The organism is Paenibacillus sp. FSL L8-0638, from assembly GCF_038593075.1.
GTDB classification, from domain to species: Bacteria; Bacillota; Bacilli; order Paenibacillales; family Paenibacillaceae; genus Paenibacillus; species Paenibacillus polymyxa_D.
On sequence record NZ_CP151960.1, the window covers coordinates 5,492,643 to 5,723,328 of the forward strand.

General features: G+C 46.2%; 198 protein-coding genes, 4 pseudogenes and 4 riboswitches (1 of these 206 running past the window's edge). Of the genes and pseudogenes, 69 read left to right on the forward strand and 133 right to left on the reverse strand.

From position 1 onward, the window contains the following. Positions 1 to 83: 83 nt before the first annotated feature. Positions 84 to 401, forward strand: a complete 318-nt coding sequence (locus MKY35_RS24505) for a hypothetical protein (RefSeq protein WP_274483051.1) — start codon at positions 84 to 86, stop codon at positions 399 to 401. A 169-nt stretch (positions 402 to 570) separates the two neighbouring features. Here MKY35_RS24505 and MKY35_RS24510 read toward each other — a convergent pair whose 3' ends face one another. Genes MKY35_RS24510 through MKY35_RS24520 form a run of 3 tightly spaced genes read right to left on the reverse strand, consistent with a single transcriptional unit; the run spans position 571 to position 4,564 of the window. Continuing rightward, entirely contained in the window at positions 571 to 1,683 is a 1,113-nt protein-coding gene (locus MKY35_RS24510) for a GerAB/ArcD/ProY family transporter (RefSeq protein WP_342445050.1), read from the reverse strand. Positions 1,684 to 1,710: 27 nt separating this feature from the next. After that, positions 1,711 to 2,886, reverse strand: coding sequence for a Ger(x)C family spore germination protein (locus MKY35_RS24515; RefSeq protein WP_342445051.1), 1,176 nt, complete (start codon positions 2,884 to 2,886; stop codon positions 1,711 to 1,713). A gap of 43 nt (positions 2,887 to 2,929) precedes the next feature. Continuing rightward, the gene (locus tag MKY35_RS24520; RefSeq protein WP_342445052.1) at positions 2,930 to 4,564 is read right to left on the reverse strand and encodes a spore germination protein; all 1,635 of its coding nucleotides are present in this window, start codon (positions 4,562 to 4,564) and stop codon (positions 2,930 to 2,932) included. Between the two features lie 224 nt (positions 4,565 to 4,788). Here MKY35_RS24520 and MKY35_RS24525 point away from each other — a divergent pair, with 224 nt between their 5' ends. Beyond that, on the forward strand, positions 4,789 to 5,880 hold the full coding sequence (locus tag MKY35_RS24525; RefSeq protein WP_342445053.1) for a diguanylate cyclase: 1,092 nt from the start codon (positions 4,789 to 4,791) through the stop codon (positions 5,878 to 5,880). Between the two features lie 67 nt (positions 5,881 to 5,947). On the opposite strand, the gene MKY35_RS24530 is transcribed toward MKY35_RS24525, so the two are convergent. Next, on the reverse strand, positions 5,948 to 6,421 hold the full coding sequence (locus tag MKY35_RS24530) for an Rrf2 family transcriptional regulator (protein ID WP_342445054.1): 474 nt from the start codon (positions 6,419 to 6,421) through the stop codon (positions 5,948 to 5,950). Positions 6,422 to 6,487: 66 nt separating this feature from the next. Then, positions 6,488 to 9,442: a glycoside hydrolase family 3 C-terminal domain-containing protein gene (locus MKY35_RS24535; RefSeq protein ID WP_342445055.1), complete on the reverse strand. Its 2,955-nt coding sequence runs from the start codon at positions 9,440 to 9,442 to the stop codon at positions 6,488 to 6,490. A gap of 236 nt (positions 9,443 to 9,678) precedes the next feature. Between MKY35_RS24535 and MKY35_RS24540 the strand changes: the two genes are divergently transcribed. The 4 genes from MKY35_RS24540 (at position 9,679) to metE (ending at position 15,742) form a co-directional block, all read left to right on the forward strand. After that, on the forward strand, positions 9,679 to 10,149 hold the full coding sequence (locus tag MKY35_RS24540) for an AbrB/MazE/SpoVT family DNA-binding domain-containing protein (RefSeq protein WP_029518613.1): 471 nt from the start codon (positions 9,679 to 9,681) through the stop codon (positions 10,147 to 10,149). Between the two features lie 294 nt (positions 10,150 to 10,443). Further along, complete coding sequence (locus MKY35_RS24545) at positions 10,444 to 12,393, forward strand: anaerobic ribonucleoside triphosphate reductase (protein WP_342445056.1); 1,950 nt, start codon at positions 10,444 to 10,446, stop codon at positions 12,391 to 12,393. Further along, positions 12,390 to 12,887 (forward strand): anaerobic ribonucleoside-triphosphate reductase activating protein, encoded by a 498-nt coding sequence (nrdG, locus tag MKY35_RS24550; protein ID WP_342445057.1) that lies wholly within the window; start codon positions 12,390 to 12,392, stop codon positions 12,885 to 12,887. Before MKY35_RS24545 ends, nrdG begins: the two co-directional genes overlap by 4 nt. Before the next feature lie 179 nt (positions 12,888 to 13,066). Beyond that, a riboswitch (cobalamin riboswitch) is annotated at positions 13,067 to 13,263 on the forward strand. A 160-nt stretch (positions 13,264 to 13,423) separates the two neighbouring features. Next, positions 13,424 to 15,742: a 5-methyltetrahydropteroyltriglutamate--homocysteine S-methyltransferase gene (gene metE / locus MKY35_RS24555; RefSeq protein WP_342445058.1), complete on the forward strand. Its 2,319-nt coding sequence runs from the start codon at positions 13,424 to 13,426 to the stop codon at positions 15,740 to 15,742. 87 nt (positions 15,743 to 15,829) lie between these two features. Here metE and MKY35_RS24560 read toward each other — a convergent pair whose 3' ends face one another. After that, complete coding sequence (locus MKY35_RS24560) at positions 15,830 to 16,363, reverse strand: hypothetical protein (protein ID WP_039271702.1); 534 nt, start codon at positions 16,361 to 16,363, stop codon at positions 15,830 to 15,832. A 382-nt stretch (positions 16,364 to 16,745) separates the two neighbouring features. Between MKY35_RS24560 and MKY35_RS24565 the strand changes: the two genes are divergently transcribed. The 5 genes from MKY35_RS24565 to MKY35_RS24585 all read left to right on the forward strand — a co-directional run bounded on the left by MKY35_RS24565 (position 16,746) and on the right by MKY35_RS24585 (position 19,927). Beyond that, positions 16,746 to 17,075: a PadR family transcriptional regulator gene (locus MKY35_RS24565; RefSeq protein ID WP_039271704.1), complete on the forward strand. Its 330-nt coding sequence runs from the start codon at positions 16,746 to 16,748 to the stop codon at positions 17,073 to 17,075. After that, entirely contained in the window at positions 17,068 to 17,619 is a 552-nt protein-coding gene (locus tag MKY35_RS24570; protein WP_342445059.1) for a DUF1700 domain-containing protein, read from the forward strand. The genes MKY35_RS24565 and MKY35_RS24570 overlap by 8 nt, the downstream gene beginning before the upstream one ends. 4 nt (positions 17,620 to 17,623) lie before the next feature. Next, entirely contained in the window at positions 17,624 to 18,463 is an 840-nt protein-coding gene (locus MKY35_RS24575; RefSeq protein WP_342445060.1) for a DUF4097 family beta strand repeat-containing protein, read from the forward strand. 119 nt (positions 18,464 to 18,582) lie between these two features. Continuing rightward, positions 18,583 to 19,302: a 3-ketoacyl-ACP reductase gene (locus tag MKY35_RS24580; protein WP_039271709.1), complete on the forward strand. Its 720-nt coding sequence runs from the start codon at positions 18,583 to 18,585 to the stop codon at positions 19,300 to 19,302. Positions 19,303 to 19,489: 187 nt separating this feature from the next. Further along, a complete protein-coding gene (locus MKY35_RS24585) occupies positions 19,490 to 19,927 on the forward strand; it encodes an AbrB/MazE/SpoVT family DNA-binding domain-containing protein (RefSeq protein ID WP_029518622.1) in 438 nt (145 codons plus the stop codon). Positions 19,928 to 19,996: 69 nt separating this feature from the next. Here the strand turns inward: MKY35_RS24585 and MKY35_RS24590 are convergent, their stop codons facing one another. Continuing rightward, positions 19,997 to 20,455 carry a hypothetical protein gene (locus MKY35_RS24590; protein ID WP_029518623.1) on the reverse strand — a complete coding sequence of 153 codons (459 nt, stop codon included), beginning with the start codon at positions 20,453 to 20,455 and terminating at the stop codon, positions 19,997 to 19,999. 120 nt (positions 20,456 to 20,575) lie between these two features. On the opposite strand from MKY35_RS24590, the gene MKY35_RS24595 reads away from it, so the two are divergent. After that, positions 20,576 to 20,737 carry a hypothetical protein gene (locus MKY35_RS24595; RefSeq protein WP_176715742.1) on the forward strand — a complete coding sequence of 54 codons (162 nt, stop codon included), beginning with the start codon at positions 20,576 to 20,578 and terminating at the stop codon, positions 20,735 to 20,737. A gap of 25 nt (positions 20,738 to 20,762) precedes the next feature. Here MKY35_RS24595 and MKY35_RS24600 read toward each other — a convergent pair whose 3' ends face one another. The 12 genes from MKY35_RS24600 to MKY35_RS24655 all read right to left on the reverse strand — a co-directional run bounded on the left by MKY35_RS24600 (position 20,763) and on the right by MKY35_RS24655 (position 32,464). Next, positions 20,763 to 21,926: a nitric oxide synthase oxygenase gene (locus MKY35_RS24600; protein WP_342445061.1), complete on the reverse strand. Its 1,164-nt coding sequence runs from the start codon at positions 21,924 to 21,926 to the stop codon at positions 20,763 to 20,765. Between the two features lie 150 nt (positions 21,927 to 22,076). Then, positions 22,077 to 22,553, reverse strand: coding sequence for a Dps family protein (locus MKY35_RS24605; RefSeq protein WP_342445062.1), 477 nt, complete (start codon positions 22,551 to 22,553; stop codon positions 22,077 to 22,079). A 368-nt stretch (positions 22,554 to 22,921) separates the two neighbouring features. After that, positions 22,922 to 24,649 carry an adenine deaminase C-terminal domain-containing protein gene (locus tag MKY35_RS24610; RefSeq protein WP_342445063.1) on the reverse strand — a complete coding sequence of 576 codons (1,728 nt, stop codon included), beginning with the start codon at positions 24,647 to 24,649 and terminating at the stop codon, positions 22,922 to 22,924. A gap of 28 nt (positions 24,650 to 24,677) precedes the next feature. Next, positions 24,678 to 25,736: an ABC transporter ATP-binding protein gene (locus MKY35_RS24615; RefSeq protein ID WP_342445064.1), complete on the reverse strand. Its 1,059-nt coding sequence runs from the start codon at positions 25,734 to 25,736 to the stop codon at positions 24,678 to 24,680. A 16-nt stretch (positions 25,737 to 25,752) separates the two neighbouring features. After that, positions 25,753 to 26,541: an ABC transporter permease gene (locus MKY35_RS24620; protein WP_013312456.1), complete on the reverse strand. Its 789-nt coding sequence runs from the start codon at positions 26,539 to 26,541 to the stop codon at positions 25,753 to 25,755. A 6-nt stretch (positions 26,542 to 26,547) separates the two neighbouring features. After that, on the reverse strand, positions 26,548 to 27,369 hold the full coding sequence (locus MKY35_RS24625) for an ABC transporter permease (RefSeq protein WP_013312457.1): 822 nt from the start codon (positions 27,367 to 27,369) through the stop codon (positions 26,548 to 26,550). A gap of 27 nt (positions 27,370 to 27,396) precedes the next feature. Further along, the gene (locus MKY35_RS24630) at positions 27,397 to 28,326 is read right to left on the reverse strand and encodes a nucleoside hydrolase (protein ID WP_342445065.1); all 930 of its coding nucleotides are present in this window, start codon (positions 28,324 to 28,326) and stop codon (positions 27,397 to 27,399) included. After that, entirely contained in the window at positions 28,326 to 29,399 is a 1,074-nt protein-coding gene (locus tag MKY35_RS24635) for an ABC transporter substrate-binding protein (protein ID WP_029518630.1), read from the reverse strand. Before MKY35_RS24635 ends, MKY35_RS24630 begins: the two co-directional genes overlap by 1 nt. Before the next feature lie 174 nt (positions 29,400 to 29,573). Continuing rightward, on the reverse strand, positions 29,574 to 29,918 hold the full coding sequence (locus tag MKY35_RS24640) for a hypothetical protein (RefSeq protein WP_029518631.1): 345 nt from the start codon (positions 29,916 to 29,918) through the stop codon (positions 29,574 to 29,576). Positions 29,919 to 30,320: 402 nt separating this feature from the next. Continuing rightward, entirely contained in the window at positions 30,321 to 30,632 is a 312-nt protein-coding gene (locus tag MKY35_RS24645) for a hypothetical protein (protein WP_250269812.1), read from the reverse strand. Between the two features lie 32 nt (positions 30,633 to 30,664). Continuing rightward, positions 30,665 to 30,961 (reverse strand): WXG100 family type VII secretion target, encoded by a 297-nt coding sequence (locus tag MKY35_RS24650; RefSeq protein WP_340886712.1) that lies wholly within the window; start codon positions 30,959 to 30,961, stop codon positions 30,665 to 30,667. A 39-nt stretch (positions 30,962 to 31,000) separates the two neighbouring features. Continuing rightward, entirely contained in the window at positions 31,001 to 32,464 is a 1,464-nt protein-coding gene (locus MKY35_RS24655; RefSeq protein ID WP_342445066.1) for a hypothetical protein, read from the reverse strand. Between the two features lie 80 nt (positions 32,465 to 32,544). Here MKY35_RS24655 and MKY35_RS24660 point away from each other — a divergent pair, with 80 nt between their 5' ends. From MKY35_RS24660 to MKY35_RS24675, 4 genes are all read left to right on the forward strand, one after another. Then, positions 32,545 to 32,898, forward strand: coding sequence for a hypothetical protein (locus tag MKY35_RS24660; protein WP_342445067.1), 354 nt, complete (start codon positions 32,545 to 32,547; stop codon positions 32,896 to 32,898). A 533-nt stretch (positions 32,899 to 33,431) separates the two neighbouring features. After that, complete coding sequence (locus MKY35_RS24665) at positions 33,432 to 33,788, forward strand: hypothetical protein (protein ID WP_342445068.1); 357 nt, start codon at positions 33,432 to 33,434, stop codon at positions 33,786 to 33,788. Positions 33,789 to 33,982: 194 nt separating this feature from the next. After that, a complete protein-coding gene (locus MKY35_RS24670; protein WP_342445069.1) occupies positions 33,983 to 34,327 on the forward strand; it encodes a hypothetical protein in 345 nt (114 codons plus the stop codon). A gap of 47 nt (positions 34,328 to 34,374) precedes the next feature. Beyond that, positions 34,375 to 34,719, forward strand: a complete 345-nt coding sequence (locus MKY35_RS24675; protein WP_342445070.1) for a hypothetical protein — start codon at positions 34,375 to 34,377, stop codon at positions 34,717 to 34,719. A 70-nt stretch (positions 34,720 to 34,789) separates the two neighbouring features. Here the strand turns inward: MKY35_RS24675 and MKY35_RS24680 are convergent, their stop codons facing one another. The 13 genes and pseudogenes from MKY35_RS24680 to MKY35_RS24740 form a co-directional block, all read right to left on the reverse strand. Further along, entirely contained in the window at positions 34,790 to 34,930 is a 141-nt protein-coding gene (locus MKY35_RS24680; protein WP_342445071.1) for a hypothetical protein, read from the reverse strand. 27 nt (positions 34,931 to 34,957) lie between these two features. Continuing rightward, complete coding sequence (locus MKY35_RS24685; protein WP_342445072.1) at positions 34,958 to 36,352, reverse strand: hypothetical protein; 1,395 nt, start codon at positions 36,350 to 36,352, stop codon at positions 34,958 to 34,960. Positions 36,353 to 36,373: 21 nt separating this feature from the next. Then, positions 36,374 to 38,392: a DUF4163 domain-containing protein gene (locus tag MKY35_RS24690; protein WP_342445073.1), complete on the reverse strand. Its 2,019-nt coding sequence runs from the start codon at positions 38,390 to 38,392 to the stop codon at positions 36,374 to 36,376. An 8-nt stretch (positions 38,393 to 38,400) separates the two neighbouring features. Continuing rightward, positions 38,401 to 39,558: a hypothetical protein gene (locus MKY35_RS24695; protein WP_342445074.1), complete on the reverse strand. Its 1,158-nt coding sequence runs from the start codon at positions 39,556 to 39,558 to the stop codon at positions 38,401 to 38,403. Beyond that, positions 39,555 to 40,709, reverse strand: coding sequence for a hypothetical protein (locus tag MKY35_RS24700; RefSeq protein WP_342445075.1), 1,155 nt, complete (start codon positions 40,707 to 40,709; stop codon positions 39,555 to 39,557). The genes MKY35_RS24695 and MKY35_RS24700 overlap by 4 nt, the downstream gene beginning before the upstream one ends. 59 nt (positions 40,710 to 40,768) lie before the next feature. After that, complete coding sequence (locus MKY35_RS24705; RefSeq protein WP_342445076.1) at positions 40,769 to 41,959, reverse strand: hypothetical protein; 1,191 nt, start codon at positions 41,957 to 41,959, stop codon at positions 40,769 to 40,771. A gap of 24 nt (positions 41,960 to 41,983) precedes the next feature. After that, a complete protein-coding gene (locus MKY35_RS24710; RefSeq protein ID WP_342445077.1) occupies positions 41,984 to 43,234 on the reverse strand; it encodes a discoidin domain-containing protein in 1,251 nt (416 codons plus the stop codon). Between the two features lie 191 nt (positions 43,235 to 43,425). Continuing rightward, on the reverse strand, positions 43,426 to 44,889 hold the full coding sequence (locus tag MKY35_RS24715) for a discoidin domain-containing protein (RefSeq protein WP_342445078.1): 1,464 nt from the start codon (positions 44,887 to 44,889) through the stop codon (positions 43,426 to 43,428). A gap of 158 nt (positions 44,890 to 45,047) precedes the next feature. After that, a complete protein-coding gene (locus MKY35_RS24720; RefSeq protein ID WP_342445079.1) occupies positions 45,048 to 46,454 on the reverse strand; it encodes a discoidin domain-containing protein in 1,407 nt (468 codons plus the stop codon). 38 nt (positions 46,455 to 46,492) lie between these two features. Next, a pseudogene (locus tag MKY35_RS24725) lies at positions 46,493 to 49,338 on the reverse strand (phage baseplate assembly protein V). Positions 49,339 to 49,389: 51 nt separating this feature from the next. Beyond that, complete coding sequence (locus MKY35_RS24730; RefSeq protein ID WP_342445080.1) at positions 49,390 to 49,767, reverse strand: DUF4280 domain-containing protein; 378 nt, start codon at positions 49,765 to 49,767, stop codon at positions 49,390 to 49,392. Continuing rightward, positions 49,764 to 50,306 carry a hypothetical protein gene (locus tag MKY35_RS24735; protein ID WP_342445081.1) on the reverse strand — a complete coding sequence of 181 codons (543 nt, stop codon included), beginning with the start codon at positions 50,304 to 50,306 and terminating at the stop codon, positions 49,764 to 49,766. The genes MKY35_RS24730 and MKY35_RS24735 overlap by 4 nt, the downstream gene beginning before the upstream one ends. Then, positions 50,278 to 50,883, reverse strand: a complete 606-nt coding sequence (locus MKY35_RS24740; RefSeq protein WP_342445082.1) for a hypothetical protein — start codon at positions 50,881 to 50,883, stop codon at positions 50,278 to 50,280. Before MKY35_RS24740 ends, MKY35_RS24735 begins: the two co-directional genes overlap by 29 nt. Positions 50,884 to 51,255: 372 nt before the next feature. On the opposite strand from MKY35_RS24740, the gene MKY35_RS24745 reads away from it, so the two are divergent. Further along, complete coding sequence (locus tag MKY35_RS24745; RefSeq protein WP_342445083.1) at positions 51,256 to 52,440, forward strand: HAMP domain-containing sensor histidine kinase; 1,185 nt, start codon at positions 51,256 to 51,258, stop codon at positions 52,438 to 52,440. A 140-nt stretch (positions 52,441 to 52,580) separates the two neighbouring features. Here the strand turns inward: MKY35_RS24745 and MKY35_RS24750 are convergent, their stop codons facing one another. Then, positions 52,581 to 53,537: a nucleoside hydrolase gene (locus MKY35_RS24750; RefSeq protein WP_013312477.1), complete on the reverse strand. Its 957-nt coding sequence runs from the start codon at positions 53,535 to 53,537 to the stop codon at positions 52,581 to 52,583. Between the two features lie 211 nt (positions 53,538 to 53,748). On the opposite strand from MKY35_RS24750, the gene MKY35_RS24755 reads away from it, so the two are divergent. Then, the gene (locus MKY35_RS24755; protein WP_342445084.1) at positions 53,749 to 54,342 is read left to right on the forward strand and encodes a hypothetical protein; all 594 of its coding nucleotides are present in this window, start codon (positions 53,749 to 53,751) and stop codon (positions 54,340 to 54,342) included. Between the two features lie 81 nt (positions 54,343 to 54,423). Here MKY35_RS24755 and MKY35_RS24760 read toward each other — a convergent pair whose 3' ends face one another. The 3 genes from MKY35_RS24760 to MKY35_RS24770 are packed head-to-tail and all read right to left on the reverse strand — an operon-like array spanning position 54,424 to position 57,943. Continuing rightward, complete coding sequence (locus MKY35_RS24760; protein ID WP_165145922.1) at positions 54,424 to 55,032, reverse strand: pentapeptide repeat-containing protein; 609 nt, start codon at positions 55,030 to 55,032, stop codon at positions 54,424 to 54,426. A 39-nt stretch (positions 55,033 to 55,071) separates the two neighbouring features. Beyond that, positions 55,072 to 55,581, reverse strand: a complete 510-nt coding sequence (locus MKY35_RS24765; RefSeq protein ID WP_104497668.1) for a MarR family transcriptional regulator — start codon at positions 55,579 to 55,581, stop codon at positions 55,072 to 55,074. Beyond that, positions 55,571 to 57,943, reverse strand: coding sequence for a helicase C-terminal domain-containing protein (locus tag MKY35_RS24770; RefSeq protein WP_342446704.1), 2,373 nt, complete (start codon positions 57,941 to 57,943; stop codon positions 55,571 to 55,573). The genes MKY35_RS24765 and MKY35_RS24770 overlap by 11 nt, the downstream gene beginning before the upstream one ends. Before the next feature lie 168 nt (positions 57,944 to 58,111). Here MKY35_RS24770 and MKY35_RS24775 point away from each other — a divergent pair, with 168 nt between their 5' ends. Then, on the forward strand, positions 58,112 to 59,188 hold the full coding sequence (locus MKY35_RS24775; RefSeq protein WP_342445085.1) for a diguanylate cyclase: 1,077 nt from the start codon (positions 58,112 to 58,114) through the stop codon (positions 59,186 to 59,188). Positions 59,189 to 59,323: 135 nt separating this feature from the next. Further along, on the forward strand, positions 59,324 to 59,497 hold the full coding sequence (locus MKY35_RS24780; RefSeq protein WP_013312483.1) for an aspartyl-phosphate phosphatase Spo0E family protein: 174 nt from the start codon (positions 59,324 to 59,326) through the stop codon (positions 59,495 to 59,497). An 83-nt stretch (positions 59,498 to 59,580) separates the two neighbouring features. Here MKY35_RS24780 and MKY35_RS24785 read toward each other — a convergent pair whose 3' ends face one another. Further along, positions 59,581 to 60,468: a LysR family transcriptional regulator gene (locus MKY35_RS24785; protein ID WP_328801165.1), complete on the reverse strand. Its 888-nt coding sequence runs from the start codon at positions 60,466 to 60,468 to the stop codon at positions 59,581 to 59,583. A gap of 131 nt (positions 60,469 to 60,599) precedes the next feature. Between MKY35_RS24785 and MKY35_RS24790 the strand changes: the two genes are divergently transcribed. Beyond that, positions 60,600 to 60,971 (forward strand): CidA/LrgA family holin-like protein, encoded by a 372-nt coding sequence (locus MKY35_RS24790; protein WP_029518652.1) that lies wholly within the window; start codon positions 60,600 to 60,602, stop codon positions 60,969 to 60,971. Further along, the gene (locus MKY35_RS24795; protein WP_029518653.1) at positions 60,968 to 61,645 is read left to right on the forward strand and encodes a CidB/LrgB family autolysis modulator; all 678 of its coding nucleotides are present in this window, start codon (positions 60,968 to 60,970) and stop codon (positions 61,643 to 61,645) included. Before MKY35_RS24790 ends, MKY35_RS24795 begins: the two co-directional genes overlap by 4 nt. Before the next feature lie 149 nt (positions 61,646 to 61,794). Here MKY35_RS24795 and MKY35_RS24800 read toward each other — a convergent pair whose 3' ends face one another. The 4 genes from MKY35_RS24800 to MKY35_RS24815 all read right to left on the reverse strand — a co-directional run bounded on the left by MKY35_RS24800 (position 61,795) and on the right by MKY35_RS24815 (position 66,942). Further along, positions 61,795 to 63,483 (reverse strand): FAD-dependent oxidoreductase, encoded by a 1,689-nt coding sequence (locus MKY35_RS24800; RefSeq protein ID WP_342446705.1) that lies wholly within the window; start codon positions 63,481 to 63,483, stop codon positions 61,795 to 61,797. A 193-nt stretch (positions 63,484 to 63,676) separates the two neighbouring features. Further along, entirely contained in the window at positions 63,677 to 65,167 is a 1,491-nt protein-coding gene (gene glpK, locus MKY35_RS24805) for a glycerol kinase GlpK (protein ID WP_342445086.1), read from the reverse strand. A gap of 56 nt (positions 65,168 to 65,223) precedes the next feature. After that, entirely contained in the window at positions 65,224 to 65,781 is a 558-nt protein-coding gene (locus tag MKY35_RS24810; RefSeq protein ID WP_342445087.1) for a glycerol-3-phosphate responsive antiterminator, read from the reverse strand. 207 nt (positions 65,782 to 65,988) lie between these two features. Continuing rightward, positions 65,989 to 66,942, reverse strand: a complete 954-nt coding sequence (locus tag MKY35_RS24815; RefSeq protein WP_342445088.1) for an alpha/beta hydrolase — start codon at positions 66,940 to 66,942, stop codon at positions 65,989 to 65,991. Between the two features lie 259 nt (positions 66,943 to 67,201). Between MKY35_RS24815 and MKY35_RS24820 the strand changes: the two genes are divergently transcribed. Further along, on the forward strand, positions 67,202 to 67,837 hold the full coding sequence (locus MKY35_RS24820) for an NAD(P)-dependent oxidoreductase (RefSeq protein ID WP_322251578.1): 636 nt from the start codon (positions 67,202 to 67,204) through the stop codon (positions 67,835 to 67,837). Between the two features lie 119 nt (positions 67,838 to 67,956). On the opposite strand, the pseudogene MKY35_RS24825 reads toward MKY35_RS24820, so the two are convergent. The 8 genes and pseudogenes from MKY35_RS24825 to kduI form a co-directional block, all read right to left on the reverse strand. Next, positions 67,957 to 68,825: pseudogene (locus MKY35_RS24825) on the reverse strand (cation:proton antiporter); the annotation flags it as partial. A 136-nt stretch (positions 68,826 to 68,961) separates the two neighbouring features. After that, positions 68,962 to 69,538: pseudogene (locus MKY35_RS24830) on the reverse strand (GNAT family protein). A 65-nt stretch (positions 69,539 to 69,603) separates the two neighbouring features. Continuing rightward, positions 69,604 to 70,965 carry an MFS transporter gene (locus MKY35_RS24835; protein ID WP_342445089.1) on the reverse strand — a complete coding sequence of 454 codons (1,362 nt, stop codon included), beginning with the start codon at positions 70,963 to 70,965 and terminating at the stop codon, positions 69,604 to 69,606. A gap of 92 nt (positions 70,966 to 71,057) precedes the next feature. Continuing rightward, positions 71,058 to 72,209 carry a winged helix-turn-helix domain-containing protein gene (locus MKY35_RS24840; protein WP_342445090.1) on the reverse strand — a complete coding sequence of 384 codons (1,152 nt, stop codon included), beginning with the start codon at positions 72,207 to 72,209 and terminating at the stop codon, positions 71,058 to 71,060. Next, positions 72,190 to 73,428: an MFS transporter gene (locus MKY35_RS24845; protein WP_039271770.1), complete on the reverse strand. Its 1,239-nt coding sequence runs from the start codon at positions 73,426 to 73,428 to the stop codon at positions 72,190 to 72,192. Before MKY35_RS24845 ends, MKY35_RS24840 begins: the two co-directional genes overlap by 20 nt. A 244-nt stretch (positions 73,429 to 73,672) precedes the next feature. After that, a complete protein-coding gene (gene kduD / locus MKY35_RS24850) occupies positions 73,673 to 74,449 on the reverse strand; it encodes a 2-dehydro-3-deoxy-D-gluconate 5-dehydrogenase KduD (RefSeq protein ID WP_342445091.1) in 777 nt (258 codons plus the stop codon). A 49-nt stretch (positions 74,450 to 74,498) separates the two neighbouring features. Continuing rightward, entirely contained in the window at positions 74,499 to 75,143 is a 645-nt protein-coding gene (locus MKY35_RS24855) for a bifunctional 2-keto-4-hydroxyglutarate aldolase/2-keto-3-deoxy-6-phosphogluconate aldolase (RefSeq protein WP_029518665.1), read from the reverse strand. 78 nt (positions 75,144 to 75,221) lie between these two features. Then, on the reverse strand, positions 75,222 to 76,052 hold the full coding sequence (gene kduI, locus MKY35_RS24860) for a 5-dehydro-4-deoxy-D-glucuronate isomerase (RefSeq protein WP_209947685.1): 831 nt from the start codon (positions 76,050 to 76,052) through the stop codon (positions 75,222 to 75,224). A 340-nt stretch (positions 76,053 to 76,392) separates the two neighbouring features. On the opposite strand from kduI, the gene MKY35_RS24865 reads away from it, so the two are divergent. Next, a complete protein-coding gene (locus MKY35_RS24865) occupies positions 76,393 to 77,349 on the forward strand; it encodes a sugar kinase (RefSeq protein WP_342445092.1) in 957 nt (318 codons plus the stop codon). 181 nt (positions 77,350 to 77,530) lie between these two features. Here the strand turns inward: MKY35_RS24865 and MKY35_RS24870 are convergent, their stop codons facing one another. Next, positions 77,531 to 78,544, reverse strand: a complete 1,014-nt coding sequence (locus MKY35_RS24870; protein WP_029518668.1) for a LacI family DNA-binding transcriptional regulator — start codon at positions 78,542 to 78,544, stop codon at positions 77,531 to 77,533. Positions 78,545 to 78,801: 257 nt separating this feature from the next. Then, positions 78,802 to 80,211 carry an MATE family efflux transporter gene (locus MKY35_RS24875; protein WP_307351082.1) on the reverse strand — a complete coding sequence of 470 codons (1,410 nt, stop codon included), beginning with the start codon at positions 80,209 to 80,211 and terminating at the stop codon, positions 78,802 to 78,804. Between the two features lie 358 nt (positions 80,212 to 80,569). On the opposite strand from MKY35_RS24875, the gene MKY35_RS24880 reads away from it, so the two are divergent. The 3 genes from MKY35_RS24880 to MKY35_RS24890 all read left to right on the forward strand — a co-directional run bounded on the left by MKY35_RS24880 (position 80,570) and on the right by MKY35_RS24890 (position 84,040). Next, complete coding sequence (locus tag MKY35_RS24880; protein ID WP_165145886.1) at positions 80,570 to 81,577, forward strand: acryloyl-CoA reductase; 1,008 nt, start codon at positions 80,570 to 80,572, stop codon at positions 81,575 to 81,577. 257 nt (positions 81,578 to 81,834) lie between these two features. Continuing rightward, entirely contained in the window at positions 81,835 to 82,395 is a 561-nt protein-coding gene (locus tag MKY35_RS24885; RefSeq protein ID WP_342445093.1) for an RNA polymerase sigma factor, read from the forward strand. Then, positions 82,355 to 84,040 carry a DUF4179 domain-containing protein gene (locus tag MKY35_RS24890; RefSeq protein ID WP_342445094.1) on the forward strand — a complete coding sequence of 562 codons (1,686 nt, stop codon included), beginning with the start codon at positions 82,355 to 82,357 and terminating at the stop codon, positions 84,038 to 84,040. The genes MKY35_RS24885 and MKY35_RS24890 overlap by 41 nt, the downstream gene beginning before the upstream one ends. A gap of 108 nt (positions 84,041 to 84,148) precedes the next feature. On the opposite strand, the gene MKY35_RS24895 is transcribed toward MKY35_RS24890, so the two are convergent. The 14 genes from MKY35_RS24895 to MKY35_RS24960 form a co-directional block, all read right to left on the reverse strand. After that, on the reverse strand, positions 84,149 to 84,973 hold the full coding sequence (locus MKY35_RS24895; protein WP_342445095.1) for a carbohydrate ABC transporter permease: 825 nt from the start codon (positions 84,971 to 84,973) through the stop codon (positions 84,149 to 84,151). Further along, positions 84,973 to 85,839 carry a sugar ABC transporter permease gene (locus tag MKY35_RS24900; protein WP_342445096.1) on the reverse strand — a complete coding sequence of 289 codons (867 nt, stop codon included), beginning with the start codon at positions 85,837 to 85,839 and terminating at the stop codon, positions 84,973 to 84,975. The genes MKY35_RS24895 and MKY35_RS24900 overlap by 1 nt, the downstream gene beginning before the upstream one ends. 16 nt (positions 85,840 to 85,855) lie before the next feature. Next, complete coding sequence (locus tag MKY35_RS24905) at positions 85,856 to 87,088, reverse strand: extracellular solute-binding protein (protein WP_342446706.1); 1,233 nt, start codon at positions 87,086 to 87,088, stop codon at positions 85,856 to 85,858. 214 nt (positions 87,089 to 87,302) lie between these two features. Beyond that, positions 87,303 to 88,070, reverse strand: coding sequence for an ABC transporter permease (locus MKY35_RS24910; RefSeq protein WP_340957282.1), 768 nt, complete (start codon positions 88,068 to 88,070; stop codon positions 87,303 to 87,305). Positions 88,071 to 88,082: 12 nt separating this feature from the next. Beyond that, positions 88,083 to 88,883, reverse strand: coding sequence for an ABC transporter permease (locus MKY35_RS24915; protein WP_342445097.1), 801 nt, complete (start codon positions 88,881 to 88,883; stop codon positions 88,083 to 88,085). Then, on the reverse strand, positions 88,880 to 89,608 hold the full coding sequence (locus MKY35_RS24920; protein ID WP_342445098.1) for an ATP-binding cassette domain-containing protein: 729 nt from the start codon (positions 89,606 to 89,608) through the stop codon (positions 88,880 to 88,882). Before MKY35_RS24920 ends, MKY35_RS24915 begins: the two co-directional genes overlap by 4 nt. Positions 89,609 to 89,953: 345 nt before the next feature. Then, positions 89,954 to 92,038, reverse strand: coding sequence for an ABC-F type ribosomal protection protein (gene abc-f, locus MKY35_RS24925; protein ID WP_342445099.1), 2,085 nt, complete (start codon positions 92,036 to 92,038; stop codon positions 89,954 to 89,956). A gap of 103 nt (positions 92,039 to 92,141) precedes the next feature. Further along, the gene (locus MKY35_RS24930; RefSeq protein ID WP_165145821.1) at positions 92,142 to 92,285 is read right to left on the reverse strand and encodes an RAxF-45 family protein; all 144 of its coding nucleotides are present in this window, start codon (positions 92,283 to 92,285) and stop codon (positions 92,142 to 92,144) included. Positions 92,286 to 92,365: 80 nt separating this feature from the next. Beyond that, positions 92,366 to 93,544, reverse strand: coding sequence for an MFS transporter (locus tag MKY35_RS24935; protein WP_209947677.1), 1,179 nt, complete (start codon positions 93,542 to 93,544; stop codon positions 92,366 to 92,368). A gap of 69 nt (positions 93,545 to 93,613) precedes the next feature. Beyond that, a riboswitch (purine riboswitch) is annotated at positions 93,614 to 93,713 on the reverse strand. Between the two features lie 57 nt (positions 93,714 to 93,770). Next, on the reverse strand, positions 93,771 to 94,730 hold the full coding sequence (locus tag MKY35_RS24940; RefSeq protein ID WP_342445100.1) for an alpha/beta fold hydrolase: 960 nt from the start codon (positions 94,728 to 94,730) through the stop codon (positions 93,771 to 93,773). A gap of 19 nt (positions 94,731 to 94,749) precedes the next feature. After that, positions 94,750 to 95,799 (reverse strand): glycoside hydrolase family 130 protein, encoded by a 1,050-nt coding sequence (locus tag MKY35_RS24945; RefSeq protein ID WP_342445101.1) that lies wholly within the window; start codon positions 95,797 to 95,799, stop codon positions 94,750 to 94,752. Positions 95,800 to 95,858: 59 nt separating this feature from the next. After that, positions 95,859 to 96,692, reverse strand: coding sequence for a carbohydrate ABC transporter permease (locus MKY35_RS24950; RefSeq protein WP_023990883.1), 834 nt, complete (start codon positions 96,690 to 96,692; stop codon positions 95,859 to 95,861). 2 nt (positions 96,693 to 96,694) lie between these two features. Then, complete coding sequence (locus MKY35_RS24955; protein WP_029518688.1) at positions 96,695 to 97,579, reverse strand: sugar ABC transporter permease; 885 nt, start codon at positions 97,577 to 97,579, stop codon at positions 96,695 to 96,697. Positions 97,580 to 97,646: 67 nt separating this feature from the next. Beyond that, a complete protein-coding gene (locus MKY35_RS24960; protein ID WP_341040262.1) occupies positions 97,647 to 98,966 on the reverse strand; it encodes an extracellular solute-binding protein in 1,320 nt (439 codons plus the stop codon). 232 nt (positions 98,967 to 99,198) lie between these two features. On the opposite strand from MKY35_RS24960, the gene MKY35_RS24965 reads away from it, so the two are divergent. From MKY35_RS24965 to MKY35_RS24975, 3 genes are all read left to right on the forward strand, one after another. Further along, entirely contained in the window at positions 99,199 to 100,374 is a 1,176-nt protein-coding gene (locus tag MKY35_RS24965) for an AGE family epimerase/isomerase (RefSeq protein ID WP_342445102.1), read from the forward strand. Next, on the forward strand, positions 100,371 to 101,570 hold the full coding sequence (locus tag MKY35_RS24970; protein WP_318627716.1) for a glycosidase: 1,200 nt from the start codon (positions 100,371 to 100,373) through the stop codon (positions 101,568 to 101,570). The genes MKY35_RS24965 and MKY35_RS24970 overlap by 4 nt, the downstream gene beginning before the upstream one ends. 180 nt (positions 101,571 to 101,750) lie before the next feature. Further along, positions 101,751 to 102,764: a substrate-binding domain-containing protein gene (locus MKY35_RS24975; protein WP_029518692.1), complete on the forward strand. Its 1,014-nt coding sequence runs from the start codon at positions 101,751 to 101,753 to the stop codon at positions 102,762 to 102,764. A 122-nt stretch (positions 102,765 to 102,886) separates the two neighbouring features. Here the strand turns inward: MKY35_RS24975 and MKY35_RS24980 are convergent, their stop codons facing one another. Together MKY35_RS24980 and MKY35_RS24985 are read right to left on the reverse strand one after the other, a co-directional pair. Further along, entirely contained in the window at positions 102,887 to 103,099 is a 213-nt protein-coding gene (locus tag MKY35_RS24980) for a cold-shock protein (RefSeq protein WP_025721956.1), read from the reverse strand. Positions 103,100 to 103,219: 120 nt separating this feature from the next. Beyond that, a complete protein-coding gene (locus tag MKY35_RS24985) occupies positions 103,220 to 103,735 on the reverse strand; it encodes a DUF2179 domain-containing protein (protein ID WP_023990890.1) in 516 nt (171 codons plus the stop codon). A 156-nt stretch (positions 103,736 to 103,891) separates the two neighbouring features. On the opposite strand from MKY35_RS24985, the gene MKY35_RS24990 reads away from it, so the two are divergent. Next, positions 103,892 to 104,068 carry a CsbD family protein gene (locus MKY35_RS24990; RefSeq protein ID WP_068939077.1) on the forward strand — a complete coding sequence of 59 codons (177 nt, stop codon included), beginning with the start codon at positions 103,892 to 103,894 and terminating at the stop codon, positions 104,066 to 104,068. 255 nt (positions 104,069 to 104,323) lie between these two features. After that, a complete protein-coding gene (locus MKY35_RS24995; protein WP_025721955.1) occupies positions 104,324 to 105,367 on the forward strand; it encodes a stalk domain-containing protein in 1,044 nt (347 codons plus the stop codon). Positions 105,368 to 105,494: 127 nt separating this feature from the next. Here the strand turns inward: MKY35_RS24995 and MKY35_RS25000 are convergent, their stop codons facing one another. From MKY35_RS25000 to MKY35_RS25025, 6 genes are all read right to left on the reverse strand, one after another. Next, the gene (locus MKY35_RS25000) at positions 105,495 to 106,280 is read right to left on the reverse strand and encodes a copper amine oxidase N-terminal domain-containing protein (RefSeq protein WP_025721954.1); all 786 of its coding nucleotides are present in this window, start codon (positions 106,278 to 106,280) and stop codon (positions 105,495 to 105,497) included. A gap of 52 nt (positions 106,281 to 106,332) precedes the next feature. Continuing rightward, positions 106,333 to 107,451 carry a hypothetical protein gene (locus tag MKY35_RS25005; protein ID WP_342445103.1) on the reverse strand — a complete coding sequence of 373 codons (1,119 nt, stop codon included), beginning with the start codon at positions 107,449 to 107,451 and terminating at the stop codon, positions 106,333 to 106,335. 449 nt (positions 107,452 to 107,900) lie between these two features. Continuing rightward, on the reverse strand, positions 107,901 to 108,704 hold the full coding sequence (locus tag MKY35_RS25010) for a copper amine oxidase N-terminal domain-containing protein (protein WP_342445104.1): 804 nt from the start codon (positions 108,702 to 108,704) through the stop codon (positions 107,901 to 107,903). Between the two features lie 191 nt (positions 108,705 to 108,895). Beyond that, the gene (locus tag MKY35_RS25015) at positions 108,896 to 110,077 is read right to left on the reverse strand and encodes an NAD(P)/FAD-dependent oxidoreductase (protein ID WP_013312527.1); all 1,182 of its coding nucleotides are present in this window, start codon (positions 110,075 to 110,077) and stop codon (positions 108,896 to 108,898) included. A gap of 27 nt (positions 110,078 to 110,104) precedes the next feature. Then, a complete protein-coding gene (locus tag MKY35_RS25020; protein WP_029518696.1) occupies positions 110,105 to 110,536 on the reverse strand; it encodes a DUF1641 domain-containing protein in 432 nt (143 codons plus the stop codon). A 544-nt stretch (positions 110,537 to 111,080) separates the two neighbouring features. Further along, a complete protein-coding gene (locus MKY35_RS25025) occupies positions 111,081 to 111,908 on the reverse strand; it encodes an HNH endonuclease signature motif containing protein (protein WP_342445105.1) in 828 nt (275 codons plus the stop codon). A 262-nt stretch (positions 111,909 to 112,170) separates the two neighbouring features. On the opposite strand from MKY35_RS25025, the gene MKY35_RS25030 reads away from it, so the two are divergent. Beyond that, complete coding sequence (locus MKY35_RS25030; RefSeq protein ID WP_342445106.1) at positions 112,171 to 113,664, forward strand: alpha-amylase; 1,494 nt, start codon at positions 112,171 to 112,173, stop codon at positions 113,662 to 113,664. 64 nt (positions 113,665 to 113,728) lie between these two features. On the opposite strand, the gene gpmA is transcribed toward MKY35_RS25030, so the two are convergent. The 3 genes from gpmA to MKY35_RS25045 form a co-directional block, all read right to left on the reverse strand. Beyond that, a complete protein-coding gene (gene gpmA, locus MKY35_RS25035) occupies positions 113,729 to 114,478 on the reverse strand; it encodes a 2,3-diphosphoglycerate-dependent phosphoglycerate mutase (protein WP_342445107.1) in 750 nt (249 codons plus the stop codon). A 155-nt stretch (positions 114,479 to 114,633) separates the two neighbouring features. Continuing rightward, positions 114,634 to 115,374, reverse strand: coding sequence for a Bax inhibitor-1/YccA family protein (locus MKY35_RS25040; protein ID WP_342445108.1), 741 nt, complete (start codon positions 115,372 to 115,374; stop codon positions 114,634 to 114,636). A 149-nt stretch (positions 115,375 to 115,523) separates the two neighbouring features. After that, the gene (locus tag MKY35_RS25045) at positions 115,524 to 115,811 is read right to left on the reverse strand and encodes a hypothetical protein (protein ID WP_013373655.1); all 288 of its coding nucleotides are present in this window, start codon (positions 115,809 to 115,811) and stop codon (positions 115,524 to 115,526) included. A gap of 231 nt (positions 115,812 to 116,042) precedes the next feature. Between MKY35_RS25045 and pepT the strand changes: the two genes are divergently transcribed. Further along, positions 116,043 to 117,278, forward strand: a complete 1,236-nt coding sequence (gene pepT, locus MKY35_RS25050) for a peptidase T (RefSeq protein WP_342445109.1) — start codon at positions 116,043 to 116,045, stop codon at positions 117,276 to 117,278. A 198-nt stretch (positions 117,279 to 117,476) separates the two neighbouring features. Continuing rightward, positions 117,477 to 118,313, forward strand: a complete 837-nt coding sequence (locus MKY35_RS25055) for a methyl-accepting chemotaxis protein (protein WP_342445110.1) — start codon at positions 117,477 to 117,479, stop codon at positions 118,311 to 118,313. 194 nt (positions 118,314 to 118,507) lie between these two features. Here the strand turns inward: MKY35_RS25055 and MKY35_RS25060 are convergent, their stop codons facing one another. Beyond that, on the reverse strand, positions 118,508 to 119,383 hold the full coding sequence (locus MKY35_RS25060; protein WP_342445111.1) for a DNA-binding protein: 876 nt from the start codon (positions 119,381 to 119,383) through the stop codon (positions 118,508 to 118,510). A gap of 558 nt (positions 119,384 to 119,941) precedes the next feature. Here MKY35_RS25060 and hxlA point away from each other — a divergent pair. Next, the gene (hxlA, locus tag MKY35_RS25065) at positions 119,942 to 120,577 is read left to right on the forward strand and encodes a 3-hexulose-6-phosphate synthase (protein WP_342445112.1); all 636 of its coding nucleotides are present in this window, start codon (positions 119,942 to 119,944) and stop codon (positions 120,575 to 120,577) included. 4 nt (positions 120,578 to 120,581) lie between these two features. Further along, on the forward strand, positions 120,582 to 121,139 hold the full coding sequence (hxlB, locus tag MKY35_RS25070) for a 6-phospho-3-hexuloisomerase (protein ID WP_342445113.1): 558 nt from the start codon (positions 120,582 to 120,584) through the stop codon (positions 121,137 to 121,139). 180 nt (positions 121,140 to 121,319) lie between these two features. On the opposite strand, the gene MKY35_RS25075 is transcribed toward hxlB, so the two are convergent. From MKY35_RS25075 to MKY35_RS25110, 8 genes are all read right to left on the reverse strand, one after another. Further along, positions 121,320 to 123,452 carry an endo-1,4-beta-xylanase gene (locus MKY35_RS25075; RefSeq protein ID WP_342445114.1) on the reverse strand — a complete coding sequence of 711 codons (2,133 nt, stop codon included), beginning with the start codon at positions 123,450 to 123,452 and terminating at the stop codon, positions 121,320 to 121,322. 62 nt (positions 123,453 to 123,514) lie between these two features. Beyond that, a complete protein-coding gene (locus MKY35_RS25080; RefSeq protein ID WP_342445115.1) occupies positions 123,515 to 124,438 on the reverse strand; it encodes a carbohydrate ABC transporter permease in 924 nt (307 codons plus the stop codon). Between the two features lie 451 nt (positions 124,439 to 124,889). After that, positions 124,890 to 125,870: a sugar ABC transporter permease gene (locus MKY35_RS25085; RefSeq protein WP_029518711.1), complete on the reverse strand. Its 981-nt coding sequence runs from the start codon at positions 125,868 to 125,870 to the stop codon at positions 124,890 to 124,892. Positions 125,871 to 125,884: 14 nt separating this feature from the next. After that, complete coding sequence (locus MKY35_RS25090) at positions 125,885 to 127,552, reverse strand: ABC transporter substrate-binding protein (protein WP_342445116.1); 1,668 nt, start codon at positions 127,550 to 127,552, stop codon at positions 125,885 to 125,887. Between the two features lie 209 nt (positions 127,553 to 127,761). Then, the gene (locus MKY35_RS25095) at positions 127,762 to 129,525 is read right to left on the reverse strand and encodes a sensor histidine kinase (protein WP_342445117.1); all 1,764 of its coding nucleotides are present in this window, start codon (positions 129,523 to 129,525) and stop codon (positions 127,762 to 127,764) included. Then, positions 129,522 to 131,153 carry a response regulator gene (locus MKY35_RS25100; protein WP_342445118.1) on the reverse strand — a complete coding sequence of 544 codons (1,632 nt, stop codon included), beginning with the start codon at positions 131,151 to 131,153 and terminating at the stop codon, positions 129,522 to 129,524. Before MKY35_RS25100 ends, MKY35_RS25095 begins: the two co-directional genes overlap by 4 nt. Before the next feature lie 272 nt (positions 131,154 to 131,425). After that, complete coding sequence (locus tag MKY35_RS25105) at positions 131,426 to 132,199, reverse strand: class I SAM-dependent methyltransferase (protein WP_342445119.1); 774 nt, start codon at positions 132,197 to 132,199, stop codon at positions 131,426 to 131,428. Positions 132,200 to 132,313: 114 nt separating this feature from the next. Then, on the reverse strand, positions 132,314 to 132,655 hold the full coding sequence (locus tag MKY35_RS25110; RefSeq protein WP_025721355.1) for a cupin domain-containing protein: 342 nt from the start codon (positions 132,653 to 132,655) through the stop codon (positions 132,314 to 132,316). A gap of 345 nt (positions 132,656 to 133,000) precedes the next feature. Here MKY35_RS25110 and MKY35_RS25115 point away from each other — a divergent pair, with 345 nt between their 5' ends. From MKY35_RS25115 to MKY35_RS25130, 4 genes are all read left to right on the forward strand, one after another. Next, on the forward strand, positions 133,001 to 134,236 hold the full coding sequence (locus tag MKY35_RS25115) for an FprA family A-type flavoprotein (RefSeq protein ID WP_342445120.1): 1,236 nt from the start codon (positions 133,001 to 133,003) through the stop codon (positions 134,234 to 134,236). A gap of 36 nt (positions 134,237 to 134,272) precedes the next feature. Next, a complete protein-coding gene (locus tag MKY35_RS25120) occupies positions 134,273 to 135,466 on the forward strand; it encodes an FAD-dependent oxidoreductase (protein WP_342445121.1) in 1,194 nt (397 codons plus the stop codon). A 2-nt stretch (positions 135,467 to 135,468) separates the two neighbouring features. After that, positions 135,469 to 135,639: a rubredoxin gene (gene rd / locus MKY35_RS25125; protein WP_007432984.1), complete on the forward strand. Its 171-nt coding sequence runs from the start codon at positions 135,469 to 135,471 to the stop codon at positions 135,637 to 135,639. A gap of 61 nt (positions 135,640 to 135,700) precedes the next feature. Continuing rightward, a complete protein-coding gene (locus MKY35_RS25130; RefSeq protein ID WP_051717982.1) occupies positions 135,701 to 136,405 on the forward strand; it encodes a Crp/Fnr family transcriptional regulator in 705 nt (234 codons plus the stop codon). 131 nt (positions 136,406 to 136,536) lie between these two features. Here MKY35_RS25130 and MKY35_RS25135 read toward each other — a convergent pair whose 3' ends face one another. The 4 genes from MKY35_RS25135 to MKY35_RS25150 all read right to left on the reverse strand — a co-directional run bounded on the left by MKY35_RS25135 (position 136,537) and on the right by MKY35_RS25150 (position 140,880). Continuing rightward, positions 136,537 to 138,354: a glycosyltransferase 87 family protein gene (locus tag MKY35_RS25135; protein WP_342445122.1), complete on the reverse strand. Its 1,818-nt coding sequence runs from the start codon at positions 138,352 to 138,354 to the stop codon at positions 136,537 to 136,539. A gap of 99 nt (positions 138,355 to 138,453) precedes the next feature. Next, positions 138,454 to 139,164 (reverse strand): MBL fold metallo-hydrolase, encoded by a 711-nt coding sequence (locus tag MKY35_RS25140; protein WP_342445123.1) that lies wholly within the window; start codon positions 139,162 to 139,164, stop codon positions 138,454 to 138,456. Positions 139,165 to 139,538: 374 nt separating this feature from the next. Next, positions 139,539 to 140,180, reverse strand: a complete 642-nt coding sequence (locus tag MKY35_RS25145; RefSeq protein WP_342445124.1) for an SDR family oxidoreductase — start codon at positions 140,178 to 140,180, stop codon at positions 139,539 to 139,541. Between the two features lie 100 nt (positions 140,181 to 140,280). Beyond that, positions 140,281 to 140,880: a WHG domain-containing protein gene (locus MKY35_RS25150; RefSeq protein ID WP_342446707.1), complete on the reverse strand. Its 600-nt coding sequence runs from the start codon at positions 140,878 to 140,880 to the stop codon at positions 140,281 to 140,283. Positions 140,881 to 141,123: 243 nt separating this feature from the next. Here MKY35_RS25150 and MKY35_RS25155 point away from each other — a divergent pair, with 243 nt between their 5' ends. The 7 genes from MKY35_RS25155 (at position 141,124) to MKY35_RS25185 (ending at position 147,986) form a co-directional block, all read left to right on the forward strand. After that, positions 141,124 to 141,864 (forward strand): phosphate ABC transporter ATP-binding protein, encoded by a 741-nt coding sequence (locus MKY35_RS25155; protein WP_342445125.1) that lies wholly within the window; start codon positions 141,124 to 141,126, stop codon positions 141,862 to 141,864. Beyond that, complete coding sequence (gene fetB / locus MKY35_RS25160) at positions 141,861 to 142,622, forward strand: iron export ABC transporter permease subunit FetB (protein ID WP_029518725.1); 762 nt, start codon at positions 141,861 to 141,863, stop codon at positions 142,620 to 142,622. The genes MKY35_RS25155 and fetB overlap by 4 nt, the downstream gene beginning before the upstream one ends. Before the next feature lie 123 nt (positions 142,623 to 142,745). Next, positions 142,746 to 143,093, forward strand: coding sequence for a general stress protein (locus MKY35_RS25165; protein ID WP_029518726.1), 348 nt, complete (start codon positions 142,746 to 142,748; stop codon positions 143,091 to 143,093). Between the two features lie 237 nt (positions 143,094 to 143,330). Continuing rightward, entirely contained in the window at positions 143,331 to 143,627 is a 297-nt protein-coding gene (locus MKY35_RS25170; RefSeq protein ID WP_342445126.1) for a hypothetical protein, read from the forward strand. Between the two features lie 89 nt (positions 143,628 to 143,716). Continuing rightward, on the forward strand, positions 143,717 to 144,619 hold the full coding sequence (locus MKY35_RS25175) for an AraC family transcriptional regulator (protein ID WP_342445127.1): 903 nt from the start codon (positions 143,717 to 143,719) through the stop codon (positions 144,617 to 144,619). A gap of 496 nt (positions 144,620 to 145,115) precedes the next feature. After that, positions 145,116 to 146,003, forward strand: a complete 888-nt coding sequence (locus MKY35_RS25180) for a copper amine oxidase N-terminal domain-containing protein (RefSeq protein WP_342445128.1) — start codon at positions 145,116 to 145,118, stop codon at positions 146,001 to 146,003. Positions 146,004 to 146,804: 801 nt separating this feature from the next. Beyond that, positions 146,805 to 147,986 (forward strand): serine hydrolase domain-containing protein, encoded by a 1,182-nt coding sequence (locus tag MKY35_RS25185; RefSeq protein WP_342445129.1) that lies wholly within the window; start codon positions 146,805 to 146,807, stop codon positions 147,984 to 147,986. Here the strand turns inward: MKY35_RS25185 and MKY35_RS25190 are convergent. Continuing rightward, complete coding sequence (locus MKY35_RS25190; protein WP_023990936.1) at positions 147,972 to 148,415, reverse strand: Lrp/AsnC family transcriptional regulator; 444 nt, start codon at positions 148,413 to 148,415, stop codon at positions 147,972 to 147,974. The genes MKY35_RS25185 and MKY35_RS25190 overlap by 15 nt on opposite strands. A gap of 156 nt (positions 148,416 to 148,571) precedes the next feature. On the opposite strand from MKY35_RS25190, the gene MKY35_RS25195 reads away from it, so the two are divergent. Next, the gene (locus MKY35_RS25195) at positions 148,572 to 149,750 is read left to right on the forward strand and encodes an MFS transporter (protein ID WP_342445130.1); all 1,179 of its coding nucleotides are present in this window, start codon (positions 148,572 to 148,574) and stop codon (positions 149,748 to 149,750) included. A 136-nt stretch (positions 149,751 to 149,886) separates the two neighbouring features. Here MKY35_RS25195 and MKY35_RS25200 read toward each other — a convergent pair. Next, a pseudogene (locus MKY35_RS25200) lies at positions 149,887 to 150,000 on the reverse strand (dehydrogenase); the annotation flags it as partial. Positions 150,001 to 150,148: 148 nt separating this feature from the next. Further along, complete coding sequence (locus tag MKY35_RS25205; protein ID WP_209947625.1) at positions 150,149 to 151,093, reverse strand: AraC family transcriptional regulator; 945 nt, start codon at positions 151,091 to 151,093, stop codon at positions 150,149 to 150,151. A gap of 166 nt (positions 151,094 to 151,259) precedes the next feature. On the opposite strand from MKY35_RS25205, the gene MKY35_RS25210 reads away from it, so the two are divergent. The 3 genes from MKY35_RS25210 to MKY35_RS25220 all read left to right on the forward strand — a co-directional run bounded on the left by MKY35_RS25210 (position 151,260) and on the right by MKY35_RS25220 (position 159,562). Further along, positions 151,260 to 153,458 carry a glycoside hydrolase family 52 protein gene (locus MKY35_RS25210; protein WP_342445131.1) on the forward strand — a complete coding sequence of 733 codons (2,199 nt, stop codon included), beginning with the start codon at positions 151,260 to 151,262 and terminating at the stop codon, positions 153,456 to 153,458. A 35-nt stretch (positions 153,459 to 153,493) separates the two neighbouring features. Next, a complete protein-coding gene (locus MKY35_RS25215; protein ID WP_342445132.1) occupies positions 153,494 to 155,665 on the forward strand; it encodes an alpha-glucuronidase family glycosyl hydrolase in 2,172 nt (723 codons plus the stop codon). Positions 155,666 to 155,971: 306 nt separating this feature from the next. Next, positions 155,972 to 159,562, forward strand: a complete 3,591-nt coding sequence (locus MKY35_RS25220) for a family 14 glycosylhydrolase (protein WP_342445133.1) — start codon at positions 155,972 to 155,974, stop codon at positions 159,560 to 159,562. A gap of 193 nt (positions 159,563 to 159,755) precedes the next feature. Here the strand turns inward: MKY35_RS25220 and MKY35_RS25225 are convergent, their stop codons facing one another. The 7 genes from MKY35_RS25225 to MKY35_RS25255 form a co-directional block, all read right to left on the reverse strand. Continuing rightward, positions 159,756 to 160,490 (reverse strand): ABC transporter permease, encoded by a 735-nt coding sequence (locus MKY35_RS25225; RefSeq protein WP_342445134.1) that lies wholly within the window; start codon positions 160,488 to 160,490, stop codon positions 159,756 to 159,758. 28 nt (positions 160,491 to 160,518) lie between these two features. Next, positions 160,519 to 161,229: an ABC transporter permease gene (locus MKY35_RS25230; RefSeq protein WP_342445135.1), complete on the reverse strand. Its 711-nt coding sequence runs from the start codon at positions 161,227 to 161,229 to the stop codon at positions 160,519 to 160,521. After that, a complete protein-coding gene (locus MKY35_RS25235; protein WP_342445136.1) occupies positions 161,222 to 162,148 on the reverse strand; it encodes an ABC transporter ATP-binding protein in 927 nt (308 codons plus the stop codon). The genes MKY35_RS25230 and MKY35_RS25235 overlap by 8 nt, the downstream gene beginning before the upstream one ends. 190 nt (positions 162,149 to 162,338) lie before the next feature. After that, complete coding sequence (locus MKY35_RS25240; RefSeq protein ID WP_185156344.1) at positions 162,339 to 163,367, reverse strand: NADH:flavin oxidoreductase/NADH oxidase; 1,029 nt, start codon at positions 163,365 to 163,367, stop codon at positions 162,339 to 162,341. A gap of 318 nt (positions 163,368 to 163,685) precedes the next feature. Next, positions 163,686 to 164,990, reverse strand: a complete 1,305-nt coding sequence (locus MKY35_RS25245; RefSeq protein ID WP_039271867.1) for an extracellular solute-binding protein — start codon at positions 164,988 to 164,990, stop codon at positions 163,686 to 163,688. Between the two features lie 106 nt (positions 164,991 to 165,096). Beyond that, complete coding sequence (locus tag MKY35_RS25250; RefSeq protein ID WP_342445137.1) at positions 165,097 to 166,743, reverse strand: response regulator; 1,647 nt, start codon at positions 166,741 to 166,743, stop codon at positions 165,097 to 165,099. Beyond that, positions 166,736 to 168,601, reverse strand: coding sequence for a histidine kinase (locus tag MKY35_RS25255; protein ID WP_342446708.1), 1,866 nt, complete (start codon positions 168,599 to 168,601; stop codon positions 166,736 to 166,738). The genes MKY35_RS25250 and MKY35_RS25255 overlap by 8 nt, the downstream gene beginning before the upstream one ends. Before the next feature lie 121 nt (positions 168,602 to 168,722). On the opposite strand from MKY35_RS25255, the gene MKY35_RS25260 reads away from it, so the two are divergent. Further along, positions 168,723 to 169,619, forward strand: coding sequence for a sugar ABC transporter permease (locus MKY35_RS25260; protein ID WP_342445138.1), 897 nt, complete (start codon positions 168,723 to 168,725; stop codon positions 169,617 to 169,619). Then, positions 169,619 to 170,449 (forward strand): carbohydrate ABC transporter permease, encoded by an 831-nt coding sequence (locus MKY35_RS25265; protein WP_039271872.1) that lies wholly within the window; start codon positions 169,619 to 169,621, stop codon positions 170,447 to 170,449. The genes MKY35_RS25260 and MKY35_RS25265 overlap by 1 nt, the downstream gene beginning before the upstream one ends. Before the next feature lie 94 nt (positions 170,450 to 170,543). Here MKY35_RS25265 and lepB read toward each other — a convergent pair whose 3' ends face one another. Beyond that, complete coding sequence (gene lepB / locus MKY35_RS25270; protein ID WP_342445139.1) at positions 170,544 to 171,164, reverse strand: signal peptidase I; 621 nt, start codon at positions 171,162 to 171,164, stop codon at positions 170,544 to 170,546. A 331-nt stretch (positions 171,165 to 171,495) separates the two neighbouring features. Here lepB and MKY35_RS25275 point away from each other — a divergent pair, with 331 nt between their 5' ends. The 3 genes from MKY35_RS25275 (at position 171,496) to MKY35_RS25285 (ending at position 175,670) form a co-directional block, all read left to right on the forward strand. Beyond that, positions 171,496 to 172,848: a right-handed parallel beta-helix repeat-containing protein gene (locus MKY35_RS25275; RefSeq protein ID WP_342445140.1), complete on the forward strand. Its 1,353-nt coding sequence runs from the start codon at positions 171,496 to 171,498 to the stop codon at positions 172,846 to 172,848. Positions 172,849 to 172,960: 112 nt separating this feature from the next. Further along, positions 172,961 to 174,493, forward strand: coding sequence for an MFS transporter (locus tag MKY35_RS25280; protein WP_029518760.1), 1,533 nt, complete (start codon positions 172,961 to 172,963; stop codon positions 174,491 to 174,493). A 49-nt stretch (positions 174,494 to 174,542) separates the two neighbouring features. Continuing rightward, positions 174,543 to 175,670 carry a glycoside hydrolase family 88 protein gene (locus MKY35_RS25285; RefSeq protein ID WP_342445141.1) on the forward strand — a complete coding sequence of 376 codons (1,128 nt, stop codon included), beginning with the start codon at positions 174,543 to 174,545 and terminating at the stop codon, positions 175,668 to 175,670. A gap of 80 nt (positions 175,671 to 175,750) precedes the next feature. Here the strand turns inward: MKY35_RS25285 and MKY35_RS25290 are convergent, their stop codons facing one another. The 4 genes from MKY35_RS25290 to MKY35_RS25305 all read right to left on the reverse strand — a co-directional run bounded on the left by MKY35_RS25290 (position 175,751) and on the right by MKY35_RS25305 (position 183,194). Next, complete coding sequence (locus tag MKY35_RS25290) at positions 175,751 to 176,698, reverse strand: polysaccharide deacetylase family protein (RefSeq protein ID WP_342445142.1); 948 nt, start codon at positions 176,696 to 176,698, stop codon at positions 175,751 to 175,753. Between the two features lie 196 nt (positions 176,699 to 176,894). Continuing rightward, positions 176,895 to 178,961 (reverse strand): acyltransferase family protein, encoded by a 2,067-nt coding sequence (locus MKY35_RS25295; RefSeq protein WP_342445143.1) that lies wholly within the window; start codon positions 178,959 to 178,961, stop codon positions 176,895 to 176,897. Positions 178,962 to 179,129: 168 nt separating this feature from the next. After that, on the reverse strand, positions 179,130 to 180,479 hold the full coding sequence (locus tag MKY35_RS25300) for a sodium-dependent transporter (RefSeq protein ID WP_013312591.1): 1,350 nt from the start codon (positions 180,477 to 180,479) through the stop codon (positions 179,130 to 179,132). A gap of 162 nt (positions 180,480 to 180,641) precedes the next feature. Next, positions 180,642 to 183,194: a DUF2339 domain-containing protein gene (locus tag MKY35_RS25305; protein WP_342445144.1), complete on the reverse strand. Its 2,553-nt coding sequence runs from the start codon at positions 183,192 to 183,194 to the stop codon at positions 180,642 to 180,644. Between the two features lie 523 nt (positions 183,195 to 183,717). On the opposite strand from MKY35_RS25305, the gene serS reads away from it, so the two are divergent. Beyond that, entirely contained in the window at positions 183,718 to 185,007 is a 1,290-nt protein-coding gene (gene serS / locus MKY35_RS25310; RefSeq protein ID WP_039271885.1) for a serine--tRNA ligase, read from the forward strand. Positions 185,008 to 185,118: 111 nt separating this feature from the next. Here serS and hmpA read toward each other — a convergent pair whose 3' ends face one another. Continuing rightward, the gene (hmpA, locus tag MKY35_RS25315) at positions 185,119 to 186,348 is read right to left on the reverse strand and encodes an NO-inducible flavohemoprotein (protein WP_069012254.1); all 1,230 of its coding nucleotides are present in this window, start codon (positions 186,346 to 186,348) and stop codon (positions 185,119 to 185,121) included. A 344-nt stretch (positions 186,349 to 186,692) separates the two neighbouring features. Between hmpA and MKY35_RS25320 the strand changes: the two genes are divergently transcribed. After that, complete coding sequence (locus tag MKY35_RS25320) at positions 186,693 to 188,234, forward strand: family 43 glycosylhydrolase (protein ID WP_342445145.1); 1,542 nt, start codon at positions 186,693 to 186,695, stop codon at positions 188,232 to 188,234. Between the two features lie 95 nt (positions 188,235 to 188,329). On the opposite strand, the gene MKY35_RS25325 is transcribed toward MKY35_RS25320, so the two are convergent. The 5 genes from MKY35_RS25325 to MKY35_RS25345 all read right to left on the reverse strand — a co-directional run bounded on the left by MKY35_RS25325 (position 188,330) and on the right by MKY35_RS25345 (position 192,781). Then, positions 188,330 to 189,040 (reverse strand): GntR family transcriptional regulator, encoded by a 711-nt coding sequence (locus MKY35_RS25325; RefSeq protein WP_342445146.1) that lies wholly within the window; start codon positions 189,038 to 189,040, stop codon positions 188,330 to 188,332. 202 nt (positions 189,041 to 189,242) lie between these two features. Further along, positions 189,243 to 190,652: a glycoside hydrolase family 1 protein gene (locus MKY35_RS25330; RefSeq protein ID WP_342446709.1), complete on the reverse strand. Its 1,410-nt coding sequence runs from the start codon at positions 190,650 to 190,652 to the stop codon at positions 189,243 to 189,245. Between the two features lie 73 nt (positions 190,653 to 190,725). After that, positions 190,726 to 192,054, reverse strand: a complete 1,329-nt coding sequence (celB, locus tag MKY35_RS25335) for a PTS cellobiose transporter subunit IIC (RefSeq protein WP_342445147.1) — start codon at positions 192,052 to 192,054, stop codon at positions 190,726 to 190,728. Between the two features lie 84 nt (positions 192,055 to 192,138). Continuing rightward, on the reverse strand, positions 192,139 to 192,471 hold the full coding sequence (locus MKY35_RS25340; RefSeq protein ID WP_013312602.1) for a PTS lactose/cellobiose transporter subunit IIA: 333 nt from the start codon (positions 192,469 to 192,471) through the stop codon (positions 192,139 to 192,141). Then, on the reverse strand, positions 192,464 to 192,781 hold the full coding sequence (locus MKY35_RS25345; protein WP_029518773.1) for a PTS sugar transporter subunit IIB: 318 nt from the start codon (positions 192,779 to 192,781) through the stop codon (positions 192,464 to 192,466). The genes MKY35_RS25340 and MKY35_RS25345 overlap by 8 nt, the downstream gene beginning before the upstream one ends. A gap of 330 nt (positions 192,782 to 193,111) precedes the next feature. Here MKY35_RS25345 and MKY35_RS25350 point away from each other — a divergent pair, with 330 nt between their 5' ends. Continuing rightward, on the forward strand, positions 193,112 to 194,227 hold the full coding sequence (locus tag MKY35_RS25350) for a WG repeat-containing protein (RefSeq protein ID WP_342445148.1): 1,116 nt from the start codon (positions 193,112 to 193,114) through the stop codon (positions 194,225 to 194,227). Between the two features lie 73 nt (positions 194,228 to 194,300). Here the strand turns inward: MKY35_RS25350 and MKY35_RS25355 are convergent, their stop codons facing one another. The 4 genes from MKY35_RS25355 to MKY35_RS25370 form a co-directional block, all read right to left on the reverse strand. Further along, on the reverse strand, positions 194,301 to 194,738 hold the full coding sequence (locus MKY35_RS25355) for a hypothetical protein (protein ID WP_165145680.1): 438 nt from the start codon (positions 194,736 to 194,738) through the stop codon (positions 194,301 to 194,303). Positions 194,739 to 194,933: 195 nt separating this feature from the next. Further along, on the reverse strand, positions 194,934 to 195,092 hold the full coding sequence (locus tag MKY35_RS25360; protein ID WP_342427505.1) for a hypothetical protein: 159 nt from the start codon (positions 195,090 to 195,092) through the stop codon (positions 194,934 to 194,936). 9 nt (positions 195,093 to 195,101) lie between these two features. After that, on the reverse strand, positions 195,102 to 195,668 hold the full coding sequence (locus tag MKY35_RS25365; RefSeq protein ID WP_342445149.1) for a hypothetical protein: 567 nt from the start codon (positions 195,666 to 195,668) through the stop codon (positions 195,102 to 195,104). A 13-nt stretch (positions 195,669 to 195,681) separates the two neighbouring features. Further along, on the reverse strand, positions 195,682 to 197,193 hold the full coding sequence (locus MKY35_RS25370; protein ID WP_342445150.1) for a DUF4173 domain-containing protein: 1,512 nt from the start codon (positions 197,191 to 197,193) through the stop codon (positions 195,682 to 195,684). A 147-nt stretch (positions 197,194 to 197,340) separates the two neighbouring features. Between MKY35_RS25370 and MKY35_RS25375 the strand changes: the two genes are divergently transcribed. Then, on the forward strand, positions 197,341 to 199,077 hold the full coding sequence (locus MKY35_RS25375) for an ABC transporter substrate-binding protein (RefSeq protein WP_342445151.1): 1,737 nt from the start codon (positions 197,341 to 197,343) through the stop codon (positions 199,075 to 199,077). Positions 199,078 to 199,286: 209 nt separating this feature from the next. On the opposite strand, the gene MKY35_RS25380 is transcribed toward MKY35_RS25375, so the two are convergent. Next, the gene (locus tag MKY35_RS25380; protein ID WP_069012261.1) at positions 199,287 to 200,687 is read right to left on the reverse strand and encodes a transcriptional regulator; all 1,401 of its coding nucleotides are present in this window, start codon (positions 200,685 to 200,687) and stop codon (positions 199,287 to 199,289) included. 213 nt (positions 200,688 to 200,900) lie between these two features. On the opposite strand from MKY35_RS25380, the gene MKY35_RS25385 reads away from it, so the two are divergent. Then, entirely contained in the window at positions 200,901 to 201,146 is a 246-nt protein-coding gene (locus MKY35_RS25385; protein WP_069012262.1) for a hypothetical protein, read from the forward strand. Positions 201,147 to 201,188: 42 nt separating this feature from the next. On the opposite strand, the gene MKY35_RS25390 is transcribed toward MKY35_RS25385, so the two are convergent. Further along, positions 201,189 to 202,148, reverse strand: coding sequence for a WYL domain-containing protein (locus MKY35_RS25390; RefSeq protein ID WP_342445152.1), 960 nt, complete (start codon positions 202,146 to 202,148; stop codon positions 201,189 to 201,191). A gap of 112 nt (positions 202,149 to 202,260) precedes the next feature. Here MKY35_RS25390 and MKY35_RS25395 point away from each other — a divergent pair, with 112 nt between their 5' ends. Continuing rightward, positions 202,261 to 203,208 carry a Gfo/Idh/MocA family oxidoreductase gene (locus MKY35_RS25395; RefSeq protein ID WP_342445153.1) on the forward strand — a complete coding sequence of 316 codons (948 nt, stop codon included), beginning with the start codon at positions 202,261 to 202,263 and terminating at the stop codon, positions 203,206 to 203,208. Positions 203,209 to 203,250: 42 nt separating this feature from the next. On the opposite strand, the gene MKY35_RS25400 is transcribed toward MKY35_RS25395, so the two are convergent. The 16 genes from MKY35_RS25400 to MKY35_RS25475 form a co-directional block, all read right to left on the reverse strand. Continuing rightward, positions 203,251 to 204,267, reverse strand: coding sequence for an asparaginase (locus MKY35_RS25400; RefSeq protein WP_165145671.1), 1,017 nt, complete (start codon positions 204,265 to 204,267; stop codon positions 203,251 to 203,253). Positions 204,268 to 204,497: 230 nt separating this feature from the next. Continuing rightward, entirely contained in the window at positions 204,498 to 205,265 is a 768-nt protein-coding gene (locus MKY35_RS25405) for an amino acid ABC transporter ATP-binding protein (RefSeq protein ID WP_029518797.1), read from the reverse strand. A gap of 4 nt (positions 205,266 to 205,269) precedes the next feature. Next, on the reverse strand, positions 205,270 to 205,986 hold the full coding sequence (locus tag MKY35_RS25410) for an amino acid ABC transporter permease (RefSeq protein WP_013312615.1): 717 nt from the start codon (positions 205,984 to 205,986) through the stop codon (positions 205,270 to 205,272). Between the two features lie 30 nt (positions 205,987 to 206,016). After that, positions 206,017 to 206,826, reverse strand: coding sequence for a transporter substrate-binding domain-containing protein (locus MKY35_RS25415; protein WP_165145665.1), 810 nt, complete (start codon positions 206,824 to 206,826; stop codon positions 206,017 to 206,019). Between the two features lie 143 nt (positions 206,827 to 206,969). Next, positions 206,970 to 207,779 carry a nickel import ATP-binding protein NikE gene (gene nikE / locus MKY35_RS25420; RefSeq protein ID WP_342445154.1) on the reverse strand — a complete coding sequence of 270 codons (810 nt, stop codon included), beginning with the start codon at positions 207,777 to 207,779 and terminating at the stop codon, positions 206,970 to 206,972. Between the two features lie 38 nt (positions 207,780 to 207,817). Beyond that, positions 207,818 to 208,642 carry an ABC transporter ATP-binding protein gene (locus MKY35_RS25425; RefSeq protein WP_340957412.1) on the reverse strand — a complete coding sequence of 275 codons (825 nt, stop codon included), beginning with the start codon at positions 208,640 to 208,642 and terminating at the stop codon, positions 207,818 to 207,820. Positions 208,643 to 208,662: 20 nt separating this feature from the next. Continuing rightward, the gene (nikC, locus tag MKY35_RS25430) at positions 208,663 to 209,493 is read right to left on the reverse strand and encodes a nickel ABC transporter permease subunit NikC (protein ID WP_080658671.1); all 831 of its coding nucleotides are present in this window, start codon (positions 209,491 to 209,493) and stop codon (positions 208,663 to 208,665) included. Then, the gene (nikB, locus tag MKY35_RS25435; protein ID WP_342445155.1) at positions 209,493 to 210,437 is read right to left on the reverse strand and encodes a nickel ABC transporter permease subunit NikB; all 945 of its coding nucleotides are present in this window, start codon (positions 210,435 to 210,437) and stop codon (positions 209,493 to 209,495) included. Before nikB (MKY35_RS25435) ends, nikC begins: the two co-directional genes overlap by 1 nt. A gap of 46 nt (positions 210,438 to 210,483) precedes the next feature. Then, positions 210,484 to 212,109, reverse strand: a complete 1,626-nt coding sequence (nikA, locus tag MKY35_RS25440) for a nickel ABC transporter substrate-binding protein (RefSeq protein WP_342445156.1) — start codon at positions 212,107 to 212,109, stop codon at positions 210,484 to 210,486. Between the two features lie 158 nt (positions 212,110 to 212,267). Beyond that, on the reverse strand, positions 212,268 to 213,044 hold the full coding sequence (locus tag MKY35_RS25445; protein WP_342445157.1) for a dipeptide/oligopeptide/nickel ABC transporter ATP-binding protein: 777 nt from the start codon (positions 213,042 to 213,044) through the stop codon (positions 212,268 to 212,270). Continuing rightward, positions 213,041 to 213,958: an ATP-binding cassette domain-containing protein gene (locus MKY35_RS25450; protein ID WP_342445158.1), complete on the reverse strand. Its 918-nt coding sequence runs from the start codon at positions 213,956 to 213,958 to the stop codon at positions 213,041 to 213,043. Before MKY35_RS25450 ends, MKY35_RS25445 begins: the two co-directional genes overlap by 4 nt. Continuing rightward, positions 213,958 to 214,773, reverse strand: a complete 816-nt coding sequence (locus MKY35_RS25455) for an ABC transporter permease subunit (RefSeq protein ID WP_342445159.1) — start codon at positions 214,771 to 214,773, stop codon at positions 213,958 to 213,960. The genes MKY35_RS25450 and MKY35_RS25455 overlap by 1 nt, the downstream gene beginning before the upstream one ends. 14 nt (positions 214,774 to 214,787) lie before the next feature. Beyond that, the gene (gene nikB / locus MKY35_RS25460) at positions 214,788 to 215,717 is read right to left on the reverse strand and encodes a nickel ABC transporter permease (RefSeq protein WP_342445160.1); all 930 of its coding nucleotides are present in this window, start codon (positions 215,715 to 215,717) and stop codon (positions 214,788 to 214,790) included. 15 nt (positions 215,718 to 215,732) lie between these two features. Continuing rightward, complete coding sequence (locus MKY35_RS25465) at positions 215,733 to 217,313, reverse strand: ABC transporter substrate-binding protein (protein ID WP_342445161.1); 1,581 nt, start codon at positions 217,311 to 217,313, stop codon at positions 215,733 to 215,735. A 216-nt stretch (positions 217,314 to 217,529) separates the two neighbouring features. Then, a riboswitch (cobalamin riboswitch) is annotated at positions 217,530 to 217,730 on the reverse strand. A gap of 755 nt (positions 217,731 to 218,485) precedes the next feature. Continuing rightward, the gene (locus MKY35_RS25470; protein ID WP_029518809.1) at positions 218,486 to 219,793 is read right to left on the reverse strand and encodes a nucleobase:cation symporter-2 family protein; all 1,308 of its coding nucleotides are present in this window, start codon (positions 219,791 to 219,793) and stop codon (positions 218,486 to 218,488) included. Then, positions 219,787 to 220,404, reverse strand: coding sequence for a xanthine phosphoribosyltransferase (locus MKY35_RS25475; protein ID WP_209947562.1), 618 nt, complete (start codon positions 220,402 to 220,404; stop codon positions 219,787 to 219,789). The genes MKY35_RS25470 and MKY35_RS25475 overlap by 7 nt, the downstream gene beginning before the upstream one ends. A gap of 181 nt (positions 220,405 to 220,585) precedes the next feature. After that, positions 220,586 to 220,689, reverse strand: a riboswitch (purine riboswitch). Positions 220,690 to 221,019: 330 nt separating this feature from the next. Between MKY35_RS25475 and rhaB the strand changes: the two genes are divergently transcribed. From rhaB to MKY35_RS25500, 5 genes are all read left to right on the forward strand, one after another. Then, positions 221,020 to 222,501, forward strand: a complete 1,482-nt coding sequence (rhaB, locus tag MKY35_RS25480; RefSeq protein ID WP_342445162.1) for a rhamnulokinase — start codon at positions 221,020 to 221,022, stop codon at positions 222,499 to 222,501. Between the two features lie 12 nt (positions 222,502 to 222,513). Next, a complete protein-coding gene (gene rhaA, locus MKY35_RS25485) occupies positions 222,514 to 223,770 on the forward strand; it encodes an L-rhamnose isomerase (RefSeq protein WP_342445163.1) in 1,257 nt (418 codons plus the stop codon). Between the two features lie 67 nt (positions 223,771 to 223,837). Then, complete coding sequence (gene rhaD / locus MKY35_RS25490; RefSeq protein ID WP_342445164.1) at positions 223,838 to 224,683, forward strand: rhamnulose-1-phosphate aldolase; 846 nt, start codon at positions 223,838 to 223,840, stop codon at positions 224,681 to 224,683. 197 nt (positions 224,684 to 224,880) lie between these two features. Next, entirely contained in the window at positions 224,881 to 225,774 is an 894-nt protein-coding gene (locus tag MKY35_RS25495; RefSeq protein WP_342445165.1) for an AraC family transcriptional regulator, read from the forward strand. A 140-nt stretch (positions 225,775 to 225,914) separates the two neighbouring features. Beyond that, on the forward strand, positions 225,915 to 228,203 hold the full coding sequence (locus tag MKY35_RS25500; RefSeq protein ID WP_342446710.1) for a GDYXXLXY domain-containing protein: 2,289 nt from the start codon (positions 225,915 to 225,917) through the stop codon (positions 228,201 to 228,203). Between the two features lie 177 nt (positions 228,204 to 228,380). Here the strand turns inward: MKY35_RS25500 and mmuM are convergent, their stop codons facing one another. Then, the gene (gene mmuM, locus MKY35_RS25505) at positions 228,381 to 229,328 is read right to left on the reverse strand and encodes a homocysteine S-methyltransferase (protein WP_342445166.1); all 948 of its coding nucleotides are present in this window, start codon (positions 229,326 to 229,328) and stop codon (positions 228,381 to 228,383) included. Positions 229,329 to 229,667: 339 nt separating this feature from the next. On the opposite strand from mmuM, the gene MKY35_RS25510 reads away from it, so the two are divergent. Continuing rightward, on the forward strand, positions 229,668 to 230,686 hold the 5' portion of the coding sequence (locus tag MKY35_RS25510; RefSeq protein ID WP_342445167.1) for an AEC family transporter. 37 nt of this gene lie beyond the right edge of the window; the window shows 1,019 of its 1,056 coding nt (coding positions 1-1,019); the start codon lies at positions 229,668 to 229,670; its stop codon lies beyond the right edge, outside the window.

The following is a 230,686-nucleotide window of genomic DNA, read 5'->3' on the forward strand; positions in this document are numbered from 1 at the left end:
TGGTATCGGATAAATTGAACGGCTTTGCAACACAATGTATACAGGGTACATGCTTAGCTTATTTATAATCGGAGGGATATTTTATGAAGATAGTGTGGATATTCACGCTCTTTATGCTGCTAATGCTCGGAACAAGTATATCGATAAAATGGCTTTTCGGTGTTCATCATCCTTGGGAGCCTATTTCATTGGCTTTTCGCACTATGCGACCATCAGAATATATCGTTCTGGCAGGAATGCTTATAGTGTTCTTTATAAATGTGGGCAAAAAGCAAATAGGAAACGCATTTCGCTTCCTTTTCTCACAATGGTCACGTTTCCTCAAAGTTTCTACTTCCTCCTCTGCCTCTCCCCAAGAGAGTCATCAGAAAGAACAAACAAGGAAAAACGTAAACAAATAATGGATGAATATAGATGAGGGACAGTCATCCAAATTCAAAGTGGCAATCCATGTATTCCGTTCATATTCATTATCCATATTAATAATGACCGCATTTCCCAGAATAAAATGGAATATCAGAATGAGCATTTGACCCGTACTGATGTATGTTTTGTCGGCAAGACGATGACTCATGAGACATTTTCCTCTCCTTTTTTATTCCGGGTCTTTCTCAGCCACGACACGATTAGCAGCAAGATAGGAAAAAACACAGCAAATATCGGAAACAGCCATTTCAGCAATAACTGGCCTGTTTGAAGGTGATCTTGATAGCTCAGTGCCATTAATACACAAGAGACTAACATGATCAGCCCAAATGGCAGGATCAGTTTATGGTAAGACATTCTCAATACATCCTCTGCGGCTTTAACCGCGGCATAATAGAAGATGAAAATTTTAAAAAAGTCAAAGATAATAACGCTCATAACACCGATGACATCGACTCTGTCGATAAAATCAGATATTTCGACCTTGCTGATCATCGAGAGCAGCGGGTAAGTCGCCCGTTTGAACACATCTTCCCCCAGTGCAAGCACATTGGACAGTGTAACAAAAGACAGGAGCAGCCCTCCCAGCAATATAGCAGAGACCCCTACCCCATTGGCACGATAGCCTTTTTTTAATGTGGGGAGAATCATCGCAAACGTAACCATCTCGCCGTACGGTAGCATCACGGCTTGCGAATAAACAACTTGCCATATCGGCTGCCAGCCATGCTCGGCTATGGGCAATATATTGCCGACATCTACAATGCCTGCCAACAAAATTAATATATTCGTAGCCAGGCCCAGCAGTAGCAGCAAAATCAACATGATGATGGCCGTTCGGCCTGCAACCTCGATTCCCAAATACACCACATACATTACAAGTCCAATCATTAAGGCACAAATGACTGTCAACGGCGTATGCTGAAGTGTCCGGTCGGCAATCAGGATCCCCGTGTCCCGAAGATCCCGTGCTCCGCCATAAAGAAAAAACACGATATATAAAAAAGCAAGCGCACTCCCTGCTTTCTTGCCCAAAAGGGTTCTGCAGTACTGTGTCATTAGCAAGTTGGGAAAGCGTTGGTGAAGGCTGCCATAGCATACAAAAAGCAATGCCCCAAAAATCGCTGAAATGAGGATGGCGATCCATGCATCCTTGCCCGCATTCCTTCCGGGAATAGACATCATGGATGTGCCCATCTCAAACAACACCATAAGAGAGATCATCTCTTTTGCACCTATCTGTACCCTTTTTTTCATGGCCTTCCCTCCTTGTTCTATTTTTCACTAGTCTGATTCACCCTTGGAATATGGGTTAATCCGCGACTGAGTGTGTTTCAGTACAGAAGTCACTTGAATACGGACGGTACTTTCCGCAAAATAACGGCTCCAATCGGAAGAGAGCCTTTTCCATTGTTTGGGATAGCTCCTCTCCAGCGCAAGGCCAAAGCCTATTACATCGCTGCGGGTACGCTGAACATCCCTGACTGTTGAAGTGATCACTTTTTTCGTCTCCTCTGTCCATTGCTCCTGCAGTCTTTTCATCGCCTCCGGACTTTGTAAGTTAATCGAGCACTCGGCTTCCTGTACTGCCCCGGTCTGTTTTAAGTTAATCACAAAAACAGGCTCTCCTTGCTCCATCCGAGTGTGTATCTTGGTTGCAGAAAACAAGGTTTCGATGCCAATGGTTTCCCTATTCTTACCGCAGCTCAGTGTTGTTTGGGCACTTTTCACCTTGTTGTTGATCATAGACAGTCCAATGGCCTGGTCATCGTCCAACCAGTGGACAAGCCGATCCTTTTTGAACACCCCCATTCCGTTAATATGAACAATGGCTTTCGGTAAAATATTGTCCACATTGTTCTTGCTTGCGGCCTGCTCCAAATTCCCATTGACTCCTATGCCCGTCAGCACAGGACCGCCACCCTTATGAGACATGCTGCGAATCACATCGTCGATAGTCACCGCGTAATCCCCGGCATACAAACGCTCCGATGTTTCCAGCTTTCCTGAAATATCATTGGCGGGAATACGACCGATTGCGGTCATGATTGCCAGTACATCCTTCCCAGTATTACCGCGTGCCACCAGCATTTTCACCGGCAGCCGGATTTCTGTAGACCTTTCCAAAGAATCCATCATATCGCCGATTCCAGCCCGTGCCAGCTTTTCACCAATAACGATCAGTTTGGTATGCGCCAAAGAAATGATCCTCGGAACCCTTTGTGAGGCTCTGCGGAGCGCTTGAAATAGATTTTTTCCCTTTTCCCGATACAAAACGACAGGAGTATCTCCTCTCGCTTTGGCTCCGGCGATTTCATCTGCCACGATCACCTGTAGGGAAACCTCATAGTCCGACTCCCCAACCAAATCAATTCCTATCCCAGCTACTACTGCTCTCTGGTTTAACTCCACAGAATCCCAGCAACCGGATAACAATGGAGCGAACAGCAGTAAAACCAAACACAGCCCCCCTATTCTCCTCTTAAAAGTTACTGCACTTTGTTCATTCCTCTTCCCCTGATACACCCTGATTGCCCCCCTCCTGCATTGGTGTGGTTTTATCAGAAGAGGAAATCCCACTTCCATCCTTCATTCGTTTCTGGTTCTTAGATGTAATGCTTTTAGGACGCTTCCTCATCATCCAGAACGGGAGTCGCAATACGGCATCCTTTTGACTCTCCAGCACAAAAGGGCTGAAAGGCGCCATGTAGGGCACCCCGAAAGAACTCAGACTGTTCATATGAGCAATTAGCGCAATCAGCCCCAATGTAATGCCGTATAGACCCATGAACGCAGACAGTATCATGAAAATAAATCGGCACAATCTCCCGGCCACCGCCATGTTGTAGGCTGGGATTGCGAAACTGGCTATCCCCGTCAGGGCTACTACAATCGTGAGCAGCGGGGTGACAATTCCGGCTTCCACGGCCGCTTGACCCAACACAAGTGCTCCTATAACAGATACCGTTTGACCACCCGCACGCGGCATTCGAATACCCGCCTCACGCAAAATCTCAAAGGTGATTTCCAAAATAAACGCCTCTAGAAATGCCGGAAAAGGAACGGATTCCCGCTGAGCCAATATGCTGATCAGCAATGGAGTTGGTATCATTTCATAATGATATGTTGTTAAGGCAATGTAGAGAGAAGGCCCTAGAATAAGAATAATGAAGCTGATATATCTAATGAGCCGAACAACAGTCGCCATATCGTAACGCTCTTCATAATCCGAAGAATTCTGGAAGAATTGAGCAAATATTGTGGGCATCACCAATACAAACGGATTTCCGTCTATAATGAGTGCCACTCGGCCCTCCATAATATTGCTGCTGATGGTATCAGGTCTTTCCGTGTTAAAGATCGTTGGAAATGGTGTGAAATGATTTTCTTGTATCATCTCCTCAACCATGCCGGACTCAAATATGGCGTCAATATTGATGCTTTCTACCCGTTTACGAACCTCATCTACGACGCGTGGATTTGCAATATTCTTCATGTACAGCATGGCCACATTCGTGAGGGACGTGCTTCCCACTTGGAACATCTCCAGTGTAAGATCGGAGCTTTTAATCCGTCGCCGGACCAGAGAAATATTCGTGAACAGGGATTCTACAAATCCATCTTTTGGTCCTCTGACGACTGTCTGTGTTGTTGGCTCGCTGACCGCGCGTGTCTCTCCCCCACGCGTACCGCACGCAATCGCTTTTTCGCAGCCTTCCAATAAGATGATCGTGTCTCCCATTAACAGTTGTTCCATCATGGAACTCCAATCATCGCAGTCCTTCACTTCTCCCAGTAAAAGCGCATGACTCTGTATTCTTGCGTACAGCGCTTCTGCACTCTCCACCTCAGCAGCCACTTCAGCAGATGGGCGGCTAAGCATGGATCTCATGATGAGTTCATTCACCGTATCCGTTTTAGCCATACTATCCAGAAACACAATAGCGGCGGGAACATCCGCCCTAAGCCCCAATTTAAAGCGACGCATCAGAAAGTCTGGGCTATCTGACGTCAATTTCTTAATTTGCTGCAAGTTGGTTTCCAAACAAGCCTCGATTTTCAAATAGCGCGGAGAATTTCCATTCTTCTCATCCACACCTGATTTTCTATTATGTTTGCGATAGGGATAGCGAATCATGTGCAAACCTCATCTCCAGTAAGGCAGCAATAGATACCGCCCATTTTTCCTTATTCTTGTATCTTTGGAGTATGCTCAATCTATTCCCAGTTATGCACCAAATACGTGAACGAAACGTTATAAGCGCACCCGCGTAATAAATTTCAATAAATTCTTCATTTGCAAGCTTAATGTCAGTTTTTTTGATAAAATGAAGAAATATGCCTCTCGGGAGGGTTAGCATCTTGTTCAGTACGTTTTTTGTAAATACCTGTATCCTTGTCACTTTTTTGTACATAACCGGCCTTATATCACAAAGATATAAAATCCGGCTGCACACCTTGAAGCGTAAGATACATTGGATTGGAGGTGCCCTTTTTGGGTGCTACGGCATTGTCATGATGTACTATTCAATTCCAGTAGGATTTAATACGATTGCCGATCTTCGTCATCTGGCCATCGTAGCTACCGCCACTTACATCGGCGGCCCAGCAGCACTCATGGCTACCCTGTTTGTATGTGTAGGTAGATTATTGCTGTTTGGTATTAACGCTCAAGCCGTCGTAGGCGCTATTTTTATGATGCTCGTTGGCCTGGGGTGCGCTTTATTGTCACATCTGTCCTGGTCACGTTTACCCAAGCTGATCATTATGAACGTTTTTGCTTTGGGCATTATATTCTGTCCCCTTATGATTAATTTGAAAAATCTTGATGATGTTCTGCACGTGTATCCGCTCCAATTCTTCATTTCCATGGTCGGCGGATGTCTTCTGTACCTCATTGCTGAATCTATCAACACATCCAATGAGCTGTTACTTCGACTGGAGCATACCTCCTACACAGACCATCTCACTAATTTAAGCAACAGAAGACAGCTTGAGTTTTCATTGGAAGAGGAGCTCCCTCAAGCTCGCCAACGTCATGAGCACTTATCTGTACTGGTATTGGATATTGATCACTTTAAGGAAGTCAACGATACCTACGGACATGCCGCAGGAGATGCAGTGCTGCGCCAGCTTGGACAGATTTTAATGGAAAAATGTCGTCCTAATGATGTAGTCACCCGCAGCGGGGGGGAAGAATTCACCGTGCTTTTGCCGAATTGTGCTTTTCGGCAAGCACTACGCATAGCTAATCAAATTCTTAGCGGAGTAAATCAGTATGAGTTTGTTTTAGCGGACGGGCTTATTCTTAAAGTCACCGTGTCCATCGGCGTGACAACCTTTCCAGATACCGGGGAAGATATGTCCGGGGCAGCCCTGTTGGAGCAGGCAGATAAAGCTCTATACGAAGCTAAAAATGCAGGACGTAACCGGGTTTGCTCATATGAAATATAACTTGAGGCATGATCAATTCATAGAAATAGCCGATACAACCCTCTCTTGAGAGTCATATCGGCTATTATCATTTTGAATCTTCATTATGATTGCATTTCCCCACCACGAGTGATGTACGATTGGCAAGCGAAGCCAGCGTATAGGATCCCCATACTTCCAGCATACGTCGTTCGCTCTCGGCTAAAATTTCGGATACGGCTATCGCCAACTCCTCACAAAAAGGATTGGTTTCCGGTTCATGCATCATACCCGGGAAAATTGGATCACATATTTCAATGGCGTGGTATATATCGGCAAGTGTAATATGGTCGGCCGAACGGGTAAGCACATAGCCTCCCTCACGACCTTCGCGTGCTGCAATCAAATCTGCCTGTACAAGTCGCGTCAGCACCCTGCGCACCAAAGTGACTTCGCAGTCAATGGAACGGGCAATAGAACCGCTGGCACAGAGTTCTCCGTGCTTTTCCAAATAGACAAGCGCCTTTACCGCCACCCCAAGCCATCTGGGCGTTGCGGTGCGTAGTCTTTTTTCACTATTCAAATGAGATGACACCCCTAAGCTGTAGAAACTTCGTTGAATGCATTGTACGTGATGTCAGAAGTAAGTTCAAGCCTGAAAGCCGGAATCCTCTGTAGCATGATCACCCAAAATAAAATGAGCTAACCGCACTTCCCCGCTCAACAACAGATATACATCACGTATGCCAGAGACTGAATGTACCGCTTCGGAGAGTGTAACCCAAGCTTGCGCCCCTCCTGTATTGCCCACGTTCACACGTGCCACGGCTTCACTATCGGGTGCATCCAAACACAGCTCAATTGTGGCATCACTGCTGTTGCCTGACACGCGGCACTGAAGCTCGGCCACACTCACCGTATCCATGTCTACGCCATGAAAGGCAATCCAACCAGAACGTTGAGGTGTGCGCGGACGTACACAGGCCTCCCTTTGCTCCTTGCTTTCATCTAGTACGATGTCGGAGCAATCATCGAAGTTTTCAGCGCGGATACTTCGTCCGGCTTGGCGTGGTGGAATGACTTCGCCTCGAACGTACACAGGGTGCTCCAATCGGATATCCGCTGAGGAAGCACCAGCCAGCAGTGTATATTCACCCGATTCAACGCAATAGCAATCCCGCGTAACATCCCAGATCGCCCAATCCTTCATCCGAATCGTAAAGGAAACCGTTCGCGTCTCACCTGCCTCTAAGCGAATACGTTGAAAACCGCACAATGTCTTTAATGGTCGCTTTACTCGTGAGGCACCAGGGCGTACATAGAGTTGCACAACCTCTTCACCAGCAGCTACGCCCCGATTCGTCACCTCTACCCACACCTGGAGCGTATCCACGGCATCCAGTGCAGCAATAGATGTTACGCTATCCTTCAGGGCATCTGTACGCAGGTCACTATATTCAAAAGGCGAATACGTCAATCCATGGCCAAATGGATACAAGGATTCACCTTCAAAATATTGATAGGTACGACCACCGCGAATAATATCGTAATCTTTGATGTCGCCCAATTGATCCTCGCTCTGAACCCAGGTCATGTTCAAACGCCCCGCTGGCGCGTAATCTCCAAATAACACATCCGCTATTGCCGTACCATGCTCTTGTCCCGCATGAGACGTGTATACGATCGCTGGAATATGCTCCTGAACCCAAGGGATGGCAAATGGATAGCTACCCGTCAGAACCACAATCGTATTCGGATTGACGCGATACACTTCCTCGATAAGCCGTTGCTGGGAAGCTGCCAGTTCCAAGCCTGGGCGGTCATTCTCTTCCTTTCCATTGATGAGCGGGTGATTTCCAACAAATACAATTGCTGTATCTGCCGCTTGCGCAGCGGCTATCGCTTCCGCTAAACCATCTGACACCGTCTCTACCTGGAATGTTGTATGGCTCTGTCCTGAAACTGTCGAGGCTGTCGAGGCGTTACACTCTACAGCGTTAAGTGCAGATTTTTCAGCCTCCACTACCTTTAATGATCCCTCTGTTCCGGCAATGACTGGTTTGCCATTCCATGTCGTCCACAGATGCTCTCCTTGTCCAACAGGAGTCAGCCCAAAGACCTCTTTGACATACCAGCCATACGCTTCATCAGCTGTCACACGGAGCGTTATTTCATCACTCGTCACATAAGTACCCAGATGCTCATCATGTAACGTCACACTGCCATAGCCCCAATCCGTCATGGTCAATACCGTGGGCTCTCCATCCTGGGATAGGCGCATCTCACCAGAAGAATCAACTGCGAGCTTCGATCCGTCATTCGCCGCCGTCAAGGTCACGCGATCCTTGGCATCACGGTACACGACGCGTTCCTTCTCGTCCTCACCTTCCAGCTTGGTACGAATCGCCTCCAGCGGTGTAACCCGGTATGGCAGCGTACCGGAATACCAGTCGCGGTACACCTCATTGCCATGCGTACCAATGACCGCTACTTTACCACACCGGACAGGGTCCAATGGCAAGAGTTCATGCTCATTTTTAAGCAGTACGATCTGCTCCCTCGCCGCACGCAACGACAATTCACGGGCTTGCTCTGTCATGAGAGCTTCCTCTCCGATCGAGGCATAGGGGTTGTCTGCAGCCGGATCAAATTCCCCCAACCGAAAACGGACACGGAACGTATGAAACAATGCCCGATCCAAGTCTTCTTCTTGCAGCGATCCTTGCGCCAAAGCTTCTCGAATCGCCCGCTTGGAGAGCTCCGCATCATCTGTAATGCTGTCAATTCCCGCCCGAATAGATTCGGCCACACCTGGCGTGTGGGAATCGTAATACTGATGATCGTTGACAATCCCCATGACATCACCCGCATCACTTACGACAAAGCCGTCCATCCCCCATTCGTCCCTGACAATATCGTTAACCCCATGATATAACGTAGCAGGCGTTCCATTAATCAGGTTGTAGGAAGTCATCATCGACTGGGCGCCGCCTTCCATAAAAGGCTTCTCAAAGGCTCTTAGGTAATATTCTCGCAAGTTTCGTGGATCTATACTGGAGGAGCCACTTCCCCGATCCACTTCATTATTGTTACCCAGAAAATGTTTTAAAGTGGCAACCGCCTTCAAATATACCGGATGATCCCCCTGTATTCCTTTGACTAACTCTTTCGACAACTCTCCCGTCAAATACGGATCTTCGCCGTAAGCTTCCTCATTGCGTCCCCATCTTGGGTCACGCTCCATATCCACCGTAGGTGCCCACAGGGTCAGACCGTTTAATTTGGGATCACGACGATAGTAGACACGCGCCTCATCTGCGATAACAGATCCGATTTGACGCATTAATTCCGTATCCCAAGTACATGCCAATCCTACTGGCTGAGGAAATGAAGTCGCCTCACCCAACCACGCTATCCCGTGTGCCGCTTCCGTACCGTGCTTGTAAGCTGCGACTCCCAATCGGTCAATGGCCGGCTGGTATTGCAACATGGATTCGATCTTTTCCTCCAAGGTTAGTCGCGACACGAGATCCCGTACACGCTCATCCAGATGAATCTTCGGATCTTGAAATAAATATTCGATATCCGTTGTTTCATGACTCATATCCGTCATCTCCTTATTCCATTTAAGAATATAATGAAAAGGCATACATGAAAGCGTTTTAATATATCATAGCTAAAAAGGAGTATCACGGCAACAATACCGAAAACATCCTATACTGGATGAAAGAGAGTCGCAGCTTAAAGACAAAAAAAAGTTACATTTTACCTTCAATATACAAAGCTAAAAATAATATTTTTTGGTATAATCAGGATATATCATTGAAGGAGGAAGCGCTGATGAAAAATACCGGAATGACAAGGCCCCTGGATCAATTGGGGCGAATTGTACTCCCTAAGGAAATGCGCACCACAATGGATATCAATATCGGTGATTCGCTTGAATTCTTCGTAGATGAAGAAGGATTTGTATTAAGAAAATACACGGGTGTCTCCTGCAAATTTTGCGGCGCGGTGGATCACTTAACTTATTTTCGGGACAGCTTTATCTGCGCTGATTGCATTCAATTATTAAAGACCGATGAAAATGTGCATGCCACAAGCAATGATGCTATCCAGGCTCAAGAACATACCCAGCCGATCCGAAACAACACAACGTGGCAGCCCAAGCAATCCAGAGTGCAGCAAGGTGAAATGGTAAAAAAGCTTCGCAAGCTAATTCAGGATCACCCGAACCTGCCACAAAAAGTGTATGCAGAAATGCTCGATATCTCCCAAGGCCGGGTGTCCCAGTTGAAAAAGCTACTCTAAACCTTCTAAAATCTATATCCCAAAATCATACACAATGTACCGACGACCCTATTCATTTTTTTGTCACAACTTCGATTGCTAGGTATAGAGTAAGGCGCATATCTACGGATGTGCCCCTTACTCTATACCTGGCTTTTTCGTGTCGGCCGCTCTTGCCAATGTGACAATAGTCACATACTCCCGATGTATACGTATATACAATATATAGATCGAAACAATTGGTTATCACTAGATATCATCAATATGTTGTTTTTGTGAAAAATATATATATTTTACTATATGGAGGGTTTTACGATGAAGGTGCTGGAGGAACATCAATTATACGACATCGGCGAGCGGGTCATTGGGGCACAAGATCTGGACATGCTGCGGGAGAATGCAAATCTGAATGGAGAATCGTTCAGCGGCAAAATGAGCAAGCTTGGGTCCGAGTATGCCAAATGGTATGCGCGCCTGCGGGTACTTCCGCCTGAACTGACGAACGCGATTGATCACGGATATGTATATGTTCACGATTTGGACCAATACGCACTCGGAACTACGAATTGTATCTTTATCCCTTTTGGCCGGTTACTACAAGACGGATTCAATACAGGCAATGGCTCTGTACGCACACCGCAAACGATTATGTCCGCTATGGCACTAGTTGCCATCATATTCCAGTCCCAGCAAAATAGCCAATTCGGAGGTGTCTCCGCCAATAAAATAGATTGGGACCTTGCCCCATACGTTGCCCGGTCCTTCCGCAAGCATCTGCGCAAGGGACTTCGGCTGTTCGAGGAAGAGATAGAGTCCAGTCTGACTGACGATGAACTACATATGGCCAACCCCCATTTGCAAGAAGTCTGCCCTCGTTCATACGCATTCGCTCGCGAAGAGACGGAGACGGAAACCCGACAGGCTGCTGAATCGCTCATTCATAACCTAAACACCATGAGCAGTCGCGCAGGTGGACAGATTCCATTCACTTCACTGAATTACGGAATGTGCACGTCTGCTGAGGGACGGCTTGTTACTCAATCGCTGCTGGATGCCACGATTCGCGGCTTGGGTAGCGGGGAAACTCCTATTTTTCCACAGCATATTTTCCAATGCAAAGAGGGAATCAATCAGGCAGAAGGCGACGTCAATTATGATTTGTTCTTACGGGCGGTAGAATGCTCTAGCAGACGGATGTATCCCAATTTTGTGAATGTGGATGCCACCTTCAACCTGCCTTTTTACCGTGCTGATGACCCGGATACCATTATAGCGACAATGGGTTGCCGTACCCGCACCATTTCTGACCGTTTCGGTAGAAATCGGCAGAGTGGTAAGGGAAATCTCTCCTTCAATACCATTAATCTGGTGCGGCTTGGCATTGAGTATGGTATTTGCACAGGCAAACGCCTGACACCTGACCGTGATCGCTTTGATGCGAGACTAGAAGAAGTTATGCGCATTGCGGTGGATGGCTTAATCCATCGCTATCAAATCCAGACCAGCCAGCCGGCCAAAGCCTCGGACTTTATGATGCGCGAAGGGGTATGGGAAGGTGGAGAACAACTAGAGCCAGATGATAAGGTGGGAAGCATACTAAAACACGGTACGCTTTCGATCGGATTCATCGGACTGGCTGAGTGCATGAAGGCACTATACGGGAAACACCACGGGGAGGATGATTTCGTATACCGCGAGGCACAGCGAATCATCACTTCTATGCGCGTGTATTGCGATCGAATGAGTGAATATCACAATTTGAATATTACATTGTTCGCTACGCCTGCCGAAGGTCTGTCGGGCAAGTTCACCTTGCTGGATCAACGTGATTTCGGGATTATTCCTGAGGTAAATGATCGAGAATATTACACGAATTCTTTTCATATTCCCGTGTATTACACGCTCCCGGCTGCTCGTAAAATCAGCTTGGAAGCTCCGTTCCATAACCTATGCAACGCTGGTGCGATATCATACATTGAACTGGACGGTAATGCGCGGAATAACCCGGATGCGTTTCTTAAAATTGTTCAATACGCGCTGCATCAGAATATCGGCTACTTTTCCATCAACCATCCGGTGGATCGTTGTACGGAATGCGGTTATGAAGGGATTATCGGGACAAGCTGCCCCCAATGTGGCACAGATGAGGAGCACACACACTTTCAGCGCTTACGTCGGGTAACCGGATATCTGACAGGGGATTATACCGTTCGCTTTAATGCTGCAAAACAAGCAGAAGTTCGAGATCGGGTGAAACATAAGTGAATTTGTGTGGCTACATTCCGGAATCTCTGAACGAAGGATACGGCCTGCGCACCGTCGTGTTCATTAGCGGTTGCCGTCATGCCTGTCCCGGATGCTTTAATCCAGCGTCGTGGAGCTTCCGTGCAGGTGAGCCATTCACACCCCAACGACAACAGGAAGTCATTCGTGACATCATGGATAATCCGTTGTTGGATGGACTGACTCTCTGCGGGGGAGACCCGTTTTTCTCAGCAGCAGAATGCTCGCAATTTGTGCGCGACTTCCGTGCGGCCTGTCCCGACCGAACCGTGTGGGCTTACACTGGCTTTGTCTATGAAGATCTACTCACAGATCAGGAGCGACAAAAGCTAGCACTTTTGTGCGATGTGATTGTGGATGGTCGCTTTGTAGAACAGCAAAAGGACCTGACCCTTCCCTTCCGGGGCAGCCACAACCAGCGTTTGGTAGATGTAAAAGCCAGCATTCAGGCAGGTTACACCGTTTCATTGACTTAAGGCGAAGGTTACTCGGCAAATGCTATATCTAATCTAGGACAAGTCTCCATCATGGATGAGGCTTGTCTTTTTTTGCATATCCCTAACAGATTCCATTGCAGTTTCTATTGCGCATCCTGCAAGTTTCACTTATGATGGTGAACAAGTATACGAGTGCATAATTATTCGTCATACCTTAACCGCATAGCTTGGAGATAGGTGTCTGTTCTATTCAGATCAGGCTTAAAAGGGAAGCCGGTGCAAATCCGGCACGGTCCCGCCACTGTAAACGGGGAACTTTCAGCTGTTCATACAACCACTGGTCCACAGACCGGGAAGGGATGCTGAGAGTCATGATCCGTAAGTCAGGAGACCTGCCTATTTTAACAACATCGCAAGTACCTACGGAAGATAGGGAGGTGTTAAGAGCAGTCGCCGTATTTTTGATTTTTTAATCACGGAGGCATTCTTTCCCCTACTTATTTTTAACTCTGGGGGGAAGAATGCCTTTTTTGGTACGTAAAAATAAAACAGCCACCCACTAGGAGGAAAAGTACATGTCCGTCATTGAATGGCCTGAATTGTCCGGCTTAATTAGCAGTAATCTGGGATATCCGCGTATCGGCGAAAACCGGGAATGGAAGAAAGCACTGGAGCGCTTCTGGAACGGCAGTATTAGCGAAAGCGAACTGCAAACGGAGATGAAAAGATTACGGTTGGAGCATCTGAGCAAGCAGCGTGACAAGGGGATTGATCGCATTCCTGTCGGAGACTTCTCCTATTATGATCACATGCTGGATACATCTGTGATGTTTGGTCTAGTACCCGAACGGTTCAACCATCGTCCCGCAGGTCCGATTCCTCTGTCCGTGTATTTCGGGATCGCTCGTGGACAAAAGGGAGCAACCGCCAGTGAAATGACCAAATGGATGAATACAAATTATCACTACATCGTTCCTGAATTGGCAAACGCAGTCCCGGTGTTCACTGAAAATAAACCTTTACAGGCTTATCGTGAAGCAAAACAAGAGCTAGGCATTGATGGGAAACCGGTCCTCATCGGCCCCTATTCATTCGTTACCCTTTCCAAAGGCTATGATCGCAAGGAGCTTGCTTCTATTATAAGAACCTTCCTGCCTTTATACACCCGTGTCCTGTCTGAACTAGCAGCAGAAGGTGTTCAGTGGGTCCAAATCGATGAACCTGTCCTGACCACCTCATTCCCAGTAGAGGATCTGGACATTATTCAGGAAGTCTATGAAGCTTTGGCCCAAGCTGCGCCCTCTTTAAATATAATGCTGCAAACTTACTTTGGCAGCCTGGACCATTATGAGCGTCTGTCCGCACTTCCGGTACAGGGACTGGGTCTTGATTTTGTGTATGATGATGGCGAAAATCTCCAGCATATATTGCAGCATGGTTTCCCTAAAGGAAAAACGCTGGGCGCTGGGATCATTGACGGGCGCAATATATGGCGCAGCGACCTTAACGCTGTGGCTACCCTGCTGGGTCAGTTAGCAGAACAGACCACTGCCGAGCAGCTTATCGTACAGCCATCATGCAGTCTGCTGCATGTGCCAGTCAGTCTGGAAGCAGAGCACAAGCTGGATCGAGAACTGGTGCAAGCGCTGGCTTTTGCCGATGAAAAGCTTGAGGAAATCGCCGTCCTGACGGCTGCACTTGGCAAACACGATCCATCCGCACTCACCAAGCTTGGACAAAGTGCGGATGCGGTAGCCCGTTTCAACAGCTCAGCGGCACGCGTACAAACAGCTGACGATCTGGCTGACTTGCTGGCAAAGGAGCCTCTAACACGCAGCGTTCCTTTCGCCGAGCGTCGTGAGATTCAGCAAAATAAGCTGAAGTTGCCTCCACTGCCTACGACGACCATTGGTAGCTTCCCGCAAACCGCCGAGATCCGCAAGGCCCGCCTGCACTATCGCAAAGGAGAATGGTCTGCCGAGCAATACCGGACGTTCATCCAACAGCAAATCAAGGAATGGATTGATATTCAGGAGGACATTGGCATTGACGTGCTTGTACACGGGGAATTTGAGCGGACCGATATGGTTGAATTTTTTGGCGAAAAGCTGAACGGTTTTGCTTTTACACAAAACGGATGGGTGCAGTCCTACGGCTCCCGCTGTGTCAAACCGCCGATTATATACGGAGACGTCTCCTTCGATCAGCCCATGACTGTGGAAGAAACGGCATTCGCTCAATCGTTAACTTCCAAGCCTGTTAAGGGAATGCTTACAGGCCCTGTGACCATTTTGAACTGGTCTTTTGAACGCAATGATATTCCGCGTAGCCAAGTTGCTTTACAATTGGCTCTGGCATTACGGGCAGAGGTAGAGGCACTGGAACAAGCGGGCATCAGCATGATTCAGGTCGATGAACCCGCAATTCGTGAAGGGCTTCCGCTGAAAGAAGAACAACAGCAAGCCTATCTGGATTGGGCAGTTCAAGCCTTCCTTGTGACCACGGCCACCGTTGAACCTGCGACCCAAATCCATACGCATATGTGCTATTCCGAATTTCAGCATATGATTCAGTCCATCTCCGACATGGATGCCGACGTTATATCTATTGAAACTTCGCGAAGCCACGGAGAACTGATTGTCAGCTTTGAAGATCAGGTATACGACAAAGGCATCGGTCTGGGCGTGTACGATATCCACAGTCCGCGCATCCCCGATGTATCTGAAATGCTAAGCATGATCCAGCGTGCCCTGCGCGTACTGCCATCAGATTTGTTCTGGGTTAATCCGGATTGTGGTCTGAAAACCCGCACCAAAGAGGAATCTGTCGCCGCCTTGCGACAAATGGTACAAGCGGCTCAAGCAGCCCGGGCTGCATTGGCTGTATCCAACTAATTTTTTATCGTTTCGAATCACGCCTTCATTTTCAACATATTCTGTTCCCCTTTCCGGTCCTTTCTGCTAAAAGCCCGGGAAGGGGATTTATTCTAGGTCATATAATGTATAAGCGCCTTGAATATGCTCCATTTTCATCTGCTTCATATGTACGCCTAAGCCATGTTCTCGATCCCAGGAACAACTAAAATTCAAATACAGTTCATCCTTTGCCGATGAGTCGGAAATCAATATAGACATAAGCTGTATTCGATTCAACAATTGTTCCGGCCGCTCCACATAAGGCGCATATTCATCCGGGTCCTCTCCCCATGTACTGTAAGCATTCCGATACTTTTCCACGATGCCAGCATAATGATGGTGTATGGATTCCAACACTTGAGGATGAATAGCTGATGAATATTCCATATACTGCTCCCATGTCTTTTTTTGCAACAGTGTAGGTTCTTCTATAGTCTGTGCCTGTTCTTCGGAATCGGCTCCCACGATAAATTCGACTTCTACTTCCGAGGGCTGCCCGCAAAAATCAAGTTGCACTACACCACGCAGAACAATCTCCTCAGATACATCCCAAGACTCATCATCCTGTTCCAGTTCCATATACCAATGTTTCCAGTCCATTCTTTATCCACCTCTTCATAAAAAGTAATTTTTAACCCTGTTGAATACTTTACAATCTATCATTTTAATGAATGAAATTAAAGCGGCATCCTATCTGTGCTTCCAGCCATATTTCGATGAATTTCCAAATAAAAATACTTTTTTCTACAACATTCGCTACTCAATAAAGCCTCCAAGGAAGGAAATCTGTCCATTTTGACACAAATATTTTATTATTAAAAATTTAGTACCTTGCATTAATCAGTACATGATGTTAAATTATACCTGACTACTGTTCTATAATTAGTACCCGTGACAAATTATGCACAAACACACGTTTCTTTCCCTTATTCCGAACGACACCTATGAATTATTGATAACATCCAGGAAGGGAGCACCGCTCGTGAATGTGAACATCCAATTCAAAAAAGGGGTACTGGAACTGTGCGTTCTAGTTCTAATTGGACGCAAAGACCGTTATGGCTACGAGTTGGCGCAAGCCGTCTCCCGTCATATTGAAGTAGCCGAGGGAGCCCTATATCCACTGCTTCGCCGTCTGGTATCAGAAGGATACTGCACAACGTATTTACAGGAATCGACCGAGGGGCCTCCTCGCAAATATTATCGGCTGACCGATACTGGCAGTCATTATACAAGAATACTTACGCGGGAATGGAATGATTTTGTCCATAATGTCGCAAGCCTACTGGAGGAAGGAAATACCGATGAATAGAAAACAGTTTCTTACAGAGGTGGAACAGCGTCTTTCTCCTCTCCCTGCAGAGGTACGCAATGAGCTGCTTAGTGATTTGAGCCAGCATTTTGACTACGGGTTGGTTAATGGCAAAAGCGAAAGTGAGATTGCCCATGAGCTGGGTAACCCAGAAGATATTGCCCGAGAAGCGTTGGATGATCCCCATGCAGCCTGGAACGCTTCTCCTCCGCTTCGCCAGGGCAGCTTTGCACGCAATATTTTTACTTTCCTAGGGCTGTTGTTTCTCAATTTGCTAATCTCCATCCCGATTATGGCTACCCTATGGGCAGTATGGGCTTCATTGGCTGTGGTATCGATCAGCTTCATTGTAGCCCCCCTTCTCGCTGTTACTGATTATGCGCTAAACAGCACCTTTTACCCGGCCAAATCCTTTTTCTCTATCACGTTGACGGGTGTAGGTCTATTGCTGCTGCCTGGTGTACGTTATCTCTTACTCCTTATGGTCGAAGGCACAGTACGATACTGGAAATGGAATCTGACTACCCTGAGGGGAGCTTACTAACAACATGAATAAAAAGTGGTTTATTGCAGCAGGTCTGTGCATTGTCATCGGTGTAGCCGGAATGGTGGCCTACGGTGCCCCATGGAGTCAACAAGTCATGAAGATTAACAAAGAATGGACGTTTACACGTGGTCAGCTACAGAAGCTGAAGGTGGACAGTTCTGATGATGTCTCTATTTTGTTTACTCCTGGCTCTGGTGACCAAGGTACGATACGCATTAGTGGAGAAGTTCAGACAAAAGTCGCCGACCAAATTCATAATGCCCAAATTGAGAACGGTAAGCTTACCATTCAATCGGAGCCGGCCCCTTCCTTGTCATTCTTTTCGATCACTCCTGATTTGGATCAAACGATTACCGTAGAGATGCCCTCTGGCGAAACACTAACTGACCTACAGGTAGATGCACATTCAGGGAATGTAAAACTTCAGGATGCCTCCGTGCAGAATACTTCCATCACCGCTACTTCAGGCACTGCCGAGATTACAAACCTCCAAAGTACCCACCTGATCGCAAATTTAACATCCGGCAATTTTACAGCCAGTCAGCTTGCAGCAGATATGGAGTTAAAGCTTACTTCAGGTGATGTTACCATTCGCGATTATAGCGGTAATGGCCTTATTTCCCTAACCTCAGGGGAGACAAATATTACGCAACGTGCCGTAGCCAACTTGGAAGTGAATGCTGATTCTGGTGACGTGAAGATTAAGCAAGCTCCCGATTTTAAAGGTGTTTATAATGTCCGCTCTGACTCTGGGAGTATCAATACTCCCGAATCTGTTCCCGGTAGTGTGAACGTGATTAAGGTCGAAACCACTTCAGGGGATATTTATATTTCCAAATAGAGACCTCTAAATGAATGCCTCATCAGAGGCGAAGTTTGGTTCAATGAGTTTAACCTTGTATAATGTAACCATGTGCCCAGATGCACAACCACATTATAGATTAATAAGGAGGAGACTGGATGGAACTTAAGAATAAAACAGCTATTATTACAGGAGCCAGTAAAGGAATCGGTAAAGCAATTGCCGAAACTTTAGCTAAGGAAGGCGTTAACCTGGGATTAATTTCACGCACATTGACTGACCTGCAAAAGCTGCAGGATTCACTGGGGAGTACATACGGTGTGAAAGTGGTGAGTGCTGTTGCAGATATATCGGATCGCTCACAGGCCGCTGCCGCTGTAGCTTCACTGGAACATGAGCTAGGCGCTGTCGACATTTTGATTAACAATGCAGGCATTGCTACCTTTGGCACAGTCGCGGAGATGGACCCCGAAGAGTGGGAGCGTATTATTCGCGTAAACCTGATGGGAACCTATTATGTCACACATGCTGTGCTTCCAAGCATGCTGGCACAAAAGAGCGGAAACATTATTAATATTTCCTCGACGGCAGGAGAACGAGGTTTTGCAACAGGCTCGGCATATTGCGCATCCAAATTTGCTTTGATGGGCTTCACAGAAGCACTGATGCAGGAAGTTCGCAAATCTAACATTCGCGTCACCGCGCTGACTCCAAGCACTGTCAATACAGAACTAGCGGCAAACGCAGGATTACCTATTGGTGATGAGGATCGCATGCTTCAACCGCAGGATTTGGCCGATCTGACATTAGCCACATTGAAACTGCCTCCACGAGTTCAATTAAAAGTAGCCGGTATTTGGACAACCAACCCACAGTAGTTCGACATGACATCTTAGATTCATTGGCTGTACAATGCTCCGGCAGACGTAATTGTTCGTCATGCCGGAGCTTTTTTTTTCAGCATAGCTATACCAAAACAAACTGTAATATAAGCGCTTTGTACTTCCAGCATATATACATACAATTCCTACAACTATAAGCGCATTTCAGGAAAGGGGAAAAATGATGAAGAACACAGGAATGACACGGCCATTAGACCATTTAGGCCGCATTGTGCTGCCTAAGGAGCTGCGCAATTCTATGAATATTAATATTGGAGATGCCCTCGATTTTTTTATTACCCCAGAGGGACTGATGATTCGCAAGTATACGGGGGTTTCTTGCTATTTTTGTGGTGCCGTAGATCATTTGAGCTATTTCAGGGATCATCTGATATGTAAAAGTTGTATTGAAAATCTGAAGAGCGATAATCCTTCTAGTCATTTGAGTGAAGCACGTCCTGTCCAGCCCAAGAAAAGAAGGAGTTACAGAAATCAGAATGATCTCCTGAATAAACTAAAACAGCTCATGCAGGAGCACCCTAATGTATCTCAAAAAGAATTAGCTGAAATGCTCGAACTATCCCAGGGACGCGTGTCGCAGCTTAAAAAGCTACTCCTTTAGATCATCCGACCCAATCTCTTCTGTTATCATCTACAAAAAAAGAGCCTGACGGCTCTCGGATCATCTTTGTTACGCAATGTCAGACTGCTCCATAATCGGGACCCGATAGGCCAGCAAGGACTCGTCTATTACGGCAGAAATAAACGTTGCATCTATTTCAGGCACCAGCCCAAGCGCATAATTCCATGCGTTTTCTTCAATTTGCAGCGCAAGTCGTTGCCGGGTCCCTATCCCACTCTCTTGCTCCAACGCATCGGAGAGGTCCACTAATTCCGTATCGGCGGCGTGCCCAATCTCATGTGCAAGCACAACTGTAAAATACTCCTCAACTCGATCAATGCTGCCGAACATCTGTAAACACTGTGTTTCGATAACGTCCGTATACATGGTAATGGCGTGAGCATTCATAGCATATTTGCCCCCAATCAGCCTTCCACCAGGAAAACGTTTCTCCAGCTTGACTGTCACACCTATAGCAGCCCGTTCCAAAAGCTCAGCGACAATGCGCTCTGCCTGATATCTTTCCAACTTAGCTTCGCTCCTCAAACCAGAATATATAAAGTGATATTTACTCTAAATTCATGAAATCATGGATGTGTTCATACCATACACAGTACGATATTATACCTTTTTACAAAGGAGAATACCATGTCAGAAGATTATTATGTAGGCTGGGGAACACTTGCCCTGATTAATGCCGGCTTGGCACAATCCAAAAATCGGAGCGGGCTAAATTGGTTTTTTCTCTCCCTATTAATAGGACCACTGGCTACCCTATTTATCGTTGCATGGGATAAGCTCGAGTCCTAATCCAGCAATCAGGTCATTCCCATCGTTATCCGGAATGAAAAGGGCAGCCTTGGCGTTTCTGCTGAAGCACTGTATCTGATGCTGTATTAGCCTGTCTCGACATATACGACTTCTCTTGAACTCCGAAATTCGGCTTCACAAGCCGATTATCGTAGGAATTATGAAAAATATGCGTTGTCGCCGGGGATAGCGGGGGAATCAGCCATGTCCAACTGCCTGTCAGTGCGCGCCCAGCCTTGGCTTCCCGTTCCTCAAACAGCTTGAATTGTGCCGCTGCGGTATGGTGGTCGACAATGCTGACTCCCGCCTTTTTGAAAGAATGCAGCACAGCAATATTCAATTCCACCAGCGCCCGATCACGCCAAAGCGTTGTTTCACTCGTCGTATCCAGCCCCATCAGCTTAGCCACCTGTGGCAACATATTATAGCGGAAGGTATCCGCAAAATTGCGGGCGCCGATTTCTGTTTCCATATACCAGCCGTTAAAGGGAGCCGCTGTATAGATGATACCGCCAATCTCCAGCGTCATGTCCGAAATCATAGGCACAGCATACCAACGTAATCCCAAGGAAGCGAAACTCGAGATTTCTGGATGCTCAATGGCCACCTCCATTACCAAATGTTCAGGAATATCATATAGCTCGGGAGGCCGCCCGCCTGCTTCCACAACCAGTGGCAATATATCAAAAGGGGTCATCGCTCCTTGCCAGCCCATGTCTTTACAAGCATTGGTAAAATCTACCGAGATCGGGTCCCCGATGACCCCTTGATCGGTTTCATATCCAGCGTAACGAATGAGTTGATGGTTCCAGATGCGGATATTCGGCTGCCCTGGCTTGGAGGCGCGGAATACAGTAAGCGTTGGCTTAATTTTACCGCCATTCGTTCCTGTGCGTATATGCTCCAAGAGCTCGCGAACCACTTCCGTTGCATCTGACGCGCCCCGCGCATCCCTGACCAAAAGCTTGTCCCAAAATAAGCGACCGATGCAACGATTGCTATTGCGCCAAGCCATGAGTGCCCCGTGCTCCAGCTCTTCGTACGTATGATCATACGTTCCCGTAGTCTCTATGTCGTGACGAATATTAAGAAGCCGGGCCTCCGCTTCATCGCGGCTTCGGCCCAGCTCCTCATAACATGTATATATAAACTGCTCCGCTTCATGCAAAAGCTGTTGTTTCACTTCCATAACACACACCCCATCCCGGCAGCTCTATGACTCTAGAGCCTGTGGTCTTCCACGCCTTCTCGTTATTATACTCCAGTGGCAGAGTGGAACCAACGGGATGTGTGTCTTGTTCACCTGATCTCCATATACATGGAAGTCTATACCAATGGGTTATCCCAAATACGCTCTCAGCATCCAGATATGTTTATCCATTGCTTCTCTTAAGCCGTTAAGAAGATCCTCTGTCGCTTTATCCTGTGCCGCTTCCGCTGCTTCCATCCCATTAGCCAGCTCAACAGTGATGGTTTTAAAATCAGCAACAACGGACTTCACCATATCCTCAGCTGTCTGCTCACCTGCGGACTCCTGAATAGCTGAAAGTTGCAAATGCTCCTTCAAGGTCGCAGCCGGACGGCCACCAATAGCCAACAATCGTTCAGCAATCGTATCTAGATTAGCTGTTGCTTCATTGTAAAGTTCTTCAAATTTAGCATGCAGTGTGAAGAATTTAGGTCCTTTCACATACCAGTGGAAATAATGCAGTTTCGTGTACAATACAGACCAGGTAGCTACCTGACGATTCAATGCCTTGTGCAATTCTTGAATAGCCTCTTGTGTAGGTGCGTTCGTATGATTTAATGTACTCATGTTTAAAATCCCCTCTCGTTCAAATATAGTTGGTGTAAAGCTTGGATGCTCGTTAGCAGTAGTGTCTGATTTTCTTCAAAATTCCATGCGTCAATCCAATAAATCTTAATCAATTAATTTAGACTTAATCTAAATCCTGTTTTAATTATAACACTGTGACGATGTTTTTCAAGTCCTTATTCGATTTTAATCATGAAGATTACATGAACTAATTGTAAAGCAAACTCTACATGCAATCGGATACCCAGAAAAATCAAGACTTGTTTATCTTTTATACATAGGTTACATCAATAGGAGGATAGAAGATGTTAACTTTGTCTGCTAAAGCATCAAAAAAGAGCCGGCCCATAAGAGGGTCGGCTCTTTTATTATTCTTGCATTTCTGAAGTTTCCACGATTAAAGGTACAACCTTGCCAGCATTTACATCAATCAGGCCGTGATCGGTAATTTTCAAGGCCGGGCTGACCGGCAAAGAATGCGTGCTCAGCGACATGATTGGATTGTAATGGCGGTAGCCCAGCGACAGCAAGGCTGAACGCAGCTCCTTCACATGCGCCGCAACCATTTCCAGCGGTCCTTCTGTTAAGATCCCGCCTACGGTTAAAGGCAAATGGGACAGCACCTTGCCATTTTCAACTACGCAAAAACCGCCTTGGCTGGCAAGAACCGTATTCGCGGCCAGTATCATATCTTGCTTGTTATGCCCTACGACCAGCAAGTTATGGTTATCGTGCGAATAGGTGGTTGCCACTGCCCCACGTTTAATCGTATCTCCCCCGATCAAACCGTAAGCACGGTTGCCATTCTTTCCATACCTCTCAAACGTAGCAATCAGTCCATGTTCACCATGTTCCCATACCAGTTCCCCCTGCTCTACTTGTGCAGGTGCAATCCGTTCACTTGTAAAAGTAGAGCCATCTTTGACCATCATAACACGGCATTGATGTGTGCCATCAGCTACATCCATCTTTACAGTAAAATCCTGCTCCGTGAGCGGATTGAGCTTCACACTTTGATAAAAGTGGGCGGGGAAGCGGCATTTTATTGGTGCTTGATGGTATTCCTCGAACTTATCGAATACCTTGAGTCCGTCCTTATAGACTTGCTCCACATCAAATTGACCAAGATCCGACAGCAGTACAAAGTCAGCTATTTTCCCCGGTGCAATGGTTCCGCGGTCATGCATTCGCATCCGTGCAGCAGGAGTAAACGTAGCTGCATAAATGGCATCCTCAGGCTTCATGCCCATTCCGATTGCTTTACTTACAATATGGTTTAGATGCCCTCGCTCTACGAAAGAGTCTGGCATCACATCATCCGTTACGAAGCAAAAATGTTGTGCCACATCTTCCTGAATAAGATAGTCCATCACTTCAGGGGTCATGGATTTTTCCTGGATTTCAATAAACATCCCGGCAGCCATCCGCGCCTTCATACCTTCAATACTTTGGTGAGTATGGTCTGAGCCTATCCCCGCATAGATCAACTGATGCAGGTCCAGATCAAGCAACTGTGGCGTATGACCTTCAATGATCAGCTCCGGGTAGTGCTCACGAACATGGCGTAAGATGCGATTCGTTTTGCTCTCCGGATCACGAATGACATCCACATAGTTCATAATTTCACCCAGGCAGATCATTTCACCCGTTTGCAGCAGCGCATCAATTTCGGGAATACCGATCTCGCCTCCTGAGGTTTCGAGCGGCGTTGCCGGGACAGAGCTTGGGATGCCGTAGAACATATCAGCCACGCAATCCTTGCTGGCTTCCATCATTTCCTGAATGCCTTCCAATCCGAAAACATTCGCCATTTCGTGCGGTTCTGGTACAATCGTCGTTATCCCATTGCGAATCAGTCCATAGGAAAAGGTTGCCGGTGTCACCATTGTGCTTTCGATATGCAAATGGATGTCGATCAGGCCGGGAATCATATATTTCCCGTGCCCTTCGACAATTTCAGCAGCCTCGAAAGACTCCAGACCACGCTGACCGATATACATAAACTTGCCATCAAGTATAGCTACATTACCTTCTTCGAACGTCTTGTAGTAACTGTTATACACCTTAACTTGTAAAATCATTTTGTCTGCACGCATGATGTATCTCCTTCATCGAACCCGCTGATTATTGGACCAGCACCATTTTATCTGCCGGAAAATGCAGGGTAACCCGCTGACCACTCAGGTAGGGCGTATCCATTTCCTGATTAGCCGTAAAGTTGCCTTTCGCCGTTTCTACCACATACTGATAGCTACGCCCCAGGTAAGTACTTACCTTAATAATACCGGGGAGCTCATTTTCTCCTGTCTCGTTGCCTTCTGTTCGAATGACCAAATCATCCGGGCGAATAGCGCCCTGACGAGCACCCGGCTGGGCCGTACCCTGATTACGCGCTACGCCGAACGAAAGATCGCCTGTATTCAGTCGAATGCGATCTCCTTCTTCAGTACGCTCGTCAAAGCTTAGAAAATTATTAAACCCAATAAAACGGGCAACAAATTCGGTCGTCGGATATTTAAAAATGGTCGATGGAGCATCTAATTGTTCGATGTTCCCCTTATTCATAATCGCAACCTGGTCAGAAATTGAAAAACATTCCTCCTGATCATGCGATACATACACGGTAGTGATGCCCAGTTCCTGTTGAATACGGCGGATTTCCACTCGCATATTTACACGCAGGTTAGCATCCAAGTTACTCAGAGGTTCATCAAACAATAGCAGATCGGGTTCAATCACAAGCGCTCGCGCAATCGCAACACGTTGACGCTGTCCGCCTGATAATTCACCGGGGAAACGTTTTTCAAATCCCCCCAGGCTAACCGTATCCAGCATCTTCATAACGCGGCGCTTTACATCATCTTCCTTTACTTTGCGTAACCGCAAACCAAAGGCAACATTATCAAAAACAGACAAATGCGGGAAGAGTGCATAACTTTGAAATACAAAGCCGAAGTTCCGTTTATTCACCGGAACCCGAGTATAATCCTTATCGCCAAACAAAAATGTTCCTTGTTTAGCTTCGAGAAATCCTGCAATGAGACGAAGTGTGGTCGTTTTGCCACAACCACTCGGTCCGAGCAACGAGAGCAATTGCCCCCGTTCGAGCTGCAAATCGAAATCCTGCAAGATCAGTTGGTTGTCATAAGCGACCGATACGCGATCCAGAGTAAGCAGTGCCATAAGGTTGAAGCCTCCATTACCTTTTAGTGAAGTAAGACAATCCCATCAGTCGTTCAATCAAGAACATCAGGATACCGGTTAAAATCATCAGCATAACCGAAATCGCCGCAATCGTCGGGTCAAAATAATTTTCGACGTAAGTCAGCATTTGAATGGGCAGGGTGCTGAAGCCCGGTCCTGTCATAAAGACGGAAATGTCGACATTGTTGAATGATTCCAGAAAGGCAATCAGGATAGCCGCAATAATACCTGAGCGGATGTTGGGCAGAACCACTTTGAAAAAGGTTTCCAGCCGTCCAGCCCCCAAACTAAGCGCTGCTTCCTCAATCGCAAAATCAAAGTTAGACAAACTGGATGCAATGACTCTAATAATGAACGGCAACATAATCACCGTATGTCCGATCAATAGTCCAGCATATACTGGTAAATGGTAAACTATGATCAAATAGCGCAGCAGTGTAAAACCAAGAACGATACCCGGTATGAGCAACGGAGAAAGGAATAAAGCATTCAGCGCATCCTTCCCACGAAACGAAAAACGACTAAGCGCATAGGCGGCAGGCATACCGATCAGCAGTGCCAAGATGTTGCCTAGCAGAGAGACGACAATGGACGTTTTGAACGTGGACATAAACAAATCCACTTCAAAAATATTTTCATACCAGCGCAAAGAAAAGCCCTGCGGAGGAAATTTTAATACCGTGCCCGGCTCGAAAGAAGTGACCGATATGATCAACAGCGGACCGAGCAGAAAGATGAAGACCAGCAGGCTAAAGAAGCCTAGTCCGTAATGTTTCTCCCGCATATCCACCTACCCCTTCGGATTGAGTTTATGGGCCGCCTTATTTAAGAGACCGACCACGATAAATGTAATAACAATCATAATTGTTGCAATAACAGAAGCTAAAAACCAGTCGTTTAGCGTCATCGCGTTCTGATACAAAAATGTAGCGATAACCCGCTGTTTTCCTCCAAGTAGTGCTGGTGTCGTATATGCAGTCAGGCTGCCCACGAAAACGAGAATGCTTCCAATGATCAGGCCCGGCACAGACAGCGGAAATACGATTTTACGAAATGCGCTGAATCTGGAGGCCCCGAGGCTCTGAGCAGCATGAACAAGATCACCGTCGATATTTTCGAGTACACCAATCAGTGAAATAATCATCAGCGGTAAAAACAAATGAACCAGACCAATAATCATCGCTGCCGGAGTATACAAAATATTCAGCGGCTCATCTACAAGTCCCAAACCGATGAGCACGTTATTTAACAGTCCCTTGCGACCCAGAATGACCATCCAGCTGAATGACCGCACCACCGGACTCGTCAACAAGGGGAAGATAGCCAGCGCTAACAAAATCCCTTTACGACGCGGGGCCTTTTGCGAAATATAATAAGCCGTCGGGAAGCCGAGTAATACGCACACGAGTGTCGTTACGACACTGACTTCCAGCGTAGTCAGCAATATTTTCAGAAAGTAAGGGTCCTTGAAGAAATGGAGATAGCCTTCTAGGGTGAATGAGCTGTTCTGTACGAAGGTCGAACCGATCGTCAACACAATCGGAATGACCATGAACACCGCCAGAAAGAGCAGACCTGGCAGCAGCAGCCAATACAAGTATGTTTTCTTCATGGGTAGCTCCTTGCGGTTATCAAAATGTTATTCCTTATTCAGCACCTGGATAAACAGCTCCAGAAAAGCTTCGCTGTCCACCTGTTCGCATACATTCATATTGGGGCTATGATTGAGGCGGTTCTGCACATCGCCCACCGTTTGTCCGTCACATATACGACTGGAGGTTTCCACGTCGACATACAACGACGAGGTATCTACTAACCTCGAATTCAATGCGACACCCACGGCAAGCGGGTCATGAAGCGCACAGGCTTTTACCCCGTTGCGTTCTTCATAACGCTTGGTATAAACGGCCGTGCTTTGAGCTACATAATTACGAATTGAAGGATGGGACAGACGAGCAATATGATCGGCAGTCAGCAGAGCCTTCCGTGTTACATCCAGTCCCACCTGTATCAACCGACCAAATCCTGCATGAAATACGATACGTGCGGCTTCAGGGTCAGCATACATGTTGTACTCCGCTACAGGTGTAATATTGCCGCACCCGTGAATAACACCGCCCATAAAAATGACCTCATCGACGTGATCCGTCAGTTCGGGACACTTCAGCAGCGCCAGTGCCAAATTGGTGAGCGGCCCGGTGCAAATGAGCGTCACTTCCCCCCGGTGAGCCATCACGGTATCGATGATGATATCTGGTGCAAAGCCTTCGGACGCAGACATAGCTGGGATTACTCCACTCAGTGCGCCTCCAATGCCGTCTTCTCCATGGACACGATGCTCGTGCAGGCCTTTACGTATTAAGGGAGCCTCCGCCCCCCGATAAACCGGAATATCCGGTCTATCCAAAAGGTCGAGGATTTTGCATGTGTTCAATGTTGCTTGTTTAAGTGAAACATTACCGCATACCGTAGTAATCGCTTGAATATCCAGCTGACCACTTTTGGCGGCTAGTAAAATACCCAACGCATCATCAATGCCCGTATCTACATCTAATATGACCTTTTTCATTATTGTGCAACTTCCCGGTTCCAGCGATCTGTCCATGCCTTGATATGATCGTTAACGAACTTCATATCCAGCTTGGTCAGCTTGTTCACTACCTCTGTACCGTACGTAATTCCCTCTGTATCCGCACCGGACAGTACCACCTGCGTATTCACCGGGGAATCAACCTTCGCCTTGGCAGACTTTTCTTGAACTTCCTTACTCAGCTGCCAGTTGATAAATTCCTCAGCCAGTTCCTTCTGGTCGGAGCCTTTCACTACATTAATTGTGTTCATTACTGCGTAAGCACCTTCACTAGGAGCTACAAATTTCGCCCCTGGCACAGCCGCCTGCAAATCTTTGAAGTACATTTCCATGATCGGACCGCCCGCAATTTCTTGTTGACTAAACATGTTCACGAACTCGGACGTTTTGCTATAAAACTTAACGATATTCGGACTCAGCTCTTTCAGTTTTCCGAAGGCTTGGTCTTCATTAAACTCCTTACTACCCGCTACCTTGGAGGCTGCATCTACCATCATCGGTCCCGCAGTCGCCGTAATATTCGGCAAAGTCACGTTTCCTTTGAACTCAGTTCCCCACAGGTCAGCCCAAGAGGTCACATTCTTTTTCACCAGCTCCGGATTATAGGCAATACCGAGACGCCCAACCGTATAAGCAGGACCATACTCCTCACCCAGCGGTGCTTTGGCAATATCATAAATTTGGTTCAGGTTCGGCACCTTGCTACGATCCAGCTTCTCAAACAATCCCTGTTGAATTCCTTGTTGAGCATAATAATCAGACAGATAAATCAGATCGACATCTGTGCTGCCTTGACTGATTTTGTTCAACCGTTCCGCATTATTTCCAATTTCGACCACGATGTCAACGTTATGTTCTTTTTCAAAAGGCTCGTACACTTCTTTGTTAAAAAAGTCCTCGGAAAAGCCCCATGTGGAAATAACTAGTTTCTTTTTCCCATCAGCTGAACCATCTTTTCCATCTGTCTGACCGCCAGTAGCATTACTGCCGCAACCTGCCAGTACCACGGATGCCAAGGTCACAGCCATAAACCCTTTAAACCATTTTTTCATATGAAACTCCCCCTATTTTTTATTATGCACACCTTATGACACAAAAAAGAAAAGTACTCTTGTAAAACAAGAATACTTTTCTTCGTAAACAAAGAATAAGTTGATCCCGCTGCGCGTTATAACAGGTTCTCCCCTCAGATAGATCCGAAGCGAAAAGCCGAATATCCAATTTTATTAGGATTCCTTCAGAATGATGTTCGTAATAGCCCACTGCGTTGCTGAATCATAATCACGCAGTAAAGCATCTATATCGAGCTCCATATCCTCAATCAGCTTCTCGCGAAGTCTCTTCTTGTACAGCATGGACATTCGGAAATCCACTTCCAGCTTCAAGCCGGGGGCTTCCACTTCCAATGCTGCCGAGCGTGGAGAACGCCGGTGCTTCGCCACAAAGGTAACAATGTTGTTCTCAACGGTGGCCCGCAGCAGCGTGGTCCCGAAGCCGAACAGTTCCTTTGAAACTTCATTGTAAATCTGGCACATCCGCTTCTTGCTTTCGTTACTGTCGAGCAGCGTCATGAACCCACCCTCATCAGCATATTACGTACAATCAATCTTTCAACACGATAGATTATACATAAATATACGATAAATAGCAAACAAAAATCCCTAATCCAAACACATATGATGCGAAAAAGCGAACAATATGTCGAACTTTGTAGCTTTTCAACATTTTTACACCTTTTTTAACTCATCCTCAAGCTTCCGAACGCTGCTATATTCGCCCACAGGGTAATTTTAAAGTAGACTCCGGTAAATCTCTGGCCAAAAGTTTTATCGTCGTCATTCCAGAGGAAATTTTTTTCCTTCTACTATATATGTAGTTTTTACTTAAATGCATTTAACCGTACCCCGCGGGAGTCCCCTAGCGATTGTACGGTTTTTTATGTTATGTAGCTGACTGGCCAGATGAGAACCCCTTCAAGAAAAAGCCGATTGAATCCACGAGGACACTACAAGAGTAGCCGGCCACAGCAGCATAAAGTTAGCAATAATATATGCCTTCTTAAAAGCATAACGATGATAAAAATACCAACAGCTCCATGATATGAATATTCCTATCGGGTAGCTCATTATGACATAGGCAAAAATATAACTGCTAAGATAATCTCCAGCTGTTGGTGCATCGAAAGAAAATACGACCACCATCAGCATGGCCGGATAGGCAAATAACGTTAAGCCATAAACGATATTCAATATAAGTAAAATGACAAATGCATTTTGATCTTTCATGATGTTCTCCTAACTATTGCAGTCCGCCTGTATCACCATTGTGCAGCCCGTTTACGTCTCTCCTCACGCCGATCAGCTTCTTCCATTTTGCGAATATAACGTTTCAACTGCTCTTTATGATCGTCCAATTCCTGTATTCGTACAGTTGTACCTTGGAGAAACGTCTCCATTTTACGTGTTAATTCAGCAGCTGATTCTCCTCGCCATTCATGCAGCCTACCATATATATTTTTCATCTGCTGCTCCTGATGCTGAAGTCTTTGCTTTAGCTGCTCGCATTGCTGAACAGCCCTACGCAGATCCCCCAGGCTCAAAGATATTCTGCTCATCTCTTTCGCCTCCCGTTGTGTTCTTCCAGCTGCTCTTTCTTATTGATCCACCATCGTAAATTCCTGGCCCTTGCGATCGATGTACTCTGCTATCTCTGTAATCGATTCCTGATACCAGCGATTAATCCGATCCAGTGTCGCCGTAGCACTATGCGCAAGCGGGGTCAAAGACTGACTTTCACTTGTCCCGATATGAGCCTGAAATAACTGAATGGACGCACGGGTGTCACTGGAAAATCCATGCAAGCTAGAACGCATCTGATTAGCCGCATGCTTTAGCTCCTCAGGTGTTAATTGAATTGTGCCTCCATTTTTGTTGCCCACAAAATATGCCCCACCATTAGTGCGACCATCTTGTTGTCCTGCTCCCATCAAATTCACACCCAGTGCAGTAGCAGCAAACTGCCCGAAGGCCCCCATTTGTCCACCATAGCGTTCAATCAGATCGCCCATGACTTCCTTGAGCTCTGCTCGCGCGGCCAGCATCTGCTCGTATGCCTGCACCCGTGGATTGCCTTCTACCAATTGTCCGTCCATGGTGTACAGCGGATTGCTGATATTGCCGTTTTTATCAAACGTAAAGTTTCCCATGCTATGAGTGTTCTCTCCACCTAATACAGAATTATAGAATTTGGTGAATGCATCTTGCTGCATCATAGGCAATGTAATCGGAACATAAACAATAGGAGTCCACTTGGGTCCAAGAAAAAGTCTTTCCAATTCGGTTTTTCTTTCCAAGGGAATTGAAACAGGAATAGTAAACTTGGCTACATTGGCAGTCTTATAATCACTCCCAATATGATACGTTTCCCCCACATGTTGGTTAGCCTTAGTGGCTCCCCCACCAACGCTATCTCCGGGATGGGCAAAAGCCACATTAGTCTTCTTGAATTCTCCTGCTTTTACCCTCTTTTGAAGATCTTCAGGCAATAAATGTACAATGCTCGGAGCAGCAAAACTCACAGATGATAAACCATTCTTCACTGCAACATATTCTGCTTCTGCACCGCCTAAAGAATGACCTGTCGTAGATATTTCGGCAGCGGGGTACTTCTTCTTCACTTCGTCGTACAGTGTTTGAGCTTTTGTAAATTGATTATCCTGATACTGGGCCTCATACTGATGAAATGAACTTTGTACCTGTGGGGGGGAATTTTTTATTTCTTCTTGATTATTTACATAATAATCGTGAACTTGATTTAAATTTTTCGCTCGTCCGCCCACAACATCGCTAATGTCCGTTCCTATGTCCATCGCTCTACTCCATATTGGTCTTCCCCCTGGTTCAGTTCCCCTATATCCTATAATCACCTGATTGGTATTCTCATTGTGAAAAACGGTCGCATCAAATCCAGAACCGTTCGTGTCATGTAATAGTTTCTCGTCTAAATCAGCAACCCTCCAACCAGGAATGTTATTATTTCTATAAGTCTTTGGATCAATATTCAATTCGTAAGCTTCATTCGATATGATCCAGTAAGTTTCATCTTTAACGTAATTCAATTTTTCCCCACCTTGTCTAAATAGCTGAGATATTATAAAGTTATAAAAAGTCATTATTTCCATTAAAGGAGAAAAGAAAATTGAAAAAGAAAATTTGGCTTTCTGCTCTTACCTTGGTTTCAATCCTTGTTGGAATCTTTTATTACATGCAATATACGGCGAATGTACAAAAAGAAGAATACGTCCAATCTGGCATACCTATTGGAAAAGAATACATTAGGAAACATTATAATGCCGAGTTTATATACAAAAATTACGACTTTATTGGCGGCTATGTTAACTCTACCGTTTATCTTCGTGGCTATATAAAAGGACATGAAGGTCAGATAATCTCACTAAATTACGACTATAAGAAAAAAAAGGTACTCTACGTAACTGGACCGGATTGGTTCATCGATAGTCAGGATCCCAAGGAGGACGTATCTGTTCCATAAAATAAGATTCGCTTTATTCAGTAAATAAGTTCACTCTTCCATTCTCAGGAAGCAATATCATTATAATGTATTATATTTATTTCGAGTATCAATCGGAACAGAAATGAGAACAAAGTCGGAGAGGATTGTATTTTTGGTGATAGTTCTTACCTAATAACGATTAGGACTTTATAGCTGTATGTTAGGAGAAGATTACGTAAATGAACATACCTTTTAAGTTGTGTCTAATATTTCTATGACGCCGCTTATTCTGACAGGATTCGGTTTCTCAGTACCTCAAGAAAAAGAGTTATAGATGTCGCAACTCCCATCGGCATCAACCTTATCCACTACAAACTACGCTATATTAGAGGTCACGAGAACAGCAAAATCACCATTCACTACACTTATTAAACTAAAGAAGTGATCAACGTTTCTGGACCGGGTTGGTTTGTTATTGGTTTATTAATAGTAGGGTTATAGATGAGGATGCTCGTTATTCCTAAGAAAGCGTGTAGCATATTCACTCCCAATTCTAAGGAGATTAATTCAACTTGAAAAAGAAACAATTATGGCTTTTTGTCTTTATATTACTTGTCATTCTGGTAGGGGTCTTCTATTACATACAGTATGCATCGAATGCCAAAAAAGAAGAAATCGTTCGGACAGGCATACCTATTGGAAAAGAGTACATCAAGAAATACTATAGGGCAGATTTCATATTTAAGAGTTATGACTATATAGGTAGCTATGTTAATAACACGGTTCATCTAATCGGTTATATAAAAGGGCATGAAGGCCAATCGATATCTATCGCTTACGATTTTAAAAAGAAAGAAGTGTCTAGTGTAACCGGACCAGATTGGTTCATTGACAGCCGCTATCCCAAAAAGATTATTTTTCCATTCTAAAGTCAAGTCCAGTACCCAAATAATCAGCCCTCTAACAGATGACTTTTTCCTAAATATGAAGAAGTAATATCATTAAAATACTTCCTGTTACTGAGAGATATTTGCAACAAAAATAAGAACCAAGTCTTGTTCACTGCATTCTGGTTGTAGTTCACATTAAATTATAAATAGCATGTTAGGGGAATGTTGCGTAAATGAACACAATCCTTAAATGTTGCACAGTTCTCATCATAATATTAACCATTCTGGGCGGTTGTGGTTTTTCTACCGCTCAAGAGGAAGAGATAGTGGAGTCTGCTACTACTGTCAGTATCAAATATATTAAAACTCACTATAATACGGATTTCGTATTAAAAAATTACAATATTGAAGAAAACAGTGTCTTTTCAAGAGTACATCTTTACGGCTATATAAAAGGAAACGATACAGACTTAATTAGGATATCCTATGACTTGGACTCAAAAGAAATCGTCAATGTTACGGGACCGGATTGGTTTATTGATAGTAGGGTTATAGATAAGAATGCACCTTATTCCTAAGAAAGCGTATAGCATATTTAGCTCAATTTTAAGGAGAATATTTCAACTTGAAAAAGAAACAACTATGGCTTTTGGTCTTTATATCACTTGTCATTCTGGTAGGAGTTTTCTATTACATGCAGTACGCATCGAATGTCAAAAAAGAAGAAATCGTTCGGACAGGCATACCTATTGGAAAAGAGTACATTAAGGAATACTATAGGGCAGATTTCATATTTAAGAGTTATGACTATATAGGTAGCTATGTTAATAACACGATTTACCTAATCGGCTATATAAAAGGACATGAAGATCACTCGATATCCATCGCTTACGATTTTGAAAAAAAAGAAGTCCTAGATGTATTAGGACCTACTTGGTTCATCGACAGTAGGAATCCTAAAAAGAATTAGAATATTGAACCATGATTGCAGAAAAGGCTCCCTAGGAGCCTTTTTCAGTCGTCGTTAGTCATATTTAACGCTATTCACCTTTGGTACTATGCTTAGTTACATAAATAAAGGGATATTCGCCTTTGCTTATTTTACGTTTCCATTCTTGGACCATATCTTCCTGGGTCGGTGTTTTCTCATTCACGATTGCTCCTGTAGTTACTTTAACCATATTCTTTACCCTCTCACGATGGATTAGTTATTGCGTCTTTATCTTTTCTCCAGTCATTTTGATGTTACCATTCATTTCTACCAAACTCGTTTTACATTTTAAACCGATAGCATCCTTCGCGGTGACCTGTATTGTGTTCCCCGCATTGAATACCAAATTTCCATCAGCCTTAACACGGATGTCCTTTTTACTCCGCAATTCGATGCCGTGGTCATCCAACAGTCGAATCACCACTTCATCGTCGTTCCCAGTGATTAAAATTTCATTTTTCTCAAATATAATGGCTTTGCGGTACTTGGTCATAAAGATCTTCGTCGACGGGTCCTTAATAAAGTCACCGCCTTTGGATCTCTTTCGGATCGAGTGGGTCACAATAGCGTCTTTTTCTTTAGCGGTCGGAAAGTAGATATCTACAAAATCAAACAGCTCCGGCATGCAGTACCATCCCGTATTCCCTTCCGATGTATAAAATGTAGCCGTTGGAAAAGCGAAGGTTTCCTTGACGTTAGGCTTGACCTTATCCATTTCATAAAAGAAAACCTTCACATGATCCTGCTCGATTCCAATGACCTTGGATTTCAATGACATGCCCCGAATGTCCTCATTTACAATCAAATCCTGTTTTATTCCATCCGCTGTAGTCAGCACATATTCATGCCACAAAGCACTATGTCGTATAAACGCAACAGACTGCAGGACGTATAAAGCTTTCCCTTTAAATTTAACCTCCGCCCCAATTTGCAGCAGGACATCTCTAGCCCCTGTCGTTTGCACTTTATAATATAAAAGGTTGTCACCCTTGCTGGCTCCTGGTTTGGTTTTTCTCGTCATGGAGTAGTTATACTGCCTGAGCTCACGCTGATTGACACCAGCCGGTAATCCAAAATAAAACTGAGGTTTTTCTCCAATCGGATCAGGTATTAGTCCCCAACCAAGCCGAGACGCTATACGTTTTAGAAACGACCAGTCCGTTTCGTCGAATTGCATCGTAAATTCCTGTAAAAGCTGATCTTTTAAGCGGCTCGTACAATTGGCTTTGGGATAGGATTTGAGTACATGTTCAAGTAATGCTTGCACCTTCATCTTCACATTTTGAAAGGATTGTCTATGAGGTATTTCATCCATCTGGCTTGTATAAGATAGAGCTTCGACAACCAAATGAGCTACATTGGATACCATCTTGATTCTGAACTGCGTGACTGGCCCTCGAAATAGCACACTCTGTTTATGATCGTCATTCATATAAGAAACAACTAACTTCGCCCCTGCTTCCATATGATCTGTATATTCTTCCATTTGAGCACCCGTTAATACACCTGTCAAAACGACCTTCACATGCTCATTCATTTTCTGTACAACTTTAACTTTCGGATTTTTGAGAGATAAAACTGTTCCATTATACTTGATGATTGGATATCCCATGTTACCGCTCCTCTATGTCGGTTAGTTTACGTTTATCCGTTGTTTGCTTACGTATTGTATGACATCTTTAATGGTTTGATTATGTCCCTGATCGTTGAGAGCCTCATCTAATGCAGAGAGCGTGGTAAAGGTTTTATTTTTCTTCTGAAAATATATGTCTGCTATAGGGAATGGCTTTGCACCATCTGGTCCAGAGCCCGTTTCATAATAAGCAATAATGATAACGTCTTTTAATCCATCCTTATTTACATCCTTGAAAGCCACTGCTTCTATGCCTTCATCAGCATACCACCATTCATTTCCATATAAATCTGGAAATGAATATATAACTCGCTCTTGGTCATCTAATAGAAAAAAGTAGTTTTTGGGAATTTCATCTTTATTTGCTTGAGTCGATACAAACCGTACTTTCCCAAAGCCTTCGAAAGTAGTTTGAAAAGACTGCGACTCTTCAATTTCATATTGGTCGGTATTCAACTTTTCACCGCTAACTGTGGAAACAGACTGATCCTCAACGGAACTTAACTCACTCCATAGTTCCTCATTTTGCCTAATATTCTCTGGAATTTGTGCAAAACGAATTTCATACTCCGCATGGTCCCCTACCACATGTGCCATAGGTACACTCATCCCCAATGAATCATTTGTGAAATAACTAAACGATTCCATTTCTACTTCCGCAAGCGAACCTTTGGTTACATCCGCATTTGTTAACAATTGAATCAAATCATCTTTTGTGAAATCACCAATTAATCCTTGTTGCTCCGGCTGAACAGCTGTAATCTTCCCGCTTTTTATAAGCTCAATAAAAGGTTTCTCGACCTTTACCAGATCCCTCAACCTTATTCTTGAAACCTGCTTCATATCCAGGTTCGTCGTATAAAACATATGAGTAGGATAGGCTGCGTCCTTCACATAATGAATACCCGTATATTGAACACTCAAGAATCGTTCACTTTCTCGTTTGATCTCATAATCAATTTCGACATGGACTCCAGCATTGGAATCCGCATAGTTTTGTAATCCTTCTAAAGCATCAGCCTTAAGAATTTTGTTTAAAGATTTCTGCTTTGCAATATCCTTGAGTTTTATAATTTGAGGGTATTTAATCACGATCCCATTTTTTGAATATTCCTCTTGAATGAGTTCATAGCTTTGCCGTTCACTATGAGTATTCAAGGCGGTGCTATATTCGGAATCAATACGGACTTCTCCACTTTTGGAGAACTCAATGATAAGGTTTTGTTCAGAATCATCACTGTTTATGAAGAAACCATCGCCGTGGTCTAAAACCTCGATACTCATGCTATCATGTTGTCGATTCTCTAAAATAAGCTCATCTATATCCTCGTTCAATTCCCACGCATCCGGAAGCTTTATCTTATCTGTTACTATTTCTTTCTGTGTCCATTTTTCCCCGGAGAATTCCCACAACGCAACAAATACGGGATCTGGATGATATATTGAAACATATCCCCCTAACCACAACTGTATTCCTTGGTCTGAATCTCGAACCACAAAGTCTGTAGTCAATTCTGGCCCGCCATCCTCAAGCATCTGGGCGTGTACAAGTTGCTTCGAACTCCACCACTGAATAAATGTGTATTTATTTCCGATCGTACCTGTCACCGTTTTAGGTGCTCTATAATTCATAACCCTAACGTTTAGCTTCCCACTTTTTAACGGAAACGATTTTGTTAAGATAGTGAGATTATTATCGAACTTTTCTACTAATTCTTCATCCTTCATCTCTACACTTTCAGGCTCATTTAACAACAAATTAAGTTCCTGTGTGAACTCCTCTAGCTTATTTTGTCTGGTATCAGAATCCTTATTTTCATCGTTGACTATATGGAGTTTTTTCACTAGCGTGTCCAGCTTTTTCGAATAGGAAATCGTTTTATCGTTATTTTGGAGAGAAAGCGCATGATTTGTTTTAGTTGCTGGAGAATTCTGTTCCTTCATGCATCCATTCAGCGCTACACAGGAAATGAGTAATAATAGGACGCAAGAAGCTCGCCCGTACTTCAAGTAATTCATGCTGGATATCACGCTTTCTGCAATTTATCGTTCATCTCTATACTCATAATCTTCCACTTGCCTGACTTTTTTTCTAATGTAAATAGAAGTCCTTGGTTTGACTCCTCTTCTTCTGAGCTACTCTTTACCAAAAACACCCGCTGATTAGCCTCATAAGCAATCTCTTTTACATTCAAGTCTAATCCTGTATAGTCCATAGCGGAAAAATCTATGATATCTTCAAAATGATTTTTCGGACTTGCTGACAACGCAGTGATTTCCGCCATTTCAGGCAAGTGTATCAAGAAGCGATTCATAAGATAATGATCTTCCAAATAATTTTGGATAATATCTTTAGGAACCGTAGGACATACAAATTTTTTATTTCCATTCTCGTATAGTACTTTTGTTTTTTCGGGTCCGCTGCTGTCGAATTTTTGATATGTTATTATCGTATGTTGTTGAGTATCCTGAAAACGGTAGTAACTCACATCCTCAAAAACACCATCTTTATTAATATCCTCCAGCTTCCTGATTCCTTGCCCTGTTGCTTCTGGATAATTGTAATTCAGGTTGCTAATTCGGTTATGGTCTAAAGTAAATATAGAAAATCCTTCGGCCTCATCCACTTCGCTAGTGGAATATACTACGATAAACTTTTGTTCTGTTTGATCCAGCTTCATGATCTTCATGTCTGTATTAAGATGTGCAACTATAATTGGGTCCTCTAATTTACCAATGATGTGATAGCCAGCATCCTCCCGGACTACAAATATGTTGTAAATCTCCTCTTTTTCTAATCCAAAAGCAAGCACATATTCCGGCTTTCCATCATGGTCCAAATCTTCTTTTATTATTTTTTGAAGCTGCTCATTTGGGGGTTGGATTTTCTTTATAAACTGATCTAATGTGTTAGAATCTATGGCGTTATTTTCATTTCTTTTATTAATCGGATTCACAATATTGCTATTCCGATCTTGTTTTTGAGCAGCAGACTCTGGTTCAGTCACAGCTTTTTTCTCTATCATTTGAGTGCTAGGTTTGATGGGTTCAACTGCTTGCTGCTTCTCATTCGTAGGTTGTTCAGAACATCCATTCAATAGCAGACTAAATAACAATATTAAAAATAGTATTTTATTTTGTTTTATAAAGTTGATTTCAAAAAACTCCCTTTTCACATTGTTCATTGCACGTTTATACGTTGTTTGCTTACGTATTGAATGATATTTTGAAGCGTTCGGTTGTGGCCTGTTTGATTAATACTCTTATCCAATTCAGGCAGGGTAGTGTACGTACTGTCCTTTTTCTGAAAGTAAATCCCCGCGACAGGGAGCGTTTCTATTCCGTGTGCATTAACTCCGGTGATATAATCAGCAATAATAACAATATCTGTACGTCCATCCTGATTCAAATCCTTAAAACTTACTGCCTTGATCCTGTCGATCATTCTACCGTTGTTACCATAAAATTCGGGGAAATCGTATAGTATCTTCTTTTCCGCATATTCGTCACTGTTAACTTCCAAAAAAAACTTTGCGTGTATCAGATCATTTGTTTCCTCATCTTTTAAAGTGGATATAAACTTTACTTCTCCCCATCCATTAAGAATGGTAGTAAATGATTGTTCCCTTTGAATAGTATATGGTTCTAGATCAGGGTCGGGCTGAGCATCCTCTTCTACATAATCAGCACTACGTTGCTGTTCTATGGATTTCTCCATATTATATTCTATGAAGATATTATTTACTTTTTCCGTTTCAGTATCCCACTGAATCCTCAAATGTAAGCCATTCTTGGAATAAAGCAGACTCCCATTTGTTACAATACTCGGTTTGCCATAGAGCTGTAGTACTTTGCCAAGGGTATCACCGATCTTCAAGCCTCTTTTTGTTTTAAACTTGGGATTCTCCAAACTCACGGCTACTAAATAGCTTTCACCATCCACCAGTTCCTCCCCTTCAAGTTCAATCTTAGATAAAACTACAAATCTTATTTCTGGCTCCTCATAGTTAGGATAGGACAGACTCCATCTTCTATATGTTCCATTCCCACTATTATATCCTCTATTGTTAGCTTCAAATCCTTCACTGTAACCCCACTTATGGATAAGTTCTTTAATATCCGTATTCTTATCAATCTTATGTGATCGATATGAGACCTCAAAGTCGTCGTCCTGAAGGGACTCCGGATCGGCAGAAGCAATATTCTGGGCTTTTTCGACTTTTTCACTTCGATAGTTCCATGTGCTCTCGTCTTTGACGCTAACTGTTTTCTCACTTTTATAATTATTGATACTTGTAGAACCGCACGCAGTTACTCCAAAAATCATTATAAGCATTATAATGCAATAACCGTAACTTGGTTTGTACACTTCTTTTCCTCATTTCGAATTGTGATTTATCTTTCACCGACGATACTCCACTCATTCGTATCATTTTTTCTGCTATCGTTACCATTTTGGGTAGGTTTAAATTTAAAATTAGGAAGCTTAATACCTTCGGATGCAGCAATTTTCTGAGTTACACTTTTATCAAGACTCAACAGATATTGTTCATAGTTAGAAGCTTCATTTCCACTAAATATATTGTATATTTCCCGCACATTTTCACCCCAAAGGTTATCGCTAGCGTATATTCCACATTCAACTCGCTTGGATTTCATTCTAATGATGGGCGTGAACCAATTGCAGTATTGAAAAACGTCCCCTTTGCCTGTAATACCACTTAATTTATTGTTTTTCACTACGGCTTGTCTAAATTCCTGACCATAGTATATATAGCCCAATATCTTTCCAAATACTAAACTATTGGCTTTCATTAAATCTTTGGCATAATTAGTTTCAGCACCATGCTCACCATCGGCCGCTCTATTTGTACTACTAGTGTTAAAACTGCCAGTTCCTTCTTGAATAATAATTGCTAACAAAAGACGGGGGTCAATCTGGATATGATACGTTTCTTGTATCTTTTTTGTAGCTTCCCACAAACCGTGTATCTTTTCCTGATTCCATTGCATTTTAGTGAATTTTAATGAGCGTCTTTTAAATGTTTTCTCAGCTTTAGAACTACCGTTATACTGGAATTCAGCAGGTATCCATTTTCCAGCCGGAGTCTTTACGTTCGTTTTTGTAGGTTCATCTTTCGATTCGGTGGTAACGGGTACTTCTGGTGGTGCTTTAGTACTCATATCAATCAGACCTAGCTTCTCGCGTATAGCTCGTCCCGCCTTCTCGGCAGCCAGCTTTTCCCTGATATCTCCACTTGCCTCCGCAGTCATCCAACGAACGGTTTCTTTTTGCATTTGCTCTTGAGCCCACTTGGGGAATGTGGCCATTTCGCGTAATTTGCTTCGAAGTCCTTCTGCCAGTTTTTGCGCTTTACGCATACCTACCTCGTCACCATTGACTTGAGCAATATACCAATCTTCTTTGTATTTACGCATCCAGGTCTGGGCCCAGTCTGGGTAATTTAGTTTTTGTTTCTTCTGCTCTGCCACCAGGTCAAAAGCCTTTGCTTTCCTGTGTGCATTAGCAGTTGTTAAAGCTTTCAACATAGGTGTTGCACCAAACGTTGGTTCTTTCCACTTCATATGCCTTCTCCTTTGTTAGGAATACTAGAAGAATCGTATCTCCGACATGCAGGTATCGTGATATTTGCTTCCTCGCTCTACGGCCTCAATCGTTATTTTCACGAAAGAGGTATGAATGGGGTTATCAAGAAATTCGTTGCTTATAAAATCATTATCTATCATCATGGTCTGCCCGTTTGAAAACTCTAGTTTCATTCGTTTAACTCTATTATTTGCTTGGAAAGCTTTGGATGACTTAGCTAAACCATTAATAAGCTCAAACCCCTTCAGTTCTTGCATAGAGCCGAAATCAATTTTGATCCACTCCCCGATCCCGTCTCCCTTAACCCCTTCGCACCAGGCTGTGCTCGCATCTCCATCCATGATGTTACGGGCAGCATAGGAGTTCCCTGCCTGATCTGGAAGTGTAGATGAAGCAACAATTTTCTGTGCCGGAATGCTTTTCCGATATTTCATCAAATCCGTTGTAGTTTGTATCCATTGTGTAGGGGACACGTTATAGCCTATCCTATGGAATACATTGGAGTATTTTATAGGCAGACCTGTTTGGATGTCTCGTTGTTGCATTTCACCCTTCGAGTTCAAATAAGCAACCCTGTGGTTATCCGAGGTTATAACAGGAGAGTTTGTGGCTTTCATTAATAACCTCTTCTCTCCTGTTCTGATATTGAGCAAATACGTCTTATCAAGATCGTAAGAAAAGAGCAGTAAATTATCGTTATAAAGCCACTGTTCAATCTGTATGCCGTCTAATCCTGACTTGATTTGTTGGATTAGCTTGTTCTTGGACAAGTCATAGATCAATATATTATGGTTACTATTGACAAGGGCAAATTGGTTACTGTCAGGTGAGAACACGGGAAGAACGAGATAGTGGCCATCGTTTAAATGTCCTAATGCTTTCGTTTTTTGCATCTGATTTATATAATAAAAAAAGGCAGCATCCTCTGTGTAAACACACTTCCGAAAGTCAGGAGACATAACGGCGTAGTCCCTATTCGGCACCTGAAATTCAGTTATTTTCTTTGTGGTAGACAGATCAAAGATTTTAATGATTAAATAATCCAAATCCTGCGATTCTCTACATAAAGCGATATGTTTTCCATCATCCGATAAACCAGCCAGATACAACTCATTTTCAGGATACGTTTCACCTTCACTTGCATGTAATTTACCTATAATGTCGTCTAAATCAATATAGGTATTGCCTGTAGGATCATCCATGTCAGCGAGATAATCCACAGGCATGTTTCCATTTTCCGCTTCAAAAAGCAACCAATTTACAGCCTTCTTTGCTGGAGGAAGTTTTTTAGACTGAGAGACAGAAGCATGAGTGTTCTTCCGCTCCTGTACTACTTTTTGGCCCTCATTCGATTGTATACACCCGCATAGCATGGAAAAGATCATGACGAATAACGCAATTTTACTTATCCATACCGCAGTTTTATTTCGCTTTCTACTGCTCATCACAATAACTTCAGCTCACCTATACAAGTATTGGGGAAATCCGTGCCATTTTTGACTTCTAGAATGGTAACTTTAACGAAAGATGTCCGTATAGGTTCATCGAACTTGAAGCGGGTGTCATTATTCTCAAGCACCACAGATTGTCCATCCGAAAAATCAAGTTTCATTTTTTGGATTGCATTTATGTCTAAATACTTATTGTTAACTCGTATAATACCGTCAACCATCTCCAAACCTCTGACCTCTTGAATTGAACCCAAATCTATAGTTACTGTTTCTCCTATTCCGCCTTCCTTCGTTCCTTCACACCAAGGGGTTAAATTATTATCGTCCGTTAAATTTTTCACATTAAAAGAATAGTTACTCTGATTAGGAAGTGTGGAAGAGGCCGTAACCTTTTTCACTTTGACCTTGTTGCTATATTTCATATAATTGGTTTTTGTTTCGATCCACTGTATTGGAACTACCCAGGTTCCTTCACCACTTACAATGGACGAAATATCTTCTTTTTTTCCACTAGCTACATCAATCATGAACATTTTTACAACCTCATCATCTGCCAGAACCAATTTTTTTTGATCTGGGGATAAAATAAAATCGCCCTCATTTTTAGTTATAAACTGTACTTTTCCAGTGTGTATATCTAGTGAATAAATATCGTTTATGAAAGTATTATCTTTTTTATAAGTGGTATAAATAAGTCGGTTCTCCTGATCCCATTGCATAATACTCGAGACATCAGTGCCTGCAAGCAGAAGCTTCGTACCACTATCACCGGATAGATCAAGCATTACGATCCCTGTCTGATCATCAACAAAACATAACTTGGTGTTATCCGGTGAAAACACTCCCTGAGCAATATTACTAACATCCGCTTTGCCTTTGTTAGTCTTCAATTCTGTAGTTTTTTTACTTATTGCATCATATAAATACAAACGTCCGTCCATTACGTATAGATATTTGCTTAAATCAGAAGAGATCACAGGATATTGAGCCGTTGGCGGCAATTTAAACTCTCGTTCTTTTTCTCCCGCGTCCAGATCGTACACTTCAATAATGAGCATCTCCTCTGGTTGCTCCCCATAAACATCTCTGATAATCGACATACGACTGCCGTCACTTGTTATTTCCCCAACATATACTTGTGAGCCACGATATTTTAGACGTTCTTCCCGAGTTTGCATGGTGTCAATCAGGTCGTCGATACGGATATTAGTTTCTCCAGCAGGATCATCTAAATTGGTTAAGAATTGAACTCGATCTTCTACGCCTTCTTGACCATTTAAAAGCCAACTTGCCTTCTTTTCAGTCCCCCTTGTAGCATCCTGATTTACCTTAACTTCATTACTTGATGGTATATTGGGGGGCTGCGAAGACGTAGCAGTGTCCCCTCCTGTGTTTGCGGTACATGCAGATATCAGCACTGAAAAAACAATAATTAAAACTGCTTTTATATAACGCATGATTTCTCCTCTCCGTTAAACTCTCAACAAAATCCTTTTGCCAGATCAAAAGCCCCTGCTTTCCTGTGTGCATTAGCAATTGTTAAAGCTTTCAACATAGGTGTTGCACCAAACGTTGGTTCTTTCCACTTCATATGCCTTCTCCTTTGTTAAGAATGCTAGAAAAGTCGTAGATCAGATATACATGTATCCTGATATTTCGTTCCACGTTCAACCGATAAAATAGTAAGTTTAATAAATGAGGTATAAATGGGTTCTTTAAAATTTTTGCGTGCGTTAAATTCATTCAATTCCAGAGAGGAGCCGTCTGAGAATTGCAACTTTAGTTTCTGAACTCGATTGTTTTCCCGATAACTTTTTTCAGACTTAGCATATCCATTAATAATTTGGATGCCATTTACCTTTTGTAAAGAGCCCAGATCTAATACTATTGTTTCTCCTTCCCCGTTGCCCTTCACGCCTTCACACCATGCAGTAGCTTTATTCCCATCCAGCAGATTTTGGGCATCATAAGACTGGCTACCTTCACTTAATAGAGTGGATGAAGCCTTGATTTGATGCACTTTTATTTCACTTTCATATTTAGAAAAGTCATTAGCGGTATAAAACCACTGCACAGGTGTTGCCATACTTCCATCAATTGTAGTGATGGGTGCAGCTTTACTTTCGAAGCCTGTATTTATATTCAGTTTATAATTGGACGGTGAGTCTAACTTTTCAAACCATAACTTCGACCCATCACGAGACATTAAAGGTCGCTCCATCCCTTTGCCTAAAAGGCGCTCCTCTCCATTACTTACATTTAACAGGTACGTTTTAGTTACTGACATAGAATCAAGGGAATAGATTATTTTATCTTTCTGAACCCATTGGTTAACTATCGCCATACCAGAATCTATATGGATTTTCTTAATGATTCTATATTTTGATACATCAAATATAACAATATTCTGCTGGGTGTCAGTAAAACAGAACTGGGTACTGTCTGGAGAAAATTGTCCTTGATTAATGTCATCTACATCTATAGAACTTCCATCTAATCGAATAGCTGTTGATTGATCAGTTAACGTGTCATATATATACGCTTTATCTTTTTTCTCATATAAATACTTAGTTAAATCAGAAGAAATTACTGGGTGGTTATAAGGTAACTGAAATTCATTTGCTTTGTTACCGGAATCTAAATCATAAATTTGTATTATTAATCTTGCTTCTTTAAATAAATCTAATACGAATGCGATTTGATTCCCATCATCTGTGATTCTCCCTACACTTATATAGGAATCTCGATATTTCTCTTTATCCTCCTTCGACTGTAGGAGACTAATCAGTTTCTCGGCACTTAAGAACCGTTCAACTTTTGAGCCTTCCAGCTGAACCAAAAATTCTGCTGGATCTTCTTTGCCTTCTTCTACGGTTAAAGCCCATTCTTTCTTGCTATTCTCTTTAACAAGCTCCGTTTTATCATTTTTATTAGCTGATTCCACCACTTCTGAAGTCATATCTACCGTTTTTGAAGAAAAGGAAGTAGGGGCTTTTTGAGAAGCATTACATGCTGACAACATGATTAAAAAAAGAATAATTAATATGTTTCTGATTATCTTCACTTTGTTCTATCCTTCCGATCAAGAATAGCTAGTCCTTTTATAGGATTAGGTTTTTCATTTAATGAATTCTTCACCACGCCTACTGAACTCAGGAATCTTACATACTCGTCTTTATGAAGCGTTATACAAGCTGTCGAAGTTGGTTTAGGCTTTTTATCAGCATTATAGCCCTGGTGTATATTTACACCTTCTGCTGTGCAATCCTTTTTTTGACTTCCTTTGGTTGCTGGAACTGGTGCACCATTCCGAATACGCAAAGCAGGATAAGTACTCAAATGCAACCCGCCTACAAACTCGTATACTCCATCTTTAACCGTTTTATACTTGCTCTCATAATCAGGAAGTGTGCTGGCATTTTTGCTTGTATACTTAATCTCGCCCTCTATCACCACAATAGTCATCGCTCCATATCGACCTTCTGGGTGATCGCGTTGTGCATAACTATAAGAACCATCCCCTTCAAAGAAAAACACAAGGGGTGCCTTATGGTTCGAGGACAATTCCTTTTGAACAATGCTGTTATTCGTGTAATCGTTTATTCTGTACAGAGCTCGAGCCTGATTACCTTTTATACCCTTACTGCTTATATACTTCTCAATCGTTTTCACCGCTACCAATCCATCTTTATAATCCTCGGGATCTAATGGCTTTGGTTCCTCCTTCGGCGGCTTTTCAGGAGTAGTCGGCGGCTTCTTACCCGGTTCCGTTTTCGTTGTTGGAGCTACTGGCGTTGCAGCCTTGCTAACCTTAGGCCATGGAAGAATACCATTGGCTACTTGATGCAGGTATACGGCCAGCACATCACGACCATATCCCTTATTTTCCAGGCCGTATTTTTTCGCAAAATCATGCAAAGCGGCGTTGAGCTCCTTATCCCAATCGCCTGTAGTTGGTAGCTTGTACGAGAAGCTGTCTGGATACTTCTTGGCAAGCTTGTTCAAATTATCTCTGGCAAGCAGGCTGTTCACGCCATACTTACTACGCAGGGCAGCCGCTTCCTTAGCAATAGCCTTTTGATCGGCAACATCAGCTTATGGGCCGCATCTGCGTATTGTCCGGACAGCTCCTCCAGCCGATTCGCATCCAGATAGGATTTGGCTGAATGACCACGAATCAGCTCGTTGATTAGCACGTTGTCACGCAGTTGGTTCGCGAGAAGATGCATCTGCTTTTGCTTGGCTTTGTCGTTGGCTCCATGCGCTTCCCACCACTGGGACGTGTATTCATGCATTTGCGCTCTGGCCCAGGCAGGCATACGATCTATTTCTGCCACCTGCTGACGCAATTGCTTGGCCTTGGCCGCTGCTTCCTTGGTCCCTTTTTTGTCCCCGGCTGCCACGGCTTTGTAGTAGTCCGTTTTAAATTGAAGCAGCAAATTCTGCACCCATTGCGGATACCCTTTTCCCTTCAATTCTTGAATCAGGGATTTATAAGCTTTCAGTTCGGCATCAGGCACCTGATTTTTCATGAACTTACTAGCCTTGATATGAAGTGCTCCATCGGTTCGGATATAGCTAGTTTTGCACGTCAGAGATATTTCGCGAGTAGCGTTCATTTGTACCTTTTTGCCGTGCAGTACTAGGTCTGTATCGGCGTGAAAGGTGAGATCGTGATGGCTGTACACATGAATACCAGATGCAGGATTTAAGCGTACCAGTATCTTGTCTTTCTGGGTGGAGAGGGCTAATTCCTTATCATCGAATCTCGCCACTTTTTGTGTTTTGGTATGAATTAGCTTTCTTGACGGTTGACTGATTTCATCTCCTTTGTAGTCTCTCTTACGCAGGGATTGAACTACACGAGCCTCCTTTTCATTGTTGGATGGAAAATACAAATGGACATGATCCCCCAGCTCAGGCATGCAATGCCAACCGATTCCATCTCCGGTATACATAGTGGGGTAAGAAAACCAGCACCCTTCAACTTTGGACTGCATGGAATCCACGGACAGATGAAGTTTAACGGATTCGTTTTCACTATTTAAATCAATAACTTTCCCTTCAATAGAGGTACCTTTGATTAACGGGTTATGTATAACCTCCCTAGGAATGCCTGCTCCCGGAACAAGAACGTAGCCATATGTCATAATGCCTTGCTTCATCTCTGCATGAATCTGATCAATAACCCAATGCTTTCGTCGAAACACGACCACATCTCCAAGTTCAAAACGCTTCGTATCCTCTACTTCAGCATATGTATACCGGGGGCCTGACTTTGTTTTTTGGAGGGAAAAGTTAATGCTGCGCAGTTCACCTTTCACCTGTTCTTTTGAGGCACCTAACCATAGTCTCGGGAACACGGACGTAATCTCGGCAATCAGTCCAGTTTGTAGATGAGAGGCCATTCTTTTCAGAAACTCCCAGTCACTCTCCCCATACTGAATAGTAAAGCCATCTAACTTTTGATTGCTGTCCGTCAGGTCGATAAAATCCCCATGTGGATAGGCATCTATGAGTTCGCGGAATAGTTGATAATATGTCAATTTGCCGTTTTGAAACGAACGGTTTTTCCGTTGTTGATCCATCAGATATGTAAAAGAGGCAGCCTCGATGTACATGTGATATACGCCATTTTTGAATGCAATTCTAATATTGGTGACGATTCCTTTAAAGATGCTAACTGTCCCTCGGTCTTCATCCATCTCATATACCTCTAGCACATCCTCATCATGTGCTAAACCGTCATACTTCGCATGGTCCTCATCCGGTATGAGAGCAGTAATGTACACCTTGCCGTGCTCATTTATCTTCTGTGTCAATTCAAAATCAAGCAGCCTGATAATCTCATACGGTGCATTTACTTTAATATTTCCATAAGTCAGCACAGTTCCTGCCAGTCCCATCTTACTCCCCCCGGTTGCTTTTCATGTGATGCAAATCCTACAATCTGTTAACTATTCCTGCCCGTCTGTGGTGAACGAGATTTTTCCACACCACATGCATAAGTTCGTGGAGCAGCTCATCAGAGCCGGAGATTGATCTACGTATACATCCTTTTTTCCATTCAACCAAGGCATAGAAACGCTCGGTTTGCAGGACTGCGGAATGATTTTTCCGGAATTCCCTTTGTTAGCAGAAGAAACTGCAGGATTATGCATACTACGGCACATTCCGAATGCAGGGATATGCGTCTGTGGATGAAAATCCTGAATATTCCCTTGCAGTTTGTCACCAATACTAATTCCCCTGTTAGCTGAAACACTAAATCTTCCCGTATGACTTCCATAGCTACAATGTATCTGTGCCCCATCCACTACATAGCTCTCACTCATTCTTGGACTCTCCTTTGTATAGATGGCCCCTCTGTATCGACCTTTTGTAATTTCAAGCCTGCCAGATTGAACTTCAAAATACATTCAGCCACATCAAGATCTACAATGATATGATGATTGGCATCCTGAACCCTGAATATTTTATGATCCTCTACTTTATATTCATCTAGAATGATTTTCTTCAGTGTACCGTCCCTATGATATTCACTGCGTGGTGATAAACACATCAGGCTAGGCGGATTTGCCAGCCAATACCTCGTTTGCTGCATTCGCTGCATATCGGCAAAAACAACTAACTTCCAGCTTAATCCGGCTTGATATATATCAAAGATTTCCTTTAGTTGTTCCGAAACGATGGGTAACGGATGCTCTATAAAATCAATATAGTCCGCATCACCTGATACATAAAATTGTAAAATAGATTCTTCATCGGCACATGATGAGCTTTCTGCCCATTCCAATAACTGCCTGCGATTCATCTCTACTGGATACATATACTCTGTAATACGATTATCCTGTTGAATTATGTAATACTCCATAAGCTGTTGAATACACCACCTCACTGATTCCTTTATACTCCCCTATTCTTACTTCCAAATCGTCCTCACATTTCAAGGCCTTGAATTCAGGTAAATGTACAGCCTGCTGAATAGCATCTTTCGCTAATTTCAGAATATATTGATGAAATTTCCCTGCAGCTTGGAGTACAAATCGCTCCACATCAGGCTGAAAAATCTTGTTCATATAAGGTTTTCGAAGCTGATTCAATTCATCCTCCAATTCTCCCAAAAAGCTGAATGCCCAGCCTGCATCATAGGCTCCATAACAAGGTTGAGGATCAAAGAACCAATTTTTATCATAGGCTTCGACGACATAGTTATAGTTGCGATCCATCAGATACGTGCGCCTCATAGAATAAGTAATGTATCCGATCCTTGTCTTGGCCACTTCTGAAGAATGGGCTTGCAGGCAGATTGATTGAAAGGATTGAATAAAAGAAAAAATGAGTTCCTCTTTTCTATGCTCATACAAAGACGCTGCCTGATGTAATTTCTGGTTCAATACATCTTCTGCATAGGTCTTAAGGAAGTGTTGTAGGGCTTCCTGTCTATTCATAATTCCACCTCTGAACCTATTATATAGAATCTTTACATGATATTACTGGTTCTATCCTCCTATTTTATTACACAATTTTCATATCATGAGATTACATATGAATTTATGAAAATAGAATGAATATAATCATATATTTTCGTGAATGTGTAATAATACAAACAAAAACCTTCCCAGAAAGGCTAGCATTAGACCTAAAAAATGAAGGTTTGCGCAAGCGAATAGGTAAATGGAAGTAGAAAGATCGGTTTATAATGAAATAATCATGTATAATTAATGATACGCTCCAAAAACACATTCAGAGGATCGGGAATGGGATACACAAACTGCTAAAGTTTTTGGATAACCACCACTTTGCATCAGGATTGGAGATACATGACTACTTCACCTACAGGTTTTTATAATAGTATTCAAGAGGCTACCGCGCATGTCATTGATGTGTTGAGTGATATTTTGCATGTAAATACCATTTTCATTGCCGCTAATGATGGGATTACGAATGTAATCGTTGATTCATTTAACCGGGAAGAGATACTCGTTAAGAAAGGGGATGTGCTCCCTTTTGAGCTTAGCTATTGCAGTCTGGTGTTGGACCATCCTGCGGATCACCTCACGATTTCAGAAACGACTATTCACCCGCACACATGCGATTTAGATGTGACTAAAACCATGGGAAACCACTCATTTACAGGAATCCCTATTCGCATGAAAAATGGTCAGGCTTACGGAACCATTTGTATCTTGGACGCGCCATCTGAACATTTGACAGAATCCGAACTGAAGGCCCTACAGGTTATGGCTGTATTTCTGGGTTATGTGGTGGAACTGGAGAAAGACAAGATCGATGCTGAAATCTCTTCCCTAAACAAGTTGGATTTGATCTCTTCCCTGAGTAATAAAATTCGGTTTTCGCTAACCGAAATATGGGGAGCCACCGATCTCATGCTGACGACAGAGTTAACAGAGGAACAACAACAATATATGAGCATCATGGAGTCGAGCAGTCACTCGCTCATGACGTTGTTGAGTAATATTTTGGATTACAGCAATATAGAGTCCAGACAGATCGATGATATTGAAGATCCGTTTGATCTGAGAACGATGATGGAAAATGTATTGAGCCTGTATACAGAGGTAGCTGCGCGACGGAGTCTAGAGTTGAAGCTCGACTGGAATCTCACCAGCTCGCCTATTTTTATCGGGGATGAGGCTAAAATTCGCCGTATGCTGATTAATTTGGTAGATAATGCAGTGAAGTTTACAAACACAGGAGCCGTCACTTTATCTGCAACCACCCGATCTGTGACCGATGCACCTGAGGTTGAACTGGAATTAAAGGTGAAGGATACTGGAATCGGTATATCTCCGAATAAATTGAAATTGTGGCTTGAACATGACCGTGGGTACTCCCCCTCATATGGTAATCCAGGCTTGGGTTGGCAGATTACCAAACATCTATTAAAACGAATGAAGGGTAAGATGACAGGGAGGAGTGAACCTGGTAGCGGGACGGAGATAACGCTCCAGTTCACCCTGAAAACATACCAGAAGTCAGCCTGAAACTGAAATTAGCTAGTGATGATATGGTATATCATGTAATAGAAGCCCGTGACGCATAACGTTCACGGGCTTTATGTTATGGATTACGTGCTACTAGGCAGTATGGTTGCTCTAAGCCGCACGCTTATGCATAGCCGGTCTTAGTAACGTTTGGGAGCAGCTAGCTTGGCCAAATCGGCCATATACGTAAAAAAGGCTTCCGGGTCTGTATCATACACCAGATTCACAGGACGTCCATCCGCCTGTTCCACCGTTCTGCCCTGACTTGGTCCTTCTGCGATAACGCTGCAATGCACCGTCTTTTTCTTGACAATGTCCGGGCGTCCTACGGATGCAGTGGTCAGTACATCCCACAAGTAGTAGGTTGAGTTCGTTTCGCTATAGACGAGCGGCGGACATCCCGCGTAGCAGTTGCCCAGGAAATCCACGCCCTCATATCGGCGCTCGGCAGCCCAACGATTGCGTACTGCTGGAGTTAATGGCACTTTGCTTGTGCTTTCCAGCGCTACCAGATCAATCGTGATGCCGCTTTGCCACACCCGATATGCCGCTTCCGGGTCCCAGAACACATTCCACTCTGCTGTACCGTCATGCTCCGGCTCCTCCACATTCCCCTTTTCAAAGGTGCCGCCCATCCATACCAGCTTTTCAATCTTTGCTTCAATATCCGGTGCTTCATCCAGCGCTCGCGCCAGATCGGTTAGCGGTCCAGTGAATAGCAATAGCGTCTTACCTTCGGCTCCGCGTACCTTTTCGATCAGATGCTGATGAGCTGGCAGGGATGAAAGCGGTGCTTCCATACGCCCCGATTCATTCAGTACGGGTAATGCATCCACATAGAAGGAATGTAAACGCCAAGCGGCAGGAAACGGATTTTTACCCCGTGAATTAGACTTTGCGACTTCCACAGGCCCTTTATTTTGTCCAAAACGATCAATAATTTTACGGCTGGCATCCGTCGCAGGCTCCAGGTAACCATCTGCTGGAATCACCGATACTCCGGTCAAATGAACCTGCTCCATCTGAAGCAGCATAAAAAGGGATACTAGATCATCCACTCCACCATCATGATTAAAATAAACGTTTGTCTGACTCATCTGTCTCTTCCTTCCTTTATCCCCGTAAAACAGGCTTGTTCTTATCGGCAACCATCCTTCATTATGCCTGATCGCTCCATAGGAGTAAATGTGCGATAGTGCGTGAATCAGGGATTTTTTGCTTACTCCATGCTTAAGAAAGGTAGAAATGTGTGTAATAACAGGGTAGAATCATGGGTCCTAATCGGAAGTGTATGAAGGAGAGATGCATATGACAGCCCAAACAATAGAAGAGTTGGAGCAGATCCGTAGAGAGTGTAAATCCATGGTGACGAAAAGGGCTGCGGCTTCTGGTGGAGCGGTATTAGTTCCAGTTCCAGGGGCTGACGTTCTTGCTGATGTTGGCATTTTGATGCAGCTACTGCCAGCCATTAATGGAAAATTCGGATTATCTGAGAAGCAGCTGGAAGGTCTGGACGCAGAAACAAAATCCATGGTGTATGGTTTTATCACCTCAATTGGCAGCAAGCTGATCGGGCGGCTCATCACCCGTGAAGCCATCGTGCAGATTCTACAAAAAATGGGTATTCGGATCGCTACCAAGCAGGTCAGCAAGTTTGTTCCCCTTCTGGGGCAAGGGATAGCCGCGGCAATTGGCTTTACTGCTATGCGAACCATTGGCAATCGGCATGTCGATCAATGTTATGAAGTAGCCAAACGCTTGCTGGAACAGCGAACTGCCGCAGATATCGCGCGCAACTGGACGGTTCCACAGCAGCCTCTAGAGCCTGTGGGAGTTGATCATTTCCCAAACCAGAACCCGGAAGCAGCAATTCCACTACTGCCGGCACCCCCTAAAGATTAAGTTCTTCACATTCGAGCCAGCCATCCATTTCACCCGCACGGGGTACTCCAGATCAAAACCAGCTCCGGTATCCCGTGCTTTTTAGCCTTCTACCTTGGCTCCATAGGAGCGGGCCACCGCTACTGCCTGCTCGATATCCAACTTAGCTCCGGTGATGTCCAGATCTTTAAAATTCACACCATCCATCTTCGCACCGCGCAGGTCTGTTCCTTGAAGATGGGCTTTGTGCAGTCTTACCCGGCTAAGATCAGCCTCTCGCAAATCTGCTTTTTCCAAATTGCATTCGGATAAGTCGGCTTCCTTGAATCGTATTTTTCGCAAATCTTGTTTTCTTAAATCTGCATGACGCAAATTCGTATAAGACCAGTCTCCACCCGTAATTGTGATACCATCCATATTGGCCCCCGCAAAATCTGAACCTACCAGCTTGCAGTTATCAAACCGGACTACGAACAGATTGGCGCTGGTGAACAAACAATTGGTAAAAGCCGACTCCTTGTAGTGAGATGCATTCAGAATGGCTCCGGTAAAATCACAGTCCACAAAAGTACAGCCTTCCACGAGAGACTCATTCATCTCCACACCCCGAAAGCGACATCGGGTAAACTCACAATTTCTCCACTCGCCTTCTCTGGCATCCATTGAGCCAAAATCACGGCCTTCATAGACCTCATCTGTATAAAAGAACATGTTCTCTCTCTCCTATTCCTTATTCCCTATATCAGGAATTCAGCATTTCGGCAAGGACCGCTCAAAACCGCCTTTCATTTTCCCCAGTAACCCCTTCATCATCTTATGATCTTGCGGCGTAAACTCAGACATACACGACCGAATCAGCTTCGTATAATAAGGGACTATCTTACTTAATAGCTCTCGTCCTGCCTCTTTTAATCCGACAGTCACCATCCGTCCGTCACTCTCATGAGCCACACGTTCAATCATGCCATCTCGCTCTAATCCGTCGATCAACCCCGTCATGGTTCCACGCGTCACATCAGCCTTTTCCGCCAACTCTGACGGTGTCATGCGATGCGGCGAGTGGCAATGCAACAGGCTAAGCACAATAATCCGACCCTGAGAAGCCCCCAACTTGGTCAAATCTGTATCCATTTCTCTGAAAATACCGTTAGCCAAGCGCGCAAATGTCACAAAAGTCTCTATATTATCTAAGTCGGCATCTTCATGTCCAAAGCTACGCAGCACCCCGCGTATGGAGTCATTATGAAAATTAAAGTTCATAGTCCATCCATTCCTTCCTTAAACCCGCTTGTTCCGTCAAACGGTAGCTTTTCCATTCATCTGGCAGCAAAGAAGCATACGGCTCCTTGGCAAAACGATCATCTACCAGGACCAACAACCCTTCGTCGTGCTCTGTGCGGATAAGCCTGCCACCTGCCTGAAGAACCTTGTTCATCCCTGGATATACATACGCATAGTTGAAACCATTCCGTCCCTGTTCCGAGAAATAATCCCGCAGCACATCCCGCTCTGCTCCAATTTGCGGCAAGCCGACGCCGACGACCACTACCCCATTTAAGCGATCACCCGGTAAATCGACACCTTCAGCAAACACACCACCCAGTACAGCAAAGCCAAGCAAGGTGTGCTCTTGCCCAGGCTGGAAGGCCTCTAGGAATTGATCCCGCTCTGGTTCGGTCATCCCCGGACTTTGTACCAACGTATTTGTGGACACGTCCCGAAGCATGAACTCCTCATATACCTCACGCAGATATGGATAGGACGGGAAAAACACAAGCATATTTCCTTTCCGTTCCACAACCAATGCAGCCAGCATATCCGCAATCGCCCCTTTGGAACGCTCGCGATCCCGATAACGGATGGAGAGCGGCAGCAGACGTACATCCCATTGCTCCTGATGGAAAGGGGAAGGAACCTGTAACGTATAATCTTCCTCACTTGCTCCGAGCATGTCCCGGTAATAAGCAAGCGGTGTCAACGTCGCGGAAAAATAAATGGCTGAGCGGTAGCCCTTAATAGCTTGTCCCAGCAAGTGAGAAGGATCGAGGCAGAACAGCTTTACCCTCACCTCACTGCGCCCTGCTTCCACATAAGTAACGTACCGTTCATCATATAAAGCAGCAATCCGCAGCATATTCTGAGCAGTAAAATACGTATCTAGAAGCAATGCATAAGCCGTACCCTCACCGCTTGCGTGGCTTGCACTGCCCCCCGTCACCAGTTCACGTTCAGCTGCTTCCACAAAAGGCACCAGCAGCTCCAACACCTCTTGCGGTGCTGCTGTCTCCACTGCTTTTCCTGTATCTGCATATTGCTTGCGCAGCGTAATCATATGTGCGTTCACTGCACTCGCAGTCGCAGCAATCTCTGGACTTAGCAACTTAAATTCTCGTTTCAGTTCCAAAAAAGAAGATTTCAAAATTTCCGCCGAAAACATGTCCCGGCCGCGTTCTACCAGATTATGCGCCTCATCCACCAGTACGACACCTTTTCGCTTGTGCTCCTCCAGCAATCTTTTCAGAGAAATCCGTGGATCGAAAACATAATTATAATCACTGATTATACCATCCGAGGCATACGCCACATCCAGCGAAAATTCAAAGGGACAAACCTTATGCTTGCGTGCATAACGCTCAATCACCGCCCGGGTCATTAACGTCTCATTCGCCAAAATATCGGATACCGCACCGTTGATCCGGTCGTAATAGCCCTCGCACATGCTGCATGATCCAGCGTCACAATCATTTTCATCCTTAAAGCAAATTTTATCCTTCGCAGTCAAAGTCACCACATGCATGTGCAGCCCTTGGGCCTGCATTCTGGCATAAGCTTCTTCGGCTGCTGCCCGAGTGGTGGTACGAGCCGTTACATAATATACTCGCCTAACCTGCCCCTCACCGATCGCCTTGATCGCAGGAAACAAAGTGGATACCGTTTTACCGATACCCGTAGGCGCTTTGGCAAACAGGTTAACCCCTTCGGCAATCGTCTTGTACACCGAACCCGCGAGCGTTCGCTGACCCGAACGATACGTGTCAAAGGGAAAATTCAACATCGCAATGCTGGCATCCCGCTTTTCCGCATGTGCTCTCAGCAGGAATGCATACGGTGCATAACCAGCAATCATCTCCTGTGCGAAAGCTTCCAGCTCAGCAAAGGATAGCTCGCGCCTAAATCGGCGAATGTCCTCACTGTGTGCCTGTACGTAAGTAAGCTGGACCTGCATGGAATGATGTTGTTCCTCACGAGCAATCATATAGGCATACAGAAATGCTTGCGCCCAGTGTACGGGTTGACCGTCACCCTGAATATCTTCGAGAGGCAAAGAAATCGATTTAATTTCATCAACCGTCCATACGCCATCCAGCTCAATCAGTCCGTCACAGCGGCCTTCAATGATAAACAATTCGTCCTTATACGGAATTTCTGTACGTAAATGTACCTCTTTGCGGTCATGCTCCTTGTAACCTTTCTGGATAACCTGATGCACGCGAGTTCCTTCGAGCATACTGCTATTCGATCGAAAGCCGCTATGAATGCTGCCGCTCCGATGCACATATTCCACAAGTGGACGCACCGATATGTGAATTGGTTCCTTCATACGATCACCCGTTCCGGTCATAGTCCTTTCACTGTACCACGTAGATAAACGAAACGTAAGGGACATAAGAATCGTTTGTAGTCGATTGGTATTCACTCATGCCTACTTTTTACCGAAATATAGAAACGAGGCCTTTTGCTTTATTTCCCACGATACTACAACTCTCATTACAGCATAAAGGATAGGGATATGTTAAAAGAATTAATTAACAATTTTGCGTTATTAACAAGCTTCTTATTCTTTGGAAATTTATTTTTCCGGAAATATGAACGTTACCTAAAAAAACATGTATTCATTTATCGGGTAATGAACGGTTTAATGCTGGGTCTGTTTGGTATTCTGTTAATGATGACCGGTTTATGGATTCGCGGGCACTTTGTGGTCGATCTACGCCAATTGGCGATTATCATATCTGTTTATATGGGAGGATCGGTATCCGGTCTGCTGACCACCTTGATCATAAGCCTGTACCGTATTTACATCACAGGTGGTTGGACAGATGTTTCTCTGACTGCTACCGTCAATTGTTTCATGACACTGGGCATTTCACTTATCTTTATTCGAGAAAAAAGCCTAACACTCCGCAAGTGGATGTCGGCCGTGATTGGAGCTGCTGTAGTGTCGCTGTTATCTACTTTCTATGTGGATAATCCTCCTGATAATGAATCTATTATAATGATCACAACCGTTAAGTTGCTTGGCGGCCTGTTCACTTATTTTATGATGTCCCATATCAAAAAAACAGAACGGGCTATTCATCTGCTGGAAGAAGCCGCAAATCGGGATCATTTAACCGGACTCTACAGTCCACGTGCTTTCGATGCGCTATTTGAAGAGGTCTTTCATACTTCCAAGACTACAAAACAACCCTTTGGACTCGTGATGCTGGATATTGACCACTTTAAAAATATTAATGATACGTATGGTCATTTGAACGGAGATACCGTCTTAAGCCAATTGGGAATGCTGTTAACCCGGGAATCTACAACGAGGGCGTACCCCTCCCGTAAGGGCGGAGAGGAATTTGCCATTCTGATTGGAAATTGCGATAGTCAGAAAGCAGCAAGCTTTGCCGAAAAGATTCGGAAAGCTGTGGAAAATGAACGTTTTCTTTTGAATGACGGAACCATGATCTCTCTAACGATATCCATTGGAGCAGGCAGTTCTCCTGTCATTGCATCGAGGCACTTACTGGAAAAGACAGATGAGGCATTATATGAAGCTAAACGTTCAGGACGCAATCAGGTGAAACTGGCAAAACCATAAATATTAGTCGCTAAATGTCAGGAAAGCTGGATTATTGTTAATAAAAAGTGGTAAAATGGAAATAACATCGTTATCAAAAAAAACTTCTGCCGCTAGTGGAGACATGCCTTACAATCGACATGGGGGGTGGGCTTTGTGAACCTCGAACAATTGGAAAAACTCATGGAGAAAGAACGCCGTGAACTGAATCGCATGGCTGACTTACACGGATTAAAAGATGAACGTGTATTGGACAAATCCTCCAGACTTGACCGTATTATGGACAAGTACCTTCACACCAAGCGTGCAATCAACCAAACACACTCATAGAAGCAAGCTACATCGCTGCCCCTCAGGGCAGCTTTTTTATTCTGCATCGTACTCACCTTCTCGCGGACTGACTACTTCCCGCCCTATTCCGTCCGCAACAATTGCTGTGTGAACGATATCCATTCTCTGGCGGCAAAGGACAGGTAGCGATCGTTCCGCCAAATCATCCCCAAATGCCAAGGAATGACGGGGTCTACCAATGGAAGAACACGCAAGCGCTCAGAATCCAGATCTCGGCAAATGGCCTCCGGCAACAGAGCTACTCCCAGGTTTGCAGCAACCATTTCGCTAATCAGATCCCATTGTGAGCTTTCGTACACTACACGCGGCTGAAAGCCGGCACGAACACATTCCGCAATGATACGGTCATGCAGCGTAAAATCCTCACGAAACAGTACAAATGCCTCCTCCGCCAACGCAGATAACGGTACCTCCTTGCACTCTGCCAATGCATGCGTAGGATGAACGAGCAAATTTAGCTTTTCCTCCACAAACAGAAATGTCTCAAACATATCTCCAACTGCGGGCAGCACGATCACCCCGATATCCAATGCCCCGGCTTCTACGTCCCGTTCCACTTTCTTCGCCCCGTCCTCAAATAATTGAATGGTCACATCAGGATATGCCTTATGGAATTCTCCAATGACACGCGGAAAAAAGCTCGATCCGACCATAGGGGGCAGGCCAATACGGATATGTCCCTTTTTCAGGTTCATCAAATCACTCAGCTCCGAGGACAGGCTCTGAAAGGACTTTACAATTGCTTGTGCCTGAAGCTCAATGACCTTTCCCGCGTCCGTCAATTCGATTCTTTTGCCGATTCGGTCGAACAAAGCGACCCCCAGCTCATCTTCCAGACTTTTAATCGTCTTACTGATCGTCGGCTGGGTAATAAACATGCTCTGGGCTGCCTTTGTAAAGCTACGCAACCGCGCGACTTCCAAAAAATATTGTAAATGTCGGATATCCAAACCTACACCTTCTCCCATAGACAAACGGAATAGATTGCATTCTTTATATGCATTTTACTCATGAAAGCTTGTGATGTAAAATTTCATTACAGTTTGAAAATAACCGATCTCAAAGATAGGAGCCATTATATATGAAAAGCTTCATACGCGGTGTCCTCCAGATCGCCGTCCTGATGGCCTTTTCGCTCATCCTGAACGCGGTAGTCTCCTGGCTCCACCTGCCTATACCCGGTAGTATCATTGGTATGCTAATCCTTTTTATTCTGCTGCAAACCGGCTTGGTCCGGCTAAGCTGGATTGAAGTTGGCGCAAACTGGTTGCTGGCCGAGCTGCTATTATTCTTTATTCCCTCCGCTGTCGGCGTCATGAATTATTGGCCGATGCTGGAACACGATGGTATGAGCATTATGCTGGTCGTGTTGCTCGGCACCTTTCTGGTGATGGCCTGCACAGGTATGGTCGCCAGTCTGCTTGGTAAACGAAAGGAGCATAAATCATCATGATCGGTCTTCTATGTATTGTATTGACACTCGCTATTTACTGGATGGCCAAACGCATGTACCGCACACTGCCCAAGGTGTATTTGTCTCCATTGCTCATTACACCTGTTGTTATCATTTTGATTTTGACGCTGACGGGTGTGAATTACCGTTCTTATAATTCGGGCGCTCACTTGCTGTCCATGCTGCTACAACCAGCTACGATTGCATTTGCTGTCCCTTTGTACCGATATTTCCCAGTGTTAAAAAAACACGCTACCCAAATCGTGCTTAGCGTGCTGTCTGGATCTGTTGTAGCCGTGTTGTCCTCCATGGCGCTTGCCAAGTGGATGCACCTGAATTCTTCGCTGCTGAGCAGCCTGATTCCTCGGTCCATTACGACACCCATTGCGATGAATGTATCGCAAACGATTGGCGGCAATCCGACGGTCACAGCTGTATTCGTTATTCTGACCGGATTGAGCGGTCTTATTATCGGTCCAGTGATTGTAAAACTGTTCCGTATCGAAAATGAAGTCTCCCGTGGGGTACTGCTCGGTACCGGTGCTCATGGTACGGGCACTTCCAAAGCATTCGAGTTCAGTTTGCTGACGGGGACGATATCCAGCATCTCGATGGTGCTCGCCGCTCTCTTTACCTTGGCAGCCGCCCCGTTCCTGTTCCACTTGATGCTGTAAACAATCTGCATACAAAAAAGGCAGCGATTCTCCAATAACAAGAGAATCGCTGCTTTTGTTTTATAGGCCCCTTTTCCACATAAAGCAGTGGTGAGAACGAAACGATGGTAGAGAAGCGGAGCGGTAAAGGATGCGCATCCTCGTTCCTATTAACCGGGTTTCAGCTCTACCCCTACAGGCGCTACAGCTTCATACAGATAAGCATCCAGCTCAGCCGTATATTGGCGTTCTTGTGCGGTACTCCAGCCTGCATGCTCGGACATCCATGCGATAGCGGGCTGTTTCCAGCGCTTCACCTCGTCGATCTGGAAGAAAAGTGCCCCAGTTCGCCGTATGAAAAAATCAGACGGTGTCACCGTCATTTCCTGTTCCATTGCATACAGGAGCGGGACACGCACTTCCACAGGCAGTGCCGCTTCCTTCTCGGTAGTCTCCTTCATGCTGCGTGCCGCTATCGCAAACAGCCGCTCTGTGTTGGAGCCATAGCGGATTGCCCATGCTCTAGCCGTTTCAGGCGACAGGCCGAGTGCAACACCTGCTGCGGTTTGCTTACCTACGTACGCGTCCCAGCCCGCCGAGCCGCCTACGCTGCCACCCGAAATCGGGATGTGTCTGGTGCGGCATGCCCGGAAGCTCTGCCCATGCAAGCGCCCCAGCTCCCGTACCGCACGATCCACGACGAGTTCGGACATTTTCCGGTAGCCCGTCAGCTTGCCGCCTGCAATCGTGATCAGACCTGAGCGGGATTCCCAAATTTCGTCCTTACGTGAAATTTCCGAAGGGCTTTTACCGTCTTCATAAATGAGCGGCCGTACCCCTGCCCAACTGGATTCTACATCCGTAACAGTCAGCTTCACATCCGGGAACATTCCGTTGATCGCTTGAAGCACATACGCCCGATCTTCGACGGTCATCCGGGGATGCGCCGTATCCCCCTCATACACCGTGTCAGTCGTACCTGCATAAGTTTTTCCATCACGCGGGATGGCAAATACCATGCGTCCATCCGGTGTATCGAAGTACACTGCCTGTTTGAGCGGAAAGCGCTCAGCATCGAACACTAGGTGAATACCTTTCGTCAGGCGTAGCACCTTACCCTCCTTGGAGCGATCCATTTCCCGCAGCGTGTCTACCCATGGTCCAGCTGCATTAATAACCAGCGAAGCTCGAATTTCGTATGGTTTTCCCGTTACCCGGTCCGTTACGCTTGCACCGCTTATTCGTCCTTCGTCATACAGCAGCTTGTCAGCCTTGGCATAGTTCACCGCCAGCGCCCCTCGTGTAACAGCCTCCTTCATGACCTCAATCGTCAGGCGAGCGTCATCTGTACGATACTCCACATAGCTGCCGCTTCCCTTCAGTCCACCACGCTTCAGCAAAGGCTCGCGCTCTAGTGTAGCCTGGATGTCCAGCATACGACGGCGCTCACTACGCTTAACACCAGCAAGGAAATCATATACTAGCAGCCCGACAGAGGTGGTAAATGCGTTAAACGTGCCGCCCTTGTGAAAAGGAAGCAACATACGCTCCGGTATGGTCACATGTGGACCATTTTCGAATACGATTGCCCGCTCCTTCCCCACCTCGGCTACCATCTTAACTTCCAACTGCTTCAAATAACGAAGACCCCCATGCACTAGCTTGGTCGACCGGCTGGACGTACCTGCTGCAAAATCCTGCATCTCCACCAATGCTGTTTTCAAACCACGATCCGCCGCATCCAGCGCAATACCCGCCCCTGTAATACCGCCGCCAATGATTAATATATCAAAATGCTCATGTCCCATACGTTCCAAAACAGCGGTTCTCTCCTGCGCAGCAAATCCCTGTTCTCCCATCATGTATCCCTCCAGCTTTGTATATATTCACGATGCAATCTGCCAACCGAATCATCATAAGGTACAAAAAAAGACCACGAACATCGCTGCGGCGGATGCCGAGCGGTTCATGGTCTCTCCAAGTCTCCTGACGAGTATTAACTTATCTATATCGTAGCACACACGATACGCTATGAAAAGGGAAATCTGCCTGCTACTTGAACGCCATTGCGGCATGAATTGCCTTTTTCCAGCCACCATACAGATCAGCCCGCACGTCTTCACTCATGGACGGAGTATAGGTATGATCACTTTGCGCATATCCCCGAACCTCATCCAGACTGCTCCAGAACCCGACTGCCAGTCCCGCTAGATACGCCGCACCGAGTGCAGTTGTCTCGTTCACAGCAGGCCGTTCTACAGGCAGATCGAGAATATCGCTCTGGAACTGCATCAGGAACTCGTTCATCACTGCGCCTCCATCTACACGCAATGAACGCACAGGTGCACCTGAATCGCTCGCCATGGCAGTTAGGACATCTTTAGTCTGGTAGGCCAGCGATTCCAGTACCGCTCGTATAAAGTGCTCCTTGGTCGTTCCCCGCGTCAAACCAAATGTCGCACCGCGCACGTCACTGTCCCAATACGGACTGCCCAGACCCACAAAGGCCGGGACAAAATATACCCCTTCTGTGGAGGTCACACGCGCCGCATACGCTTCACTATCTTTGGCTTCGCGGAACATACGCAACCCATCACGCAGCCACTGAATAGCAGATCCGGCTACAAAAATGCTGCCCTCCAGCGCATACTTCACCTGACCATTCAGCCCCCATGCAATGGTCGTAATCAGTCCATGTTCCGAGTCACAGGGTTCATCTCCGGTATTCATCAGCATAAAGCATCCCGTACCGTATGTATTTTTAATCATACCTTTGTCAAAGCATCCCTGACCGAACAGAGCTGCTTGCTGATCACCCGCCGCTCCGGCAATAGGGATTTCCTGTCCGAAAAAGTGATAATCCACCGTATGCGCATATATCTCAGAAGATGATTTCACCTCTGGTAGCATAGACGCAGGAACGCCGAGAATATCCAGCAGCTCCTCATCCCATTTTAGCTCATAAATGTTGTACATGAGTGTGCGGGCGGCATTGGAGTAGTCCGTTACATGTGCTTTACCACCAGACAATCTCCAGATTAGCCAGGTATCAATCGTACCAAACAGCAAATCCCCACGCTCCGCTTGAACTCGTGCCCCTTCGACGTTGTCGAGTATCCATTTGACCTTGGTGCCAGAAAAGTAGGGATCAATGAGTAGTCCCGTTTTGCTATGAAAAATATGATCAAATCCACGGCTTTTCAATTCCTCGCAGATCCCGGCTGTTTGCCGTGACTGCCATACCAGTGCATGGTATACAGGCAGACCCGTATGTTTATCCCACACCACTACGGTTTCCCGTTGATTCGTAATACCAATCCCGGCAATTTGGCTGGCTTTCACACCTGATTCTGACAAGCAGGAGGCGATGACGGCCAAAATAGAGCTCCATATTTCATTGGCGTTTTGCTCTACCCACCCGGGCTGGGGAAAATACTGTGGGAACTCCCGTTGTGCCTTGTATACCACTTTTCCCTGCCGATCAAACAAGATGGCCCGTGAACTGGTTGTGCCCTGATCCAAGGCAAGAATGTATTGCTCCATTGTTCCCCAGCTCCTTGCATATTTATGTATTGTTGCCCACTTGATTCAAATAAAAGCTATTTCTTATAATGCTCGAACAGTTGTTTATTGGAAGTTGTAACTGCTGTAGCTCCCGCAGCCAATGCCGCTTCCACATCCTCTGGGGTGCGAATAAGTCCGCCCGCCAAAATAGGAATGCCTGTGCGTTCGCTGACCTCCTTAATCATAGGTGGAACAACACCAGGCAGCACCTCAATATAATCAGGTCGTGTTTTTTCCACCAGCGCGTAGCTTTTTTCCAGCGCAATCGTATCGAGCAGGAACACCCGCTGTACAGCAAGAATCCCCTTTTTTTTAGCGGTTGCAATCACCCCGGACCGGGTCGAAATAATCCCAAATGGCTTAATTTCCTGACACAAATATTCAGCCGCATACTCGTCATTCTTTAAGCCTTGCACCAGATCGGCATGCAGGAGCATTTGCTTGCTGCGACTTCTAGCCATCTGGTACAGGTTGCGCAGCTGCGCTACATGCGTATCCAGAAAAACAGCATACTCATAAGAACTGTCCAAAATACCCTCCAGCTGCTTCATATGCTTAGCTGCAGGTAAAATGCGTTGTCCCTGAAATGGCATGGATATCCCCCTTAGGCTGAATGTCGGTCAAACTCGTTCAAATTTTATATTATCACTCTGTTCGACGAACGTGAAGCGGTTTCATTGTAGTTATGTATAAAGGCTGCCTTCCCTGCAATAGATGTCAGCAGGAAGAAGACAGCCTAATCGTTCAAAGGAACTGGATCAAAATCCCACGACGGCACCCTTTAAATGCTCTATAGTGTACTAGCCCTCAAACCCTTGGCGTAGCCATGAGGTAGCGAGCGCGATCGCACCGCGCTTGGCTGCGGTTTCCGACAATGGGTTCAGCATCACAAAGTCGTGGATGATGCCTTGAAAGCGTGCCGCGGTTACATCTACCCCTGCTTCACGCAGCTTGTTCGCATAGGCCTCACCTTCATCGCGCAGCACATCGGCCTCGCCTGTAATGACCAGCGCACGCGGTAGCCCTTTGAGCTGTTCTGTGGTGGCACGTAACGGGGACGCCGTGATCTGTGCTCGTTCGTTGGTATCCGTCGTATATTGATCCCAAAACCATTGCATTCCTTCGCGGCTCAGGAAATATCCTGTGGCGAACTCCTGGTAGGATTCCGTGTCAAAGGAAGCGTCTGTCACCGGATAAAATAACAACTGCTGCCGGATGGAAGGACCACTGCGTTCTTTGGCCAGCAGCGTTACGGCTGCGGTCATGTTCCCGCCGACACTGTCCCCGGCTATCGTCAGCGTATCGGGCTTCAGTCCATGCTCGCGCCCATGCTGTGCCACCCATTGAACGACCGCGTAAATTTCCTCAATCGCCGTCGGATATTTAGCTTCAGGTGACAAGCTGTATTCCGGGAATACAATTGCCGCCTGTGAGCCGACTGCCAATTCACGAATCAGACGATCATGCGTGTGGGCATTACCGAATACCCAGCCTGCTCCGTGAATATATACAATGACCGGGAGATCGCTTGTCACCTGTTGTGGACGGACAATTCTGACCTTCACCTCACCGCCAGGCCCACCTGGAATAGTTAGATCTTCTACATCTGCGGCAGGTTTGTCTGCCGGGCCGGATTGAACCTCATTGACCGTTTCACGTCCTTTTTCAGGACCCAAATCATATAGAAACGGAGGCTTGGCATTATCGTCTGCAAATTTCTGTGCTGCGGGTTCAAGCTGTACTTTTTTACTCATATCGGTTCACTCTTCCTTTCTTATCTGTGGTCTACATATATCCAATATGGCTAAGTTTGCACATTCAGTTTCACTTTATATATTTAAACGAGTTCCTCTCTTTCCAATCGGAAGGCTTTAGTTTGCCCAACAGAAGAGCTTGACTTTTATTTTATATTGTAACTATAATAGTTACATATTAAAGTTCGTAAATGCACTGGGTACACTTACGATCAAACGAATGAATCATCCACATCATATTTATAGGAGGCTATCTATTATGAAAATTGCAGTTATTGGTGCAACCGGTAAAGCAGGAAATAATATCGTAAAAGAAGCATTAGACAGAGGGCATGAAGTAACCGCCATCGTCCGTGACTCGTCTAAAGTAACAGAAAGTCGTGCTACTGTGGTACAAAAAGACGTTTTTGATCTGAAAACAGATGATCTGAAAGGTTTTGACGTAGTCGTTAATGCATTTGCCGCTCCACTCGGACAAGAGCATCTGCATGTCGATGCAGGTAACGTACTGATTGAAGCCCTGCGTAATGTATCCGGTACTCGCCTGATTGTCGTAGGTGGTGCAGGCAGCTTGTTCACTGATGAATCCCAAACACTTTTGGTAAAAGACGCTCCTGGCTTCCCTGATTTCGTATATCCAACAGCCAACAACCAAGGAAAAAATCTGGAAATTTTGCGTGGTACCAACGACCTGAACTGGACCTTTATTAGCCCTTCTGCGGAATTTGCACTGGGTAAACGTACAGGCTCTTACCAAGTAGGAAAAGACACGCTGTTGGTTAATTCCAAAGGTGCAAGCTATGTCAGCTACGAGGACTATGCGGTTGCCGTAGTGGACGAAATCGAAAAACCACAACATCTGAACCAACGTTTCACTGTGGTGTCCGAGTCCTAATTTCTCTATTCTTGCAGCACATTTAGCATAAAAAAGACCCTTCGCCCATTCTCTCATGCTGCACGCTATGAGAAATTGACCTGAAGGGTCTTTTTGTTATGACCTGTTGATAACTCTCGTTATGACTTGTCAGTGCTGACCTTCTTTTCTGTATCGTGAGTGGAAGTCTCCCTCTTATCGCTAAAACACAGCTTGAGAATCGGAGGCGAAGCCAAGGTCGTCAGAATGATGGCAATGATCACCGAGGTAAAGTATTGCTGTGCCAACAAGCCCGACTGTAGACCGGTAGCTGCGATAATAAGTGCGACCTCGCCGCGAGATATCATCCCGGAGCCGATCGCAAGGGCAGAACGGTTATTGAAGCCCGTCAGCCGCGCCCCGATTCCTCCCCCGATTAGCTTTGTCACCAGCGCAATCAGTGTCAAAACAACAACAAATCCGAGCTGCTGCCCTACTCCCTCAAAGGAAACATTTAATCCGATGCTGACAAAAAATACAGGAACAAAGATGGAATAAGCGATGGGTTCCACCTTTTCTTCTACGACGTGCTTAAAGCTTGTTTGTGCAATGGCAATCCCGGCCGCAAACCAGCCCCCCTAGAATAGCTACGACGAAGAAAACTAGCTTTTTGCCAACAAGAAGTCCCAGCGAAGTTTCTCCACCCATACCGAATATATTCATTACTACCGCTAGCAGTACCACGACAAGCACATCATCCAGCACTGCGCACCCAAAATGGTTGAGCCTCCCGGGTATTTAGCTTATTCATATCCTTAGGTATCTGTACCGTAATGCTTACCGAGGTAGCACTCAGAATAATTCCTAGAAACCAGCCTTCATGCACCGAGAATCCAAAGGCTTCCCCTACACCAAAACCGCAAATTAGCGGTAAAATAACACCTCCAACCGCCACAGCTACCGCAGGCTTCCAATTACGTCGAAGTTGATCCAGGTCCGTCTCCAGTCCAGCAATGAACATCAGCAGCAGGTTCCCCTAAAAAAGACATAAAGGAGCCTTGGTGACAGGCTCCTCCGGTAGTTCATATATTCATTTGATGTTGTCGGTCATACTTGCGCAAACAAGCAATTTTATCTCTTCTGCAATCCCGTGTAAACGTGTTGAATTAATTTTCTGCTTTTTTCACATAGCGGTTGCGGTATTCGTGGTCCAGCATACTCATCAGAATCGAATCATGGTATTCATAATTGTAGAATAAAGCATCCCGCTGTACACCTTCACGCTGAAAGCCTACTTTTTCATAGCAACGAATGGCACGTTCATTAAAGTCAAATACATTCAGCTCAATCCGATGCAGGTTACAGATACCGAATCCGTAACCCAGCATGAGTACAAGCGCTTCAGTGCCGTAGCCCTTCCCCTGATTTCCCTGCTCATTGATCGCAATACGGATGTTAGCACTGCGGTTCAGGCTGTCCATATCCTGCAGGGCTATATCCCCAATGACACGATCATCTTCGCGAAGCGCAATCAACAGCAACAGGCTTGAGGCATCCTGTCCTTTAGCTTCAATATAACGGGCAATTTGATCTGCGTTGTGTGCCTGTCAGCCTCCGCACATCCTGATGGAACAATGTATTATAGTATAGCTCGGTGTCCTCTACGTTAACGGGACGCAAGTACACCCGTGATCCTTCAAGTAACCGTGCCACAGGCTCTGAGGCTGAAGTTTGTTGAGTCATCATGATCTCTCCCATGCTAAAAATATAAATAACGTAAATCGAAGTAAATTATTGCGCAAGTTCGACTACGCAAGGTCTGCATTTTGCTCCGTAGTCAGGCTAGAATCAGCGAGGGACTCGCGCCAAATTACGGATTGAAGCAGTAGTCCTGCCAAACCCAGAATTCCAACAGTCATTCCGATCCAGACAAAAGCCGTTCCCGCCCCTGCTATTCGGATCAATACTCCCCCGGCAAGCGGCGAAACGACCATGATTGCTCCAATTACGGTACTTTGGATACCGAAGACGCGTCCTACCATATCAGCAGGGGTTTTGGCTTGTAATATATAATTCTGGGTGATAATATACAGGCCGTTGCCCACGCCCAGCACAGCCCCGATCATAAGTAGGACGGGCCATCCTGTTCCGGGCTGCGCCCAGCCTAAAGCAGCAATAGCTCCGCCAACCAGCACATACCCACCACCGAGCCCCCAGCCTGCGCTTATGCGATTCAAGCGATTAAGCACAAGCATGCAGCCGACGGCGCCAGCACCAATGGCTGAAACCAGCCAGCCAAGCAGCGATTCATTACCTGGAGCGAGCACTCGCAGCAGCGTAGGGAACTGGTAGTCGATCATGAGAATGGCGATTAAGCCGAAAAGTCCGAATATGAGCGTATGCAAAAGCATTCGACTGCGCCATAAGAACGCCCAGCCCTCACGCCATTGGTTGAAAAAACGAGATGCGCGAACATGCTCCTCCCGCATTTGGACTTCATCAGCCTCAGGCGCTGTATGCGTAGCCGACTTTCCTTGCTGCCCGGCTGCAACAGCTTGTTGGTCTGCGCTGACCAGCGCCGGACCGATTCCGCGCAGCGGCCACAGCAGCAGGCCGGAACAGAGGCGCAGCAATGCATTGAGAATTATGCATGCCTGGGGAGACAACACAGTCAAGGTCATAGCGCCCAGTAATGGCCCTGCCACTTTGGAGGCCTGATTGACCAACCCATTCAGCGAGGTCGCCCGAAACAGGTCGTCGCTGGCGACTACCGTGCGGGTCAAGCCTTGCTGTGAAGGCATTTGAAATACGCCAGCCGCCGCGCGCAGACCGAGCAAAGGCAGTAGCCACGCCGGGCCCGGGACGGCGAGGATGGCCAGCGTCAATAAGGCAATAGCTGCATCGCAGACGATCATCAGCCGGGCCTTGTGTACCCGGTCAGCTAACGTGCCCGCGATGGAACCGAGCAGCAGACCCGGTAGCGCCATCACTACCGGAATCAGCGCAATCAGCATAGGGTCAGCTTCCCAGCGATAAGCAACAAGCACCTGAATGGCGATAGCATCAAACCAATCGCCAAAGGAAGCAGCCGTGTGCGCCGCAAACATCCGCCGAAAACGGCCATTGCGCCAAATGCTAGGCGTGGATTGCAATTCCTTCTTTTCCTTCATTATCTACTCACCCTGCTCTCATTTTCAGCTTTTTTAGCAATAAGAACATTCTAGCGGGTCTATATCAGAGGAAAGTCAGACAGTTAAAAACATCAGACGGTAGAAAGTGTTTGTTCCAGCCAGCGCCTTAGCGCTGGACGATGCAGTATTAAACTGTTATCCCGGTCAAGCTGGTCATATTGAGCGGCATACTTCTCTTCCAGCACTGGATAGGAACCGCAAAGCTTCAGGAACGAGCGAATTTGACTTACCGCTTTGATTTGTAGCAATTCCTGTTTAGCCATATCAAGGGTATCCAATCCCTCATCCATGAGCCGCTCGGCGTTATCCACATCTCCAGTACGCAACAGCATAAGTCCGCGCATCATGCGATAACGGCCCAGCTCGCGCAAAAACGGGGCCTCCGACAGCATGCCTTCCAGACGATCAGACAGTTCGGCAGCCTTTTCCATATGATTGGCAACCAGATGCATATACATCTCCATCAGCGCAACAGGCATCACAAAATTATCGAGATTATCTCGCTCCATGACCATCATGGTCAGTGGCAGACCTTCCTGGGCGTGTTCAGGTTGTTCGTTCTCTACATAAGCCTCCAGAATGTTGAGAATACGCAATTCCCGCTCCTGCGCTTCAGATAGCAATCCACTGGAAAGCGCACGCTCACATAGGACAAGCCCCTCATCCGTCACCCCTGCTGTGCACATATATAGCAGTAGCATCCAATACAATCGGTCCGCGGGTGCAAAGTCCTCCCGCTCCAAGAACCAGAACACATCTGCCTGTACAAAACGGGTATACATTTGATAAAAGACAGACAATTCAAACCCCATCTGCTCTTGCTGAGCAGCCAGCGCTACGATGGAATTTCCCTGCCCCAACAGCTGGTATTTGCGGAATAGTCCATGTACGGCGTCATGCACCTCCTGATCGTGCAAGGACGGATGATTCTGTGGCTGCACGTCAGTCAAGGTCAAGCTGTAGCCATATCCTCTGACCGTATGAATACGGAGACCATCCCATGACTTAAGTTTTTTGCGCAATCTGTAGATATGATCATCTACCGTACGCTCCACCGGATACTCCAGCGGCCACACACGATCCAGCAGTTGTTCCCGGGTGAACACCTGGTTCCGGTTATCGTACAGAAAGCGCAACAGCGCAAATTCTTTAGCCAACAACATAACACGATCTGCATTACAAACCACACTGTAGCCATCTGCATCAAATTGTAGCCTGATCATCCACCTCGCCTCCGACATATCGTTTCTTGGCTGCACCCAGCCCTATAAACATAAGCAGAACACTCAGGCACAAGAGCAGCAACAGCGGAATGGTCCAGCCTTGTGTCGCATCATGCAAATAACCAAACAGCGTCGGTCCTGTCGCTGCCAACAAATACCCAAAGGATTGAGCCATACCCGACAGCTCTGCTGCCTGCTGCGGTGTCCGCGTCCGCAAATTGAAGAACATCATCACTAACGGGAAAGCAAAACCACCCGCTATACCGATACATATGACCCAAATCACGCTCCACTGTGTAGCCCCAAGCAGAAATCCACCCAGACCGATAAAATACAGCGCAGCCATAATCAGAACCAATACCCGCTGATCCTTCACTCGCGCCGCCCAAATAGGCACAATAAAAGTAAATGGCATTTGCGCAAACTGCATCACAGACAGCATCCAGCCCGCAGTTTCTGAATCCATTCCCTGTCCGCTCATCATTTCAGGAAACCAGGCGGCAGGAACATAGAACAAGGCAGATTGCAGCCCCATAAACAGCGTCACCTTCCAGGCCAAAGACGATTTATACACATTCACGGTTTGGGCAGATACTGCTGCTTTATTAGCTGTTTTGCGAGCCTTAAGGAGCTGGGGCACCCAGAGTAAAATACCTACGACACCCACAATCGCCCATATTCCCAAGGCACCTCGCCAGCCCATACCTCCATTTATAGCCAGCGGTATACTCAGGCCAGATGCGGTTGCTGCGACCACATTCATGGATACTGAGTATACGCCGGTCATCAGTCCGCTGTTGCGAGGAAACTCCTCTTTGATCAAGCTGGGCAGCAACACATTACACACGGCAATAGCCAGTCCCAGCATGGCGGTCCCGACAAATAATGCAGTAACCCCTAACGTTGAGCGCACCACAATACCTGCGGTCAACAGCAGCAAGGCTGCAAAAATAATAAGAGGCGATCCGAAGCGGCGCGACAGTTTGGCTACAAAAGGCGACAACAGGGCAAAAGCCAGCAGCGGCAATGTCGTTAATAGGCCACTCAGTGTATTCGAAATATGCAAAGAATCCTTAATCAAACCGATAAGAGGTCCTACCGAGGTAATCGAGGCGCGCAGATTGGCACCTACCAGAATAATCCCTACGGCAAGTACCCAAGGACCGGCATGCCACAAAGATTTGTATACCAAAGCTCGTTGGTGTTGCTGTGAACTCATCTCTCCATTCTCCAATCTATCTGTGTTATGCTCAAAGGCTCCAACCAAGTGTACGGCTGGAGCCTAGCAATTTTTATCTCATTAAATTATAAAGGCATTCGTACCATATGCATAGGACAGATCGACACAGCACTCCAAATCAGGTTCAGCATATAGCTTCATTGAAAAAATAAAAGCTGCCTGAAAGGATAGTTTCCTTTTGAGGCAGCTTTCAGTTCATAAACTTCGATGCGACCAGCGCTGCTTAACGTACCAGCCAGCCGCCGTCCACCGCCAAGATATGACCGTTCATATAGTCGGAACCCTGACTGGCGAGGAAAACCACAACTCCCATCAAATCAGACGGATCGCCCCAACGACCCGCAGGAATACGCGACAGGATTTCTTGATTGCGACTTTCATCCGCACGGATTGGAGCTGTATTTGCCGTAGCAATATAACCCGGCGCAATCGCATTAATCTGAACGTTATGAACTGCCAACTCGTTCGCAAATGCCTTGGTCAAACCAGCTACCGCATGCTTACTCGCTGTATACGGCGGAACAAATTTGCCACCCTGAAAAGCAAGCATAGAAGCGACATTGATAATCTTCCCGCTTTTTTGCTCTACCATCACCTTTGCCACTTCCTGGCTCAGATGATATACGGCATTCAGGTTAATCTCCATGACAGCGTCCCAATCCTCGTCTTTATACTCCAGCAGAGGGGCGCGACGAATCGTACCTGCATTGTTTACAAGGATATCAATTTTACCGAATTCATTGAGGCATTCTTCTACAATTTTTTTAATGGATTCTTTCTCTGTCAGATCTGCCTGATAAAAGGCAACCTTCACACCCGTTGGCTCCAGCAAACGTCTTGTTTCTTCATATTCATCATTGTTAGCTACAATGAACAGGTCTGCACCCGCTTTGGCCAAAGCTACGGAATACCCTTGACCCAAACCAGTGTTGCCTCCTGTTACAATCGCCGTTTTACCTTTTAGACTGAAAAAATCCAATGAAAAATGGTCCAGACCCATGTCTACGCCTCCATCACAAATTAGTATAAAAACCTATATTTCCTGAAGCCTACAGCGCTGCGCGTACTTCTTTATATTTAGCTACATAACGTGCTGCATTTTCTGTAATCAAGTCGTAGCGACCCTCTTTGGCTGGAGCCGTCAAATTACCCCCAATTCCCACGGCTACACATCCGTTACGCAGCCAGGTTTCCATATTGTCCAGATCAACGCCACCCGTTGGCATAATCTGCACATGAGGCATTGGACCTCTGACGGCCTTCACAAAGTCCGCCCCCATTGCACTGCCTGGGAACAACTTCACGACATCGCTGCCCAATTTCATGGCTTCCTTGATCTCATTCAGTGTCATACAGCCAGGCATATAAGGAATCGCATACAAATTGCACAGCTTCGCTGTTTCTTCTTCAAAAGAAGGACTCACAACAAACTCTGCTCCAGCCAGAATAGCAATCCTCGCCGTCAGTGACTCCAATACCGTTCCTGCACCAATCACTGCCCGATCTTTAAATTCATCTTTCAATCTTCGAATGACCTGATCCGCATCTGGCGTCGTAAATGTAAGCTCAATATTATCCAAGCCGCCTTCAATGCAGGCTTTAGACATGAGATACGCTTCCTCCGCCGTGTTTCCTCGAATGACTGCGACGACACCTACCGAAGTGATATGTTCCAAAACTTTCTTTTTCGTCATGTTCCTGATCCTTTCCACGAATGGGATGACCATGTACCTCAGCCGCTTGCAGGTTTACGCTCCAATACACTGATCGGATTAACGCAACTCGCTCATGGCAACCTGATCCATGTCTTTGTATGTTTTATTTTCACCGGCCATGCCCCAAATGAAGGTATAGCTACCCGTAGCCGCACCGCAGTGAATAGACCAAGGTGGAGAAATAACGGCTTCATCATTCTTCATCACCAGATGGCGCGTTTCATTTGGTTCACCCATTAGGTGGAACATTCTCGCGTTCTCATCCAGTTCAAAGTAGAAATATACTTCCATACGACGGTCATGAACATGTGTCGGCATAGAGTTCCATACACTGCCGTTTTCCAACGTCGTCATCCCCATAACCAATTGGCAACTTTGAATGCCTTCATCATGGATAAAGCGACGCAACGTACGGTTGTTGGCTGATTCCTGCGAACCCAGACTTTCAGAAGGTACATCGGCAAAAGACTGCTTCGTCGTCGGATACGTGGTATGAGCCAAAGCTGAAACAATATAAAATTTCGCAGGCTTTTCACTGGAATCGCTTTCAAAGATCAACTCCTTGCCACCTTTACCTACGTAGAGACAGTCTTTTGTGGCCAGCTCGTAAGTTTCACCGTCCACCTTGACCGTACCGCTACCCCCAACATTAAAAATGCCCAGTTCGCGGCGCTCCAGGAAAGTTTCCGCTTTGATTTGATCGTTACCTTCCAGTGCAACAGATTTATTCACGGGATAAATGCCCCCGATAATGACACGATCTTCATGCGTATAGACCAGCTTTACCTCCTCAGGTACAAACAGTTCCTGGATCAGATAGTGCTGACGCAACTCTTCAGTCGTAAAATGCTTGGCATGTTCGGGATGAGTTGAATAACGCATTTCCATAAAAACATTCCTCCTGTTTAGATAAACTTTTTTATCAACGGAATTGTTATAAAAGCGGTTTCTAACTCTACTTCTTAGCTAGAATTGTAATAATTATCTAAGAGGGTGTCAACCCAAAACTTCACCATTCCTAGAAAAACCCTTAATACATACGAAGTTTTACACGCTTTTTACCTTTTGATAAACAAAACCACATTTTTTTATCTATATTACCCAAAAAGTTTTTAGCAAATATATCAACTTCATCATTGTGAAAAACCGATTTATGTGATAATTTCAATTTATTCAGTTGGTGCATGCGCTTACAGATTAAGTTTACTAAACATAAGGAGGAATTCAAATGACCGCAACATTGGATGCTGTTACCTTCGGAGAACCGATGGCCATGTTTTACGCCAATGAAGCAGGCTCTCTGGATGAGGTGCGTTCATTCACCAAAGCATTGGCCGGGGCAGAGACGAATGTTTCGGCCGGTTTGTCGCGTTTGGGGCTACGAGCCGGACTCGTGACCAAACTCGGCGAGGATACGTTCGGCAAGTTTATTGCCGATGCGCTACGTCAGGAAGGAATCGACACCCAGAATGTCATGTTTACCAAAGACCACTCTACCGGGATGCTGATTAAATCCAAAGTTATAAGTGGGGACCCCGAGGTGGAATACTTCCGCAAGCATTCCGCCGCTTCCACACTGAGCATCGCTGATTTTAACGAAGCTTACTTTGCCGGGGCTCGCCATCTGCATTTTACAGGTATTTCCGTCGCCCTCTCCCCTGAATGCCGCGAATTCGCACGACATGCGCGGCAATTCATGAAGAAGGCAGGCAAAACAGTATCCTTCGACCCTAACCTCAGACCCAAATTATGGTCTGACACACAAACGATGGTGGAGGCGATTAACGAAGCATCTGAGGGGTGCGACTGGCTTCTACCGGGGATTCATGAAGGTAAAATATTGACGGGCTATACTTCGCCCGAGGATATTGCTTCGTTCTACCTTGACCGTGGTACCTCACTGGTCATCATCAAGCTGGGAACCGAAGGCGCATATTACAAATCCGCAGATGCTGAGGGATATGTCAAACGCTTCCGCGTAGATCATGTCGTGGATACCGTCGGTGCGGGTGACGGATTTGCCGCAGGTGTTATCAGCGCGCTACTGGAAGGCTTGCCCCTGGCAGAGGCAGTCAAACGCGGTAATGCACTTGGTGCGCTGGCTGTCATGTCAGCCGGAGACATGGATGGCTATCCGACGCGAGCCGAACTGGAATCTTTTTTGCTCAGCGCCAGCACAAATTAGTCCCGGATCATCCCCCGCATAACCTTCACTGCTATGAGCGCAAGCTCAACAAGGCCGCATCCAAAGTCGGCCTTAACTTCCAATAGCCCGTATTCGCATTTGTGTGACCTGAGCAGCATACGCATACTCAGGTCGTACAAAGGAATACGGGCTATTTTATAATATAAGACATGATGCTCGTCTACAGCGTTTTGACGGATTCTCCCCGATTGATATCTGGCACAAATCGGTAAATAATCGGAACCGATTCGCCGCCTTCCTCAATACTGGACAGCAGCGTTTTTGCCGCCTGCTTCCCCATATCCGCAATCGGTTGCGTAATGGTCGTAATCGGCGGATTGTAAATATGGGCAAACTCCGCATCGTCAATTCCGATAATGGACAGCTCTGCCGGAATGCGTATACGGCGGGCATTCACATACTTCAACACCTCAGCCAACACGATATCATTCCCGGCCAACAGCGCAGTCGGCGGCTCAGGCAGTTGGAACAGCTCCTTCAGCGTCTGCTGGATTTCTTCTCTCGGCACGCTGTGCATATATTCTTCTCGAAATGGCATGCCATGCTCTTCCAACGCCTTCTTGTATCCGCTGAGCCGCTCCACTCGTGGAGTAATCCGATTCAAGCCAAGGGGCAAGGTAATCAGCGCAATTCGCTCATGCTTGTGAGCCACAAGTTCCTGAATCGCCAGCTTAATCGCCATTTCGTTATCCAACAGCAGGCTACGTGTATTGACACCGTCCACCAAGCGGTCCAAAAACACCAATGGATACTTTTCACGAATGAGCTGGTTGTAAATGTCTGCATGCTTTCCTGTCGGGAAGATAATTAAGCCGTCCACTTGACGGGCCTTGAGCATCTCAATATACTGGCCTTCCTTGTCGGGGTTTTCATCGGCGTTGCAAATGATCACCTGAATGCCAAAAAGCTGCAATTCCTCCTCAATCGCACGGATAGACTGGATCGACAGCGTATAATCAATGTTGGCTACAATGACTCCCACCATAAACGTCCGGTTCTGCTTCAAGCTGCGGGCCAGCCCGTTAGGCTGATAATTTAGCTCTTGAATAACCTCGGCAATCCGGTCCCTTGTCTGGTCGCTCATATATTTATATCGTTTGTTCAGAAATTGCGAGACAGTGCTTTTAGACACTCCTGCCTTCTGGGCAACATCTTCAATCGTCGGCTTCTTCATCGGTACACTCCTTGTCTTTCATGTACTGCGTTAGTGCAACAAAAGTATATCTTTTTTTTAGTAAATTTACCAGACTTCTATTTATGAAAGCCATTATGATATAAGTTGAACTTCAAAATTGCCTATCGTTCCACTGTATAAAAGGATGGTTCTCCCGGCAGCAAAAAGAGGCAGTTCAAGATGTTCTCTTGAACTGCCTCCACGTATACAACTCTATCGAAAAGCTAGGTTCCAGTTGGCCCTAAATACTACTCGGATCAGTGTGCTGGAACAGGCGTTGCAGACTGATCTGGTGTATCGTGCTCGATCAGCGCATGCTTTTCCCATAACCGGCTTTTCCAGCGGGCATACATGATGACAGCACGAGTCCATTCATCAGCAGCAATCGCCAGCCACACACCGGCGAGCCCCATATCCAGCTTGAACACCAGCAGATAACCCAGCGGCAAGCTCATGCAGACCATAGAGATTAGTCCCATAAAAACCGGGAACTTGGCATCTCCAGCAGCACGCAACGAGTTAATAATGACGATATTCGTCGTCCGGCCAGTTTCTAGCAGAATGCTAAGTAAAATGACTTGCGCTCCCAAGCGGATAATTTCAGGGTTCTCTGTAAATAAACCGAGCAAAGGTACACGGAAAAAGATAACCACCGCATCAATAATCACAGTCACGAGTAGCGCCCATTTCACACTGTTCAATACACGTTTATAAGCCGTATCCTTCTCTCTGGCTCCCACGAGCCTTCCCACTACGATAGCCGTTCCCATACCGACGGCCATACTGAACAAATAAATATAGCTCGAAATATTATTGGCATATTGACGTGTCGCCATCGCTTCTGCGCCCAGATAGGTCACATACAGTGTGAATATGAGCTGACACGACTGATACATGATAGACTCCAGCGCGGATGGTACACCAATACGCAATATTTTAGAGATAAACTTTTTGGACAATTGGACGTAATATTTCCACTCGACACGAACCTCAGTGACCCGGTACATCAGCCAGAAGAAGATCAAGAGACAAATAAAGCGGCTACCTACTGTAGAAATAGCAGCACCTTCTACACCGAGTGCTGGCATTCCCCAATGCCCCAAAATCAAAACATAGTTGCCGACCACGTGGATCACATTCATAAAAACCGATACATACATCGTTTCTTTGGTAAAACCGTGCGTACGAATGGTCGCCGCCAGCGCGTTAATCAATGCCTGAAGGAAAATAGCCCCCCCGACGATGCTCATATAGGATTCCGCATACGTAAGAATGTCCCCCTGGACATTCAGCCATTGCAACATATGCGTACCAAACACAAGAAAAATTACGCTTAGCAAAAGACCTACCATCAAATTCAACGTAATGGCCGTACCTGTAACCTGGGCCGCTTCGACTAGTTTCTTAGAACCGATATATTGAGCTACGACGATAGCAGCGCCGTTGCCGATAACCTCCAGTACAAGGATAGCGATTGAAATAATTTGATTGGACGCGCCCACACCCGACACTGCATTATCAGATACAGAGCTGAGCATGAATGTATCGACGCTTCCCATTAACATAAACAGGAATAATTCAAGGAAAATAGGCCATGTCAAACGGAACAAATTCAGTTCCTTGGCTTCGGACAATACCGAACCATTTTTTAGTGCTCTGGTTGTCATTCATTCACCTTTCTTCATAGATTTATTTAACGATCAAAAGGTATGTTAGCATAGTCATTCTGAAAATACATCCCGTTTACGTAAAATGGTTTGCAAAATGCGTAAGAATTCATTTATCACCTTCTTTATAATTGATTATCGAACTTTATTGAAACAGGATATTACAAGAATATACCGGCAAATCTGGGCTTTTCGACGCAATTATGAGCTAAAGAGTATAATAGAATACGAGCCTGTGAGCATTGCCGCTGACAAGTTGTAAAAATTGTTGTACGCTTCCTAAGCATAATTCGCGAATTAAAGATGGAATATATAGGACATTCATAGGGTTAAAAGGTAATAAAGGAGGCTTTTACAGATGACTCAATCATTTCAAGCCCTTGTCGTCGATCAGACGCAGGACGGTGAAGTTCAAGCAGAGGTGCGTTCTCTGGAAGCTAGTAGTTTACCTGCTGGAGAAGTATTGATTCGTGTCGCTTATTCCAGCATCAATTATAAAGATGGGCTTGCTGCCCGCAAGGATGGCAATATTGTCAAATCCTATCCGTTCGTACCAGGCATAGATTGCTCGGGAACCGTCGTCTCTTCGGAGGATAGCCGCTTTAGCGAAGGACAAGCGGTGCTCGTGACCGGATACGGGCTGGGTGTGTCTCAATTCGGAGGATTCAGCCAATATGCACGCGTGCCTGCGGACTGGGTGGTACCACTTCCAGACGGACTCACGCCGAGAGAGGCGATGATTTTCGGGACAGCCGGATTCACCGCGGCCCTGTCGTTATATCGGCTGGAGCAAAACGGCGTTACTCCGGAGCAGGGGAAGGTACTTGTCACCGGAGCGACGGGCGGCGTAGGCGGGGCAGCTATTGCCTTGCTGAACAAGAGAGGCTATCATGTCGTAGCCAGCAGTGGCAAGGCCGATGCGCATGATTACCTCAAGGCGCTCGGAGCAGCCGAGGTTATTTCTCGCGAGGAGGTCTACGACGGCGCGGAGAGCATCCGCCCGCTGAGCAAGCAGCTTTGGCAAGCGGCTGTTGATCCTGTAGGCGGAAAGCCGCTCGCTTCGCTGCTCAGCCAGATCGCCTACAACGGCTCCGTTGCCGTGAGCGGCCTGACGGCAGGAACCAAGCTGCCTACGACGGTGCTGCCATTTATTTTGCGCGGCGTAAGTCTGCTGGGCATAGACTCTGTCTTCTGCCCGTACGACACTCGCGTAGCAATCTGGAAGCGGCTTGGCAGCGAATGGAAGCCGGAACAGCTGGAGCAGCTCGTTGAGCGCGAAGTCGGATTGGCCGACCTGCCCAGCGCGCTCGAAGACATCCTTGCAGCCCGCTCGCAAGGAAGAACGCTTGTACGACTGGCTGACTAAGCAGAAAGATATCGGCAATCTATCTGTTAACCTGGTTTTGCGTGAGAAAATATTCATTCCGTAGGGTCTAGCTTTGCAAAACATAAGAAGCTTGTAAATCTGAACTTTTGAGATTTACAGGCTTCTTTTTTCGTGTGATACATTTGAAGAAAAACAAAATATATCGAATCAGACGGTTTACTTTTCGCAACCAAATGAACCTTATGAGGACCTCAGTTGTTATATAGATAAACCGCACAAGAAAGGAGAGCACATCATTGGAGAGTAATCGAGAGTTGTTTGATTTGTATCAACGAGATGTATACCGAACCTGCTACTACATGGTACATAACGCATCGGATGCAGAGGATTTAACGCAGGAAGTGTTTATCACCCTGTTTCGCAGCAATCGTGAACAGATCGAACAACTAAGAGCCTGGATTATGAAAATTACGGTCAATCATTGTCTGAATTACCTTAAACGCCGGAAAAGCCTGCATTTGAAAGTATCGGCTAATCCCTATTTATTTAGCGGGGCGGAAGGTAAGCCTGTAGACAAGCTGGTGGAAGAACGCGAATCGGCAGAAGAATGGATCGTTTATATGAATCGCCTTCCAGCCAAAATCCGCGCTGTGCTGACCCTCCGCTATATGCATGATTTCACACTGGCAGAAATATCAAAACTGCTGGAAGTTCCGCTGGGAACTGTCAAATCGAGGACTCATAAAGGGCTAAAGTTATTGGAGCAAATACTGCGGGATGCAGGTGTACAAATTCCCGAGATGGAAGGAGAGAACTATGAACAACGTAGAAAAGGCATTGAAGCGCAAGTTAAATAATGATTCGGAAATGGCCTATCCCGACTTCAATGAGATGTGGAACCGGATGGAACAGACAGGGCATACTGCCCCTACGCTAACCGACACTTTCGATTCATTCACTCCGCACCGACATAGAAATTGGCGCAAAATAGCTATCGCCGCCTCTCTGAGTGCACTTCTCGTTGCCGTTCCCGTCTATGCCGCAATCCATTATAATTGGGACAATCTGCTGCACGGAAGAAGCGGCATTCAGACGGCACTAAATCAAGACCTTGGACAGCCACTGGAGCAATCCGTAACCAAAGACGGAGTGAAGCTGACGCTGCATACCGCTATTGTCGATGAGAACCGGACCGTGATTCTGTACAGCTTGGAGGTCGGAAAACGAGCAGAGAACGAGTTTTGGAATGTCAAAGGCGTATCGCTAAAAAGCGCTGCGGGAGAAAGCAGTGCAGGGGAATATAACTTTCAGCAATGGGACCCGAAAAATCAACGGTACAACGGATACTTTGAAAGTGACTGGACACCGCAGCAAGAAACAGAGAACGTGCGGCTGAACGTAGATCATATAGAGCTCACCAGCGTTCAGGAACTGGAATTGCCGCTTGATGTCACATCGCCTCAGATGCAGACATTCAAGCTGGATCGTAACGGCTTACAAGATATGAAGGTACAGGTATTTCAACAAGGGAAGGATAAGCTGATGCTGTCCTCGGCAATCACTTTCGATACGTCGATACCCAAGAGATGGGATAATCCGCAAATCGTTGCTTACCAAGGCGGCAAGCCTGTGATGTCGCAGCCTGGGGGGACTTTTGGCAAACCCGGAGATAACGGGGAGTATACAGCCCAGCAGTATTTTACTAAAGCAGATATACCGGAAGGACAGACTGCTTTCAAACTGCAATATGCACAAACTGAGAAAAGTATACATGAACCCATAAAATTCGACCTGCAGCTAAGCAAGAAGAAGATGGAAAGCGGGACGATTAAAAGCGTGCTGAATACCCCATTGGAAAAAGACAATCGGAATGTTTTGCTAGAACAAATGATTGTCACACCTACACAAATCCGTGTCACGATCAGAAGCAAGGAGAAATTCGCCATGATACCTTATCAAAAGTACTTTCTTTCTGTGAACGGCACAACGTTAGAGGGTAGCCGTTGGTCTTCACCTGATCAGGAACACGACCTGAATACGATCCGTTTTGAACGACCGTCCCATCTTGTGATTACCAAGGACACTCCTATTACATTTACAGGCAAATACAAGGTTACGACCCATTCGGATGACAAAACGCCCCAGCGTTTAACTGATATTTCGGACCAGAAGCAGACGCTAACCACGCAAATCGGTGGCTATCCTGTGAAATGGACCTATTACAAACAAGGGGCAGATTTATTCGTGGAAACAGAAAGCGAAGATGCTCGGTTTGGAGGGATTAACCAGACGCATATTGGCCTGGGTAAAGAGCGGATCATTGGCAAGCCGATCACGTCCAACTTTGACGGAGACGGCAATAACAAGGCAGTGGATGTCTACAAGAACTTCAAAGGTAAGGAAGCTTCTATCTATATGTTCTACTATACAACGGACGACCCGGAAGCAGAGACAACCGTACCCTTGCAGCCCATGACAAGCAACAGTGAAGCATCTAAATAGTAATGCTATAAAAAGAGGGCCCTCTATACCTGTGTGAACCGTGGTATAGGGAGCCCCTTTTTATGTTCCCAGTAAGGCACAGTCTGCCTGAAACGATTGACTCCTACCCTACTTCACAGAACCTTGCGTAACGCCATTGATAATCCATTTTTGTGCAATCAGATAGACGATAATCATCGGCAGCAAAGCCATCAGATACGAGGCAAAGGCCAAATTAAAGTCGGTATTGAACTGCCCTTGAAATACATACTGGACGAGCGGTAGCGTATACTGCTCCGCATCGCTAATAATAATGAGCGGCAGCAGGAAGTCGTTATAGGTGGACAGACAAGTGAGAATCCCCACCGTAGCACTAATCGGCGCCATCAGCGGGAATATAATGCGCCAAAATGTCCCCCATGTCGTCGCACCATCTACCGTGGCTGCCTCTTCCAACGCCACCGGAATGGAGCGAATATAACCGACATACACGAAGACATTAAACGCCAAACCATACACCGTATGCAGCACAATGAGACCCAACAGATTAGTCATATGAAGGCCCGAGGCCAGTTTTACAATCGGCAACATGATGATGGGGAACGGTATAAACATAGCGCTCACAAAGTAAAAATATAATCCCTTAAAAAAGCGTCGCTGCATATTACGGGCAATCGCATAAGCGACCATCGAATTGGTTAGCAAAGTGAGTATGACCGTCGATGTCGTGACCATCACACTGTTCTGTAAAGCGCTGAAGAAATTGGTCATTTCCACTGCACGACTAAAGTTTTCCCAATGCAGCTCGGTCGGAAAGGCAAAGGCAGAATGCGCCATCTGCTCGGGATTTTTAAGTGCTATCGTCACCGTCATATAGAGGGGAAACAGAATAAATATTGTCCCCAACGCTACCAGAAGCAGTACAGGCCAGTTCGTACGTCTGCTTGTTTTCATCAGTTATCCATCTCCCTTCTCTGGAGGAATCGCAGCTGTAAGATGGAAATGATCGCGATCACAATAAAGTAAATAACAGAGTTAGCCGACTGATAAGCAAATTCTCCGCCTCTGAAGCCCCCGGTGTATATCAGGTGGGATATCGACTGAGTGGCCCGTCCCGGCCCGCCATTCGTCAAAGCCACGATCTGATCGAACACCATCAGGGAATTTTTCATCGCCAATACCATATTGATCGTAAAAAACGGGGCAATTAATGGAAAGGTAATACTCCAGAATTCGCGCCATTTACCCGCACCGTCCAAATTGGACGCCTCATACAGACTTGTCGGAATGGTTTGCAGCCCCGCCAGATAGAGAATCGTATTAAAGGCAATCCCCTGCCATACAGCTACGATGACAACCCCCACCCAAGCCAGTTGTTCGCTGCCCAAAATGTTCGTCGACAATGAGGTAATACCTAAATTTTGCCCCCAAATCGTAAACACGTTTGAGAATAAGTAATTGAATATGTAACCCACGATCAGCACGCTCAAAATATTAGGCAGAAAATAAATCCCCCGGAAAAAGTTACGAAACCGTATTTTAGCGTTTAGCCCCATTGCAATCAGCAAACTAAGGATATTAGTCGCAATGGTAACCACAATCGCAAACTTGAAAGTAAACCAGTAAGCGTTTCCCACATTGTCGTCCTGAAACAAATTAATATAGTTCTTAAACCCGACAAAGTGATACTGATGACCAAAGCCGTTCCAGTTCGTGAGTGAATAATAAAATCCCTGCAAGGCAGGCAAGGTCAAAAATACAAAAAACAAAAGCACCGCCGGCACCGTCATCCAGTAAAAAGTCGTTAGTCGCTTATTCATGTCTCCTCCTCCTCTCTTATCGGCGGTTAGCTACCTTATCCCATTCTCGGTCCAGCTTGGCTAGATAAGCGTCGATATCTCTGTTTTGCAGGAAGGCCTGGACAATCGAATTCAATTGGACCGCTTTGGGAATATAGTGATCGGCAAAATCAATGACGCGACCCGATTTAAAATACGGCAATAGCTCCGCCACACTTGGATCATCCTGCGTGACTCCCTTCACCGCCGAAAACAGCGTTTGCTCTGTAATGTATTGCTTGCTATTCTCTGGCTTCAACAAAAAGGCAATGAACTCCTCGGCCTCCTTTTTATGCGGAGTGCTCTCCGATACGGCTAATAGCGTATCTATACCAGACACCAGCTTGACCGCCTTTGCGTCATTTCCTGTGGGTAACGGGAAAAAACCAAGCTCCACTTTCGGGTTGGCTTTGCGAATCTCAGAAATGGCCCACGAGCCCTGAATGTACATCAATCCCTGCCCGTTAGCGAAGGCACGATTGCCGTCGGCATAGTTTTTGCCAAAATTATCATTATGCCCGTATTTCAATAGCTCCAGCTGCTTTTCAGCAACCTCGCGATACTTGTCCTGAAAGGTGACCTGATTTTCACGCCGTTGCAGAAAAAAATCAATGCCCACCAGATTCGGGCCCAGCGCATTAAAGGGGAGGTTCGTTTGCCAATCATCTTTATATGTAAAATAGAAAGGAATTTTGCCAGCAGCCTTGATCTTTTGCGCTGTTGCAATCAGCTCATCCCATGTTTTGGGCACCTGTAATCCCATTTCTTTAAAAAGCGTTTTGTTATACATCACACCATTCGCATTCGCAGCATAAGGAATTCCATACACGGGATCGACCCCGGTCACATCCTTAAGCATCTTGAGGTAAATCGGATCAATCGTACGTGGCAATTCTGTATTCGCCAGATCCGTAAAAATACCGCTTTGTGCCAAAATGGAGTAGGTATCGGTGGCCCCAAGCCCCACAATGTCAGGTACATCGTTTTTGACAACCCGTGTCAATAACACGGTCTCTGCCTCTGGCGGATTGACCTGTGTCACTTCAATACCGGGATATTCCTGATTGAATTGAGAGATTAGCTTATCGAACGAACCCTTGGCCTCCGGCTTGTTTTGAAAGAATTCAATTTTCACCTTACCTGAATCATCGCCCTTGTTGCATGCGCTCACAAAAACAGCCAACAAAAGGATCGCCGCCAGTGTAGACAGCTTTTTGACCCAACACCACATGCTCATACCTCCTTTTCCCCTATGTCAATCTATGCAGGACTAAACAATTAATACCCGTCCCTTATGGAAAAGAAACGATACAACGGATTTCAAGCATTACAACAATAAAATCGGCTCTGGGGGACTGAATGTTAAAAAAAGATCCAATCGACCTCAAGCGGTCGATTGGATCTTTCTTTTACTTTTATGATGTTCAGGTTACATAGTCTTATTTCTAAATAATCTTTTTTTGCCATCGTGTAAAACTAATCATGATACTTATCAGAATCAACCCTCCTGCACACATCCAAAAATTAAAGGAACCCTCTACTCTTAAAGCAAGCATTATTTGCTGAAATGGGTCCATTAACATAATGAGTGGCCTAAACAAGTCGAAGAGAAATACAGATAGGATAAGAATCACTATATAAGCAAATAGCGGCCGTGACATAAATAAACATACAGCGCTACTCAACATGAGCTTTACCAAGCAAACCAGCATTAATACCAAATAAAACGAAAGTATGTAGATTACGGCGTCTGAGGGGGAAGAGGCAATAGATGAACCATATTTAAAAAAAGTAGAGCTGTGCGGGAAAAACAGCCATCCAGCGAAAACACCTATAAGCAAACTTGTTCCCATAAAAATGACCGTTGAGGCCGATAGTGCGAGCAACTTGGCAAGCCAAAACTGAAAACGTCGATACGGTCGTAGCATATATAGCCTATACGCTCCAGAATAGAGATCGCCGCTTAACTGATCCACGTACAGAATGGGCAGGATTGCTGTAATTAGAAATAAAGCAACCTCACTCATCATCAGCCACGGCAGGTTCAGATTATTTACGACCACAGTTCCTTCACCAAAACGTAAGACCTTCGTACCCGTTACTTTATGGCTCCATATAATTGCAACCACGAGGAATATATAGGCTATATATAATAAAAGAGTGGATTTGCGATTCCAAATCCGTTCCATTTCACTTTGCCAGATTGCTAGCATGAGGAAATCCCCCTAATACAGATAATCATCGGTCACAAAACGGCGGTATGCGCCCCAAGTAAACAAGATAAGATATAGACTAACAACGGTAATAATCGCCCCATTCACAGACAAATTCCCCATTAAGGACCTATCTAATCCTGTATGCTGCATATACGGAACAATCATAAATGCGATCACATTGTGCAGGTATGGGATATGAGAAACAAAAGAGGCCAGTTTTAAATACAATGAATCAAACAACAGAGAGCCCAGATTGTATACCATACAAACACCGATGGCATACGTTACACTTTTGCTGTACATCGCGATAAAACAATAGAAGGAGCTTATTGCTAATAATGAGGCAAGTGCCCAACCATAGTATTCAAGCATCTGCAGTCCTTGAGATCCAGACAGCCCCGCATCACTTATATCATATGACAGAGTCCATACTTCGACGATCACCTGCGAGGATACTGCAAATGCAATGAGAAGAAACAAGATAGACGCATTCAAAACCAGTAACTTACTCCAGAAAATCTGCCCGCGGGTAAATCGGCGCACAAATAACAAACGCAGTTGCCCGCTTCGAAATTCCTCTGTGTATACAGCAGCAGCTAAAGCAGCTACAGCTATGTTGCATACTAAAAACAAATTCTCACGCAGACCAGTAACGACAAAGTTTAAAGATAATACCTCTACAGGAATCTTCCTCGTGCGCAAGAAATATACTCCTGTTGAACAGGCTAGGATCGGCGTACATAACGCCATGAGCCAGAACCACTTTCGTCTCCATAATCGCTCGAACTCACTGTATATTAATGATTTCATAGTCCCATCAATCCCATAAAAGCATCCTCTAGCCGTTGACCGTCCTCCACGAGTTGATCAGCAGGCCCCTGCCAAACTAGCCTGCCCTCTTTGATAACAATGAGTTCGTCACACATCTGTTGCAGTTCATCCAACAGATGACTGGAGATAAAAAAGGCATAATTCGCTGAATCACGTAGTTGAAGCACAATATCTCTCAGCTCCCGCATTCCCATAGGATCAAGTCCATTGGACGGTTCATCCAGCAACAAAAGTTCTGGAGCACCCAGCATGGACTGCGCAATACCTAGCCTTTGCTTCATTCCCAGCGAGTAGGTTTTCACCTTGTCATCTCCCCGTGTTTCCAGCCTCACCTTTGTAAGCAACTCTTCAATATGTATCTCCCGATCTGAGGGCGCAATCTCAGAGTGTAACCGCGACAAATTGCGCAAAACCTGTCTGCCTGTCATATAATCAAAAAAGACTGGAGATTCAATAATAGCCCCCACCTTGGACAACGCCTTTTCCCGATCCGTCTGTACATCATATGAAGCTATCTTTACAGAGCCGCTGGTTGGCTGCATTAATCCGGTCATGATTCGCATCATTGTGGTTTTGCCAGCTCCATTAGGTCCGATGAATCCATATATCTTCCCTTTCTGAAGCTTAAAGGAAACACGGTCTAACAAATGCCTTTTCCCCATTTTTTTCGTTACCTGACTGACCTCCAGTAAGAAGTCCGACATACAATTCCCTCCATCCATAACAAATCACAACATAGTCCCAACGCGTGCATTTGATATGTAAGATCATGATGGATAACATAAACTTCTTTTAACAATGACTCATATTATTTATTCATTTAAAAAGTATCACATGTTGCGAAATGCAAACAACTCTCTTTATATGTAAAATATAATAACAATAATATATCAATACCATTTATCTTAATTAATGGTCATTAATTTTTGCATGATATCTTTGTCTTTCTTTACACTGTAAAAAAAGGTAGCCCTTCAGTAAACGTTCCACCTCAAGACTACCCTCTATAGTAAATAAACCGTTGTATTCAGTAGCTACTAGCCCGTCACCTACTCCAGCTCAACCCACTCGCCGAGCAACGTGTCCAGCTCAGCTTGCAGTCGCTCACGCGCGTCCCACAGCTCCGCCATGTGCATCGTATCGCCGCTTGTGCCGAGCAGCTCCAGCTCGGCATCCGCTACCGCCAATTTTGCTTCTTTGGCGGCAATCGCCCGCTCCAACCGCTCGCGGGACGCAGCGGGTGGGCGTGATGGCTTCGCGGCCTTCGCTCCGCGTGCCCCACCCCGGGCATCGGGTGCCCCCAAGCGACCAGCCGACCCGGAGCGAGCACGGCTCGCATCGGCTCCGCTGGTCGCACCTGCCCGCGCAGCCGTCCCCGCGCCATTGCTCGCTGCGCTAGAATGCGCAGCTGTGCCCGAGCCTGAGCCGCCACCCGATGCGGCTCTATCTGCAGATGCCGAGCGTACCCCGGCATCTCCGTCGCTCTGTAAACGAGCGTTCTCCAGCTCACGCTTCTTCGCTCGGTACTCATCAAAGCTGCCTAGATAAAAGGTCAGTTTTCCAGCCTCCAGCTCCCACACGCGCCCTGCCAGCTTATTCACAAAGTAGCGGTCATGTGAAATCGCCAGCACCGTTCCCGTGTAGGTGTCCAGCGCTTCCTCCAGCGCCTCGCGTGAGTCAATGTCCAGGTGGTTCGTCGGCTCATCCAGCACCAACAAATTTGGCTTTTTCATGACCAGCAACGCCAGCCGCAAGCGGGACCATTCGCCACCGGACAGCATGCTCACGGGTTTAAACACATCGGCACCGTAAAATAAATACTTCGCTAGCAATCCGCGTGCCTCGCCTTCTTCCACCCCTGCTTCTTCCTTGAAGTAAGCAAGCACAGTCGCCCGGCTATTCCGTTCTCTCTCTTGCTGCGCCAAATATCCGTACTCTACGCGCGTGCCCCACTGGACCGTGCCTGCATCTACGCTTTCCTGACCAAGCAACAGCTTGAGCAGCGTCGTTTTACCTGCGCCGTTATCGCCCAACAAGGCTACCTTTTCACCGAATTCCAGGCTGCCCGTTGCCCCGCTTAATATCTGACGCTCTCCATAAGCTTTAACAATATCTTCAAACTGTAGCACTCGGCGACCGGAACGATCCTCCAGCTTTAAGTGAAATTCTGCCCCCTGCGGGTCCAGTACTGGCCGCTTCACCAGCTCCATACGCTCCAGTGCTTTACGAATGGATGCTGCTTTTTTGAAAAACTTTTCGTTATCGCCGTTGCGACCCCACTCTTCAAAACGCCGAATGGCCTCTTTCATCTTTTTGATTCGCTTTTGCTGTTCCTTATAATCTTCGAATTGCAGTAGCAATCGTTCTTCCTTTTCCTTAACGTAGCCGCTGTAGTTCGTATAATACGTAAACGCCTCGCCATCCTCGAGCTCAATCATTTTAACGGCAACCCGATCCAGAAAATAACGATCATGGGACACAACCACACACGCGCCTGTGTAGCCCTGCAAAAAATGCTCCAGCCATTCCAGCCCTTTCAAATCCAGATGGTTGGTCGGCTCATCCAGTAGCAGCAAATCCGGTCGTCCGATGAGCTGCGATGCCAGCGCTATTTTTGTTTTCTCTCCACCAGACAGCGAGCCGAAGCTGCGCGTATACATTCCTTTGGGAATACGCAGACCATCCGCTACCTGATCAATATTTGCATCCATTTCATAGCCGCCGTTGCGCTCAAACCGTTCCTGTAGGGAAGCATACGATTGCAGCAGCTTCTCCAGAAGACCCGTATCCGCTACCACAATCGGTTCTGACATTTCCCGTTCCAGTGTGCTCATCTGATTGCGACAATCCTTCAGCTCACGATAGGCGTAAGCCAGCGTTTCGTACACGGTGAAGCTCTCAAACTCCGCCGGAATTTGCGGTAAATAGCCGATCTTCGTATCCTTGGCGATGACGAGCTGCCCTTCATCCGGGCGGGACAAGCGTGCGATTAGGCGTAATAGGGTGGTTTTCCCGCTTCCGTTGCGGCCAATAAGTCCCACCTTTTCTCCCGTATGGATATCAAACGATGCACCATCCAAAATTAGATTGGCAGCGTGGTATTTTTTCAATTGTTGACCGTTAACTATATACATGTTCAGGCTCTCCTTTTTTTAGGAAGACCCTTACCCGGGTAACACAAAAAGAGCCGCAGGAGCAACCCCGCGACTCTTCGGAAGATACAGCAATCCGTTCGAGTTAAGGTAGGCGTCTTCTCGCGATGTTTACAACCATATGATTAAAATTGGACAGACTTCTCCCGTTGTATGGAAAAGCATGAACAATGCCAGCCATAGCAATCGGCAGCTGGCTAATACGGTTGTTCAGCATCTCGTGATTCACCTACCTCACCTCCTTCTTGATAATTGTGTGTAGTATAACATGTTTGCTCGTATTATAAAAGAGGGCGATGGTCCAGCGAACTATGAAACAGAGTGGTGCCCTCTGACAGCCTGCGATGTCCCGACTCTGGTAATCGAAAATACGCCGCAGACAAAAGCAACAATCACAAATGCCCCACCCACCCAAGCGTTCGTGGCAACAGATTCACTATTCTCAATTACTACGCCTCCCAGGGCAGAACCCAGAGCGATCCCGACCTGGAGTGCGGAGAAATTAAAGCTTTGCTGAATACTACCCGATTCGGGTGCATTTTCAATAAGATAGCTTTGCATCGGGGGCGACAAGGCCCAACTCAGTATGCCCCAGATGATCAATAGTGGCGCAAATACATAAACCGAGTGGATTGAGAGTGGCAGCAGGAACATCACGGCGATAAACACGCCTACGACGACTAGAATACTTTTCGCTGTGCCGAACCGATCTGCCAAAGAACCGCCAATAAAACCACCGCTCACTGCCGCCAGCCCAAAGACAAAATAGGCCACACTAACCCACGAAGCATTTAAACCCATCATATTTTCTAAAAACGGAGTGAAATACGCATATAGCGTGTAGTGGCCCGCCAGTGTCAGCGTGGTCACCAGATGAGCACTGATGACTTTAACATTTTTCAAGGATTTCAATTGATCACGCATAGGCACAACATGTTCCGTCGGAATCCGTTCCATAAACAAGTTGATAACGATCATAGCAACGACCGTCAACAAGGCAATAATCAGGAAAAGCACCCGCCAGCCAAACGCATTTCCAATCAGCACCCCGGCTGGAATACCAAGCACGATGGAGGAGCTAACCCCCATGGAGATGACACCGAGGACACGGGCCTGATAAGCCTTGGACACCACTTTGACTGCAATGGTCAGTGACAATGTCACGATCAGCGACCCGCTTGCAGCGGTAATGATACGGGATACAAACAAGACTGCATAATTCGGACTCCAGAAGGCCAGCAGACTTCCCAGAATAAAGATAAACATCGACCACAGGTACAGTCGTTTTCGTTCGATTTTGGCGGTCAACGCCAACAAAGTTGGCCCAGCAATAGCGTACACGAGCGCATAGATCATGATAAGCTGTCCTGCCGTGCTTACGGAGACATTCAAATCCTGTGCAATTTGGGGCAGCACGCCACCGATAATCAGCTCCACCAACCCCACCGTAAAGGTCGCAATCGTTAAAATAACTACTTTGAAGTTCATTACATTAGCTCCTTTGCTGTCATGTAAATTCCCTCGTATTACGCAAAAAAATCCTGACCACAAGAAATGTACAAGACGTACACTTTTTGTAATCAGGATTTATCGGTTCCTGGTAGAGACCCTCAAACCATATTATTGAGGTTATACAAATGGGGCATTCATTTATTACGCATTCACGAAGGTTATAGCTATTACTATAAAGGAGCCTGTGGCTAAGTTCAACCCCCTACAGCCGCAAAAATTCAATCATGGCACGATCCGACAGATAAGGTAGATACTCATGACCGTATTCGTGATACAGAAGTATTTCCTTGTCTGATACGATTTTATTGTACACCGCAAACTGCGTGGAGGGTGGACAAATGATATCCGACAGCCCTGTCACAAACAACACACGACTACGAATACGGTCTGCCAAATGTTGAATATCGATGTAGCCTAGTCGGTGAAATAGTTCCTCCTCGCGCAGATGGTTCGGATCAAACCAACGAAAATAATAAACCAGTTCTTCATATGCAGATGTAGTAGCATCCAGCGCCCAAGCTCTTTTATAGTCCGACAGGAACGGATATACCGGGACCGCCACACGGACACGCGGCTCCAATGCAGCGCAGGCAACCGTTAAGGCCCCTCCCTGGGAACAGCCAAATGCACCGATCCGTTCAGGGTCGACCTGCTCCATAGACATCAGAATGCGCACCGCCTGTACCGTATCCAAAAATACATTGCGGTAATACAACCGATCCGGGTCCGGGTCGTCAATCCCTCGGATGATATGGCCGCGCACCGTCGTTCCCTGAACCTGCAAATTGTCCTCGGACAGCCCTCCTTGCCCCCGGCAATCCATAGCCAGCACGGTGAATCCGTGTGCCGCGTAGCTTACCTTGTCGAACCAATCACCACTGTCGCAGGAATATCCATGAAACATGGCCAAAGCTGGACCTTGTTCCGTAAGATGCTTGGGACGAGCCAGCTTCCCATGAACCCTTGCTCCGCCCACTCCGGTAAAATATAGATGGTAACACTCCACCAGCGGAGAGACAAAATCAGCAGGCTCCAGTGTATATTCCAGTGGCTGCTGCTCCAGCTCCAGTAGCGCCCGTTCCCAGTATGCGTCAAAATCAGGAGGCTTTGGGCTGCTCCCCATGTACGACTGCAATTGCTGTAAAGACATATCCTCCGGCATTCACGTTCCCTCCTACATGCTACATCCGGCCCGACTCACGGTCGTCTCCGACCACTTCATCCGTTGCGATGACATACTTCATAATGTCGGATACTGTCGTGTATGCGATACCTACATACGTATCAGCGGCTCCATAATAAATTGCAATTCTTCCAGTGTCCGCGTCATGCAGCGTAGCACACGGGAACACCACATTCGGCACAAAGCCCCGCTCCTCATACCATTCCTCCGGGGTCAGCACGAAGTTGGAGGAACGATATTTAACCTTAGATGGATCATCCAGATCAAGAACGGCAACCCCCATGCTGTATACTAGCCCATTGCACGTGCCTGTCACCCCGTGGTAAAACATCAGCCAGCCCTCGGTCGTCTCAATCGGTGCCGGTCCGCCGCCAATTTTTACCGATTGCCACCAGCCCTGTCCGCCCTTACTCATGACATGACGGTGCTTGCCCCAGTAGACCAAGTCAGGACTTTCACTCAGAAAAATGTCGCCAAACGGTGTATGTCCACTGTCACTCGGACGGGATAGCAACATAAAGTTTCCGTTTAGCTTACGGGGCAACAGCACACCATTACGATTAAACGGCAAGAATGGATTTTCCAATCGTACAAAACTTTTAAAATCCTTTGTTTGGGCTATCCCCAACGCTGCACCGTAAAAATCTGTACACCAGATGATATAATACGTATCCTCCACGCGGACCAGACGCGGATCGTAAGCATAATTAGGCTGGTAATCATGCCCCTCCTCATCAACCAAATGCAACCGTTCTGTCTCAATGTCCCAAGCCAACCCGTCGTCACTCCAGCCTAGATGCAAATGCGGACGTCCGTTAATTGTTTCAGCCCGGAATACCCCTACAAACCGTCCTTCATACGGAGCTACTGCACTGTTGAAAATACGGGCAATGCCCGGCACCGGATTCCGCCCAATGACCGGATTCTCAGTATGTCTCCATACCGGAGCCTCACTGCCCTGAGGCTTATCCTGCCACGGCATTTCCGGCAGACTGTCTCCCAAAATTCGTACGCTATTTACTCCCAAATCCACATTCAATTTATTCATACGTATATTCTCCTCTCACCGAGATACTGGATCTCATCTTTTTTTATTTCGTCGTTATTCTATTTCACCGAACCCTGAGCGAATCCGTTATAGATATATTTTTGTAAGGATAAAAAGGCAATCAGCGTCGGAATAATGGCAATGATAATGCCCGCGCTAATGACTTCCCATTGTGATCCATAGGGTCCTTTAAACTTGAACAGCGCCGTCGATATGACCTGAAGGCTTGTTTTGGGCATATACAGGAACGGGGTGTAAAAGTCGTTGTAAATATTAACGCCCTTGATAATGATCACCGTCACAATGGCAGGCTTCAGCAGGGGCAAGATAATGCGCCAATAGATCGTCAGATAGGAGGCCCCATCCAGCATGGCCGATTCATCCAGCGCCACCGCAATGGAATCCAGAAATTGCAGAAAAATATACACCGCAATAATATCCGTTCCCAAATACAGCAAGATCGCCGCCCAAGGCGTGTTAAACAGCTCCAGCTTGTTGATAATTTGAAATGTCGATACCTGTGTCGTTACCCCCGGAATGAGGGTCGCGAGCAGGAACGCACCTAGCATAAGACTTTTGCCCTTAAATTTAAAACGGTTCAAAATATACGCGATCATGGAACCCGTTAACGTGGCTCCGATGATCGAAATCAACAGAATAAAAGCTGTGTTCACAAATCCAGTCAGCATATTTCCGTTAATAAAGGCTTTGGTATAGTTAGCCCAATTCAGCCAGTTCACGGGGGGAGTCAGAGGACTGGTTGCCGCATATTCAGTCTTCGTCTTCAAAGATGCAAACAAAATTACGACAATCGGCAGCAGTGCAATGAACGCACCTAGTAGTAGCGCCGCATACTTGATACTGCTAGCCAGTATTCTTTTCAGCTTATACATGATTAGTCCTCCTCTCCCCGAATTAGCAACCGTTGAAGCAGCGTAACAGCGATTACGATCAGCAGCAGAATAACCGCCATCGCCGAGGCCAAACCGACCTTGCTGTATTTGAATGCCACATCAAGCGTTTGAATGACGAATGTTTCGCTACCATTGGAGCCACCGGTCATAATATACGGAATATCGAATGCACTGACCGCACCGCTAATGGCCAAGATGAGGTTCAACTGCAAAATCCGCTTGATGCTCGGCAAAATAATTGAGCGGAACTGATGCCAGCGGTTGGCCCCATCGATATCGGCTGCTTCATACAGATCACTGGATATGGAAGAAATCGCACCTAGAAACACAATAAAGTTAAAGCCCATGTATCTCCAGATCGACGTGCCCGCCAGCGAAATATTGATAATCTCCGGGTTGCCCAGCCACAGCTTGACATACGAACCCAGCCCCACTGCCTGAAGCAGTGTATCGAGCGTGCCGTCTGGCTTAAAAAAGAATAGAAAAATAAAACCAATGGCCACCCCGTTCATCAGGGAAGGAAAAAACAAAACGCCTTTAAAGAAATTTTTAAACCAGGTCTGAAAGCTGAGAATGCTTGCAAAATAAAGGGCCAGACCCATCTGTACAAACGTGGCTACAAAGTAATACAGACTGACCTTAAACACCGAGAAATACTCGGGATCGGTAAAGATTTTGATATAGTTTTCAAAACCCACATATTCCAGACGCTTACTATAGCCGTTCCAGTCCGAAAAGCTGTACTTAAACATATTGATCACTGGCAAGTACGCAAAAGTGATCAGCAGCGCTAGCGGAATAAATGAAAAGGCAACAATAATCGCCAATCTTTGTTTGGAGTAGCTGAGATTCGAAAATTTTAACATGCTGCACCTCCTGGCTATCCGTCCATCGACTGCTACGTCGATCCTTTCTTTTCGTCAGTTCAGATGGCTATTTTGCTTCCTTAGCAGCCACTTCAGCACGCGCCTTCACCCATGCATCGTTCAGATCTTTCATAATGGCGTCATACGATTCCGGGCGGTTACCCACCGCTGCCTCAATAATGCGTTTCTTGAAATCAGGCTGCCACAAACCAATTTCGCCCATTTTGTCGATTTTATCAACAATTCCTTCCTGTCCTTTTGGAGATGGAGTAAGTGTTTCAAAAACGACCCCCTGATCTTCGTATTGCTTCAAAATGCTAGGCATTGGAGCACCCTTCAGCGGACTAATACTGCCTGCCTGCTCTACAGCATAGTTGGACTTTTCGGTAAACCAATCCACCCAGGCACGGGCCGCCGCTTTATTTTCACTGTTTACGTTAATACCGAGGTTAAAATCACCAGCCAGCGGCACAAGTACCTTGGAGGCATTCGTCGGGAAAGGCATAAAACCGATATCATCCTTGTTAGGAGCTGTACTTTTGATCTGGTCAATTGCCCAAGAGCCAAGCACCATCGTACCGATTTTGCCTTGAGCAAGATCCGCCTTGGAGGTCTCCCAATCCGTAGTCGTTGGATCTTTTTCAATCAGGCCTTTTTTAGCTGCATCGTATAGGACCTTATACAGTTCATAGTGAGGCTGGCCCTTTGTGAAATTGTCATCTGTATTCGGTTGTGTGACATTCACGTATTCCTTTGTACCCGCCAATGTTGCCAGACTAGACTCCCACTGGGTCAGTGCCCAACCAGAGGCATAGTTCGTAAACAGCGGCACTGCCTTGGTTTTGTCCTTAATCTGCTGTAACGCTGTCAGGAATTGGTCCGGTGTTTTGGGAAGCTGCGTGATTCCTGCGTCCTTGAACACCTTTTTGTTATAAATCACACCAGAGTAAACCATCGCAATCGGAATACCGTAGCTGTTATGATCCACCGTACGTTCTTCAATGCCGGTATACTTGTTTTTCATCTCCTCATAAGTACCCAGTGGTTCGAAAAAATTGGGCAGCTCTTCAACTGGAATACTGCCAGGGATCAGCAAAACATCCCCGTAATCCCTGGTCCCCATCCGAATTTTAATTTGACCATCATAATCGGCCAATGCCTGGAAATTGACCTTCACGTTCGGATAAAGCTTGTTAAATTCCTTAGCGTAGTCCTGAAATACCGTATCCACAATATCTGTCCGCTGTGTGATAACCGTAATTTCACCTTCCACGGCCTTTGGATCAGAGCTGGCAGCTGGCTCATCCTTCTTTGAGGTACAGCCAGTAAACAGCCCCGCTAACAAAACCACAGATAGTAATGACATCAAAACCTTGGACAACTTCATGAGACGACTCCTCCTGTTGTTTTTAATAAGGTTATCGTTAAAGTAACAAAATCATTTTATTATGTTAGCGCTTACTATGTCAATTGCAATATTTTTTTTGTAAAGTGGAATGGGTCACATCTTATGAAAAAACACCAATTTAGCATGGTTGACAGTTTACAAACAGCTAGATATGATAATTCTGTAAAGTTAACGATAACCTAATATTTTTTCCCGAAGGAGGCTTTGTCTCTTGGCAACACTACTGGACGAAATTAGACAGGAATGGAAGGAACACATACTCCCATTCTGGCTTGGACTGAAGGATGAGACACACGGTGGGTTTTACGGCGAGGTGGATGTGGATCTGCACACTCATAACCAAGCCGACAAAGGCGGGATTGCCACTGCACGGCTACTCTGGTCCTTCTCGGCGGCTGCCCGTGTAACAGGGGAAGATACCTATGCAGAAGCCGCACGACATGCATTCACATTCCTGCGAGATCACCTGCTTGATCCATTACATGGAGGAATGTATTGGATGGTGGACTACACCGGGCAACCCGTGGACACGTGCAAGCATGTATACGCGCAGGCATTCGCGATCTATGCGCTGGCAGAGTATGCACGTGCCACAGACGACCCGAATGCATTGCCACTAGCTATGGAGCTGTTCCACCTGCTGGAGCAAAAAGGATATGATCCCGCTCGGCAGGCATACGGCGAGCAGTATGACCGCTTGTGGAACACGCAGCCTAATGAGCTGCTCAGCGAAAATGGAGTTACCGCGCATATCACCATGAATACGCATATTCATGTTTTGGAAGCGTATACCCAATTGCTGCGCGTCTGGCCAAATGAAGAGGTTCGAGATGCACTGACGAACGTACTGGATATTTTATATCGTCGTGTTTACGATGCTTCTGCCCGACGATTGGGGGTATTCTTCGATCGTGAATGGCGCTCTCTGCTTGACCTGACCTCATATGGTCACGACATCGAAGCCAGCTGGTTGATTGAGGACGCTATGAATGTGCTGGGTTATTACCCGTCAGAATACCTGGACATGGTGATGGATATTGCCAATGCGGTAGCAGAGCGTGCTGTTCAGCCAGACGGATCGCTCATCAACGAGCGAGAAGGAGAGCGGGTAGACACCTCACGTATTTGGTGGGTACAGGCCGAGGGGATGGTTGGTTTTTACAATGCGTTTCAACGTACAAGTGACGAACGATTTTTGCAAATTGTGCGTAATCTGTGGGCCTATACCCGGCAATATATCATAGATCCGCGCCCCGGAGGCGAATGGTTCTGGTCAGTTCAAGCGGATGGTAAGCCTGATGCGAGAGAGATTGCAGGCCCTTGGAAGTGCCCTTATCACAACAGCCGATTTTGCATAGAAATGCTAGAAAGGATGGAAAACCAATGATTCATAGCAAATACGATGAGCTACTATTGCAGCAAGAGGAACTGATTACACGCCCTAATGAGGTTAAAACTACCTTTTACAATGGTATCTACGAACGCTACCTCTATCCAGTGCTCACACGCCATCATGTTCCACTTCACTGGCGGTTCGATCTGGATGCGCAAACTAATCCCTTTTTCATGGAGCGGCTGGGTGTAAATGCGGCATTGAATCCAGGGGCGATCTATCATGAAGGAAAATACATTCTTGTTTCGCGTACCGAAGGACTGGATCGAAAGTCATTTTTCGCTTTGGCAGAGAGCGATAACGGCATTGATCAATTTCGATTCATTGACGCCCCCCTAGTATGGGAGGATATCGACCCAGAAGAAACAAATATGTACGATATGCGGCTGGTGAAGCATGAGGACGGCTGGATTTACGGTATTTATTGCTCGGAAAAAAAGGATCCTGACGCGCCACCTCACGATACCTCCAGTGCTGTCGCTCAGGCTGGACTGGTCCGCACTCGTGATCTGCGTACATGGACCCGGCTTCCCAACATCACTACCCAGTCCCCACAGCAGCGCAACGTTGTTCTGCACCCTGAATTTGTGGACGGTCAATACGCCTTCTATACTCGTCCTCAGGACGGGTTTATTTCCACCGGCTCGGGCGGTGGCATCGCCTTCGGCCTGTGCAAAGATATTACACAGCCCGTGATTGAACACGAAACCGTCATTGATGAGCGCCGTTATCATACGGTGTACGAAGCCAAGAACGGACAGGGGCCTGCCCCGATTAAGACCAGCCGCGGCTGGATTCATATCGCTCACGGGGTACGCAATACGGCCGCCGGGCTGCGGTATGTGCTGTATACCTTTGCGACCAGTCTGGAAGACCCTACGCGCGTCATTGCTAAGCCCGGCGGGCACTTTCTAGCTCCTTATGATGAGGAACGCGTGGGCGACGTTTCGAATGTTATTTTTTGCAACGGTGCAGTCGTTAACGAACAAGATGAAGTTTTTATCTACTACGCTTCCAGTGACACCCGTATCCACGTAGCGACGACCACCATCGCTCGACTGGAGGACTACACCTTCAATACACCATCCGACCCGCTGCGCTCTCTCAGCAGCGCCGCTGTTCGCCGTGATCTGATTCATCACAATGAAGCGCTATTGAAAGCGCACTCCCGTCCTTCTCAGCAGACATAAGCCGCAGGCTTTATCCTGCTTGCGGAACCATGTATACTATCCATAGAACAACTGTTACCCGCAGGCTAATTGTTGTTCTATGGGCAGCTAAGCTACTAGTATATTCCCCCAGCATTTTGCATCCATTCTTTGGATTTAGGCAAGATGCTTATCTTTTTAAAATTGGAAGGCGGAACAGGAATGAAGAGCAACGTAACGATGCGGGATATTGCAGATAAGCTGGGAGTAAGCAGCGTGACCGTGTCGAAGGCGCTCAATGACAAGGATGGGGTTAGCGAGGAGCTAAAAGAGCGTATTAAGACGCTCGCGGGCGAAATGGGTTATCGTTTCAATACCGTTGCCAAGTCCATGAAGGAAGGCCTCACCTATAACATTGGTGTTGTCATTCCCGAACGTTTTACCGGCCCTGGCCAATCGTTTTATCTGCACATCTACCAGCAAATTTCACGGGCACTGGAGCCATACGGCTACTACGGCATCCTTCACATCCTCCATCGCGAAGACGAAGAACAGCTTAATCTGCCACGTATCTATTACGACCGTAAGGTGGACGGCTTCATTCTCCTGGGCCAAGTGAGCAAGCCATATATTGAGCTTGTACAAACCATGGAACTGCCCAAAATGTTTCTCGATTTTTATGATGAGCATGCCGATATCGACTCCGTGGTGACGGATAATTTTTACGGGGCCTACGAGCTGACCAACTATTTAATCGCCCAGGGACACCGGGATATTGCATATGTGGGCAACCTCTATTCCACCAGTAGTATTCAGGATCGTTTCCTCGGCTACTATAAATCCTTGCTGGAGCACAGGTTGCCTCTCCGTAACGAGTGGGTGCTCAGTGACCGGGACGACGAAGGCTCTTATGTTGAAATGGAGCTTCCTCAGCCGCTGCCGACTGCCTTTGTATGTAATTGCGATCAGGTCGCTCACAATCTGGTGCACAAGCTCATTGCTCTGGGATACCGCGTACCTGAAGACTGCTCTGTGGTCGGCTTTGACAATGATGTATACGCCACTCTTATTGTTCCGCAACTGACCACAGTCGGAGTAGACATCGAGCAGATGGCACGTACCGCAATTGATTCGATGATGAAAAAAATAAGCCATCCCGGCAGTCGCTTTGGTCGGGTCCTGGTGCAGGGTCATATTGTATATCGTGACTCCGTGCAGCCCATCGAGAGGCCATGATCATCAAATATTCCACAACCAAAAGCCGCTCAGCATGTCGCTGGAGCGGCTTTTGACGTTCATAAGTATTGCAGTGTGATCATCGTACTCACTTTCCATTGTGGATCTTGCAGAATCCTGGATTAGGAGCGCTGGGCGACAAAGGAATTGCCCGCCCGATTGAGAATCGGCAACATCCGCATTTCCTGCCCCATCGAGGCTTGGCAAAATGGACAAGCTGGCTCGTTCAAAAAGGTGAAATCCGTTCGCATCCAGCCGTTGCAACCCTCATTTGTACACGACCAAATAGCCGTATTTTCCTCTGGAATGATTTCCGGGGCCTGGCGTCTGTACATCTATATCCCCCCTCGGTTTTTTATAGGGTAATATCCCCTGTCGGCTTACTGTTAATCCCCACCTGTGCGGGTATTAATATGCTCCAAGCTCCAAAAAATATGCGCAATTTACCAAAATGTTTATTTACGGATAGCCTTGGTCCAGAAGCCGCCATGAAATTGCTTCGGCTCTACCGTAATGACAAAAGCCTTAGGGTCCAGCTCCAGAATGGACTGATACAGCTTATTCTGGTTTTTCCGTTTAGCCAAAATTTCCATCACCAGGCGCTCTCCATCACGCCCACTACCCAGCCAGGCTGTAACGCCGTATCCTTTGTCCCGCAGCGCATTGGCAATTCCTCCATTAATCTCATTGCTGATCACCTTAACAGTGACATAACCAAGCGCTATTTTTTCCTCAATCCATGCTCCAATCAGAATACCCAATGCATAGCCAATGGCGTATACCGCAAGACTTGCCACTTGATCCAAATACTTAAGCACAACATTCAAGCCCAATACATAGACCGTAACTTCTACGGTGCTAATGAGCGCAGCAATGTACTTCTGTCCTTTCAGCGTCAGAATCATGCGCAGTGTATACGCCGATACGTAAATAATTTGAATAACGAGAATAAATAATAAAATTTTGAGCATGCGCTCACTCCCCACTTCACGTTCTGATTTAACCCGTATCCAACATTATACCCCCGTCTGTGATATACAGCCTCTGGTTTCGTATTACCCTTGCTCGGGTAATGACTAACTACAGCATGCTGAATGAAAGTTCGATCACATAAGGAGGGCTTCAACATGAAGGATAACGGAATTAGCGATAAAATCAAAGGTAATGTGAACAAAGCCAAAGGTGAAATCAAGGACCAAATCGGCAACGCTACCGATAATAAATCCCTTCAAGCCGAAGGTAAACTGGATAAGGCCAAAGGCCATCTTCAGGAAACAGCAGGCAAACTGAAGGACGGCAAATAATCCTGAATGGATAACTTCGGCGCACTGTTTTACGAACAAGTCTCGCTGTCTTGTGCAGCGGGCTTGTTTTGTGCTGTTCGGATACTTTTGGAAAAACTTTTGCGTAAACAGGGCAACTTTTACGGTTGTTGTTGCGTCTAACTAATATAAGCGCAACCCATAATGACTCTCCAAGCTGTTGGATTTTGTAGGCATTAATGTTACTCTAGTCTATGAACCAGGCTATAATTCTTAAATAAAGGGGTAGACCGACGAATGAAATCATTGAAATCCATGAAGAAACCTGTCATCATCACTGCCGTATCGGCCTTGGCCATCTCCGGGGCTCTGTTCAGCCAATCTACATATGCTGCACAAGTAACTAAGCCGATCCAAGCAGTATATAACAATATTAAAATTATCTACAACGGAACCGAGGTTCCTGCTGATGCTAAAACAGAACCATTTCTGCTGGATGGCGTGACGTATATCCCGCTGAAGCTGGCAGGTACAGCTTTGGATAAAAAAGTAACATGGGATGGCACAAACAAACGCGTAGTCATTGCCGACAACGGTGTTCCCATTGATCAGTCTACAGTTACTGCGTTGAACAACCAGATTACGACGCTGACTCAGGAGCTCAACACTGCGAAAGCAGCAAACACGACGAAAGACGCTACCATCGCTCAATTGCAAAAAGACAACCAGACGTTAAAAGATGAAGCAAGCAAAAATAGCTCTAGCTCCTTGAAGGATCTTCAAAAGAAGCTGAACGATGATCACAGCGATGCCTACGATACTAATTCGGATATTGAGCTCAGTGGCAACAAAAACGATATTACAGTGACCATCGAAATGACGAAATCCAGATGGGAAGGTTTATCCAGCAGCAAACAAAGAACCTATCTGGAAGATATCGTTGAAGATATTTTGAAAGAGTACAAAGATGCCGAGGTTGAAGGTACGGTTAAGAACTCTAGTAATAGAGATAAATTAGCAACCTTTACAACCAATAGCAGAGGCGATGTTACGATTAAAAAAGTAGGTACATCTTTCGACGCAAGCAGTATCCAACGTGATTTATTCAACAGATACAGCAGCTACGCCGGATACGGCTTTGATTTCAGCGTAAGAGGCGACAGCAATAAAGCTAACGTGGATGTGTATGTAAATCCGGATGATTGGAACAAGATGTCAAATTTACAAAGAAGCAACCTGACAGATGGCATTATTGATTTTCTTAAAGACGAAGAGTCCATTGATAGAGTCGATGGAACTGTACGCAATAAAGGGAACAGCAGTCAAATCATTACCTTCTAAGATTATGACTTGTTTATATTATACTAATCAAAATATTCATATAAAGAGAGACCGGATCATTATGGATCCGGTCTCTCTTTATTATATACCGTGAGGTTAAGTTATACAGTATAATTTACTCTTCGCTCTAATCAACAAGTCGTCCCGCTGCAATAATATATTGCACCTTTTCACCCATAATCCCGAAATCGCGTTTTAACGTCAGCTTCCCTTTTCCTGTACATTGAATTTTGCTTCCTGGTATAGATTTAGAGTAAGGATCCATAGTAAATGTTTTCCCATACATTATTAAAGGGCGGATGTCCACTTGTTTCTTGGAAAATTTCAAGCTTTCTTCATAGTTTGCGTGAATTATTAGCTTTCCTACACCATTCCATTCATAACTGTGTAGGTCAAAGGCTTCCTTATTCGTTACCTCCGCAAGATCTTGCCCCAAAAAGCTAAGAAGCACCTGACTTTTATTAAAACTATCATGTTCCAACTTCAGTAAGCCCCGTTCTGAGTCCCATTGCATCTTGGCATCCGTATCCTTGACCAACACCGAAATAGGGAGAAACATAGCATTCTCTTTTATAACAGGTACGGTATCCATTGTTACAGGCTCATCATTAATAGAAATATCTCTTGATCCAATGGTGACTACTACGCTACGCCCCAATAAATTTACCGTTGCCGTTTTATTCATAGCATTGTACGCCACCTTACCTCCCAGTAAATCTTTTACCGCTTTGAGGGGAATTAACAACCTTCCTTTAGGATCAACAAATGGTGGTTCAGGTTGAGTATATAAAATGTAGAAATCGTTTACTTTAAAATGAATAGGGATTTCTTGAGATTTAGCAGTTGCGTCCCCTACTATTGGATTTAAACACAATAAAGTAATTAGAAAACATATTAAAAAATTAGTTTTCATACCGTTCTCCTATAAACTTATAACGTAGTTACCATTCATAAAAATGTGATAATCATCTATTTTGGTTTTGAATCCAACTAGCCATCCTAGTGTCGGGATCATAGTACTTAATATAATAAGTAGGCCAAGCAATAGTTCCATGCCATTTTTCCCCGTCCCACAATGAATATTCAGGGTAATCCCCCCAAGAATAGTAGTAATCTGAGTTCACCTTAGAAACTAGTAAATTATAAAAATCCCCACTTATCGCCCCATAAATATTGTTCCCATCAAAGTTATTTTTCGCTATTGAAAAAACTCTTTTAAGAGACAACGAAGGAAAATCAGATTCATCAAAAAAAGTCATCATAGCGACAATTTTCTCGGAGCCAACTATTAGATAAGAATCGCCAGAATTAGAGTCAATGTAGAATTTCATAGGTTTGATTTCTGCTCCCTCTGACCATGTTCCGTAAGAATATTCAAACCGATTACTGTTTCTAACATATCCCTGCCAAACTTTCCGACCAGTCTGGTAAGAAAATCCTCCTTCAACTCCCCGTCCTTTTGCTGAATCAAAGCCGAAGTAGAACCACGGCTGCTCTCCATCTCCCAATCTATGAACATAGGGAAGCCAAAAATTCCCAGTCACACCATCGAATCCGTCAAATTTCAATTGAACCCTTGAAAAAGCTCCTGTTGTTCCTCCACTCACTTGCGATGGAGTGGGATTATTTTTACTTGATATGGAAACATCATGATTGTTGCTTGGTTCACTCAAAGAGTTTGTTTTCATATAAGTAGCATCCGTTACACTATCTTCTTTTGATTCAACTTTATCCGCCATACCTACATAACCTTTTTCTGAGCTGTATACTTCTCCATCGAGCGTAAGATATATGTATTCCGATTTGTTAAGCTTCTCCAGATTTTGTTGTAGATCACTATTACTTTTACTCTTTAGTGATGTACTATCCGCTGTATTCAGTAGTTCAGCAATAGATGCTTTTGGATTAACGGCAATCTGGTGTTCTTGAAGTTCATGGACAATGGCCCGCTGTTTGAGATTTTCAAAAAATGAAGCATCGTACGTACTAGATTTCGATTCCGCATAGGCAAGACTTCCCGAAATTGAGGAGCACATGAGAATGGTTGCTAACCCCATGCCTAAAAACTTTTTTTTCCTAAACATACACAAACCTCCTAGTTATTTTTCAAAACTAGCATACCTTCACAAATGTATATTATCAACCATAATTTACAATTGATACCTAAATAAAGAGTGTTCGTTTTTACATATAATGGTGTATAGAAGATTCAATTAAATAGCAAAAAGAGAGCGCTTATACGCTCTCAAATTGTTGTGAAACCCTGTCTTTTTGAGACGTGGGTTTCTTTTTCTTTACATTAACCGAGGAAAATCATTTTAAACAACATGGTAGGATCAATGGCAGGACGCCTGACCAACACCGTCCGTTCTACACGAAGTTACCTATATTATACAACATTAACGCGGTGTCTTCTTAAATAAAATCAACATAAAAGAAGCTGTCGAGACTTTCTCGACAGCTTAAGAAGACAGGAAGGCTATTTCCCCCTGTCTTCTTTTTTCATAACTGCAACCTTCGGTAGTCTGAACAATTATTGAATCAACCTTCCTACGGAAGTAATATATTTCACATAATCTTTATCCGCATTGGTCGTATCGATACTTCTCGTATAAACCAGATTACCAGGACTGGTTATTTTCACTTTGTAAAACATACTGGGTTTAGAATAAGGATTTACACTATAGGTTCCTTTGCTATACACAATCAGAGGATTAAAGTCGATTTGCCTGGAAGCAGGCGATAAGCCGCTCTCGTACATAGCATAAATATTTAATACCCCTTTTTTTCGATCCAAGTCAAAGGAAGTAAGATCAAACGCATTCGCGTCAATGACTTGGGCCAAGTCCTGTCCCTTAAACCTCATAAGAACTGGACTTTCCGTAAAGCTATCATGTCTTAGTTTCAATAAGCCACGCTTGGAATCCCATTCCATCTTCGCATCTGTATCCTTCAACAAAATGGATACCGGCAAAAACATCGCGTTGCTTTTCATGATGGGGACTGTGTCCATTGTCACCGACTCACCGTTAACTGATATTTCCGGTGATCCAATCGTTGCCGTTACATTACGCCCCAACAGATCAACAGCAGCCGTCTTGTTCGCTGCATTATAAGTTACTTTACCGCCCAGTATATCCTCAGCTACTTGGAGCGGTATAAGCAGTCTCCCCTTCTTATCCACAAAAGGTGATGCAGGGTAGGTGTATAAAACGTAATGATCATTGACCTTCAGGTGTATGGGCGTTTGTCCTTGAGCTTGAGCAGATACCAAATTCATGTTTGTAGCACCAAAACTTAATACAATCATAAGGCTGATTAATAACCTGATTTTCATAATGCCCTCCTCGTATTGTTCGTTACTAGTGTACTGCCACAGAAATATCAGATCAACCATAATTTTCAACATATATCCAAAAATACACATGGAATTTTACATATACTGGTTTATAATGGATTAAACTGCAAAACAAAAAGAGAGCACAGAATTGCACTCTCTTTGGATAAAGCATATAAAAGTAAGAAATATTAATAGGCCAATGCAAAAAGTCCTTTGATGTGGGACAAGTAACGGATGTTACTGCCTTCCTTCATCAAAGTGGCTACAGCGCCTTTCAGTTGGGTGCCATTCGCGCCTACAGTGCCGATCGCGTCTGTTCTGCCCAAGCTGCCCAGTGTACCGGAGAATACTGGTGTAAAGCTTTCCATTTTCGCCCCGTTGAAATAAGCGAAGATGTTGTAACCAACTAATTCGCCCATTTGCCAAGCCAACTGTGCCGTTGGAGGGTATGGACGCTCGCCTTCAGCCGGGAACACCACTGCGCTGTCGCCAGCGAGGAAGATGTCTTCGTGAGAAGTCGATTGCAGTGCACTATTCACAGTTGCACGACCACGGTTTACTTCGATACCAGATGCGCCAACCAGTGCATTACCTTGTACGCCGCCTGTCCAGATCAGTGTGTTCGTTTTGATCGAACGTCCGTCTTTCAGGAGAACTTCGTCTGCTTTCATTTCTGTAATCGGAACACCCGCTACGATTTGAACGCCACGTTTTTCAAGGCTTGTTACGGCACGATCAACCAGTGGTTGAGGGAAGCCTGCCAAAATAGATGGTCCAGCTTCTACACAATACAAGTTAATATCTTCGTAGTTAATACCTTTTTCGCGACAAATTGCAGGCAATTTGTCAGCATATTCGCCCACCAGCTCAACGCCTGTCAGACCGCCACCACCGATAACGATTGTAGCGTCCGCTTGGTTACCGGATTGCTTGTAAGCATCCAGACGAGCTTCCACATGTGCACGAATGCGATTGGCTTCTGCCACGGATTTCAGCGTGAAGCTATGCTCTTGCAGTCCCGGAATACCGAAGTATGCCGTTTCGCTGCCGAGAGAAATAACGAGAGCGTCATAGCTCAACGTAGCACCACTTGCCAGGGTTACTTTTTTATCGTCCGGTTTGATTTCCGAAACCGTATCCACTTTTAGGATAATATCTTTGTTACGCAGCAGTTTTTCCAAAGGAAGCGCCACAGCTTTTTCGGCAATTGTACCTGCCGCTAAACGGTGCAGTTCCGTAATAATTTGGTGCGACGCAAAGCGGTTAACCACTGTAATGGTTGCTTGACTAGCGTCCATATGCTGGCGTGCTGTAAGAGCGGCCAGCAATCCGCCGTATCCGCCGCCCAAGATCAAAATTTGCTTCGACATGTCCATCCTCCGTTCTCGATCAGGTAATTATTTGCTTTCGCGTTGGCGCTCATTCAGAATATCCAGGAAAGCCTGGCTGAAACGCAGCGTTTTTTGTACATTCGGATCTTTAAGCATTTTAAGCAGGCCGAACAGACCTACACTGCCGTCCGTAGTTTGTACGCGGTCATTTGCTTCAATCGCAGCAGAAGCCAATCCTTTAGCCGATTCTGTTACAGGCTTCACAAACTCTCCCATGGAGTTTTTCATATCTCCGATAAAGACAGGGTCAGTTGCCAGACTGCGAGCTACATCATAAGCGTCGGTCATCAAAGTAACCATCTCAGTCAACTTTGGCAGATTCTCTACCAGTACGGTCAGCGATTGCTGAACCTCCGGTTTCATCAATTGGTCCAGTACATCCCGAGACTCTTTGGTAGCTTCTTGTGTTACTGCCACCTCTTGTTGGTTTTCAGACATGCGTGAACGTCCTCCTTTACTGTGAAAATAGAAGTCCATCCTCTCTCGTAACCTGTATCCATAAACTCTAGCAATAAAACGTTCATTGAATTCACGCCCTTAAACATACAAGAAGCACAGCTTAAACCGGCCTATACCCTAAAGGGCAAGACTGATTTATCGCAGATGCCAATTGTATATTGCTCAGACGTTATTCTGTTGTTACTGCTGCGGAATATCTCACGAAGCGTTCCTTCGTGACTACAACAGGCCGAAACGGAACCCTATACCTCTATATTACACCTTTCACAACACAATCGTCGAAGAAATTTTAAATTTGCACAAATTTCTGCAAATTTTTTATTGTTATTTTAGATAAAAATTAGAATAAGCTCGATTTTTGTCCAAGTTTCCCTTGAAAAAGGGTCGTTTTAGGCTAGAGGAGGGTAATAGAGAGCGTACGTTTCAGTTCGATAATATGAAAATAACCCAAAATATATTCATACGGAGGCCCGATCATCACCACTAGTGGGGCGGGCGGACAAGCTGCATTGGCAGAATCGCCCTACCTACGTAGGATGTCTTCAGAAACATCAGGAATACCAGGTGCTTCGAAATCATCAGGAGACGGCTGTGGCACACCAGACTCAATGAACTCATCTACATCGCGGGCAGCCTTAACTTGATTGCATTCATTGCAAGCACATACACAATTGACGGGCGTCGTGTGACCCCCTTTTGCCCGAGGCAGTAAATGATCAATCGTGTCACCGTAGCCTCCGCAAAAGAAACAAGTATAGCGGTCACGCTTAAGCACATATTGGCGAAATTCCTTGTTGCTATACAGTCTGCGCACGGTGTAAGGATTAACAATCACCGCCATACGCTCTCTGACCAGGGTCATGGCCAGATCTAGCTCAATCTCTTGATGCCAGCGTCTCCCCTGATCGGTTTTACCTCTTAGCCGAATCATGCCATTGCGATTGAGCCGCAACGCCCGAGTATCCGCAGGCTTCAGCCTGCTAAGCAGATGCCGAACCCGTTGCCGATGGCGCTCACGTGCTTTATCCGTGACCGGCTTCCTGCGGGGGCGCTGTCCCTCCATAGGTAGTGACGCCTCCAGGCTGTGCGAAGCCGTATTTGCTTCAAGGCTATGCTGCGTCACGGGAGCAGCCGAGAGGTTCGCTTCCTCGCCGGAAGGAGCGGACGTAGCCGCACGTTCTTGCGGGGCCAACCCCCGGCAGGAACGGCAAGGACCACGCCGGGAATAAGGACCCGCCCGGCGACCCGTTCTGCGCTGAAAGTCCGTTAGAGGCTTCATCTCCTGACAATACGTACATTTTTTTATCAGCGGTTTGCTCGCTTCATCCTTGTTCTGCTGCGGTTCTGTCACGTCCACCCCTCCTTTCCTCTATTGCTCGCGCTCCACGGTTTGCCCAAAACCCGAACTATTGTTAAGTTAGATTCATTTTACCGTTTTCACGTTCCCTTTTCTAGCTATTGAGCCATTATGAACACTCAGGTATAACAAATTTTAATGATTTAGCATACGTTATACAGCGATCCTTGTTCTTCATTCAGCGTCATATTGACCGTCTGACGTTTAGCCCCCCTCACTTGGTGGGTAACTTGTTATATATAAAGGAGGGACGCACATGAAAAGGAACCATACGATGATGCAATTTTTCGAGTGGAATGTCGAAGCTGACGGTTCTCACTGGAAGAAGCTTGCCCGCCTGGCACCGGAACTGAAGGCCAAAGGAATTGACGCGATATGGATTCCACCTGTCACCAAAGGCCAGTCGCCCGAGGATACGGGATACGGCGTCTATGACCTTTACGATCTGGGCGAATTTGACCAAAAAGGCGCGGTGCGCACCAAATACGGAACCAGGGAAGACCTGCTGGAAGCTGTTGCTGCCTGCGTTCGTCACGGTGTGGCCGTCTATGTCGATCTGGTCATGAACCATAAAGCTGGTGCGGATGAAACCGAAGTATTCAAGGTCGTCGAGGTCAACCCGGATAACCGCAATGAGGTCATTTCCGAGCCCTTTGATATCGAAGGCTGGACTAAATTTACATTCCCCGGCCGACAAGGGAAGTATTCCACATTTCAATGGAACTTTGAACATTTTAACGGAACCGATTACGATGCGAGCCAGGACCGGACAGGAATCTATCGTATTTTAGGTAAAAATAAAAGCTGGAGCGAAAATGTAGATGATGAATTCGGCAATTATGATTATTTAATGTTCGCCAATATTGACTATAATCATCAGGATGTGCGCAAAGAGATGATCCGCTGGGGCAAATGGCTGGTGGATACTCTGCAATGCAACGGATTCCGTCTGGATGCAATCAAGCATATTAATCATGAATTTGTACGAGAGTTTGCTACAGAAATGATTAAAAAACGCGGGCAGGATTTTTATATGGTAGGCGAGTTTTGGAAACCGGATCTGGAATCATGTCAAAAGTTCCTGGATACCATTGATTATAAAATCGACCTGTTTGACGTATCCCTCCACTACAAACTACATAGCGCTTCCTTGGGTGGCAAGGATTTCGATCTAAGCACCATTTTCGAGGATACGCTGGTTCATACCCATCCCCTGAACTCGGTTACTTTTGTCGATAATCATGATTCCCAGCCGCACGAAGCGCTCGAATCCTGGGTGGAGGACTGGTTTAAGCCCAGCGCCTATGCACTTATCTTGCTGCGCAAGGACGGTTATCCCTGCGTGTTCTACGGCGATTACTACGGTATTCAGGGGCAAACATCCGTAAAAGGCAAGCAAACTGAGCTAGACCCGCTTCTATATGCCCGGTACCATAAAGCTTATGGTGAGCAAAAAGATTATTTCGATGATCCTCATACGATTGGATGGGTTCGTCAAGGCGTGCCTGAGCTGGAAGGCTCCGGATGTGCTGTGGTGATCACCAACGCAAATGACGGGGAAAAGCGCATGTTCGTAGGTAAACAACGTGCAGGGGAAGAATGGATAGATTTGACCGGGCATCACGATCATATCGTAAAGATCGGGCAGGATGGCTACGGCATATTTCCCGTTCGTGCCGGCAGTGTGTCGGTGTGGGCACTTCCCGCAGAGGAAGACAGTCAGGAATCAGAAGAAGAAGCGAACGCTTAATCTATACCCAACACAAAGAGGACAGGATGCGAGGAGGCGCCCTGTCCTCTTTGTGTATGGAAAATCACTCCGTTACCTTGCTTTGGTTGGCCACAGCCTGCTTCTTAGCCTCTACATGACTCGGATCACCGAGATAAAAGCGCCGGATGGGATCTATATGCTCATCCAGCTCGTACACCAGGGGAATGCCTGTCGGAATATTCAAATCCAGCAATGCGGTTTCGTCCAGATTCTCCATATACTTAATTAAGGCCCGCAAAGTGTTACCATGTGCAGAAATGATAACTCGATCCTTTTTGAGAATCAAAGGTACAATCCGCTGCTTCCAAAACTCACCGACCCGGTGCACTGTGTCTTCCAGACTTTCCCCAAGTGGCAGCTCTTCTGGCTTAATATTACGATAACGCTCTTCTCTGCGTGGACTCCGCTCATCCTTCTCATCCAGCATGGGAGGTCGTACCGTCAAGCTGCGCCGCCAGATATGAACCTGTTCCTCGCCGAATTCAACGGCAGAATCCAGCTTGCTAAGCCCCTGCAGAGCGCCATAATGGCGTTCATTCAGCTTCCATGACTTCTGCACGGGTATCCACAGATGATCCAGCTCATCCAAGATATGATACAACGTGCGGATAGATCGTTTTAGCACAGAGGCAAATGCCAAATCAAACGTATAACCAGCCTCCTTGAGAATACGTCCCGCCTCAATGGCCTCATGAGTCCCTTGTTCAGTCAGGTCCACGTCCGTCCAGCCCGTAAACAGGTTTTGTCGGTTATACACGCTTTCTCCATGCCTAACCAGCACCACTTGATACATGCACTCACTCCTCTCCTGTCTGTCCTAATGTTTTACCCAACTTCTATGTATTTAACGTAAAATGCATTTTTTAAACCGCTTCTTGCATACAAAAAGGACGACATTCAGCCGTCCTTCTTCTCATTCTACTTAACCATATGAAGTAATCGCAGACCTTAGTCCCTATTGCTCAACTTGGCTAGCAGATCCAATATTCGTACATATAGCCACACTAACGTTACCAGCAATGCAAAAGCGCCATACCATTCCATATATTTGGGTGCACCTTGATCAGCTTGTTCCTCAACGAAATTAAAATCTACGAGCAGATTCAAAGCGGCAATGATGACGATAAATAAACTAATACCAATACCCACCCAGCCCGTTTCATGGATGTACGGAACATTCATACCGAAAAAATTCAAAATAAAATCAACCAACGTCACTAGAAAAATCGCCATCGTACATAGGACAACAAATGAGATAAAGCCACGTGTCACCTTGATGATTCGTTGTGTATACATAAAGAGCATCAAGAACAAGATACCCACTGTCAGCAAAATGGCATTAACTACAATTCCAGGGTACTCATATTCCATAAAAGCGGAAACGCCACCCAAAGCAAAGCCACTCAGAATCGCATATACAGGAGAGAGCAATGGAGCCGTTTTTGGAAAAAAGGATATCGAAAGTGCTATGCCTGCCATCCCAATAAAGCCTGCCGTCATCAACGATAGCACCTCTATGGTTCCTTGATAGGTCATATACCAGGTAATACTGCCAGAGACGATGAGCAAGACCAGCAGAAGCAACGTTTTGTTCACCGTTCCTCCGATGGTCATACGTTGTTCGCTAGCTTCTCTTTCATCTTCACGCAAAAAAATGTCATCACGTAAAACCGGATTGCTAAAGCTCATACAGGGTACTCCTTTTCGATGTGTTATTTACGATGTCATATGTATATATCGGCACAACCTGAGAAAAGTTTCAGAAAATTTCAAACAATAAAAAAACTCTAACCTTGCTTTTCAGCAAAGCTAGAGTTAGAGGGTCAAGTCGTTACAGATTAAAAATCAGCAGTAGCAATTTGGATGCTACCTGTTACTGCTCCAACTGGAGTAGCTTGGAGAGCAGCTACCAGCAGCAAGGCAACTTCTAACGTCAGACTATTGCCCGCCGGAATAGTATAAGTGATCACAGGAGCATTGACACGGGTAACCACAAGATCCACCGGATTGGCACCGAAATTATTAACGGTAATTGTAGCATTACTACCGCCTCTCAGGTTTTCAAAAAAGGACTTACCTACACCAGCAGCAAGATTGTAAATTTGCGAAGGTAAAAGGATCGCCATAGAATTCACCTCCCTTGCGTTTGATAGTGTATTCTATGCTTCCAATCTATGAACGTAACGTTAAGTGACTCAGTAATAAGACACAATTTAAAAGACTCATAGGTTAACATCTCTCTATATGTGCTAAAAACAACCTGTCATTCTGAAAGGTTAAACCATTTTTTTCATATCGTAAGCCTAATCATGATAAAATACGTACCATAATGAAAAAGACCCAAGGAGGATAACCACATGAAACAGGAACTGATTGACCGCCTGACTACATATGTTCAGGTAGATACCCAATCTGATGAAAGCAGCCACACTTGCCCCACTACACCTGGACAGCTTACATTGGGCAACCTTTTGGTGGACGAATTGAAAGCCATTGGTATGACAGACGTAACCATTGATGATCATGGTTATGTGATGGCAACCCTTCCTTCCAATACGGATAAAGTGGTTCCCGTCATCGGTTTTCTCGCTCACCTCGATACGGCTACCGAACTGACTGGTGCAGGGGTAAAGCCGCAATTGACTGAAAACTATGATGGGGGCGATATCACGCTGAATGCTTCGCTTGGTGTGGTTCTTTCTCCACGTGAGTTTCCCGAACTGACTCAATATAAAGGCCACACCCTGATCACAACAGATGGTACCACCCTGCTCGGTGCAGACAACAAAGCCGGGATCGCAGAAATCATGACAGCTATCCACTACCTGATTGACCATCCAGAAATTCAACATGGCAAAATTCGCGTTGCTTTTACACCGGACGAAGAGATTGGGAGAGGACCGGAACGCTTTGATGTAGCCGCTTTTGGCGCTGAATATGCCTATACGGTAGACGGCGGACCGCTCGGAGAACTGGAGTATGAGAGCTTTAACGCCGCAGCCGCCCATATTACCATTCACGGTGTGAATGTGCATCCTGGTACGGCTAAAAACAAAATGATCCACGCTGCCAAAATCGCTATGGAGCTGCACAGTCGGTTACCTGCAAACGAAGCCCCGGAATATACAGACGGATATGATGGCTTCTATCATCTCTTGGAGTCTACAGGCACGGCAGAACAAGCTAAACTGTACTATATTATCCGTGATTTTGACCGCGAGAGCTTTGAAAACCGGAAAGCTTATTTAACAAATATAGTCAAAGAGCTGCAGGCCGCATATGGAGAAAACCGTATTGCGCTGGAGCTGAGAGATCAATATTACAACATGAAAGAGAAAATAGAGCCAGTCAAGCATATCGTCGACGTCGCTTATGAAGCAATGACAAAGCTGAATATCGAACCCATTATCAAGCCGATCCGTGGCGGTACAGACGGTTCACAGCTATCCTACATGGGACTGCCTACACCGAATATTTTTACAGGTGGGGAGAACTACCACGGTAAGTTTGAATATGTGTCGGTGGACAACATGGTGCTCGCTACCAAGGTTATTGTGGAAATCGCACAACTGTTCGAGCAACGCGGCAAGTGAACTACCTATACACAGCACTGACACATTCAGATTAAATAGAAGGCATATCGTTTCGAAATGGAAACGGTATGCCTTTTTTTCTGATGCTTTCACTTCCTTAAAGATTCAATATCTTTATAACTTTTATCCATCTTTAGACCGACAACTATATACGAGACTATAAAAAATATACCTAGTAAAGAAAGGTAGGTTATCTATTTGAATACAATAGATGCATTAATTGCAGCCATTCCCTACATACAACAGATCATGCGTGAGAAAGTGACCCTTGCTCTCTTCGACCGAACTCATGTCCTTATGTATACCCAATCGGAGGGTATGGACCTCGGCTTTGAAACAGGCTCGGAGCTACTCGAGGACTATAAGGATTTTGCCATGCTTAAAAATGGACGTGAAACCAGCCTGACCCACATTCCTGCTGAAATTCTAGGGTTTCCTCTGGATATGATCAGTATTCCTGTATTGGACGAGAAAGGTGAAGTCATTGCAGCATTTGCGGCCTCTTATAATTTGACTAACAAAAATCAACTGGATCAAATCGTGTCCGAGAACCGCTCCATCACCGAGCAGCTCATTGATATGGTACAGCATGTGGCAGCTCATTCCGAGGAGCTTCAGGCAACCAGTGAACAAATTTTGAAAAACACCCAAATCGCTGTGCAAAACTCGGGTAAAATCAATCAGGTAGCTGTGTTCATCAAGGAAATTTCCGATCAAACCAACCTGCTTGGATTGAATGCAGCGATTGAGGCCGCGCGTGTCGGAGAAGCAGGAGCAGGCTTTGGTGTCGTCGCTCAAGAGGTGCGCAAGCTATCCGTAGAATCCAAAAAGGCGACGGTCGATATTGAAGGGGCCCTTAAGGATGTACAGAACTCCATTCGTCAAATGGAGCAGGAAATTGAGCAAATTGTTTCTTCTTCTCAGGAGCAGGCGACTCTGGTAGGCTCTTTCACTGAAGTGATGGACCGTATGCAAAAGGCGAGTGAAACGATGCAACATCTGACCAATAGCCTGACTTCGTATGTCGTAAAATAAATTTTGGCATAAAAAGGGGAGCACACGGATCGCAAAATGCGTAAAAGTGTGCTCCCTTTATGTACAAAAGGCCTATCGGGCTTAAGGGATCTAAATCTGAAACTCAAGCAGGATAAGAAAAAGAAAAAACACCATGATTTGAAGGAATCACAGGGTCTAACCCTCCCCAAATATTTCCCACCGGAAGAGCAATACTAAGAGACGCCAAGGCCATAGTTACCGAGATTAATGCCTTTTTCAGCATGAAGCCCCCTTAATAAAATGGTTTGGTATTGCTCTTGCTGTGATGGTGTTGCCCAATCTCGATAAGTCTCAAACAGAGCAACCAATGTCCTGAAATTGGCATCCACTTCTACATTGGCAGAGAATTGCAGAGAATCAAGAACATAATTTAAGGCAATGGAGTACTGCTTCTTCTTGAAATGGTAAATGGCCAATTGGTTGACCAGTTTTAGATAATATACGCGGTTTGCTCTATCTTCATAACCTTCAAATATCTTAATATCATCAGCAAAATCGTTCAGCAAGTCGTCTATATTCCAATTATTCAAGTTAGCCGCTTCCACAATACCAACCAATCCTGGAAGTAACTCCTCTTCATTGTCATGAAGAAATTGAACGTACTCAGGCAAAAGTCCCCTTCTCCCCGAAAGTAACTCAATCGTAAATAAATTGACCTTGGCGAGGAAACGGAATCTCTCTACTTCTTCGTGACCGCTCTGATCCAGCCCCATAAACCAGCCCATTTCGCTATACTTCATAATATAGCTTCTAGCTTCCTCATACTTGCCCATATTCTGATAGTAAATAGACTTCGCCAGATAACTGTAAGCATAATAAAACACTAGCGGGTGTTTGGTGTCCAATGTCTCATACTTGCCGTCTGCAGCATTTCTCAGTTGGGTGTGATACAGGTTTTCAGCCAACGTATGCAGAAAGTCTGCTACTTTGTTCGCTTCATCCCAATCATTATGTGTGTAGCTGAGTCTAAACAACTCACAAGCTTTATCGAGTTCGTGACTGTCCGACAACAAATAAATGGCTTCCCTTTGGTTCAAGACCTCTTCCATTAGACCCCGCCTCCCTAGCCTGAAAATTGCGGTTACCCCTAGCCCAATGGCTATTTTTCAGGGCAGTTATGCTGCTAGCCTCCATTTTTTGCATACCGTATATTGCAAATATAGTCAAAACCTAACTTGAAGTCAATTCAATCATCGCTATCTTCTTTTTTTTGCAACCTTACATTGCTGTGTACGGTTATGGATTTTGCAAAATTCGATTCCAGTCGCTCCGAAGTGCAAGATATAGACGAACCAAACCATTTCGATCTATATCTTGTTCATTGGAAGTCTCTTATGGGATTTTTGCAAAATCCTCGGTTACGAATAGTTGACTCTCCTTATAGAAATAATGCTAAAAAAGACAAAGTAGAAGCTCTCTAATGGATAGTTTTTATGGTGCTATAGTATCGTGGGGGTAACTACGTTACGAATTAGTGCGTACTTTTCAACCGGATACCGGGGCCTTACAATCAAACCTGTGCATGAAACCAAAGTATAGAGTGATACTCAACAGAGCATGTACCTGTTCATCAAATACAAATTCACTTAAGGAGTGAAGTTAATAACATGGAACTTCAATTGGCTTTAGACTTAGTAGATATCCCACAAGGGATTGCATTGGTAAAAGAAGTAGAGTCGTATATTGATATCGTAGAGATCGGTACGCCGATTGTCATCAATGAAGGACTTCATGCAGTAAGAGCAATGAAAGAAGCATTCCCGAATCTGAAAGTGCTGGCTGACCTGAAGGTTATGGATGCAGGGGGCTATGAAGTGCTAAAAGCTTCCGAGGCTGGTGCAGATATCGTTACGATTTTGGCTGTAGCTGAAGATGCAACAATCAAAGGTGCAGTAGAAGAAGCCAAAAAACAAGGCGGCAAAAAAATCCTGGTGGACATGATCGGTGTTAAAAACCTGGAGCAACGTGCGAAAGAAATCGACGCCCTTGGCGTTGACTACATCTGTGTGCATACAGGCTACGATCTGCAAGCTGAAGGACAGAGCCCGTTCGAAGCACTGCAAACCGTCAAACAAGTCGTGAAAAACTCCAAAACAGCCGTAGCTGGCGGCATCAAGCTGAGTACATTGGTTGAAGTGGTAAAAGCTCAACCGGATCTGGTTATCGTAGGCGGCGGTATCACTGGCGAAGACGACAAAAAGGCTGTAGCTTCGCAAATGCAGCAGCTCATCAAACAAGGTTAATCCAATGGAAACCTCTCAATATTTATCTGAGGTCATCAAGGAACTGCAATTCGTTCCACAGCTAATCAGCGATACCGAATCAGAACAGTTGATCCACTCCATCACCGCTGCGAATAAGGTATTCGTGGCAGGTGCGGGCCGCTCAGGGTTCATGATTCGCTCGCTGGCGATGCGACTGATGCACATGGAAATTCAAGCTTACGTGGTGGGTGAAACCGTAACTCCCGGCTTGGGCGAGGGCGACCTGCTCATTATTGGTTCAGGCTCTGGCGAAACCAAAAGCCTGATCTCCATGGCAGAAAAAGCAAAGAAACTCGGGGCCTCTCTGGCGCTTCTAACCACGTCCCCCGAGTCTACCATCGGCAAACTGACCAATATCATCGTCAAGCTGCCCGGTGCACCCAAGGATCCTTCCAACAAGGATTACCAGACGATTCAGCCTATGGGCTCATTGTTTGAGCAAACCCTGCTGTTGTACGGTGATGCACTGGTACTCAGAACGATGGAGCTGCGCAAATTGACCTCCAAATCTATGTTTGGCCAACACGCTAACTTGGAATAAAACTGCAAGTCCTTTACGATAACAAAGCAGGCTGTCCTTTACATTTCACATGTGAAGGACAGCCTGCTTTTATGCTTGTATAAGCGGACATTCGATACAGCATATATGCCAATCCATGCTCCCGTGAAACCGCCATTGCGTTCAGGTGAGCTAACAAAGGCCGGCATGTATTCAAACCATTTATTCGTTATTCCCTGCTGGCAACGGCGGGACTTTGGACGGATCAGCAAGTGCCCAATAGGCATATTTGGCCTTTAACCGTTCGTCGAATAGTAGCGGCTTATCCAACCGGGCTATTGGAAACGTGCTGAGCCACGTATTTCCATCATCCGTACCCCAAATCGTCACATTGCTGATATGATCCTGCTGCCTTGAAAACATATCGAACAGCGCCCGATAGCGGTGAGCCTGCCGGATCAGCATAGATTCTGGAATCGTTTCATAGCGATCTGTGTCATTGGAATAAAGACCCATATCCAGCTCGGTAATCTGATTATCCAGACCAAGCGAAACAAACTTTTCTATGGACTGCTCAATCTCGCTAATAGCGGGAAACTCCAGGCGGATATGCGATTGGTGGCCTACCCCGTCAATCGGTACACCTTTAGCGAGCAGATCACGTACCAAATTGTACAGAAAATCCCGTTTCTTCGGCTCATGCGTGTTGTAATCGTTAATGAATAGTCGTGCGTTCGGGCCCGCCGCTTCCCTCGTGACACGGAATGCTTTTTCAATATAATCAGTACCGGTAATCTGATACCACTTGCTGCGGCGCATGCCATCCGGCTGATCAGGATCAATGACCTCATTCACCACATCCCAATCAGTGATGACATTTTTATACCGCGCTGCAACAGCGCGAATATGCGTCTCCAGCCGATCCAGCAAAAGCTTTTTATTTTCAGCAGTCGGTGTCATCGGCTGTCCATTCTTATCCTTGAACATCCAATCCCCAGTTTGGTTATGCCACACCAAAGTATGAAAGCGAACTTCCAGTCCATGCTGTCTAGCAAACTGCACAATTTGGTCTGCTTCCTCCCAATGAAACTGTCCCTCGGACGGTTGTAAGGAGATCGGCTTCATCGCATTCCCTGCAACGACGCTGTTAAAATGCTTCTGGACCAACTCTCCGTAAGCCCCTTCGGTCTGGAAAGCTTCAATCGCCGTGCCAATGCTAAACTGTCCACCATATAGTCCATGCAAAGAAGGAATTTCCTTTTCAATAGCCAATGGTGGTACAAGTGACAGCTCGAAATCATCCATATAAAAGGAAGACGTTCCTTCTGCCGTTTCCAAATACATAGAAACAGTGTCTGCATCATGCGCGAGCGTATACGTACCAGATAAATGCATCCATCCCCCTGTCGTAGTAGCCGTGTCGCCTACAACAGTTTCATACGCACTATTCCCTTGGTGATCACGCTGCACGCTGAGCCTCACCTTGGCAGGCTGCTCACCCGGCGCCAGCTTCACCCAGGCACTGACCGTATATCGGCTGCCCTTTTGCATCGTAGTAGTTACATCCAGCTTCGGTCCGGCATATGTCTTTTGTCTGCCTGTTGTCAGCAGACTGTATGAGCCGCTTCGTGCATCGGCATCCGAAACCTGCACGGTCTCGGCTCCCATACGGGACACCCATCCTTGAGCCGTACCCTCTTCAAACCCCGATACGATACCATTAGTCGGCTCCGTTGGCGTCTTCGATACCTGTGTTATTTCTACCTCATCCACATAGTAGGCCTGCGCGGGATTCGAGCTTTCCACATACAGCTTCAATGCATCCATCCCCCCGGTAAAAGTATATTTCCCCTGAAGTTTAATCCACGATGTATCCGCCGTCTCCGTCTGCGCTACCGTCTTCCATGTCGTAGTCCCGCCTGTCGGCTGCTGCTCCACTGTAAGTTTAACCATGCTCGGAACCGCAGAATGACCATCTAGCTTCACATAGCCACTAATTTCATACTCTACATCCGGCTGCAATAGCGACTTCACATCCAGCTCCGCTCCGTTCCAAGCCGCCGTGCGAGCAGTTGCCTTTAGACTGTGCGTGCCGCCATATGCTGCTTCCGTGACGGATGCAATTTGTGTATAACTTCCCCGGGGCTTCCAGCCGTCGCTGTTTCCTTGCTCAAATCCATACGTTCCAATGGTCTTATGGATATTACCCGCTGGCAGCACCGTATCCGAAACGAGCGGGGAATGTTCTATAGACGGAGCTGCCTTCACCACAGACGCTCCCCACCAACCGACAGGCGATAACAACAGCGCTCCAGCCAGTACCAGACAAAAAGGCTTAACCCAACATGACCGCAAAGCAATCCCTCCCGTACTCCGATTTTTTGGAATTGGTATTTGGCACCATTGGTTTTCATTTACTATCCTTTGACACCGCCCAAGGTCATACCCTTCACAAAGTATTTTTGCAAAAAGGGATAAACTAAAATAATAGGCACTGAAGCGACAATCGTCATCGTGGCCCGAATCGAGGTAGGCGTGACCGACTTCGCTAGATTTTCCGAACCAGCGAATTGGCTCGCATAGTCCTGAGTGTTAACAGACGTGTTGGAATTTTGCAATATTTTCATCAGCTCATATTGAAGAGTGCTCCATTGCTCATATGACGAATTGTATAAAAACACATCGAACCAGGAATTCCATTGCGCGACCGCTGTAAACAGCGACACCGTCGCCAGTACGGGAACACACAGCGGCAAAACGATGCGCATAAAAGTGGCAAACTCCCCCGCCCCGTCAATACGCGCCGACTCCAAAATCCCTTCCGGCAATCCCTCAATAAAGGAGCGAATGACAATCACATTAAACACCCCAATCAATCCCGGCACGACATACACCCAGAAAGTCCCCAGCATCCCAAGCTCACGAATCAGGAGAAAGTTCGGAATCAGTCCACCGCTAAAATACATCGTTAAAATAAAAGCAATCGAAACAAATTTACGCAGCACATATTCCGGCCGACTGATCGTGTACGCCACCATCGCGCAGCAAAACACCGAAGTCACCGTGCCCGCAACCGTACGTAATACAGAAATCAGCGTAGCATGGAAAATCGTCGCTTCCTTGAACACAAATTCATAATTACTCCACGTAAATTCACGTGGCCACAAATAAATCCCGCCCCGTATCGAATCATTCGCTTCATTCAACGAAACCGCCAGCGTATTCAAAAACGGATACAGCGTGAACACCATCAGGCAGAGCATAAACAGAATATTGCACGCATCAAAAATCCGATCCGAGGGGGCCCGAAATCGCCCGTGTACGGCCTTTCCTTTACCCATGACTTCCGCTCCTTTCTAAAAAATAGCCTAATCATCTGACTGATAAGGTCAGCGAAGCGGCCTGCTAAAAATCCACTGATCTTCTCCTGTAGTATGAAGAGCACGCACCCTCTGCTATCTCCTTCGAATAGCACAGTCCTAAAAATCAGCCTCTAATGGCGATAGTGAAGCTGAGCCAACCATCATGGCGCATTTACCCAAGGAAGCGCGAGTCACGCGCCTTCCCTAAGCTCTCCCCTTGCCACTACCCTCAGTTCTCAAAAAAAGTGACTTTACGGCGGGTAGCAGCGGAGCGGGCGGAATTGTTCTGAAGAAGCGGAGCGTTCGCCTTTATCCCCGGATTTTAACCTATAATCTTTATTCCAATAAGAAAATACGGGGATAACAGCGATCGGAAGAACAATCCGCACGTGAAGCGACAACGAGCCCTCCCCAGAAACTCACTCTTTTTTTAGAACAATCTCTCCTCCCCTAACCGCTTCGCAATATGATTGGCGCTAAACAGTAAGATGAAGCTGACCACCGTTTTGAACATCCCGGCAGCAATGGAAAGCGAGAAATTACCCATCTGGATACCATATTTCAGCACAAAAATATCCAGATTCTCCGAGTAATCCACGTTCATACCGTTGCCCAGTAAGTATTGCGGCTCAAAGCCGGATTCCAGCAGATTGCCGATGTTCATAATGAGCAGGATGATAAATACAGGCTTCAATCCGGGTAATGTCACATGCCAAATCCGCTGAAAACGCCCTGCTCCATCCATCTCAGCCGCTTCATACTGCGAGGGATCAATCATCGTCATCGCGGCCAAATAAATGATGGTATTCCAGCCGACATTTTTCCATACCTCCGATGCACCGAGAATGCCCCAGAAATAGCTTCCCTCGCCCAGCCACAGAATAGGCTCCTTAATCAACCCCAGCCACATCAGCACCTCATTGATGATGCCGCCATCTGCAGACAGCGCCGTACTAATGATGCTGGCCGCGACCACCCACGAAATAAAATGCGGCAGATAGCTGATCGTCTGTACCACCCGCTTAAATACGAGCTGGCGAAGCTCATTCAGCAAAATCGCTAATGTTATAGCGGTGACAAAGCCCAGCACCAGATTAATAAAGCTCATCGCCAGCGTATTGCGCATGACCCGCAGAAAGTGTTCATCCTGAAATAGAAAATGGAAATGTTTTAATCCGACCCATTGCTGATCGAGCAACTTGCGGGCAGGCTTAAAATCCTGAAAGGCAATCGTCCAGCCCCAGATGGGCAAATACTTGAAGATGAACAGCCAGATTAAAAAAGGGACGGACATCCATACCAGTGCCCGTTGCTGATTCAGCTTGTGCATAAATCCCCTAAAGCCGGTTCGCCGCGAGGGCGGAAAATGATCCGGGGAGATCGTGACAGGTGGTGGTGACGAGTGGCCCATAGCTGCTTCCTCCTTTATTTTTTACCGGGATTTTCGATTTTTTTGGCAACCTCCTTCGTGATCAGCTCCTCATACGCCTTTACATCCAGCTTGTTGAATTCAGTAGTGTATTCATTCCAAATCGCATCAAACTGCTCCGGTGCAGACAGCACCAAACGCGGGAAATATTTGCGCTGTAGGTCCCCCTTCTTTTGCTGGAAGAGCTGCGCAGTTGAGCCTTGAGCAATCGGGATACTCCAGGCCGGATACCATGGGCGCTCGTCAGGTGCGGAAAACATTTGCGAGAAGGACTCTACACCATAGACTTTTAGTAGCTTTTTATCTCCCTCGGTGTAGGACATACGCGCAACCTCAGGCTGCCGTCCGGGGCCAACCGAGTTGCCGTCAGGCAGGGTAGAACCGCTACCGTATCGCGGCCAACTATATTCAAAATATTTGAACCCGAATGATTCGCGGAACGCGTCCTGACCAGTCTGCTTAATTTGCTCCTCAGTCCGGTAAAAGCGTCCTTTTTTATCTACATCATAGGTTTCCCCCTTGATTCCCCAGTTGGATAATATCTGGTTTTCGTCCGTCAGCAGGTTGTCAAAAAATTTGATGATACGTACCGGGTCCTTGGCACTGACCGTAATTCCTATGCCTCGGTTATTAACGAATGACGACGGATCAATGTACTGATCCTTTATATTCTGGTCGTATACAATAGGCAGCCCTATATACTCCATATCATCATTGCCCGATTGCTTGGCAGCCTCCTGCAGATTATTCAGGGCCTGCCCCGCCTGCCAGCGGTAGTCGAAAAAGCCCAGCACCTTACCCGAGGTCAGCTTCGCCAAATATTGATCGTAATTGTCCACAAAGGACGATTTATCAAATAGGCCCTCTACATTGAGCTGATTTAGCTCTTTCAGATACCGCTTTGTGATTTCCATATCTCCATAATCCGTGGCCCGGTGTGTCTTCATATCAATAATCGTGCCGCCATCATTCGGATAGCCTGCCAGATGCATCGGCGCGTTCGTAAGAGCATAAAACCTATCCTGCGTGGTTAACGCCAGGTACCCCGTCAAGCCCTCATCTGCATGTTTTTTCGCATAGTTACGAATCAGAGCTAAATACTCGTCAAGTGTTTTGATTTTTGGAAATCCCGCTTCTTTTAATACCCTGCGTTGCACCCAAAAGGCTCCTTGCTCCAAGTTAGGCGCAGGTAAATAATCGCCTACCACCGCACTGAGCGGCAGAAAATAAATGTTCCCATCCTCCGCCTTCATCAAGTTGTAGTACGGTCCATATACACGCTTAATATTCGGTCCGTATTTGTCGATCAAATCATTCAGGGGAATAAAAGCCCCGGCATCCAGCAGCTTATCGATCGTGCCATCCGGTACTATCACATCCGGGAAATCGTTACTGGCAATAAATGTACCGATCTTCGTATTGGAATCACCCACCAAATGCTCCAGCTTCCAGTTTACCCCCGTCTGGTCCTCCAGGATTTTGCCGATCCGCGTTTCATTGGTATTAATGTCCCTGCCCGCAGTGGCATTAAAATACGTGAATGTGACCTTCTCCTTGCTATCTCCTGACGCCGGCTCCTTGCCCGAGCTCCCTGAGCAAGCAGCGATCATAGATGCCATCATAACCATTACCAGAGTGATGATTCCGATCCTTTTGCTTGTCATGCCAGACCCTCCCCTTTCGCCCTCTTTTGTCGATTGTGTATGAATATCGTGTGCACGTACCGCTAGAACTGAGAATCCCGCACACCCTAAATTGTAAGCACTTTCATTTTATAAAATGCTGTTCATTTCGTTCACCTGTCAATCTAAAGGTATTACTTAGAAAACTATAGGTAAAGGTCCTTCAAAGCAAAATAGGTATGCTCTTCACCTCACTCCCGATCCGCAGGAATCCTAATTCGAATCTCCGTACCCTCGCCGGGTGCACTGCGAATGGCAAACTCAAAGCGGCTCCCGTAGTAAAGTTTAAGACGATAGATGACATTTTGCAGACCTATACGCTCACCCATTTCTTCCTGCCTTTGCATGTATCCATATAAACGTTGTACCTGTTCCTCAGACATGCCCACCCCATCATCCCGAACCGTTAGAATCAGTTGCCCTTCCTCCTGCTCAAAATGAATCTCAATGCGTCCCCCATGCTTTAGTGGCTCAATACCGTGGATACTTGCATTTTCAACCAGTGTCAGCGCGACCATTTTGGGAAGCAGATTGTCCAGGTCTTCAGAGCGCGCCTGCACTTCGTACTGTATTCGCTCACCAAAGCGATATTGCTGGATTTCCAGAAAACAACGGATCAGCTCCAGCTCCTCCCGCAAAGTAACCCGATCCTTGTTCCACACCAGCGAATTGCGGAATATCCGTGCCATGTTATGAATAATGTGCGCTGTCTCATCCTCATGCTTCATCAAGCTCCGCATGCGAATCGTCTCCAGCGCATTGAACAGGAAATGGGGGTTGATCTGGCTGTGAAGTGCATTCAACTGGGCATGTCTGCGCTGAATTTCCAGATTTTTTCGTTGAATATCGGCCATATACACATCGTTAATCAGTCGCTTTATTTTCAGCGTCATCCGGTTAAACTCACCTGTTAATTGCCCGATTTCATCTCGCGACTCTGTACCGGGAATCAGCTCAAAATGCTGGTTTTTCACCTTTTTCATGTGCTTTAAAATACGATGAATCCTCACGTTCAGCGAACGTGTAATCCAGATAATAATTAATGTAGGTAACAGCATATTTACACAGGTTAACAAGAGCACAAAGTTGCGGGATTCCTGCATTTCATACAGCATTTCATCTCTGGATACCGCTGCCACAATGCTCCAGCCGTTCAGATTGCTCGTAAGCACATAATTCGTCTTGAACTCCATCGTGTCCTCGGGCAGCTTGAGGGTGCTATAGGCCACACTTTTGTGGTTTATAGCAACTTTGGGATCCGTTGTATATTCGATTTCCCCTCGTTCGTTCAGCAGAAAGAGACTTCCCTGCAAATTCAGGTTGTTGAAAATCTCACGAATGGACGACATTCGCAGTTCTATTTTCAGTATTTTTTCACGACCATTTTGGGAATAAAAGTAGTTCATCCGCCGAATCAGGCTGAAAGGGTGCAGCTGTTCGCCTGTACTGTCATCGGTACGTACAAATATAGGCTTGGACTGGCGTCCAGGCGGGATTTTGGTATACCAGGGCAAGCTTCTGACCCTCTCATCTATAAAACTGACTCCCCCGGAATCCAGCAGCGTTGAATTATCGGTGTAGATCGTAATTCCACCTACGGAATGGTATACAGGACTGTAATTATTGTTCAAGATACGACGTAAATAAGAGTCATAGGCAGCAATATAATCAGCAGGGTGGGGATATGTTTGTTCCAACACCTCATTGAGCTGATGATCGGTATAAAAGATAGACGAGATTTCCATCGCATCTTCAAATTCACGGTAAAATTCAATTTTAATCTGTTCCAGTGCACGCGAAATATCCTGAATACGCTGTTCTTTCACATTTTGTGAGGTAACATGGTAAAAAACCAGATTGGTCAACACTACAGGCGCGAAAACACACAGAAAATAAAGCAGCAGCATTTTATCCCGCAATCGCACATGATCAAGAGTCGTCCTCAGCATCTTCATTCGCCGGCCCTCTCTGGCTCGTCGCCAATACTCAGGCTGTTGCGGTATTCACTAGGCGTGGCGTGCGCCGTCTTTTCAAACTGGGTAACAAAATAGTCTGAACTGCCAAAGCCCACGCGCTCCGCAATTTCATAAATCCGCAGATCCGTCTGCCGCAACAAACGTTTTGCCTCCTGAACGCGCAATCTCAGCAAAAATTCGTTAAAGTACACACCATACGTTTTTCTGAACAATTGACCGAGGTACACCGGGTTCATGTAAAAGCGAGCCGCAATACTTTTCAGGCTTATATTCTCGGCGGCATGCTGCTCAATGTAAGCACGGATATGCTGGATGCCTCCTTGCTGACAATCCTTGCGCAGAACCCCAATATACCTTCCACTTTCCTCTGCAAAGGCTGTAAACAATCGCTGTAACTCACCCAGGGACAGGTTCATGTCCTGCCAGTTCATCATCGGTTCTAGTGACTGAAGTGAGCGTTCATCTCCCTGCATGTTTTGAATGACCCGAACGATACTAAGTACGCATTGATGCAGACTCATTTTCACAGCCTCAGGTGCATAACACTCCTCCCGAAAGCTGCTAAATAAATAATCCACGGCCACACGCAGCTCCTCCAACCGTAGTTCCTCGACTTGTTCCGTCATGCGATCCAACACGCCCTGAGGGATGGTCTTATAGTGGAGTGGTGGCATTCCCTCCTGTAGATATACAACAATACCACTATGGTCATAAATGTATTTATGGAGCACCGCTTCCTTCGCACAGGCATAGGACTGCTGGATATCCTGCAACCGATTCACAGGCTTTCCTGCATAAACGAAAACTCGACTTCCCAGATGGTCTTTTAGTGACTTCATCCCCTCTATCTCCTGTTGTAGCGCTTTCATAAAGACTTCGACCTTGCCTTCAAAATAGTTCAAAAAGAAGTCCGGTACGATAAGACCAATCCGGTTACGATGCTCATGGACATAGAGAGGGTACTTGCCATCCATTAAACGATGAAGTGCTTGCTCTATAAGCTCCCTGAATTGGAAAAGCGATAGCATAATATTATTGTCACCAGAGCGCCAGGGATGTTGGTCATTCAGCTCGACGAGTACATAGTACATAGAAGTGGCCTCCTCAAGCCGTAGTTGCTGCTCCCACTGTGTCACCACTACATCATCCACTGGGTTCATCATCACAGTCTCTAACAACCCACCTGCATGGTGATTCTGATATCGTTGCGCATTCTGTTGTTCACGATGCAGTCTCTCACTCAGCTTGCGCAATGTAGCCGAAAAGTCACCCTTATCAATCGGCTTAAGCATAAAATCATGAACCCCATAGCGGATTGCCTGCTGCGCATAAGCGAAATCACTATAGCCGCTTAAGATAATAAACGCGGGATGTTCTGTACTCTGTTCGAGCACAGATCGAATCAGCTCTAATCCGTCGAGCACAGGCATACGAATATCGGTAATGACCAGGTCCGGGTGAATACGGCTGATTAGCTCCAGCGCATCCTCACCGTTATCAGCTTCTCCTACGATTTCAAAACCACAGGCTTGCCAATCCATGAGTTGAAGCAGCCCTTTACGAGTAAAGGTTTCATCATCTACCACAATGGCTCGATGCAGCTTCATAATACGCTTCCTCCTTTTGATGTACGCCTATTTTATTATTTTAGTTAACTATTCCAACGATCTTAGTCACTATGATAATGTAAAAACATCAGGGATTGGAAATTTTCACCACACCTATGATATGACAAATAGAGGGGTGCAAAGCATGCGCACACCAGCAGCCAAGCCAAGCAGCAAATATACAAAAAGAAGACGAATCCCTGAATGGGGATTCGTCTCCTTTTTTGCTATTGCGTAAAAGGCTTTATTATTCTTTTATTCGTGAATTCAGACTATCGCTCAGCGATGATACTGACCGCTTGCAGATGGTCGGCGTACTTTACAAACTGCTTGCGCATACCCATAACCCTTGTCCGGGCAGCATGGTTACGCATAAGGTTAAGGGTAATTTTTCCAAGTCTCAACCAGCCCTCGTCCTGAATGATACGTGGCAGATGCAATAAGTGCATGGGAACCGTATAGATTTTAACGACCTTAAAGCCTTCCTCTTTCAGCAACTGTTCCCACTCTGACACCGTCAACGGTGTCGCGTTAACTCGCATGGCTACAGCCAAGTCCTTGTAAATTTGCTTTCTGAGCGCAGGCTCAATATGGCTAGGAGCAAGGCACATCTCATGGATAGCAAACTTCCCGCCTACTTTCAAAAGCCGCCTGGCTTCCGAAATAATCTGCGCTTTCTTGGCCCTTGTGTGCATCGTCAGCATGGCTTCCCCATATACCACCGTCGCAGAGGCATCCGGCAACGGAACCTGTTCAGCATCGGCAATAATGACTTCCCGGTTTGCTCCGCTTGCATACGTTTTTACGATAGAGGCCGCCTTCTCATTCTGTTCAATCGCAATATAACGGCGGGGATTAAGCCGCAGTGTGATTTGAGCAGTTATACCCAATCCGGGGGCAAACTCAATAACCTCATCCTGCCCGGTTACGTCAAGTCCCTCTATCATCCAACGTGTCGTTTTTAACCCTCCGGGCCTAAGCACGCGCTTACCGAGACTTGCTAATACCCAGTGCCCTGGCACCTGATTGTAATCTACTGTCTGCATTGGCCATTAACACCTCTTTTTAAAATACGATAATGATATTCATTATCAATATGAGTGTAAAAAAAATAACCATTTTCTTTTTTTTATATGAGCATGTTGCTGCTATGTCCTCTTTTATATGTTCTGCGCATAGCTTTCACTTGGCGTTTGGGTCAACACTACATGCAGACTGGAATTCGCCTCTGCCCCGCCACGATAGGAAAAGTGCTCATCTCCCGTAACATGAATGATATCCCCTTGGACAACTTCCGTTGCTTCGCCGTTCACAGTTACAGTACCGCTGCCTTCAAGAACAAGCAAATATACATTCGCTCCCGGGTGATTATGTGTTGGCAGCTCGGCATTAGGAGTAAAGTTGAGAATAAAAATTACATTGTCGGCTTCCTTATGCACAATTCGTTTTGTAAAGGCTGCTTCCTTATATTCCTGAAATTGAATGAGGTTTGATTTTTTCATATTGGTTCACGCTCCTGTTTGGAATTAAATTGCTTAAGATGGATTTATACCTTTATTGTATTGGATTATTTCGCTCGCCTTGTGATTGCAATCACAAAACTAAATTTAAGGAGGATTTTGCAAAAATCCAATAAGCGACTTTCAATGAACAATATATAGATCGAAATGGTCTAGTTCGTCTATATATTGCACTTTGGGGCGACTGGAATCGAATTTTGCAAAATCCTAAAGTCAAAAATACTTTTGAAATATTTAAAAATTTGATTTCAATCATCTTTTTCATCGACACATCCAACTAGAATCGAATTGTGTTAGACAAACAAAAACAAGCAGGAGGTTGTTCCTATGAAACCAGGATTCCAACTGGCAAAGGATATTTATTGGGTAGGAAAAATTGATAATCGTGAGGTTCCCTTTCATCGTCTTCTACTATCTAAGGGCACAACCTATAATGCATATCTATTGAAAACCGGAAAACCGACCATTGTAGATACCGTAGATATGGCGTTCGGTAGAGAATTTGCAGAGGCTGTTGCCGAATTGATCGATCCATTGGATATTCAATATATTATCGTCAATCACACGGAACCAGATCACTCGGGTGGATTGGCGGCACTCGCCTCCAAGGCAACAAACGCTACGATCGTCTGCACTGAGATTGCCGTTCCGGAAATTCAACAAATGTACAAGCTTCAGCATCGCAACTTCCTCGTCATCAAGGATGGAGATCAACTGGACATTGGAGGCAAAACGCTACTGTTCAAAGAAACACCTTACCTGCATACGGAAGAAACCATGATTACGTACTGCATGGAAGATAAAATCTTGTTCCCTTGCGATATTTTCAGTACACACGTGGCTGTAGAGCATCTATTTGCCGACGAGGCTGGTTTTGATATCACCGAGGACTTTGTCGGATACTATCAGGCTATTATTCATCCACATCGCAGATATGTGCGCACATTAATCGAGGCTGTTGCCGATCTGGATATTGAGATGATTGCACCTTCCCACGGCTTCGCAATCCGGCATGATATTGCCAAGTTTATCGATTTGTACGCCTCTATGAGTACCGAAACCAAGGAAGATAAAAAAGTAGCGATTGTCTATGCCACTCTGAAAAATAATACCAAAAAAATGGCAAACATTCTGAAAGACTGCTTTTTGGAGAACCAAATCAAGGTGGAGCTATGGGACGTGGATAAAGCCGATGAAACGGAAATATTGAATAGTATTGCCTCAGCGGATGCTGTTTTCGTCGGTAGCTCTACCAAATATGCTGATATGACGGGCAAATTGGAAGACCTATTGCAACAAATGCAAAAGATGAATCTGGAAGGCAAGCTGGCTGCTGCCTTTGGTTCCTACGGTTGGAGCGGGGAAGCTATTGAAGTCGTGCAGGATTACTTGAACGGTACCAATATGAAGGTCCAAAGTACTTCAGATGTAATCAAATCAACAGGTATGACCCATGTTGAATTCCCGGTACGTATTCGTTTCTCTCCTACAGATGTTGAAAAAGTGAAAAAAATTAAAAATGCCGCTGAATTTGTCTCAGATCTACTGCTTAGTGTTATTTAAAACACAGTAGCATATAGCGAATAGGAGAGATACTGAATGGGTAACCCACATTACGTTATTATCGGAGGCAGTGTCGCCGCCGTCAACGCAGCAAAAGCGATTAGAGATCATGATGAGCTGGCTGAAATATCTATTTATGGAGAGGAAGCATCCTTTCCGTACAACAGAGTCAAACTTTCCAAGGGACTGTTCACTGATTTGCACAGCGACAAAATCCTGATCAAAAAGGAAAAATGGTTTGCCAATCAACGAATTCATGTGTATTCCGGCATCAAGATAACCGAGATACATCCTGAGGATCGTACTATCCAAACCATAAATGGACAAACCGTTGCTTATGACAAGCTGCTACTGTGTACAGGAGCTCACAACCGTAAGCTTGTGCTAGAGGGGGCTTCTCTAAGGAACGTTCACAATATCCGTTTTCGACAAGATGCAGATAGCCTTAAAGCGGAATTGCGACAGGGAGACCGGATATGCATCATCGGCGGCGGTATTCAAGGCGTGGAAACCGCCTGGTCCTTCCAGCAAGCAGGGTATTCTGTAATCATACTGGAAGCTTCGCATCGGCTTATGCCCCGCCAGCTAGATGAAAAAGCCTCCGCTATTTTGACCGATCGGATAACCGAACGGGGTACTCAGGTACACATTGGGCAAGGCGTAAAACGTATTAAAGGCACAGATCACGTAGAAGGTGTGGAACTACAGGACGGCTCTGTTATCCCCTGCGAGCATGTCGTGTACTCCATCGGAATTGTACCTAATACGGAGCTTGCTCGCCAAATCGACCTTGATATTGGACAAGGCATTCTGGTGAACGCGCAGATGGAGACCAGCTCCGCCAATATCTATGCAGCAGGTGATGCAGCCGAATTTCAGGGTAGAGTAGATGGGTTATGGGAAAGCGCAATGGAGCAAGGAAAAATAGCAGGCGCCAATATGGCGGGCGCATCCGTCAGCTATCAGCGTCCCCTCCCTGTAACCCTGTCGAACTGCTACGAATCCCCTCTCTTTTCCATCGGTCTAGTAGATGAACAAGTCTGCGACACCAGCCTGATTACTAAAAATCAAGCTTCTTATACACGTATGTTCATACAAGACGGCTCTATCTGCGGCGTGATTGGCTTTGGGGATGCTCTTGCTTCACTACCCTACAAAACAGCTATCATGCAGGGACTCAAACCGGACGCACCAGAGCTTACAAAAATTTTGAATGACAAGGAGAACTAAAGATGAAAAAATATGTATGTCAACCCTGTGGATACATTTATGATCCTGCTATCGGCGACCCCGATGAAGACGTGATGCCCGGTACAGCGTTTGAGGATCTCCCGGAGGACTGGGTTTGTCCAGTCTGCGGTGAGGATCAAAGTCATTTTGCCCCAATAGATGATACAGAATAACAACCATGCGCTATAACCTGTGGTTTCCGGTTTATGAATGGAGTGAATGAATGTGAATGAGATGTCCTGCCCCTGCCAGTGCGAAAAGGAGCCCTGTGCCCGCAAAGTGCCTATCTTTTCCTCTTTGTCCTGCGAAGATTTGTGTAAGGTCAGCTCCATGATCCGACACCGAAAATATCAGAAAGGCGAGGCCCTAATTATCGAGGAACAAGCATCCGATACGCTGTACATTATTAAAAGCGGGCATGTCAAGCTGCTGAAAATGACGCCTCAGGGCAAGGAGCAAATCCTGCACATTCTGACAACTGGCGATTTTTTTGGCGAGTTGAACATATTTAACAGCGATGAGCTGAGTAACTTTAGTGCGTATGCCTTAAAAGATACTGATATTTGTATGCTCACCAAGGATGATATGGAGCAGTTGATCCGCAACAATCCCGATATCTCTTTGAAGCTGCTCAAAACCATTACTAAACGCTTGGCACATACCGAGAATCTGGCTCAAAGCCTAGCTACCAAAGACCCGGAAATCCGTATCGCCTATATGATTCTTGAGCTTGGACATAAATACGGCAAGCCGGATGGCTCCAATATTAAAATAAATCTCCCCCTTTCACGCGAAGAAATGGCTAATTATGTGGGTGTCACCCGCGAAACCATCAGCCGTAAATTTGGAAAATTTGAACAGATGGGGATTATTTATAGCAAGGGTACACGAGAGATTACCATCTGCGATGTACAAAAACTGAACGAATATATGGATTGAGACACATAGATACAATGTTACTCTAACATGAGGACACCAAAAAAACCGCTTCTTTAACTTATGGATTGCAGTTGATCTATCAACCACTTCCATTTCGTTAAAAGGCGGTTTTTACCATATTTTATACTCCACTAACGGTCAATTGTCGTGTTCACGCCTTGGGAAGACGCTCCCCATGCAGGCCGCGCTGAAGGAAGTTCTGGCGAAACTCCGTCTGTGGAAGGAGCAGTCTCAATCGTGGTCGATTGGGAGCAATCCCACACTACTTTGACCAAATACCCAAACAACAACACATTCAACAATGATGTCACACACAAAATAATACCGTATTGATCCCGAGAGTTGGAGCTATAGAAAATATCAAAGGTATTCAGGAAAATCGTAAGACTGAATCCACCTGCAAGCCATAAAAATCTGCGGTCTCGCAAATACAGATACGCCAGTACAGCTAACGCCGCCGCAGGGAACAAATACCTTTCATGCATGCTGGAAGCGAAGGTAAATACACCTGCAATGAGTACCAGTGCAGCTGCCGCTGCGAATTGTGGTTTGCGACTACGGATATACATCCACCACGTAAATAGAGTCACCAACACAATGCAGATCATACCCCACGTATGGTAACTAAACAAGAACAGCGTTGTAGTGTCCTGCGTATAATTGCCCCCGATCAGTGCAAAAAAGTTATACGCGTTCACCGAAGCATACGGATACTCGCCGACCGTTCCCTTGTATAGGTCAAGTAGCCATAACGGTTCCTGCCCCCACGAAAATGGCAATATAACCAGAATGGTCGTCACAACGGCACCGCCAATGGACAACAGCCAAGGCTGTATTTTACGTTGTCTCAGCAGCTCGAAGAACAGAACTGGCCCATAAATAATTCCCTGCGGCTTCATCAATACCGCTACCGTAAACAATACGGTCGACCAGCCGACCCGGTTTTCCACAAGCAGCACAATCATGCCCACAAGCAGCATAGTAAAGAAAGAATCTACCTGCCCCCAGAAGGTCGAATTGATAAATACAGCTGGGTTAAACACGTAGAATATAACCAATCCAAGGCTTATTCCATAGCCGACCCGTTTGCTCGCCAACCGGTACAGCATGTACGCTGTCACGATATCGGCTAATATATTTGGAAGCCTCAGCAGCACGGACATATAGGGACTGAAAGCATCCGTAGAGCCGATTTGACCGATCACATATAAAATATAAATATAGAACGGCGGATAATCACTTGATCCGTTCGTGTAAAAGCCCGATAAGCTATCCGCTGCTGTCGTAGCCCAGTTCCGGAATAGCATTAAATCCATGTGACCCGAAATCCATGGGGCGATCGCCATTCTTAAAAAGAAACCCACACCCAGCACAGTCCACAGCATCAGTCCTCGATTACGTTCCCCGAGCTTCCATTCACGAGCCCGAAAACAGTACGCAATAAACACGAACGCACCGAAGAACAAAGCGGCGAAAATCGCCAGCGGAGTAGCATAAGCAGATGAGGAACTCCCACTTCTTCCACCGCCCATACCACCGCCAGGACCGCCCATGCCCGTTCCAGATCCGTTACCAGACATGCCTCCGAGGCCTCTGTGCTGTCCGTCTCTGGCGACACCACTGCTGTTCGATGCAGACGTATCCGTTCCAGCCGTTGTACCTTGGTCACCCGATGTCGATGTCCCCTCAGTGGATGAGTCGGAGTCGGTAGCTTGGCCTGTCGTTCCCTGGTTCTTGCTGTCAGATCTGTTCGCTGAATCCGGCCCCCTCATACCTCCGCCAGGTCCGCCTCCTCCCCCGAACCCGCCGGATGTGCCCTGCCTAACGGCCGCAGACTGGGACGCGGAGCTACCTGAATAACTCCATAACGAAACGACACTAGCGACAGCACACAATATGAGACTAAATAGAAGTATATATTTCAGACCGTTCGCTTTCCAAACGTTCAAATCCGATGCACCTCTCTCTGTTTCTATTTTCCCATATTGTATCTGCCTTAGCTTAGGACTTTGTGAGTTCTGGCTGAATGTTGGCTGAATACGGAATCATCACACTGAAGATTGTCGTTCCATCTCCATAATCGCCCTTTCCAGCTGAGATTGTGGATGCTTCAGCATGTTACCGTGACCAACAGCTAGTAACGATGGATTGAAACTCGCCAGCTTTTTGGCGCTTTTCAGCGACAGTTCTTTATTCCAGGTAGCCAGTGCCGGAAAAGGAAACAGCGGCTTAAGCCTTCCCGATACCGCTATACCACCTCGGGTCTGGAAAGCGTCGCCTGCAATCAACGCGCGGGTACGAGTATCCAAAAATGCCATCGAGCCCGGCGTATGTCCTGGTGCGCTGATCGCCAACAGCGAACCGACATGATCCCCGTCCTCCAGTAAAACGTCAGGCTGGGTAAGGATATGCTTCGGCACATCGCCCCGAATAGGAGTATCCGGTTCTCCTGCCTCCAACGATACATCACCCTGTAGTAGCGGTGCGTCCCGCCTTGAAATGAATACTTGCGCGTCAGGATGCCTTGCCTTCAGCTTATCCAACGCACCCACATGATCCCCATGGGCATGGGTAAGTACAATTCGAATAATCGGCTGCCCGATCCGCGCCGCAGCCTGCTCTATACCACGGGTACTGTATGGCAATCCGGCATCTACTAAGGTGAGCCCCTCTTTCTCCTCCACCAAATAACAGTTCACCGGGAACAGCCGGGGCATAAACGTCAATTGATACAGATGCTGTACCTGAACAATACGCACTTCAGCTCATCTCCTTGTCTTTATTATAAACTAATTATATTAGTATTATAATTAATATAATTAGTTTTAAGCAACTGTTTTTGCTGCTATTCAGCCGGAGTTGGAGCTTGGAACTACTACGGGGACGATCACACTGAGAAAAACAGCAAAAAAGCATCCCCGGAGCTCTACCTCCGTGGATGCCTCTCAAAACAAGAATTAACTTCAGATACGAATCTTCCTGCACGCTCCCTTTGCCCAGTCTTGGGAATGGTGATATCGTGATGTCAGGAGATCCAGATATCATCGCAGAAACTTGGTACAACTTATACGAGAAAAAGCATAGCTTTGAAGAAACATTCCCAAAAGAAATGGATCCAACAACTTCACCGTAATTACAGCCGGATTGCCTCAGCAATAGGTGTACTGCCAGACACCAAATTAATTGAACGATGATACGTCTGCTGTTCCTCCAGCACTGCTATGACCGCTGCCGCCACATCTTCACGAGAAATGGTGTGGCTGGTGCGATCCTCACCAGTAGCAACTTTGCCGGTGCCCACATCATCCGTCAGGCCACCCGGACGAAGAATCGTGTAGTCCAGGTTGCTCGCTTCTAACAGGCGGTCAGCGTAATGCTTCGCCACATAATACGGTTTAATGGATTCGGGCCACTGCTCCCGTTTCTCCGCATGTAGGGCGCTGACCATAACGAAGCGTTGGATACCTGCTTGTTCGGCGGCTTCCATCGCCTTGACCGCTCCATCCAGGTCGATGAGCAGCGTTTTATCCGCTCCTGTTTTTCCACCGGAGCCTGCCGTGAATACGATAGCATCGCTACCTTTTATAGCTGCGGCAATTTCACCAACCGCCCCTTCGAGGTCAGATACCACCGTTTCTGCTCCCAAACGTTCAAGCGCTTCGGCCTGATCTGAATTGCGGATCAACGCCTTTACACGATGCGATTTATTTTGCCCCAGTAGACGAACAAGATGTCTGCCTACTTTTCCATTTGCACCAATCACCAGTACGTTCACTCATATCCCCCCTGTATTCAGAGTCTCTCATCTACATTATACAGATGTATTTTACCCTTCGGGTCTGCGACGCAACCATGTTAGCTGCATCAGGTTGAAATCAGACTTCTTTGGTCAGCTCACCATCTCGCTTTTGCTGCACACGCAGACCTGCCAAAAAGGTAGCCATCATCACCTCAATGCTCCGGTCCACCTCGACAGGCAAACCAAACCCGCCCTTTTGTTCAAGCGAGGCAAATCCATGAAGCAGGCTACGGAATCCCCTCGCTGCATGAATGCAATCTTCTTCCTTGAAGCCGTAACCACTGGACAGGACGGTAATGACCAGCTCGGCCACGCGATCCGCAGCCTGCCTCATTTCGGTATCATTTCGATCAGTTGCATACAGCATCGCTTCATACAAACCGGGTCGCTCGCGAGCATACCGCATATACGCCTTCCCCATAGCGGTTAGCGCATCTGCGCCCGCTCTACCAACTGCTGCGCTCATCAAAGCTTCCTCCAACTGTTCGAGACTGTGCAATGCCAGTACTTGGCGCAGTCCGTTCAATCCGTCCACGTGGTTATACAAAGACGGAGGGCGAATGTGCAACTTTTGCGCCAGCGTGGTGAGCGTGACATCCCCCATCCCTTGTTCATTGGCAATGTCCTCGGCAGCCCGCAGAATATCTTGCAGCTTTACTCCGTTTCTAGGCGACATCATCCTGCCTCCTTTCATCGAATTTCTATGTAATTCGGTTCCTTATACATATACAGAATCGATCCAGATTCTATTTTAACTAATCCTGTTAGTTTATACAAAGAAAATGCCGTTTACCGCAGCCAACCTGCATCGAATCTTTACAGAAGAGCATAGCAGTCATTACTGATATAATAAAAAAATAAGATCATAGAACGGATCTGATCCCTTCCTCGATCCCCTACAAAGGAGCTAGCTATAACTATGGAACCCAAGCCACTTCCAGCTATTGAATTCAACCACATCATCAAATATTTCACCGGGTCCGGACGGCAACGTGCTGTTCTGAACGGGATTACGGCAAAAGTTTCCCCCGGCAAAATCACCACGTTGGTCGGTCCATCGGGGTCTGGTAAAAGCACGTTGCTTTCACTGTGTAACCTCCTAATGACACCGGATGAAGGGGAAATCCGTGTCCTCGGCAAACCTATATCGGAGTGGGAGATCCCTGAACTGAGACGGAAAGTCGCATTGGTTTTTCAGGATGCCCCCATGCTTCAGGGAACTGTCCTGTACAATCTCCAAACCGTAGAACGGCTGCACGGTACAGTTCTGGATGATCCTGCCAGCCTGTTGGAACGCGTAGGGCTCACCCGCGACCTGTTGGAACAGAAGGCGCAGGAACTGTCTGGCGGACAAAGACAACGCTTGGCCTTGGCGCGGACGCTTGCGAACCGCCCGGATATTTTACTGCTGGATGAGATTACTTCTGCACTGGACCCTGCCTCGGTCAAAGAGGTTGAGGAACTGCTGCTACAAATGAACAAAGAAGAGGGAACAACGATGATCTGGATTACGCATCATATGGAACAAGCCCGCAGAGTAGGCCACGAAACATGGCTAATGATCGACGGAAGACTGATAGAACAAGCGGATACGGAGACGTTTTTTAATGCTCCGCAGCATAGTGAGACCCGCAAGTTTGTAGCAGGAGAATGGGTATGACGATTGTTGCCTTGATTCTCTCTCTCGGTTTTGTATTTATCGCCATCGTCATGTCCAAATCCTTCAAACTCGGTCTGGACCGAGACATGATCATCGCCACGATCAGAGCGTCCGTTCAATTGCTAGCGATTGGATACGTATTGCATTTGATTTTTGGGATGCAAAGCTACGGATTTATCGTATTATTCATTCTGCTCATGATTACCGTAGCCTCACAAAATGTTGCGCGCAAAGGACGATTTATCCCCGGTCTCATGTGGAAGTCATTCCTGACTTTGCTGTGTGTGGAAATCGTTACACAGACATTCCTTATTGGCCTGCATATCATTCCAGCGACAGCCCGATATATGATTCCGATTAGCGGTATGATCATTGGCAGCTCCATGATTTTGTCCAGTCTGCTGGTGTCCCGGCTCAAGTCGGAAGTCCTGCTGCGCAAGCCTGAAATCATGCTCATTCTGGCACTAGGCGGCACGCCTAGACAAGCCATCTTCCCTATACTCAAGGATTGCATACGTTCCAGTATGATTCCAACCATTGAGGGGCAGAAAACACTGGGGCTTGTCCAGCTTCCCGGCATGATGACCGGACAAATCATCGCAGGTGCCAATCCGATTGCCGCTGTGCGTTTGCAATTGCTCATCGTATTTACCACCATGACCTCTGCTATTTTGACCAGCGTGCTGCTCAGCCTGTTCATTTATCCGGCATTATTTAACCGCCAGCAACAACTGCACACCGAAGCATGGGAACGCTAATCAGGTGAATATCCCCAGTTATCTGCTATTTGGAAAAATAAAAGGGACATGTTTAATTCCTGACACAAAGGTTAATAGATACACGTACCCGCTTTACTAAAATTCGATGAGGAGTGATTGAACATGGCTAACAACAACCAAAATGGCAAAATGAGTCGCGAAGAAGCAGGACGTCTAGGTGGAGAAGCTACTGCTAAAAATCACGACAAAGAATTTTACCAAGAGATTGGCGAAAAAGGTGGCGAGGCCACTTCCAAAAATCATGGCAAGGACTTCTACCAGGAAATTGGTGAAAAAGGCGGCGAAGCCACTTCCAAAAACCATGACAAGGAATTCTATCAGGAAATCGGACGCAAGGGCGGCGAAGCCCGTGGCAATTCAGACCAAAGTGATAGCGACGGGAAAATGAGCAGGGAAGAAGCAGGCCGCAAAGGCGGCGAGGCTCGCGCCCGCCAGCGTAAAAATAATTGACAATAAAGCTATGCCGTCGGTGCAATCCTATGAAGAGGCACAGACTGCGTATAAACACAAAGTAAGTTGACGTTTATGTTATAAAAGCCTATCTGCCGGAAGAACGGCAGATAGGCTTTTTGTGTAAAAGTTACTTTCAACATCGGATCATACACCTTACAATATACATAAACAGGCTAAATAACCAATCATACATATTTTATTACAACTAAAAGAATGGATTATGGGGAGGTGCCCATGTTGATTACAAAAAATAAAACGGCTGCAACTATTTTAAAAATTATATTTTTTTCACTAATTTTCAGCTGGATTTATTATTATTCAGGTCATCACTCGACAGAAATCGCTAAGCTAGTTAAAACTACAGATGATTACTTGGTCATACAGAGAGATGCTTCTAACGGAGGTGTATATAAAGAATTATATATTTCCTCAAAATCCGCGATCCCTCCTCTGGTTATAGGCAAACAATATTATTTCGTGTCTGATCAAAGGTACTTTCAACACCCATATATCCGCTATGTAGAGGAGTAAAGCAGAACAAGAGAAAAAAACACATGCAACTCAAGTCAAATATTCCTGCATTCCGGCTGTTAAGATGGAGTCGAAAGGAGGGAACGCTCGTGTATGAATGGAACGAAATGGTTCAGCTTATGATCGATTGGATTGATAATAATCTTACTTCAGCACCTTCGTTGTTGAGAATGTCCAATCAGTTAGGCTACTCCCCTTACTACTGTACAAAACAGTTTCATTCCCTTACAAGAATAACGTTAAGGGATTATGTGTGGATGCGCCGGATTAGCCGTGCCGCGCTAGAACTCCGAGATGGCAATGTCCGCATCCTCGATGTTGCAATAAAGTATGGGTTTTCTTCACAGGAGGCTTTTACACGGGCATTTGTAAAAGCATTCGAGGTAACTCCGGCTGTATACCAGAAGGAGCCCCGACCTATTCCGTTAGCCATTCGCGTTGAGGTGTTCTCTCCTTATCATTACCATTTGAAGGAGCGGGATAAGATGGTTAAGGATCATTTGCAAGAAGCTGAAGTCAAAATCGAGCATATACCAGCACACAAATTTATTGGAATCTGGGATACTTCTTCTCGAAACTACGGTGATTTCTGGAGAAACGGTCACAATTGTGATGAAATTTGCGGAACATTGGAAAGCATGTCTCATCTCAAGCTTCCCGAACAATTGGGCCAAACTGCGGGCTGGTTCTATCAGGATGGTCAGAAGGGATATCTCTATGGAATACCGGTTGCCGCTGACTACGCCGGAGAGATTCCCGCAGGAATGAAGTGCCGGGACATCCCCGAATCAGATTACCTGGTGTTTTTCCACCCACCCTTCAATTATTTAAAAAACAATGGCGACGTTATGAGAATGGTGGAGGAGAAAGCTTGGAACTTTGACCCTAGCAGCCTGGGGTATGAATGGGATGAGGAAACAAAGCAAGATTATCAGCGGCATTTCCCGGAAGGATACGGCTACGCAGTGTTACGTCCAGTGAAAAAAGTGTAGAGTTAAAGAATTCCAAGAAGCCGCTACGATCAGGATGCTGTTCATCGTCTTGCTAAAGTCTGTTGAAAAATAATAACAGTTTATTACTGACGGGTTCCGTTTTGAGGTGCAATACACATCGAATTGACATTGTGGACACAATCCGATGTAAATACAGAATAAACCGATTAACTGAATCTTACAGTTGTCGGTTTATTCTTGATCAGCATTTTTAGTTTGCAAGTAACTATCAACGACGTTAACCCATTGTCCCCTTACCACTTCCGTTGTTTCCTGCGAATACAAACATAGTAGCAAACGGCTCACTCATGATAAAATATCCTGTTCTTTAATTCGTTCGACTTGACCATTACTCTACTCTTTAATTAACTTGCCTAGGTTGCGGGTACGATTCATCCAACCATCACCATCCCATCCAAATCATATATCGGGAGTATATCGTAAATCGAAAAGTCTGAAAGAATCCAGCGTCACTCAAATTGTGGAGGTATAGAATATGAGCTCTGTCTCAAAAATAGCTTGCATATCTATTTTAGGTCTTACTTTAGGTGCGGGACCAGCACAAGCTTCTTCGACACATATCATCGTTAATAATTCAATTGTATCCTCTGATGAAACTTACCAATCTCATGGGATTACCATGGTCCCATTAAACGCTGTTCAAAGTTTACCTGGTGTATCCATCACATGGAATAATAGCACCAAGACAGTCACAATAGATCGTAACGGTGAAAAAATACTATTAAAAGTTGGGCAAAAAATTGCAACGCTTGGTTCAAAAAATATAACCTTGCCTGTTGTCACTACATTGAAAAACGGACGGATTATGATCCCTCTCCGATTCATTGCTGATTCATCCAATGCGTATGTCTCCTGGAATCCAAAATCTCAGACGGCCTATGTAGCGAAAGCAAACAATGAAATAAAAAACAAATATACATCGGATAAGCTTAATGTATCCAGAGGAGCAGCAATCAAACTTCCCAAAGTTAGCAATTTAAAAGAATATACACCCAAAGGGTATGAAAATCTGAACACAGACTATTATTTTCCTGAAGGCAAATCAAATTCGTTTTTTATTCAGGAGATGGATGTTATTTCATACTATAAAATCAGCAACGATTGTAGTGAATTAATATGGACAGCACGTTTTGACTCAACCAAAAGGGAGAGCAGTGGTCTATCCTTTTTGCCTTATAAATTAGTGGAACAAGACGGCCAGAAACCTACAATTCAAGGGCGAATAACCCATTTTAATTTCATGGCCGCTGTTGGAGAAATCAGTTACAATCTCATTGACAATACTGGGAAAGAGATAAACTCAGGGCAAAAACCAGTTGATCCAACAAATTTCTTTTTTGATATCCCTGATGAACAAAAATGATCGAATTGACTTTGCATGCGTTCTTTTCCTCTTACATTAATAAAGACCAGAATCTAAGCTGGTACGTGGTAATAAATTGATACAATATTGGTTTGGAGGTATAGGCAATGAAATCTTTTCGTTTTTGGCTAGTCCTAATCTCGTGTCTAGTTATTACTGTAAATATTACGGAGCACGACGACTATAATATACTCTTGGCTGTCATTAGCCCGTTGGTTTGGATGTATGAATCATTTCGATTTGTGCGAGAAGCAGACATCCCCATAACCATTGTTTACTTCACTACAGTAGTTTTCTGGTATCTTATTGGGTACGTTCTGGATCGTTTGATTAGAAAATTGAAAAATTAAAATCACTTGAAATTATCTTCTAAATTGTCGTCTACTTTGTCAGGCTCAAACTCGACCGCTCTATTTTAAAACGATAATCATCAGACAGTGAAAGCATCTTATCTTCCCGTAGCAATTACGGTCAAACCCCCTCCTAGGACAACCAAGCAAGCCAACTTATTTCTTAGTGCTTTTTCAATTAATAACCCCCCTTTTTTATTGTGAATTTCACCATCTATTTCCAACGTATCACAAGAGCGTGATCTCAACTTAAAAAGATGCTATAAAACGCAGCATAACTTCTTGTAAAATCCCATTCATTTAAATCCAAGGTTATGCCTTTAATATAATTTTATTTTAACGTAAATACTCACTGAATACCTTTGTTACCTTATGTAATGTCGTCTTCCCATCCTGTAAACTAAGTTCCATCAAGCGATAATCGCTGGATCATAGAAAGGATGAGATATGTATGAGTTTGGATAATAGAGTTTTTGCGATACAAGCTGGTCTGGACGGACGTGTAAATGCAGTTATAGATCAAACCCTTGCCGAAAAGCGCCTGGTCGGCGCAGTCGTCATGATATATATGGATGGTTCACCCGTGTATGTCCGAGCGGCGGGGCTGGCTGATCGAGAAGAACAACGTCCTATGCATGAGGATGCTTTATTTCGGCTTTCTTCTGTATCCAAACCGATTGTATCTACTGCGGCTTTGGTTTTGGTAGCCCAAGGATTGATTAAGCTCGATGAATCTATTGAACGTTGGTTGCCCGATTTTCGCCCCCGATTAATCAGTGGTGAGCAGCCCTCCATTACAGTACGCCAATTGCTGACACATACTGCCGGGTTGACCTATGGCTTTTTAGAGGAAGAAGGCGGGGGTCCCTATCATCGTGCAGGCGTATCAGATGGCATGGATTTTTCAAATCTTACGCTGGAGGAGAACTTGCAACGTTTGGCTTCTGTGCCTCTGTTATATACACCGGGTAAAGCATGGGGATATTCGATTGCCACTGATGTGCTCGGCGCTATCATTAGCCGTGTATGTGGCACAACCCTTGATGCAGCTGTTAAAAAGCTCGTTACCGAACCTCTCGGTATGCACGACACCAGTTTCGCGGTCGCGGATGCCGGACGGCTTGCGGCTCCTTATGTCAATGATATATCAGAACCCCGGCGGATGCGTGAGCTTGAGGTTGCGCAGGTTTTTGAAGGCACTGCAGGACTTCGTTTTCAGCCTGCACGAGCCTTTGATCCCACGGCTTTCCACTCTGGTGGCTCTGGTATGATTGGCAGCGCAAAAGATTTCATGCGACTGTTGGAAACACTGCGAAACGGCGGCAATCCGTTACTTTCAGAGGAATGGGTCCGCGAAATGGGCACCATCCAGACCGGGAACCTTCCCTTGGCAGGCTGGCCGGGGCGGGGTTTTGGATTAGGATTCACCGTACTCCAAAATCCCGATGAAAGTGGGACAGCAGAATCACCCGGAACGTGGCGTCTCGGAGGAGCTTACGGTCATTCGTGGTTCGTTGATCCCGCACTAAGACTTAGTGTGGTCGCCTTTACCAATACAGCATTTGAAGGGATGTCAGGTCCGTTTACAACCGAGCTTTGCCAAGCCATTTACGGTAGCTCAAATAGGGTCTAATAAAGTGGGGGTTACATGTTTATGGTCTACAGGCGAGGACAGGACAATTAACGTGGTAGAGTGCCCGTGCTTTCCACACTCATCCCCGAACTGTTCCAGCTTGAGCATAGACTCAACCATGACTTTCAGTAAGTAATTTTGCTCGCCGCTGATTCTATGACATTCAATGACTTCAGGTGCAGATTGGCAAAACTCAACAAATGAATTGCATTGATTCGTATGCACGAGCACGTGAGCCATGATCGGTTTTCCAACTTTCTCATGTGAAACTATGGCACGATACCCAGTGATAATACCTTTATCCTCCATGCGCCGCACTCTTTCTGTTACGGCAGGCTGGGAAAGCCCAACCTCCTTTCCCAGCTCGGTCATGGAGATACGCGCTTGGTTTTGTAGACACAACAAAATTTTATGATCCACTTGATCCATCAAATCTATCTCCTTAAATCCAAGGTAATATTGCATAAATGCAATTATTATTATGCATTATTTCGGATATTGGCTTATTATTTTATGATTTAATGAAATATTATCATGCAAAATCAAGGACGTAAAGCAGGAAGAAATAGAGAGGGAATGAAACTAATGAAATATAGTAAGCCCCTGCTTTTTATTGCGCTTGGCCTATTCGGTGTATACACGATTGAGTTCGGTGTGGTTGGTATTTTGCCGGTCATCATTGAACGTTTTCATATTACGGCAGCTCAGGCTGGGTTTCTTGTCAGTTCATTTGCATTGATCATCGCGCTGTTCGGTCCCTTCATGGTGCTATTGTTGTCCAGGTTTAACCGCAAGCGAATCATGACAATGTCGTTGTTTGTTTTTGCCGTAACAAGCTTGCTGTCAGCCTATACATCCAACTTTTATCTACTAGTAATTTTACGTATCATTCCGGCTCTGTTTCACCCGGTGTATTTCTCGCTTGCCTTTGTCGCCGCCACTGCGTTGTATCCCCCGGAAAAAGCAACGCAAGCTTCCGCCAAAGCCTTTCTCGGCACGAGCATGGGAATGGTACTCGGTATTCCAATTACGGCCTATATCGCCAATCAAATTTCATACGAGGCCTCCTTCTGGTTTACTGCGGTAGCGAATGGGATTGCAGGAATTGGTATTTTATTCATGCTGCCGGATACACCACAAGCCGAAATGTTCTCCTATCGGAAGCAGCTTGGCATTTTGCGTAAAATACCGCTGTGGCTCAATATCGGGGCAGCTACTTTTATTTTTGCAGCCATGTTCTCGGTGTATAGCTATTCTGCCGAATATTTGGGGCAAAATACAGGGATGAGCAGCAATGTTATCAGTTTACTGCTTATTATTTTCGGCATCGGCGGAATGCTCGGCAATCTATTGGCTGGCAAGCTCATGGGCTTGCATAAGGTACGCACCGCTCTTTTCCATCCAGTAGTCTTGGGGGGCACCTATTTGCTGCTGTACGGGATCAGTTCTTCATTTATCCCTACGCTCTTCATCATTATTGTGTGGGGGGCCGTTCATACCAGCGGACTGATTGTCGCCCAGATTTGGGTGATTGATGAGGCCAAAGAAGCTCCCGCGTTTGCCAACAGTCTTTACATCTCGTTTATTAACCTGGGGGTTTCGCTGGGCTCGCTGGCAGGGGGATGGTTTATTGCCAGAGCCGGTATTGAGGGGACGCTGTGGAGCGGTTTGCTGTTCGCCATGCTGGCGATGGTATGTATCGGGACTAAAGTAATTTATCCACGTATTTTTCGAAAATATAAAAGGTTAGATGTGCAAAACTAAAGAGTTGCAAGAGGGCCAAGCCTGTTATCATAAAAAACCGGTTCAACACTTTGTATGGTGTTGAACCGGTTTTTGTTTAATGATTTATTCCTGCCTGTCGGATTGGATTAGAATGAAACATGCACTTCGTTGCGAATTAAATCAACGTATAACCACCATCCGGGAACAGCACGCTTCCGGTGGTAAACTTGTTCGCCATCAGATACAACACAGTATGTGCAATTTCCTCATTATACCCCCCCCGGTGTAAACAGATGGTCGAATGCTCCGACTTTTTCAAAAAACGCCTGAACCTCTTCCTCTATTTGATTATTAAGCACGTTGATTATGTAAATGCGTATTATTCTCAGCTACTCTATAGGGATTATATCATAACTATTTTAAAGGAATACTTATTTTTATTCAGATGGGCTTTCCTGCACTGAGCTTTTGCGATAGGATGTCGGCGACTGGCCCGACCAGCGCTTGAACTGTCTGCTAAAATGCGCAATATCCCCATAGCCGAGCATATCGGCAATTTGTTGCACCGACCATTGCGGATCAGCCAACAGCAACTTGGCCTCATGCAGCACAAGCCCGGATAGATATACACGGGGAGAAACGCCGAAAACACTACGGAATACACGATTACAATGGGATACGCTAATACCTAGCTCGGATGAAATCCCCTCGATCCCATCCTGTTTTTCCACCGAGCCAGCCTGCCCATAGGGCTGATTTACTCTGCCCTGAAGACGACTGGCAATCTGATGGGCAAGCTCTGCCTGCACATATCCACGCCCCGGCAGATGAGCGGCTTCGCTGGATACAGCCTCCCACAACGTTGCGAACAGTTCAAACACAGCAGATTGAATCCGCATTCGCTTTGCCACCGAATCACTACCAATTCCTATGTCTTCCGGCGTTGAAAGATCGAGCAACTTGCCCAGCGCTGGTCCCATCTGCCCTGCCACTGTGCCTTCAGCTGGAAACAGCACCTGCTCCAGACGACTCAGCAGCGAGAGAAACAGCTTATCATCAATGTCGAAATGCATACAAAAATACGTAAATCCCTCTCCGTTACTATGACTGGAGTGAACAATCCCCGGACGCAGCAGCACCAGATCACCCTGTCGCTGGGTATAGCTACGACCATCCACAACCATGATCTGTTCTCCCGCAAGCACGATGTTAATTTCATATTGAGGATGCTCGTGTGGCGGATAGCTCCAGTCTCTTCCCACACTTCGTGTATGAATGGCAAACAGATTGACTGTGGTCCGCACATCGGGAAAAAAGAATTCCTCTCCGGCAGCTGTAAGGTCCGGATGATGGGGACGCTTCGGTAAACGTGGTGACGACATGTTTTCCCTCCTGGCTTACTTACATGGATATACCCCAGTATATCGCTTTCAGCGCGATTTGGATAAATAGTTGAGCGATTTGACAATGGTTCCCCACCACATGACATGCTAGGCTCTAAGTGAAGTTAATCAAAGTTGAACTTTATCATGAAAGGGGTTTCATTATATGTCGAAAAATATATTTTATAACACACAGCATGCACCTATCGGTTCCTTTTCCAGCTTTACACTTGGGTTTAAGGGTAATCGCGGCGGACTTGGTTTGGAGCTGGGCAAGCCTGCCGACGAAAATGTATATATCGGGCTGCAATCCAGAGATGGCGAATCATACGAGGCGCTTCCCTTCTTTGCATCCACACAGGATGAAAGTGCCCGCTACGACGTGGAGAAAAAGGGTAAACGAACGGAACCGCAGCTTATGGCCTTTGCTGATTCCGACATTACCCGTGAGCTAAAAGTAGGAACGGATACATGGCAGGCGGGCGATTTGACGTTCCGGCTGTACTCTCCTGTTCGCCCGGTACCCGAGCCGGGAATTGCAGGTATGGATGAGCTGCGAGCAGCGTTGGTTCCGGCGGTATTCGCCGAGTTAACCGTCGATAACACGCAGGGGACTGCAGCGCGAAGAGCTTTTTTCGGCTATCAGGGCAGTGATCCGTATAGCGGCATACGCATTATAGGAAAAGATCCGCGCAGGGACGCCACGGATTCTACCCCATTGGAGGAAAGACTCACAGGCATCGGCCAAGGGCGCAGTACAGCCATTGTGACCAACAGCAGTGAAGCGGTACCTGCCAGCGGATTTGCAATGGAGAAGCTGCTTGGGGAGACCATGGCCGAGAATTTATCCTTTGGCCTGGGTACGACGGGTGCGCTCCTGATGGACGTTCCCGCAGGTGAGAAGCGCACATATGCCTTCGCCATATGCTTCTATCGCGGCGGCATTGTGACAACAGGCATCGAAGCGTCGTATTACTATACCCAGCTGTTCAAGGATATTGAGGACGTGGGAAACTATGCGTTGAAGCATTTTACAGACCTGACTGCAGCCTGTGTTCAGGCTAATCGCTGGATGGAGTCGGCAGACCTGAGCCCGGACCAGAAATTTATGCTCGCTCAGGCGATCCACAGCTACTACGGCAGTACTCAACTGCTGAGTCACCAAGCGGACGGAGAACCGATCTGGATTGTGAACGAAGGCGAGTATCGGATGATGAATACCCTCGATCTGACGGCGGATCAGCTTTATTATGAATTGATTTTGAATCCATGGACGGTACGCAACGAGCTGGAGTGGTTTGTCCAAAGGTACAGCTATCGGGATGAGGTACGCTTTCCGGGAGAGGAACAGACCTATCCCGGTGGTATCACGTTTACCCATGATATGGGCGTAGCCAACGTGTTCTCCCGGCAGGGATACTCCTGTTATGAGCTGGCAGGGATTGACGACTGCTTCTCTTACATGAGCCACGAGGAACTGGTGAACTGGCTTTGCTGCGCCACGGTATATATCGAGCAGACACAGGATCAGTCATTTACGACACGTATGCTACCTGTTTTGTGTGACTGCTTCGAAAGCATGCTACGACGGGATCACCCCGACCCGGCACAACGAAACGGCTTGATGGGCTTGGACAGCTCTAGAACCCGGGGAGGCGCGGAAATTACGACCTACGACAGTCTGGACGTATCTCTGGGTCAGTCCCGCAACAACATCTATCTGGGCAGCAAATGCTGGGCTGTATATGTTGCTCTGGAAAAGATATTTGCCTCAAAAGGGCTTAACTCCCTTTCACAGGAGGCTGGCTTACAGGCAGACAAATGCGCAGCAGCGATCACAGCACATATGACAGACAAGGGCTATATTCCAGCAGTTATTCAGGAAGGTAATGATTCGCAGATCATTCCTGCCATTGAGGGACTAATCTTTCCTTACTTTACAGGATGTGAGGCTGCGCTTAAGCCTGATGGACGGTTCGGTGGATATATCCAAGCACTGCGGCGCCATTTGGAAACTGTACTGGTACCGGGAGTTTGTCTGTTTGAAGACGGAGGCTGGAAGCTGTCCTCGACCAGTAACAACTCCTGGCTGAGCAAAATCTATCTGTCACAGTTTATTGCCCGCGAGCTGCTGGAACTGCCTTGGGAAGAAGCTGGGCAGGCCGCAGACGCTGCCCACGTCTCATGGCTCCTTCACCCTGAAGAATCCTATTGGTGCTGGAGCGATCAGATACTCTCGGGCATTGCCCATGGCAGTAAATATTATCCGCGCGGAGTTACCGCTATTTTGTGGCTGTATGAAGGCAACGGCAACCGTCTGACTCTCCCAGAGCATATGAGTCAGGATCAGAAACAGCATGTCTGAGGATCATCTTCACCTGCCCAAAAGGAGGCTCCAATATGAGCAAGCTTATGGATATGCCAAAAGAAAGCGGCTATGCGGCTTGGCTGCATTACAGCCGCAATAGTAAGGTACAAAAGCTGCCCGCTTGGTGCAGGGTCATCGTGGTCCATGAGACAGATGAAGTGCTTCAATCGGCTGCGAGTGAGCTTCAGCACGGATTGACCTCCATGTTTGGACAGCAGCCGAAAATCAGCACCGTTCCTGTAAATGCGCCATTCATTGCGCTAGGTACGTTCCCAACGCATCCTTTGGTCGCAGAACGATTCAGTGCGGCGGAACAGGCAGAAGTGGGCGCGGAAGGCTACCGAATTCGCGGGCTAGAGATGCCAGATCCGGCATATTCAGCTTTGCACAGTAACGATGAGTTCAAAGGACCGTACGTTATAGTCGCGGGGCAGACCTCCAAAGGCGTATTGTATGGAGTCTTTCATCTGATGCGCTACCTTCAAGGAGGATTAGACGGCAAACTGAAACCCGCCGCCGAGGAATCATTGCACGCCCCCCTTCTAGACCTATTGTCTAATCCAGCTAATCCCATCCGTATGATCAACCACTGGGATAACATGGATGGTAGTATTGAACGCGGGTATGCGGGTGGGTCCATTTTCTACGACAATAATGCCTTTACTGCAAATATGGAGCGCCTGCGAGACTATGCCCGTCTACTCGCTTCTGTAGGCATTCAAGCGCTATCCATTAACAATGTGAATGTCCATCAGGTAGAAACCGAGCTGATTACAGATAAATTCCTACCGGATGTGGCCAAAGTAGCTGCGGTATTCCGCGCCTATGGCATACAGATCTACTTGAGCATTAACTATGCCAGTCCTATTCAGCTCGGCGGGTTAACTACAGCCGATCCCTTGGAACCAGCTGTAGCTGAATGGTGGCAGACCAAAGCCCAGGAAGTTTACGCCGCCGTTCCTGATCTGGGTGGTTTTGTGGTCAAAGCCGATTCCGAAAATCGGCCCGGACCGTTCAGCTACGGGCGCCATCACGCCGATGGAGCCAATATGCTGGCAGATGCGTTGCAGCCCTATGGCGGACGTGTGATTTGGCGCTGCTTTGTCTACAACTGCAAGCAGGACTGGCGCGATCGCAAGACGGATCGAGCTCGCGCAGCCTTTGACCATTTTAAACCACTGGATGGGCTGTTTCGGGAAAATGTCATTTTACAGATCAAAAATGGCCCCATGGATTTTCAGGTGCGGGAGCCTGTCTCCCCCCTGTTCGGTGCGCTGGAATCCACTCAGGTACTGCTGGAATTTCAAATTGCGCAAGAGTATACCGGCCAACAGAAGCATCTATGTTACCTTGTTCCGCAATGGAAGGAAATATTGGATTTTGATACCTACGCCCAAGGAAAAGGCTCCACCATCAAGCGTATTGTGAGTGGCGCCCTGCATTCTCCCAAACCTACCAACTATGGAATAGCCGCTGTATCCAATATTGGTGCAGACACCAATTGGACCGGACATTTGCTCGCCCAGTCCAATCTTTATGGCTATGGTCGACTAGCATGGGACCCGGAGCTGTCTGCGGAAGAAATCGCTGATGAGTGGGTTCGGCTGACGTTTGGCAGACAAGGGAATAGCGAAGGCGACCCAGATTTAATTTCTACTATTAAGCAGATGCTGCTCAATTCATGGAATATCTACGAATCCTACACCGCCCCTCTGGGGGTCGGCTGGATGGTCAGTCCCGATCACCACTATGGGCCGGATGTAGACGGGTACGAATATTCCAAGTGGGGAACCTACCATTTTGCTGATTGCCGAGGGATTGGAGTAGATCGCACGACCACAACCGGGACCGGCTATGCAGGACAATATTTTGCTCCCCATGCCGATATCTACGAATCTACGGACACCTGTCCGGATGAGCTGCTCTTATTCTTTCACCATGTTCCTTATACACACTTGCTCCATTCCGGCCAAACTATCATACAGCACATTTATGATACCCATTTTGAAGGTGCAGAACGTGCGGCCCATCTTCGAGACACATGGGTTAGTCTACGAGGGCAGCTGAATGATACCATGTATGAACAGGTGCTGGAGCGGCTGGAGCATCAGGCAGAGCATGCCAAAGAATGGCGGGATCGGATCAATACGTATTTCTACCGTAAAAGCGGCATTGCCGACCAGAAGGATCGCTCTATTTATTAAGCAGGCTGTCTCGGCAATACTTTCCATACAGACTGGAACAAGACTTTTATACGCTTAGGTTCATTTTCTCCTATACTGGCTTGGCTATCCGCACATCACTAAAGGGCATGCGTCTCCTCAGACCTATGCCTTATTTTTTTGCCTGTAGACTTTTAGGCACACGGTTGCTTACGTAAAATGTCATATTTGTCCACCTTGAGTGCGCAATAAATTCTTCTTTTTATGCAACCGCTTGCTTTATACTATTTTTGTAGACGTTTACAAAATGTTGTCGAATTAGACTATGCTTTGGGGAGGATGATCGGTTTGACCTTGTATCGAAGTCTATGGAAAAAAGGGTGTATGCTTCTACTAAGCCTTGTGCTGTCTCTGACTGCCTTCATTGGCTCACCCTCTAATACGGCGAGCGCAGCGGTTGCAGATGATTTTCAGGCTTCCGTCATGGGACCGCTGGCGAAAATCAATGACTGGGGTTCCTTTAAAAAGCAGCTACAAACGTTGAAAAACAATGGCGTGTATGCCATCACTACCGACGTCTGGTGGGGCTATGTGGAGAGCGCAGGAGATAACCAGTTCGATTGGAGCTACTACAAGACCTATGCAAATGCCGTGAAAGAAGCGGGACTGAAGTGGGTTCCTATTATCTCTACGCATAAGTGTGGAGGAAATGTGGGAGATGACTGTAACATCCCACTGCCAAGCTGGCTGCCGAGCAAGGGCAGTGCAGATGAAATGCAATTCAAGGACGAAAGCGGCTATGCCAATAGTGAAGCCCTCTCCCCATTGTGGAGCGGAACCGGTAAACAATATGACGAGCTGTATGCCTCATTCGCTGAAAACTTTGCCGGATATAAAAGTATCATTCCCAAAATTTATTTGAGCGGCGGTCCTTCTGGGGAATTGCGCTATCCGTCCTACTATCCAGCAGCAGGGTGGAGCTACCCGGGACGAGGCAAGTTCCAAGCTTATACTGAAACAGCCAAAAATGCATTCCGCACAGCTATGAATGACAAGTACGGATCATTGGAGAAGATTAATGCTGCTTGGGGCACCAAACTTACCAGCCTTAGCCAAATCAATCCACCGACCGATGGGGACGGATTTTACACGAACGGCGGATATAATTCCACATATGGAAAGGATTTTCTGTCGTGGTACCAAAGTGTACTTGAGAAGCATTTAGGTGTCATCGGAGCAGCGGCCCACAAAAACTTCGATTCTGTGTTTGGTGTCCGGATCGGGGCCAAAGTTTCCGGTCTGCACTGGCAAATGAACAATCCTGCTATGCCGCACAGCACAGAACAAGCAGGTGGATATTATGATTACAACCGTCTCATTCAGAAATTCAAGGATGCCGATCTAGACCTGACATTCACTTGCCTGGAGATGACTGACAGTGGCTCAGCACCGAATTATTCGTTGCCGTCCACCCTGGTTGATACCGTCTCCTCCATCGCGAATGCCAAGGGTGTTCGCCTGAATGGTGAAAATGCACTTCCGACAGGCGGCAGCGGCTTCCAAAAAATCGAGGAGAAAATCACGAAGTTCGGTTATAACGGCTTTACACTTTTACGCCTCAACAATCTCGTCAACAATGATGGCTCACCAACCGGTGAGTTGAGTGGATTCAAACAATATATCATCAGCAAAGCCAAGCCTGACAATAATGGCGGTACAGGCAACAAAGTAACGATATACTACAAAAAAGGCTTTAACTCACCTTACATTCACTATCGTCCGGCTGGCGGAAGCTGGACTGCAGCGCCAGGTGTGAAAATGCAGGATGCCGAAATTAGCGGCTATGCTAAAATTACCGTCGATATCGGTTCTGCCTCCCAATTGGAGGCCGCTTTTAATGACGGCAATAACAACTGGGACAGCAACAACACCAAAAACTACTCCTTCAGCACGGGCACTTCTACGTACACGCCCGGTAACAGCGGCAATGCGGGAACGATCACATCTGGCGCTCCAGCGGGTACGATTCCCGGGGATGGCGGCGGTACAACTAACAAGGTAACGGTATACTACAAAAAAGGCTTTAACCCGCCTTACATTCACTACCGCCCAGCTAACGGAAACTGGACTGCCGTACCCGGTGTGAAAATGCAGGATGCCGAGATTAGCGGCTATGCCAAAATTACCGTCGATATCGGTTCTGCCTCCCAATTGGAAGCTGCTTTTAATGACGGCAATAACAGTTGGGACAGCAATAACTCGAAGAACTACCTTTTCAGCACTGGAACTTCTACCTACACACCCGGCTTGAACGGGGCTGCAGGATCTATCCGAACGGGGGCACCTTCGGGGGGCGTCCTCAGCGTAGGGGCTTCTACCTACGCAACCGACCTCAACGAAGTGGCAGGACTTATCCCAACAGAAAAACTTTCGGGTGTATCTTTAAACGTAAGTACTTCTACCTATGCACCCAACTCTAACGGAGTTGAAGTACCTGCTCAAACGGAGGCGCCTTTAGGCGCCTTCACTCCTATAGATCCGGGTACCCTTTCCAAGCCCACTCCCCTCAACGTAGACTGGAGCGAACAAAGCATTTATTTTATCATGACAGACCGATTTAGCAACGGAGATCCGTCCAACGATAACTACGGTGGCTTCAATTCCAACAACAGCGATCAACGCAAGTGGCATGGTGGCGATTTTCAAGGTATTATTAACAAACTCGACTACATTAAAAATATGGGGTTTACCGCGATCTGGATTACCCCAGTAACGATGCAAAGAAGTGAATACGCTTACCACGGCTATCATACGTATGATTTTTATGCGGTAGACGGGCATCTCGGTACAATGGACAAGTTCAAAGAGCTGGTTGGTAAGGCACATGACAAAAATATCGCTGTGATGCTGGACGTCGTCGTGAATCACACAGGTGATTTCCAACCGGGGAACGGCATCGCCAAGGCTCCTTTTGATAAAACAGATTGGTATCATCACAATGGTGAAATTACAGGTGGGGACTACAACTCTAACAACCAATGGAAAATTGAAAACGGTGATGTGGCTGGACTGGATGACCTAAATCATGAAAACCCCGCTACCGCAAACGAGCTTAAAAACTGGATCAAGTGGCTGCTGAATGAGACAGGCATCGATGGGCTGCGGTTGGATACCGCCAAGCATGTACCGAAGGGTTTTCTAAAGGATTTTGACCAAGCCGCCAATACCTTCACCATGGGTGAAATTTTCCATGGCGACCCTGCTTATGTGGGGGATTACACCCGATATCTCGATGCCGCATTAGATTTTCCGATGTATTATACAATCAAGGATGTGTTCGGACACGATCAATCCATGAGAAAAATCAAGGAACGCTACTCCGATGATCGTTACTATCGCGATGCCCAGACCAACGGTGTATTTATTGACAATCATGATGTAAAACGTTTCCTGAATGACGCCTCCGGCAAGCCAGGTGCTAACTATGACAAATGGCCACAGCTCAAAACTGCTTTGGGCTTTACTCTGACGTCACGCGGAATTCCAATCATCTACCAAGGCACTGAGCAAGGCTTTAATGGCGGAGATGATCCCGGCAATCGGGAGAATATGGCTTTCAACTCCAACCATGACCTGTATCAGTACATCGCTAAGCTGAACAATGTGCGCAACAACCACCCTGCTCTGCAAAACGGCAGCCAAAAGGAAAAATGGGTGGACGACTCCTTTTACAGTTTTCAGCGCTCTAAAAACGGTGACGAGGCCATCGTATTTATCAACAACTCCTGGAATAGTCAAACCCGCACGATTGGCAACTTCGATAATCTGTCCAACGGAACCCGCCTGACCAACCAGCTAAGCAACGACTCCGTTCAGATTAACAATGGTTCAATCACCGTGACTCTCGCTCCAAAGGAAGTTAAAATTTTCACCAAGTAAACAGCGTTATTCAGTTACACTGGTTATTCAGATGTGCTAAAATAAATGATAGAAGGATATACTAAAAAAGAGCAAGGATGCTGGTAACATCCCTACTCTTGGCAACAGCCGCTTTGAAGAGCGGTCGGCTGAAAAAGAAATAGACCGTGTTCCCCTCTCCAGGGCGGTCTATTTCTTTTTGCTTATACCCTACTTATTTTTCTATACGAACATAACTTCGCAACGCTAAAAAAAGTCCCAGCACAAATATAAAGAAAATACTGATGACCCCTCCAGGAACATACGTGAATGTTCTGCCCATTTGTCCATGGGGAGAAAACAATAACGGCACTGTCCATGGATAAAAGGTATTCCCCGGTGTATTAATCAAAACAAAATTTAAGCACATAACCGTACACATCCCAATAATGGCGGGTACAAATTTTTTCCAGCGAATAGCAAAGAACGTGATGATCGGGATGAGCATAGCGTGCATAAGAATCATCTTAGCAAATACCCCAAGCTGATACATAACAATTTCAAAGGTTAGCGGTCTGGTCGTAATAAACGTACCCAATACTGTAGATAGCACAAATGCCATCAGTAGGCTAACAGCGATATACATATAAATAACGAGCAACTTACTGAAGTAAATCCGAGTTCGTTGAACCGGGTTTGTCAACAGGGCAATATGGGTGTTCTCTTGATACTCTCTCGCATAGATATAGCAGGTCAAAATGTAGTAACTCATATACCCAGTTATTAAATTAACGGAGGATACAAAATCCATAAAGTATTCATTCCACCCGTCACGATCCAAGGAAAGTTTAGGATTTATGGCGTAAGTACTAAAAGTCAAAAATACGGTTGCTATTAAAATAAACACACTTAGAAATAGAATTTTAGTTCCTTTCAGCTTCAAGCACTCTGCTTTAACCAGGTCAAGCATAGTAACCCTCCTCTCAAAAACTCTCCATTTAGTCTTTTCTTTGATATGTCCATATGGATAAAAACAATCCAAGAAGAAAGGTCACGGATAAGCTGAACCATGCTATTGAAACATTGGTAGGTATAGTCGCATTTCTTTCATTAGGAGATAAGAGATAGGGCACAATCCAAGGATACCATTCACTTTTGTATATAAAATTCAAAAATATAGCAGTACAAACTACGAGCACAACCACCATGATGCTCTTCCAGCGTATAGCAAAAAAAGAGGCAATCGGGATCAACATCGCATGCATTGCACACATTTTGGCAAATACTTGGATCTGATATACCCAGATAGCCATCGTTAAAGGTCGATTTGTAATGGACATGCCTAATAAGGCAGACAAAAACAGAACGAGAAATAAGGACACCATTATAAATCCATAAATAAGGATCAATTTACTAAAATAAAATTTAACCCTGGTGACAGGCGTGGTAAACATAAATAGATGCGTGTTTTCCTGATACTCTCTTGCAAAAATATGACCCGTTAAAATGTAATAGCTGATAAATCCCGCTGCAATATTGACCAAGGAAACAATATTTGTAAAATAGTAGTCCCAACCCAGATTATCAATTGAATATCTGTAAAAAATAGCGCTCAATCCAAACATCAACAGTACAACAGCTAGTAATATAATATAGCTCAACAAGAAGGCTTTAGAGCCTTTAAGCTTAATAAGTTCTGCTCTAATCATGCCGCTCACCCTCTTCTGAAATGAGTGTTAAAAAGTACTCCTCCAGTGTCTGCTTTGTGGTGTGTATCTCATAGACTGAAAACTGATGATCTATTAACTGCTTATTTAACGCGGCTGTATTCTCAATCTGACTATGAATTCTTAGTTGTTGTGGGGATATCACATTAGATTGAAGCTGCTTCATGTGCTCTTGCAGAAATGCTTGCACTGCTTCTGCATCGTCTACCTTTACATCTGTATATTGCTCAAAGCCTTCCTCTAACCGGCTCAAACGATCTTCCGCTAACAGTTTTCCATTATGTATAATCCCGATGTGTGTAGCTAACTGCTGAATTTCGCTCAAGATGTGACTGGAAATAAGAATTGTTTTCCCGTCTTCCTCGCACAACCGCTTCAATAGCTGACGAATTTCCTTAATTCCAGATGGGTCCAGTCCGTTTGTTGGCTCATCCAATATGAGCAACTCAGGGTCATGAACAAGCGCCCTCGCAATCCCCAATCTTTGCTTCATCCCTAGGGAAAAATCTTTGAACTTCTTTTTACCGGTATGCTCTAAACCTACCGTGGTTAAGGTACGTTCTATTCTTCCATCATCCTTCATTCCCATGTACTTACAGCATATTCTCAGATTATCGCGTGCACTCAAGTTTTCATATAGCCCGGGTGTTTCAATAATCGTTCCAATCTTGGAAAAGATAGATGAATAATTCGTCTCCAACCGCTCGCCAAATAAAAAAACCTCCCCACTTGTAGGCTCAATCAGCCTCATCAGCATGCGGATGGTCGTTGTTTTGCCAGCTCCATTCTCACCAAGAAAACCGTAAATGCTCCCCCGCTCCACATGTAAGGAAACATCGTCTACAGCTACCGACATCCCGAACTGTTTGCGGAGGCCTTTCGTTTCAATAACATACTGCATTTCTTTCATCCTCCTATACACACCAAATATAATTATTATACAGATTGAATCATCCACAAAATGTAAAAACCATCACATTTATTCATTTACCAATCATTATCCCGATAAAAACAAAACAGGCACCTGACGAAGCGTACACTTCGTTGCAGGTGCCTTGTTTATATATAAACAACGTGGGATTACTTAGGCCTCAGTAGCCACGTTGATATTGTTCAGGTATGGAAGGCTTCTCACCGCGCAATGCCACCGCTGCATGAGTAGCCCAATATGGATCACGCAGCAATCCACGTCCCACAGCGACCAGATCGGCATCTTCATTGCCGATAACAGACTGCGCCAAGGCTGGTTCATCCAGTGCGCCAACGGCGATGACTGGGATATTCAGCGCCTCGCGGATTTGGCGAGCAAACGGCACTTGATAGCCCGGATAGTTGCCTGGCTTTCTGGCGCCTGCCGGTCCTTCTCCGCCCGAGCTGACATGGATCACGTCTACGCCTGCAGCCTGATATGCTCGGCTCAGCTCAATAGCATGATCCACATCGTATCCACCATCTACATATTCCACCGCGCTGATGCGGAAGATTAACGGCATACCCGCAGGCATTTCCTTGCGCACAGCCTGAATGACTTCAACGCCGAAAAGGGATAGCTCCTGACCATACACGTCGTCTCGCTTGTTTGTAACCGGCGAATGGAATTGGTGAATCAAGTAACCATGTGCACCGTGAAGTTCAATCGTATCCACGCCCGCTTGAACCGCACGCCGGGCGGCGTCTGCGAATTTTTGCACCATGCCACGGACTTCCTCTGTGGTCAGTGCGCGCGGCTGCTTATAACTCGCATCCGGGTATGCGATGGCCGAGGGAGCGACCGGCTCTGCTGCATCCTCAGCTTTACGCCCCGCGTGAGCAATCTGAATGCCTACCTTGGACCCGTGCGCATGAATACCGTCAACCAGCTTCTTATAAGCCGGAATATGTTCATCTGACCAAAGACCCAGATCATAATCGGTAATCCGTCCATCCGGTTCCACGTCTGTCATTTCTATAATAATCAGCCCCGTGCCTCCAATTGCTCGGCTTAGGTAGTGAACATGATGCCAATCATTCGGAATCCCATCCTTGGCTGTGACCGAGTATTGGCACATCGGTGCCATGACCACACGATTCTTTAACTCCAAATCTTTGATTGTATACGGTGTAAACAACGAAGTCTTCAAAACGCTCATCTCCTTTTTCATCTCTACCACATAACTAAAAATGCGTTCCAAATTACACGGTCTATTATAAGCACAATCGGCACAGTCCAAACGAAATAAAGAGATTCCCCAACTGGGGTATCCCTCGTATTTGCACCGTGCAGTCATTATGTATATCGTAAGGTTGTAGATGTATTGCACACAATCTATTATCCACAACCTAATAACTTTTTGCAAGTAAATATTTAAATATTATTAAATATTTTTTTGTCTGCATTTTTCCCGACTCTTAGCCATAACACAAAAGACGCCCTTACGGGCGCCCCTGCGAAACCAGTTTTATTGCGCTGAGCCTAATTGGACCCATGCCTTTTCAATCTCTGCAACTGCCTGATCCTTGTTCATGTTACCACTGATATAAGCCTGCATCAGCTCGCCAAATTTTTGATGGAATGTATCCAAGGAGTAGTTAACAGACAGATCACCGGACTTCGACGTTTTCAAAATGCTTTCCATTTCCTTAGGCATTTCCAGATCAGGAAGCGGTGCATCCTTAATTGGAGGAATCACCTTCGCTACCTGGGAGAACCAATTCTTACCGTATTCCGAAGTGTACAGCCAGTTGAAGAATTCAATTGTTTCCTTCGATACTTCGGAATCCTTATTGATACGCAGCGCCTGATCTGCACCGGTAATGATGACCGATTGATCAGCTTTGTCACTCACCGGATACCCCATGATGCCAATCTTGAGATCAGGGTTAATTTTCTTGATCGCTTCCTCATCCCACGCACCTTTACCCGTCATAAATGCTGCTTTTCCAGATGCAAAATCACTTACTCCCGCATTGCTGTCCCGTTCCAGCGGCTTATCTGTGCCATGTTTCACCGTCAAATCAATGAAGCTAAAGAAGTTGTTGTACAGCACTGGGTAGTCCTTGATTTTTGCTTTACCTGCGATAAAATCACTAACGAGCTGCTTCGACTCCACGCCTGCATCCTGTGCAGCAGCATCTACATAGTGCATGAAGATGTGCTTCCATACCCACCACTCTTTATATGCGTTCGCAAATGGAGTAATGCCCTTCGCCTCCAGCTTGGTGACCGCATCCTGCATCTCTGCAATCGTCTTTGGCGGGGAGGTTATCCCAGCTTTGGTAAGCAAATCTTTGTTGTAAATCAACGAAAACAGGTTCCCCTTCACCGGGAGTCCGAGCACTTTGCCGTCACTGGAACTCATATTCGCTCGAACAGCATCCGTCATGGCTGCTGCTAGCGGCTCATTGGTCAGATCGGCGCTATAATCCGCATACGTGTCGATGTCGCCTCCTGCCGTCGTTTGGAATACATCCGGTGTACTACCTGAAGCTATTTTCGACTTCAGAATCGTGTTGTAGTCTGCCTGCATGATCTCCAAATTGATCTTCACGTTAGGTTTGACCTTCTTATACTCCTCGATATACGCGTTAAAAGCATCGGTATACTCTGGTGAGGCTGTGAACATGTTTATTGTAACCGTTTTCAAATCTTCTTTGCCGCCAGCACTTTCTTTCGACGCATCCGTGCCGCCGCTGCTTCCACATCCGCTCAACAAACCGACCGTCAAAAGCAAACTGCCGGATAACGCCATCATCTTCTTTAACATGGATACTCCCCCATTTGTTTGTGATCAACGTCCATGCGATCATTCTAAAAAATATACTCCGATTTAAAAAGGCAGATTAGTGAAGCATTAAGGGTAAAAAAGTGGTTTATTGCAAGCTCACACGATACTCAGACGGTGATACCTGATAATAATTACGAAAAGCCTTACTGAAATAATTTTTATCTTTGTAGCCGAGCATATCCGAGATTTCTTGTATTTTCAGGCTAGAATCGCCCAGTAGCTCTTTCGCCTTGTCCATCCTAACCTTCTGTACATATTCGTGAATACCGTAACCAAACTGCTGCTTAAACAGCTTCATCAAGTATTCCCGACTCAAAAAATAGGTTTCAGCAAAAAACGAAATTTTAATATCCTCAAAATAATAACGGTCGATGTGCCTTTTGATGTCTGTTATATCAAAGGGCTGGTTCCCCGCTTGAGCATGTTGGACCCCAGCAATGTAAAGCTCCAGCATCCGATTCAATCTCTGACCGTAGTGAACAAAGCTCGTAAAATCAGCAGACAAATCGCTTTCCCCCACGTGCTCCGGTTCTTCCAAAGCTCCATCTTGATTCAACGCTGACGTAGACGCACCCAACTCAATCGCTGCCTCTTTCAGTAGAAAATGGAACTCCCGCATCAATCGATCTGCATCCTGTAAACGGAAAACAGGACCTGTTGCCAATTGTTTCAGCAGATCACCCAGCAGCACCTTTGCCCGGTTTGCCTGACCTGTCTGAGCATCCTTTTGGATCGACAACAGTTGCTCCGTCCAAGACATTTCCTCTGAGGTACCCATTTGCCGGGGCACCGTATGGAGAATAGATTCCCCTTCCAGCTTCAATACATCCGTGCTGTGAATGAGCGTTTTGGCATCCCTATAGGCAGAAGCCAGCTCCACTACGCCTGTACAGAGCTTGCCCACTCCGGCCGCTACTACCATACGGAACAGCCCATGCAGGTTCACAACCGCCTTCTGTGCCACTTGTGCCAGTAGGAGGGACATATGTTCTTCATGCCCTGGGGCCAGGGTACAGATCGAAATGACCTCGCGCTCCCGTCGCGGATGGGGGAAGCTAAAACAACTCAACCGTTCATCTGATGTCTGCGCTAATACATTCGTTACAGCAAAATCCATCAGATCGACATCGCCATGAAAACGTGTCCTGCGAATCTCATCCCTGTTCAGCAGCCGCAGCACGATCACCCCAAAGCGATTCCCCGGCTGATCCGCTCCGATCAATGGGAGCAACGCCGTATTGGCCTGCCTTTTAAAGCTACCGTCCAAAATGGACAAATATAGCTTCTCTTTCAGCTTCGGCAGTGACATATTCAGCGTAATGTTCTGGCTAATGGACTTGTTTTTGCTTTGCTCTCGGCTTTCCAGAATGTCCACTGCTTTGCGCAGTGCTTGGTTCAGATCCTGACGATTGATAGGCTTGAGCAGATAATCCACTACCCGGGATTGAATCGCCTGCCGTGTGAATTCAAAGTCGTTGTAGCCGCTAATGACAATCGTCAGCAGATGGGGATATGCCTTCTCGATGGCACGGAGAAATTCGATACCGTTCAGCTCAGGCATTTTCATATCGACCATCACCACATCTATAGGGTGCTGACCCAGCAGCTCCAGTCCCAATCTTCCATTCGTCGCTTCATAAATATGTTCGATCCCCAGACGGTCCCAGTCCCCGATAATACGAATGGCTTCGCGCAACGGCTCTTCATCGTCAATAATCAATACGTTATACATGACTACTTCCTCCCTGGGGAATTTGCATTCTCATTTCCGTTCCCGTTTCATCCGTAAGGATGAATAATCCTGCCTGATCTCCATACAAAAGCTTCAACCGTGTGTTCAGATTTTTCAAACCAATATGCTCACTCTCCCGTTCTTCCCATTTTTCATGGAATGAATCCAGCACCAGTCTCAGCTTGTCCTCTGAAAATCCAGGCCCGTTGTCCCTGACTGCAATTGTGGCATTCGCATCTGTAGAACTCGAATCGGCTGAAATGACGATCAGAATATCGCTTGATACTTTTTCCAACGCATGCTTGATAGCGTTTTCCACCAACGTCTGCACAGATAACCTCGGAATCGGCAGCCCCATCAGCGTTTCCTCCCATACCACTTCTACCCGCAGTCTCGCTCCGAATCTTGCTTTTTGCAGACCTATATATCGTTCAATATGCTTGAGCTCCTCGCGGGCAGCTACGATATCCTTGCCGTTGATGGAATACCGTAACGTTTGGGCCAACGCATCCACCATATCCGCCATATCGAACATCTCCCGCTTTAATGCCTGTGTGGATATGGCTTGCAGGGCATTGTACAGAAAATGAGGATTAATTTCAGCCTCCAACGCCTTGAGTATGGCGTTCTTTTCGACCAGCTTCATGCGATAGCGCTCATTAATAAGTTCTTCGGTTCTTTGGACCATTTCGTTAAAATGCAGCGACAAATATGCAATCTCGTCATGTCCCTTCACAGGAGCTGTTGCTCCAAAATCTCCGGTGCTAAACCGCTTCATCTGGGTGGACAGCTTATGTAAAGGTCGGGTAATGGCGTTCGAGGTCAGTGTCACTAATATAATAGACACGCCTAAAAATAAAGCCCCGATGGCATAGCTCCAATTCCGTGTTGTCGTAGCTGCTTCATAAATCTGGCGGTATGGGATGGGCTTAATGAGCTGCCACCCATCTTTTTCGCCAGCATCATAGACAACCAGATACTCCTGATTGCCACTGCGATCAGACCACGTTACTCGCCCGCTTCCTCCCTTGCCGATCTGTGCCAACACTCCGGAATCACGCATCCGCTCATATAGCGGAAAGCTGTTCACATAAAAGGAAACCCCTTTAGGGCTCATTAGCATCAATTGGTCCCCTTTGCCCAGTGGAATGTTCTGCATGATTTCGTCCACGGCGCTCGTATTGTAATAAAAGGACAGCACCGCCTGCGGGTGACGGGATGCAATCGACCTCAGCACTCGATGGTATGCCATAAAGCTGGCTTGTGGCGCTACATAGCCCATATCAGAGCGGGACCCCACAAAGGATTGAAATGATTCGTTCGTGGTACTGGCCATCGCCTCTTTATACCAAGGAAGCTTGGGAATATCTGTATTTATTCCTTTGCGCACCGTAATGTTATACGTCTCCCTGGTCACCACATAGTATTGATGTCGGTCCGCCACGTACAGATAGATCGCTTCCAGATCGGTACGCGAATAAAACATGCTACGCAAGTAATTCTCAATGACCATTCTCGAAGCATAGTCCCAGTTCTCATTGGCAATCGCGTTCATAATATCGTTGTAACGTAGCTGCGGAAGAGCCAACTGCTGCATTCCCTCCAAGTAATCCTCCAAATTCTGATTGACCAGCAGCAGATTATTGGTCGTGCTGGCGATGCTATGGTTAACCGACTCCTTTTCAATCATCTGATAGGAAATAATTGTGAGTGAGCCCACCACCAGAATAATCACCGAGGTAAAAAGTAGAATGAGCTTGTTCACTAATTTTTGCGTGATTCTCCTCCACATAGAGCGAAGAAACGTTCTTACACGCTCTGACATCATGATAATCGCCCCTTTTGAAAGCGTACACATTTTTACCCTCAACTGTTTTCTTAAATCCATTGGTCCGGCCCTAGAGCTATCCTATACTTTCATTATATCTTAAACAGCTTGGAACGTAAGAGCGGAAAATGTTGAGAAAAAGAGGTGCGTTATGCTGAAAAAAAGGGGAACCCGGGGTGACAAGGGCAGTAAACTGGAATTCGGTTTATTCACACTGCCCGTAATCTTGTGCATTACGATTGCATTTTATATTCCGTTTTTAATGACGATACGCTATTCCCTGACCAAGTGGAACGGCATATCCAAACATCCGAAATTTGTAGGTCTGGATAACTTCAAGCAAATCTTGCTTGGAGACGCCAATTTTGCACATGCAGCCTGGTTTACCGTCAAGTATGCCATCCTGTACATTGTATTGGTGAATGTGCTGGCCATTTTGCTGGCGCTCGTTCTCGATATGAAGCTGAAAAGCTCGGCTTGGTTGCGAGCGGCCTTCTTTATCCCTTATATCCTCAGTCTCGTGATTGTTGGCTTCATATGGAAATTCATCTTCATGCAAGGCTTTGAGTCATTGGGACACAGTACAGGCTTGGGCATCTTCCAGCTCAGTTGGCTAGGTGAGGAAGGGCTCGCGTTTGTTTCCATTTTGGCGGTATCGATCTGGCAATCCATTGGCTTTTACATGGTCATTTATATTGCAGGCTTGCAATCTGTGCCAGAGGATCTAAAAGAAGCTGCCATTGTCGATGGCGCGGGGCCGATTCGGAGATTTTTCAGTATTATTCTACCGATGCTTGCACCTTCCATTACGATCTCAGTCTTCATGGCACTGACCAACTCAATCAAAGTGTTTGACGTCATTTTATCTCTGACCGGCGGTGGGCCGGGAGGTACGACATACAGCATTGCGTATGATATTTACCGGGACACGTTCCAGAACAATCTGTATGGCTACGGAACAGCCAAAGCATTGATTTTATTCGTTGCAGTCCTGATCATTACGATTATTCAATTGTCTATTTTCAAACGCAGGGAGGTTGAAGCCTGATGCAACGCAGCCGTACGGGACGTATTTTGCTAGAAGCGGGCATGATTGTATTATCACTGTTATTTTTGTACCCGCTGTTTCTCGCCATTAACAATTCGTTCAAAAGCTTCGCCGAGGTCATGACCGACGTCATTGCCCTGCCTAAGCAGCTTTCGCTGGATAATTACGTATATGTATGGAAATTCATTGACTATCCACGCCTATTTCTGAATAACACCATTATTACCGTCGTCGGACTGGCAGGTATCGTACTGATATCTTCCATCGCGGCCTACAAGCTGGCAAGAACCAAGAGCAAATGGAGCTCCGTGATTTACATGCTGTGCATTATGCCGATGCTGATCCCGTTTCAGTCCATCATGCTCACTGTCTTGCGACTGGCGAAAGACTTAAATCTGGCAGACAGCACTTGGGGACTTGGCTTGCTGTATTGGGGCTTCGGCGCTCCGCTGGCAGTGTTTATCTATCACGGCTTTGTGAAGGGCATTCCGGTCGAGATTGACGAAAGCGCCAAAATCGATGGGGCCTCGGGCTTCCGGCTTTTCTTTTCCGTAATTTTCCCCTTGCTGAAATCAGTCACCGCCACCATTGTCATTATCGACGTGATGTGGATTTGGAACGATTTTCTGCTTCCGTTACTCATGGTTAACGGCTCACCCAGCACTAAGACGCTGACGCTGGCCGCCTATACCTTCGTCGGACAGTACACATCCGACTGGCAATACGCCATGACCGCGATGGTAATGGCTGTGCTGCCTTCGATTATCGTATTTATTTTTCTACAAAAATACATTGTCAAAGGCGTTGTTGCCGGAGCCGTCAAAGGCTGAGGCAATTACATCATTACAGATGACCCAAAGAGGACTTACGTAAAGTTTACGCAAGTCCTCTTGTCTTCGTGATGTCCATGCCCGTACTCTGACATTATTTATGCTTAACCCATTGCGCGCTATCCATCGGCCAAAAGATTACATCCGCACGTCCAACAATGTCCTTGATGGAAACAAAACCAATAGCACGGCTATCTCTACTATTATTGCGGTGGTCACCCATCACAAAAATATACCCCTCAGGTACCTTGGAATCGGTTATGGTTCCATTTGGAAAATCAACATTGTTATATAGTTCCCCCTTGGCGTGCGCATCCTGAATAGCTCCCTGAATGTATGACTCCTCTACTTTCTTACCGTTCACATAAAGATGATCGCCTTGATACTGAATCGTATCTCCAGCCACCCCAATAACACGCTTAATAAAGTCTTTTTGTTCCTTTCTCACATGGAATACAACAACCTCACTCGGCTTGGGATCACGAAAATCATAAATCATCTTGTTCACGACCACTCGTTCATCTGTCTTGAAATTCGGTTCCATGGAGGCTCCCTCAACAATAAATGGCGCAAATAATAGCCAACGTATAATGAACACGAGCACAATGGCTACAATAATGGCCTTAAGCCAATCGATCATCTCATTTTTCACTCTTGGTTGCTTTTCCTGCAATTGTTCGACAGTTGAATCTGTCAAAAGATTTCCACTCTCCATGCGTTAAACCCACCCTTTCCCACAGTTTTCATTCCTATTATATGTATAATGTTTAAGTATAATCAAATTTTCCCAGTCTGGCAAAACTGCATTTTTAGTTGAAACAAAAGTGTGAACTTTTTTTCACAACATTAAAAAAACAGTAAAAAACTGTTGATGCAAACGTTAACATATATTACACTGTGCATATACTTCTTAGAGCGTATTAGACATAGGTTAGATCAATCTGTCACCCCAGGAGGTGTCCTGTTTTTACTGGAAAGACAGCATGAGCCACTTTTATAGATGCTATCTTCTTTTAAAATAAGAACTCAAATGAGGAGGAATTTACATGTTTAAACGGAATGATCGTCCAAAAAACGGATTTAACGCTCTAAGACTCGGTGTTTCTTTTGTTTTCGCCTCTTCTTGTATTATTGGAACCGCTTACGCAGATACGTTACCCAACGACACCCCTTCTTCCGCACTCACAGAAGAGGCAGTTAGTACAACTGACTCAACCACCGTCTCTACAACGTTAGCGGCAGGAGATTTGTATGTGGCGCCAAATGGTAACGTGTCCAATCCGGGCACCATATCTAGTCCTACCACGCTCGAAGCAGCTCTTACACAAATTGCTCCTGGTAAAACCATTTACCTGCGCGGTGGCAACTACACCTACTCCTCAACGATTACAATTCAGCGTGAAAATAGCGGCAATAACGGCTCACTCAAAGGGTTGGTCGCTTACGGTAGTGAAAAGCCGGTACTTGATTTCTCTGCTCAAGCCTTTGGTTCAGCCAATCGTGGACTTCAGCTTAACGGAGACTTTTGGCTGGTAAAGGGCCTTGAAGTAAAGGGTGCCGGAGATAATGGTATCTATATCGGCGGTAGCAATAACCGAATCGAAAACGTGGAAACCCACCACAACCGGGATACTGGACTTCAGCTTGGACGTTACTCTCCTAACGCTTCCACTAGTGAGTGGCCTTCGAATAATTTGATTTTGAATTCTTACTCTCATGATAACGCTGATCCCGATAATGGTGAGGATGCCGATGGCTTCGCGGCCAAATTGACTGTAGGATCAGGCAATGTGTTTGATAACTGCTTGGCTGCGTACAACGTAGACGATGGTTGGGATTTGTATAGCAAAACAGAAACAGGCCCTATCGGTGAGGTAACCATCTTGAACAGTGTGGCCCACCACAACGGGCAGACCGCAGATGGAACGTCTACCGCGAACAGCGACGGCAATGGCTTTAAGCTGGGTGGAGACAAAATCAAAGTCAACCATATTGTGAAAAACAGTATTGCTTTCCAGAACAAAAAACACGGCTTCACCTACAATAGTAACCCCGGCAGCATTACGTTGACCAATAATACCTCGTGGGACAATGGACAAAGTAATTTTGCTTTTGACAAGGGTGATCACGTGTTCATTAACAATCTTTCCTTTGAGGGAAGCGCCAGTGACAAAACAAGCGGTACAGATCAAGACAACTCTAGCGTTTGGTGGAAAAACAAAAAATCGACGAATGCCAAAGGTCTGGTAGTCAGTGCAGACGACTTTGTTAGTCTCACGCCTTCTATCACTCGAAGTGCAGACGGTTCCATCCAGCTAGGTGATTTCCTTAAGCTGGCCAAAGGAAGCGATCTGATCGGCTCGGGTACTCCGAGCGGAAAAAATATAGGGGCACGTTAAAAGCTCCGCTTAATCAGGACGCCCTGGCCCATCTACCAACTTAGACAATTCTGCATAATATAGCGACCGGTGATTGTCCTCATAACCAGACAAAATATGAGGTGAACAGATCATGGAACGAAGAATCACACTGAAACATACACTCGCCTATGGAAGCGGTAACATGCTGGGAAGTGGCGCACTTGCGATTAGCGGTGCATGGTTAATGTACTTTTATACAACCTTTTGCGGACTGTCTCCCGTTCAGGCCGCGGCCATTTTCTCTGTTGCCAGCATCATAGATGCAGTCAGCAATCCGATCATGGGCTTTATCAGCGATAACTTTCACCGGACCCGCTTGGGCCGTAAATTCGGCAGACGACGCTTTTTCATCATGATGGGTATCCCGCTGATGCTCGTGTATCCGATGCTTTGGGTAGATGGGTTGGGCTTCTGGTATTACCTGAGTACGTACGTGCTGTTTGAACTGGTGTATACCTCTGTCATGGTGCCGTATGAAGCACTAGCGTCAGAGATGACACGAGACTTCGGCGCACGCTCCAGATTGACTGGATGGAAGGCCATGTTTGGCAAAATTGCCAATTTCGCTGCTGCTTTTATCCCTGGTCGCTTTATTGCCGAGTATGGCAAAGACTCTCCATTGCCTTTCTTTTATACCGGTCTCGTTTTTGCAGCTATTCTGCTGATTGCGATGGCATTCTTGTACAAAAACTCCTGGGAACGTCCAAGTGAGGAACTGCAAAAGGAACTGGAAGGTGAAGCTCCGCTTTCCTTTATAGATTCGATGAAAAAGTTGTTTATCGACATTTCTTCTACCTTCCGAGTCAAGACGTTCCGTCATCATCTCGGGATGTACCTGGGCGGCTTTTCAGCTGAGTGGCTGTTTACTTCTGCTTTTACGTACTTTATTGTTTTCTCCTTGTTCCAAAGCTCGGAGATGGTATCTAATCTGAATAGTTTTAACTCTGTCATTCAATTGATTTCTACCTATTTCTTCATCCAATTCTGTGTGCGTAAAGGATTCCGTATGCCATTCATCGCTGCACTCGTTGTCGTTTGCTTTAGCGTAGCAGGCTATGGCCTGCTCTATATAACGGGAGCCTCTAATACGATGGTATGGCTATATGTCATCACACTGTTCATGGGACTTGGTACAGGGGGCGTCTACTATATCCCTTGGAATCAATATACGTTCCTTGCCGATGTGGATGAAGCGTTGACTGGCCGTCGCCGGGAAGGAATTTATGCGGGTATGATGACTTTTGCCGGAAAAATGGTGCGGGCCGTTGTCGTCTTCATTCTCGGCTGGGTGTTACAGCATTTTGGCTTTGTATCCGGGGCTGATAGTCAGCCGGTCGCTGCTCAGCACGCCATCTTTTATGTACTCGTGGTTGGTACCATCGTTCTTGCGATCATCGGTATGATTGCTTCTGTCGTGATGAAGCTGGATATTGACAGCCACAAGAAGCTAATCGCCGAAATTGACCGCCTCAAAAACGGTGGCTCCATGAAATCAGCTAAACCGGAAGCCCGGAAGGTATTCGAGGAACTGACAGGTTTCCATTACGATCGGTGCTGGGGTAACAATAACGTGGGCTTCAAGAACAAACCCGTTGACCCTAAGACACACACTCCATCTATGTAACAACAATAACAATTACAGATTAAACATTTACTAAAGAGGTGACTGTATCATGGCAAATCCAACATCACAACCAACCACCAGTCCTACAAAAACAGATTCTTGGGCTGTACGTATGAGCGATTCAGTTCTACAACGGAGCCCGGAATTTTACGAAAAATGGGAATATGACCATGGCGTGATTTACAGAGGTCTGGAATGGATTGAAGAACTGACAGGCGATCCCAAGTACATGGAATTTATAAAAAAACATATGGATCATTTTGTTGACGAAAATGGCGTAATTCAGCGCTATAAAGTAGATGAGTACAATATTGACCACGTGAATAACGGCAAGCTGCTCTTCTCTCTGTATCGTGCCACAGGAGATGAACGATACAAAAAGGCAGCCTACCAATTACGCAGTCAGTTGGAAAAACACCCACGCACAAGCGAGGGCGCATTCTGGCATAAGCAAATTTATCCGTATCAAATTTGGCTCGACGGCTTGTACATGGGTGCCCCGTTCTACGCTGAATTTATCCGCGAATTCGGAGATCCGTCAGAGTTTGACGATGTGACCCTACAATTCAAGCTTTGCTACAAGCATACGCGTGATCCTGAAACGGGTCTGCTCTACCATGCTTGGGATGAGAAGGGTGAGCAGCATTGGTGCAACCCGGAAACAGGCTGTTCCAAAAATTTCTGGGGACGCTCGATGGGTTGGTTCGTTATGGCACTCGTTGACGTGCTGGACTATATTCCAGAGGATCATGCAGACCGTCCTGTCCTGATCGATATGCTGACGGAAACACTGGAAGCCCTGCTGAAAGTGCGTGATAAAGAAAGTGGAGTCTTTTATCAAGTGCTCAACCTGGGCCATATGAAAGGCAACTATCTGGAGGCCTCTGCTTCCTGCATGATTCTTTATGCTATTGCCAAGGGCGTTCGCAAAGGCTATCTGCCAGAGCAATATCGTCAAGAGGCAGAAATCATCCGTAAGGGAATTATCGATGAATTTATCACGATTACTGAAGAAGGACTCGTGAATCTGAACAAAACGGTGCAAGTAAGCGGTTTGGGTGGTAAAGATCGTCGGGACGGTACCTTCGCTTACTATATCAGCGAGCCGATTATAACCAACGATCCCAAAGGTATCGGAGCTTTCATTCAGGCGATGGGTGAAGCAGAACGCATCTAAAATACGCGAACGATATACCTTAATAGCACAAAGGACGGTGGCGATCAGCCCCGTCCTTTCCTCATTTATGCCTATCTTACTTACTTCATAACTTTAAATTCATATCCCTGTTTCTTCAGATATTCTATGATTTGCGGCAATGCTTTGGCTGTTTCTTCTTTACCATAGGTGTCATGCATGAGTATGATTGCTTTTTCTCGACCTTTGACTGACCTTATAAACTGGTTGATTAGTGCCGGTGCTTTCTTGGATCTTCCCTCTGCATCCTTCGTTAATACATTCCAGTCCACCTGATGGTAATCCTTTTGACGCAAAACCTTATCCAGAGCAGCCATTCCCTGTGGATCTCTTCTGTTCCATGTCATGTGCCCCCCAGGGAAGCGGATCATTCTGGTGGAGAATTCTGGCCCCAGAATACTTTTTAGAACCTGATTGTTCTTCTCGATCTCCTGCATAACATGATCCGTATTTACTCGTCTGCTCGGATATAAATATTTATAATTATGTGAGTACGTATGGTTTCCTATCGCGTGACCCTCTTTGACAATTCTTTTGATAAGGTTCCTGGTATGCTCATTTTCATTGGCTTCTTTACCTACAATAAAAAAAGTTGCCTTGACCTTCTGCTTTTTCAGAATATCCAATATCTGAGGTGTGACCGTCACGGATGGTCCGTCATCAAAGGATAAGTAGGCCACTTTTTTACCATCAGCTCCATCGGGCATTTGTCCTAGCATTTGCTGATTTAAATATTTTTCAACAAAGGCACCGTCTTCTACATCGGGATCGTTTTTTGGAGAGGCCGCTTTACCCTTTGCCCCTGCGCTGGATTTAACGTTTGATGATCCGGAATCCGTTTTTTTAGCAAGCTCCTGGGTCGGCGCGTGTGGCTTACTATCCGAAACCTTTATCGCAATGAAAGTAATGCAGCCTGCCACAAATAATATAATAGCAATCAGTATCAGCCTTCTTCTGTTCCTCTTCAAGCGGTGCTCACTCGTTCTACTATGTGAATAGCCCTTTTCCATTAGCTTATGTACCTCCACACTAAAATAAGAAAAACCACCGGATCAGGGTGGATGTACACACCTTAGAATGGACATTGGAAAAACCCTTAGGTTTAAGCCGGTGAAAATTTAGGGATGCACTTCAACCAGAGGACAACCTACTCCCGGTGGCTTTCTTGTCTTGCATTTGCATAATTACGAGTATCATTGCAGTTTATTACGATTGTTTCGTTAGGACCTGAGCTAACAAGGACGCATAAGCTTTAGCACCTTTAGGTTTTAAATGTACTCCGTCATGCTCGAAATATGAATTTTTACCAGAGCTTGCTGCATACCAGTCAATCATTGTAATTCGTGGGTCTTGGGATGCAGCTTCGGCAAGATGCTTGTTCACAATACTCTCCCATGGCCGAGGCACACGGGTATTCACGAGTATAATACGCTCCGTATCCTTCAGACTGGCGAGCAAATTCGCCAACTGATCCTTGGTGAAAGCGCCGTTCGTGCCCAGCTCAATGATAACTGTCTTACCCAACTGTCCGTTCTGTCTTAGCTGCTCCAGTACGGCAGGTGCCTCCGCCATCTGACGGCCGATCCGTCCATCTACAACAGCTCCCGGGAAGGATTCCTGAAGGTACGACTGTACATCTAACATGACAGAGTCTCCAATGGCGGTCACACTCGACCCATCACCTGTCATAGGCGTATCTTCTTTGGGTTTGTCCGAAGGTTCCGACGGTTTCGTAACATCATGCGTAGTACCCACCTGGACCGCCGTGTTTTTAGGCGTCTGGGCTGGAGACGGGGCTGGGGTCTGCGCCTTGCTGTCCCCGGACCCTTGCAGCTTGGTGGCTTGGGGCTCCTTGGAAGCCACGGATACCGTTCCGTGAAGTGGTGGCATCGCCTTTGCCTTTGCGACTGGCTTCTCATCACTTGATGCCGCCTGAATCGTTGCATCAGGAGAAGCCACGTACAGGTGGACGGTACCCATGAGAATACCTGCAAAAAGCACAGCCGCTGTAGTTGTAGGCATCCATCTCCACCGCGCCTGTCTACGAACCGCTGAACGGATTTCTGTAATCCAGTGGCGGAATCCCCCATGGCGAATCGGCTCCTCGATATATTTAAACGAGAGAGACGCCAGCAATACGGTAGCTAGCAATTGTAAAATGATACGCGTCACATGTACGCCATCGGTATCTACTTGAGGCGTCGTTAGCGTAATAACCGGAAAATGCCACAGATACAGACCGTAGGAACGGGCTCCAATCCAGCGTAGCGGCTTGATTCCAAGGAGACGACCAAGGTGGCTTACCGGATGAGCCAACGCTGCGACCACAATAGCAGTGACCAAGGCTATGCCCAGCAGGCCGCCCCGGTACAGAGATGGGTCGTATTCATTCGAGGCCCACGCCCAGTGACAAAGCAGCAGCAAGCTTATCGCACCGATGCTGTCCAGAAGCATACGCGCCTTAGCAGAAGCTTGCTCTTTCAGCTTGCCGCTTGGCCACACCAAGGCCAGCGCTGCACCAATTAGTAAAGCAAATCCACGCGTATCCGTGCCGTAATACACCCGGCTCGGGTCGCTTCCCGGTACGTAAATCACGGCCATCAGGAGCGCAGATATTAACGCCAGACAAGTCACCCAGCCTGCGAGCACAATACGCTTGGGCATGAATTTTAGCCCGAGCGCCAGCAGTAAAGGCCACAGGATATAAAACTGCTCCTCCACCGCCAGTGACCACAGATGTCCAAGCGGAGAAGGGGGGCCGAAACTTTCAAAATACGAAACCTGATGGAAAATAAACCACCAATTACTCATATACACCAATGCGGCAGGAACATCTCCGCGCAAGGCCGTTAGCCGTGACGGATCGAAGAGCAACGAGCACAGGACGATGACAGCCACAACCGTCAACATGGCAGGCAGCAACCTTCTGGCACGACGCAGCCAGAAATCTTTCATTTTAAAACTATGATATGTATCCCACTGACTAACCAAAATATCTGTAATCAGATACCCCGACAACGTAAAAAACACGCCTACACCCAACAAACCACCCGGCAACCAATCCGGATTCAGATGATACACAATGACTGCGATGACCGCCAGCGCTCTTAAACCATCCAAACCTGGCATATAACGACGTTGTGACGACAACCGATTAGACTTCATTTCAGCCGCCGTCCTTCTTGCAAATTCAAGCTCCCTGTCTGTTTCAATGCTCTTCTGCCCTTTCCCTCTCCTGCACATCGTCTGTGCGATGCCTTGTAGCCTTTTCATTCATTATATAAAACTTCATAATCGTAATGATTTCATTGAAGTTAAAATTAATGACAATGTTTTTATTATATCATTCCTTTCCACAGTTAGGTAACCACTGATAGATATACAAAAAAAGGCATCTCTTCCCTTAGGAAGAAAATGCCTCTTTATTCGGATTCTATTCTCTTAAAATTTGATGATACCTGAGGTATGAAGGAAGACCAACAACATCAGGATCGGTGCAACATACCGAAGACCGAATAACCAAACATTGAACCAGAAGGGTTTGATGTTCGCATGCTCAGCCGCAGTCTTCCAGTAGTAACCTGTGAATATAACAATCAACAAACCGCCTAACGGTAAGAAGATGTTGGACGCGGTGAAATCTACGAAATCAAAGAATGATTTATCCCCCACTTTTAACTCTGGCACCAGCCCCATGGACAATGCAGAAGGGACGCCCAGCATCAAGCACAGGACCGATACGACGATAACGGAGCGAACCCGGCTCCAACGCATACGCTCCATGACATAGGCTACTGGAACTTCCAGCAAGGATACCATAGAACCTAACGCAGCAACCGCCAGCAGTACGAAGAACAAACCGCCGAAGAATGCACCAAAAGGCATTGCCGAGAATGCAGCCGGTAAAGCAATGAAAACCAGCGATGGTCCTTGAGCTGGATTAATTCCGAAGGAGAAGGTTGTAGGGAAAATAATCATACCTGCGATAAACGCATAGATTAAATCTCCACCACCAACTGCCAGCATGGCTCCCCCCAGGGATTGACGGCGATCCACATATGCACCGTACGTGATCATAATCCCCATCCCCAGTGAGAGTGAGAAGAAGGCATGTCCCAAAGCAACCAATGCAGACTCTATACTTAGCTTAGAGAAGTCAGGATTCAGAAAGAAGGATACGCCCGCACCAGAGCCTGGCAGCATAAGAGCGTTAATCATCAACACGAGCAGCAGGATGACCTTGGCAGGAATCAAAATTTTATTGAACTTTTCAATCCCGTTCGATACCCCAAGGGTAACCACGACTGCTGTAAATGCAAAAACAACTAACAGCCAAACCAACGGCGCATAGCCGGAGGAAAAAGAAGCGAATTGGCCAGCAAAATCATTATTTGAAAACAGATTTCCGCTAAATGCCTCTACGGCATAATGCAGTGTCCAGCCTCCTACAATGGCATAGAACGATAAAATAACAAACGGCACGATAACAAACATGATGCTCATCTTGCCCCAAATCGGATGACCGCCTACTTTTACCATTGCAGAAGCAGCACTTCCTCGACCTGCACGACCAAGCGCAAGCTCTGCTAAAAGTACAGGCAAACCAACAAGCAACAGGCAGACAATAAACAATAAGAAAAATGCAGCTCCGCCATATTGTCCTGTAATATACGGAAATTTCCAAATATTACCTAGTCCTGCCGCACTTCCGATCGCCGCCAATATAAATCCAGCTGACGAGAAGCGTTCATTTTTATCAGACAGGCTATTCTGCCCCTTGCTCAAATTCATTATATCCCCCTCATTCTCTCTACTTACGCATAAACATGAGCATGCGTACATAAATAATTTTTACTCATTATAGCGTAAGTAGGATGTAAGGTCATGCATAATTTTTCACTATTACCGGATTTATTTTCATAATGTTCGGTATCTACAAAATACAACAGAAAACTACATTTTTTCTTCAACTTCCTTCTTTAGGATGGTCTCTCCCATGCGATTAGATACTTTTTGATAAATATACGAAATCGCCAACAGTACAACACCAAAAGAGAAGTAGGCTACAATCGTACTTCCTGTCGTTAATAGATGCAGATCATACAACAGCAGCTTACCTGTCGACAGCAAGGTCAAGCCCAATCCAAATCTGCGAATGTAGACCACTCGCTTGAGGAAGCCGTATACAATATACAAAATGGCCAGCAGCAAATACACCAGACTGAACACAAGACCAGCATCCCCCAGGCGGAACTGAACTCCGAGGAAGGCGGTTATGATGCCCAGCAAATATACACCCATAATGACCGGATACATCTCATTACTTCTATAATGTCGGGTCATCAGTGCGTTCAGGAAATCCCTACTGCTGAAGAATACCAGCACATTAAAGGCTGCAAGTACCACCAACGCCACATAATCAGCAGCCGTATTTTGCGCATAATTTTCATGCAAAGTTGGAATCGCTACGGTGGCCACCAGGGCCAGCGTATAGCCTATGACGTACAACGCCAAGCTGTAGTATTTAATCACCCGATCGTACAGCAGCCTCACTTTAGGCAGGAAATAAGCCAACACCAGCGATACGCAGGTGTACAACAATACTTTGTACAAGGTGTAATGGGCAAACTCGTCGGATACAACGATGTTATACCAATGCCCGGCCTCATACAAAAGGTAGAAATACACGTTCACCAAAGCTACATATTTAAATCCTTGCATGATATGCATTTCGTACAACCGATTGTTTTTGAAAGCATTCGGACGGCTAAATTCAATCGCATAGAAGACGGTAACGACCAACATTCCCAGTGTAATGAGCGTATATTTGAGTCCAAAATAATCCGTCTCAAATCCTGACAATAGATATATAGGGAAATCGACGAAAAAGAATGCGCCCAGACACAGTAATAAAATGCCCCAGCCAGCTCGTTCCAATTCCTTCAACCGGTAACGGTGGCCATATAATGTAAGAAGAACCGCTTCGATCAACCACCCCATGGATAACCATCTAACTCCAAACTGGAACGGAATCATAAGGATGGCAAAGGTCAACGAAGTCGCATAAAATAATATTTTGGTTTGTTTCTCCTCTGGAATATATCGACGGACCCATTGTCCCAGACCCCCGTACACCAAGCAAAAGACGAGAGCCAACAAGCCTTTATAATCATCCAGGCCTGCATCGCCGAACAGAGAATACAGAACGGAACAGCTCACGACTGTATTCAGAGCCAATAGGGAGAAATCCAGCCATGACAGTTTTGTTTTTAAACGGAACGGCACCCACAGTGTCATCCCGAGGTACATCGCAAATGTAATGACTGCATACAGCATGCTCGCTACGGCGCTTTCCGATAACCACGTCAGCACAATCATCAAGGGCGTATTAAGCAAAAAGCTGATATATTGCACGACGACCCACCGTTTGCGGAAGGATACAAGCAGAATCAGCAAGTTTAACAGGAACAAATAGCCCATGGCGATATACACGGCGTTCCCTTCCAGCCCGTTCGCTGCCATATAGGAAAAGAGCGGAAGATATCCCCCTACTAAACCAAAAGAGCATATCGTTCGGGATTCATACCTTAATGACAGTAGCACAGCGGTCACTGTAACGAGTACGGACAAGCCTATGCCTGTATACATTCCTATGATTTCTAACAAAAAGTAGCTGTAAAAAATCGATCCGTACAGTACAGAAATACCGCCGCCCAAAATACCGAGCGCAAAGGTCTGCTTCTGCTTGCGGTACAGCCATTCGCCGCCGCCCAGCATCAGCGCTCCTAGCAGAAAGAAGGCAACGCCCTTCATATTTCCTGTAAACCAGTTCGAGTATGAGTATTTAAATGCGGCTCCCACACCCAATATAATGAGCAAAATCCCCAGCTTGTTGATCCAGTTCAAGCCTAACTTCATTTCAAACTGATTTTGCTTCATGCGCTTCTGCATCGTTTCTTCGCTGATCTCTTCTTCTCCGAACTGCTGGAACTCGCTTGCCGTCTGATGAAGCAATTTGCGCTCGGCCTCCTGAAACCGCCTGCGTTGCTCCATGATTCGGTCTCGAATCTCCTCTGAGAACAGTCGTAATCGGGCGACGATCTCGTCCTGATCTTCTTTAAGCTCATGCGTAGTTTGCTGAATAAGCTGGTCCACTCGGTTTTTAGCCCCATATTCAAAGGATGTCAGCCGATTTTCTCCTTCTGTGGTTCTGGAAGCAAAATAGGTCTCCAGCTTTTCACGCGAAATGCGAATCATATTCGCCTTTTCGCTCAGCATTTGCTCCGTCAGCGCAGTGCGCAATTTTCCATTTTCCTGCTCAATATGTCGTACTCGCTCTTCCAAGTGAATGCAGCGAGCCTGATAATCCTCGAACTTTTTTCGCAGAACCTCATTCTCCAAAATGATATCTGAGGCTTCATAGTCTGCGATTAATGTTTGATACTCCTTGAGCAGCTTGTTCTGTTCTTGGCGGATCGTATGTAAACGATCTTTAAAATCCTCCATGTTCTCCTCCATCGCTGTCCATTTTGGTAATCATTACATTTTACATGAAATTAAAAAGGCATTATAGAGACTATAGCCTATTTTGAGCGTTAAATTGGGGCTTTTACTTAAATTTTCTTCCAGTTTCATCATCACAGAAAAAGCAGGACGGATATACATAAGAAATAAAGCCTACCTTTTCCCTTCGCAAACATGAAACCCGCATGGATGTGTTGCAGAGTCATGCCCTTGATTACCCTGCCGAAAATCAGTATACTAACAAAAAAGCAAACGATATTATGCCTGTGAAGAGCATCCAACTCGGAGGCGTTTACGCCAAGGACCATACGTTAGCGTAGGATATGGCGATATGTACCTAAGTAAACCGGACCCGCCCGTTACAGCGGAGCAAAGTGGATTGGAGAGTCATGACATCTGTCATGCTGTCCGGTCAATTTGGGTGGCACCGCGAGATCAAAGCGCTCCTCGTCCCTTATGGATGAGGGCGCTTTTTGTATTTTTATCCGAAAAGGAGTGCGGTGTCATGTTGGATATCAAATGGATCAAAGAGCATCAAGAACAGGTTCAGACGGCAGCAGACGGCAAAGGAATACAAGTATCGGTCGCAGAGCTGTTGACTCTGGATGAGCGGAGAAAACAGCTGCTTCAGGAAGTGGAACAGCTTCGGCAGAAGCGAAATCAGTGTAGTCAGGATATTGGTGCGCTAATCCATGCTGGTAAGAGTGAGCAGGCCGAAGGAGCAAAGCATCAGGTCAAAGAAATTAACGGACAGCTAGATCTTCTGGAAGCCCCGCAACAGGAAGTAGAGGAACAGTTTCAACAGCTTTTGCTTCTGATGCCTAATATCGTATCGCCAGATACACCACGGGGGAGATCAGATGAGGATAATGTAGAGCTGGAGAGGGTTGGAACGGTTCCGAACTTCGGATTTGAGCCAAAGGATCATATGGCGCTTGGTGAGCTTCACAAGCTTATCGACGTCCCTCGGGGTGTCAAAACAGCCGGTACCCGTAACTACTATCTGACGGGAGCAGGGGTTGCATTGCATCGGGCTGTGCAGCAGCTTGCGGTGGATCTGCTGACTGAACGCGGATTCCAGTTGCTGGACGTTCCACTGATGGTACGTGCAGAGGCGATGCGCAGCACTGGTTTCTTCCCGCTCGGACTGGATCAGACGTACCGCATCACAGGAGAGGATCAATGGCTTGTAGGCACTTCGGAAGTGCCGCTGGTCTCGTATTACAGCGGTGAGATCGTGGATGTTACGGACCCGATTCGGCTGGCAGCCGTGTCCGTATGCTTCCGCAATGAGGTCGGCTCGGCCGGAAGGGATGTGCACGGACTGTATCGTGTGCACCAGTTTGCCAAGGTCGAGCAGGTCATCATCTGTGAAGCCAGCCTGGACGCTTCAGAGCAGATGTTTCAGGAGATTACGCGCAATGCGGAGGACCTGCTTCAACTGCTGGAACTGCCCTATCGTAAGATGGCTGTCTGTACAGGCGACATGGCGCAAAAAACCTACAAGCAGGTGGACATTGAGACATGGATGCCCAGCCGTCAAGCTTACGGCGAGACACATTCGTCGTCGCAACTGCTTGATTTTCAGGCGCGTCGTTCCAACATCCGCTACCGGAATGCGGACGGCAAGCTGCGATATTGTTACACGCTCAACAACACAGCGGTTGCTTCGCCCCGGATTTTGATTCCGTTGCTGGAGCATCACCAGCAAGAGGACGGTTCGATCTGTATTCCGGAGGCTTTACGCCCATATATGCCGCGAGGTATGGAATTTTTGCGTACTCCCTTGTTATGAAAACAGGAGTGCACTTTGAAAAGTAGTACCCCATGAGCAGGATTTCCCATTGTAATCATCGCAAAAAAGACGAAGGACAAATATCCTTCGTCTTTTTGATGTTTCATTGTGTCATTGTGCTTCTGCTTCCCAAGCGCTGGCAGGGCCAAAGAATTCATAGTGGATATCCGAAGCAGGGATATTCCACTCCTTCAACAGGCCGTATACCGATTGCATGAATCCCTCAGGGCCGCAAAAGTAATATTGTGCGTTACGTTCCGGTATCACGGATTGCAACCAGGCCAGATCCAAACGACCTTCCTTGTGAAAAGCCTGTGCCAGCCGATCTTGCTCCGTTGGTCTGCTGTAACACCAACGAACTGCAGCCTGTGCATGTGTGGCGACCAGCTTTTCCACCTCATTGCGCAGAGCATGGTTATCTCCGTTGACTGCTGCGTGGACAAAGGTGACAGGCCGATGCGGAGCAGATTTCACCAAGGAAGCCAGCATACTGACCATTGGGGTTAGCCCGACCCCGCCGCTGATCAGCACGACAGGTCTGCGATCTGCCCGATCCAGCGTAAAATCACCCGCCGGTGCAGATACCTGAAGCACATCGCCCTCTTGTACCTGCTCATGCAGATATACGGATACTTTACCTGCCGGACGTGACTCTACGGCATCCTCGCGCTTTACAGATATCCGGTAGTGGGATTGGCCCGGTGCATCCGAAAGGCTGTATTGACGAATATGGGTATTATGTTCGCCCGGAATTTCCATTTTTAAGCTGATGTATTGCCCAGGCTCGAATTCAGGCAGCACCTGTCCATCCTGCGGCACCAAATAAAAGGACGTAATTTGGTCGCTTTCCTTAACCTTTTTCTGCACAACAAAGCTCTTAAAGTCTGACCAGCCTCCCTGCTGCTGTCCAGCCTCCTTGTACATTTCAGCTTCCATGTCTATAAATACATTAGCGATCACACCATAGGCCTCAGCCCATGCGGCAATGATCTCGTCTGTAGCCGCATCTCCCAGTACGTCTTTGATCGCAGCGAGCAGATATTTTCCGACAATTGGATAATGCTCGGGCTTAATTCCCAAACTGCGATGCTTATGTGCAATCTGACGTACCACCGGAATAATTTCCTCCAGACGGTCAATGTGCTGTGCAGCTGCGTATACAGCATTGGCCAGCGCCCCTTGTTGACGTCCTTGCTTCTGATTCGCGTGATTGAATATATTGAGAAGCTCGGGATGGGCCTCAAACATCATCTGGTAAAAACGCTTGGTGATTGTAGTGCCATGTACCTCCAAAACAGGTACAGTCGATTTGATCGTTGCAATGGTTTGCTCACTTAGCATCTTTGTATCCCTCTTCTCTCCAAAATTAGATCAACAAAGGATGTATCAACATATGCCCCATTTGTTAATCCTCAATTTAAAGCAAGTATACCCAACTAAAGTAACCGTTTATGTGATTCTAGTCACTTTAAATTTGAATTATTCGAACATGTCAATGACAAAACGCACATTTAAAAACAATTCCGATATAACTAACGCACTTTCCCCTAACAACAGTTTCACCATTCTAAAGACTTCAATTTATTCCACTTGTAAACGCTTCCAATTGGGATAAAATCGAAGATGAGGTGCCGGACAAGCCGTTCCGGCCCATCCTATCCGTGTTAAAGGAGGCAGATGATATCGTGAAGTGGATCCACAGCAGCAAATGGTTAGCCGCATGGATTTGTATCCTATTCGCAGTGGCCAGTGCGGGTCTTCAACCCGACGCAGCCCATGCCCATACAACAGGAGTTACGCAAGCAACCTACGGGGCCGAAGTGAACCAGGCGCTGAATGGTTTGGACGTCGCCAATGCCGAACTATCCCTGAGCGCAACAGCAAGCACGGCCATTACGAACGGAACGGATTGGAAAGACACCGCAGGTAACCCCATTCAGGCGAACAGCGGTAATATCCTAAAAGTAGGTTCCACTTATTATTGGTACGGCGAGCACGCCGAAAACTGGAAATTTGAAAAAGTGAACGTGTATACCTCAACCGATTTGAAAAATTGGTCCTTCCGCAGCACTATTCTCACCAAGGATTCCGCCCCTGAGCTAAACTCGAGCAAAATCGAACGTCCCAAAGTCATCTACAACAAAACCACCGGAAAATATGTACTATGGGCGCACTATGAAAATGGCACGGACTACTCCCTAGGTCGTGTAGCCGTCGCTACCAGCGATACACCCGACGGAAACTTTGCCTACCAAGGCAGCTTCCGCCCGCTGAATTACGAGTCTCGTGATATGACGGTGTTCACGGATACTGACGGTAGCGGCTACCTTATTACAGCTTCCCGTAAAAATGGCGGCGCCAACGATACGATGGCGATCTTCAAGCTGACAGCCGATTATACAGGCGTGCAGTCGTTTGTTGGCTGGATTTTTGAAAATGGCTATCGCGAAGCTCCTGCTGTTGTGAAAAAGAACAACACCTACTACCTGTTCACCTCGCAGGCATCCGGCTGGTATCCGAATCAGGGCGCTTACGCAACCGCCAGTTCCATGACGGGAAGCTGGTCTGCTCTATCGCCCTTCGGTGATCCGGCGGCTTATGGATCGCAAATCCACTCCATCGCCACGATTACGGGTAGCGCGGGAACCAGCTACATCTATATGGGCGACCGCTGGAACCCGCTCAATCTGAGCGACCACAAATTCATCTGGTTGCCACTAACTCTGAATGACGCCAACAAAACAGCAACCCTGAACTGGTACAGTAGCTGGGATCTGGATGCTGCCACAGGCACAGTAATTCTACCGTCCCTTGTGAATCATGCACAGGGCAAAACAGCGACTGCTAGCTCAGCCGCATCCGGTTCTCCAGCTTCACTGGCGAACGATGGCAACGCCCAAACTTCGTGGAAGGCTGCTTCCGCATCCTGGCCTGCATGGTGGCAGGTCGATTTGGGCAGTACCAAGACCATCCGCGAAGTGGATATTTCATGGTTTATGTACAAAGGATCTGAAGCGTATTACAAATACAAAATTGAATACAGCATGGATGGAGTCAACTACTCCACGGTTGATCGCACAGGTAATACCACATATGGTTTTACCAGTGACAAAGTCAATTTTCAAGCTCGCTACGTGCGAATCAACCTTGTAAATGCAGTGCTATTCAATAATCCGAACAACTGGTATACCCCGACAGTGCATGAAGTCAGATTGCTTGGCCATTAACTTGCTTCATTAAAAGGAACATGGCAGGAGACCACCCACATAAGATAGGCTTCTTCTGCCATGTTTGCTTTACCATCCGTTTCGTACTCACTCGCTCAACGCATCCGATTCACTGTGGTAAACACAAATTTATCGTACCGATGCCGCGAGAACGAGTATTCAAATGGTATACCCGTATCCAGATAACCCACCTGCTCAATTTCCAAGATTGGATCATCCGCTGCGCAGTCCAAATGCTCCCGATCCAGTTCTGTCGACTTGGATGCCCGGATGGTACGGTGTGAACCGACAATATTAAGGCCCAACTCCTCCTTAATATGTTTGTACACCGAACCATACAGTACTTCCTCGGTAATACCACTGATCAGCTTCGTGGGCATGTATGTGCGCTCGATAACGTAAGGCTCACCCTCCACGACACGCAGACGGATCACATGATACACGGGAGAATTGACATCAATAAATAGATGGGTCGCTACCTCTTCAGATGGAAATTGAACGTCAAAGGCGACGATTTTATTTTTGATCTCTTTCCCGCGCAGTACGTTGGTTAACCCCAGCATTTCATTTACGACAACGTTAACAGGGCCATTGTGGACTGATTTGACGATAAAGGTTCCGTGTCCTCTTTTACGATTCAACAACCCGTCCATCACCAATGTGTCCAATGCCCGCTTAATCGTCATCCGACTTACACGAAACTCTTTTGCCAGTGAGATCTCATCGGGAATCGGATCATCACTGCTATAGGTCTTATTCATAATCCGCTCTTTGACCTCTTGTGCAATCCGCTCGTATTTGTTCATCTGTCTACCACCTGTACTAAAAATTATTTTATGTCAGCATTTTACCAAAACATCGGTAGCGCTGGTTCTTTTTGTTCTGCAGGCGGGACGTTAAGGTATTACGGTATAAGTAAGTATACCGAACATTATACTTTCTCACCAGCGGCGTACAGCACAGCTCTTTGACGATGATGAAGAAAAAAAGGCGGTCCAGAGGACCACCTTAGAATCCGTTATTCTCGATCACCTGTTTGAACCAGTGCCCACTCTGTTTAACGGATCTCTTGCCACCGTTCTGAAGATCGACAGACACAAAACCATAGCGATTCTTATAAGCATTCGTCCAGGACCAGTTGTCCATAAACGTCCATAAGTGATAGCCTTTCACATTGGAGCCTTCTGAGATGGCCCGTTGAACCCATTTTAGATGCTCGGAGATAAACTCAATACGATAGTCATCGCGAATCATACCCTGTTCATCTCTGAATTTTTCCTCACCTTGAACGCCCATTCCGTTTTCTGAAATGAAGCATTCAATGTTTCCATAATTTTGTCTGACATTGGTCAGAATGTCGTAAATGCCTTTCTCATAAATCTCCCAGCCTCGCATCTCATTCATCTTGCGACCAGGCATAGCGTAATAATCGAAGAATCTTTCCGGTACAAAAGGCGCGTCTGGATTCGGCAGACTTTCGCGAGCCTTGACTCTGCGCGGCTGGTAATAGTTAATCCCCAGCAGATCCACCGTGCCTTGACGTATAGTCTCCCGATCTGCGTCTTCCATGTTTGGTACGAATCCCTCTTGGCGTAACAACTCCACGAGCAAAGGATTAAATTCTCCCGTCACAGATGGGTCTAAGAAGGAACGGTTAAAGAACGCGTCGCATATTTCAGCAGCCTGCACGTCTGCCGGATGCTGACTACGCGGATAGCTCGGCGTCAGGTTCAAAATAATACCGATTTTACCCTTATAGCCTCCCTCTCTGTAAGCCTTAATGGCGCTCGCACTCGATAACAGGGTATGATATCCCACCTGTACAGCTTTTCCGAAATCCACTTCATTCGGATAGTGGAAATCGTACAGATAGCCGCCTTCCACCGGGACAATCGGCTCGTTATGCGTAAACCATTTGGCTACACGATCCCCGAATAGCTCAAAGCAAGTGTTAGCGTAATCCACGTAAGCCTCGACCGTCTCCCGGTTCACCCAGCCTCCTTTTTCCTGTAAAGCCATCGGCAAATCAAAATGATACAAATTCACAAACGGCTCAATACCCGCCTGATGCAACTCCTCAATGACGGAAGTATAGAATTGAACCGCCTGCTGGTTCATTGCACCTTTCCCTGCCGGAAACAGGCGTGACCAGGAAATAGAGAACCGGAAAGAGTTATGGCCAAGCTCTTTCATGAGTGCAATATCCTCTTTGTAACGGGTATAGAAACGGGACGTATCGGCAGGGCCGACCCCATCATAGAAACGGTTCGGCTCCTGCTCAAACCAATAATCCCAAATGTTCGGTCCTTTGCCGTCTCCCTCCACAGTTCCTTCTGTTTGGGTAGCCGAAGCTGAAGAACCCCACCAGAAGTCGGACGGAAAACTGTATTGAATGGTTTGCTGCTCTATATCTTTCATTTCGGTATGATTCACAGCTCTACTCCTCTCTCTTTTGCAATGAATAAGCTGCTAATCCAGCTGCTTATTCACATTACATTCCAACAGTTTGATCCTTACCTGCAATGGCTGCTTGACTAAGCTCCTCTTCCTGCTCTTTACGAACGTTCATCCGATCAATAATTTTCAGGAACGGGAACCAGATGACAAAGACGACAGCCATATTAAACAACTGCAGTATGCCTCCCATTAGAGAACCCGTAGCCATCATTCCACTAAAGAACAACGGCATCGTCCAAGGAACCTGTATCCCGTTTGGCGGCGGCACAATCCCGGTGGTCATGGCAAAGTAAGTAATCAGCGTAACGATCATTGGAGAAATAACCCATGGAACGAAAATAAGCGGATTCATCACAATCGGCAGACCGAATATGACGGGTTCGTTGACATTGAACAGACCTGGTCCAAGAGCCAGCTTACTGACCTGCTTCAATTGCTTGCTCTTCAGGAAGATCAGAATCGAAAGCACGACAGCCAGTGTCATACCTGTACCACCGATACCTACGGTATAAATATCCACAAACTGCTTGGTGATAATATGCGGCAGTTCCGCTCCTTTGGAGTATGCTTCATAGTTTTCAAGTGCCAGCGTATTCCAGATCGGCTCCATAACCGAGTTGATAATGATTTGACCATGAAGACCAAAGAACCATAAAAGCTGAACAAAGAAAATAGCAATCAATGTAGGGATAATGCCACTGCCCAAATGTACCAGCGGTGCCTGTACGGCATGATAAATCAGATCATGCAGGTTATTATGAAGGGTCAGTGTAACTACAACATTAATGATCAAAAATATGCCCAATGTAATACATGCCGGAAGCAAAGCGGCAAATGACTTGGCAACTGCCGGCGGAACGCCTGGAGGCATTTTGATAATAATGTTCCGCTGTGTCACTCTTCGGTAAATTTCAGCAGCTATAAAAGCAACGATCATGCCAAGGAACATGCCTTTGGCCCCAATCCGGTCCAACGGAATGACACCAGCAATCGTGGCACCGCTTTCTTGTGTCAGCACAAACGGGGTGAGCATCAAGAAGCTGACCAACGCGATCATGCCGCCGAATATGGGCTCGACCTTATAACTTCGGGATAAATAATAGCCGATCCCGACAACCACGAATAAGGTCATGATGTTCAGGGTCGCACTCGGCGCAATGTTCAGCAGACTGTTAAAAGTCGCATAATTACCGTCGCCCATCCAACCTTTTAGAAACGGTAGATTGATAATAACGACAATGATGGAGCCAAAAACTGTTAATGGAAATGACAGCATAAATGCATCACGCAGTACAGTAAGATAGCGGTTGTTGTTCAGTTTACCGGCAATAGGTATCAGTATCCGGCTTAATTTTTCAAACAAAGCCTATTCCTCCCCGCGAAGTGACTTGCATCAATAGGGTTGCAAGCTTTTCATGTCCTCAATTTCACATACTTATATGTTTCGTTATAAATTTCTGGATTTGAACAGCTCCAGCAATTCTAGAACCAGGTCTTTCATGGTAACCGTGGACATCAGATGATCCTCGGCATGCATCAGAAGGAGCGAGAAGGGAGTTTGGGTACCTCCCGCTTCCTTCTTAACCATTTGAAAATGGATATCATGTGCAGCACGTAAATCCTGCTTGGCTTGTTTGAGCAGTTCGTCCGCACCTTCTACATTCTCATTTCGGTATTCGGTCAGCGCCTGAATTACTTTACTGCGAGCGCTTCCACTATGAAGAATAAGTTGGAAACTAATCTGTTCTTCCGTCAGTTCAGCTATATTGACTTTATCCATTTTTGCGTTCCACCAGCTTCACGGCCTGTTCATAGGCTTTCTTACCGTCAACCATTCCGTAGGCCATCATGTCGATCACTTCTACATGAATACCATATGGGGCTGCTTCCTTCTCCAGTTGTCCTTTCAGAAAACTCATTTGTGGTCCAATCAATACCGCGTCAGCCTTAGCCATGTCTTCTGCCGCCTGATCTTGACCTACTGCCCAAATTTCAGCCTCGTCTCCAATGGACTTAGCATATTCCTGCATCTTGGTAACCAGCAAACTTGTAGACATACCTGAGCTGCACGCCAGTAAAATTTTTTTCATGATTATTCCTTCCCTTCAAGGTATTATTGGATGTTAAGTACTAGAAAACGTTTACAGCGTAATTATAAATCCAGTCTTTTCATTTGTCTATACATTTAGGTTATATGTATAGACTTTTTTTAAAATGACACGACTTCTTCACTTTTTTTCTTAAAAATGAACGTGATCTCTTATCTTTAATCTCTCAGTAATAGCTTAAAATTAGAAAAATTTAGAATATCAAGAAACATTCCTACATTTTTATCGTCTATATTATGGAAGGCCTTACGTATGAGGGTAAGATTTTCCGAAGCCCAAAGTTAAAAAATCAACTCACAAAGGAGCTTATGCATGTTAAAAAAGTTAGGATTAGCTGCATTGATTCTGGTTACTAGCCTCTCCGTTATTGGAACAGGCTGGGCCGCATCCAGCACAACAACCATTGAAGTTTCTAAAACTGCTCTGGATTACAACATTGCTCGCCCGCTGAGCGATGGTGCTTTTCATGATGGCTTATTGGCCGCTGAAACATCCGCTGGAAACCTTGTGTATTACAATACCAAAGGAGCAAAAGCTTTCTCACTTCCCGCCGAGCTTAAACCCGTTGGCGATTTTCATGAGCAGCGAGCCGTCGTCAAAAATACAAAAACGAATCTCTATGGATACATGAACACCAAAGGAACACTAGTCATCCCTTGCCAATATACCGAAGCCAATTTCTTTTCGGAAGGAAAAGCCAAGGTCACCATAGCAGACACCAAAGAAAATGCAATTATAGATCGAACGGGAAAAATCCTTTCTCATTTTAAAGAAAATGTGGATTCAGAATATATATTTACGGACGGTCTGGCTCTTGCCTACGCCCCCAACACTGGCAAGATCGGTTTTGTGAATGCTTCTGGTCAACTAGCGATTCCTTATAAATACAAATACAGTCGTGGTTTCTCGGATGGCTTGGCTATTGTTCAAAATAGCAAAGAGCTCTACGGGTATATCAATACAGCAGGGAAAGAAGTCATTCCTCTTCAATATAAATCTGGCGGAGACTTCTCGGAGGGATTGGCCCCGGTGCAAAATACCAAGGGGAAATGGGGATTCATCAATAAACAGGGGAAAGTCGTGATTCCCTTTAAATTTACGGATGCTCAGAATTTTAGTGAAGGCCTGGCGAGTGTGAAAAATGCAAAAAACGAAGTCGGATTTATTGATAAAAACGGAACGCTGGTCATTAAATATCAACTTAAATATGATGTTACCTCTCCGTTCAAAGAAGGCTTTGCTTTAGTCGGTAAACAAACACAATCATCCGTCTCAGACGGCAAATTCGGTTATATCAATCGTCAAGGGCAACTGCTGACTAAACTTGAGTACAGAGCCGAATCCTCCTCCTTCTCTAATGGCTATGCTGTTGCTTTTATCAAGCCAGGCAAAGCTTTCATTGTATCTAAACATTCCGTTTCAAAATAAAAAAGACGACCCCGGAAACAGATTGAGTGGATCTGCTTCCGGGGTCATTAAATTTCCAATATATCGAATATAATTAGTCGTGTGTGTAGAATTTCACTCCAGGCAGATCTGCTGCCACCCACGAATAGTTAATGGTGTTACTGTTATAATTCTTGGTCCCCGCCTGAGCAACCTGTACTTCTTTCAAAATCGTAATCGATGAACCCTTCGGTCTGACAACGACTACATGACCATGTCCATCCTCTTTTTTGATCCCGATCGTAGGATACCCGAGATTGGCTCTTTTTTGAGCATCCTGAAAGGTTACAGAGTACCAGCCCGGCGCTTTTTTATTCAGTAAAGCATCAGCCATTTGATTGGCTAAGCCGCTTGGCAAGGGTGCCGACATCGCAGACATCACGTCTTGAGCGAAAATATTACATTTCGTTCCACCTACTGGCGAATACTTCTTGTTCGTTTCTACCTTAAAACCGTCAATTACAGATGCGTAAGTACTTGCACTTCTAGCCATTGAAATTCCCCCTGAATATAAGTTGTAGAGGAAATGAACGGAGTCGCTTGAACATCTGAATGGCTCCACATTCAATTGATGTTGGCCTCCATTCCCTCTCAACTATTAGGGTGATTTCCGGCTTACTTTAACAACGCAATACCACGGAAAATTAACTTGGTTTTGTTAAGTTGAGAAAATAAAACGCCTTTCTCGTTAATCATCACTTAACTGAAGGCTTTCTTCACTGATTACGGTTGGAACGATAAGCTCGGGAGTAGTCGTAGTCTTAGCTTGTGTTAAATAGTCTGCTGCCCCCACCATCAGAGCGATGCCGATAAATAGCACGATCCAATTACGATTCTTTTTCATCATCTGTACCTCTCATTCTTCACTCCGCCCGTTCAGCCACTTGAACCAATGGAGCAGATGACTAAATCGGTATTCATGCTGCAAAGCATACGTCCATACTTCAGGCTCTTCACCGGGTTCCCTCCAGACGAGCATGGAAAAGTGACCCTCTTCCTCGCTTGCAACCGACAGCAGCGAAAGACGATCATCCCCGAATCGGTATGGAGCCGATTCCACCCAGTAATTCCGCATATCGCTGATCCAGCTGCGGAACTGCTCTGTACCTGCAATCCGCAGGACTTCATCAGGTAGGAGCAGATGCTCGTCGATATCCTTCCAATCCCCCGCATATCGGTACCGCGCTGCCAGCATTGGACTGAGTGGTCGGGTTTTACCGGGAGCCAACGTAGGCATATAGGCGACGGGAACGACCGGACCAATACTCTGGATAGCATAAGACTGGCATTCCTCCTCACTCATTCCGTAGGACATCGCCTCCGTGAGAAAATGGTTTCGTCTTATACCAAACTGATGCTGATACTGTGACATCTCATCCTGTAGCTCCAATACCATACCCTCCACTGTATCTGTTCCGATCATTCCCAAACACCTCTCATTCCAAAATATAGTTGTGCAATTCTCGTTGCGCTCGATACTTTGCCCAATTGAATTCAGGCCAAGCCGATTCTTCTCTCGTCATGCTCGTCAAACGGGCTTGTAAAAACTCATCCAGCGCTCCATGTTCCTTACGGCTAAAGTCAATCAGCAGCGGAATCGCGTCCGCCGATAGCTCACTCAAATATTCCTTATCTATCACCGATGTCGTGCGAAACCGTTCGAGATTATTTTCAGCAATCCGTATATCAATGCCCACATAGTTCACGACAACATAGGCGACCAGAGCGAGTACAATATAATATTTCGCCAACGGCAGTTGACGGACATGAATGCGCATTGCTGCAATAAGCAGTAGCAAGCCCAGAAAAATCATAAACGCGTGTACCAAATAGCGGGTGTACGTATAGCCGTATGCTTCTTCGTACATAACCAGCCGGGTATATCCCGAATACAGCATCACACCCGAACAACCCACGAGTATGTACAGCAGGCCGCTGTTCATTTTTTGCACTATACCTGAGCCAAATTCAGTCCACTTCAATACACTGATCATCAGCACAAAGTTGATACCTGTTACCATAACCAGCTCCCCGAATCCTCTTCTCGCATATTCGGCATACGAGGTTCCTTCGGGCAGAGCACCTTCCCATGCACCAAACAAATATCCGAACTGCAATACGACGAACACAACATACACCAAATTCATGACAATCAGAACCGTAGCGGTGATTACAGGATCAAACTTGATCGCGACCGGCTCGTGGTAAGGTACTGTTGATGACTGAGTTTCTCTCTGCGTATTACGCGGAGCAGGCTGTACAAATCCCCACAAGTAACAGAAGAAACAGAAGGTGAAAAAGCAGGTCCAGATCAGCCGCGGCAAACCACTCCCAAAGGTCAATGTGCCAATCCATTCGGGTATGCCAGATAACAACTTTTCGAACATCCCGTCTGCCGAAGCCAGCAGAGATATAATAATGAGTAGCAACGGCAAGGCAATAAGTAGACCGATTATCACTTTACCCAATACACGCTTACGCTCATCCTTTACATTCCGAAAGGCTGCCGTCTTAAACATTCGAAACGGAGTCACGATATGGCGAAAATTTTGATAAAACCAATGGCTTAGCGCCTGACCGATAATACCGACTTCCGACCAGCCATGCCTTTTTTCCCCGAACAGCAACACCATATGTACGCTAATCAGAGCAGGTATAGCCAGCGCATTTAACACATAGAAGATCGGGTTATCGAACAGCACATATGTCAGTGCCAGCATCATAATGACCACAAACAACAGACGTCCTATCCATGAAATGGGCTGGCAACGATCTCGATTAAAGGCATACATATAGGCGTAAAACCCAATAACAAAAATGGGCATAGACACGCCCAGCCCATGTCCGAAGAACAGATATTGATGAACCAGCGCCAACACAATTGCGCCAGCAAAGGCGGACAGAAACGACGTTTTCGGCAAAGACGTTCCATTCATCTTGTCATGCATGATAAATACCTCCGCAAATATGCTTTATAACCCTTATTGTAGATGATAAAATAAGAAGATAAAGAGAAATTAATTCAAACAAAATTTCCTATTTTATAAAAGTGGCTACGCTTTTAATCAAATATAGGGGAAACGGAGCAACCTTGAATGAAACTCCATGCCCAATTTTTACGACTTCACTCACACGCAGCTGACGACAAGGACGAAAACCATACTATAGAGACGACGCTGGATGAGCTGGCAGCTATTTTTGACTGTACTCACCGCAACGCCTTGATGATCATTCAGAAAATGGAGCAGCATGACTGGATACAATGGACTCCCCGCCGAGGCAGAGGCCGCCGCTCCAGTCTGCGCTTCCTTATTCAGCCGGAAGACATTGCCGTGCAATCCATGATGCAAGCCATAGACCGCCATGATATCAAACGCGCGCTGGATGAGATCCGAGTTCATTCGCGCTCCTCCACCATGCAAGAGCATTTGCAAGGCTGGCTGCTAAATTATTTTGGGCACCACGCGGAGGTGCGCAGTGATCAGCAGCAGATCGACACGCTGCGTCTGCCTATTCGCCAGCAACTTTATACGCTTGACCCGTTGTACTTGAACTGGCTTGCCGAGTCCTTCGTATCCAGCCACGTCTTTGATGGCCTGGCCCGTCGGGCGAACGAAAACGGCGAGATTTTGCCAGGATTGGCGCACGCTTGGGAGGTGGACACCACTCGTACACAGTGGACTTTTTTCCTGCGTAAAGAAGTGCTGTTTCATAACGGAAAAATACTCACCGCTGAAGACGTCGTCTATACCTTTGAGCGACTGAGTCGGGCCCCGGGAAGGAGACTTTACCATTTTATCGTCCGGCAAATTCAGCACGTTCAGGCGTTAAGTCCGACGATGGTACGCTTCGTACTAAAGGAGCCAAACGAGCTATTTCTATCCTTCCTGTGTACCAGCCGGGCTGCGATTGTGCCGCGTGAGCTTAATCAGGTGGGTGAAGCCGCCTTTGGCATCCACCCTGTCGGTACAGGGGCATTCAAAGTCACGGAAATGAACGAGAGCCTGTGTACACTGGAGGCTTTCGCACCTTATTTTCAAGGCCGGGCTCATCTGGACCGAGTGGAAATTGTCCAACTCCCGTGGGCGACTAAGCTGGAATCGTCGGATACGGAAGACACCGCTTCTTCTTTTCACATTATCCATAATCCCGTATCGGCGGGAGATACGGATACCGCATGGAGCCAGATTCACTCGGCGGCTTCGGTACGCAAATTTATCACATGTAATACACACAAAGATGGACCACTGCGCAATCCAGAAATACGTGCCCGCATTGTAGCATGTCTGGATCATCGCTCCCTTCCTCCAGCAGTAAATTCATCTAACGATTCTTATGAACCACTGGCGGCACTACAAATTGCTACCATTCCCGAGTATAAAGCGGACGCAGACCGGGTTGCGGCTCAGCTCGAATCCTGTGGGTATACCTGTAACATCGTGGCCGCATCTATGAACGAATTCAAAAGCTCATCTATCCGTATGGAGTCAGACTTAATCATCTTTTCTCTCTTTCGTGACCGTGATGAGCAATTACGCCTGTTTGACTTGTATCTCAATGTGTCTGGGCATGTGGAGCCGCATAGCCGTGTGGATATCGAAAGACTGCTGCGTGAAATTGCACGGGAAGCCGATCATACCGTCAGGGCACAGCAATTTGAACATATCGAAACTCGGCTCATGGATGAGCACCAGCTGCATATTTTATATGAAAAACCCGTTCAGACGGCCTATCTCCCTTCTGTGCGCGGCGTATCTTTTAACAGTCAGGGCTGGGTGGATCTGCGTCATGTCTGGTTTCCACCTGCTGTACCTCCATCATCCAAGCCTTGAGCCAAGCGGTCCATTCAAGCGCATCGGATGACCAAAAAAAGGTATCCTCTTTTCACAAGAGGATACCTTTTGGGTTACGACAATCCAGACCTTTTCAAGTAGATGGTTCAAGGGATGAAAGCGCCCATCCCCCCAACCCATGACTGTGGACATCGCTAGGATCTTCCATAGGAGGGGTAACGGGTGAAAAATTCAACAGGATAAAAACATTAAATGCGAGCAGAGAAAAAACGATCTTTTTTATCATGGATGTACTCTACCTCTCCAAGTAAGTTTTTATATTCCTCTTTGTCCTGAGAAGTGGCAGTATGCCGATACTTTTCAAATAATCCTACACATTTGATGGTGACAGGATTACCATTCAGCACGACGGAATAAGAAAGGCTCTCAAGCAAGAATTTCATACCTTTGGTATAACGGTGTTTGTTGAGATCATAACAAGCCATCTCTGCCAAAAATCGTGCATAGAGATCTGCTGACATTTGCTCCGTATAAGTGCCTACCTTGACATGCTGATCTGCAAATGCCTCAATTTGTTTTTCAAAACGTTGCAGTACATGGTCTACATTAAAATCATAACGGTTGGCCGCTACCATAATTTTATGTAACCCCACGAGAATTTCGCCTTCGTTTTTTTCCAAATAATCTACATACTGTGGAATCACATCCAGACTGCCGGACATCAACTGATATAAATACCCGTTGGCCTCAGCCCAGTTGCTACAAAGGGCCTTCAAACGCCGAGCTTCTTCCGTATCCTCTTGCACCCAGCTCAAATCAGAGTATAGGGATACAAATTCCAGTGCCTTCTGATAATCCCCGCGCTCATCCCACACCCCGGCACGCAGCACGTAAGAATATACAATATACATAAACAAAGGACCCTTGGGTTCCTTGCCACGCTCCGGTCTTCTGGTATTTCCGTATTTTTGCTCGTATTGTACCTTGGCTTTCTGAGCCATTTTTTCAGCATACCATTCTACTTTATCCCAACGCCGCAAAGAGGCATAGGTATTAGCCAAGTCTCTTAAGGCATCCAGTTGGTCTGCTTCACCCAGTCGGTCCACAAAGCTTTCGAAATGTGTGGCTGCCCATAAATTTTCGTCCTGGTCATCACCAACGGCAATCGTAAATAAACGGTATTGGCAGAGCGCCAGACGCTCTGAATGTTGGTACTTCTCACTTTCGGAAACATTTTTATAAATAATTGCCGCAGCCTCAAGCTTACCTTCACTGAATAATTCTTCTGCTGTCTCAAACAAAGCTGGGGCGTATATGAGATAGTCCATCATAAACTCCACGACTTGCTTAATACAATCCAGTTTGTTCAGCTCTGCACAGCGATGCAAAAAGGGACGAACCCGTCGCCAATTCGGTGCCGTATTCCGTATAAATTCATCAATGTATAACTCATAGAGGCTCCCTTCTTCTAGCCCCATGCCTGCACCAATTCGATCCAACAGCAGCATCGCAATCGGACGATTACCGTTAATAATGGCACTGATCGTTCCTGCATTAATACCTGTGTTCTCCCCAAACTTACTAATCGTAATTCCTTCTCGTCTGATGTACTGTTCCAGCTCTGCGCGAATTGTGGTTGTTTCCTTCAAACCAGGCACCCCCAGGGATTACTTGCATGATTACAATACAAAAAAAGAAAATTCCCGTGAATATTCCCTTAATTATACAAAAGAAAGCCCACTTAGCCAACCGCTCCAGTAAATTTATATCAAAAAGTTCAATAATTCTCCGAATTGCCGTATACTACGGGGAGGTGAGCCGAGCAGCTACACTCAATCGGTATGCAGGAAAGGATACGACAAATGGACAACACCCCTACAGCAGAACAAGAAATTGCACAATGGATGGTCGCGCAGATCCGTGAAGTGGGCACCCTGAAACAAGAAGATGCAATTGCATATGTACGCTCTGAGTATGGAGAGCAGTATGTGTTTATAAGCGAGCATGGTCATGTATCTCTGGAAAAAGAAATCAAAAAAGCATTTCGCAAGCTTCATGGTGGCAGAATCGCCTGGGATCGTGACGGATTTCTCTGGGCCTGGACTTAACAAGCAAAAGCATCTGCCCTAGGCAGGTGTTTTTTTAATAATTTATCCATATATCCTCTGGAGTCGGTTAATTTCTTCCTTCACAAACTGTCGGAGTATTACAGGCTCCACAACTTCAACCCTGCCAATCCAATCCATAGCATCGCGGCAGGCCGCTTCATAACTATACATGTTGACCGTTAGAATGAAATGAGCGCCTTCCTGTACAGACCGGATGATTTCCATCCTTTTCGCTATGATTTCCGCTTGCTTCTTATTCGTTCGGATCAGAACGGGATAGTATTCTTTCTCTGCACAAAGCTGCTTAAACGCGGTTTCTTGTCTCATCCAATGATGTTCCAGCGAGAAATCCACCGGAACCTCAAAGACTTCCGCAGACGGCTGAACCTCCTTGATTCGCTCACATTTAAAGGTCCGAATCTCCTGCCCAACTTCACAGAAGGCAATGAGGTACCAATCTCCTTTTTTCACCACAAGTCCATAGGGATGCACATGACGAGAAGAATAGATTCCGTCAGCTTTCTCATATTGAATGGTTATTTTATGGGACCCCCACACCGCAGCTCTTACGGACTCAAGACAAGGAATGGCTATACGTTCCGTCCACCACGGCGTATCATCAAAATAAAACCGCGCTTTGGCTTTCTTAATATCGGACTGATACGAGTCTGGCATCGTCTGTTCCAGTTTGAGCAGAGCATTCTTTAACTTCAAACCCGATTCCGTGGGCCCGCCTGTATAAATGCCCATCCCTGTTAAATACAACTGAATGACATCCCCGCCATTCAACTGTTTCAGGTTCGCCGTATAACCCTCCATTAAATAAATTCCGCCCTTCGGGCCGGAAGCGGTAACAATCGGAACGCCGGCTTCAGCCAGGAGGTCGATATCCCTGTAGATGGAGCGTACAGAGGTTTCCAGTGCCAACGCCAATTCCTTGGCTTTCATTCTCCCTCTAGATTCGATACATAATAAAATCGCGATTAAACGATGCAGTCTCACAATCATACCTCCACAATAGATGGTTAACCCGAATTGAAAAGATAATGCAAAGATTGTTGACACCCTGTTGGCAGTAATAGGTGTGTATCATAGAAGTAAAGGGGTGTGATGGATGATGAATATTGGAATATTGGGGACGGGATTCGGCGCGTATCATGCCTCACTGTTAAACAACCATCCCAAGGTAAACAGAATCATGGTATTTGGAAGGAACGAAACCAAGCTGCAAAAGCTGAAAGAGGAGCTAAACGTAGAAGTCACACAAAATATAGAGGATATTCTGCTGGATCCAGACGTGGATATCGTCGATCTATGCCTGCCTTCCCACCTACATAGGTCATATGCGGTGGATTCGCTGAAGCACGGTAAGCATGTATTTTGTGAAACGCCCGTTTGCTTTAATCTCGAAGACGCTCTTCTTATGCAACAAGCTGAGAAGCAATATGACAAAAAGATTCTGGTCAACCAGTTCATTAAGTTTGACCCCGCCTATACCTATCTGTATGAAGCATACCGCCAACAGAAATACGGGAAGCTCATTTCCTTATCTTTGAAAAGAGAAACGTCTCCTCTGTGGGGGGATCTTGGACTAAGCTCCATCCCTACTCAGTTCATGATTCATGAACTGGATTTATTGACCTGGCTATTAGGCCCCTGTGATCCTTGTACAGTCTGGGGTACAGAAGTTACTCATCCTGAACAAGCACAGATTCGGGCTTACTTTCAGCATCGGGATACATTCACAGAAGTCATGGCCTCATCCCACTTGCCGGGAAGCTACCCATTCACAGTGGCCTATGAGGCGTATTTTGAAGAGGCCAAGCTGGTATTTCATGAAAGCGACGAAAACGATCTTATACCTACCGCATTATATGAATATACCGCATCAGGACAGCAAAAAATCAACCTCGAATCTGCCAATCCATACGAAAAAAGTTTGGACCATGCACTTGAATGCTTTGGTGGACATCCGGAAAGCCTGATTCCACTGGAGTCAGCTGCACAAGCGCTGAAAGTGGCTATTGAGATTAAAAGCAGACTGGGGCAAGCCCAGCGTTAACCCGGTATTTTTGCAAAATCCTCATCTACGGAAATCAGCTTCCTATAAGGAAGCTGTATCCGCAGGCAAGGAAACTTCGTCCGCGTAGTTCGTTGCCATAATCTTGGCTACCCCTGCCGGGTCGTCCGTCTGCCCCAACGCCCACATCATTTTCGTCACCAGCGCTTCCGTTGTCATGTCATACCCCGGAATAACACCCTTCTCCAGTACCTTTTGCCCCACTTCGTAAATCGTCAAATCCCCGCCCTCATAAGGACATTGAGTAGTCACGACAATACTCATACCGTCCTTCATCAGCTCCTCTATTTTGCTGATCAGGCTTCTTTCTTTAAAAGGAACGCCGCCCATACCAAAGCCCTCAATGACGATACCTTTATAGCCCAAGCCCTGAATGGCATCGAAGATCGCCGGATTCGTACCCGGAATCAGCCTGAGCAGAAATACCTCCGAAGCATACCCGTCGTTGTATGGGTGACGAGCGGTACCGCGATTTGCAAATACGCCCTCCGTATAGATCACCTTACCGTTCTCCACGAGTCCGATATACGGATAGTTAATACTCTCAAAAGCATTATAGCTGCGTGTTCTGATTTTTGAACTGCGGCTACCGTTGATAATTTTGCCGTTAAACACGACAAAAACCCCGGCCACCTCGCCACATGCGGTCAGGAATGAGTCGATTACATTCTTTTTGGAATCGCTGTGCTCCGCCAAAATAGAAACCTGCGAACCTGTCACGACGACGGGTTTGTCTACAGTTCCCAACATGAAGCTCAAGGCTGATGCTGTATAAGCCATCGTGTCCGTGCCGTGTGCAATGACAATACCGTCGTATTGATCGAGCGAACGATGTACCATCCGGGCGATGGAAGCCCAATCCTCAGGTTGTGTATTTGTGCTATCAATGCTCATCAGATTATGGGCATCAATCTCGCAAATCTCCTTCAGTTCCGGGATTTCCGCCAAAATATTTTCAGCCGATTGGGTCGGTGTCAGGCCGTTTTCCTGATAGGAGGAAGAAATGGTCCCTCCGGTATTAATGAACAAAACCTTTTTCATATCCAATGTTCCTTCCCGATTACATCTTCACTGTATTGTTCTTAGAATTTATCATGAATAAGTGTGATAAGCTACTTTGCAATGGAAAAGAATTGGAGATATGAGGGACCAAAAAAGCACGACAAACAAGCGCGGGCTTTCCTTCCTCCTGCGACTTGTCTAACGTGCTTTTTACATAGGTGCAATAAGTCTACAGCGCTGCACATACCTATAAGCCATCCACGTACTTCTTATGGGGATACAGGCTGCTCCTGTGGCGCTCTCTGTACCAACGCTTTGCCCAGAAACTGCCGTGTCCGTTCTTCCTTCGGATTGGTGAAAAACTGCTCCACGGGTCCCTGCTCCACGATCACACCATGCTCCATCAGCACAACCCGATCCGCTACATCTCTCGCAAAACCAAGCTCATGCGTGACAATAATCATCGTATTGCCTTCACTCGCCACCTTTTGAATCACGGACAGCACTTCATCTACCAGTTCAGGATCAAGTGAGGAAGTCGGTTCATCGAACAACAACACCTGCGGATTTAGTGCCAAAGCACGGGCAATCGCAACTCGCTGCTGCTGTCCACCCGAAAGCTGGGCAGGATAATAAGTCATACGATCCTTTAACCCGACCTTTTCCAGAATGCCTTCACTGATCTCCCTCGCCTGCTTACGATCCAGCTTTTTCACACTGGTCAGACCAATCATCACATTGTGGAGTGCATTCAAATTTTTAAACAACTGATATTGCTGAAATACCATTGCCGTTGCCATCCGTAGTCCGAGAATGTCCTTTTTTCCCGCCTTGGCCGCGTCTACCTTTACACCGTCAATTTCAATGACACCACTGGTCGGCTGTTCCAAAAAATTAATGCTGCGCAGCAGCGTGGACTTCCCCGATCCGCTTGGGCCCAGGATCACTACGACTTCTCCCTTGCCCACCGTCAGGTCTATGCCCTTCAACACGTGATGCTGTCCAAAATGCTTATGAATTTGATGAAGTTGAATCATACCCTTACTCACTTCTTTCGTAAATTCGAATACGCTTCTCCAGCACGACAAGCCCGCGCTCAATAATAATACACACCAACCAGTAAATCAGAGACACCGCAACATACACCTCAAAAAAAGCCAGCGCCCGCGCGCCCATAATTTTAGCCTGTCCCATCATATCGACGACACCAATCATAAAAATAAAAGACGTATCCTTCACTGTACTGATCAGCGTGTTTCCCAAATTGGGCAAAGCCACCGTCAACGCCTGCGGCAGTACAATTTTGAGCATAATTTGTGTTTGGCTCATGCCGATGGAATTAGCAGCCTCAAATTGTCCCCGATCGACCGAATGAATCGCCGCCCGAAATGTCTCCGACAGGTATCCCCCGAGGTTCAATGAAAATGAGAGCAACGCAAACAGTTCGGGCGGAATGACATAGACATTGAACTGCTGTAAGAATCCATATTCGCTCTGGAAATAATACAGAAACTTGGGTATTCCGTAATATACAAGAAACAGCTGCACAATGAGCGGTGTTCCCCGAATGTACGAGACATACAACGTAGATAACGGTGCCAAGACAGGCACCTTGTATATCCGGATTAAGGCCGTAGCTAACCCGATGATCCCACCCAGCAGCATGGACACAAACGCAATCCATAAGGTCACGGGGAGATACTCGACGATCTGGGGAAGGCTTTTCAGCATATAATCAAGATCAAACAGCTTTTCCATAGGAACCCCACTTTACCCTTTACATTGTTATTACTGAGGAATAAATTCTCCACCTGTCCACTGTTCAGACAATTTTTTCAGTGTTCCGTCCGTTTTCAACTCTTTAATGATCGGGTCGATTTTAGCTTTCAGCTCTTCGCCCTGCTTATCCTTTTTGAACACCAGGTTGATGTTATCGCTTTGCACCGGCTCGCCCACAGCTTCCACCTGCAAACCTTCCTTCTTGATCGTTGCCGCCGCCATAACCGGATCATTCACATAAGCGTCCACTCGGCCATTTTGCACGTCTTGAAGGTTATCGGACGAAGTGCCTGTATCATTGTATTTCAAAATAATTTTATTCCCGTTCTTCGCATTATACTGTTCCAGCAACTGTGTGTAGGAGTCGCCTACCGAGGCTGCTACCTTCTTGCCTTCCAAATCCTTGAGGGAATGAATATCCGTTCTACCCTTTTTCACAATAATAACCGACTGAGCCGAGAAATAGGACTCATCCGAGAACAAATACTTCTTCTCACGTTCAGGATTTTTGGCAACTTCATCTGCAATCATCTGAACTTTATTCGAATCCAGGGCAAGGAATATCGCATCCCAACCCGAAGGTACAAATTCAATCTTATACCCGTCCAGCTTCTTGTCGATCTCCTTGACTACTTCCACATCGTATCCGGTCAGCTCATTTTTATCATTCGTAAAGGCAAACGGTGGGTAGTCATTTTGTGTGCCGACATAGATGACCTTATCCCCCGATGCCGCATCCTTCGAGGAACATCCACTCAAGGCACCCGTTAATAACACAAGAGATAGGCCAATCGCTGCTACCAAAGCAGATTTCTTCATATTATGACATCCCCTTTTTAATATCCAAGTAATTTACTATGATTTTATATTATAACGGGTTATTCAAATAATACAACAAGTAAATTTCATATTGATTATTTAGCTATATGTTGCACAAAAAAAGGACCCTTGCGGGTCCACTGTTATCCATGAAGCGGAAAACGTTCTGCTGGATGCTCTGGCAAAATGGACGAGATCAACCGTCGTACAGCAGGATGAGCAGAGTCAAAAATCTGATCCTTCTCATCACAGCGCTCGATCAATCTCCCCTGCTCCATCACAGCAATGCCATCGCAGACAGCATAAGCTGCCCGAATATCATGCGTGATGAACAGATATGACAATCCAAACGAAGATTTCAGTTCTCCCAGCAGGGATAAAATGTGCATCTGGTGAACCATATCCAAACTGCTGACGGACTCATCCAGCACGATTAGCTTTGGTTTAAGCGCAATCGCCCGTGCGATGTTGATCCGCTGCAATTGTCCGCCGCTGAATTGATGCGGATATTTAATCCGATCCTCTGGCTTGAGGCCAACCCGTTCCAGCAGGCTTTCGACCGTTCTTTTTTGTTCCTGCACCGATAACCGTTCGTAATTGTCCAAAGGCTCCCCAATAATCTGCCCGGCGGTCATTCGGGGGTTTACAGCAGAGTAGCAGTCCTGAAATACGACTTGCATATCCCGTCGCAGTCCCCTGCGGACCTGGGGACTCGCATTATAAATGTCTTGTTCCTGGAACAACACCTGACCCTCCTGCGGCTTCTCCAGCCCCAGAATAACCTTGCCCAGCGTGCTTTTACCAGCTCCACTGGTTCCAAGTAAGCCCAGGCAAAATCCACTCTCTATAGTAAGCGAAACGTTAGCCAACACAGGGGGACGTGGTTCAGAGCGGCCCAGCCATTTGCGCCTTCCATAGCTATGGGTTACTTCCTTCACTTGTAGCATGCGCATTCGCTCCCCTTTTGAAAGTGTGACCGTCGAACAGGCGACTAACCACCTACCTGATTCATGCCCCGAAGGGACAACTTGGGTCTGACATGCAGCAGCATTTTCGTATATTCATCCTGCGGGTGATCGAACAGCTGATGGACTTCAGCCTGCTCAACAATACGACCCTGCTGCATGACAGCCACTTCATCCGCCAATTGGGAAATGACGCCCAGATCATGCGAGATCAGCAAAATGGACGTATTGTATTCCGTACGCAAGCGATCCAGCTCTCTTAGTACCTGTAGCTGATTGACCACATCAAGCGCCGTCGTTGGTTCATCGGCAATAACCACTGCTGGCCGCAGGCACATGGAAATGGCGATCATGACTCGTTGCAGCATCCCGCCACTCAACTGAAACGAATAACGCTTCATCAGCTTGGCTGGATCGGGCAAATTCATATTCTCCAGAGCCGTTATGGCAAGATCACGGGCCTGTCGTTTGGTTAATCCGGTGTGCGTGCGGACCGTTTCCATAAACTGAGCTCCGATCGTATACACTGGCGTAAAGGCGCTCATCGGATTTTGCATAATAAACGCGATTTCCTTGCCCCGAATACGGCGCATCTCCTCGGCCGCCATTCCGTTCAGCTCACGCCCGTTCAGACGGACACTACCTTCCACGTCCATCGTCTGGCGATCCAGTAATTGGAGCAACGCTTTACAAGTCACCGTTTTGCCGCTTCCACTCTCGCCGACAAGACCCAGAACTTGTCCCCTTCTCAGCTCAAAATGAGTTGGCTCCAGCAGAGACACCGTCCCTGCATCGGTTCTGAGCTTCACCTGTAAGTCGCTGACCTCCAGCACCTTCGCCCTGTCGTCCATCGTTGTAACTCACTCCTGTTTTACTGACGTTTGGCAATTCCGTATCGGTCGGACAGCGCCTCCCCCAATATATTGAAGGCCATCACCACCACCAGAATCATGACCCCCGGATAGATCATTAATTCCGGATGGCTGCGGATGTATCCCGTTCCCTCATGAATCATCGCTCCCCATTCGGGAGTCGGCGGTTGGATGCCCAAACCGAGGAACGACAATGCAGAAATATCCATGATCGCCCAGCCCATTTCCAGCGTACCAATGACCACAATCGGCCGCAGCACATTCGGAATAATATGCCGCCGGATAATGGCTCCTGAGGAGGACCCGCTGATCCTTGCGGCAGCTATAAAATTCCGTTCTTTCAGACTGACGACCATATTGCGGCACATTCTGGCATAATACACCCACTGCACCATCATTAATGCAAGCAGCACCTGCATGAGGCCCGGTCCAAAAATACCGACAATACCCAGCACAAGCACCAAATTCGGAAACGCCATAATACCTTCACAAAACCGCATCAGCACACTATCGACCCAGCCGCCCACATAACCCGCAAGCGACCCGACCACAACGCCGATGCTAAGCGAGGACAGGAAAATTAAGGTTGCAAAGCCTAGCGAAATCCGTGCGCCATACAGCAACCGGGATAAATTGCACCGACCCAAATGATCGGTTCCCAACCAGTACTCTTTGGAAGGTCCCTCCAGCTTGTGCAGTAAACTGACTTTAACCGGATCATGGGGAGCCAGCCAAGGAGCTAGCGCCATAATAATAAAAAGAGCAGCCAGTACGACAGAGCAGACCACGATTACCTTTTGACCTTTGAACATTGTACGCAATCTTATCATCACTGCTCTGCTCGTCCCTTCGATGAAATTCGGGGGTCCATATACAAATGCACCAGATCAACGAGCAAATTGCATACGATGAACAGGCATGCCGCCAAAAACACATAGCATTGTATGACGGGAATATCCCGGTTAAAAATCGCCTCCACAAAATAACGGCCAAACCCGGGCCATGAAAACACCTGCTCCACAATAATCGTTCCGGTCAAAAGTTTGCCCAGGTTCATACCCATACTTGTAATCAGTGGAGCAATGGCAATTTTCAGTACATGCTTGAGCATGATCACCCGCTCACGGAGTCCTCTAGTTCTGGCATACTGCACATACGTTTCCTGAAGCTGCTCCAACACACTGGAACGCAGCAGGCGCGTATATAAAGCAAACAGAACCAGCGACAGGGTTAACGTGGGCAGCACCAGATGCTGCCACGTTCCTCGCCCCTCTACAGGGAGCCAATCCAATCGAACAGAGAAAAAAAAGATTAACAAATATCCCAGCCAGAACTGGGGAATAGACGCCCCAAAATATGAAATTCCTCGACTAAGCATGTCGATCCAGCCATTTTTACGCATCGCCGCTAGCACGCCCAACGGGATACTCACTAGAATAGATAGCACCATACTGCTCACAGCCAATTCAAAAGTGGCGGGCAGCCGAACTTTGACCTCATCCCATACCGGCTTGTTGGTCAGATACGAAGTACCAAAGTCCAATTGACTGATTCTTTGAAGTGTATGCATATACTGCGTCAGCAAAGGCTGATCCAGCCCGAACTCATGTCTTTTCTGCTCCAGAATCTCTGGAGTAGGATAAATATGAGCAGCCGTCAAATAGGCCTCGGCCGGATCAACTGGTGAAATATGAATCAGTGCAAAGGTAACGAGGGTGGCAAAGAGAACAATAGGAATGACCGCTACCATTCGCTTCCCGATATAGCTGATCATGAGTTGTCCTCCTATCCTGTAAACGAACGTTACCCTTCGTTTTTAACTACTTCCCGATTTCAAGCCCACCAAACGGATTTTCATCCCGGTTGGCCGGGAATACAAAGTTCGTAATCTTTTTCTGATACACTGCCGTTTTCTTAATATACGAAATAGGCACAATGGCAGATTGCTCCTGAAGCGTCTTCAGAATCGAAGCATACAGCTCTTGGCGCTTGGTTTCATCTGTCGATGAGAGCGCCTCGTGTACTTGCTGATCCAGATCTTTCTTCATCGGAAGGGCGCTCAGCGTCTCGGAAATTCCGAAGCTCTTCTTGGCAATGACGTTAATAAAGGAATGCGGATCATAAGGCGCACCGTAGTTATACCAGAAGTACAGATCAAACTGATTGGATCTAAGGCGCTTAACTTGAACCGTCAGCTCCAGTCCGGTCAGGTTCACTTTGACACCCAGTTCTCCCCATTCGGCCTGAATGGTTTCAGCCATCGCCTTTTGAATTGGATCGGTTTTATCAAAAATCAGCTCAAAATCCAGCTGTTGTCCGTCTTTTTCCCGTACTGTACCGCCTGCGGGCAGCTTCCAGCCAGCCTCATCCAGCAACGCTTTGGATTTTTCCACATCATAGCCAACAGGCTGTAGGTTTACATTCGTATACGGATAGTTTTTGGATAAAACCGTATCCGCTTTTTCCTCCAGCCCTGAAGTCACACCTTCCACCATTGCCTGCTTGTTAAAGCCATGCTGGAGGGCCAGACGTACCCGAAGGTCTGCCAGCTTGGGATTGGACGAGTTGAGCAACAGACTTCTTGTTCCGACAGGCTCGGACAGCGTGGTAACATACTGATTCGTGTCGCGAAGCTGTTTGAAGGCATCCAGACTAATGACACCCTCTCCATAAATCAGATCCAGGTCGCCTTTTTCAAAGGCCATCACACGGGTTTCGCCATCGGGAATGATTTTTACCGTAATTTTATCCACCTTCGGTGCAGTACCCCAATAGTTCGGATTACGCTTAAAGGTTGCATACTCATCTTGCTTGTATTCATCCAGCATCCAAGGTCCTGTACCTACAGGTTTCTTGATTCCTTTGGACGTATCTCCATCATCCGGGAACCCGGCTTCACCCAGAAAACGGAACGGACGAACGACAGACAAATCCTGAAGCACTGGGTAGTATGGCTCTTTGAGCGTCATTCGGAAAGTGCTGTCATCTACAGCTTCAGTTTTGTCGAGAACGCCTACTATACCAAGCCAGCTGTGCGTTTTCTCATTTTTCATGATAGCGTCAAAGTTCTTTTTGACAATGGCCGCATTAAATAGCGTCCCATCCGAAAATTTCACACCTTTGCGCAGCTTAAACGTATATGTCTTACCGTCCTTGGAAATAGTCCAGGATTCAGCCAAAGCAGGCTCCAGCTTGCCTCCTTGCTTGTAGCTGACTAACGGCTCATAAACCATGGATTGTGCAAAAAGTTGGGAAGGATTGTATACATGAGGATTCATCGTACCAATGTCACGCGGCCACGATAGCGTGATCGACTTTTCATTGGCAGCTCCGTCAGTAGAGGTGGATGCAGGTGTATTCTCCTGCTTTGCGCAGCCCAAAACAACGGATAATAAGAGGAGCGCCACCAACATAAGGGTAGCAGTCTTGCGGTGTCGAACGGACATCAATGTATTTCCCCTTTTCTATATATGTGATAATGATTATCATAATCATATCTAGAATAGGTATCACGCTCAATTTTGTCAACACTATTCGACAAGCAACCCTCTTATTTCTTTTAAATTTGTGAAATGAGGATTTTGAAAAATCCTAAACTTATGGCTTAATTCGCCAACGTTTGAAACAGAGTACGCGTGTACTCATGCTGTAACAAGTCTTCATCCCATTCCTTAAATATTTCCACAATCTCCCCCTGAACCATGACGGCAACGCGGTCACAAAACTGACGAGTAGATGGGAGATCGTGAGTGATAAATAGGTAGGACAACTGACGTTCCACCTGCATTCTCTTGAGCATGTCCAATACAGAAGACTGCGTTGTCGTATCCAGATTGGCGATCGATTCATCGAACAAGATAATATTTGGCTCCACCGCCAAAGCTCGGGCAATACATACCCGCTGCTTTTGTCCGCCACTCAGCTGAGCTGGGTATTTTTCCAGACTGTCAGCCTCTAATCCTACCGATTCCAATAGAGACAGACAAATATCCAGCGCCTGCGCTTTTCGCTCAGGGAAATAGTTGTGGATTGGCTCCATTAAAATATCTCGAATGGTCATACGGGGATGCAGCGAGGAGGACGAATCCTGTGCAACCAACTGGATTCGCTTGTACAGCTGAACATCCTTCATCTTTCCGGTGTGAATGGGCTGTTCATCCAGCCAAATCTCTCCTGAGGTCAACGACTCCAGCCCCAGAATACATTGTGCCAGCGTGCTTTTGCCACTTCCACTTTCTCCAACCAGTCCAAGACATTCTTCTTGTCGTAGCTCCAGACTCACCTTCTTCACGGCCTGTTCGCTATCTTGCATGCTGAACCAACCTTTTCTCCGTTTGCGGACAGGGTATGCTTTGGTCACATTCTTCAATTCCAACATCACTGGTGCATCCTTCCTTCCGGGCTCATCTCCAACACTCGATCTGCTATGCGACTCATACCCTGGCGATCATGTGAGATCAACAATATGGTGAGATCAAAGTCTTCTCTCAACTGTTGCAGCAATGCCAACACCTTGTCGCGGTTGATCACATCCAGCGCCGTAGTAGGCTCGTCGGCAATAAAGAGGCTCGGACCGGAGCTTAGCATGGCAGCCAGCAGCACCCTTTGACACATGCCTCCACTTAGTTCAAAAGGATATGACGACAAAGTATGCTCAGGATCTGCAAACCCTACCTTGCAGAGCAGAGAGCGCAAATAGGCCTCCCGCACTGGAGTAGCGCCTCCTCTGGCTATTTCAGAGGCACGGCTCAGCACCTGCCGCATCCGTGACAGCACGCTCAGTGGATGGACTTGCTGTGATGCAGTGTGGGATGGGGTAGCATCAGCGTGCCCCGGCTCCATCTGGTCGTGCGGCATCCAACGCCGCCCGTGCAGTCTAAGCGTGTCCATCAGCTGGGCGCGGACAGTCCGGATCGGATTCAACCCGCTCAGCGATTGTTGAATCAGCAGGGCAATATCCTCTCGGCGCAGCCTTTGCCAGCGCCGTTCCTGGAACGGGAGAATGTCTTCCCCGTTATAGTAGATACGCCCATGCGTAACACCGATACCTGGCTCCAGCATGCCTGCGATTGCGTGTGCGGTCAGGCTCTTGCCGCATCCGCTCGGTCCGGTCAGGGCCACAATCTCCCCTGAATATATGGAAAAGCTCACATCACGCAGCAGTGGTTTGCTCCCACTTCTGCTTGCTCCTACGCCTGTGCGGCAGATTTCCAAATGTTCCACGTGTAACAACGGTTTTCGACCTGCCACTTGTTCTATCGTATCCTTGCCCCCAAGGGCTGTTTGATCCTCCACTATTTGGCCGCCTCCTTTTCCGAAAAGCGGTCGCCCAAAAGCTGGCAGGCAAGTACGAATAGCATAATCGCCAAGCCCGGGAAAATCATGACGTGCGGAGCCACCTGAAAATATGAGGTGGCATCATGCAGCATCACGCCCCACTCTGGCTTGGGCGGCTGTACACCTAGTCCAAGAAAGGACAGCCCAGCGATCATCAGCACCACGCGTCCGATATCCCATACCGCATAAACCAACAACTGCGGCAACGCTTGTGGCAATACATAACGGCTCAGTATACGAACGTGTGAATTGCCGGATAAACGGGCATACCGAACGTAGTCCTCCTGACAAGCTTTTTGAACCAGACTACGGATATATCGGACATAGCCCGCCCACCGTACCGCAATAATGGCAAGGGTCATGTTAACAAAACCCGGACCCAAAATACCGACAATTGCCACTGTTAAAATAATATCAGGAAAAGCCAATACGCCGTCGATTCCCCGCATGACCAGCTGGTCCACGCGTCCGCGCACATAACCAATAAGCAACCCTATAGGCAGACTGAAGCACAGCGTAGCTACAGTAATTGCACATGCGATTAGCACGCTCGTCCGAATCCCGTAAATTAGCCGTGATAGCACATCCCGGCCCAGATGATCCGTACCGAAAGGATATTTCCGGCTGGGTGGTGCCAGACGGTTCAAAAGGTCCACTTGGAGAGGATCATGAGGAGCGACCCATGGAGCCAATAACCCAAGCAGCACGATCAGACCAAACAGTACGCCTCCTGCCAGCAAGCTCCCTTGAAAGGAAAGCCGCATCTTTTTCATTTTCAGCTTCCCCCTTAACGCAAACGCAGCCTCGGATCTATCGCCGTCTGGACCACATCCACCAAACACTGAACTCCTACAATTAAAAATACGGCAAAAATAACATACCCCTGAATCACCGGATAATCTCGCTGTGTAATCGCATCTATAAAATACTTGCCCAACCCCGGCCATGAAAAAATGGTCTCTACAATCACATTACCTGCCAGCATAAATGATAGATTGGTACCTAGCAGTGTAATTATAGGCAGAACCGCATGCCTAAATATCTCAAAAAACAGGATATGCAAACGGGAAAAGCCTCGAGCCTTCGCTGCTTTCACAAAATTCCGGTCACCCAGCTCCAGCATTTGAGCGCGCAGTACGCGTGCTTGCACAGCTCCTAAACCTGCGCCAAGAGTCAGCGCTGGGAGCACTAGATGTGTCCAGTCCTCCCTTCCCATGGATGGGAGCCAGCCCAAGCGAACGGAGAATAGATAGATCAACAGAAAACCAAACCAAAAAGAGGGGATCGACGATCCCAGCAGGGCGAACAGCCTGCCCAGACGATCCAGTGGGCCGCTGATTTTTAGCGAGGCAGCCAGCCCCAGCCCCAGCGTAAACACCGTCATGACGGCGAAGCCCGCAGCAGCTAGCTCCACAGTAGCAGGAAGTCTGTTCCACAGTTCGGCTAGCACCGACTCCTTGGATACATACGAAGTGCCCCAATGCCCTGTGAACACATCCCGCAGCCAGTTCACATATTGAATATGAAGCGGTTCGTTTAAGCCCAGTTCCTTTCGTAGCGTCGTCAACGCCTCCTCAGAGGCAGGGATATTATGCGCGGTGAGCAAAATGGTAGCAGGGTCTCCAGGGGCCAGCCGCATCAGTACAAAAGTCAGCGTGGATACAACGAATACAATAATGAGCAGCTGCGCCACACGTTCCAGTATAAAACGAATCATAGGATACGCAGCTCGTTATTCCGCAATATCGGATTGCGCTGTAATGTAGTAATACTCGATCGGATGGGGTGTAAAACCCTCCACCCCTTTTTTCACACCAAACACATTATCAGGATGCACAATGAACGACTGTGGCAAATCCGTATTGATGATATCCAGCGCTTGTAGTGTCACAGCATTACGCTGCGCTGTATCCTTCGCCAGCTTCAAGCTGTTCAGAATACTCTCTAGCGGTTTGAAACTATAACGGCTTACATTGGCTTCGCTTTTCGAAGAATAAAACATGTCCATAAAATATTGCGGCTCTCCTGTATGAGCAGTAAGCATACTGTACATAGCAAAATCCCAATCGTTTTTGGTCAACGCCTCGTCGATATTTTCCACCTTGCGAATCTTGACCTGGATTCCCTCTTTCAGCAATTGGCTTTGGATGACCTCAGCCATAACAGAGAGCTCCGGACGCTGAGGGAAAGTCAGCAGCGTAACCTCGAACGGCTTGCCTTGCTTAGTCCATGTCCCTTGGGCGTCCTTCTGCCAGCCATCCTTCGTCAACAGTTGCTCTGCCGTTCCGTCCAGCGCTTTGCGCTCAACTTTACCGAAGGGAAGAATGCTCGGGAACGGACTGCTTGCCTCCGTACCGAAGCCCCTCATGACGGCGCTCACAATCGATGCGCGTGGAATCAGGCTGTCCACCACCTTACGGTTCGCCGCATCCTTGAATACTGGCGATTCCATATTGTACACGATCATATGGGTGCGCAAGGACGGAGCTGACAGCACTTGCAGCTTGTCGTTCTTTTTCAGTACCTCTGCGTTATCAACCGGAATATCCGTCGCTACGTCCACCTCACCGGATTGCAGTGCCATCAGGCGCGAATTCCCGTCCGTAATGAACTTCATCGTCGCTTCAGCCAATCGTGCCTTCTCGCCCCAGTATCCGTCATAACGCTCTACGACCAAGGATTGGTCCTTGTTGAACGCTTTGATTTTAAAGGCGCCTGTCATCGCTGGGTAACCCTGCTCATCTTTCATCGATGCCACATCCAGTACAATCGTCGATGGATCAGCTAGATTAGACACCAATGCCGCATTCGGCTGGTTTGTCGTGATCTTCAAGGCCAGCGGGCCGCTTACATCAATGGACTTCACATTCAGTAAATCCTTCGCCAGATGGCTTTTCTCAATAGAGCGTAACAAAGACGCTTTTACACTTGCTGCATCCATACTTTTTCCATCATGAAAAGTGACTTTATCCTGCAAGCTGAACGTCCAAACTGTAGGGCTATCCTGCTTCCACTCCTTTGCCAGCCAAGCCACAGGCTCCAGCTTTTCATTCAAACGTACCAGTGTCTCACCTGCACCGGATCGCATCACATCCCAGCTATTATCTCCATGCGGGTCAACGCCTGACGGTTTCCATGTATACGCCATTACCAGCTTTTTATCTGTCGCTGTTTGTTGTGCTGACGCGTTCTCACCCTTGCCGGAGCTATCCGACGTCTTATTGCTGGCACATCCCGAAAGAGCCATAACTGCCAGCAGCAGCATCACCCCTGTACATATGAACCATGAACGCCTACTACGACTGCTTATCATTTCATGAGCCCTCCTCTATCTTGTAAAATCGCATAAACCTAACGCAAAACGCGAAAAAAGCATTCCGAACCACTTGATCAGCAGTCAGAAATGCCTTCAATATAAAATGTCAGAACTCACCTCGAAGCCAACTCCAAAAACATAGAAGGGATCAGATCGGTTTCAGACATTCCGTATGCAGCACGCCTAACCACCTCCCCAGCATTCCGTGGGTCTGACAGTGATGTCAAAACAGGCAGGTCTCCTGACTCCAGGCGTATCTTTCAGGCCTTCCCGGTTCTTCACAATTCCAGTGGCTGTTCTGAAAGCTCCAGCAGTATCCTGCTGATGCCTGTATACAGTGGCGGGCCCGTGTCGGAATCAACCGAACTTCCCTTTTAAGTGAACATGCTCAACAACTATGTACATCGTCTCTACGAAACCCCATACATAGAGTTGTCCGGCTCACACCTGTTTTCTTCCTTTATTTCTTTTCATTACGATCTTATTTTGTTGTCACAGGCTTGTCAATAAAGGCTGCACAATAATTTAAATTTGAACGATAAGGTAGAAACAAGACCTAACCTCCAATTGCGTGCACGCAATTGAAGTGTTAAAATTAGGTATAGAGTAAACCACCGTGTCCGTATACTAAAAAGAGTCTTCGCCGCGCCAACGGCAAAGACTCTTAGGACTTGAAAGGCTGTGGATCACCACCACGGCGCGCTGCATAACTAAATGTCAATGCAAACGAAACCCACCGTTAGGGGCCAACCTAATTACGCGGTGGGTTTTCGCTTGTTCCGAAATTTTCGACGTAGCCAGCGATAAAGTTTACGAATACTAAACACCAGGCTTAGTAACGTAACCATCCAACGCAACACATCGTAGCACGATACAAGGTTGACCATCGGCTTCACCCCCTTTCGGGAAGCTGCACCGTGGTCCGAAAACATCCACCACTATTCAAAATCCATAAGGTAAATTATACCATGATATCGCCCACTGCTCTAGCAAATTCTTCTAGTAAGTAAACTGGAAAACGCGCCAAATTGGAGCTACCCATTTCATCCCGCAGTTTATCTATATATCCCCAGACAACAAGGGGATCTACTATCTGGATAACCCCATGCCAAACAGCCGGAAAAGAGGCATACGTCCTCTCTCCGGCTATCTTTATTTATTTCTAATCATCAAACCTTCTGTGGAACCTCCTGAACCGTCACGCTTTTGACCGATTCCCCTTGTTTTCTCGTCAAAACGATATTCAAGACAATCGCTGTAATCGAACCAGATACGATGCCGTTTTGCAACAGCATTTTGGCAAAGCTCGGCAGCTGGTCGAACATTTGTGGCAGAACGGCAGAACCTAGGCCCACAGCAATACTGCATGCTGCGATCAGCAGATTGCTTTCCTTTCGCAGATCCACTTCTGACAAAATAGACATGCCTGATGCAGCGACCGAGCCGAACATGACGATCATCGCCCCGCCCAGCACAGCGTTAGGAATCACTGTCGTTAAAGCAGCCAGCTTAGGTAGCAAACCGAGAACAACCATGATACCGCCCGCAGCAAAAATAACGTTCCGCGATTTGACGCGTGTGAGCGAGATCAGACCCACATTTTGCGAGAAGGCTGTATAAGGAAACGCGTTAAAAATACCCCCAAGCATAATCGCAAGTCCTTCCGAACGAAGTCCATTGACGATCTGCTTTTGCTCTACCTTTTGATCAATCGCCTTGCCTACTGCCAGATAAACACCCGTAGACTCGACCATGCTGACAATATTGACAATAATCATCGTACATACCGCCATAATGCTAAACTCTGGCTTACCAAAATAAAACGGCTGCGCAACACTCACCCATGACGCATCTGCCACGGGAGCAAAATGCACCATTCCCATCGCATAAGCAACCACCGTGCCTGCAAACAGACCGATGAGCACGGAAATCGAGCGCATAAAGCCCTTTGCTAACCGATTCACAAGCAGAATAACCAATAATGTAACCAGCGCCAGCAGCAAATTACGCGGCTGTCCAAAATCCGCGCTGCCCTGGCCACCTGCTACATTGTTCATCGCCACCGGAATAAGGGATAGACCGATAATTGTAACGACCGAACCCGTAACGACCGTCGGGAAAAAGCGTAGCAGCTTGCCATACAGCGGTGCCGCAAGCACCACGAATATACCAGACAAAATAATGGCACCGTACGCTGTCGCCAAATTTGAGGTCGAAGCAATCGCGATGATAGGCCCTACTGCCGTAAACGTACAGCCTAAAATGACAGGCAGTCTACTACCGAAAAAGCGTGTGCCCATAATTTGTAATAACGTAGCAATCCCGCAAGTGAACAGATCGGCAGCCACCAAATAAGCCATCTGGGCTGGAGTTAGGTGCAATGCTCCCCCTACAATTAGAGGTACAGCAATGGCTCCAGCGTACATCGCCATGACATGCTGGAAGCCCAGTGCGAATAACTTTTGTTTACTTAACATCCCACATTCTCCTTAACAGGAGCAATTACCGCGCCAGCTTCCTCTATAAAATGGACCTCGCCTGGTGCCATGGAAGCGATACGCGCAAGAGAACGTACGGCGATGCCTCTTTGCTCCAACAGTCCACGGCCTTCCTGGAAGCTCTTCTCAATCACACAGCCAACCCCGGCCAGCTCCGCTCCTGCTTCCTTTACAATATCCGTAAGTCCGACCAATGCTGCACCAGTTGCCAAAAAATCATCTACGATCAGCACATGGTCGCTGGCATCGAGATATTTTTGGGAGATACTCACCTGATAGGTTTCCTGCCGAGTGAACGAATGAACCTCTGCGAAGTATACCTGCTCATTCAGCGTGATGGCCTTCTTTTTCTTCGCATAAATGAACGGGACCCCCAAGGCAATAGCAGTAGCCATTGCAAATTGAATACCACTAGCTTCAATGGTAAGCACCTTGGTGATCGGAGCACTGCCGAACAGGCGTGCAAACTCCTTACCAATCTCTAATGCTAATGCTGTATCTACCTGATGATTCAAAAATGAATCTACCTTTAATACGGTGTCAGATAAAATCTGTCCTTCTTGACGAATACGTTCCTCCAAAACTTTCATTATGCGAGTATCGCTCCTTCTGTACTTTAAAATAGTGAGGATTTTGCAAAATCCTGAACAGTAAAACCTGCCAAAACCAAAAAAGGACAGGCTCCCTTGAGTTGTTTCTCAAGTGAAGCCTGTCCTTGGGGTTATAATCCCTGACGGATTGGCGCACAAATAAATGCCCGCATTCATCCGAAGCCGATGCGCTATCACTCATAGTCGGACGATTACAGTGGTCGTCCGGTAGAAACTTTTGGGCCATATCCCCAATATTATACGAGTCATATGAAATTGATATCTTGTATACTACACCCTCTGGCGGGCGGTTTCAAGACTATTTTTCATACAGACAGCAGCATTTGGAGAACCTTCCACAATTGGAATATCGTAAAATCAAATCGACCTTTGTTGAAGGTATATATATAGTAGAAAACAGATGTTAAAAAACAAAAATACATACAAAACAACATTTAATTTTAATTATAATTTTAGAAAACAAAAATAAAACCACAATTATTACTTCCGTTTATGTTGACTGCAAAGAAAAACGGAAGTAGTATGGAGTTAGTTAAGAAAACAAAAGGCAGACTTTCAGGCTGCCCGTATTTTATCCATGCAAGGAGATTGGATATGAATAATTATCTTGCTGTTGATATTGGAGCTTCAAGCGGTAGGATCGTAGGTGCAACTCTGCAAGGTGACCAGCTACACTTGCAAGAGCTTCACCGTTTCAACAACTCCTTTACCGAAAAAGACGGACACGATTACTGGAATATCGACGAACTATTAAATGAGATTATTCAGGGCTTGCAAAAAGCTAAACAGAAGGGGATTCATTCCTGTACGCTCGGCATTGATACATGGGCTGTAGATTACGTGCTGCTTGATCAGAAAGGTAACCGCATTCATGAGGTATACGCTTACCGGGATGCACGTACCCTCCATGCGCCTGACAGGCTGCACCAGCTCATCAGTCGGGAGGCTGTGTATGAGAAAACAGGCATTCAGGAACTAAACTTTAATACCCTGTATCAACTGTTTGTCCATGATCGGGAACAGCTTGCCCAGGCGGATAAAATATTGATGGTCCCTGATTATCTGTACTATCGCCTGACAGGCATCATGATCAATGAAATTACGAATGCGTCCACGATGCAGCTTCTCAACGTGAACACCCGAGAGTTTGATGAAGACCTGCTGTCCCTGCTCCAACTGCGACGCAATCAGTTTTCAGAGCTTGCCGAGCCTGGACGGGTTCTGGGTTCTCTTTTGCCGGAGCTTGTTCAAAAATACGATCTTCCAGACTGTCAGATCATTCTTGCGCCTACTCACGATACTGCATCGGCCGTTGCAGGTGTTCCGTCACAGCGGGAAGAATCTTGGGCTTATATTAGCAGCGGCACGTGGTCACTACTGGGAATGGAACGATCCGAAGCCTTGAATACGAAGGCAGCCATGCAGGCGAACTACACCAATGAGTGGGGCGCTTACGGTACGTACCGTTTTCTGAAAAATATTATGGGATTGTGGATGATTCAGGAGGTCAGAAGAGAAGGGGGCTGTGCACATAGCTTTGCCGAATTGGCCCAACTGGCCTCAGCAGAAGCACCGTTTGTCAGTCTTGTCCTCTGTAACCATTCATCCTTCTTAAACCCGGATAGTATGACCCTTGAAATCCAGCGATTCTGTGAAGAGACAGACCAGCCCATCCCCAGGACGCCGGGCTCACTCGCCCGCTGTATTTTTGACAGTCTGGCCTTAAGCTACCGCGATGCCTTACACGAACTGCAATGTTTAACAGACGAAACGATTACCAGATTGCACATTGTCGGCGGAGGCGCTAACAACGAATTACTATGTCAGCTAACCGCCGATCTCTTGGGAATTGAGGTTCAGGCAGGTCCTTCCGAATCTACGGCCATCGGCAATATTGTCGTGCAATTAATTAGCTCTGGTGTTCTTGAGAATCTCAAGGCTGCTGGCCGAACCATCGCCCGCTCCTTTCCGACTCGGCTATATGAGCCACAATCGGTGGAAGGCGTGCAAGAACTTTTGGATCGCTGGGAGCAGCTTAAGATACAAGCAACATCCTCTATTCACATATCTCAATAAAGGAGTAAAGCCATGAACGAAGCCATTGAAGCCAGTTATAACGAAGCGAAAAAGCTGTATGCCCGCCACGGTATTCAAGTGGACGACATTTTACGGAAGCTTTCACAAATCAAAATATCACTGCACTGCTGGCAGGGAGATGATGTTCAGGGATTCCTGTTCAAAGACAAACAGCTGAGTGGGGGGATTGCCGTAACGGGCAGCTACCCGGGCAGAGCAGGCACACCGCATGAGCTGCGTCAGGATTTAGAAAAAGCCTTATCACTCATTCCGGGTAAACACAAGGTCAATCTGCACGCCATCTATGCGGACACCACAGAACAAGTGGATCTGGATCAACTGGAGCCACGCCATTTTCAGAACTGGGTAGACTGGGCCAAACAGCAAGGGCTTGGGCTTGATTTTAATCCAACCCTGTTCTCCCATCCTAAAGCGGAAGACGGCTTCACACTGAGTCACAAGGATTCGGAAATCCGTGATTTCTGGATCACACACTGCAAAAAATCACGCAGGATTGCCGAGTATTTTGGCAAAGAACTCGGTCAGCCCTGTGTCACAAACCACTGGATGCCGGACGGCTATAAAGATACTCCGGTTGATCGGTTGGCTCCAAGAGAACGTCTGCGTGATGCACTGGACGACATTTTCAGCGAGGAAATCAGCGAGGAATACAACATCGATGCGGTTGAAAGCAAGCTGTTTGGCATTGGCTCGGAAAGCTATGTCGTGGGCTCACATGAATTCTATATGGGTTACGCCCTGACACGGGGTAAATCTCTCTGTCTCGATGCGGGTCACTTCCATCCCACCGAAGTCATTTCGAACAAACTGTCCTCTGTGCTGATGTTCACCAATCAATTATTGCTCCATGTCAGCAGACCGGTTCGCTGGGACAGTGATCATGTCGTGACAATGGATGACGAATTGCTAGACATTGCCCGTGAGCTGGTTCGCGGTGAATTGCTTTCCCGAACCCATATCGGTCTTGATTTCTTTGATGGCAGTATCAACCATGTGGCAGCATGGGTCATCGGAACACGCAACACGATTAAAGCGCTGCTTCGCGCTATGCTCGAACCGATTGAAGCATTAAGGCAGGCGGAAGAGGATCGGGACTTCACCACTCGTCTTGCTCTAGTCGAAGAATTCAAATCGTATCCGTTTGGTGCCATATGGGATTACTATTGCGCTCAAAACGGCGTTCCCGTTCGTGAGGAATGGCTGGCCGAAGTAAAAAACTATGAACAACAAGTACTGTTGAAACGATAACTGCTGAAACGGTAACTACTGCACTGATAATGCTTATATTCACATCATCCAAAGGGAGAGATCATCCATGACTACTGTGCTGGAGAATCAAAAAGAACGCAAATCGGGACTGGATATCCCATTTGTTCGCGAGATGGCGGAAATTACACAAAACATGTGGAAATTCGGCTGGGATGAACGCAATGGAGGTAATGTAAGCTATATTCTGGATGAAGCTGAGGTTGCAAAATATATAGATATTCATCAGGTCATTCGGACGATTAAACCTGCTTTCCCGGTGAATGAACTGGCTGGTAAATATTTTATCGTCACCGGATCAGGTAAATATTTTAAAAACGTAATCGCAGATCCAGAAGCAAACTTAGGGGTCCTTCGTGTCTCCCAGGATGGCGAACAGTTGGAAGTCTTGTGGGGCCTCAAACGTGGCGCAGTGCCTACCAGTGAGTTGCCTTCCCATTTTATGAGCCACATTGAACGCTTGAAGGTTGATCCTAACCATCGTGTGGTGATTCATAATCATGCCACCCATGTTATTGCCATGACCTTCATTCATAGTCTGGACGAAAACCAATTCACCAAAACGCTGTGGGAAATGTGTACCGAATGTATTGTCGTCTTTCCAGACGGTATCGGTGTAATCCCTTGGATGGTACCGGGTTCCAGCGAAATCGGTCGCGAAACGGCAAAAAAAATGAAGGATCATCATGCTGTATTATGGCCTCATCATGGCATTTTCGGAACAGGCAGCTCCATTGATGAAGCGTTTGGCCTCATTGAGACGATTGAAAAAGCGGCACAAATCTATATGCTCATTGCTCACCATGATATTCAGCAACGGATTACAGATCAGGAATTGGCCGATCTAGCCAAAGCCTTCAACGTTACTCCAAAAGAAGGAATCTTGAACGTATAAATATAGGCTAATCTCCTCTCATAATACAGAACTTAAAAGGCTCCATGGCTCGTCTCAAACCGGCCATGGAGCCTTTGGCATACGCAGTTTTAATTATATAACCCTTAATTCCAATGAATTAACTTGTAATTGTCCTTTCCTTTATATACAATAAAATCAAAATTCCCTTATCTCCACCAAAGGAGAGGTGACAAGTTATGAAAAGAGCAAAAAATGAAGATCACTTCGACATCGTGGAAGACCATTATTTCACAGCTACCGAATTGGAAAAGTCCAGCGCCATTTGGCCTGTCAGACTGGGTATGGATATTTCGAAAACAAGCTGCCATGTCGGTCCCAAGGCTGTTCCTTATTTTTATTTGATTTTTGTGCTTGAAGGTCAGGCTGAGTTTATTTATAAGCAACAGAAGTACCGTGTCCAAAAGTCTGATTTATTCTGTTTTTTTCCGCATGTTGCCCATGAATATTACACCAATCACCAGCACCCGTTGCAAAAGGTATGGATTGCCTTTGAGGGACCCAAATCCCTCGCGCTACTGGAGCGGATCGGAATTAATCCCTCCACGCCATTTATGGCTAACGCCGTGAGTGAGGAAATCCTCGAACTTATCTCTAACCTGTTTTCCATCGTACACGACAACAACAGACAGGGCAGCGATCTGGCCCGCTTGATTACACTGCACCAGATCTTCGAGGAGTTGTCCCGCAACACATCTGACGTACTGCGCAACTTTGTATGCTCTGATTATTGGCTCCAGCAGGGGAAAGACTACATTGAAATGCATTATTGTGACCGTGTTACGATTGAGCAAATTGCCGAGCATGTAGGTGTGGATCGTGCCCATTTTTCACGTAAGTTCCATTCCACCTTCCTCATCTCTCCCGCTAAGTATTTGCAAAACCTTAAGATTAACGAAGCCAAAAGATTACTGGAGCAGACAACTTACAATTTGTCGATCATAGCCCAGTCCATCGGCTATACCGATATGTCCACCTTTTCCAAAGCATTTAAGAAAACAGCAGGGATTCCACCGCGTGAGTATCGCTTCCGGCATCAGTCCCGGCAAGAGATTCGTACCGTCAATGCCTAGCTAAAATCCAGTAACGTTAAAGAGAGCCGCCGTATACGGTGGCTCTCTTTTTTTATGACCTGATCCTAATTTGTACTTGGTTCTGAGACCTTTCAACGTTATAATAAGCATCAAACCAACAGGAAAGGTACGTGAAATCCATGCTGCGATTCAATGCGATACGTACGGGCTATCTGCTGGGCATCTCACTGATACTTGCCTCAATTATTTATTTTTTCGCCTCCAATTGGGGCGGACTGGATCGGACAGTCAAGATTGTACTGGCTGCTGCGCTTATTGTTCTGTTCTATGGCTTGTCTTTTGTATTTGCACGGATACGTGCTGTTCCCGGCCAACAAGCTTTTCTGTCTAATATGTTTTTGGTGGCTGGCTGTATAGCCTTTGGCGTTTCTGTGGCATTGCTCGGTCAAATTTACAATTCCCATCTGGACAGCTACGGATTGTTTTTCATTTGGTCGGTACCGGCTCTGCTACTTAGTTGGATCACTCGCTACAATCCTTTTTATATGCTGTCGTATGTACTGATTCATCTTGGTTTGTGGTTTTATTTTTACCCTACGATGCAAAGCCCGTCTTATAGCGAACTGGAATCGTTGTCCATTGCCGGAGTGTTCGCACTGATCAATCTGGTGTTGTTTCTATTGACGTTCCTTCATCGTATACACTCTGCTCCACTCCAATATATGAGCTTTACTGTTTTTCATATAGCCATGTTAGCGATGACTAATTCTTTTGCATTTGATGGCTATGGCCTGGTCATGAATATACCGTATATCGCTGTGATTGCTTTAGGATTTTATATATTTATCAAGGTACGGCTGAATAAAACACTACTGACCTTGAATGCATTGGCGCTTTCAGCGTTTGCTGTCTTTAAATTTATAGAGCTGGCGGAGGCTTACTACTCATCTCTGTTTTTTGTTTTTGGTTTGATTTTTGTGGCGCTGCTGCTGACCGGTAACGTGTGGTTTTTCCGTTATTTGAATCGTTTGGGGAAAACACCGCCGGAAACAGGGGAGATATTCAATGGGGAAAACGGGGATATCGCGAAAACCGATGTGGAAACAACCGTTCCCGAGGAACGTGGCAGTGAATGGATCAGCAAAACCGTATCCCGTGTAATCAAAGTGGTTGGAGTGCTGATCGGTAGTATATCTCTCATCGGATTGATTATGATTAGCACGAATGTAAACCACACCGAATATGTACTGTTGGTTGTGTCATTGCTACTTATGATTTTGATGATTGTCATACCGGAATCCAAGCTGGATTCGGTCATACGTTATACCCTGCTGACCATCAGCTACATTACAGGCTTAGCGGCCATTCTATGGTCAGATCAGTCGCTGCTTTCGGTATTATTTCTGATCGTTTCCATCGCTGGATGGTTTCGCTCCAAGGGGAAAAGGCAGTTGTTTTTTGCCTACACCTTTGTAAACCTGAATCTGGCGACCATTTTATTTCAGCAGTATCAGGAGTGGGATGGTTGGAACTGGACCTATAAGTTCATCATCTTCTCTCTTTTCATCGTCAATGCCGTGTTATATGGGGTAAGTTACTTTATATCCAAGACGGAGTTAAAAGAACATCTGCGGAATAGCTCATTATTTTTCAGCTTGCTGTTCCTGTTTTGGGCGACGTTTTTCGAGGATGTCGTTCCACACTCTTATATGTTCATTAACATTTTTTATTTTGTTATCGTTACCGGGATGGTCTTTGCCTTTGCCCGTGTGAAACAAAAATCGGAGGCCATCATGAGTGTTGTCTTCTGGTTTATTTTTATCGGCTTCAAATACTATGATTTATTGTGGACGCTACTGTATAAATCTTTTACGCTGGCGCTACTGGGGATCATTGCACTCGGCTTGACCTGGTGGGCGGATCGGCGAATGGCCCATAGCGGCAAAGCAGCATTCGATGCCGACCACCGCAGCTTTAGCTTTATGCGCTTAAGCCCGTTACTCATTGCCATTGTCATCGTGCTACAGCTGGGAATCATCGGCTATCAGACGGCGAGAAGTGAAACCTTGCTCGCCTCAGGGGCTTCCATTAAGCTCAAACTGGCTCCTATAGACCCGCGCTCCCTGCTACAAGGCGATTATGTGGCACTGAATTACGACATATCTACCCCTCCTTCCAAGACCCCTCTTCAGGAGGAAGAATGGAGCCGAGGCAAGGTCAAAGTCGTTCTCACACCAGATAGCCAAGGAGTATACATCGCTGATCGCCTATATCAAGATGGTGAAAAACTTGCCAGTCATGAGGTCATTCTAAATGGACAGTGGTATGGTTCTCGTATTGTGTACGGTATTGAGAATTATTTCATCCCTGAGGGAACCGGACGTACTGTAGAACAGAACGCACATTTTGCCCATATTCGGGTGAGCCGCAATGGAGACGCACTGCTGGAACGTTTGGCAGAAAGCTGACCAGATCGGCGCAGGTAGTCAACGAGGCAGAGTCCAAAAGATTTATCATTACAACAAGCAGGCTGAACCAAGCTGCTCCATTACTGGAGCACAACTTGGTTCACCTGCTTGTTTTTTCGGGTCATCGAGTTACCCTCTTATAGATAATCTTTATCCCTTCGCTACGCTTATCCTCGTTTATACAGCTCTCGTCCACGATGCTATTTCCTCAATATCCTGCGGCTGAGTCCGGCAACAACCGCCAATCAGACGAGCTCCCGCTTCATACCATTGACGGGCACTTTGTCCGAACGTCTCTGTACAAGTGCTGCCGTGCCATGTCTTGGTGACCGGGTCATATTCCTCTCCCAGATTGGGATATACCACCACAGGCTTATCCGTGTGATTGCGTATTTCGTGAATAAGCGATGGAACGAAATTCGGCAAAGTGCAATTGACCCCTACAGCGGCCACTTGCTCATGCCCATTCAGCCACTCAGCACATGCAGCGGCAGACTCACCATTGCTGATATGCTGCCCATCCTTTGCGCTAAAGCTGATCCAGGCATACGTGCCAGGGAATTCCTTCAGCAATCGGGCGATGGCCTTGGCTTCAACCAGACAGGGTATCGTTTCACAAGCTAAAATATCTGCACCCGCCTCAATCAGAGCTTTCATACGCGGCCTGTGAAACTCCACAAGCTGTTCCTCGCTCAGCTTGTAATCGCCGCGATATTCTGATCCATCTGCCAAAAACGCCCCGTAAGGGCCAACGGAGGCCGCAACTAGCGGCTTGGGACGATGTCGCTGACTTGCAGTAGCCGTCACGTCAGCCCAAAACTCATCTCGTGCCTGCACAGCAATCCGCACCGATAATTGAATCAGTTCCAGCGCCTCAGCTTCGCTTAAGCCTCGTTTAACATAGCCTTCAACGGTAGCCTGATAGCTCGCAGTAATCGCACAGTCTGCCCCAGCCTCAAAATAATCCCTATGTACACGCTTGATCGACTCCGGATGCTCATGGAGGATTTTAGCTGACCATAAGCTATCGTTCAGATCATGTCCATGACGCTCCAGCTCGGTCGCCATTGCGCCATCCAGCACGATCAGCTGAAATTCGTTCAGTATATGTTGTATCGGATTCATGCGGCTCCTCCTGCTCGTCTTTTCTATTTAACCCACTAATCAAGTAGGGTTTAGTGATTTACATTATAGCACGAATGTTGATGAGCACTCACAAAGCCAAGAAATAATCATTCCGTGAAGTGAAGACGTCCCCTCCCGTTTCATTTGCGATCTGATGTAACGTATAAATTTTTTAAATTAGTTTCATAAGTTAAATTAATTAGATATTGTTCTTTTTTTCACAAAGTCATTTTACTATAAAGGTGCAAACCAACACTTTGGCCAAAAGATCAGGGCATTGCATCGTCACATTTTGCATCGTCATATATGTGAAAAAAGGTACAAGAGAGGATTTTATTTATGTCTTTACTAGAAATGATTACTGCGACCTTAACAGATAACAAAATTCTCAGTTCTATCGCTTCCACCGTTTTTATTATCCTTCTTGGTTTCTTTTGCCGCAAGAAGGGGATTTTTAACGCAGCAGTAGGAAAGATGTTATCCAAGGTTGTTCTAACCGTGGCTCTACCAGCGCTAGCCTTTAATTCTTTCATGCAGGATATCAATCCTACAATGTTAAAACAAGGAATGAATGTTTTAATATGGGGAGTTCTAATTTATATTATTCTCATCTTTATATCTAAACCGTTCTTCCTGAGCTACAACAAGGATAAACAGGATGTTTTGCGGGTGTTAACCATTTTCGGTTCTACGACTTTCTTCGGGATTCCAATTGTCGGAGCCATTTACGGCCCTACCGGAGTGATGTACAGCTCCATTTTTAACATAGGGTACCGCATTTTCTTATACTCCTATGGCTATATCAAAATGAGCGGTCTGAAAATGGAGCTTAAAAATCTCAAAACCATGTTTATGAATCCAATCGTTATCGCCACGTTTCTAGGCTTGTTTGTTTGGTTGTTTCAAGGTTATTTGCCACAGATGAGTGTAGCTACAGAGGATGGGGCCATTCAGCAGTTCGCCTTTCTAAGAATTGATCAAACGGCTGTCTGGCTGTTCAAGCCCATGACCTACCTTGCTGGACTAGCTTCTCCATTAGCCTGGTTATCGATTGGCTCGACATTGGGAGAGATCAGCTTCAAGTCGGCAGCTACGGATAAGACCTCTTGGTATTACAGCATCGTTAAGGTTTGGCTTGTACCTATTGTTAACATCGTCTTGCTGGCTTTGTTGGCTGTATCCCATATTCTGTCAGTCGATTCTGTCGCTTTAGCTACTATTGTCATTATGATGGCTACTCCTACAGCTACCGTAGCCGCAGCCTATGCTATCAGTTTTGATAAGGAAGCCATATTGACTTCCAATGCATCACTTCTATCAACTATCACTTCTGTCGTCATGATTCCAGTGTGGATCAT

What these genes read in the sequence shown, in the direction of transcription:
- MKY35_RS24705 (WP_342445076.1), bottom strand. Translation starts at nt 41,959, where the DNA reads ATGAAGTGGAAAGAACCAACGTTTGGTGCAACACCTATGTTGAAAGCT.
- MKY35_RS25340 (WP_013312602.1), bottom strand. Translation starts at nt 192,471, where the DNA reads ATGGATAAAGTCAATATAGCTGAACTGACGGAAGAACAGATTAGTTTC.
- MKY35_RS25495 (WP_342445165.1), top strand. Translation starts at nt 224,881, where the DNA reads ATGAAAAGAGCAAAAAATGAAGATCACTTCGACATCGTGGAAGACCAT.
- MKY35_RS25095 (WP_342445117.1), bottom strand. Translation starts at nt 129,525, where the DNA reads ATGAAGATGCTGAGGACGACTCTTGATCATGTGCGATTGCGGGATAAA.
- hmpA (WP_069012254.1), bottom strand. Translation starts at nt 186,348, where the DNA reads ATGCTAAGTGAGCAAACCATTGCAACGATCAAATCGACTGTACCTGTT.
- MKY35_RS25010 (WP_342445104.1), bottom strand. Translation starts at nt 108,704, where the DNA reads ATGAAAATCAGGTTATTAATCAGCCTTATGATTGTATTAAGTTTTGGT.
- MKY35_RS24560 (WP_039271702.1), bottom strand. Translation starts at nt 16,363, where the DNA reads ATGGACTGGAAACATTGGTATATGGAACTGGAACAGGATGATGAGTCT.
- MKY35_RS24995 (WP_025721955.1), top strand. Translation starts at nt 104,324, where the DNA reads ATGAAATCATTGAAATCCATGAAGAAACCTGTCATCATCACTGCCGTA.
- MKY35_RS25305 (WP_342445144.1), bottom strand. Translation starts at nt 183,194, where the DNA reads ATGGAGGATTTTAAAGATCGTTTACATACGATCCGCCAAGAACAGAAC.
- MKY35_RS24840 (WP_342445090.1), bottom strand. Translation starts at nt 72,209, where the DNA reads ATGATCAGGCTACAATTTGATGCAGATGGCTACAGTGTGGTTTGTAAT.
- MKY35_RS24810 (WP_342445087.1), bottom strand. Translation starts at nt 65,781, where the DNA reads ATGCCATTTCAGGGACAACGCATTTTACCTGCAGCTAAGCATATGAAG.
- MKY35_RS25005 (WP_342445103.1), bottom strand. Translation starts at nt 107,451, where the DNA reads ATGTTTAGGAAAAAAAAGTTTTTAGGCATGGGGTTAGCAACCATTCTC.
- MKY35_RS25385 (WP_069012262.1), top strand. Translation starts at nt 200,901, where the DNA reads ATGGACAACACCCCTACAGCAGAACAAGAAATTGCACAATGGATGGTC.
- MKY35_RS25355 (WP_165145680.1), bottom strand. Translation starts at nt 194,738, where the DNA reads ATGGCTAGAAGTGCAAGTACTTACGCATCTGTAATTGACGGTTTTAAG.
- MKY35_RS24600 (WP_342445061.1), bottom strand. Translation starts at nt 21,926, where the DNA reads ATGGAAGTGAAACAACAGCTTTTGCATGAAGCGGAGCAGTTTATATAT.
- MKY35_RS24645 (WP_250269812.1), bottom strand. Translation starts at nt 30,632, where the DNA reads ATGAAAGATCAAAATGCATTTGTCATTTTACTTATATTGAATATCGTT.
- MKY35_RS24625 (WP_013312457.1), bottom strand. Translation starts at nt 27,369, where the DNA reads ATGAAGAAAACATACTTGTATTGGCTGCTGCTGCCAGGTCTGCTCTTT.
- MKY35_RS24695 (WP_342445074.1), bottom strand. Translation starts at nt 39,558, where the DNA reads ATGAACAATGTGAAAAGGGAGTTTTTTGAAATCAACTTTATAAAACAA.
- MKY35_RS25040 (WP_342445108.1), bottom strand. Translation starts at nt 115,374, where the DNA reads ATGAGCTTTAGCAATCCGGTTTTACGTGATGACATTTTTTTGCGTGAA.
- MKY35_RS25285 (WP_342445141.1), top strand. Translation starts at nt 174,543, where the DNA reads ATGGCAAATCCAACATCACAACCAACCACCAGTCCTACAAAAACAGAT.
- MKY35_RS24990 (WP_068939077.1), top strand. Translation starts at nt 103,892, where the DNA reads ATGAAGGATAACGGAATTAGCGATAAAATCAAAGGTAATGTGAACAAA.
- MKY35_RS25020 (WP_029518696.1), bottom strand. Translation starts at nt 110,536, where the DNA reads ATGTCTGAAAACCAACAAGAGGTGGCAGTAACACAAGAAGCTACCAAA.
- serS (WP_039271885.1), top strand. Translation starts at nt 183,718, where the DNA reads ATGTTGGATATCAAATGGATCAAAGAGCATCAAGAACAGGTTCAGACG.
- MKY35_RS24575 (WP_342445060.1), top strand. Translation starts at nt 17,624, where the DNA reads ATGAATAAAAAGTGGTTTATTGCAGCAGGTCTGTGCATTGTCATCGGT.
- MKY35_RS25110 (WP_025721355.1), bottom strand. Translation starts at nt 132,655, where the DNA reads ATGAAAAAATCAAACCTCATTCAATTTCAGGAATATAAGGAAGCAGCC.
- MKY35_RS24855 (WP_029518665.1), bottom strand. Translation starts at nt 75,143, where the DNA reads ATGACGAAAAAGAAAGTTTTGGAACATATCACTTCGGTAGGTGTCGTC.
- rhaA (WP_342445163.1), top strand. Translation starts at nt 222,514, where the DNA reads ATGAACGAAGCCATTGAAGCCAGTTATAACGAAGCGAAAAAGCTGTAT.
- MKY35_RS24815 (WP_342445088.1), bottom strand. Translation starts at nt 66,942, where the DNA reads ATGAGTAAAAAAGTACAGCTTGAACCCGCAGCACAGAAATTTGCAGAC.
- MKY35_RS24715 (WP_342445078.1), bottom strand. Translation starts at nt 44,889, where the DNA reads ATGCGTTATATAAAAGCAGTTTTAATTATTGTTTTTTCAGTGCTGATA.
- MKY35_RS25260 (WP_342445138.1), top strand. Translation starts at nt 168,723, where the DNA reads ATGCTGAAAAAAAGGGGAACCCGGGGTGACAAGGGCAGTAAACTGGAA.
- MKY35_RS25155 (WP_342445125.1), top strand. Translation starts at nt 141,124, where the DNA reads ATGGAACCCAAGCCACTTCCAGCTATTGAATTCAACCACATCATCAAA.
- nikC (WP_080658671.1), bottom strand. Translation starts at nt 209,493, where the DNA reads ATGATAAGATTGCGTACAATGTTCAAAGGTCAAAAGGTAATCGTGGTC.
- MKY35_RS25470 (WP_029518809.1), bottom strand. Translation starts at nt 219,793, where the DNA reads ATGTTAAGTAAACAAAAGTTATTCGCACTGGGCTTCCAGCATGTCATG.
- MKY35_RS24685 (WP_342445072.1), bottom strand. Translation starts at nt 36,352, where the DNA reads ATGGGATATCCAATCATCAAGTATAATGGAACAGTTTTATCTCTCAAA.
- MKY35_RS25455 (WP_342445159.1), bottom strand. Translation starts at nt 214,773, where the DNA reads ATGAAAAAGATGCGGCTTTCCTTTCAAGGGAGCTTGCTGGCAGGAGGC.
- MKY35_RS25030 (WP_342445106.1), top strand. Translation starts at nt 112,171, where the DNA reads ATGAAAAGGAACCATACGATGATGCAATTTTTCGAGTGGAATGTCGAA.
- MKY35_RS25245 (WP_039271867.1), bottom strand. Translation starts at nt 164,990, where the DNA reads ATGTTAAAGAAGATGATGGCGTTATCCGGCAGTTTGCTTTTGACGGTC.
- MKY35_RS24750 (WP_013312477.1), bottom strand. Translation starts at nt 53,537, where the DNA reads ATGAGTCAGACAAACGTTTATTTTAATCATGATGGTGGAGTGGATGAT.
- MKY35_RS25085 (WP_029518711.1), bottom strand. Translation starts at nt 125,870, where the DNA reads ATGGGCCACTCGTCACCACCACCTGTCACGATCTCCCCGGATCATTTT.
- MKY35_RS25345 (WP_029518773.1), bottom strand. Translation starts at nt 192,781, where the DNA reads ATGAAAAAAATTTTACTGGCGTGCAGCTCAGGTATGTCTACAAGTTTG.
- MKY35_RS25115 (WP_342445120.1), top strand. Translation starts at nt 133,001, where the DNA reads ATGAAACCAGGATTCCAACTGGCAAAGGATATTTATTGGGTAGGAAAA.
- MKY35_RS24800 (WP_342446705.1), bottom strand. Translation starts at nt 63,483, where the DNA reads ATGGGAGAACAGGGATTTGCTGCGCAGGAGAGAACCGCTGTTTTGGAA.
- MKY35_RS25290 (WP_342445142.1), bottom strand. Translation starts at nt 176,698, where the DNA reads ATGGAAAAGGGCTATTCACATAGTAGAACGAGTGAGCACCGCTTGAAG.
- MKY35_RS25130 (WP_051717982.1), top strand. Translation starts at nt 135,701, where the DNA reads ATGTCCTGCCCCTGCCAGTGCGAAAAGGAGCCCTGTGCCCGCAAAGTG.
- MKY35_RS24915 (WP_342445097.1), bottom strand. Translation starts at nt 88,883, where the DNA reads ATGAAATCATTAATATACAGTGAGTTCGAGCGATTATGGAGACGAAAG.
- MKY35_RS25205 (WP_209947625.1), bottom strand. Translation starts at nt 151,093, where the DNA reads ATGTCGTCACCACGTTTACCGAAGCGTCCCCATCATCCGGACCTTACA.
- MKY35_RS25015 (WP_013312527.1), bottom strand. Translation starts at nt 110,077, where the DNA reads ATGTCGAAGCAAATTTTGATCTTGGGCGGCGGATACGGCGGATTGCTG.
- MKY35_RS25280 (WP_029518760.1), top strand. Translation starts at nt 172,961, where the DNA reads ATGGAACGAAGAATCACACTGAAACATACACTCGCCTATGGAAGCGGT.
- MKY35_RS24765 (WP_104497668.1), bottom strand. Translation starts at nt 55,581, where the DNA reads ATGAACTTTAATTTTCATAATGACTCCATACGCGGGGTGCTGCGTAGC.
- MKY35_RS24520 (WP_342445052.1), bottom strand. Translation starts at nt 4,564, where the DNA reads ATGATTCGCTATCCCTATCGCAAACATAATAGAAAATCAGGTGTGGAT.
- MKY35_RS24760 (WP_165145922.1), bottom strand. Translation starts at nt 55,032, where the DNA reads ATGTTCTTTTATACAGATGAGGTCTATGAAGGCCGTGATTTTGGCTCA.
- MKY35_RS25185 (WP_342445129.1), top strand. Translation starts at nt 146,805, where the DNA reads ATGAGTTTGGATAATAGAGTTTTTGCGATACAAGCTGGTCTGGACGGA.
- MKY35_RS24905 (WP_342446706.1), bottom strand. Translation starts at nt 87,088, where the DNA reads ATGTGGTGTTGGGTCAAAAAGCTGTCTACACTGGCGGCGATCCTTTTG.
- metE (WP_342445058.1), top strand. Translation starts at nt 13,424, where the DNA reads ATGTCCGTCATTGAATGGCCTGAATTGTCCGGCTTAATTAGCAGTAAT.
- MKY35_RS24910 (WP_340957282.1), bottom strand. Translation starts at nt 88,070, where the DNA reads ATGCTAGCAATCTGGCAAAGTGAAATGGAACGGATTTGGAATCGCAAA.
- MKY35_RS24970 (WP_318627716.1), top strand. Translation starts at nt 100,371, where the DNA reads ATGATTCATAGCAAATACGATGAGCTACTATTGCAGCAAGAGGAACTG.
- MKY35_RS24540 (WP_029518613.1), top strand. Translation starts at nt 9,679, where the DNA reads ATGAAAAATACCGGAATGACAAGGCCCCTGGATCAATTGGGGCGAATT.
- MKY35_RS24585 (WP_029518622.1), top strand. Translation starts at nt 19,490, where the DNA reads ATGAAGAACACAGGAATGACACGGCCATTAGACCATTTAGGCCGCATT.
- MKY35_RS25060 (WP_342445111.1), bottom strand. Translation starts at nt 119,383, where the DNA reads ATGGAAGAGGTCTTGAACCAAAGGGAAGCCATTTATTTGTTGTCGGAC.
- MKY35_RS24875 (WP_307351082.1), bottom strand. Translation starts at nt 80,211, where the DNA reads ATGACAACCAGAGCACTAAAAAATGGTTCGGTATTGTCCGAAGCCAAG.
- MKY35_RS24580 (WP_039271709.1), top strand. Translation starts at nt 18,583, where the DNA reads ATGGAACTTAAGAATAAAACAGCTATTATTACAGGAGCCAGTAAAGGA.
- MKY35_RS25000 (WP_025721954.1), bottom strand. Translation starts at nt 106,280, where the DNA reads ATGAAAACTAATTTTTTAATATGTTTTCTAATTACTTTATTGTGTTTA.
- MKY35_RS25330 (WP_342446709.1), bottom strand. Translation starts at nt 190,652, where the DNA reads ATGAAAGATATAGAGCAGCAAACCATTCAATACAGTTTTCCGTCCGAC.
- MKY35_RS25360 (WP_342427505.1), bottom strand. Translation starts at nt 195,092, where the DNA reads ATGATGAAAAAGAATCGTAATTGGATCGTGCTATTTATCGGCATCGCT.
- MKY35_RS24650 (WP_340886712.1), bottom strand. Translation starts at nt 30,961, where the DNA reads ATGAGCAGAATATCTTTGAGCCTGGGGGATCTGCGTAGGGCTGTTCAG.
- MKY35_RS25250 (WP_342445137.1), bottom strand. Translation starts at nt 166,743, where the DNA reads ATGTATAACGTATTGATTATTGACGATGAAGAGCCGTTGCGCGAAGCC.
- MKY35_RS24945 (WP_342445101.1), bottom strand. Translation starts at nt 95,799, where the DNA reads ATGAATAAATTGAATGTGGATTTGGGAGTAAATAGCGTACGAATTTTG.
- MKY35_RS25350 (WP_342445148.1), top strand. Translation starts at nt 193,112, where the DNA reads ATGTTAAAAAAGTTAGGATTAGCTGCATTGATTCTGGTTACTAGCCTC.
- rhaD (WP_342445164.1), top strand. Translation starts at nt 223,838, where the DNA reads ATGACTACTGTGCTGGAGAATCAAAAAGAACGCAAATCGGGACTGGAT.
- nikA (WP_342445156.1), bottom strand. Translation starts at nt 212,109, where the DNA reads ATGTCCGTTCGACACCGCAAGACTGCTACCCTTATGTTGGTGGCGCTC.
- gpmA (WP_342445107.1), bottom strand. Translation starts at nt 114,478, where the DNA reads ATGTATCAAGTGGTGCTGGTTAGGCATGGAGAAAGCGTGTATAACCGA.
- MKY35_RS24775 (WP_342445085.1), top strand. Translation starts at nt 58,112, where the DNA reads ATGTTAAAAGAATTAATTAACAATTTTGCGTTATTAACAAGCTTCTTA.
- MKY35_RS24770 (WP_342446704.1), bottom strand. Translation starts at nt 57,943, where the DNA reads ATGACCGGAACGGGTGATCGTATGAAGGAACCAATTCACATATCGGTG.
- MKY35_RS25405 (WP_029518797.1), bottom strand. Translation starts at nt 205,265, where the DNA reads ATGATTCAACTTCATCAAATTCATAAGCATTTTGGACAGCATCACGTG.
- MKY35_RS24985 (WP_023990890.1), bottom strand. Translation starts at nt 103,735, where the DNA reads ATGCTCAAAATTTTATTATTTATTCTCGTTATTCAAATTATTTACGTA.
- rd (WP_007432984.1), top strand. Translation starts at nt 135,469, where the DNA reads ATGAAAAAATATGTATGTCAACCCTGTGGATACATTTATGATCCTGCT.
- MKY35_RS24795 (WP_029518653.1), top strand. Translation starts at nt 60,968, where the DNA reads ATGATCGGTCTTCTATGTATTGTATTGACACTCGCTATTTACTGGATG.
- MKY35_RS24950 (WP_023990883.1), bottom strand. Translation starts at nt 96,692, where the DNA reads ATGTATAAGCTGAAAAGAATACTGGCTAGCAGTATCAAGTATGCGGCG.
- MKY35_RS24620 (WP_013312456.1), bottom strand. Translation starts at nt 26,541, where the DNA reads ATGCGGGAGAAACATTACGGACTAGGCTTCTTTAGCCTGCTGGTCTTC.
- abc-f (WP_342445099.1), bottom strand. Translation starts at nt 92,038, where the DNA reads ATGTATATAGTTAACGGTCAACAATTGAAAAAATACCACGCTGCCAAT.
- rhaB (WP_342445162.1), top strand. Translation starts at nt 221,020, where the DNA reads ATGAATAATTATCTTGCTGTTGATATTGGAGCTTCAAGCGGTAGGATC.
- nikB (WP_342445155.1), bottom strand. Translation starts at nt 210,437, where the DNA reads ATGATCAGCTATATCGGGAAGCGAATGGTAGCGGTCATTCCTATTGTT.
- MKY35_RS24835 (WP_342445089.1), bottom strand. Translation starts at nt 70,965, where the DNA reads ATGAAGGAAAAGAAGGAATTGCAATCCACGCCTAGCATTTGGCGCAAT.
- MKY35_RS25100 (WP_342445118.1), bottom strand. Translation starts at nt 131,153, where the DNA reads ATGAAGCTGCATCGAGCCATTGTGGTAGATGATGAAACCTTTACTCGT.
- MKY35_RS24820 (WP_322251578.1), top strand. Translation starts at nt 67,202, where the DNA reads ATGAAAATTGCAGTTATTGGTGCAACCGGTAAAGCAGGAAATAATATC.
- mmuM (WP_342445166.1), bottom strand. Translation starts at nt 229,328, where the DNA reads ATGAATCCGATACAACATATACTGAACGAATTTCAGCTGATCGTGCTG.
- MKY35_RS24940 (WP_342445100.1), bottom strand. Translation starts at nt 94,730, where the DNA reads ATGCCGGAGGATATGTCTTTACAGCAATTGCAGTCGTACATGGGGAGC.
- MKY35_RS24745 (WP_342445083.1), top strand. Translation starts at nt 51,256, where the DNA reads ATGACTACTTCACCTACAGGTTTTTATAATAGTATTCAAGAGGCTACC.
- MKY35_RS25210 (WP_342445131.1), top strand. Translation starts at nt 151,260, where the DNA reads ATGTCGAAAAATATATTTTATAACACACAGCATGCACCTATCGGTTCC.
- MKY35_RS25375 (WP_342445151.1), top strand. Translation starts at nt 197,341, where the DNA reads ATGAAACTCCATGCCCAATTTTTACGACTTCACTCACACGCAGCTGAC.
- MKY35_RS24595 (WP_176715742.1), top strand. Translation starts at nt 20,576, where the DNA reads ATGTCAGAAGATTATTATGTAGGCTGGGGAACACTTGCCCTGATTAAT.
- MKY35_RS24545 (WP_342445056.1), top strand. Translation starts at nt 10,444, where the DNA reads ATGAAGGTGCTGGAGGAACATCAATTATACGACATCGGCGAGCGGGTC.
- MKY35_RS24720 (WP_342445079.1), bottom strand. Translation starts at nt 46,454, where the DNA reads ATGTTGTCAGCATGTAATGCTTCTCAAAAAGCCCCTACTTCCTTTTCT.
- MKY35_RS25230 (WP_342445135.1), bottom strand. Translation starts at nt 161,229, where the DNA reads ATGATTAGAGCAGAACTTATTAAGCTTAAAGGCTCTAAAGCCTTCTTG.
- MKY35_RS24570 (WP_342445059.1), top strand. Translation starts at nt 17,068, where the DNA reads ATGAATAGAAAACAGTTTCTTACAGAGGTGGAACAGCGTCTTTCTCCT.
- MKY35_RS25150 (WP_342446707.1), bottom strand. Translation starts at nt 140,880, where the DNA reads ATGTCGCCTAGAAACGGAGTAAAGCTGCAAGATATTCTGCGGGCTGCC.
- MKY35_RS24870 (WP_029518668.1), bottom strand. Translation starts at nt 78,544, where the DNA reads ATGAAGAAGCCGACGATTGAAGATGTTGCCCAGAAGGCAGGAGTGTCT.
- MKY35_RS25300 (WP_013312591.1), bottom strand. Translation starts at nt 180,479, where the DNA reads ATGAATTTGAGCAAGGGGCAGAATAGCCTGTCTGATAAAAATGAACGC.
- MKY35_RS24535 (WP_342445055.1), bottom strand. Translation starts at nt 9,442, where the DNA reads ATGAGTCATGAAACAACGGATATCGAATATTTATTTCAAGATCCGAAG.
- kduI (WP_209947685.1), bottom strand. Translation starts at nt 76,052, where the DNA reads ATGGAAATGCGTTATTCAACTCATCCCGAACATGCCAAGCATTTTACG.
- MKY35_RS24935 (WP_209947677.1), bottom strand. Translation starts at nt 93,544, where the DNA reads ATGAACTTCAAAGTAGTTATTTTAACGATTGCGACCTTTACGGTGGGG.
- MKY35_RS25165 (WP_029518726.1), top strand. Translation starts at nt 142,746, where the DNA reads ATGGCTAACAACAACCAAAATGGCAAAATGAGTCGCGAAGAAGCAGGA.
- MKY35_RS24960 (WP_341040262.1), bottom strand. Translation starts at nt 98,966, where the DNA reads ATGAAGTTGTCCAAGGTTTTGATGTCATTACTATCTGTGGTTTTGTTA.
- MKY35_RS24975 (WP_029518692.1), top strand. Translation starts at nt 101,751, where the DNA reads ATGAAGAGCAACGTAACGATGCGGGATATTGCAGATAAGCTGGGAGTA.
- nikB (WP_342445160.1), bottom strand. Translation starts at nt 215,717, where the DNA reads ATGATTCGTTTTATACTGGAACGTGTGGCGCAGCTGCTCATTATTGTA.
- MKY35_RS24955 (WP_029518688.1), bottom strand. Translation starts at nt 97,579, where the DNA reads ATGTTAAAATTTTCGAATCTCAGCTACTCCAAACAAAGATTGGCGATT.
- MKY35_RS25475 (WP_209947562.1), bottom strand. Translation starts at nt 220,404, where the DNA reads ATGAAAGTTTTGGAGGAACGTATTCGTCAAGAAGGACAGATTTTATCT.
- MKY35_RS24615 (WP_342445064.1), bottom strand. Translation starts at nt 25,736, where the DNA reads ATGGCACTGCTTACTCTGGATCGCGTATCGGTCGCTTATGACAACCAA.
- MKY35_RS24895 (WP_342445095.1), bottom strand. Translation starts at nt 84,973, where the DNA reads ATGAAAACAAGCAGACGTACGAACTGGCCTGTACTGCTTCTGGTAGCG.
- MKY35_RS25410 (WP_013312615.1), bottom strand. Translation starts at nt 205,986, where the DNA reads ATGGAAAAGCTGTTTGATCTTGATTATATGCTGAAAAGCCTTCCCCAG.
- MKY35_RS24670 (WP_342445069.1), top strand. Translation starts at nt 33,983, where the DNA reads ATGAACACAATCCTTAAATGTTGCACAGTTCTCATCATAATATTAACC.
- MKY35_RS24755 (WP_342445084.1), top strand. Translation starts at nt 53,749, where the DNA reads ATGACAGCCCAAACAATAGAAGAGTTGGAGCAGATCCGTAGAGAGTGT.
- MKY35_RS24505 (WP_274483051.1), top strand. Translation starts at nt 84, where the DNA reads ATGAAGATAGTGTGGATATTCACGCTCTTTATGCTGCTAATGCTCGGA.
- MKY35_RS24735 (WP_342445081.1), bottom strand. Translation starts at nt 50,306, where the DNA reads ATGGAGTATTACATAATTCAACAGGATAATCGTATTACAGAGTATATG.
- pepT (WP_342445109.1), top strand. Translation starts at nt 116,043, where the DNA reads ATGAAACAGGAACTGATTGACCGCCTGACTACATATGTTCAGGTAGAT.
- MKY35_RS24730 (WP_342445080.1), bottom strand. Translation starts at nt 49,767, where the DNA reads ATGAGTGAGAGCTATGTAGTGGATGGGGCACAGATACATTGTAGCTAT.
- MKY35_RS25255 (WP_342446708.1), bottom strand. Translation starts at nt 168,601, where the DNA reads ATGTGTACGCTTTCAAAAGGGGCGATTATCATGATGTCAGAGCGTGTA.
- MKY35_RS25090 (WP_342445116.1), bottom strand. Translation starts at nt 127,552, where the DNA reads ATGACAAGCAAAAGGATCGGAATCATCACTCTGGTAATGGTTATGATG.
- MKY35_RS25225 (WP_342445134.1), bottom strand. Translation starts at nt 160,490, where the DNA reads ATGCTTGACCTGGTTAAAGCAGAGTGCTTGAAGCTGAAAGGAACTAAA.
- MKY35_RS25180 (WP_342445128.1), top strand. Translation starts at nt 145,116, where the DNA reads ATGAGCTCTGTCTCAAAAATAGCTTGCATATCTATTTTAGGTCTTACT.
- hxlA (WP_342445112.1), top strand. Translation starts at nt 119,942, where the DNA reads ATGGAACTTCAATTGGCTTTAGACTTAGTAGATATCCCACAAGGGATT.
- MKY35_RS24845 (WP_039271770.1), bottom strand. Translation starts at nt 73,428, where the DNA reads ATGAGTTCACAGCAACACCAACGAGCTTTGGTATACAAATCTTTGTGG.
- MKY35_RS25325 (WP_342445146.1), bottom strand. Translation starts at nt 189,040, where the DNA reads ATGAACAAATACGAGCGGATTGCACAAGAGGTCAAAGAGCGGATTATG.
- MKY35_RS25365 (WP_342445149.1), bottom strand. Translation starts at nt 195,668, where the DNA reads ATGATCGGAACAGATACAGTGGAGGGTATGGTATTGGAGCTACAGGAT.
- MKY35_RS24980 (WP_025721956.1), bottom strand. Translation starts at nt 103,099, where the DNA reads ATGTACAGACGCCAGGCCCCGGAAATCATTCCAGAGGAAAATACGGCT.
- MKY35_RS24680 (WP_342445071.1), bottom strand. Translation starts at nt 34,930, where the DNA reads ATGGTTAAAGTAACTACAGGAGCAATCGTGAATGAGAAAACACCGACC.
- MKY35_RS25415 (WP_165145665.1), bottom strand. Translation starts at nt 206,826, where the DNA reads ATGAAGAAATCTGCTTTGGTAGCAGCGATTGGCCTATCTCTTGTGTTA.
- MKY35_RS25395 (WP_342445153.1), top strand. Translation starts at nt 202,261, where the DNA reads ATGATGAATATTGGAATATTGGGGACGGGATTCGGCGCGTATCATGCC.
- MKY35_RS24790 (WP_029518652.1), top strand. Translation starts at nt 60,600, where the DNA reads ATGAAAAGCTTCATACGCGGTGTCCTCCAGATCGCCGTCCTGATGGCC.
- MKY35_RS24890 (WP_342445094.1), top strand. Translation starts at nt 82,355, where the DNA reads ATGAACAACGTAGAAAAGGCATTGAAGCGCAAGTTAAATAATGATTCG.
- MKY35_RS25400 (WP_165145671.1), bottom strand. Translation starts at nt 204,267, where the DNA reads ATGAAAAAGGTTTTGTTCATTAATACCGGAGGGACCATTTCTTCCTCC.
- MKY35_RS24690 (WP_342445073.1), bottom strand. Translation starts at nt 38,392, where the DNA reads ATGAATTACTTGAAGTACGGGCGAGCTTCTTGCGTCCTATTATTACTC.
- lepB (WP_342445139.1), bottom strand. Translation starts at nt 171,164, where the DNA reads ATGGAGAGTGGAAATCTTTTGACAGATTCAACTGTCGAACAATTGCAG.
- MKY35_RS25190 (WP_023990936.1), bottom strand. Translation starts at nt 148,415, where the DNA reads ATGGATCAAGTGGATCATAAAATTTTGTTGTGTCTACAAAACCAAGCG.
- MKY35_RS25465 (WP_342445161.1), bottom strand. Translation starts at nt 217,313, where the DNA reads ATGATAAGCAGTCGTAGTAGGCGTTCATGGTTCATATGTACAGGGGTG.
- MKY35_RS25045 (WP_013373655.1), bottom strand. Translation starts at nt 115,811, where the DNA reads ATGGCGATCCTTTTACCTTCGCAAATTTACAATCTTGCTGCTGGTGTA.
- MKY35_RS25195 (WP_342445130.1), top strand. Translation starts at nt 148,572, where the DNA reads ATGAAATATAGTAAGCCCCTGCTTTTTATTGCGCTTGGCCTATTCGGT.
- MKY35_RS24610 (WP_342445063.1), bottom strand. Translation starts at nt 24,649, where the DNA reads ATGCGTGCAGACAAAATGATTTTACAAGTTAAGGTGTATAACAGTTAC.
- MKY35_RS25275 (WP_342445140.1), top strand. Translation starts at nt 171,496, where the DNA reads ATGTTTAAACGGAATGATCGTCCAAAAAACGGATTTAACGCTCTAAGA.
- MKY35_RS24740 (WP_342445082.1), bottom strand. Translation starts at nt 50,883, where the DNA reads ATGAATAGACAGGAAGCCCTACAACACTTCCTTAAGACCTATGCAGAA.
- MKY35_RS24880 (WP_165145886.1), top strand. Translation starts at nt 80,570, where the DNA reads ATGACTCAATCATTTCAAGCCCTTGTCGTCGATCAGACGCAGGACGGT.
- MKY35_RS24510 (WP_342445050.1), bottom strand. Translation starts at nt 1,683, where the DNA reads ATGAAAAAAAGGGTACAGATAGGTGCAAAAGAGATGATCTCTCTTATG.
- MKY35_RS25500 (WP_342446710.1), top strand. Translation starts at nt 225,915, where the DNA reads ATGCTGCGATTCAATGCGATACGTACGGGCTATCTGCTGGGCATCTCA.
- MKY35_RS24900 (WP_342445096.1), bottom strand. Translation starts at nt 85,839, where the DNA reads ATGAATAAGCGACTAACGACTTTTTACTGGATGACGGTGCCGGCGGTG.
- MKY35_RS25425 (WP_340957412.1), bottom strand. Translation starts at nt 208,642, where the DNA reads ATGGACGACAGGGCGAAGGTGCTGGAGGTCAGCGACTTACAGGTGAAG.
- nikE (WP_342445154.1), bottom strand. Translation starts at nt 207,779, where the DNA reads ATGCGCATGCTACAAGTGAAGGAAGTAACCCATAGCTATGGAAGGCGC.
- MKY35_RS24640 (WP_029518631.1), bottom strand. Translation starts at nt 29,918, where the DNA reads ATGACGCTGCTCGACAGTAACGAAAGCAAGAAGCGGATGTGCCAGATT.
- glpK (WP_342445086.1), bottom strand. Translation starts at nt 65,167, where the DNA reads ATGGAGCAATACATTCTTGCCTTGGATCAGGGCACAACCAGTTCACGG.
- MKY35_RS24920 (WP_342445098.1), bottom strand. Translation starts at nt 89,608, where the DNA reads ATGTCGGACTTCTTACTGGAGGTCAGTCAGGTAACGAAAAAAATGGGG.
- MKY35_RS25215 (WP_342445132.1), top strand. Translation starts at nt 153,494, where the DNA reads ATGAGCAAGCTTATGGATATGCCAAAAGAAAGCGGCTATGCGGCTTGG.
- MKY35_RS25265 (WP_039271872.1), top strand. Translation starts at nt 169,619, where the DNA reads ATGCAACGCAGCCGTACGGGACGTATTTTGCTAGAAGCGGGCATGATT.
- MKY35_RS25295 (WP_342445143.1), bottom strand. Translation starts at nt 178,961, where the DNA reads ATGAAAAGGCTACAAGGCATCGCACAGACGATGTGCAGGAGAGGGAAA.
- MKY35_RS24865 (WP_342445092.1), top strand. Translation starts at nt 76,393, where the DNA reads ATGACCGCAACATTGGATGCTGTTACCTTCGGAGAACCGATGGCCATG.
- kduD (WP_342445091.1), bottom strand. Translation starts at nt 74,449, where the DNA reads ATGGGTCTGGACCATTTTTCATTGGATTTTTTCAGTCTAAAAGGTAAA.
- MKY35_RS25370 (WP_342445150.1), bottom strand. Translation starts at nt 197,193, where the DNA reads ATGCATGACAAGATGAATGGAACGTCTTTGCCGAAAACGTCGTTTCTG.
- MKY35_RS24630 (WP_342445065.1), bottom strand. Translation starts at nt 28,326, where the DNA reads ATGAAAAAGGTCATATTAGATGTAGATACGGGCATTGATGATGCGTTG.
- hxlB (WP_342445113.1), top strand. Translation starts at nt 120,582, where the DNA reads ATGGAAACCTCTCAATATTTATCTGAGGTCATCAAGGAACTGCAATTC.
- MKY35_RS25080 (WP_342445115.1), bottom strand. Translation starts at nt 124,438, where the DNA reads ATGGGTAAAGGAAAGGCCGTACACGGGCGATTTCGGGCCCCCTCGGAT.
- fetB (WP_029518725.1), top strand. Translation starts at nt 141,861, where the DNA reads ATGACGATTGTTGCCTTGATTCTCTCTCTCGGTTTTGTATTTATCGCC.
- MKY35_RS25105 (WP_342445119.1), bottom strand. Translation starts at nt 132,199, where the DNA reads ATGCAGACAGTAGATTACAATCAGGTGCCAGGGCACTGGGTATTAGCA.
- MKY35_RS24700 (WP_342445075.1), bottom strand. Translation starts at nt 40,709, where the DNA reads ATGCTTATAATGATTTTTGGAGTAACTGCGTGCGGTTCTACAAGTATC.
- MKY35_RS24635 (WP_029518630.1), bottom strand. Translation starts at nt 29,399, where the DNA reads ATGAAAAAATGGTTTAAAGGGTTTATGGCTGTGACCTTGGCATCCGTG.
- MKY35_RS25120 (WP_342445121.1), top strand. Translation starts at nt 134,273, where the DNA reads ATGGGTAACCCACATTACGTTATTATCGGAGGCAGTGTCGCCGCCGTC.
- MKY35_RS24605 (WP_342445062.1), bottom strand. Translation starts at nt 22,553, where the DNA reads ATGAGTACATTAAATCATACGAACGCACCTACACAAGAGGCTATTCAA.
- MKY35_RS25170 (WP_342445126.1), top strand. Translation starts at nt 143,331, where the DNA reads ATGTTGATTACAAAAAATAAAACGGCTGCAACTATTTTAAAAATTATA.
- MKY35_RS25235 (WP_342445136.1), bottom strand. Translation starts at nt 162,148, where the DNA reads ATGCAGTATGTTATTGAAACGAAAGGCCTCCGCAAACAGTTCGGGATG.